Here is a 227,968-nt window from a genome sequence, read left to right on the forward strand (position 1 = left end):
GCCGGATTTTTCCTCCGCGGTCAGTGCCCGCTTGAGCATGGCGGGGCGGCCCCGCCAGCGTACCGGCAGCAATTGGCTGCCGGGCGTGGCGAAGGCGTCGCCATCAACGGTGAGTTGCCATTGATCGAGCAGGGGCTGCCAGTCGGAGGAGGGAGGCTTCATGCGACCGGATCATAGCCAACCTCGTCGACATTATCGGATCCTGGGCCGGCATCCCTGTGGGAGCGACGTCAGTCGCGAACCTGTCAATCCGGATCGACGCTCGTCAGGACGCGTTTGGCATCGCGAATCGCGACTGACGTCGCTCCCACAAGAGGAGGTTCAAAAGAAAAAGGCCGCATCGCGGCCTTTTCTTTTGACTCACGCGGCGGGTTGCCGCAGCGCTTCCGAATCCCAGCCGGGACGCGGGGCGAAGCGATCGCCGTGGCGCGCTTGCAGGGCCTTGAGCCTGGCCAGCAGCGTGTCGGCGCCGGTGCTGCGGATGTACTGGATGGGGCCGCCACGGAACGGCGCGAAACCGGTGCCGAAGATCACGCCGGCATCCAGCAGATCGCCGTCGGACACCACGCCATCGTGCAGGCAGGCCACCGCTTCATTGAGCAGCGGCAGGATCAGGCGGTCCTCCAGATCCTCCGGCGCCTTGTAGTCCTGCGGCACCTCCGGCTTGACCGGCTTGCCGTTCTCCCACTTGTACAGACCCTGGCCGTCCTTCTTGCCGCGCTTGCCGGATTCCACGTTGCCCAGGGCGGCGGGAACCGTGAGGCCGAGGAACGGAGCCAGTTCCATGCCTACGCCGGCGGCCACGTCCAGGCCGACGGTGTCGATCAGTTCGATCGGTCCCATCGGCATGCCGAACTTCACCGCCGCCTTGTCGATGACCGGGCCGGGAATGCCTTCGGCATACGCGTTGGCCGCTTCCAGCATGTACGGGAACAGCACGCGGTTGACCAGGAAGCCGGGCGTGCCGGCGACCGGCACCGGCAGCTTGTCGATGGCCTTGCAGAACGCCGCCAGGCGCTTTTCGGTCTCCGGCGCCATCGCGTCGTGGCGGATGATTTCCACCAGCGGCATCAACGCGACCGGATTGAAGTAGTGCAGGCCGGCGAACTGCGCCGGTCGCTGGATGTGCTCGCGCAGCTCGGTCAACGGAATGGACGAGGTGTTGGTGGTCAGCAGCGCGTCGGGTTTCAGGCGCGGCTCGACCGACTGGTACAGATCACGCTTGGCTTCCGGGTTCTCGATGATCGCCTCGATCACCAGATCCGCTTCCGGCACGCCGTCGCCGGCCAGGTCGCTCTTCAGCCGCGCGGCCACCGCCGGACGCTTGGCCTCGTCCTTCACCCGCTTGGCGAACAGTTCCTGCGCGCGGGTCATCGCGCCGTCGATGAAGCGCTGCTCGCGATCCTGCAGGGTGACTTCGAAACCCTTGTAGGCCGACCACGCGGCGATGTCGCCGCCCATCACGCCGGCGCCGACCACGTGCACGCGCTGGATGCCATGGTCCTTGCCACCCAGGCCCTTGAGCCGCTCGGTCAGGAAGAAAATCCGCACCAGGTTGCGCGCGGTCGGAGTGGATGCCAGCTTGACCACCGCCTTGCGCTCGGCGTCCAGACGGCCCTGGATGCCCTTGCCGCCGGATTGCAGCCAGGTGTTGATGAGCGCGTAGGGCGCGGGATAGTGCGCGCGCGGCGCCTTGCGGGCGACCTGCTTGGTCATCTGCGGCGCCAGGATCTTGCGCGCGATCCAGGTGTTGCTGATCCAGCCCAGGAAGCGCTGCTGGAACGGACGCTGCACGCCGTTCTGGATCAGGCCGATGGCGGTGTCCAGCAATACCGCCGGTTCCACCACCTTGTCCACCAGGCCCATCGCGCGGGCGGCGCTGGCCGACAACGTGCGGCCGGTGAGCATCATGTCCATCGCCTTGGGCGAGCCGATCAGCCGCGGCAGGCGCGCGCTGCCGCCCCAGCCCGGGAAGATGCCCAGCTTCACCTCCGGCAGGCCGATGCGGGTGGACGCGTCACTGGAGGCCACGCGATAGCGGCAGGCCAGCGAAATCTCGGTGCCGCCGCCCATGCAGAAGCCGTGGATGGCCGAGACGGTCGGGCAGGGCAGTTCGGCCAGCTTCTGGAACACGGTCTGGCCGCGACGGATGGCGTCGTTGACGGTGCCGCGGCGATCGAATTCCTGGAACTCCTTCAGGTCCGCGCCGGCGATGAAACCGGAGCTCTTGGCCGAGCGCAGCACCAACCCCTTGGGCGGGTCGATGGCGAGGCGTTCGAGCAGATCGGACAGCTCGATCAACGCGTCCTGGGAGAACGCGTTGACGCTGGCACCCTGGCGGTCGAAGCTGAGGACGACGATGCCGTCGCTGCGCAGTTCGGTCTGCCAGTGACTGAATCGAAGCCCATCGAAGTTTGCGGCCATGATCGGACCATCCGTTTACGTATGGACAAGACCGCTATCATCCCGAGGTTGTTTAACCCGCGTCAAATCCGCATATCCGGGAGAGGGGTTGATCGACGGCCGGGGAAATGATCCCGCGCCGGCGGTTAAATTCTTGATATCCCGCCGGTTTTTCCCGGCTGGCATGCCGGTTCCGGGCGTTGTTGCCCGGAGCCGCGCGATGGCCCGGCCCGGAGCGCCGGCGGGATGGGAAACGGGGCCGGTCAGGCCCGCGACCCACCCGTGAACTTTTTTCCGCGGATGCGGTCACATTGCCCGGCTGATGGCCGAGCTCACAGGAGTGCAGCCCGGCATGGCCGGAACCGATTCAACACAGGAGTTGGACCTCGAACTGGTCAAGCGGGTGCAGCGCGGCGACAGCGCGGCCTTCGATCTGCTGGTGCGCAAGTACCAGCATCGGGTGGTGGCCCTGATCGGGCGCTACATCCATGACTGGAGCGAATGCCAGGACGTGGCCCAGGAAACCTTCCTGCGCGCTTATCGCGCGCTGGGGAACTTCCGCGGCGATGCCCAGTTCTATACGTGGCTTCATCGGATTGCAGTGAATACCGCCAAGAACCACCTTGTAGCGCACAACCGCAGGCCGCCGACGGATGACGTCGACGCCGCCGACGCCGAGCAGTACGACGCCGGCAGTCGCCTTCGCGACACGGATACCCCCGAACGCGAATTGATGCGCCAGGAACTGGAGCGCACGGTCATGAAGGCCGTGGACGCGCTGCCCGAGGAATTGAGGACCGCCATCACCCTGCGCGAGGTGGAAGGTCTGAGCTATGAGGAAATCGCGCAGAAGATGGATTGCCCCATCGGCACCGTGCGTTCCCGCATTTTCCGTGCGCGTGAAGCCATCGATGCCGAGTTGCGACCCTTGCTCGATACAGAAAGTGCCACCCGGGAGCGTAGCCGCCCATGACCGTAGAACTCGACAAACTGGACATCCACAACCGCCAGCAGCTTTCGGCGTTGATGGACGGCGAGTTGTCGCCCGATGAAGCCCGTTTCCTGCTGCGCCGCCTGCAGCACGACGGCGAACTGAACGCTTGCTGGGAACGCTGGCAGCTGTGCGGCGACGTGCTGCGTGGCCAGGCCCAGGCGCCGGCACCGGAAGGTTTCGCCGCCCGGGTGGCGCTGGCCGTGGCCGCCGAGGCCCGCCAACCGGCCGCCAACCAGGAAGCGACCGGCGCGCCGCGCGGCCGGCTGGCACGCTGGGGCGGCGGTGCATTGGCCGCCTCGGTCGCACTGGTCGCCTTGTTCATGGTTCGCCAGCAGGCCCCGCAGGAGGACGCCGCTTCCGCCGCACCGTCGGTGGCCGCGGTGCCAGCCGCGCCGGCCGAAGACGCGGGTGTTCCCGCCACCGTCGCCGATACCGGCACCCTGGCCGATGGCGCCGGAGCGGCCGAACAGGCCCTGGCTTCGGCGGCGACCGCCGCGGTGGCCGTGGCCAGCGTGCCGCGTCGTGCCGATGCCGCTTCCCGCCGCAGCGCCACCCGCACCCAGCAGGCGGCCCGCAGCGCCGCGGGCCGGGTGATGCGCGAGCCGGTCCGGGCCGTGGCCCGCGCCACGCCGCCGGTCGCGGTGCCCGCCGTCGCCAACAACGCACCTGTCCTGCCGGCATCCGCGTCCCCGGCGAGCGCGATCGCCCGCAATGGCGATCCGTTCTCGCCGGGACCGGCCGCCCCGCAGGCCCGGCCGTGGCCGCGCTCGACGCTGTCGCAGTACCCGGCCAGCGGCGCCTTCAACGCTGGTTTCTCCAGCGACGCGGGCGCCCGTACGTTCTATCCGTTCGAGCCTTCCACCGAGGCCTCGCCGGTACCGCCGGTCGAACCGGCCCGCGCGCCGCAGCGCTGAATCGCGGCCGCACCGTCATTCCCCGGCGCGGGACCGCGCCGGGTTTCCCACCCCAAGAACCGTCATCCGCAATCGAGGCCCGCATTCGATGAGTCTGAGTGCCCGTTCCAACGTGTTGTCCCTGCTGATCCTCACCGTGCCGCTGGCCGCCTGCGCGCGCCCGGCCGATCCCGCGCCGGCGACGCCGGTCGCCGCGTCGGTGCCCGCGGTGGCGCAATCGTCCGCGCCGCAGCTGGTGAGCGGCCTGCCGGATTTCACCAACCTGGTCGAACAGGTCGGTCCCGGCGTGGTCAACATCGAAGCCCAGATCGGCAGCCGCCGGACCGCCGACGCCGGCGAGGCGATGGGCGAGGACGAGATTCCCGAATTCTTCCGCCGCATGCTGCCGCCGGGCTTCCAGATGCCGGGCCCGGGGGATCGCGGCCGTGGCCCGCGCGGCGTCTCCGCCGGTTCGGGCTTCATCATTTCCGCCGACGGCTACGTGCTGACCAACCACCACGTGATCGACGGCGCCGACGAGGTGAAGGTGAAGCTGCCGGATCGCCGCGAGTTCACCGCCAAGGTGATCGGCAGCGACCAGCAGTACGACGTGGCGCTGCTGAAAATCGAGGCCAAGGGCCTGCCGGTGGTGCGCCTGGGTGATTCCAGGACGCTCAAGCCGGGCCAGTGGGTGGTGGCGATCGGTTCGCCGTTCGGCCTGGACCATTCGGTCACCGCCGGCGTGGTCAGCGCGGTCGGTCGCAGCACCGGCGGCCAGGAACAGCGCTACGTACCCTTCATCCAGACCGACGTGGCCATCAACCAGGGCAACTCCGGTGGGCCGCTGCTCAACACCCGCGGTGAAGTGGTCGGCATCAACTCGCAGATCTTCTCCGCCTCCGGCGGCTACATGGGCATCAGCTTCGCGATTCCGATCGATCTGGCGATGGGCGCGGTGGACCAGCTGAAGGCGACCGGCAAGGTCAGCCGTGGGCAGTTGGGCGTGGTCGTCGAGCCGCTGACGACGGAAAAGGCACGTGGCATGGGGGCTGCCGATACCCGCGGTGCCCTGGTCAATCAGGTCCTGGAGGACAGCCCGGCGGCGAAGGCCGGCCTGGTGCCTGGCGACATCATCACCGGCTTCAACGGTGCGCGTATCAACGATTCCTCGGATCTGCCGCCACTGGTGGGCGCGCTGACCCCGGGCACCAAGGCCACCATCACGGTGATCCGTGATGGCAAGCCCAAGGACCTGAGTGTGACCCTGACCGAGCTCAGCGAGGAATCGGCTTCCGCCAGTGGCCTGCCGGCCGTCCCGGGCAAGCCGGCCCAGACCTCCGGCAACAATCCGCTGGGTATCGTCGGCCAGGATCTGGACGCGAATGCCCGCAAGCAGATGGGCCTGAAGGCAGGCGAGGGCGTGTTGATCTCGCGCATCAATGGCAGCGCCGCCCGTGAAGCCGGGTTGGCGCCGGGCATGGTGGTGCTGCAGGTCGGGCGCACGCCGGTCGGTTCGGCCGCCGCGCTCAACGGCCAGCTCAAGGACGTCAAGGCGGGTCAGACCGTGATGTTGCTGGTCCGGCAGGGCGGCGTGACGCGCTTCCTGGCGGTGACCGCCGACGACGCCAAGCCGTAAGCCTGCTTCCACGGCTGCTTTCGGACGCCCGCCGGAGGTCCCGGCGGGCGTTCATGTTTGTGGGGCACAGGTAGGGATTGCCTCCGGCCATGCGATAATGCCCCGTTATCCTGACGACGGCCGTGGCCGCCGCCCCCACATGTCCTCTGATTCCATGCGGAACATCCGCAATTTCTCCATCATCGCGCACGTCGACCACGGCAAGTCGACCCTGGCCGATCGCATCATCCAGCTTTGCGGCGGCCTCCAGGCCCGCGAAATGGAAGCGCAGGTGCTCGACTCCAATCCGATCGAGCGCGAGCGCGGCATCACCATCAAGGCACAGTCCGTATCCCTGCCGTACAAGGCCAAGGACGGGCAGACCTATTTCCTGAACTTCATCGACACCCCCGGCCACGTCGACTTCAGTTATGAAGTCTCGCGTTCGCTGGCGGCCTGCGAGGGCGCGCTGCTGGTGGTCGATGCCGCCCAGGGCGTGGAAGCGCAGTCGGTCGCCAATTGCTACACCGCGGTGGAGCAGGGGCTGGAAGTGGTGCCGGTGCTGAACAAGATCGACCTGCCCACGGCCGACATCGAGCGTGCCAAGAGCGAGATCGAGGCGGTCATCGGCATCGACGCCGAGGACGCGGTGCCGGTCAGCGCCAAGACCGGCCTGAACGTGGATCTGGTGCTGGAAGCCATCGTCCAGCGCATCCCGCCGCCGCAGCCGCGCGACACCGACAAGCTGCAGGCGCTGATCATCGATTCCTGGTTCGACAACTACCTGGGCGTGGTCTCGCTGGTGCGGGTCATGCAGGGCGACATCGTTCCGGGCAGCAAGATCCTGGTGATGTCGACCGGCCGTACCCACCAGGTCGACAGCGTCGGCGTGTTCACCCCCAAGCGCAAGGTGCTGTCGAAGCTGGGCGCGGGCGAGGTGGGCTGGATCACCGCGTCCATCAAGGACGTGCACGGCGCGCCGGTCGGCGACACCCTGACCCTGGCCAGCGACCCGGCGCCCAAGCCGCTGCCCGGCTTCCAGGAAATGCAGCCGCGCGTGTTCGCCGGCCTGTTCCCTGTGGATGCCGAGGACTACCCGGCGCTGCGCGAGGCGCTGGAGAAGTTGCGCCTGAACGATGCGGCGCTGCGCTTCGAGCCGGAAAGCTCCGAGGCGATGGGCTTCGGTTTCCGCTGCGGCTTCCTGGGCATGCTGCACATGGAAATCGTGCAGGAGCGCCTGGAGCGCGAGTACGACCTGAACCTGATCAGCACCGCGCCGACGGTGGTGTACGAAATCCTGAAGACCGATGACACGGTGATGCCGCTGGACAACCCGGCCAAGCTGCCGCCGGTGAACCAGATCGAGGAGATCCGCGAACCGATCATCCGCGCCAACATCCTGACCCCGCCGGACTACGTGGGCAGCGTGATCACGCTGTGCGAGGAGAAGCGTGGCAGCCAGATCGGCATCACCTACATGGGTAGCCAGGTGCAGATCAGCTACGAACTGCCGATGGCCGAAGTCGTGCTGGATTTCTTCGACAAGCTCAAATCGGTGAGTCGCGGTTACGCTTCGCTGGACTACCACTTCCTGCGCTTCCAGGCCGGCCCGTTCGTACGGGTGGACACCCTGATCAACGGCGACAAGGTCGATGCGCTGTCGCTGATCGTCCACCGCGGCCAGGCCGATCGCCGCGGCCGCGAGCTGACCGAGAAGATGCGCGAACTGATTCCGCGGCAGATGTTCGACGTGGCCATCCAGGCCGCGGTGGGCTCGCAGATCATCGCCCGCAGCACGGTCAAGGCCATGCGCAAGAACGTGTTGGCCAAATGCTATGGTGGCGACATCACCCGCAAGAAGAAGTTGCTGGAGAAGCAGAAGGAAGGCAAGAAGCGGATGAAGCAGGTCGGCCGGGTGGAAATCCCGCAGGAAGCCTTCCTGGCGGTGCTGCAGGTCGACAACAAGTAAGCTGGGCGTCGGGATTGCGGCGAGGAACCGGGCCGATGATGGCCCCGCTCCAGACGAATCCCCACTCCCGAATCCCCAATCCCGTTCCGAAGGAACACTAGATGGTCTGGTTCGAAACTATTCTGGTCGTGTTGACGCTGCTCACCGGCGTTATCTGGCTGCTCGACAAGCTGTTCTTCGCCAAGCGCCGTGCCGCGCGCGGCGGGTTGCTGGACGAGGAACCGGTGCTGGTGGACTACTCGCGGGCGTTCTTCCCGGTGCTGGCGATCGTGCTGGTGCTGCGCAGCTTCGTCGCCGAGCCGTACAAGATCCCGTCCAGCTCGATGATGCCGAACCTGCTGATCGGCGACTTCATCCTGGTCAACAAGTTCGCCTATGGCCTGCGCCTGCCGATCAACAACCGCAAGTTCGTCGCCATCGGCGAACCCAAGCGTGGCGACGTGGTGGTGTTCAAGCCGCCGCACGACCCGGAGAACAACTGGATCAAGCGCGTGATCGGCCTGCCGGGCGACCGCATCGGCTTCCAGGGCAATACGGTTTCCATCAACGGCCAGCCGCTGGCCTACCAGACCCTGGGCACCTACGCCGGCCGTGGCCTGCCGATGGGTGCCGAGAGCGCGACCCTGCTGGAGGAACAGCTCCCGGGCCGCCCGCACAAGGTGCTGGAAGTGCTGGAGCGGGCCACCGGCGAGGGCGAGTGGATCGTGCCGCCGGGCCACTATTTCGTGATGGGCGACAATCGTGATAATAGCGAGGACGGCCGGCTGTGGACCCAGACCCACTTCCTGCCGGAAGAGAACCTGCGCGGCAAGGCCTTCCTGATCTGGCTGAACTGCGAGGACTGGTTCTGCAAGGGGAGCTTCGAACCGTCCCGGATCGGCAACCGCATCCAGTGACGGCAACATCATCCAGGGCGTGTTCAACGGGGGACTGGCAATGAATCACAAGCATCAGAGTGGCATCACCTTGATTGGCTTCCTGGTCGTGCTCGCGGTGGTGGGGTTCGCCGCGTTCATCGCCATGAAGCTGTTCCCGATGTACCAGGAGTACTACTCGGTACGGACCGCGATGCGCGGCCTGGCCGCCGAACCCGGCATCGCCGACATGGATCCGCAGCGCATCCAGGACAAGTTCTTCCGTCACCTGGCGATCGACTACACCGAGAACGTCAAGCCGGCCAACGTCAACTTCGAACGCACCGATGGCGGCTGGCTGATGAAGGTCAATTACGAAGTGCGCCGCTCGATGGTCGGCAACCTCGACGTGGTCGGCAAGTTCGACACCACCGAGGAACTGACCCGCCGCGGCGGTTCGGAATAAGGTTTGAGCGTACTCCGGCTCACGCATGAGTTCGTCAATCAGGGTTTGCTGGGGCAGGCCCTGACCCATCGCAGCGCCGGGGCGCCGCACAACGAACGGCTGGAATTCCTCGGCGACGGCATCGTCAACCTGCTGGTCGCCGAGGCGCTGTTCCAGCGCTGGCCCAAGGCCGATGAAGGCGCGTTGACCCGCGCGCGCGCCGAACTGGTGCGCGAGGCGTCGCTGGCCACCATCGCCCGGCGCATGGAACTGGGCGCGCGGTTGACGATGGGGCCGGGAGAAATGAAGTCCGGCGGACATCGTCGCGACTCGATCCTCGCCGACGCGCTGGAAGCGCTGGTGGCCGCCATCTACCTGGACGCCGGTTTCGAGGCGTGCCGGGCGGTGGTGCTGCCGTGGTTCGAGGATTCGCTGGCCGCGCTGCCCGTCGGCAAACCCGAAAAGGATGCCAAGACCCGCCTGCAGGAATGGCTGCAGGCGCGCCAGCGGCCGTTGCCGCTGTACGAACTGGTGTCCGAGAGCGGCGACGACCACGCCAAGCAGTTCGTGGCCCGTTGCAGCATCCAGGAACCACCGCTGTCGGCCGAGGGCGAGGGCACCTCACGGCGCATCGCCGAGCAGGCCGCCGCCGCGGCGCTGCTGGATCAACTGGCAGAGACCAAACGGAACACCGTCGAATGAGCGACACCCCCCAAACGCATAGCGGCAGCGTTGCCGTGATTGGCCGCCCCAACGTGGGCAAGTCGACCCTGACCAATGCGCTGGTCGGCGCCAAGGTCAGCATCGTGTCCAGCCGGCCACAGACCACCCGCCATCGCCTGCTGGGCATCGCGACTTTCCCGGCCGGGCAGATCGTGTTGGTCGACACGCCCGGCTTGCACAAGCAGCAGGGCAAGTTCTCCGCCTCGGCGATGAGCCGGGTGATGAACCGTGCCGCGCGCGGCGCGCTGGAAGGCGTGGACGCGGGCCTGCTGGTGATCGAGGCCGGCCGTTGGGAAGACGAGGACACCCTGGCCTACAACGTGCTCAGCGACGCCGGCATCCCGGTGGTGCTGGTGATCAACAAGGTGGACCGACTGCGCGAGAAGAGCGCGCTGCTGCCGTTCCTGGCGCAGGTTTCCGAGGGGCGCAAGTTCGCCGCCGTGCATCCGATCTCCGCGCTCAAGCGCAATGGCCTGGAAGCACTGGTGAAGGACGTGCTGGCGCTGCTGCCGGAAGCGCCGCCGATGTTCGGCGAGGACGAAATCACCGATCGCAGCGAACGCTTCCTGGCCGGCGAACTGATCCGCGAGCAGCTGATGCGCCAGCTCGGTGCGGAACTCCCATACGCCACCACCGTGGAAATCGAACGCTTCACCGAGGAAACCTCGCCCAAGCAGGGCGAACTGCTGCGCATCGGCGCGGTGGTGTGGGTCGAGCGCGAAAGCCAGAAGGCGATCGTGATCGGCAAGGGGGGCGCGCGACTGAAGGAAATCGGCAGCAAGGCGCGCATGCAGATGGAACACCTGTTCGGTCGCAAGGTCTTCCTGGAAACCTGGGTACGCGTGCGCGAAGGCTGGTCCGACGACGAAACCGCCCTCAAGGCGTTCGGCTATGAGTAAGTCGGGGCGACGCGAGCAGGCAAGTCCCGATTCGTGTCCCTCCGCTTTCGCGAATCCCCAATCCCCAATCCCGAATCCCGGCCGCTGAAATGCACCTCACCGGCGAACACGCGTTCGTCCTGCATGCGCGGCCCTGGCGCGAGACCAGCCTGCTGGTGGAAGTGCTGAGCGAGGACCGTGGCCGGCTGGGACTGGTGGCGCGCGGCGTGACCGGACCGAAGAAGCAGGCGCTGCGTGCCGCACTGCAACCGCTGCAGTACATCCGGCTCGATGCCGAACTGCGCGGCGAACTGGCCCGGCTGGTGGCCGCCGAGGCGCTGGACACCGCGCCGAGGCTGGGCGGCGACGCGATGCTGGCGGGCTTCTATCTCAATGAACTGGTGCTGCGGCTGGCGCCCCGCCACGATCCGCTGCCGGACCTGTTCCATGCCTATGCCGCCGCGCGCGAACGGGTTCGCGGCGGCCAGCCGCTGGCGTGGACATTGCGGCGGTTCGAACGGGATTTGCTGGACGCACTGGGGTTCGGCTTCTCGCTGGAACATGACAGCGACGGCCGCGTGATCGATCCGGCCGCGCGTTACCAGCTGGATCCGGAACAGGGACCGCGCCGGTTGCTCAGCGATCGTGGACACAGCGACCGCAGCGCCGCCGCGACCGGCCGCGCGCTGCTGGCGCTGGCGGCCAACCAGGCGCCTCCGGCCGAGGATCTGGCCAGCCTGCGGCTGGCCCTGCGCGGCGTCCTGGCGCATCACCTGGGGCCGCGCGGCCTCAAGTCCTGGGAACTGATCAGCGAACTGGGCCGGCTGAAGCCGCGCGCCTGAGGCGCGGAAAGCACTGCATCAGTCGCGGAGCGCGTCGGCCGCGGCGCGGAAATCCATCAGCGCTTCCAGCGAACCGGGCGCGTGATGCAGTCGCTGCGCGGCCGTCGCCAGGCGGCTGGCGCCGACGAAGCCACAGCTGGCGCGCAGCTTGTGCAGGACGGCGCGCAGGGCTTCCTGGTTGCCATCGCGGAAGGACTGTTCGACCGCGCCGACGCTGGCGGGCAACTCGTCCAGGAACAGTCGACGCAAGGTCGCCACGTGTTCCCGGTTGCCATTGAGCGCCTTCAGCGCGGCCGACTCGTCCCAGTCGTGCGTGGTCGACGCACCCGCCGGCAGATGCCGACGCACGGCCGCTTGCAGGTCCGCCGCGGACAGCGGCTTGACCAGCACCGTCGCGAAGCCGGCCGCGAGCAGGGATTCGCGCCGCTCGGAGGAAGGATCGGCGGTATGGGCCAGCGCCACCGTGCGCGCATGCAGCCGGCGCAGGCCATCGAGCAGTTGCGCGCCGCTGCCGTCGGGCAGGTTCGCGTCGATGAGCCAGAGATCGTGTTGATCTTCCCGCCGCAGGGCGTCGGCGACCGAATCGGCGCTGTCGACCTGGGCGGGCAGCGCCTGCAGCGCGGCCAGCATGAAGGCGTGGCTGATCGGGTCGTCCTCGACCAGCAGCAGGCGTGGCTTCATTCCTTCGTCCCCGGACATCGTTATGCTGCCCCCATGTGCGTTCGCATGTTAACGCTGCTGGTGCTGATCGGGTTGACACCGCTGTTCCCGGCGCAGGCCCGCGTCGCCAGCGTGCATATCGCGCGGGTGAGCACGCCGGTGGCGGTGCTGGAGGACGTGCACGTGCGCCTGGCCTGGCCGGCGGCCGCCGACACCGGCGAGCTGTCCCTGCGGGCACGTGGCCTGCGGGCGGACGATCTGGGCTATCGCTGGCACGACGTTCATTGGAGCTGTCCGTTGCGGCGCGAGGCCGGGGAACGGTGGCGGTGCGACGGAAGGGTGACCCAGGCCGGCGGTTCGCCGCTGCGGCTGGACGTGGCCATCGACCTGACCCATACCCATGCCCGGCTGGCCGGCGGTCCCGCGTCGCTGGCGATGGAGCGCAACGCGGCCGCGCCGGATCTCACCCGGATCAATCTGGTGCAGGTGCCCGTGAGCTGGGCGCAGGCGCTGGTCGCGCAGGGCTGGGCGGATGCGCGCCTGAAAGGCGGGCGCCTGGATGGCAGGCTGGACCTGCGGGTGCCCGAACGCGGTCCATTGCAGGTCTCAGGGCCGCTCCGGCTCGGCGGACTCTCGCTGGACACGCCGGACGGCAGCATTGCCGCCGAAGGCCTGTCGGCCGCCTTGCGGATCGACTACCGGCAGTTTCCGCGGCAGAGGCTGGTCACCCTGGACGGCGAGCTGCGTGGCGGCGAACTGCTCGCGGGCAACGCCTACATCGCCTTGCCGGATACGCCGGTGGGGGTGAACGTGGCCGCGCGGCGCTGGCCGGACGGGCGCTGGGAATTGCCGACGCTGGCCTGGGACGACGGCGCGGCCCTGCAGGTGACCGGCGGTCTGAGCCTGGATCCCGCCTTGAACCTGAGCGATGCCGCGCTGCGGATGCGCAGCGACGACCTGGCACCGTTGCAGGCGCGCTACCTGTCCGGCTGGCTGGGCCTGGCCGGCCTGTCGGATCTGCGCATGGGCGGGGCGTTGGCGGCGCGGGTGGATCTGCAAGCCGGCGCGCTGCGCGAGGCGGAGATGGAGCTGCGCGATGTCGATCTGATCGATGGTCGCGATCGTTTCCGCCTGCTGGGCGTGCAGGGCAATCCGGTGCTGTCCGGCGGCAACCGGCGCGACAGTGTCCTGCGCTGGGGCGGCGGCGCCCTGCACGGACTGCCGTTTGGCGCGGCCGAGTTCCCATTGCGCAGCGGCGACGGGGCACTCGCGTTGCGCGAAGCGGTCACCGTGCCCGCGCTGGGCGGCGGCATGACCTTCGAAGCCCTGAACCTGCATCCGCCGCGGGCGTCGGGCGGGCTGTCGTTCGACTTCGGCCTGAGCGTGAAGGACCTGGACATCGGCCGGCTCGCCACGGCGATGCACTGGCCCGCGTTCCAGGGCAACCTCAGCGGACGCATTCCACGCGTGCGCTATGCCGAGGATCGCCTCGACTTCGACGGCGTCCTGACCGCGCACATGTTCGGCGGCAGCGTGGAAGTTTCCGGCCTGTCGATGGAACGTCCGTTCGGCACCGCGCCCACGCTGTCGGCGGACATCGCGCTGGATGATCTGGATCTGCAGGCGCTCACCGGCGTGTTCGGCTTCGGCGAGATCACCGGCGCGCTGGATGGCCACATTCGTGATCTGCGCCTGGTGGATTGGAGTCCGCAGGGATTCGACGCCGACCTGCATACCGATCCGCAGTGGCGCGGGCGCCAGCGGATCAGCCAGCGCGCCGTGCAGGATCTGTCCAGCGTGGGCGGCGGCCAGGGTCTGGGCAGCAGCCTGCAGGCGCAGGCGCTCAAACTGTTCGACGACTTCGGCTATCGCCGCATCGGCATCCGTTGCCGCCTGTCCGAGGAGGTCTGCCGGATGGACGGGCTGGGTTCAGCCGGAGCCGGTTTTATCATTGTCGAAGGCCAGGGACTGCCGCGCCTGACCGTGGTGGGCTACAACCACCAGGTCGACTGGCCGACCCTGGTCAAGCGCCTGGGCGACGTGACCCGCGGCGAAAGCAAACCGGTATTCCAGTAGCCATCCAGGAGAGACACACATGCATCGTTGGTTGGGAACCTCTGTCGCCGCCGCGTTGCTGCTGACCGCATGCGTCACCATCAACGTCTATTTCCCGGCCGCCGAAGCCAAGGAGGCCGCGCGCGAGTTCGTCGAGAAGGTGATCGGCGACGACGCCAAGTCGCCCACCACGCCGGAGGCCAAGCCCGATTCCAGCGCGCCGACCACCCCGGGCGGCAGCGCATCGCTGATGCCGGTCTCGCGCCGCGGTTTCGATTGGCTGTCGCTGGTCGGCATTGCCAGCGCGCACGCGCAGGAAAGCGCGGACATCAACATCAAGACCCCGGCCATCCAGGCCATCCAGGGCCGCATGGCCACCCGCTTCCGCAACCAGTTGCAGGCTGGTTTCGATGCCGGTGCGCTCGGACTGACCCGCGACGGCATGATCGAAGTGCGCGACGCCGGCAAGCTGGCGCTCAAGGACCGGGTGGCGATCACCCAGGCGGTGGCCGACGACAATCGCGACCGCAAGGCCGTATATCGCGAGATCGCGGTGGCCAACGGTCACCCGGAGTGGGAAGCGCAGATCCGCCAGACCTTCGCCCAGCAGTGGATCGCCAGCGCCCGGGGGGGCTGGTGGTACCAGGATGCGGGCGGGTGGAAGCAGAAGTAGGACGCCGGAGGCTGAAGAGCAAATCCCGCTCGGTCTCCCTTTTGCGCTTCAACAGCCGAATGGCTGGCCAAGGGGAGGCAAAAGCCAGGTTTTCTTGAGCATCTCGAACGCATCGGAGCTGGGAGATTGCTTTCTAGCCCCCTTTGAAAAAGGGGGCGGGCGGCCGCGCAGCGGGCGACGGGGGATTTGCTTTTGGCGGGGGGGGGGCGGGAGAGGCCCGCCCCCGCTCATGCGACAATGGCGCCCCGTAGTCCGCACGCAGCTTTCGCCACGTGGCCCGCAGCCGTTCCCCCCGCATCGACAAGACCCCTTTTGAAGCCCAGATCCTCGACCTGACCCACGACGGCCGGGGCGTCGCCCGCCGGCCCGCCGCGCCGGGCGAGAGCGGCAAGGCCGTGTTCGTGGCCGGCGCGCTGCCGGGCGAGCGGGTGATGGCCGAGCAGACCGCCAAGAACCGCCATTTCGACGAAGCGCGCACGCTGGACGTGCTGCAGGCCTCGCCGGATCGGGTCGCGCCGCGCTGCGCGCATTTCGGTACCTGCGGCGGCTGCGTGCTCCAGCACCTGGACGAGGACAAGCAGATCCACGCCAAGCAGCGGGTGCTGATGGAAAACCTGGAGCGCATCGGCCACGTCGCTCCCGGCAGCGTGCTGGCGCCGCTGGTGGATGCGAGCTGGGGCTATCGGCGCAAGGGCCGCTTCTCGGTGCGCCGGGTCGACAAGAAGGACAAGACCCTGGTTGGATTCCGCGAGCAGGATCCACGCTTCGTCGCCGATCTGTCCGAATGCCATACCGTCATCCCCGAGATCGGCGGACGCATCACCGCGCTGGCGGCGCTGGTCGATGGCCTGGACGCGCGCGCCGACATTCCGCAGATCGAATTCATCGCCGGCGATGCCACCGCGGCGGAGTTCGGCGGCATCGCCCTGGTGTTCCGGCATCTGAGGCCGCTGGGCGATGCCGACCGCGCCGCGCTGGTCGCGTTCGGGCAACAGCATTCGTTCGCCATCTTCCTGCAGCCGGGCGGCGTGGACAGCGTGCATCCGCTGTGGCCGGAAGCGCCGGCGCTGGCCTTCGTGCTGCCGCAGTGGAACGTCGAATTGGCGTTCCGTCCGCTGGACTTCATCCAGGTCAACGCCGGGCTGAACCAGAAGATGATCGCGCGGACCTTCGAGTTGCTGGATCCGCAACCGCGGGATCGGGTGCTGGATCTGTTCTGCGGCCTGGGCAACTTCACCCTGCCGATGGCCCGGCTGGTCGGCGAGGTGGTGGGCGTGGAAGGCGATGCCGGCCTGGTGGCGCGGGCGCGCGAGAACGCGCAGCGCAACGGACTGGCGAACGCGCAGTTCCATGCCGCCGACCTGACCCAGGATCAACGCGGCACCGGCTGGATGCGGCAGGGCTTCGACAAGCTGCTGCTGGACCCGCCGCGCTCGGGCGCCATCGAAGTGCTGCAACAGCTGCCGCTGAAACAATTCAACCGTATCGTCTACGTCAGCTGCCACCCCGGCTCGCTGGCACGCGACGCCGGCTTCCTGGTCAACGAACAAGGCTACGAACTGAAGGCGGCCGGGGTGATGGACATGTTCCCCCACACCGCCCACGTCGAATCGATTGCGTTGTTTGAGCGGAAGCGGTGATTCGGGATTGGGGATTGGGGATTCGCAAGAGCCCTTTCCCCAGTCTCCCGATGCCTGCATTTGCCAATCCCGAATCCCGAATCCCGAATCCCGAATCCCGAATCCCGAATCCCCAATCCCCAATCCCATGCCTGTAGAAATCGAACGCAAATTCCTGGTCACCGGTGACGGCTGGCGCGAGGCGGCGCACGAGGTGGTGCCGATGGCGCAGGGCTACATCAACGACATGGCGGCGATGGACGAGGGCCGGCAGAAGGCGTCGGTGCGCGTGCGCATCCAGGGCGACGAGGCTTATCTCAACCTCAAGTCGCGCGAGCTCGGCCATACCCGCCAGGAGTTCGACTATCCCATCCCGGTGGAAGAGGCGCGCGCGCTGCTGGACCTGTGCGTGGGCGGGCTGATCGACAAACGCCGCCACCATGTCCGCCATGCCGGGCACCTGTGGGAGGTGGACGAGTTCCTGGGCGAGAACGCCGGCCTGGTGGTGGCCGAGATTGAACTGGCCAGCGCCGATGAAGCCTTCGTGAAACCGGACTGGATCGGCAGGCAGGTCACCGACAGCCTGCGCTATTACAATCTGGCCCTGGCGTCGCGCCCGTACTCGCAGTGGTCCGCGGCCGAACGCGACGCCAGCGACCTTCCCTGAGGATTCCACCATGCTCGTCATCGGCATCGCCGGCACCGAACTCAGCGCCCAGGAGCGCGACTGGCTGCAGCACGACGCCGTCGCCGGCGTCATCCTGTTCACCCGCAACTTCGCCTCGCGCGCGCAGGTCACCGACCTGTCCGCCGCCATCCGCGACGCGGCGCCGCGCCCGCAGCTGATCTGCGTGGACCAGGAAGGGGGCCGCGTGCAGCGCTTCCGCGAGGGCTACAGCGCGCTGCCGCCACTGGAAGGCTTCGGCAAGCGCTACGCCGAGGACCCGCAGGGCGCCCTGCAACTGGCGCAGGAACACGCCTGGCTGATGGCCAGCGAGATCCGCGCCAGCGGCATCGACCTGAGCTTTGCTCCGGTGGTGGATCTGGCGCGCGGCAACCGTGCCATCGGTGATCGCGCGTTCGACGCGGATCCGACGGTGGTCGCCGCGTTCACCCGCGCCTACGTGCAGGGCATGCACAGCGTCGGCATGCCGGCCACCCTCAAGCATTTCCCCGGCCACGGCACGGTGCTGGAAGACACGCACTTCGACGACGCGGCCGATCCGCGTACGCTGGAGGAACTGCGCGGGCAGGATCTGCTGCCGTTCGTGGCCGGCATCGAGGCCGGCGCGGACGCGGTGATGATGGCGCACGTGAAATACCCGGCGGTGGCGCCGGAGCCGGCCGGCTACTCGCCGCGCTGGATCCAGGACATCCTGCGCGCGGAAATGGGTTTCCGCGGCGTGGTGTTCTCCGACGACATTGGCATGGCCGCGGCGTTCTCCGCCGGCGGCGTGAAGGCGCGCATCGACCTGCACCTGGACGCGGGCTGCGACGTGGTGCTGGTGTGTTCGCCGAAGCTGGTGGAGGAATCGCTCAAGGCGGTGGAAGGGCGCGCCCTGAGCACCGCGGCGCTGCTGGGCCTGATTGGCCGCGGCGCGCTGGGCTGGGACGGCCTGCTGGCCGATCAACGTTATGGGCAGGCGCAGGCGCGCGTGCTCGGCAATACAGGAGTGGTGTGATGAGCAAACTGGGAACGACGCGGCCGCCGTTGGCCGATGCACTGGCCAACGCGGATCTGCTGGTGGACCGCGCCACCCTCGACCAGGCGATCGCGCGCATGGCCGAACCGATCGCGCGCGACTACGCCGGCGAAGTGCCGGTGTACCTGACCATCATGCATGGCGCGCTGCCGTTCTCCGGCCAGTTGGCGCTGGAACTGGGCGCGCGCGGGCTGGACCTGGAATTCGACTACCTGCACGCCACCCGCTATCGCGGCGAGACCGCCGGCGGCGAACTGGTGTGGAAGCATCGTCCGGCCACCGCGCTGTACGGCCGCCGCGTGCTGCTGGTCGACGACATCCTCGACGAAGGGCATACCCTGTTGGCGGTGCGCCAGTGGTGCCTGGAGCAGGGCGCCACCGACGTGCGCATCGCCGCGCTCAGCGTCAAGCGCCACGACCGCTGCGTCGAAGGCGTGCAGGCCGACTACATGGGCGTGGAAGTCGCCGATCGCTACGTGTTCGGTTTCGGCATGGACTACTACGAGCAGGGTCGCAACCTGCCGGCCATCTACGCGCTGAAGGAAGAGGCATGAGCGGCATCGCGCTGGCCGTGATCGGCGGCACCGGCGTCTATCGCCTGGCCGCGCTGGCCGACGTCGAAACGCGCGAAGTGGATACCCGCTTCGGCAAACCGTCCGGGCCGATCCGCCTCGGTCACCTGCTGGGGCAGAAGGTGGCGTTCCTGGCCCGCCATGGCGAAGGCCATTCGGTGCCGCCGCACCAGGTGAACTACCGCGCCAACCTGGCCGCGCTGAAGGACATCGGCGCCACCCGTGTGCTGGCGCTCAATACGGTCGGCGGCATTACCGAACGGTTCGGGCCGCGCGTGCTGGCTTGCCCGGATCAGATCATCGATTACACCTGGGGGCGCATCTCCACGATCTGCGAGGAGCCCGGCAGCGAAGTGCTGCACGTGGATTTCGGCGAGCCCTACACGCCTTTGCTGCGGCACAAGATCGTCGCGGCCGCGCGCGTGACCGGCGTCAAACTTGTGGATGGCGGCTGTTATGGCGCCACCCAGGGCCCGCGCCTGGAAACCAAGGCGGAGATCGCGCGGATGCGTCGCGACGGCTGCGATCTGGTGGGCATGACCGGCATGCCGGAAGCCGGCTTGGCGCGCGAACTGGGGCTGGATTACGCCTGCCTGGCGATCGTCGCCAACTGGGCGGCCGGTTGCGGCACCGGCGAGGAGATCACGATGGCCGAGGTGCTGGCCAACGTCGAAGCGGCCTCGTCGGGACTGCCGGAACTGATTGGCGAACTCGCGCGCGGGTGATTGTCAACGCGGCAAAGCCTTTGCATACTCGGCGGGTGCGGTTGTCGCCGCACGTCAACCACCCGCACCTTACAAAGGAAACGCAAGCGCTATGCCGTACGGTACCGTGAAATGGTTCAACGATGCCAAGGGCTTCGGATTCATCGCGCCAGAAGATGGCAGCGCCGATGTCTTCGTGCATCACTCAGCGATCAACTCCAAGGGCTTCCGCAGCCTGAAAGAAGGCCAGCGGGTAACCTATGAAGTGACCCAGGGCCCGAAGGGCGCACAGGCCGGCAGCGTCACGCCGTCCGACTGATTGCAACGCTGCGAGATTTCTCGAACCCCGCTTCGGCGGGGTTTTTTATGAAGGAAGGGGAGACCCACACGGATGCGGAAACAACACATCGCCATCGTCGGATACGGCACCGCCGGCCAGGCCCTGGCCCTGCTGCTGTCGCGCGACGGACATGCGGTGGAGGTGTTCGAACGCGCACCGCAACTGGGGCCGGTGGGAGCAGGATTCCTGCTGCAGCCGACCGGCCTGCAGGTGCTGTGGGAGCTGGGATTGCTGGAGGCCGCGCTGGCGCACGGACGGCGCGTGCGCCGGTTGTACGGGGAGACGCCCTGCGGTCGCGCGGTGATGGACATGCGCTATGCGCGGCTGGACGTGGGGCTGTTCGGCCTGGGCATGCAACGCGGCGCGCTGTTCGCGCTGCTGGCCGACGCCTGGCCGGGACGGACCGAAGTGCGCCAGGGCGTGTCCATCGAGGAGGTCGAGGAAGACACACGCTGGCTGCGCGATCACACCGGCGCCCGTCATGGCCCCTACGATCTGATCATCGCCGCCGATGGTTCGGCCTCGCGGCTGCGCCGGCACACCGGCGCGGTCAGGCTGGATGCGCCGTATCCCTGGGGCGCGCTGTGGTGCCTGGTGCCGCAGGGGGAATGGCCATGGCCGGACGAACTGCGCCAGCGCTATGTCGCCGCGCGCAAGATGATCGGCATGCTGCCGGTGGGCACGCGGCCGGATGACGGCACGCCGAGGCTGAGTTTCTTCTGGAGCCTGCCGACCGCCACGTTCGAGCAGTGGCACGGTCAGGGTGTCGAAGGCTGGCGGCGCGAAGTGGCGGCGATCTGGCCCGGGATCGAAGCGCAACTGGCGGGATTGGTGGAGCCGGCGCAACTGGCGCGCGCGAGCTACCGCGAAGCCGCGCTGACCCGCTGGTCGCGTGGCCGGCTGGTGATGGCCGGTGACGCGGCCCATTCGATGAGCCCGCAGCTCGGGCAGGGCGTGAACATGGCGCTGATGGATGCGTTGGCGCTGCGTGACGCGCTGCGCGCGGAAACCGAAGTCGAGGCCGCGCTGGCGCGCTACCAGCGCGAGCGCGAGGCGCACGTGCGCATCTACCAGTTCTGGAGCCGCTGGCTGACGCCGATCTTCCAGTCCGAGCACGACTGGATCGCGCATGCGCGCGATGTCGCGTTCCTGCCCCTGGGACGCCTGCCATGGGGAAGCCGGCACATGCTGCGCGTGCTCAGCGGTACCCAGCACGGCGTGTTCGGCAAGCTTCCGCTGCAGCCGGCGTTCCTGCAGGCGCTCGCCGGCCTGGGCTGAACCGGCGGGCCCGACGCCCACATCCGGCGCGCTTTTGGGGGAGAATCCAGGCGCATGCCGTGATGGAGTCCACGCGATGAACGGATTGCCGCCCTTCGAAACCCATCGGGTCGAAAACCAGCCACCCGCGTTCGAGCCGCGCGATCTGTGGGCCGACGACATCGCCCTGCGCGAGGCGGTCGACCGCGAAGGCGGTGCGGCGTTCGCGGCGCGGCTGGCCGTGTATGGCGCGCTGGCGGGCGACGAGCTGTACCGCATCGGTTTCGACGCCAACCGCGATCGCCCGCGCCTGCGCACGCATGATCGCTTCGGTCATCGCATCGACGCGGTGGAATTCCATCCGGCCTATCACCGGCTGATGGAGGCGGCCAAGACGCATGGCGTGGCTGGCCTGTCCTGGCATGACCCGCAACCGGGCGCGCACGTGGCGAGGGCGGCGCTGAGCTATCTGCACTACCAGGCCGACGCCGGCACCAGTTGTCCGTTGACCATGACCCACGCGGCGGTGCCGGTACTGCGGCGCGAACCGGCGCTGGCGGCCTGGGCGGAAGCGGCCGCCGCGCCGCTGTACGACCCGCGCGATCTGCCGCTGGCCGACAAGGCGGGCATCACCCTGGGCATGGGCATGACCGAGAAGCAGGGCGGCTCGGACGTGCGCGCCAACACCACCACCGCGACGCCGGACGGCGAGGGCTACCGGCTGGTCGGGCACAAGTGGTTCTTCTCCGCGCCGATGTGCGATGGCTTTCTGGTGCTGGCGCAGGCGCCGGGCGGGCTGACCTGTCTGCTGATGCCGCGTCGTCTGCCCGATGGCGAACGCAACGGCTTCGCGCTGATGCGCCTGAAGGACAAACTGGGCGACTGGTCCAACGCCTCCAGCGAAGTGGAATTCCGCAACGCATTGGCTTGGCGGGTGGGCGAGGAAGGACGCGGCGTGGCGACCATCATCGAGATGGTGATGCTCACCCGGCTCGACTGCATGCTCGGCTCGGCGGCGGAAATGCGCATGGCGCTGGCGCAGGCGCTGCACCATGCGCGTCACCGTCGCACGTTCGGCAAGGCGCTTGTCGACCATCCGCTGATGGCGAACGTACTGGCGGATCTGGCGATCGAATCCGAGGCGGCCACGGCCTTCGCGCTGCGGGTGGCGCGCGCCGTCGACCGCGCGCCGCGCGATGCGGGCGAGGCGGCTTTCGCCCGCATCGCCACCGCCATCGGCAAATACTGGATCTGCAAGCGCACGCCCGCCTTCGTCAACGAGGCGCAGGAGTGCCTGGGGGGCGCGGGTTACGTGGAGGAATCCATCCTGCCGCGGCTGTACCGGCAGGCGCCGCTCAATTCCATCTGGGAAGGCAGCGGCAACATCCAGTGCCTGGACGTCCTGCGCGCGCTGGCGCGCGAGCCGGACACCCGCGCGGCGCTGGCGGCCGAACTGGAATCCGTGGCGGGCAGGGAGCCGGCTTTCGACAGCTTCGTCGCGACGCTGATGACGGATCTGGCGCACGCCAGCGAAGCCGGCGCGCGCAACCTGACCGAACGGCTCGCACTGGCCCTGCAGGCGACCGTGTTGCTGCGCGCCGGCAGCCCTGCCGCCGGTGCCTTCATCCGCGGTCGGCTCGCCGCCGGACAGGGATGGGCCTTCGGCAGCCGCCCGGGCATCGACGCCGCCGATAGCCTGCTCGCACGCGCGCTACCCGCGTAGACGCCAATTCATCACCATCCGGTAGGAGCGCCGTCCCCGGCGCGAGCTTTTTGCGCGGTGGTTCGGCAAAGCGGAAGAGCTCGCGACCGGAGGCCGCTCCTACTGCGTGGTGAGGGGCAAGGGGGTAGGAGCGCCGTCCCCGGCGCGAGCTTTTTGCGCGGTGGTTCGGCAAGGCGGAAGACCTCGCGACCGGAGGCCGCTCCTACCGCGTGGTGAGGGGCAAGGGGGTAGGAGCGCCGTCCCCGGCGCGAGCTTTTTGCGCGGTGATTCGGCAAGGCGGAAGAGCTCGCGACCGGAGGCCGCTCCTACCGCGTGGTGAGGGGCAAGGGGGTAGGAGCGCAGTCCCGGCGCGAGCTTTCTTGGCGGATGGTTCGGCAAAGCGGAAGAGCTCGCGGCCGGAGGCCGCTCCTACCGGAATCTTCCGAGACGGGAAGGCGGTGTCGTCCGATATCCAATCACCAATAATGTCGTTTGAATGAGGCGGACATTCCTGGATATGAATCATCCGCATGTCACCTGCTGCCTGTCGCTTGCGACATGGACGAGCTTCCGTTCCTTCGTCCTACTACCTGCTGACCATCTGCTGTCATCGGCGGCAACCGTGGCTTAGGAAATCAGAGGCGGCGAAGCTCGTCATTGATGCGGCACGATGGCTGGAGATACGCAACAGAATTGAACTCGAAGCAATCATGGTGATGCCGGATCACGTCCACATGGTCGTGCAGCTACGAACCGGAACATTGGCCGGATTGATGCACGGCTACAAAGGCTACACGGCTCATGCCCTGAATCGCGTGCTTTCCCGACAGGGGCGGCTCTGGCAGGCGGGCTATCACGACAGTGCTCTCCAGACCGAGGAAGCCCTGCATCAGGCCATATCGTATTGCCTGCAAAACCCGATGCGTGCACGGCTGGTGGAGGATTTCAGGGACTATCCCCATTGGTGGTGCCGCTGGCCGGTCTGAGAGCGGAGGCTTGGCGGATGCCGCGGCAAAGCGGAAGAGCTCGCGGCCGGAGGCCGCTCCTACCGCGTGGTGAGGGGCAAGGGGGTAGGAGCGCCGTCCCGGCGCGAGCTTTTGGCGGATGGTTCGGCAAAGCGGAAGAGCTCGCGGCCGGAGGCCGCTCCTGCCGCGAGGTGGGGGACAAGGGGTAGGAGCGCCGTCCCCGGCGCGGGCTTTAGCTAGTCGAAAGCGGACCAGTCGCAGGACTGGGTGAGCTGGCGTGCCGGGGAGGTCAGGGTGCCGTGGGCGCCGTGTGTGCGCAGTTCCAGCACATTGTCGCGCGGGGTGTCGCTGCTGCGGGCGCGCAGTCTGAGAACATGCGCGTGGTAGTTCAGGCGGGCGTGCTCCACGCGCCACGTTTCGGTGGGTCTGAGCGCGGGATGATCGATGCGCAGGCCATGAACGCCATCGCCCGCGGCCTCCTGCGTCAGGCTGATCGCGACCGTGATTTCGGCACCCGTGGCGGTGTCGCGGCAGACGATGGTCTCGGTCGCTTCCGCATGCAGGGGCAGCCAGGAAAGCGACACTAGCACGATGGGCACGATGGAAGCGGACATCTTCATCGCGCCATTGATGTCCGCGCTATCCATGAAATGCAATCGCGGCGGTTTCAACTGGCAGGGCACGCAAAGCGAGCGGGTGGGCCGGCCGTACGTGACGGCCGATGGGCTGCGCTACGATGGCGCGCATGATGGCATCGATTCGGAAGGGTCGCCCGCGCGCCGGCCTGGGTGGCTATGCGGGATGGTGGCTGTGGGCACTGCTAGTACTCGCCGGTGGCGCATGGGCCGGCGAGCCGCCGGACCTGCTGCCCGTCGCGCAGCGGGCCGATGCCATCCAGGTCTACAAGGCGCAAAGGCGCATGGAGCTGCTGCGGGCCGGCCGGGTCATCGCCACCTACCGGATCGCCCTGGGCGACGCGCCGGTCGGACACAAGCGCCAGCAGGGCGACGAGAAGACGCCGGAAGGCGATTACCGCATCACCTACCGCAACCCGCGCAGCCGTTTCCACCTGTCGCTGCGCGTTTCCTATCCCAACGAGGCGGATCGCCGGCAGGCACGCGCGCGTGGCGTGGATCCGGGCGGCGACATCATGATCCATGGCGCGACGCCGCCGGGTTACCGCGGCGACTGGACCGATGGCTGCATCGCGGTAACCAATGCGGAAATGGACGAGATATGGCGGCGAGTGCCGGTCGGCACGCCGATCCGAATAATCCCCTGAGCCGCGCCCTGAGCGGCGAGGTCAGCGGCCGGCGGCGAGGGCGCGTGAGCCGGTGATGATCATGCGCACCATTTGCGAGACCTGATCGATCAGTTCCGGATCTTTTTCCGGCGGCAGATCCATCGCGGTGGCGCCCATCGCGAACACCAGGCGGGTGATGGCCTTGGAGACGAGCGCCGGCTCGTGCAGCGGTGCGTTGTCGCGGATCGCCAGCCGGATCAGGTCGATGCGCAGTTCTTCCTCGAAGAATTCCAGTTCACGGTCCACCGCCTGCTTGAAGGCGTCGGAACCGACCGTGCCCTCGCGCAGCAGCACGTGCAGCAGCTTGTCGTCGGCGCGCAACTGTTCGATGAAGGCTTCCACCGAACTGCGCACCACGCTGCGATCACTGCTGGCCGCGCGCTGGCGGGCCTCGCCGATGATCTTGCGCAGCGAACTGCCGGCCACGTCGATCAGCGCCACCGCCAGTTCGTCCATGTCGCGGAACTGCCGGTAGAAGCTGTTCGGGGCGATGCCGGCCTCGCGCGCGACCTCGCGCAGGCTGAGGGTGGAGACGCTGCGGTGCGGTCCGAGCAGCTTCAGCGCCGCCGCCAGCAGGTCCTCCCGGGAGATCGTCGCCTTGCGGCCGGGGCCGTGGTCGTCGTGCGGGAGGAGGGAGGTGGACATGGATGGAAGCGTACGGGGCTGAATGGAAAGGGACTGGCCGGCATCATAGCGGCAAGAATTAATATACGGTTGTATACACGACTGTATTGACACCGGTATAGTGCCCCCATGAACGCCCGTGTCCTTCCCGCCGCCCGCCGCCCATCGGGTGCGCTGCGGCGGCTGATCAGCCCGCTGGTCGCGCCCGATGTCTTCGATTTCTGGGCCGGCAGGCTCAACCGCAACTGGACCTGGGACCGCCCGCGCGCGCGTCTGGTGGCCCGCGAGGACGCAGCGAAGGGCGCGGTGACACTCTGGCTCAGGCCCAACCGGCACTGGGCCGGATTCCGGCCGGGACAGCACGTCAACCTGGGCGTGGACATCGGCGGCGTCCGCCATACCCGCAGCTACAGCCTGACCGAACCGCCGCGCGCGGACGGCCTGCTGGCGATCACCGTCAAGGCGATCGAGGCGGGGCGGGTCAGCCAGTATCTGTACGGCCAGGCCCGGGCGGGCGAAGTGTTCGAACTGAGTCCGGCGTTCGGCGAACTGTGCCTGCCGGCGCACCCCGAGGGCGGCTGGCTGTTTCTCGCGGCCGGCAGCGGCATCACCCCGCTGATGGCGCTGACCCGGCAACTGGCGGCCCAAGGCATGCCGGTGGATCTGGATCTCGCTTACTGGGCGCGCACCCGCGAGGAGCTGTGCTTCCTGGATGAGCTGCGTGCATTGGCGATCCGCCATCCGCGTTTCCGCGTGCATCTCGGCCTGACCGGCGAGGCCGCGCGGGAGGCCGACGAGCAGGCCGGCCGCATTGATGGCGATTGGCTGGACGCGCGGATTCCCGCGCTGGCCGGACGGCGGGCGATGGCCTGCGGTCCCGGCGGTTTCGTCGAGACCGCGCGGCGGTTGCTGGAAGGCCGCGTCGCCGGCTTCCAGGCCGAGGCGTTCAGCCCGCCGCCGAATGCCATCGAAGACAGCGGCGAAGTCGAAGTCCATCTGACCCGCAGTGGCCGCCGCCTGCAGGTGGCGCGCGGCCAATCGCTGCTGGTGGCATTGGAGGAGGCCGGGCTGAAACCCGAATCCGGCTGCCGCATGGGCATCTGCAATACCTGCGCCTGCGGCAAGGCCACCGGCGCCACCCGTCATCTGCCCAGCGGCGCGCTGGCGCAGGACCCCACCCAGGCGCTGAAGCTGTGCATCAACAGCGCCGTGACCGATCTGGAACTGGATCTCTGATGAGCGCTGCACGCAACCGGGCCCTGACCTCCACCGAACTGGATCGCTTCGGCGAAGAACTGGACGCGCTGCGCGCACGCACGGTGGCCACGGTGGGCGAGCGCGACGCACGCTACATCCGCCGCATCATCGCCGCGGTCCGCTATACCGAAGTGGCCGCGCGCACGCTGCTGTTCGCTTCCGCCCTGCTGGGCGGCCTGCTGGCGGCGGGACAGGCCTGGGCGTGGTTGTTCTGGCCCACCTGGATCCTCGGCGCGCTGCTGCTGGGCGGGGCCAAGATCCTGGAGAACATGGAACTGGGCCACAACGTCATCCACGGCCAGTACGACTGGATGGGCGACCCGCAGATCAACGGCCGGACCTACGAGTGGGACATCGTCGCCACCAGCGAGAACTGGCGGCATACACACAACTTCCGCCATCACACCTACACCAACATCCGCGGCCTGGACGACGACATCGGTTACGGCCTGCTGCGGATCTTTCCCGAGCAGAAGTGGAAGCCGTTCTACCTGGTGCAGCCGCTCGTCGCGATCGTCTTCGCGCTGTATTTCCAGTGGGGCGTGGCCATCCAGGATCTCAAGCTGGGCCGCTGGTGGCACGGCAAGATGACCGCCGCGCAGCTGCGACGCAAGGCGCGTCCGGTGCTGCGCAAGATGTCGCGCCAGTTGATCAAGGACTACCTGGTGTTCCCGGCCCTGGCGGGCCCGTTCTTCCTGCCGGTGCTGCTGGGCAACCTGGTTGCCAACGGCATGCGCAACGTATGGACCTACGTGATCATCTTCTGCGGACATTTCACCGCCGATGCCGAGACCTTCCCGAAGGAATGCATCAAGAACGAATCGCGTGGCCACTGGTACCTGCGCCAGCTGCGCGGATCCTCCAACATTGGCGGCGGCCGGTGGATGAACGTGATGTCGGGCAACCTGAGCCACCAGATCGAACACCATTTCTACCCCGATATCCCGGCCAACCGCTACGCGGAAATGGCGGTGGAAGTGCGCGAAATCTGCGCGCGTTATGGCCAGCACTACAATACCGGCTCGCTGCCACGCCAGTTCGGCCAGGTGGCCTGGCGGATCCTGCGGCATGCGTTCCCGAGCCGCGCCCGCATCAAGGTGCCGCTGGTGTTGCCGGAGCCGGAGCCCGCGCCGGAAGCGGCGTGATCCGTCACCGGTTCAGTCGAACAAAAGCGTTGCAACGGGGCCGCCGAGCCCTTTCCGGACGCCGTCAGTCGCGACGCCAGGGCTGGCCGCGGTACCACGCCTCGTGCGCCAGGGCGAGCATCGCGTGATCCTCGTGGGTGTCGCCGTAGGCGTGGATGCGCTCGTAGCGTGACAGGTCGTAGCGTTCGCGGATGCGGCGCGCCTTTTCCTCGCCCACGCACTGCGTGCCGCGATAGCGCCCGGTCATCCGGCCGTCGCGGCTTTCCAACTGCGAACAGAGCAGTTCCAGTCCCTGTGCCTGGCACCAGTGCGACAGGTAGACCTCCAGGCCGCCGGACACCACCACCACGGTGTCGCCGCGATCGCGGTGCCAGTGCAGGCGTTCCATTGCGTCCACGCGCAGCACGCCGGGCAATACCTGATCGGCAAACGCCTTGCCGGCGTCGCGCAGGCGGCTTTCGGCGACCCGGCGGAAACCGAAATCCACAATGGTCGCGCGCACCCGGTGGCCCGACACCCAGCCGGCGCGATAACCGAGCACCATCGGTGCCAGCACCACCTGGCCCACGGCCAGGCGCACCGGCGGAACCGCGGCGCGCATGAAGTCCGGCATCATTTCGCGGACCGTGAGGGTGCCGTCGAAATCGAACAGGGCCAGGTTCATCGCCGCCTGTGCCCGGGAGTGGACATGTCCGACGCCGTTCGACTGCCGTGCGTGATCAACGGCACGCGTAGACGGGCTTTTCCGGGGTGGAGTTGGAGCGGCAGGCCGGACACCAGGACTGCACGATTTCCTGGCCATCGGCCATCGTGCGCATGCCGAAGTGGCCGACCGGATGGAAGACATGCCGACCCGCCTGGCTGGAACAGCGCGGGCAACTCTTGAGGTGCTGTCCGCCCCGTTCCATGTACTGGGAATCGTTGAGGGGATGTTCGCAGCTGCAGTCGGTCATGGCAGGTCCTTCGCAATGGAATCCGGTGGAACCGGGATGTTAACCGGGGCGCACGACCGATGGCATCCTCAGTCGAGGAACTGCAGGCGCGCCAGTTCCGCGTACAGGCCATCCTGTGCCAGCAGTTCCTCGTGCGTGCCCTGCGCGACGATGCGGCCGCGATCCATCACCACGATGCGATCGGCCTTGAGCACGGTAGCCAGGCGATGGGCGATGACCAGGGTGGTGCGGCCCTGCATGAGTCGTTCCAGCGCATGCTGCACGGCGCGTTCGCTCTGCGCGTCGAGCGCGCTGGTGGCCTCGTCCAGCAACAGGATAGGCGCGTCCTTCAGCAATGCGCGCGCAATCGCGATGCGCTGCTGCTGGCCGCCGGACAGACGCGCGCCGCGTTCGCCCAATTGGCTGTCGAAGCCGTCGGGAAGCTCGCGCAGGAAATCGTCGGCCTCGGCCGCCTCGGCGGCGGCGCGTACCTGCTCGTCGCTGGCGTCGAGTCGACCGTAGCGGATGTTGTCGGCCGCGCTGGCGGCGAAGATGGTTGGCTGCTGGGGAACCAGCGCGATCTGTTCGCGCAGGCCGGTGGGATCCAGCTCGCGCACATCGACGCCGTCCACGCGGATCGCGCCGGACTGCACGTCATGGAAGCGCAGCAGCATGGAGAACACGGTGCTCTTGCCGGCGCCCGACGGACCGACCAGCGCGACCGTCTCGCCGGGCCTCACCGCCAGGTCGAAGCCATCGAGCGCGGGCAGGTCCGGGCGGGACGGGTAGTGGAACACCACCTGCTCGAAACGGATCTCGCCATGCAGCGGCTCGGGCAGCGCACGCGGCTGCGCGGGCACGGCGATGCGCGGCGTTTCCTCGAACAGTTCGGCGATGCGGCCCATGCCGCCGGCCGCGCGCTGCAGCTCGTTCCAGACTTCCGCCAGCGCGCCGACCGAACCACCGCCGATCAGGGCGTAGAGGACGAACTGGGCCAGCGTGCCGGCAGTCATCGCGCCCTCGGCCACGTCGTGCGCGCCCATCCACAGGACCAGCACGATGGTGCCGAAGATCAGGGTGATGGCCGTCGCGGTCACCCAGGCCTGGGCGCGGATGCGCCGGCGCGAAGTGTCCACTGCCACCGACAGCGCGGCGTCGAAGCGGCCGCGTTCGTAGCTTTCACGCGCGTGCGACTGCACGGTGCGCACCGCGCCCAGGGTTTCGCTGGCCAGCGTGTTGGCATCGGCCACCCGGTCCTGGCTGGCGCGCGAGGCTTTGCCCAGCCGGCGCGAGCCCAGCACGATCGGCAGCACCGCCAGGGGGATGCCCAGCAGCGCGAATCCGGCCAGGCGCGGGCTGGTGACGAACAGCATCACCAGGCTGCCGATCACGGTCACGCTGCTGCGCAGGGCCACCGACATGCTGCTGGCGACCACGCTGCGCAGCAGTTCACTGTCGGCCGACAGCCGCGAGATCAGCTCGCCGCTGCGGGTGCGGTCGTGGAATTCCGCATCCAGGCCGATCAGGTGCGCGTACAGGCGCTGGCGCAGATCCGCCACCACCTTCTCGCCCAGCAGCGAGACGAAATAGAAGCGCGCCGCGCTGGCCAGTGCCAGCACCACCACCACCACGAACATCGCGCCGAAGGCCTGGTTGATGCCGGCACCGCCGGCGCCGAAGCCCTGGTCGATCATCTGCTTGAAGGCGGTCGGCAGGCTCAGGGTGGCCGCCGAGGCGACCGCGAGGGCGACCAGCCAGGCGGTGAACAGGCCGGCGTGCTGGCGGATGAAGGGCCACAACGCGCGCAGGCTGCCCAGCTTGGCCTTGGGGCGGGCCGCGCGGGCATCGTCGGTGCCGGCGTCGGCCGGCGCTTGGGCAGCACTCATGAAGGTTCCATAGGAAACGCTGTGGAAGCGGTCCGGCGCCGGGCCGCTTCCACAATTCTTCCGGATTGGATTCGCCCGTGACCGGTGTCTTCCGGATCAGGCATCCCGATCAGGCATCCGGCTCCGGCCCGGACCAGCGCACCCGGTTACGGGTGGCGTCGCGCAGGTGGATTTTCAAGGCGTCCCCCTGTTCGGCCGGCAGGCGCAGGCGCAGGCGGGCACCGTGTTCGTCGAAGGACTCGTCCAGTTTCTCCGCGCCGAATCCGGCCAGGGCGGCATGCACGGCCCCCAGGTCCTCGAACGGCGCGGCCAGTTCCAGCGTCCGCATCACGATCAGCGGCCTGCGTTCGGCCAGCCGCAGGCATTCGGCGGCCGCGCCACCGTACGCGCGGACCAGGCCACCGGCACCCAGCTTGATGCCGCCGTACCAACGGGTCACCACCACCATCACCTGGTCGTAGCCCTGGCCGTCGATCGCGGCCAGGATGGGGCGTCCCGCGGTGCCGGCGGGTTCGCCGTCGTCGCTGGAGCGGTACTCGGCGCCGATCCGGTAGGCCCAGCAGTTGTGGGTGGCGGCGGGGTCGGCGACGTCGGCCAGAAACGCCAACGCATCCTCCGGGCTGGTCACCGGCGCGGCGGCGACCAGGAACCGGCTGTGCTTGACCTCCAGCAGGTGCGAGGCCTGGGCGGCCAGGGTGTGGCTCATTCGCCCAGCAGTTCCTTCAGATCGTCGGGAACCTTCTGGAAGGGATGGTTCTGCTTGAAGCGCATCAGGCTGTCGGTCGCGCTGGCGCGATCGCCCAGGTCCCGGCGCAGGCGGATGCGTTCCAGCCAGTCTTCCGGCGGCAGCTTGGTGTCTTCGATGACCGGCAACTGCAGGTCGGTGCGCTTGAGCGCGTTGCGGGTGGCGCTGGCGGGGGCCGGCGCGACCGGGGCCGAGGTGGTGATCGCGGGTGGGGGCGGCGCGGGCTGGGTGGCGGGCTTGGGCGCGACGAGTCCGCGCCGCACGCGCGCCTCCGCGCCGCCACGGGCGGCCTCGGCCGCGTCGGCGGCATCGCGGGCCTGTTCGGCGCGCGCCTTTTCGCGACTGGCGGCAATCGCCGCGGTGGTTTCCGGATCGGCGACGAAGCCCGGGCGGTCGGCGCTGCTGGCATTTCCATAGGCCTGCACGGACGCAGGTGGCATGGCGACGCTGTCCAGGGTGGTGGCATCGGCGCGGGCTGTCGCGGCGACAGGCGGGGGTGGCGCGGGCGGCGCGGCCAGCGGGCGGCCGTATTCGACGGCGGGTACGGATGCCGGCTCGGCCGCGGCTTGCGGAGCGGGAGCCTGCCGTCTGGCGGGCGGGATGGCTTCGCGCGTGGCCACGCGTTCGGCCGGGGCGCGACGGGGCATGGCCATCGGCTTGGCAACCGCGGGTGGCTGCACGACCGAGGCCGGTGCCGGCGGGGCGACTTGCCGGGCGGATGCGGGCGGGGCGTCGGCCGGCGCGGCGGCCGCGGCGTCCGCGGCGTCCGCCGCCTGGGGGTCGTCGGCGATCACGAGGCGAGCCTCGGGCAGCGCGGTCTGCTCCGCCGAGGGGATTTCGTCGACCGGCCGAAGCTGCCAGGCGATGCCCACCGCGAGCAGGGCGCTGGCGGCCAGGCCCATCGCCACGGGCCAGCGCGGTTTGCGCCGCGCGGCCGGACGGGCCACCACCGCGTCGTGCGCGGCCGCCAGGATGCGGGCATCGAGGGTGGGCGAGGGTTCGCCGTGCGGCCCCAGCCGCGCCAGCTGATCGGCCAGCTGGCGTTCTTCGGCATTCAACGGTTCGGGGGGACGGCGGTTCATTCGTTCAGTCTCGCGCGCAACTTGTCCATCGCGTAGCGCAGCCGCGATTTGACGGTTTCCCGACCCACGCCGGTGATGTCGCCGATTTCCTCCAGGCTCAGTTCCTGCTCCAGCCGCAACTGCACCACCTGGCGCTGGTCCTCGGGAAGTTCGGACAACGCCATCTGCAGGCGCCGCCGCTGCTCGAACTCGGAGAGCTGCCGCTCGGGCGTGTCCGGATCCGGCACCCGCGCGGTGCGCTCGTCCGCGTCCTCGGGGGCCGCCGGGCGATGGCGGGCGGCCCGCCAATGGTCGTTCAGGCGATTGTGGGCGATCCGGAACAGCCAGGTGGTGAAGGCCGCCTCCGGTTTCCAGCCCTGGCGCGCACTGATGACCCGCTGCCAGACATCCTGGAAAAACTCGTCCGCCAGCGCGCCGTCGCGCAGGTTGCGCAGCAGGAACCGGTACAGCGGTCCCCGGTGGCGGGCGTAGAGCCGCTCGAAAGCCGATGCATCGCCGGCGGCGTAGGCCAGCATCAATGCTTCATCGGCGGGTTCGGCGGCGTCGTTCACTGCGATCAGCGTAAGGGCTTCGCGCTTTTCCGGGAAGCGGCCGAGCGTCAGGTTGCTGAACGAAAATGCATCCGGCACGGGGCGGGGCGCATCGAAAAGCAGGGCGGGGACCGGAACGAAATGCATGTCCGTGAAAACGGATGGACGGCCATTGCGGGGTTCGCACCGGAGTTTGTGGCGCGGGTTGCCGTTCACGGACCGCATTGGCGTTATGCTCGGCACGGGGAACTTTCATTTTGAAGCCAATGCTGTCCGGAACCGGGGTGCCCAGCCAGAACGAGCGTGTCGGCACCTTGCCCGGCGAAGGAGAGGCGGTGGCACCCGAACGGATCCTGGGCGTGCTGCTGGAAGGCCTGCCGCCAGGCGCCGAACTGGCGATCAGCTGGCGCGACTGGGCGCTGGGCGCGGGCGGCGTCGCCACGGCCGAAGCCTCCGCCGGCCTGCGCCGGCGCGCCGAACACGCGCTGGGCGAGGGTTCGCCGGTCGACCCGGAGGATGGCTGGCTGCTGGCCTGGGAAAACGCGGACGGCAACGCGCGGATGGCGTTGGCGGTGGCATTGCCGCAACCGGTGCCCGAGGCGAGGCGTGACTCCTGGTGCCGGCTGGCCAAGGCGATGATCGGCGCGACCCTGGACACGGCGCGCGCGCATGCCCGGATCGTTTCGCTGGAAAAATCCAAGCGCCTGCAGCAGGCGCTGTACGAAATCGCCGATCTGGCCGGCACCGGGCTGGAGATGAGCGAGATGCTCCGCCGCATCCACGCGGTGGTGAATTCGCTGATGTACGCGGAGAACTGCTACATCGTTTCCTACGACGACCAGCGCCGGACCATCCGCTTCCTGTATTTCGCCGACCAGAAGGACGCCTACGTCGCCGAGCCGGAGCGCGAGTTCACCGAAGAGGAAATGGCCAACAGCATGACCTTCGCGCTGCTGCGCCACGGCCAGCCGTTGCGCGGACCTTCGGCGGTGATCCGGCAGAAACTGGGGGTCATCCGCGATCCCAGCCACGGCCCGGACAGCCTGGACTGGCTGGGCGTGCCGATGCGCCGCGACGATCGCGTGTGCGGCGCCATCGTGGTGCAGAGCTACGACACTCCGGCCAGCTACGCCGACGAGGATCGCGCGCTGCTGGGCTACGTGGCCCAGCACATCCTCACCGCGCTGGATCGCAAGCACGCGCACGCGGACCTGGAGCACCGGGTGGAAGCGCGCACCCACGAACTGCAGCGCGCCAACCGCGAGCTGCAAGCCGAAATCATCGAGCGCAAGCGCGCGGAGAAACTGCAGAGCGCGCTGTTCCGGATCGCCGATCTCGCCATCACTTCCGAGAGCCTGGAGCGCTTCTACGCGGACGTGCACGCGGTGGTGGACGAGTTGATCGACGCGCGCAATTTCTACATCGCGCTGCTCAGCGAGGACAGGCAGACCCTGACGTTCCCCTACTCGATCGACGAGCGCGACCCACTGCGGCGCTCGCGCCGGATCGGCAACGGCCTGACCGAGTACGTCATCGAGACCGGAAAGCCGCTATTGGCCGACCGCGCCGTCATCGCCCAACTCAGCGGCGAGGGCAAGGTCGTCCAGCACGGACCGCCGGCCCACAGCTGGCTGGGCGTGCCGCTGTTCCAGGGCGACGATGTGCAGGGCGTGGTGGTGGTGCAGAGTTATTCGCCGGAGGTGAAGTTCACCCAGCACGACCAGAGCCTGCTGAACTTCGTCGCCCACAACATCGGCAACGGCCTGGGCCGGCAGCGCGCGCAGGAGAACCTGCGCGCCGCGCACGCCGAGCTGGAACGGCGGGTGGAGGAACGGACCCGCGAACTGGCCGACGCCAACACCCAGTTGCGCGCCCAGATCAACGAACGCCTGCGCGCCGAACAACGCCTGACCTACCAGGCCACCCACGACGCGCTCACCGGACTGCCGAACCGGCCGCACCTGCTGGATCGGCTGTCCGCGGCCATCGAACGTGCCCGCCATGGCGACGGCCAGGCGTTCGCGGTGCTGTTCCTCGATCTGGATCGCTTCAAGCTGGTCAACGACAGCATCGGCCACGCGGCCGGCGACGAACTGCTGATCGAGGTGGCACGCCGCATCACCATGACCGTGCGCGGCAGCGACGTGGTCTCGCGTCTGGGCGGCGACGAGTTCGCCATCCTGATGGAGTACGCCGACGGCGAGGAGAACATCCGCGAGCTGGCGCAGCGGCTGCTGGCCGTGCTGAGCCGGCCGATGTGGGTGGCCGGGCGCGAGCTGTATCCCTCGGCAAGCCTGGGCATCGCGGTCTGGCACCCGCGCTACCGCAATGGCGAGGAACTGCTGCGCGACGCCGACGCGGCGATGTACCGGGCCAAGGAGCAGGGACGTGATCGCTGCGCGATGTTCGACGAGGCCATGCGCGAGGCGGCGATGCACAGCCTGGACCTGCAGGCGGACCTGCGGCGCGCGATCAACAACCGCGATTTCGTGCCGTACTACCAGCCGATCCTGCGGCTGGACGACGGCGAGGTGGTCGGCTACGAGGCGCTGCTGCGCTGGCAGCACGAGCGGCGCGGATTGCTGGCGCCGGCCGAGTTCATCAGCCTGGGCGAGGACAGCGGACTGATCGAACAGGTCGACTGGCTGATCTACGAACAGGTGGTGAACCAGATTGCGCGCGGCGGCGAGGGCTACGTGTCGGTCAATGTGTCGCCACGGCATTTCCGCTCGCCGGATTTCGCCGACCGCCTGCTGGCGCTGTTCGAGGCCCAGGGCGCGGATCCGGCGCGGTTGCGGGTGGAAATCACGGAGGTGGCGCTGCTCGACGACGCGCCGCGCACCCTGCGCATCCTCAGCACGTTGCGCGAGCACGGCATCCTGGCGCAGCTCGACGACTTCGGCACCGGTTTCTCGGCGCTGTCGTACCTGCACCGTTTTCCGATCTCGGTACTGAAGATCGATCGCAGCTTCGTGGCGGGCATCGGCGACGAAACCCGGCCCGAGAGTCCCGGCCTGGTCCGCGCCATCCTCGCGCTGGCCAGCACCCTGGGCATCGACACCATCGCCGAGGGCATCGAGACCGAGGAGCAACGCGGCGCCTTGCTGGAACTGGGCTGCAACTTCGGCCAGGGCTACCTGCTGGGACGGCCTGCCGCGCACATGGGCGCGCGCTGAACGGCGGACGGCGCCGTCCACCGCCAGGATTGAATCAAGCCATTCGCTTCGCCGTCCCGGGAGAGCTCGCGCCGGGACGGCGCTCCTGACCAGCGGGATGTTTTTCCCTATTCGCCGGCGGCGATGGCGGGGGTGTCCGTCGCCTGCGCCGTGGCGAGTTGCCGGGCCTGTTCCACCATGCCGGTGAATTCGCGGCGAAGGCCGAACCGATCCGAACCTTCGGCACCGCGCGCGGCGGCCAGCACCTGGGCCCAGCTCCAGTTGTCGATGTGCTGCCCGCCGCGCAGCAGATCGGCGTACGCCGCCACCGCGGTGGCGAAGCGGAAGCCTTCGCTGGGTTTCTGGCTGAGGGCATCGGCCCGGATTGGCGTCGCGATCAGGCGGCTGGTCTCCTGGCCCGGCGGTTTGTAGCGCAGTTGCAGGTGGGCGATCTCGCCACCGGCCACGCCACGCGATGCGGCTGCGGAACCGGCCTGGCCATAGCGCAGCGGCGGCAGGCGATCGGCGCCGGAACCGGCGGGTGTGATCTCGTACAGCGCGGTGACTTCGTGGCCCGCGCCGATATCGCCGGCGTCGACCTTGTCGTTGGCGAAGTCCTCGCGCTTGAGCAGGCGGTTTTCGTAACCGATCAGGCGGTACTCGGAGACGTAGGCCGGATTGAACTCGATCTGGATCTTCACGTCGCGGGCGATGGTCAGCAGGGTGGACTGCATTTCCTCCACCAGCACCTTGCGCGCCTCTTGCAGGGTATCGATGTAGGCGTGGTTGCCGTCGCCCACGTCGGCCAGGCGCTCGGCCATCGCGTCGTTGTAATTGCCCTGGCCGAAGCCCAGCGTGGTCAGCGCGATGCCCGACTTGCGCTGGTCGCCGACCAGCGTCTCCAGTGCGCCTTGGTCCACGGTACCGACGTTGAAATCGCCATCGGTGGCCAGGATCACCCGGTTGACGCCGTCCTTCACGAACGCCTGCTTGGCCATCGCGTAGGCCAGCCGGATGCCGTCGCCGCCGTTGGTCGAACCGCCGGCCTGCAGGCGATCCAGCGCGCCGAGGATCTCGTCGTGGCGGTCGCCCGGGGTAGGCGGCAGCACCAGTCCCGCGGAGCCGGCATAGACCACCACCGACACGCGATCCTGCGCGCGCAGCTGCGGCACCAGTTGCGCGAACGCCTGCTTCAGCAGCGGCAGCTTGTCCGGCGAATCCATCGAGCCGGAGGTGTCGATCAGGAACACCAGGTTGGCGGGCGGCAGGGTCGCCTTGGGCACGTCGTAGCCCTTGATGCCGACCATCAGGATCTGGCGCTTGCCGTTCCATGGCGCGGCGGCGAGTTCGGTGGTCACCCGGAACGGGATGTCGCGGTTGGCCGGCGCCGGATGGTGATAGTCGAAGTAGTTGATGAACTCCTCCGCGCGCACCGCGTCGGCGGGAGGGCGGACGCCGTCGCGCAGCATCCGCCGCACGTTGCTGTAGCTGCCGGTGTCCACGTCGATGGAGAAGGTCGACACTGGCTGCTCGCTGGCGCGGTGGACCGGGTTGTCGTCGCGCGCGGCGTAGCGTTCGGTGTTGGCCGGCTCTGACGAGGAGACAAGCCCGGGGCTTCGCAACGCCACGTACCCGGTACTCATTTTCATCGCGGCGGGCGGGGGAGGCGCGGCGGCCGCGCTGGGGATGGGGCGACCGTACTCGGTTCGCGGCCGGGCACCGGCCTGTTGACGGACCCGGACCGTGTCCAGGGTGGCGCTGGTGGCCGCCGCGTCGGCGGCGGCAGACGCCTCGGCCTCGGCCAGGTTCGCGGTGATGTCGGCGTTACCGGGGGAGGAGGCGGACGACGGGGACTCCGCCACCGGCTGCGACTGGCAGGCGGCGAGCAGGGCGACGGCGAGCAGGGTGAGGCTGGGACGAGCGTGGCGCATGGCGATTCTCCCGATGGGTCGGGAAGGTCAAACGCACGCGGAAGAAAAACGGGGTTGAGGCCGATTGGCGGAACGGGAAGACAGTGGGGTGGGCAGACCCAAGGCCGGCCCGGCCAACGCCGCGGACCAGGCGCGCTACTCGACGCGCAGTTTCAGATCACCATCGGCCAGGCGGGCCTGCACGGTATCGCCCGGCTGTACCTGCGCGACCGAGCGCACCAGCGCACCGTCGTCCCGGGTGACGATGGCGTAACCGCGTGCCACCGTCGCCAGCGGACTTACCGCTTCCAGCGAACGGGCCAGTCCGCGCAACCGCAGGGCGTCGCGCTGCAACTGGCGGGCCACCGCGGCTTGCGGGCGAACGCGCAGCGCTTCCAGCCGCGCGCGCAGTTGCGCCAGTTGGCGCTGCGGTTGCGCGGCGCGCAGGACGGCCGCGGCATGGCGCAATCGTGCGCGCTTCTGTTCGGAACGTTCGCGCCACAGTGCCTGCAGGCGCCGCATCGCCTCGTCCTGGCGGCGGCGGATCAGCGCCAGGCGTGCCTGCGGGCGCAGCGCGTTCAGGCGCAGCGCGGCGCGGTCGGCGCGCTGCATGGCCTGGCGCAGGTGGTGGCGTTGCAAATCGTGCAGGCGTCGCTGCAAGGTGCGCAGGCGGGTCGCGAGATCGCGGACGTCCGGCACCAACAGTTCGGCCGCGACCGACGGCGTAGGTGCGCGCAGATCGGCTGCGAAGTCGGCCAGGGTGAAGTCGGTCTCGTGGCCGACCGCGGACACCACCGGTACGGGGGATGCGGCGATCGCGCGCGCCAACTGTTCGTCGTTGAAGGCCCACAGGTCCTCCAGCGAACCCCCGCCGCGGGTCACGAGGACCGTGTCGTAGCGGCCACTGTCGGCCGCGCGCTGGAGCATCGATACGATCTGCGCGGGCGCGGCCTCGCCCTGGACCTGCACCGGCAGGATGTCCACTTCCAGCAACGGAAAGCGCCGGCCCAGCACGCTCAGCACGTCGCGCACCGCCGCGCCGCTGGGCGAGGTGATGACCGCCAGCCGGCGCGGGTGCGCGGGCAGGGCGCGTTTTCGGCCTTCATCGAACAGCCCCTCGGCCGCGAGCCTGGCCTTCAGTGCTTCGAACGCCCGCCGCAGTGCGCCTTCGCCGGCTTCTTCCAGATGGTCGATGACCAATTGGTAATCGCCGCGTGCTTCGTACAGGGTCAACCGACCGCGCGCGAGCACCCGCAGCCCTTCGCGAGGAACGAACCGCAGCCACTGGCTCTTGGGCTTGAACATCGCGCAGCGGACCTGTGCGCGGGCATCCTTGAGGGTGAAGTACAGGTGTCCGGAGGCGGGACGGGTGACATTGCCGAGTTCGCCTTCCACCCAGATCAGCGGGAACGCGCCTTCGAGGAGGTCGCGGGCCAGGGTGTTGAGCTGGCTGGGGGTGAGGACGTCGCGGGCGGGGTCTTGCATGGGGCATACCGTAGCGCAGCAGCGCGGTTTCATAAACCCGGCGTGGAGCGGAGCCTGCTCCGCTGCGGTGGCTCGGTTTTTTGTCTTTCACCTTGTGCGCCACCAGTTTGCGCGCTGGCGCCCGATAGCCATTCCGGATGAAAGCGAAAGGCAAAAGCAAACACCAAGGCAGCGGAGCAAGCTCCGCTCTACTCGTCGACCTGTCGGCGTTCGGGGCCGGGGCGTTTCAGCAGCTTGCGCTGCAATGATCGCCGGTGCATGCCCAACAGACGCGCGGCGGCGGAAATATTGCCATCCGTCTCCGCCAGCGCCTGCTGGATATGCTCCCACTCCAGCCGGTGCAGCGGGGTCATGGTTTCCTCGGGCTCCAGCGGCTCGCTCTTCTGCTCGATGCCGAGCGCGCGCAGGATCGACGACAGCGAGGCCGGCTTGGGCAGATAGTCGTCGGCGCCACGCTTGATCGACTCCACCGCCGTGGCCACGCTCGCGTAGCCGGTCACCAGCAGGATCCGCATGTCCGGACGCAATGCGCGCAGCGGTTCGATCAGGGTCAGGCCGGATGATTCGCCCAGCTTCAGATCGACCAGGGCGAAGTCGGGCGCCTGCTCACGCGCCAGGCGCAGCGCCTCGCGGGGATCCAGGGCGATGCGGGTCTCGATGCCGCGCCGCGCGAGGCTGCGCTGGAGGGTGCGGGCGTACAGTTCGTCGTCGTCGATCAACAGGCCGTTCATGGGAAATCCTTGGTGCCGCGCAACGGCAGGCGGAACCTGACCCGCACGCCGCGTGGCGAGGCGGTCTGCAGGGTCAGCGAACCGCCCAGGCGTTCGACCGTCGCGTGCGAGAGCGCCAGTCCCACGCCCATGCCATCGGGCTTGGTGCTGCGGAACAGGGTATCGGATTGGAAGCGCAGGGTGTCCTGGAAGCCGTCGCCCTCGTCGCGCACTTCGCCGACCAGTTCGCCGCCATCGCAGCGCAAGCGCAGTTCCACCCGGGTGGAACCGGCCTGCTGGCTGGCGTCGGCGGCGTTGTTGAGCAGTGCCTGCAACAGGTGGCCGATCGAGGGATCCACCCGCAGCCGCGGCGGCAGTTCGCCCTCGCGTTGCAGTTCGATGGTCGGGCGTACCAGTTGCCAGCGGTGGATGACGCGCTCCAGGTCCGCGCCGGTGTTGCGGCCCATCTCGGCGGAGGCGGCCAGCTCGCGCACGCGGTCGCGGCAGATGTCCACCAGTTCGCGCAGGGTGGTGGCGTCTTCGCGGATGGCCTCGTCGTCGCACTGCTCGGCGATCTCCTCGCTCAGCAGGGTCATCGTCGCCAGCGGGGTGTTGAGTTCGTGCGCGACCGCCGCGGCGTGGGTGGCCAGGGCGACGATGCCTTCGTTGCGGGCGAAGCGTTCGCGCAGCACCGCCAGCTCGCGTTCGCGCTGGCGCAGCGCGGCCACCAGGCGGGTGGAGAAGTACAGCACCACGCCGACCGACAGCAGGAAGTTCACCGCCATGCCCCACAGGTGCAGGTTGAACGCATTGCCGTGGAAAGCCGGCAGGGGCCGGCCGAACACCGCCATCAGCGCATAGCCCACCAGCGAGGCGGCGGCGGTGGCCAGCACCCAGCGCAGCGGCAGGGCCAGCGCGGCCACCGCGATCAGCAACAGGAACATCGGGCTGAACGGGTTGGTGATGCCGCCGCTCCAGCCCACCAGCCAGGCCAGCACCGCCACGTCGACCAGCATGTGCAGGAACGCCACCCCGGCCGAATCCGGCGCCAGCCGGTGGCTGCGCCAGGTGGCGTAGACGTTGAACGCGGCCAGCAGGCCGATGCCGCCCCACAGCGGCGCGACCGGCAGCGGTATGTGCATCAGCTCGGTGGCGACCAGGACGGCCACGGCCTGGCCGATGATGGCGACCCAGCGCAGGTTGCACAGGGTCCGCAGGAAGCTGGGAGAGGAGATCGGCATGCCGACATGCTAGACGATGCCGCAAGCGCGGCCATCCGGTGGACGGCGGTCCGGAGCGCGTCGGGTGAACGGCAGCGTGCCGACGGGCGCTGCCCGACCCGGTTCCCGGTCTAAAATGGGCGTCATGCACGACGCCGTCAGCCGCCCCACGCCCCCCGCCAACGCCGCCGCCTGGCCCCGCCGCATCACCCATGCCGTCGATATCGGCGGAGTGAAGGTTGGTGGCGGGCAACCGGTGGTGGTGCAGTCGATGACCAACACCGACACCGCCGATATCGCCGGCAGCGTCCGCCAGGTGGCCGAGCTCTGGCGCGCCGGTTCGGAAATGGTCCGGCTGACCGTCAACAATCCCGAATCCGCCGCCGCCATCCCGCGCATCCGCGAGAAGCTGGAGATGATGGGGATTACGGTGCCGCTGATCGGCGATTTCCACTACAACGGCCACCAGTTGCTGGCCGGCGAACCTGCCTGCGCCGAGGCATTGGCCAAGTACCGCATCAATCCGGGCAACGTCGGCTTCGGCAAGAAGAAGGACACCCAGTTCGCCCAGTTGATCGAATTCGCCATCCGCTACGGCAAGCCGGTGCGGATCGGCGCCAACTGGGGATCCCTGGACCAGGCGCTGGCCGCGCAGCTGATGGACGAGAACCACCAGCGCGAGCAGCCTTGGGATGCCGGCCGGGTGCTGCGCGAAGCGCTGATCCGCTCGGCGGTGGATTCGGCCGAGCGCGCGGTGGAGCTGGGCCTGCCGCGTGATCGCATCGTGCTGTCGGCCAAGGTCAGTGGCGTGCAGGAACTGATTGCGGTGTATCGCGACATGTCGCAGCGCTCGGAGTTCGCCCTGCACCTGGGCCTGACCGAAGCCGGCATCGGCAGCAAGGGCATCGTCGCCTCGGCGGCGGCGCTGTCGGTGCTGCTGCAGGAGGGCATCGGCGACACCATCCGCATTTCGCTCACGCCCGAGCCGGGCCAGTCGCGCACGCAGGAAGTGATCGTCGCGCAGGAACTGCTGCAGACCACCGGCCAGCGCGCCTTCACCCCGATGGTCACCGCCTGCCCGGGCTGTGGCCGCACCACGTCGGAGTTCTTCCAGGAACTGGCCAAGGTGGTGCAGAACCATGTGCGCGGCAAGATGCCGGAATGGAAGATCAGCCACCCCGGCGCGGAGAACATGACCCTGGCGGTGATGGGCTGCGTGGTGAACGGTCCCGGCGAATCGCGCCACGCCAACATCGGCATTTCCCTGCCGGGCACCGGCGAGGCCCCGGCCGCGCCGGTGTTCATCGACGGCGAGAAGGCGGTGACCCTGCGCGGCGAGAACATCGCCCAGGAGTTCATCGCCCTGATCGACGGCTACGTCGAACGCAAGTACGCGCGTGGCGCCGTCTGAGGTCCTGGCCCAGGGGCTGAACGCCCTGCTCGAATTGTTGCGCGAGCGCGGCCTGCGGATGCTGCTGCTGTTCGCCGGTGTGCTGGCGCCGCTGTGGCTGTTCGTGGAACTGGCCGACGAAGTCCACGAACTGGAGAACTTCTTCTTCGACGATCCGCTGCTGTGGCGGATGCACGCGCTGGCGTCGCCGGCGCTGGATCGCTTCTTCGTCGGCGTGTCGGCGGCCGGCTACCAGTACGGGGTGATCCCGGTCGACATCGCTATCGTGCTGGGCCTGCTGGCCTGGCGGCGCTGGCGCGAGGCGTTGTTCGCGGCGTCCTCGTTCATCGGTTCGGCGCTGCTGAACCTGGCGACCAAGCAGTTCTTCCAGCGCGACCGGCCGTCGCTGTGGGACTCGATCGCGCCCGAGCACACCTTCAGTTTCCCGAGTGGGCATGCGATGGGGTCGATGACCCTGGCGATGGTGGTGTTCCTGCTGGCCTGGCGCACCCGCTGGCGCTGGCCGGCGGCGCTGGCCGCGCTCGCCTTCGTCCTGCTGGTCGGCCTGTCCCGGGTCTACCTGGGCGTGCATTACCCCTCGGACATCCTGGGTGGCTGGGCCGCGGGCATGGCCTGGGTGGCCGGCCTGTATATCGTGCTGTACCGCAACGGCGGGCCGTGGAAGCGCGTCGCTCAGGCGAACTCGTAGAACTGGAAGCACACCCCCGGCGGCACGATCAGGTGGAACTCGCGCCGGCCCCACGACTTCATTTCCAGTGGCCCGATCTGCGCGGGCAGATCGCGGTACTCCGCGTACAGCGCGTCCAGTCCGGCCACCCCGATGCTGAAGCTGGCGTTGCGCGCCCACAGCGGTTCGTTGTTGCGGACCAGGTGGAAGCCGATGCCGTCGCGTTCGATGCCGGCCATGTCGCCTTCCTGCCAGAGCGCGTGGAAGCCCATTCGGCCGACATAGAAATCCAGCGCTTCGGCCAGGGACGGCCCGGCCGGCACCAAGGGGGTGACGCTCGCGAATCGGCTGGTCATCGGCGCTCCCTCCCTGCTGACCGCCTCCAGACTAGGAGAACCGCTGGTGGCGTCGCAAGCCGGCGGGCGCAGAACGTAACGGATTGTTGCGATCCGCCCGGCTTGTGGTTGTCCGCGCGCGGCGGGAGGATGGCGGCCTGTGCAAATACCGCGTGGCGCGGATGGATACCGATATGCAGGAGCTGGTCGAGCGGTTCGGCGTCGGACTGGTGTTCGTCAACGTGCTGGCGCTGTCGCTGGGCTTGCCGGTGCCGGCGATGCCGACCCTGATCGTGGTGGGGGCGGGCATCGCCCTGCACGCGGATCCGGCGTGGCCGGCGCTGCTTGGCGTGCTCGCGGTCTCCGTCTCGGCCAGCCTGCTGGGCGACGCCGCGTGGTTCTTTGCCGGCCGCCGCTACGGCAACCGCACCCTGCAATCGCTGTGCCGGCTGTCGCTGTCGCGCGACAGTTGCATGAAGCAGACCGAACGCGTCTACGGCCGCTTTGGCATCCGCGTGCTGGCGGTGGCCAAGTTCGTGCCCGGCCTGTCGATGGTCGCGGTGCCGCTGGCCGGTGCGATGCAAGCGGGCCTGCCGCGGTTCCTGCGCTATGACGGGCTGGGCGCGGCGCTGTGGGCGACGGTGGGGCTGGCGCTGGGCGTGATCTTCTCCCGCCAGGTGGAAGGCGTGCTGCTGGCGCTATCGCAACTGGGCGTCGGCGCGCTGGCGCTGGTGGCGGCGGGGCTGGTCCTGTACGTCGGCTATCGCTGGTGGCGCCGGCGCGCGCTGTTCCGGATGCTGGAAGCCGCGCGCATCGAACCGGCCGCGCTGGACGCGCTGGTGCGCGCGGGGCAGGCACCGGCAATCCTGGACATCCGCGCGCCGGGTTTCCGCGATGTGGACCCCTTCATCATTCCCGGCGCGGTCTTCGCCGACGAGCGCAGGCTGGATGACATCGTGGCGACCGTGCCGCGTGATCGCAGGGTTGTCATCTACTGCGCCTGCCCGGACGAGGTGTCCGCGGCCTGGCTGGCCGGCCAGCTGCGCCGGCGCGGCTATCTCGACGCGGTTCCGCTGCGCGGTGGCATCGACGCCTGGCGCGCGGCGGGATTGCCGGTCGCGCCGATCGGCGGCGAGGGGACGTTTGGGATTGGGGATTCGAGATTGGGGATGACGGGATGACGGGACGACGGGATTGGAGATTCGGGATGACGGGACAGGGTAGGAGCGCCGTCCCCGGCGCGAGCTCTTGACCTCGGCGTCCCACGAAAAACCGGTACCCCCGAAAACTCAATACTGGATGCAGACCCGGTTGCGGCCTTCGCTCTTGGCCCGGTACAGCGCGGCGTCGGCCGCGGCCATCATCCGGCTGCAGGTATCGCGGCTGGGCGTGAGCGCGGCGATGCCGATGCTCACGGTGATCGACTGCTCGTCGCCGCCGGGCTTGAACACCGCCTCGGCCACCGCCTGGCGCAGGCGCTCGGCGAAACCGAACGCGGCGTCGCCGTCGCATTCGGGCAGCAGCACCGCGAACTCTTCGCCGCCGATGCGCGCGGCGGCATCGTCGTTGCGCACGTGCCTGCGCAGGATGCCGGCGATCTGGCGCAGCACGTTGTCACCGGAGATGTGCCCGTAGCGGTCGTTGATGGGCTTGAACAGATCGACGTCGATGATGCACATCGCCAGCGGACGCTGGTGGCGCATCGCGCGGGCGATTTCGCGCTCGACCGCCTCGATGAAGTGGCGGCGGTTGTAGAGATCGGTCAGCGCGTCGTGGGTGGCAAGCTGGTAGATCTCCTCGTGGTAGTGCGCCTCGACGCTGGCGTGGCTGATGAACTTCAGGATGCACTCGCCCAGGGTCAGGTGATCGCCATCGGTCAGCGTCGCCTCCTGGATCGGCTGGTCATTGAGGCGGGTGGGATTGGTCGCATCCAGATCGCACACGCGGTACTCGTCGCCTTCGCGCCAGATCCGGCAATGCAGGCGCGACACGCTGCGGTGCGGGATGTGCAGGTCGGCCTCGCGCGAACGCCCGACCACCACCGGCTGCGCGTCGATGTCGGCGCGCCGGCCCAGGCCCTCGCCCTGGATCACCACCACGCAGGCCGAGCGCGAGCCGGACGGACGCGGTCCGTCGCTCAGGATCGTGCGCTGGGTGGTCTCGTGATCGGGCGCCATGCTGCGGCCGCGGGGAGGGAAGGCGTTGAGTGTAGCGGGTCCGCGTGGCGGCTGCCGGCGCTTCCGCTACCATGGCGGCACTCCAGGGGGATGCGCCATGAATCCAGCACCGCCATCGGCGGACCCGGAAGCCACCGAGCTTCTGGCGACGCGCCTGTCCGGGCACATGCCCGCGGACGGCCAGACCTTCGCGCCGGGCGCGCGGCTGGGACGCTATCGGCTTGAGGGCCTGCTCGGACGTGGCGGCATGGGCGAGGTGTACCGGGCCGAACAACTGGAACCGGTGCGCCGGACCGTGGCGCTGAAGCTGTTGCGCGGTCATCGCGTGGAAGCGCGCCATCTGGCCTATTTCGAGATCGAACGGCAACTGCTGGCGCAGATGCGGCATCCGGCCATCGCCCAGATCTACGACGCCGGCGCCACCGACGACGGCGTGCCGTTCTTCGCCATGGAGTTCAGCGAGGGGCGGCCGGTCACCGTGTTCTGCGCGGAGGAGGGACTGGATCTGCGCGAACGGCTGGCATTGTTCATCCGCATCTGCGAAGGCGTCCAGCACGCCCATCACAAGGGCGTGATCCACCGGGATCTGAAACCCGGCAATATCCTGGTCGACCGCATCGACGGTCGCGCCGCGCCCAAGATCATCGACTTCGGCATCGCCACCGCCACCTCGCGCGCGCTGGCCGGCATGCAGGAGCGCGCCGGCACCCCGGACTACATGAGCCCGGAACAGGCCGAGGGCGACCTCGCCACGCTCGATACGCGCAGCGACGTCTACTCGCTGGGCGTGCTGCTGCACGAACTGCTGACCGGCAGCCGACCCGGCGTGCGCGACGGCGGCACCGCCGATGGCGGCGTCCTGCGCCTGCCGTCCGAGCAACTCGCCGCGCAGTCGACCGCGGCCACGCCGGCGGGCGATATCCACCGCCTGCGGCGCGCATTGCGCGAGGAACTGGACTGGGTGGTCGCCAAGGCGATGGCCCATGATCGCAATGCACGCTATGCATCGGTCGCCGAACTGGCCGCGGAACTGCAGCGGTTCCTGGAGGGCGCGCCGCTGGCGGCGGTGCCGCCGACCCGCCGCTACCGCTGGTCGCGCTTCTTCGCCCGCCACCGCACCGCGCTGGTGGCCGCGGCGGTGGTCGGGCTGGCGCTGCTGGGTGGTCTTGCGGTGTCGGTGTATGGCCTGATGCAGGCGCGTGCGCAACGGACGATTGCCGAACAGCGCAGCGCGGAACTGGAGAAGGTGGCCGCGTTCCAGCAATCGATGCTGGAAGGCATCGACATCGAAGCGATGGGGGGCGGCCTGGCCGGCGGCATGCGCGACCAGATCGCCGCAGCCGATCCGTCCGTCCGCGCCTCGCTGGAACAACTGCTGGCCGGGATCAACACCGCCGATCTGGCACGCGGCATGATCGATCGTGATCTGCTGGCCAGCGCCGAGGCCGCCATTGATCGCGACTTCGCCCGGCAACCGGCGCTGGCCGCCAACCTGCGTGAATCGGTCGCACGCGTCTATGCCGCCCTGGGCATGAGTCCGCAGGCCGCGCGGGAATTCGGCAAGGTCGCCGATTACCGCGCCGGCCAGTCCGGCGAAGCCGACCGGACGACGCTGGCCGCTCGCCTGGAGCAGGCCGAAGCGCTGCTCGGCGCGGCCGAGGTGGACGCCGCCGCGGCCATCATCGAACGCGCGCAACCGCTGGCGCGGCCGCTGCCGTTGAACGACCCCACCCGCGCCGGACTGGAGATCGCCCAGGCCAGCCTGCTGTCCGCGCGCGGCGAGCGCGAACGGGCCAAGACCCTGCTGCAGTCGCTGCACGAGCGGTTGGCGAAGCAGGCGGGCGATCGCGATCCCGCGGCGATGGACGCCCTCAACGCGCTGGCCGACATGCAACGCGCGGTCGGCGAGATGGCCGAGGCGCGGGCGAACATGGAAAAGCTGCTGCCGTTGCGGGTGGCGGTGCAGGGCGCCGAACACAAGGACACCCTGGCGGCCACCGGCAATCTGGCGGTGATGCGGATGATCACCGGCGAGAAGGAAGGCGCGGTCAAGTTGCAGCGCGAACTGCTGGCGATACAGACCCGCCGGCTCGGCAACGATCATCCGCTGACGCTGCATGCGCGCGGCACGCTGGCCAGCATGCTGGCGGACTCCAACGCCGCCGACGAAGCGTTGCCGATGATGAAGGCGGTGCTGGCCGGGCGCGAGCGCGTGCTCGGGCCGCTGCACCCGCAGACCATCCGCGCGCGGCTGAACCTGGCCACGACCTACGCGCGGCTGGACGACTACGCCGCCGCGCTGCCGCTGGAGCGGCAGGTGCTGGAGCAGCGGACCCGCTTGTTGGGCGCCAATCATCCGGACACCCTGTCGATCCTGATCAACCATGCCGGCACCCTGCTGCGCGACGGCCATCCGCAGCAGAGCCTGGCGCTGCTGCGCGACGGACTGCCACTGGCGCGCGATGTGCTGGGAATGAAGCACCCACAGGCCCAGCGCGCCTTGCTGATCCGTGGCGATGCGGCGCGCACGCTGGGCGATGCGCCGCTGGCGCTGGCGTCCTATCGCGAAGTGGTCGAGGTCCGCAGTCGCCTGCTCGGGGAACAACACCCGGAAACGCTGCATGCGATCTGGACGCTGGCCACCGCCGAAGCGGGCTTCGGCCACCGCGAACAGGCGCAGGCGCTGCGCCGGCAATACCTGGAGCCGCTGCTGGCGGCCAGCCCCGATACCCTGAGCGAGCCGCTGGCCGCGCTGGCCGATGCGATCCGCGAAGGGCGCCCGCCGACAGGATTCAAGTAAGGCGGGAGAGCATGCGCGTCGCGTCGTCGCGGACGCGCCTCACTCGCCCGGCTTGGCCGCCGAACTGGCCGCCTCGGAGGCGGCCTTGCGCGACAGCACCGCCTCGCGATGGGCGATGTAGGCGTTGGCGCCGAAAATGATCGCCGCGCCCAGCAGGGTCCAGCGATCCAGGCTTTCGTCGAACAGCCACCAGCCGAATACCGCCACGACCGGCAACTGCATGAAGCTGATCGGCGTGAGCGCGGAAACCTCGCCCAGCTTCAGCGCACGGGTCCACAGCATGTGCCCGCCGGTGCCCATCACGCCGGCGGCGATCACCCACAGCCAGGTGATGCCCTGCGGCCATTCCCACACGCTCAGCGCGGGTACCAGCGACATCGGAACCCACAGCAGGGTGGTGTAGAGGACGATGCGATCGGCCGGCTCGGTCTGCGACAACTGCTTGATCTGGATCGCCACTAGCGCGCTCATCACTGCTGCCAGCACCGCAATCATGGCGTCCATGCTGAACTCGGCGGTGCCGGGACGCACGATGATCAGCACGCCCAGGAAACCCAGCACCACCGCGGTCCAGCGGCGGGCGCGGACCTTTTCGTTGAGCATGGCCGCCGCGGCCAGGGTGACGAACAGCGGGGTGGAGTAGGACAGCGACACCGCCTGCGCCAACGGCAGGTGGCCGATGGCCCAGAAGCCGGCCAGCATCGAGCAGATACCGATCACGCAGCGGAACAGGTAGCGCGGGAAATGCTGGGTCTTCAGCAGCCCCGGCCCGTGCTTGACCAGCAGCGGCAGCGCCGCCAGCAGGCCGAAGAAATTGCGGAAGAACGCAATCTCGAAGGTGTGCAGGCTGGCCGAGGCCAGCCGGATCGCGACCACCATCATCGCGAAGAACATCGTGCTGGCCAGCATCAGCGCTGCGGCGCGGAAGTGGACGGGAATGGCGGGCATCAGGCTTCCACGAAGGCGGGGCACGCCGGGCCGAATGCCGGCATGCGCGGGAGAAAACGACGAAGGAAACACAGCCATCGCGCGGCGACGCGGTTTGGACGCCACGCGCGGATCCCGCCCCGCCCTCCGCTCCGCGCGCTCCGGGGGAGCGGGCGGGAACGACGCGGGGCGGGAGCGGTGACGCGCATGGCTACCAGCGCGCTCCGATGATGCGGGGCTCGGGTTCGATGGCGACGCCGAACCGCGTGGCGACCGAGTCGGCGATGCGGCGGGCGAGGGCGAGCAACTGGGCGCCGGTGGCGCCGCCATGGTTGACCAGGACCAGCGCGTGCGAGGCGGCCACGCCGGCATTGCCGTCGCGGTGCCCCTTCCAGCCGCAGGCGTCGATCATCCAGGCGGCGGAAATCTTGCGGGTGTCCGGCGCGTCGCCGCGGAACACCGGCAGGCCAGGATGCGCGGCCTGCAGGGTTTCGGCCAATGCCGCCGGCACGATCGGATTCTTGAAGAAGCTGCCGGCGTTGCCGATCACCACCGGGTCCGGCAGCTTGCGGCTGCGGATCGCGATCACCGCTTCGGCGACGTCGCGCGCATCCGGCCGGGCGATGCCCATCGTCGCCAGTTCCTCGCCGAGGCCGGCGTAGTCCAGCCGCAGCGCAGGCGCGCGCAGCAGGTCCAGCTCCACCGCGGTGACGATGTAGCGGTCCGGCTGGTGCTTGAACACGCTGTCGCGATAACCGAACGCGCAGGCGCTGCGGTCCAGCCGGCGCAGGACGCCTTCGTGGCGATCCCAGGCTTCCACCGCGTGGATGAATTCGCCGACTTCCACGCCATAGGCGCCGATGTTCTGGATCGGCGCGGCGCCGGCGGTGCCGGGAATCAGCGCGAGGTTTTCCAGCCCGCACAGCCCCTGTTGCAGCGACCACATCACCAGCGCGTGCCAGGGCACGCCCGCTTCGGTGCGCACGCGCGCGTGGGTGGCGTCCTGGGACAGCACGCGGGTCGCGGCGGCGGTCAGCGCCAGCACCGGTCCCTCGGCGTCGCCGGCGAACAACAGATTGCTGCCGCCGCCCAGCACCAGCAGGGATGTCTCGGCGATTTCCGGCCGCGCCAGCAGTTCCGGCAGCGCGGCGGTGTCGTCCAGTTCGATCAGCCAGGGCGCGCGCGCTTCCACCCCGAAGGTGTTGCGATTGCGCAGCGAGGCGTCGCGGATCAGGCGCCAGGGAAGACTCATTCCGGCGCCACCGCGCCACGGCTGGGTGCCTCGCGGCGGCGGCGGATGGCATCGACGCACTCGCCGATGAGTTCCGGCCCGCGATAGACCATGCCGGAATAGACCTGCACCAGCGAAGCGCCTGCGGCCATCTTGGCCACCGCATCGGCGCCCGAGAGGATGCCGCCCACGCCAATCAGCGGAATCCGGTCTGGCAGGCGGGTGCGCAGCCGGCGCAGCACCAGCGTCGACTGTCCCATCAGCGGCGCGCCGGACAGGCCGCCGGTCTCGTGGGCCAGCGGATCGTCCTGCACGCTGATGCGCGAGACGGTGGTGTTGGTGGCGATGACGCCGTCCACGCCCAGATCGCCGAGCACGCGTGCCACCGCGTCGATGTCGTCGTCGGACAGGTCCGGCGCGACCTTCACCAGCATCGGCACCCGTCGGCCGTGTTGTGCGGCCAGATCCTCCTGCGCCTCGCGCAGGCTGCCGATCAACTGGCGCAGTGCCTGTTCCTCCTGCAGCTCGCGCAGGCCGGCGGTGTTGGGCGATGAGATGTTGACGGTGATGTAGTCGGCCAGCGGATAGACCCGTTCCAGGCAATACAGGTAGTCCGAGGCGGCGCGTTCGTTGGAGGTGTCCTTGTTCTTGCCGATATTGATGCCGAGCACGCCGCTGCGGCGGCGGATCCGCTCGATATTGCGCACCAGCGCGTCGACGCCTTCGTTGTTGAAACCCAGCCGGTTGATCACCGCCTGGTGCGCGGGCAGCCGGAACATGCGCGGTTTCGGGTTGCCCGGCTGCGGGCGCGGCGTGACCGTGCCCACCTCTACGAAGCCAAAGCCCAGCCCGAACAGCGCCTCGACGTGGGCGCCGTTCTTGTCCAGGCCGGCGGCCAGGCCGACCGGGTTGGGGAAGGTCAGCCCCAGCAGCTTGGTCGGCAACGGCTGCGGCGGCCGTGCCAGCAGCGGGATCGTGCCGGTCCGGTAAGCCGTCTCGATGGCCTTCAGTCCGAGGCCGTGGGCGCGTTCGGCGTCAAAGCCGAACAGGAAGGGGCGAGCGAGTTTGTACATGGATCAGTGCAGGGTGCCCACGAACACACGGGTCAGGTAGTCGAAGTGGATCATGCCCTGTTCGGCGTGCGTATCGAATACCCGGTGCAATTCCGCCCGCATCGGCTCGTGCCGGGGATCCCCGGGCGGGGGTGTGGAGGAGGAGGAGCGCAGGCGGCCGTACAGGGCGTCGAAATCCAGCGGCTGGGCGTGCGGGAAGCGCGCCATCGCGCGGAAACCCGGCCCGAACCAGGCCTGCATGGCGTCGTCGTCGGGGTGGCGTTCGGCAACCCGCGCATAGTCCTCGCCGTGGGCGTGCAGCAGGGCCTCGTAGTCGCGCAGGAACGGCGAGGCGTCGGGGAGGCGGCTGTTCCAGAACACGCAGGCCAGGCCGTCCGGGCGCAGGATGCGCGCCCATTCGCGGCGGGTCGCATCCGGTTCGAACCAATGGAAGGCCTGGGCGCTGGATACCAGATCGATGCTGGCCGGCTCCAGTCCGGTAGCCTCGGCGCTGCCGTCGGTCGTGCCCAGGCCGGGCTCGCCGGCCAGATCCGCCACCAGCGCCTCGCGCATGGCGGCATTGGGTTCCACCGCGATCACCGGGTGGCCGCGCCGTAGCCAGGCGCGGGTGGCGATACCGGTGCCGGCGCCGATGTCTGCAACCCGCGCGCCGGGTGGCACGCCCTGTTCGCGGTGCAGCCAGTCGAACAGGGCGTCCGGGTAGCCGGGCCGGTAGCGGACATAGTCCGCGACCCGGTTGCTGAAGCGTAGTGCGCTGTCGCCGGCGCCGGTCACCGGGCCCGGCTCACTGGCTCAGCGTGCCCAGCCACACCAGGCCGCCGAAGAACAGCACGAACACCAGGATGCCGATGATCCACAGGACGACCGACAGCCAGCCCAGGATCAGCCCGGCCACCGCGAACCCGTCGCCGTCCAGGCGCTGCGGCTCGCGACGGATTTCGGCCCGCGCCATGTGGCCGGTGATGATCGCGCCGATGCTGCCCAGGAAGGGCAGCAGGCTCCAGCCGAGGATGCCGGCGATCAAGCTGATGATGGCCAGGGTGCTGGTCTGGCGGGCGGGTGCGTTCATCGGCGTCCTTTTCCTTTCTCGGGGCTCAGAGGTCGAACTTTATACCCTGCGCCAGCGGCAGCGAGTCGGAATAGTTGATGGTGTTGGTCTGGCGGCGCATGTAGACCTTCCACGCATCCGAACCGGATTCGCGGCCGCCGCCGGTTTCCTTCTCGCCGCCGAACGCGCCGCCGATCTCGGCGCCGCTGGTGCCGATGTTGACGTTGGCGATGCCGCAGTCCGAGCCGGCCGCCGACAGGAACTGCTCGGCCGCCTTCAGGTTCTGGGTGAAGATCGACGAGGACAGGCCCTGCGGCACGCCGTTCTGCATGTCGATGGCCTCGTCCAGGGTCTTGTACTTCATCACGTACAGGATCGGCGCGAAGGTCTCGTGCTGGACCACCTCGTCGGAGTTCTTCAGGCCGGTGACGATGGTCGGCAGGACGAAGTTGCCGGGGCGATCGATCGCGGTGCCGCCGGTCTCGACCTTGCCGCCGCTGGCCTTGGCCTTCTCGACCGAAGCGAGGAACTGCTGCACCGCGCCCTGGCTGTTGAGCGGTCCCATCAGGTTGGCCGGATCGGTCGGATCGCCGATCTTGCCCTCGACCTGCTTGTAGGCCTTGATGAGGGTGGACAGCACGGTGTCGTAGATGGATTCATGCACGATCAGGCGGCGGGTGGTGGTGCAGCGCTGGCCGGCGGTGCCGACCGCGCCGAACACGATGCCCGGGATCGCCAGCTTCAGGTCGGCGGTTTCGTCCAGGATGATCGCGTTGTTGCCGCCCAGTTCCAGCAGGCTGCGGCCCATGCGGCGGGCCACGCGCTCGCCGACGGTGCGGCCGACCTGGGTCGAACCGGTGAAGCTGATCAGCGGGATGCGCTTGTCGTCGACGAACTGCTGGGCCAGCTCGATGCCGGCGTCGTTGATCAGGAAGAAGATGTCCGGGAAGCCGCCGGCCTTCAGCGCGTCATTGCAGATCTTCATCGACGCGATCGCGGTCAGCGGGGTCTTGTTGGACGGCTTCCAGATGCATACGTCGCCGCAGATCGCGGCCAGGAACGAGTTCCACGACCACACCGCGACCGGGAAGTTGAACGCGCTGATGATGCCGACCAGGCCCAGCGGCTGGTACTGCTCGTACATCCGGTGGCCCGGGCGCTCGGAGTGCATGGTGTAGCCGTACAGCATGCGGCTCTGGCCGACCGCGAAGTCGGCGATGTCGATCATTTCCTGCACTTCGCCATCGCCTTCGGGCTTGCTCTTGCCCATTTCCAGCGCGACCAGCGAGCCCAGCGCGTCCTTGTGCTTGCGCAGCGCCTCGCCGCACAGGCGCACGGCTTCGCCGCGGCGCGGGGCCGGGGTGGTGCGCCAGACCTTGAAGGCTTCCTGCGCGCGCGCGACCACGGTCTCGTAGTCGGCCTGGCTGCTGGCATGGACCTCGGCAATCACCTCGTTGGTGGTCGGATTGATCGACTGCAACAGGCCGGCGTCGGTGGTCGTCGACCACTCGCCGCGGCCCAGGTAGGTGCCGGAGTTGGTCTTGCCAAGGCCGAGTGCCTTGAGGATGTCTGCGGGCATGGAGCGCTCCAGAAAAGATTCGAAAAAGGCGCGGCGCGACCTGCGCCGGCGGGCCGCCGATTTTAGCAGAGCGATCCCGTCGGCCCGCCTGGATCCGGGCCTTCCGTGGATGTGCTGAGCGGCTTGTTCGATTCGCCGAGTCCGCGGGCTTCCGGCAACCCGGATTTCGGCGATTCGCCGAGCGTGACGGCGCATCGATGGTGTCGCGATGCGGACCGGTGGCGCATGGCGGAGCGGCTACCTCGCCCCGGACCCGGCATGACCCGCCAGGATCGATGTCCTCGCGGCGGTGGCATCGAGTGGGGTGGCGGAAGGGGTTTCCTGCCCGTGGGCGCCGTGACCGCGCGAACTGCCGGCATCGCTGCGGCTCGCCCCGGCAGGGCCGGAAGGGCGCCGCTAAGTGCTTGAAAGATGGCGGCCCCGGCGCGATTCGAACGCACGACCTTCCCCTTAGGAGGGGGACGCTCTATCCAGCTGAGCTACGGGGCCATGGCCGGCATTCTCGCATGAAGGGGCGGATGGGGCGACCGGCCCCGGCATGGCGTGGCCGCGCCGCGCCGGCGGGCATTTCAGAAATGACGCCCAGCTTCGTCTCAATGCCGAGCGACTCCCCGACGGGAGGAGATGGGACGCACGCCGGGCACGGCCATCCGTGTCGTGGATGTCCGGATGTCATTTCTTCCTCATCCGGTGTCGCGACGTTTCCTCGCGCGAATGCGAAGTGCGGGAGCGGCTTTTCCGCCTCGCAGCGAACGAAAATTCGCTGCGAGGCGAAGTCGTGCCTGGACAAAAATTGACCACATCGAATTGTGCCGAATTCCGTGCGCAATCCCGTCATCGCCGACTAGATGTCGAATGCATGACAAAAAGAATATTGAAGACGGGGCAGCGCTGACAGCGCAGGAAACGCACCCGCCATGCGACGGAGCCCGGGATTCGTGAGCGGCTCCGGACGCGTTCCGTTTCTACATTCGATATTCCAGGAGAGAGTCGCCGTGGTATCCCTTTGCCATCCGCCATCAGGAACGCTTCGCCATGGACCGGCGCTTACCCGCATCGCCGTCGCACTGGCGGTCGCCATCGCGCCGCCATCGGCGCTGGCCCAGGCGGCCGACAACCCGCCCACGCCTGTTGACGCGCAAGCGGGTGTTGCCCGGGCCGCCGACGAGCAGGCCGTGGATCTCGGCTCCGTGACGGTCACCGCGCGCAAGCGCGACGAACGCAACCTGGACGTGCCGATCGCGGTGACCGCGATCACCGGCGAACAGATCGATGCGATGGGCATCGACAACGTCGGCGACGCGATTTCGTTCTCACCCGGCGCGGCGGCGTACGATGCCGGCGGCGCGTTCACCTACATCCAGATCCGCGGCGCGTCCGCGCGCCAGGGCAGCAACGAGAACGGCTACTACCTCGACGAAGTGCCGTTCAACGGCGTGACCGTGCCCTGGTATCCGGAAACCCGCTCGTTCGACATCGAGCGCATCGAGATCCTCAAGGGGCCGCAGGGCACCCTGTTCGGCGAGGGATCCATGGGCGGCACGGTGCGGGTCATCACCCGCAAGCCCGAGTTCAACAGCTTCCGCGCGGGCGTGGAAACCTCGTACAGCAACACCGAGGGCGGCACCGACGGCTGGGGTGTCAAGGCAATGGTGAACGTGCCGCTGGTGGACGACACCCTGGCGATGCGCTTCGGCGTCACCGACGAGTCCCTTTCGGGCTGGCTGAGAAACCGCCAGACCGGCGAGGAGAACATCAACGAACAGCGCATCAGGACCGGCCGCGCCAAGCTGCGCTTCGCGCCGAACGAGCGCTTCAACCTCGATCTTTCGTACTGGAAGTTCAAGGCGCATTCGCCGGGCGGATTCGAGGCGGCCTACGACGACATGAGCGTGGATTCCTACTACGACGTGCGCAACGAATGGGATTCCGGCAGCCTGACCGCCAGCTATGCCTTCGACGATTCGCAACTGCTGTACGTGTTCTCGGACGGCAGCCTGTGGCGCGGGCTGAGTGGAATGATCAACCCGACAACGGCCTATGCGGGCACGGTCGACATCGGCGTGCGCACCCATGAATTACGCTGGTCATCGACCGGCGAACGTGCGGTGGACTGGACGATGGGCTACTACCTGCGCAAGGCGATACGCCGGGATTCGTCCGCGATGACCGGCCTGTCGCCGACCCGGTCCTCGCAGACCAATGACTCGTTCTCGCTGTTCGGCGAAGCGACCTGGCACATCAACGAAAAATGGGCCGCGACCGCCGGCGTCCGCTACTTCGAGGACAAGGTCGACTCGATGGATGTCAGCGCGACCACGCGCAATACGCTGCAGAAGACCTTCACCAACACCAGTCCGCGGCTCAGCCTGTCCTATGCCATCGACGGGAATTCCACGCTCTACGCCAGCGCGGCCAGTGGCTATCGCTCCGGCCAGCTGCAGCCGATTACCTCAATCGAACTGGCCGAGCAGGCCGGGATCGACCTGCCGGTCGGCACCAAGCCCGACGCGATCTGGAGCTACGAATTGGGCTACAAGGCGGTGTTCGACGAGGGACGCCTGTTGCTGGAGACCGCGGTGTTCTACAGCGACTGGAAGGATGTGCCGGTCTACATGTCACTGGCCGACGGCCTGTACAGCGGCATCCTCAATTCCGCCGGCTCCACCCAGAAAGGCGTGGAACTGGGGATCACCTGGATGCCGAACCGGTCGTGGGCGTTCAATTTCGGCGGCAGCGTGATCGACGCGGTCTACAAGGAAGATCTGGAAGGCACCCAGTTCCACAAGGGCACGCCGGTGTTCAACGTGCCCAGGACCACGCTCAACGGCGGGGTGGCCTACAACTGGCCGGTCGGCGATTCGCTCAAGGGCATCGCCCGCAGCGACCTGATGTACCACTCGCGGCGCGAAACCTCGGCCACCGCCGGCACCGAAGGGGGCGATGCGATCACCCGGCTGGCCGCGCGGGTTGGCCTGGAATCGCCCAGTGGCTGGTCCGCCTACCTGTTCGGCGAGAACCTCACCGACGAGGATGGCGCCACCGATGCCCGCAGCATGACCGGCGCGGCGACCCGCCTGCGGCCGCGGACCTTCGGTGTCGAGTTCCGCTACAACTATTGAGGAAAGCCGCCCCTCCCGGCGTGGCCGGGAGGGGACAGGGCGGTCAGGAGCCATTGATGCAACGCAGCACTTGACAGCCTGCCCGCTCTTCGTGTCCCCTACGGGAATGCGCCCGAACGCCCCGTCCACCGTCGATTCCATACGCCCGGCCCCGTCGCCGGCGGTGGCTTCCGCCTGGGCCGGTGTCGCGTCGGCCGCCACCACTACCACCACCATTACCACCCCGATTAGCAGGGTGCGGCTGGTTGTGTTCGCGTAATTCGCAAACCACGGCCCCGCACCCGAATCAGGATGCGGGGGAGCCCAAAGCCTGATCCGTGTACCGGGCCTCCTATCGAGGTTCCGTCCATGTCGTCCAGCGTCGCCACTCCACCCCAGCTTCCGTCCAAAACGCCGCAGTCCGCCACGGTCGTGCACAAGTTCGGCGGCACTTCCGTGGCCGACGCGGAACGCTATCGCCATGTCGCCCAGTTGCTGCTGGCGCGCGAGGAGGTCCAGCAGATCACCGTGGTCTCGGCGATGAAGGGCGTCACCGACGCGCTCATCGCCCTGGCCGAACTGGCGTCCGGCAACCTGGCCGAATGGCGCGATCGCTGGCACGAACTGCGCGCGCGCCACCGCGGCGCGGCGGTCGCGCTGCTGGCCGAGGACGCTGGTCCCACCCTGGAATGGATGGACGCGCGCTTCGACGAACTGGCCGAAATCCTCGGCGCGCTGGCGGTGATCGGCGAGTTGCCGCGCGAGGTGCTGGATCGGGTGCAGGGCCTGGGCGAAGTGTTTTCCGCGCATCTGCTGGGCGAGTACCTGCGGGGGCGCGGCGAGGATTGCGCGGTGCTGGATGCGCGCGACGTACTGGTGGTGGACCGCGGCGATCTGGGCGTGGACGTGGATTGGCTGCAGAGCGCGCAGCGGTTGTCGGACTGGCGCGCCGGGCACCCGCAGCGGCGACTGGTGGTCACCGGTTTCGTCGCCCGCGATCGCTCCGGCCGCATCACCACCCTGGGCCGCAACGGCAGCGACTACAGCGGTGCGATTTTCGCGGCCCTGTTCAACGCCGACGAACTGCACATCTGGACCGACGTGGACGGCGTGCTGTCGGCGGATCCGCGAGTGGTGCCGGAAGCGGTGCAGCTCAGCGCGCTCAGCTACGACGAAGCCTGCGAACTGGCCTACTTCGGCGCCAAGGTCGTGCACCCGCAGACCATGTCGCCGGCCATCGAGCGCGGCCTGCCCATCGTCATCCGCAATACCTTCCATCCCGAGCATCCGGGTACGAGAATCACCGCCGCCAGCGATGCGCACGGCCCGGTGAAGGGCCTGACCCTGAGCCCGGATCTGGCGGTGCTGAACCTGGAAGGCACCGGCCTGATCGGCGTGCCTGGCACCGCCGAGCGCGTGTTCGCCGCACTGCGCGACGCGCGGGTGTCGGTGGTGATGATTTCGCAGGGGTCCTCGGAGCATTCGATCTGCTGCGTGGTCAAGAGCGCCGAGGCGCAACGGGCGCAGAACGCGCTGCTCAATGCGTTCGCCCATGAACTGACCATCGGCCAGGTCCAGCGCGTGCAGCGCACCGACGGGGTCAGCGTGCTGGCTGCGGTCGGCGACGGCATGGCCGGCCAGCCCGGCGTGGCCGCGCGCCTGTTCGAGGCGCTGGGACGAGCGCGGGTCAACATCCTGGCGATCGCCCAGGGTTCGTCGGAGCGCAACATCTCCGTGGCCATCGACAGCGCCGACGCGACCAAGGCCTTGCGCGCCGCGCACGCGGGATTCTGGCTGTCGCCGCAGACCTTCTCGGTCGGCGTGATCGGTCCGGGCAACGTCGGCGCCACCCTGATCGAACAATTGCGCGCGGCGCAGCCGCAATTGCTGGGCAAGGCCAACCTGGATCTGCGCCTGCGCGCGATTGCCTCCAGCCGCAAGATGCTGCTGGACGAGCGCGGCATCGGTGCCGACTGGCGCGAACGCTTCGAGGCCGGGACGCAGGAGGCCGATCTGGATCGCTTCACCGCCCATCTGCTGTCGGCGCACCTGCCGCACGCGGTGATCGTGGATTGCAGCGCCAGCCCGGAAGTGGCCGAACGCTACGCCGACTGGCTGGCCGCCGGCATCCACGTGGTCACCCCGAACAAGCAGGCCGGCGCCGGTCCGCTGGCCCGCTACGAGGCCATCCGCGAAGCCACCGCCGCCAGCGGCGCGCGCTTCCGCTACGAGGCCACGGTCGGCGCCGGCCTGCCGGTGATCTCGACCCTGCGCGATCTGCTCGATACCGGCGATGCGGTGGTGTCGGTCGAAGGCATCTTCTCCGGCACCCTGGCGTGGCTGTTCAACAAGTACGACGGCAGCGTGCCGTTCTCGCAACTGGTCACCGAGGCGCGCGGGCTGGGCTATACCGAGCCGGATCCACGCGACGACCTGTCCGGCACCGACGTCGGCCGCAAGCTGGTGATCCTGGCGCGCGAGGCCGGGCGCTCGCTGGCGCTGGAGGACGTGGCGATCGAGAGCCTGGTGCCGGAAGCGCTGCGCAACGCCAGCGTGGAGGATTTCATGGCGCGGCTGCCGGAGGTGGACGCCGTGTTCGCCGAGCGCCTGGCGCAGGCGAAGGCCGCCGGCCAGGTGCTGCGCTATGTCGCCCGGCTGGACGGCGAGGGCCGGGCGCGGGTCGGGCTGGTCGCGCTACCGGCGGCGCACGCGTTCGCCAACCTGCGCCTGACCGACAACATCGTGCAGTTCACCACCCGGCGTTACTGCGACAATCCGCTCATCGTGCAGGGGCCGGGCGCCGGTCCGGAAGTGACCGCGGCCGGCGTGTTCGCCGATCTGCTGCGGGTGGCCGCCGGACAGGGAGCCAGGCTGTGAAGGAGGAACAGGTGGGAGCAACGGCAATGACCGACACGGCGAGCGCGTTCTCGCCGGCTTCGGTGGGCAACGTGGGGGTGGGATTCGACATCCTGGGCCACGTGATCGAAGGCGCGGGCGATACCGTGCACGTACGGCGCATCGCCGCGCCGGAAGTGCGCATCGCCGACATCCGCGGCGCCACCGTGGATCTGCCGCGCGACGCGCCCGGCAATACCGCCGGCGCGGCGCTGATTTCGCTGCTGGAGGCGGAACATCCCGGCTTCGGTTTCGAAATCGAGATCGAAAAGGGCATCCCGCTGGGATCCGGCATGGGCGGTTCGGCCGCATCGTGCGTGGCCGCGCTGGTGGCCGCCAACGCGCTGCTGCCACGGCCGCTGTCGCGCGAGGCGCTGTATCCGCATGCGCTGGTCGGCGAAGCGGTGGCCAGCGGCGGACGCCATGGCGACAACCTCGGGCCGATGCTGCTGGGTGGCCTGGTGCTGTCGACCGCGGATCGGCTGGTGCCGATTCCGGTGCCCGAGGCGTGGCATTGCGTGCTGGTGCATCCGGACGCGGTGCTGGAAACCCGGCGCGCGCGTGCGGCGCTGGCCGGCGCCTACGAACTGAAGGAGTTCGTCGCCCAGAGCGCGCATCTGGCGCTGCTGCTGGCCGGCTGCCAGCGCGGCGATGCGACGCTGGTGCGCGAAGGGCTCAACGACGTGCTGATCGAACCGCGCCGCGCGCCGCTGATCGGCGGTTTCGACGCGGCCAAGGCGGCGGCGCTGGCGGCCGGTGCGATGGGCGCCAGCATTTCCGGCGCCGGACCCAGCGTATTCGCCTGGTTCGAGTCCCGCGCGCGGGCCGAAGCGGCGGCGCCAGGCATCCAGGCGGCGTTCGCGGCCGCGGGTTTCGACAGCCAGGCCTGGGTGTCGCCGATCGCGGCGCCGGCGGCGCGGTTGCTGTAGCGCGCGGATCTTTCGCGGGCGGCGCGGCCGGTGTTCAGCCGCCGACGCCCGCGATCACCGCCAACACGCGGTCGGCCACTTGGGCCACCGGCAATCCCTCCCCCTACGGAAAAACGATGAATTTCATCTCCACCCGCGATGCTTCCGAACCTGCCAGCCTGAGCGCGGCGATTGCCGCGGGCCTGGCGCCCGATGGCGGCCTGTATGTGCCCATGCGACTGCCTGCGTCGCGCACGCTGCGCGCCGGTGCGAACCTGGCCGATACCGCGACCGGGTTGCTGGCGCCATTTTTCGAAGGCGATGCGCTGGAACCGGAGCTGCCGGCGATCTGCCGCGAAGCTTTCGATTTCCCTGCGCCGTTGAAGCCGCTGGCCACCCCGGGCGATCACGTGCTGGAGCTGTTTCATGGCCCGACCGCCGCGTTCAAGGATTTCGGCGCGCGCTTCCTGGCCGCCTGCCTGGTCCGGCTGCGGCAAGAAGACGCGCAGCCGCTGACCATCCTGGTGGCGACCTCGGGCGACACCGGCGCCGCGGTCGCCGCAGCGTTCCATCGCCAGCCCGGCCTGCGCGTGGTGGTGCTGTATCCGGACGGACGGGTCTCGCCACGGCAGGCGCATCAGCTGGGATGTTTCGGCGACAACGTCAGCGCGCTGCGGGTGGCCGGCGCGTTCGACGATTGCCAGGCGTTGGTGAAGCGCGCCCTCAACGACGGTGCGTTGCAGGCACGGGTGCCGCTGAGTTCGGCCAACAGCATCAGCCTGGGCCGGCTGCTGCCGCAGATGAGCTACTACGCCGACGCGGCGCTGCGCCACCAGGCGTCAACCGGCGAATTGCTCAACCTGGTGATTCCGACCGGCAACCTCGGCAACGCGCTGGCCGCGATCCTGGCGCGCGCGCTGGGCGTGCCGCTGGGCCGGATCGTGCTGGCGACCAACGCCAACCGGGTACTGCCGGCTTACTTCGGCGGCGGCGACTACGCGCCGCAGGCGAGCGTGGTGACGATCGCCAACGCGATGGACGTTGGCGCGCCGAGCAATTTCGAGCGGTTGCGCTGGCTTTATCGTGGCGATGACGCCGCATTGCGCGCCGCATTCACCGCGCGCAGCGTGGGCGATGCCGCGATTCGCGAAACCATTGCGCGCCGGCATGCCGATTTCGGCGAAGTGTTCTGCCCGCATACCGCCACCGCGGTGAACGTGCTGGAGCAATTGCGCGCGGCGGGCGAGGGCGGACATTGGGCGGTCGCCGCGACCGCGCATCCGGCCAAGTTCGAAAGCATCGTCGAGCCGTTGAGCGGCCGACCGGTCGAAGTCCCGTCGGCGTTGGCGAATCTGCTAGCGCGGCCGGCCCACGCCGATCCGATGCCGGCGGATTACGACGCCTTGCGTGATCGGTTGGCGGCCCTATCCTGAGCGGCATGAAGAAAAACCTCGTCATCTCCCTGGCCCTGGGCATCGCCCTCGGCCTGGCCACCACCGCCAGCGCCCAGACCGCGCAGGATGCCAGCCGGCTGAAGCCGGGCGAATACATCTGGGCGCCGCAGGTCGCGCCGGAAGGTCCGGTGGTGCTGGTGGTCAGCCTGGACGAGCAGCGCGCCTACGTGTATCGCAACGGCATCGCGATTGGCGTGTCCACGATCAGCTCCGGCAAGCCAGGCAAGGACACGCCGACCGGCGTGTTCACCATCCTGCAGAAGAACAAGGATCACCGCTCCAACCTCTACAACAACGCGCCGATGCCCTACATGCAGCGGCTGACCTGGGACGGCATCGCCCTGCATGGGGGGCATCTGCCCGGTTATCCGGCCTCGCATGGCTGCGTGCGCCTGCCGCAGGCGTTCGCCGAACAACTGTTCGGCATCACCCAGCGCGGCGACACCGTGGTGGTAGCCAACGCCAAGGCCGCTCCGGCCAGCGTGGTGCACCCGGCGGTGCTGGCGCCGGTCACCCGCAGCGGCCAGGCGGTGGCGGCGCCGTTGGGCGAGTTCGAGGTCTATTGGAACGAGGCGGCGGCGCCGCAGGGGCCGGTCAGCATCCTGGTCAGCCTGTACGACCGGCGGGTATCGGTGCTGCGCGACGGCGTCCTGATCGGGTCGGCGCCGCTGCAGCGGGTTGGCGATCTGGAACTGAACGGCACCGTGCTGTTCGTGATGACCACGGAGATGGAAGACATTCCCAGCCTGCTGGATCCGCAGCGGCACCAGCACCGCTGGGTCGCCCACCGGGTGCTGGGCGAGGATGGCGCGGCGATGCCCACGTTGCAGGCGCTGGGCCAATCCTTCTGGGTACCGGAGGCGTTCTCGCGCCGCCTGTATGGCATCCTGCAGCCCGGTACCACCGTGCTGGTCTCGGATCTGCCCGGGGTGCGCGCAACGCCGGCCGAACAGCCGGCCGAGCCCGTCTTGGAATCGGATCCCGGCGGCCCCATCCAGCCCTGACGCGATGGCCAGCGGAACGGCGCTCGCTACTTTCCTCCGTTGCCTCGTGGTTCCGTATGCCGCCCCGTTTCCGCCTGCTTTCCCTCGCCAGTCTGCTCGCCAGCGTCGCCTTGCCGGGGCACGCGCAGAACGCACCCGCCACGGGCCTGGTCGACCAGCTCGCGCGCACCGCGCCGAAACTGGATCGCAAGGTGCTTTCGCTCGCCACCCAGGCGATGTCCTGCGCACTGCGCGGCACCGCGCTGCCGCCAACCCTGAGCGTGATCGACTATTCGCGCCCGTCCACCCAGCCGCGCCTGTGGGTGTTCGATCTGGCGCGGCAGCGCTTGCTGTTCGAGGAGTGGGTGGCGCATGGCCGCAACACCGGCGAAAACCTGGCCAGTCGATTCTCCAATGAAAACGGCAGCTACATGTCCAGCCTGGGCGCCTTCCGCACCCAGGAAGCCTACGTGGGCGGCAATGGCTATTCGCTGCGCCTGGAAGGGCTGGAACCGGGCATCAACGACCGCGCGCGCGAACGCGCCATCGTCATCCACGGCGCGCCCTATGTCAGCGAAACCCTGATCCGCCAGCAGGGGAGGCTTGGCCGCAGCCTGGGCTGCCCGGCGGTGCGCACGGCGGTGGCGCGGCCGCTGATCGACACCATCCGCAACGGTTCGTTCGTATTTGCCTACTATCCCGACCAGGACTGGCTGCGTCATTCTCAGTTGCTCGGCGCGGCCTGCGAAGGCGGCACGGCCGGCACCACCGCCGCGCGCGCCCAACCCTGATGTCCTTCCGGAGCCCTTTCGATGAGCGAGAACCCGCGCCTGACCGTCACCCTGCACCAGGAGCAGGATTTCCAGTTCCGGGTCCGTTTCGACGGCACCGCCATTCCCGAATTGCTGACCGATGAATCCGAGCCGCTCGGGCAGGGCGCCGGTCCCAGCCCGACGCTGATGCTGACCACCGCGATTGCCAACTGCCTGTCGGCCAGCCTGTTGTTCGCGATGCGCAAGTTCAAGAACCAGCCGGGACCGCTGGTGACCACCGCGACCACCGAACTGGCGCGCAATGAACAGGGCCGGTTGCGGGTCGGCCACGTGCAGGTGGACATCCAGTTGGCCGAGGCGGCCGAGGCGTATCAGTCGCTGGAACGGTTGCTGGCCCAGTTCGAGAACTTCTGCACGGTGACCGAGAGCGTCCGCCAGGGCGTGGAGGTTTCGGTCAGCGTCCGCGATGCCGATGGCGTGCAGTTGCACGGCATCGAGGTGCCGGCCGGCGCCTGAACACCGCCGGCGCATCGGCCGGAACCCGCCGCGAACGCTTATCCGCCGGCCTGCGCTGCCGCCGGCGCGGCCACGTGGCATGATGCGGGGGTATGCCGAACATGCCCCGTCCCTCGTGATCGCTCCCATCAAAGGCAAGGCCACGTCGCTGGACATCGCCCATTTGGCGGGCGTGTCGCAGCCGACCGTGTCGCGCGCGCTGCGCGGCAGCCCGATGGTCAACGAGGAAACCCGCAAACGCATCCAGGCGATCGCTGCGGAACTGAACTACAAGGTCGACAAGAACGCCTCCAACCTGCGCCGCCAGCACTCCGGCACCATCGCGCTGTTGTTCTTCGAGGACCCGACCCCCGACGATTCCCAAATCAATCCGTTCTTCCTGTCGATGCTGGGCTCGATCACCCGCGCCTGCGCGCTGCAGTCCTACGACCTGCTGATCTCGTTCCAGCAGCTGTCGACCAACTGGCAGGCCGACTACGAGGACAGCAACAAGGCCGATGGCCTGATCCTGCTGGGCTATGGCGATTACCTGGAAGCGCAGTCGCGGCTGGAGCAACTGGTCCAGCAGGGCACCCATTTCGTGCGCTGGGGCGCGGTGCTGCCCGGACAGCCCGGCGTCTCGATTGGCTGCGACAACTTCCGGGGCGGCCACGACATCACCGTGCACTTGATCGGGCAGGAGCGGCGCGATATCGCCTTCCTCGGCCATGCCTCCAACCATTACCCGGAGTTCTTCGAGCGCTATCGCGGTTACGCGCAGGCGCTGCAGGCCGCCGGCAGTCCCGCGCAGCCGTCATTGCAGGTGGACGCGGTGACCAGCGAGCAGTCCGGCTACGAGGCGGTGCAGGAACTGCTCAGGCGCAAGGTCCGTTTCGATGCCATCTTCGCCGCCAGCGACCTGATCGCGATCGGCGCGATGAAGGCGCTTCACGAACACGGTCGACGGATTCCGCAGGACGTGGCGGTGGCCGGTTTCGACGACATCCCGCTGGCCGCCTTCGTCACCCCGGGCCTGTCGACCGTGCAGCAGGACACCAAGCGCGCGGGCCAGATCCTGGTCGACAGCCTGCTCCGGCTGATCAATGGCGATGCGGTGGAAAGCCAGTCGATTCCCGCGCGGGTGATCCTGCGCGGATCCACCGGCGCCTGATCACCAGCGGCTTCGCGCGCGCCACGCGGCCGTCAATCCGCTTTCGGTGTCTTGCGCTGCATCAGTTCGCGCAGGCGCTGGCGGGTGTCGGCGCGGGTGATGGCGCCATCGTGGAAGAACACGCGGACGCCGTGGGCGGGCACCTCGGCGCGCAGTGCTTCCCCTACCTGCTGGCGATCGCCGGTAAACGCGTCGCGCCATTCGCCGGGTTGCAGGTAGTCGCCCACCTTCATCGTCGCCGGCCGGTCCGCCTTGTTCAGCAGCACCAGCGCGGTCTGGCGCTGGCCGCCGTGATCGTAGACACGGTAGAACACGGCCTCATCGCCCTTGAGCGTCACGTTCAACTGCAGGCCGCGTTGCAAGGCGATGGAATCGCGGCGCAGTGTGGCGATGCGTTTCAGTGCGGCATGGATGGGATGTGCCGGTGCGGCGTCGATGCGTTCCTGGCCGAAGTAGTTGCGGTTGCCCGCGTGTTCAGCGCGCCCGCGCATGAAGCCGGTTTCCGAGCCGTAGTAGATCACCGGGATGCCGCGCGCGGTGAACAGCCAGTTGTGCGCATCGATGAAACCGCTGTCGGTGGCGTTCATGCGCGCCATGTCGTGGTTGTCGTAGAAGGTCATCAGATCGTACGGGTTGGCGTACGGACCGTCTTCCAGGTACAGCGCCTTGCCCAGTTCGGCGAAATCGCTGCCAGGCTTTTCGAACACTTCCGTCAGCTTCGCCTTCAGCGGGAAGTCGAGCACGCTGTAGCCGCCGTTGCGACGCCAGGTATGCCCGGCGATGCTGGCGGCGTCGTAGTTGAAGTTCTCGCCGAACATGAAGAACCCGGGCCGTTTGGCGCGGATGCGGTCGGCGAACCGCTTCCAGAACTCGTGTGGCATCCAGGCGATGGTGTCGACCCGGAACGCGGCCGCGCCCTGATCGATCCACTGTTCATAGGCGCCCACCAGATAGTCGAGCACTGCGGGATTGTCCTGGTCGAAGTCGGACAACTGGGCCAGGCCGCCACCGGTGTTGTAGAAGGCATGCAGCGGATTGCCGGCCGGATCCAGATCTTCCGGTCGCAGGTTCTGGTGATCGGCGACCAGCCGGCCGTCGCGGTCCCACAGCCTGCCGTACTGCGCCTGCGGCGTGGGCATGGTGTAGGACGGCGAGCCGTGGTTGGCGACGATGTCCAGCACCACGTCCAGTTGCTGATCTTTCATCGCGCGGGTAAAGCCGGCGAAATCCAGGCCCGGGCTCGGAAGATGTTCATCCAGCCGATAGAAGTTGATGCCCCAGTAGCCGTGATAGCCGGTCTTGCCGCGATCGGTGAAGGCGCCGTTCCAGATCACCGCATCGCCGCCGGTGAACGCCTCGTCGGGATTGTCGACGATCGGCGTGACCCACACCGAAGTGAAGCCGAGATCGCGGATGTAGCCGGCGTTGTCCAGCACGCCCTTGAAATCGCCACCCAGGTAGCCGACGTTGTCGGACTCGCCGGCCGGCGCGCCCGGTGTCGGCAGGTCGAAGCTGCGATGGGCGCCGCCCTGGTCGCGGTGATCGTTGCCGGGATCGCCGTTGACGAACCGGTCGGTCAGTACGAAGTACACCGCCTCGCGGGCGAAGGGTTCGGTGGTGCCGTGGAAATCGTCCGCGCGGACCGTGCCGGAAAACGACAGGGCGGGCAGCAGCGTCGCCAGCAGCGCGCATGCGGGATGTCGCATCAATGCACCTGGGGAGAAAAGGAGGCGGAGTCCGCGGGAGCAGTGTGTTCCTGCACGCGCAGCAGCGACAGCGCCGCCAGCAGCAGGCTGGCGCCGCTGATCACCAGCGCGAAGATCGGCTGGTTGCCGAAGAACGCACGCAGCACCGGGCCCAGCAGGGTGGCCGCGACGATCTGCGGGATCACGATGAACATGTTGAAGATGCCCATGTAGATGCCCATCCGGTCCGCCGGCACGTGGCTGGACAGCAGCGCGTAGGGCATCGACAGGATGCTGGCCCAGGCCACGCCGACCAGCGCGAAGGACAGGATCAGCCAGCCCGGCTGCGGCACGAACCACATCGACAGGAAGCCCAGGCCGCCCAGGACCAGCGAGCCGGCATGGACCGCCCTGCGGTTCAGCGGCAGGCGCGCGGCATACAGCGACAGCAGCAGCGCCACCAGCATCGACGACAGGCCGTAATAACCCATGTAGGAACCGACCAGGTCGGCCGCGTCCTGGAACGCGGCGTTGGCGCTCTGGAAGGCGGCGGCCTGCGCGGGGACGGCCATGTCGAACGCGGCCGGATCCGGTGCCGGTGCCTTGAACACATGCTCGGTCAGGCCGGGCGTGGCCATGCTCCACATCGCGAAGAAGGCCAGCCAGCTGAAGAACTGGACCGCGCCGAGGCGGCGCATCTGCGCCGGCATGTGGATCACGTGGTGCACGACTTCGGCGACCAGTCCTCCCTGGGCGTTTCGATTGGCCCGGAACCCTGCTTCGTCCTCAGGCGGATATTCCCGTGTGCTCAGTACCGTGACCAGGATGCTGGCGAGGAACACGAACGCGCCGATCGCGAAGGCGATCTTCACCGATGGCGGCACCACGCCCGGACCGGCCTCGTTGGGAACGCCCAGGTGGGCCACCAGCCACGGCAGGTTGCTGGCCAGCCAGGTGCCGATGCCGATGATCAGGGTCTGCAGGACGAAGCCGTAGGAGCGCTGGCTGTCCGGCAGCTTGTCGGCCACCAGCGCGCGGAACGGCTCCATGCTGACGTTGATCGAGGCATCCAGCACCCACAGCAGGCCCGCCGCCACCCACAGGGCAGGCGAGTGCGGCATGAACACCAGCGCGATCGAACTGAGGATCGCGCCGGCGAGGAAGTAGGGCCGGCGCCGGCCCAGCCGCGGATGCCAGGTGCGGTCGCTGAAGTAGCCGATCACCGGCTGCACCAGCAGGCCGGTCAGCGGCGCGGCGATCCAGAGCAGCGGCAGCGAATCCTTCTCCGCGCCCAGGGTCTGGAAGATGCGCGACATGAAACCGCCCTGCAGGGCAAATCCGAACTGGATGCCGAGGAAGCCGAACGACATGTTCCAGATCTGCCAGAAGGACAGGCGCGGCTTCGGGGTCATGCGGGATTCCTGTGCGGGAACGGTGGTCGCATCGCCGGCGGCGTGCGTTTCTGGTGCGGCGATTCTTGCAGCATCGCCCGCCGGTTCCATGCTGCACTGCAAACAGGAAATGGCGCTGGCGGAGACTTCCGGATGGCGCGACGCGTGCGCTAGGGAGTTGCAGGAAACAGCTTGTTTTCAGCGGCCTGGTGCGTATGAAAGAGCAGTCTTTCCGCGAGCGGGCTCGCCCGGTAGAGGTCCGCCGCGGTGCATCCATGCATACGTATTCATGCCGGTCCCGGCGCGTGCCGGCGCAACGCCGATGCGCGGACGTGGAATAGTGGCGCCCGTTGCGTGACCGGCCGGCACGCCGAAACCACGAGTTCCGGGGAAGCGATGGACAACAAGCATTGGTGGCGTGGCGCGGTGATCTACCAGATCTATCCACGCAGCTTCCTGGACACCGATGGCGACGGCGTGGGCGATCTGCCCGGCATCGTCGATCGGTTGGACTACATCGCCCGGCTGGGCGTGGACGCGATCTGGATTTCGCCGTTCTTCAAGTCGCCGATGGCCGATTTCGGCTACGACATCGCAGATTATCGCGACGTGGATCCGCTGTTCGGCACGCTGGCCGACTTCGATCGCCTGCTGGACAAGGCGCACTCGCTCGGCATCAAGGTGATGATCGACCAGGTGCTGAGCCACTGCTCGGCCGAGCACGCCTGGTTCAGGGAAAGCCGCGAGAGTCGCGACAATCCCAAGGCCGACTGGTATGTCTGGGCCGACCCGAAAGAAGACGGTACCGCCCCCAACAACTGGATGTCGCTGTTCGGCGGCGTGGCCTGGCGCTGGGAACCGCGCCGCGAGCAGTACTACCTGCACAACTTCCTGGCCGCGCAGCCGGATTTGAATTTCCACAATCCTGACGTGCGCGCCGCGACCCTGGACAACGTGAAGTTCTGGCTGGACAAGGGCGTGGACGGCCTGCGCCTGGATGCGATCAATTTCTGCTTCCACGACCGCCAACTGCGCGACAACCCACCCAAGCCCAAGGAGAAGCGGGTGGGGCGTGGTTTCAGCGCCGACAATCCCTACGCTTACCAGTATCACTACTACAACAATACCCAGCCGGAGAACGTCGCGTTCCTGGAGGAACTGCGCGCGCTGATGGATCGCTATCCGGACGTGGCCGCGCTGGGCGAGATTTCGTCGGAGGATTCGCTGGCGACGACCGCCGAGTACGTCAGCGAGCACAGGCTCCACATGGGCTACAGCTTCGAACTGTTGACCGACGACCACAGTGCCGGCTACATCCGCGGAACGGTCGAGCGGCTGGAAGCGGCGATGACCGAGGGCTGGCCCTGCTGGGCGGTGTCCAACCACGACGTGCAGCGGGCGGTGACGCGCTGGGGGCAGGGCGATGCCTCGCCCGGACTGGCGGCCCAACTGGTGGCGCTGGTGTGTTCGCTGCGCGGTTCGGTGTGCCTGTACCAGGGCGAGGAACTTGGACTGCCGGAAGCCGATGTGCCCTATGCGGATCTCCAGGACCCCTACGGCAAGACCTTCTGGCCGAATTTCAAGGGACGCGATGGCTGCCGCACGCCGATGCCCTGGACCACGCAGGAAAGCGCCGGTTTCAGCGATGGCCGGCCGTGGTTGCCGATTCCCGCCGGGCATCGCGCGATCAGTGTCGCCGCGCAGGAAGCCGATCCGTCATCCGTGCTCAACCGGGTGCGCGCCTTCCTGGCGTGGCGCCGCGGGCAACCGGCGTTGACGGCCGGTTCCATCACCTTCCTGGATGCACCGGAACCGGTGCTCGCTTTCCGTCGCGACGGCGAAGGACAGTCGCTGCTGGCGGTGTTCAATCTGTCCGCGCAGCCCGTGCACTGGTCCTTGCCGGATGGTCTTGCGGTGCGGCCCATCGATGGACCGGGCGTGATCCCGGGCCAGCTGGCGCAGGGCCGGATCACGCTGCCCGCGCGCGGCGTGTTCTACGCGCGCATCGACTGACAAGGACAAATCCGATTTCCCCGCGAGATCCACGGCGTCGCTCATTCAGGTGAGCGGCGTTCGCGCACGCATGCGTCGTTCCCGCGCCATTCCATGGAACCCCGGTTACACGCGTCGGAAAACGCGATGAATACGTATGCAGGCCGATTTGTGCGGGCTTTCCGGCCACTACCATTGCCGCACGTTCCGGTGCGTTCACCGCGTCGGCGCGCCAGACCCGGACGATCGCCCGCGACGCATCCGGTTCATCGCATACAACGTCCTTGGAGAGGGGAACATGTTGCAACACAAGCGCAATCTGCTGAGCGCGGCGCTGGCTTCCGCCATCGCACTGGCCGCGACCGGCGTACAGGCCCAGACCACCACCACCGGCCAGGATCCGCAAGCCGAGGCCACCGAGCTCGATACGGTCACCGTCACCGGCATCCGCCGCGGCATCGAGGAAGCGATCTCGGTCAAGCGCGATTCCACCTCGATCGTCGAGGCGATCTCCGCCGAGGACATCGGCAAGCTGCCCGACATCAGCATCGCCGAGTCGCTGGCGCGCCTGCCCGGTCTGGCCGCGCAGCGTGTCGCCGGCCGTGCCCAGGTGATCAGCGTGCGCGGCCTGTCGCCCGACTTCTCCACCACGCTGCTCAACGGTCGCGAGATGGTCAGCACCGGCGACAACCGCAGCGTCGAGTTCGACCAGTATCCGTCCGAGTTGATGAGCGGCGTCACCGTCTACAAGACACCCGACGCGGGGCTGGTCGGGCAGGGCCTGTCCGGCACGCTGGACATGCAGACCGTGCGCCCGCTGAGTTTCGACGAGCCGGTCGGTGCGATCGGTTTCCGTGGCCAGCGCAACTCGCTGGGCAAGGCGGCGGACGCGTCGGCCTACGGCGAACGCATCAACGCCAGCTACATCACCCAGTCCAAGGACCGTCGCTTCGGTTTCGCGATTGGCTATTCGCACTCCAAGACCCCGATCCAGGAAAACCAGGTCGGCCTGTACGAGCCGTGGCAGGCGATTGGAGACAACTGGCGTCCGGGCGTGCCGGCCGGCACATTCTATTCGGACGGCATCAAGGCGCTGCGCCGTACCGGCGAGACCAAGCGCGATGGCGTGATGGCGACCCTGCAGTTCCGCCCGTCCAATGCCTGGACCAGCACGCTGGACCTGTTCCACTCCGAGGCCGAACAGGTCAACACGGCGAACCAGTTCGAAGTGCATATCGGCGATTACAACGGCGGCTACGGGCGGTTGAACGTCACCAACCCGGTCATCAACGGCAACAATACCTTCACCGGTGGCACCGCCAACAACGTGTACCCGCTGGTCCGCGGCATGTACAACTACCGCGAGGACGAGATCAACGCGTTCGGCTGGAACAACGAATTCAACGTGGGGCAGGTTCGCCTGGTCGCGGATATCAGCTATTCCAAGACCAAGCGCGACGAGATCAATCTCGAGAACAACACCCAGTTGCTGCCGGCGCCGCAACTGGATTCGATCGCGCTGGCCTATCGCCAGAACAACTTCTCCCAGCTCAACCCGGGCCTGGATTATTCCAATCCCGAAACGCTGTTCCTGACCAACACCATCTATGGCTCCGGCTACGGCAAGACCCCGAAGGTCGAGGATGAACTGAAGGCCATCAAGCTGGCGGCATCGCTGCCGCTGCCCGAATCCTGGGGCTGGTTCTCCGATCTCGACGTGGGCGTGAACTACGCCGATCGCCACAAGTTCAAGCGCCAGCCCGAAGGCAACATCAACCTCGGTGCGCAGGGCGTCACCGCGATCGGTTCGGATCTACAGTACGGCCTGGTGGATCTGAACTTCGCCGGCGTCGGTTACATCCCGTCCTGGAACGTGCCGGCCGCGGTCGCGCGCTACATGGTGTTCAACCCGGTCGACAACCTGTCCTACCTGATTCCAAAGGCGTGGGACGTGGACGAGGAAATCTCCACCGCGTTCGTCCGCGCCAACATCGATACCGAATGGGGCGGGGTGCCGGTGCGCGGCAATATCGGCGTGCAGGTCCAGCACGTCGACCAGGCCTCGCAGGCGCGCTACTGGGACAGCACCCAGCCGGCCGGCAGCAACATCCAGCCGCTGGATGGCGGCAAGAGCTATGCCGACGTGCTGCCCAGCCTGAACCTGGCGTTTTCCTTCCCGAACGAGCAGACCCTGCGCGTGGGCCTGGCCAAGCAGGTGGCGCGTCCGCGCGTGGACGAGCTGCGTTCCTCGCTGGAGTTCGGCGTCAACACCGCCACCGGCGAACCGGGCGCGAGCGGCGGCAATCCGAACCTGGATCCGTGGCGCGCCTACGCGTTCGATCTGTCCTACGAGAAGTACTTCGGCACCAAGGCGTATGTCTCGGCTGCGTTCTTCTACAAGGATCTGCGCACTTACATCTTCACCGAGAAGCGCTACGGCTACGACTTCACCGATTTCCTGGTGGACTACGTGCCCGGCCCGAACGAGCCGCCGACCCAGACCACCGGTCCGTTCACCGCGCCGTACAACGGCACGGGCGGCACCCTGAAGGGCCTGGAACTGACCGCCTCGCTGCCGCTGGATCTGTTCAGCGATGCGCTGCAGGGCTTCGGCATCATCGCCAGCGCCGGCTTCAACGACAGCGACATCACCATCCCGCCGCCGCCGAACGCGCAGAGCAGCGTGGGCAGCCAGAACATCATGCTGCCGGGCCTGTCCAAGCGGGTGTACAACCTGACCGCGTACTACGAGCGCAATGGTTTCGAGGCGCGGGTCAGCCAGCGTCGCCGTTCCGACTTCATCGGCGAAATCGGCAACTTCGATGGTGACCGCTCGCTGCGCTATGTGGTGGGCGAGGACATCACCGACGCGCAGATCGCCTACAACTTCGGTGACGGCAGCGCGCTGTCCGGCCTGAGCATCCTGTTCCAGGTCAGCAACCTGACCAACTCGCCGTACCAGACCTACGCCGGCAGCAAGGACCGGCCGCTGGAATACATCGAGTGGGGCCGCACCTACCTGTTCGGTGTGAACTACCGGTTCTGATGCCGGCACGCATCGAGGGAAACGGAGACTGCCGGCGCAAGCCGGCAGTTTCTTTTTGTGCGGTGCCGAAACGACCCGGTTTCATTGGGACAGGTGTGGTCAAATTTTCGCCAACCACCTTGACAGCCTTGCGGGGACTGGGCGCGCGCGGGTTATCCACATCTTTGTGCAGATTTCATCCACACCGGTTGTGGACAAGCGGAACGGCCGCGTCGTGAGCGGCAGGTCGGCAAGCGGCAGGCACGAACACCGACGCGCGAACGAAGAGCGCAAAAAGAAAGGGCCAGGCTCGCGCCTGGCCCTTCCGATATTTTGGTGGAGAGGATGGGGATCGAACCCACGACCTCGTCATTGCGAACGACGCGCTCTCCCAGCTGAGCTACCCCCCCACGAGGGTGAGACAAGTCTAGCGCCTCGCGCTCCGGTTGCCAACCGGGAGGGGATTCAGCCCAAGTCGCGGGCGATTGCTGCCTGCAGCCGCATCAGGATGTGGAACCGCGCCGCGTCGGATGCGTCATCCGGCCGTGATGGCGGCTTCGTCGCGCTCAAGCAGCGGTTCCAGCTCGGCCCGGCGCCAGCCGGACAGGGCGCCGGGCCATTGTCCGGATTCCAGCAGGACTTCCAGGTAGCGACGCGAGGCCAGCACGCCGTCGGGCAGGCCCAGTTCCGCGCTGCGGCGGGCCACCGCGTCCTGCAGCTTGCGCAGCGCGGCCTTGTCGCGATCGGTGGCGGCGCGGGCCAGCGGTGCTTCGGCCTCGTCCGCCAGCGGAGTGGACAAGCCCTCCCAGAGTGCGTCGGCCAGCTTGCGTGGCGCCTTGGGCTGGGCGTCCAGCCAGCGACCCAGCGCGGCGCGATCGGCCGGCGGCGTGCGTGCCAGCGCCACCGCCATTTCATTGTCCAGAATCCAACTGCGTGGCTTGTCGCTGCGACGGGCGGCGGCATCGCGCCAGCGCAGCAACCGCAGCAGGCGATGCTGGGCGGACGCATCCAGGAACTGCGCGCTGCGCATGGCCAGGTGCGGCCAGCGATCGCCTTCTTCCTGGGTCGCGTTTTCCAGCAGGCGCCGGCTGTCCTCGACCAGCCATTCGCTGCGTCCGCTTTCATGCAGCCGGGCGGCGAGGTCGTCGTGCAGCGCGAACAGGTAATGCACGTCGTCGGCGGCGTACTTGAGTTGCGATTCGCTGAGTGGACGGCGCAGCCAGTCCGACCGAGTTTCACCCTTGGCCAGGGCGACGCCGGTGATCTGTTCGACCAGCTTCTGGTAGCCGATGCCGGCGGCGACGCCGGCCAGGGCGGCGGCGATCTGGGTGTCGAACAGCGGTTGCGGCACGGCGCCGCAGGTGTAGCCCAAGGCGACCAGGTCCTCGCTGGCGCTGTGCATGACCTTGAGAATGCGGGTATCGCCGAGGATCGTCGCCAGCGCCTGCGGCATGCCGGGTTGCAGCGGATCGATCAGGAGGATTTCCTCGCCCACGGCCATCTGGACCAGCGCCAGCTGGGGCCAGAAGGTGCGCTCGCGGACGAACTCCGTGTCCAGGCCGATGCGGGCCGGGGGCGTGGCGAAGAACGCGGCGAGGGCGTCCGGGGTTTGAATCCAATGGGGCACGAAATCTCCGCTGAATGCATTGGTTGCCGAGTCGGGAGACAATAGCCTACCGTCGCGGGACGGATTTCGGTGAGTGTGGAGGGCGGTTTGCGCGCGTTTGGCCTGCTGGTGCTGACCGGTCTGGTGCTGTGCGGTTGCTCGCGCGAGCCCGCGGCGTCGCGCAATGCACGCGGCGATGCGGCCGATGTGCGCATGCCCCGGATTACCGTCACCGGTGACGACAGCGTCAACGCCGCCCTCAACTGGCAGCCTCCGGTGGTCCTGCTGGCGCAGGAGGGCGTCGCCGATGCGCGCAGGCGCGCGGCGCGGGCGCTGGAAGAAGGACGCCTGTATGCCGGTCCCGACGATGCGATTCCGCTCTACCTGGCCATCCGCCGGCTCGACCCGGAGGACGCCGTGGCCCGCAAGGGTCTGGACCAGGCCCTGGATCGCCTGCTCGAACGCGGCGAACGGGTGCTGAAAACCGCCGAGGACCGCGACGAGGACGCGCGCGAGGCGGCCCAGATCGCCGCCGTGGCGCGTGCCATCGATCCGGACGACGAGGCCGTGCTGGCCTATCTGTCGCGGGTGGATGAAGTCGAACAGTTGACCCGTCTCAACCTGGCCAGCGAGCGCGCGCTCAACGGCGGGCGGTTGGGCGAGCAGGGTGGCGGCGCGCTGGCGGGCTTTCGCGAAGTGCTGAAGTGGAAACCGGGCCAGGCACGTGCGCTGCAGGGCGTGGCGGCGGTGGAGAGCGCGCTGATCCGGCGCGCCGAGGATGCGGCGCTGGCCGGCGATTTCGACGGCGCGCGCAACTGGCTGGCGCATGCGGGCAAGGTTCGCGGCGGCGACGAGTCCGTGACGGTCGCCGACGCGCGCCAGCGGGTCGAAGCGATCCGCACGGTGCGCATCGCCGGGTTGCGCGAATCGGGCGTGCAGGATCTGCAGTCGCCGCTGGGCCTGAAGGCCGCGCGCGAAAAGCTCGCGGAAGTGCTGCGCATCGCACCGCCCGGCGATCCGGTCGCGGCCGATTTCCGCCAGCGGATCGAACTGGCCACCCACTACGGGCTCTTCCGTCCCGGCCAGGCCTTCACCGACGCGCTCGGCAACGGCGGCCGCGGGCCGGAAATGGTGATCGTGCCGCACGGTGCGTTCCGCATGGGCGCGGACGACAACGAACTGGGCTCCGCCGATGCGGAAAAACCGGCCCACTATGTCCGCTTCGACCGCGGTTTCGCGATGGCGCGCAATGCGGTGACCGTCGGCGAATTCCGTCGCTTCGTGCAGGCGACCAGCTATCGCCCGCGCGCGACCCGGCGCGGGCATTCCATCGTCTACGACGAGCGGAGCGGCAACTTCGTCCGCCGCAGCGGCGTGGACTGGCAATCCGACCATAGCGGGGCGCCGGCGCGCGAGGACATGCCGGTGCTGCACGTCAGCGTCTACGACGCCGAGGCCTACGCCGACTGGTTGACTCGCCAGACCGGGCATGGCTATCGCCTGCCCAGCGAGGCGGAGTTCGAGTACGCCCTGCGCGCGGGCGTGCAGGGCCGCTACCCTTGGGGCAACGGGGTGCCACCGGCCAAGGTGGAGAACCTGACCGGCGGCAACGACGCCTCGCCCAGCGGCCGCCATTGGAACAACGCCTTCGTCGGCTACGGCGACGGTTACTGGGGACCGGCGCCGGTGGGCAGCTTCCGGCCCAATGCCTGGGGGCTGCACGACATGGGCGGCAACACCAGCGAGTGGGTGGCCGATTGCTGGCACGCCAGCTACCGGCGGGCGCCGGCCGACGGCGCCGCCTGGTTCAATCCCGGTTGCCGTTCGCGGGTGGTGCGGGGCGGTTCCTGGGCCAGTGCGCCGGTGCAGGCGCGTGCGGCATGGCGTTCCTCCTCGGATTCGGATATGACTAATGCGCGGGTGGGCTTCCGCGTGGTGCGTGGCATCTAGCCGGCAACTGGGAGAAGGCGATGAGGAACGATCCGTTCGGGCAGGGACAGTACGAACAGGGTGGCGCGCCCCGGCGGCGCGGCCTGTTCGGCAACGTGCGCTGGCTGATCCTGCTGGGGTTCGCGGGCTATGCCGCGTTCTACTGGTTCTCCAACCGCGTCGTGGACCCCTACACCGGCGAGAAGGTGCTGATCGACAGCTCGATCAGCGTGGAGGAGGAAAAGGCGCTGGGCCTGCAGGCCTACCAGGAAATCCTCTCGCAGGAACGCCCGGTCGATCCCGATTCGCAGATTGCCCAGCAGGTGCGCGCCATCGCGCAGCGCCTGATCGAAAAGATCCCCGAAGTCGAAGCGGCCATCGCCCAGGAGCGGGGCACCCAGGCCAGTGGCAACTGGCGCACCTTCGACTGGGACGTCAACGTCATCCAGTCCGACCAGGCCAATGCGTTCTGCCTGCCCGGCGGCAAGATGGCCGTCTACACCGGGCTGATCCCGGTCGCCAAGAATGCCGATGCGGTGGCGGTGGTGATGGGCCACGAGATCGCGCATGCCCTGTTGCGTCATGGCGCCCAGCGCATGTCCCAGCAGAAACTGACCCAGATCGGCCAGATGGCCGGCGCGATGAGCGGCATGGATCCGCAACAGCAGCAGATGGTGATGGCGGCGATGGGCTACGGCTACCTGTTGCCTTACGCGCGCACGCATGAAACCCAGGCCGACGAAGTCGGGCTGATGCTCGCCGCCGCGGCCTGCTTCAATCCGCAGGAAGCGGTGCCGCTGTGGGAGCGCATGAGCGAGGCCAGCGGTGGGCAGGCGCCGCCCGAGTTCTCCTCCACCCATCCCAACCCCGGCACCCGCATCCAGAACCTGACCGCGCTGATGCCCAAGGCGATGGAATACCGCAACCGGTACTGCAAAGAGGCGGCGGCGCAATGATCGCGCGCCGGTGGGCGGCGATGCTGCTGGCCGGCGGACTGGCGGTGTCGGCGCAGGCGGCGGTCAAGGACCAGGCCGCCAACGGCTTCACCGTCGAGAACAGCCAATGGGTGCCGGTGACGCCGGAAGCGGCATGGAAGGGATTGGCCGAGATCGGGCAGTGGTGGCCGAAGGATCACACCTGGTGGGGTGACGCCTCACGCCTGAGCCTGGAGCCGCGCGCCGGCGGCTGCTTCTGCGAAATCGACGGCCTGCGCCAGGCCCGGCACATGACGGTGGTGTTCGCCGAGCCAGACAAGCTCCTGCGCCTGACCGGCGGTCTTGGACCGCTGCAGGGAATGGGATTGTCGGGGGCGATGGAATGGCGCCTGGCCGAGGAGAACGGCGGCACCCGTATCACGCTGTGGTATCGCGCCGGCGGTTACACGCCGGACGACCTGCGCACCCTGGCCCCGGTGGTGGACCGGGTGCAGGCGCAGCAACTGGCTGGATTGGCGGAGTATCTGCGCAAGGGCGGGTAAACGCTCGCCGCCGGCGACTGGAATCGGAACCGCGTAGAGCGGAGCTTGCTCCGCTGCTTTTTGGGGTGTTGCAACGTTATCTGCCTTCGTTTCCAGCCTTCGACAGCTTGTGCTTCAGCGTCCGATACCGATGACGCATGAGAAACCAAAACCAAGGCAGCGGAGCGAGCTCCGCTCTACCTCAGAGCTTGCTGAAAACCGTCGCCGCCACCAGCAACCCGAATCCCGCCACCACCAGCCAGAACGCATGCGGCGCCAGCACCGGGATGTAGCCGAAACGCGCGGCGATGCCGCCGCTGCCGAGCAGCAGTGCGATGAGCCAGACGCCGAAAGTGGGAGGAGTGAGTTTCATCCGGTTTCCTTGGTTGTGCGATCATGCAATGGAATGCGCAGCATAGCCGCGGCTCAGAAGCTCATGAAGAGGCCGCCGTTGACCGGCAGGTTGGCGCCGGTGATGTAGCCGGACGCATCGTCGGCCAGGAACGCCACCGCGCGGGCGATGTCCTCCGGCGCACCGATCCGGCCGACCGGGACCGAGGCGATGGTGCGCGACCGCACGTCCTCCGGCATCGCGCGGGTCATCGGCGTTTCGATGTAGCCGGGCGACACGCTGTTGACGGTGATGCCCTTGGCAGCGACTTCGCGCGCGAGCGACATGGTGAAGCCGTGCAGACCGGCCTTGGCCGCCGCGTAGTTGGTCTGGCCGAAGTTGCCGGTCTGGCCACTGACCGAGCTGATGTTGATGACCCGGCCGAAGCCGCGCGCCTGCATGCCATCGATGGCGTGGCGCGAGAGGTTGAACACGCTGCCCAGGTTGACGTCTATGACCGCTTCCCACTGCGACTCGTCCATCTTGCGCAGGGTGGAGTCGCGGGTGATGCCGGCGTTGTTGACCAGGATGTCCAGCCCGCCGTGCGCGTCCTGCACATCGCGCACGAACGCGCCGCAGGCGGAAAAGTCGCTGACATCCAACGGCATGAAATGGACGTCCAGCCCGGTGGTGGCGTCGGCGAAGGATGCCCGGCGCGCATCGTCGGCGGGCAGGTCGGCGGCGATGACAGTATGGCCGGCGCCGGCCAATTGCTTGCAGATGGCGGTGCCCAGACCGCCGATGCCGCCGGTGACGACCGCGACGCGTTTGCTCATGGAGGGGATCCTCGGAAATCGGATGGCATGAAAAAGCCCGCGCCACGGGGCGCGGGCTCGTTCACGGAAACGGGATTCAGCGGGCGCGGGTCTTCGGCGTCTCGCGCGGGGCTTCCTTCGGCTTGGCGGTGGCCGGACGGCCCAAGCCGCCGCCGCTGAGGTTGCGCTGGAATTCCTGCCACAGCTCCAGGTTGCGCTCGGTCAGCTGGTTCATCATGGTCCAGGGCGTCTGTCCCAGCAGGTTGCCCATCTGGCTGCGGAACTGCTGCTGCTGCTCCATGAAGATCTGCATGCTGCGCTCCAGGTAGTTGCCCATGAAGCCCTGCAGCGAATCGCCGTAGAAGCGGATGATCTGGCTCAGCAGCTGGGTGGACAGCACCGGTTCGCCATCCTGTTCCTGCTCGCTGATGATCTGCAGCAGGACGGTGCGGGTCAGGTCCTCGCCGCTCTTGGCGTCGCGGACCTCGAAGTCCTCGCCATCGACGATCAGCTGGCGGACGTCCTCGATGGTGATGTAACTGGAAATCTCGGTGTCGTAGAGACGGCGGTTCGGGTACTTCTTGATGATGCGGATCGCAGCCATGAAGCAATCACTCTAAAACGCAGTGCCGGGCAGCATGACGCAGCGCAGCAGCCCTTGCAACAGGCCGCAGGTCAGGGGTGCCCTGTTCAGGAACAACGCCGGGCAAAAAAATGCTGCGGGCCGGACCCGCAGCATTTTTGGATCGTGGCGGGCGCCGGAACCGGTCACCAACCCATGTGGTGGCCGCCGTTGATGTCCAGGTTGGAACCGGTGATCCAGCCGGCCTCGTCGGCGACCAGGAACGCCACCGCATAGGCGATCTCGTCCGGGTTGCCCAGGCGGCCGGTCGGGATGTCCGCGGCGATCTTGGCGCGCACTTCCTCCGGCACCGCCATCACCATGTCGGTGGCGACGTAGCCCGGCGACACCGTGTTGACGGTGATGCCGAGCTTGGCGTTCTCGCGGGCCAGCGAAATGGTGAAGCCGTGCATGCCGGCCTTGGCGGCGGCGTAGTTGGCCTGTCCGTACTGGCCCTTGAGGCCGTTGATGGAACTGATCTGGATGATCCGGCCCCACTTGCGATCGCGCATGCCCTCGATCACCGGGCGGGTCATGTTGAACACCGAATTGAGGTTGGTGTTGATGACCTCGTTCCACTGCAGTGAACTCATGCGGTGGAAGGTGGTGTCGCGGGTGATGCCGGCGTTGTTGATCAGGATTTCCACCGGGCCGAGTTCGGCCTCGACCTTGCGCACGAGGGATTCGGCTTCCTCGGCGGAAGTGACGTCGCCGGGGAACAGCGCGACATCGTAGCCGTCGGCCTTCATCTGCTGCTGCCAGGCCTTGGCCTTTTCCTCGTTGCGGTAATTGGTGGCTACGCGATGGCCCATGCCGGCCAACTTCTTGCAGATGGCGGTTCCGATGCCGCCGGTGCCGCCGGTGACCAGCGCGACGCGAGAACTCATGTGGGGCTTCTCCTGTGGGGACCGCCCGCAAAAGGCGGTTGCTCCGGATTCTAGACAGCGTGCGCGTCAGGCGCGTTGTGCGGCGCAGCGAATGGGATGCGCGCCTGGCGGGGAAGGCGTTCCGGAACGAACTCATCGGCCGCCGTCCGCAGCAGTCCGGTCACCCCGCCACTGGCCGGCAGGCGATCCGCTGGCTGTCCGAGCGCGGCCCAGGCGACGCGCAGCGCGGGCAGGGGATCGGTGGCGTCGATCGGCAGCGCGGCCATCGATTTGGACAGCTTCTGGCCTTCCCCGCCCACGACCAGCGGCAAGTGCAGGTAGCGTGGCGTTGGCAAGCCAAGGGCACGCTGCAGATGGATCTGCCGGGGCGTGGAATCCAGCAGATCGGCGCCGCGCACGATGTCGGTGAAGCCCTGGGCGGCATCGTCCACCACCACCGCCAGTTGATAGGCCCAGTAACCGTCGGCCCGGCGCAGCACCACGTCGCCGGCTTCAGCATGGACATCCTGTTCGAAGTGTCCTTGCAGACCGTCCTCGAACCCGATCACGGTGCCGGTTCCGACCCGCAGCCGGACGGCCGGATGCGCGCGCGCTTCGGCCGCCACGCAGCGATGGTGGATGCCGCCGGCCGCGGCCAGCTCGCTGCGGCTGCAATGGCAGAAGAATGCCTGGCCCCGCTCCAGCAGTTCGTCCAGCGCGGCCTGGTACAGGACGCCGCGTTCGCTCTGCCGCACCACCGGGCCGTCGGAGACCAGGCCGAATGCGGCCAGCGTTGCCAATTGGAGATCGGCGGCACCGGCGACTTCGCGAGGCGGATCCAGATCCTCAACCCGCACCCACCATTCGCCGCCGGCATGGCGTGCCAGCAGCCAACTGCCCAGCGCGGCCAGCAGGGAGCCAAAGTGCAGCGGGCCGGTGGGCGAGGGCGCGAAGCGGCCCCGGTAGGGGCGCGCGGATTCAGGGTGTGCGGACATGCGTGCGGTGCGTTTCCAAAGCTGAATCGTCGGTCAGGAACGTGCTTGAATTCAACCGCGCACGGCCGCAGATTCGCTCAACATTTCACACCGAAAGCCTGCGGAGTCTCCCGTGTTCAGCCGTATCGCCCTGTTCCTCGCCACCAACCTGGCCGTGCTCGCCCTGGCGAGCGTCGTCATGTCGATACTCGGGGTCAATCCGAACCAGATGTCCGGGCTGCTGGTGATGGCCGCCATCTTCGGCTTCGGCGGATCGCTGATCTCGCTGCTGCTGTCCAAGACCATGGCCCTGCGCGCGACCGGTGCGCAGGTGATCGAGCAGCCGCGCAACGAGGCCGAGCAGTGGCTGCTGGCCACCGTGCAGCGCCAGGCCCAGGGCGCCGGCATCGGCATGCCGCAGGTGGCGATCTACGACGCGCCGGAAATCAATGCCTTCGCCACCGGCGCCAACCGCAACAACGCGCTGGTGGCGGTGTCCACCGGCCTGCTGCGGGCGATGAACCGCGACGAAGCCGAAGCCGTGCTCGGCCACGAGGTCAGCCACGTCGCCAACGGCGACATGGTGACGATGGCGTTGCTGCAAGGCGTGCTGAACACCTTCGTAATCGTGCTGGCGCGCGTGGTCGGCGGCATCGTCGACAGTTTCCTGTCGGGCAATCGCGAGGGCGAGGGCCGCGGTTTCGGTTACTACATCATCGTGATGGTGCTGGAAGTGGTGTTCGGCCTGTTCGCCACGATGATCGCGATGTGGTTCTCGCGCCGGCGCGAGTTCCGCGCCGACGCCGGCGGCGCCAACCTGGCCGGCCGCCACAAGATGATCGCCGCGCTGGAGCGCCTGAACGCGCAGCATGCGCAGAGCACGCTGCCGGCGCAGGTGGAGGCGTTCGGCATCGCCGGCGGCATCGGCCAGGGCTTGAAGCGCCTGTTCCTGAGCCATCCGCCGCTGGAGGAGCGCATTGCCGCACTGCGGGCGGCACAGGGCACGTTTGCCTGAGACGACGTCGCAGGAGCATGCGAAACCCGCCGCAAGGCGGGTTTCTTTTTTCCGTTCCGTAGAGCGGAGCTTGCTCCGCTGCCCTCGCTCTGGCCTTTGCTTTTGCATCTCGCTTTCACGGGAAGCGGAAAACCAAGGCAAGGGCAGCGGAGCAAGCTCCGCTCCACGACGGAAAGTCGGGCGCGACGGGGAGGCCGGAAGACCCGCCCCATGCCTGAATCACGAGAAGTCGTAGCTCATCTGCGGTCCCGGCGGCGCCAGGAACTCGCCTTCCACATAGTCCACCATCGAAGTGAACAGGAAGCTCATCGTGGCCGCGTCGGCGACGTGATCGGCAATGGTCAGGATGCCCTGTGACTGCGCGCGCTCGGCGATCTCGCGGATCTTCAACTGGTGTTCCGGGGTCTTCGCCAGGTCGGCGCTGAACACGCGATCGATCTTCAGGAACGCCGGCTGGAAATGGGCCAGCAACTGGAACGAGTCCAGGCCGGCGCCGAAATGCTCCAGGCCGACCTTGCAGCCCAGCTTCGACGCGCCGGACTGGAACGTCTGGGCCTGGCGCAGGTGGGTGAACACCTTGGCCTCGGAGGCTTCCAGCCACAGGCAGTCGCCGGGCACGTCGTGCGCCGCCAGCTGTTTGGCGATGAGTTGCAGCAGGCGTTCGTCACCGAACGAGGTGGGGCTGACCTTGACCAGCAGGCGGGTCAGGTAGCCCTTGCGGCGGCGTTCGCCCAGCACCTCGATGGCGCGGTTGACCACCCAGCGGTCGATCGCATCGAGCAGGCCGTGTTCCTCGGCGATCCCCATGAACACGGGCGGCATCACCGTTTCACCGTTGGAATCCAGGCGCAGCAGCGCTTCGTAGAGTTCGCCGGCCTCGCCCTGCAGGCTGACCACCGGCTGGTAGTACAGCAGGAAATGATCGTTGGCCAGCGCGTCCTGCAGGCGCGCGATCCAGTTCTGCACCCGCTCTTCCTCGGCACGGTCGACCGCGCCGGGATCGAAGATCTCGATGCGGTTGCCCCCCAGGCTGGTCGCGGTCTGCAGGCTGTCGGTGGCGCGGGTGAGCACCAGGCCGACGCTGGCGATCTTCTCGCCGATCTGGACGCCGCCGATGCTGGCGGTGACCGCGGTGGAGCGATCGCCAGCGTTGAACACGTGCGAGGCGAAGGCCGCGCGCAGGGTCTCGGCCAAGGCCGACGTCTGCGCATGATTGCCCTTGAGCAGCACCGCGAAGGTGCGCTCGCCGAAGCGGGCAGCGGTGGTGCGGCTGTCCAGCTTCTCGGCCAGGCGTTGCGCCATCGCCGCGATCAGGGCGTCGGCCGAGTCGATGCCGATGTCCTGCAGCAGGCGCTGGTAGTGGTCCGGCTCCAGCAGCAGCAGCGAATAATGCTCGCCGCGCGCGACCTGGCTGACCGCTTCCTCCAGCGCCTGCAGGAAGGTCGGGCGGTTGAACAGGCCGGTGACCACGTCGCGCTGGCGCAGATCCTCGACCTCGCGCGCCAGCTCCGGATCGAATTCCTCGCGGCGGCGGAACACCACCTGCACGCAGGGTTCGCCCTCGTAGGTGGCAGTGGCGAACTCGAGCGTGGCGGGGAACTGGTCGCCGTCCAGGCTGCGCGCCTCCAGCTCGAAGCGCGGCGGCGGCGGCTCGCCCTTGCTCAGGTTCTTGAGCAGTTGCTTGAAATCGTTGACGTACTGCGGCGCCACCAGATCCAGCAGCGACAGGCCCTCGACCTCGTCGAAGGACTCGAAGCCGAGCATTTCCAGGTACGCCTCGTTGGCGCGGATGTGCATGCCTTCGTGGATGTAGGCGATCGGGTCGCGCGAGGAGGAGATGAGCGCGTCGCAGCGGCGCTCGATTTCGCGCAATTGCACGTCCAGCCGGCGGACCGCGCGGCGCGTCTCCAGATCCGACCATTCGCTGCGCAGGACGTGCAGCAGGTGTTCGGGACGGCCGCGCAGCACCATGCCGCGTGCTCCGCCGGACTGATCGCTCAGCCAGTCGGCTTCGCTGATGCCGTCGGCCAGCACGATGACGGGGATGTCCTTGCCGCTGGCATCGACCGTGGACAGGACCCCGGCCAGCGGAATTCCCCGGGCCGAACGGGCGGCCAGCACCAGATCCATGGGTTGCGCGGCCACCATCTGCGCCAGTTCGTCGGCGTCCAGCGGGCGCAGCGGCCGCACGGCGATGCCTCCATTCCGCAACGTACTGACAATCGCCTCGGCGTCCTCGCCGCTGTCATCGACGATCATCAAACGGAGGGTGGAGTCTTTGCCGATCTGCATGCAGCGGTTCCGCCTTGGGAGCGCGTTTAATACACGAAGGGGCCGGAAGCGTCCAATGCGGGCGTCGCAAAAAGGCGGGACGGGCGCTCCATCGCGGCCGGCTCAGAGCGGCCGCTTGCCGGTGTCGCCCGGGATCTCGCGGACCAGCCGCGGCACCAGGTAGCCGGACAGGCGGGCGCGCAGGCCGGCGTGCAGGGCCAGGGCCTGTTCGTCGGGAACCTCGAAATGGGCCACGCCCGCGACCCGGTCCAACTGGTGCAGGTAATAGGGCAGGACGCCGGCGGCGAAACTGCGCTCGCCCAGGGCGGCCAGCGCGTCCACGCTGTCGTTGACCCCGCGCAACAGCACGGCCTGGTTGAGCAGTTGCGCGCCGGCCCCGTGCAGGCGGCCCAGGGCGGCGTCGACGCCGGCATCGAACTCGTTGGCGTGGTTGGCGTGGATGACGAACGCGACCGGCCAGGGCAGCCCCGCCAGCCAGCGGACCAGGCCGTCGTCGACCCGTTCCGGCAGCACCACCGGCAGGCGGCTGTGGATGCGCAGGCGGCGAAGATGCGGGATACCGGCGAGCGCGTCGGTCAGTTCGACCAGCTTGGGCGTGGCCAGCGACAGCGGGTCGCCACCGGAGAGCAGGACCTCCTCGATGCCCTCATCGGCGCGGATGGCGTCCACGGCCTCGCGCCAGCCGTCGCGGGCGGCGGTTTCCTCGGCATAGGGGAAATGCCGGCGGAAGCAGTAGCGGCAGTGCACCGCGCAGCTGCCGGTGGCGACCAGCAGGGCACGGCCCCGGTACTTCTGCAGGACCCCGGTGGCGGTCCGGGCGGCCGCATCGCCGACCGCGTCCAGGCCGAAGCCCGGCACCGGCCGCATTTCCTCGTCCAGTGGCAGCACCTGGCGCAGCAGCGGGTCGTTCGCGTCGCCCGGCACCATGCGGGCGACGAAGCCGCGCGGCACCCGCAGTGGGAACTGGGCGGCGGCGCCTTCCGACAGGCGGCCGGCCAGGCCTTCCAGTCCCAGCATCGCCAGCAGCTCATGCGGGTCGCGCACGGCGTCGCGCCAGGCTTCCTGCCAGCGGGCGCGGGGCAGGGGGGCGGGCTGCATGGGGAGGGGGGCTGCGGTTATCATGTGCGGGTCTGAAAACAAAACGCCCGCCGGTCCCGGCGGGTTCCCCATTCTATCCGGCCAGCCGCCTCCCGCGGCGGGTTTGTCTTACCCCAAGGAGTACCCCATGGCCAGTTACGGCATGAACGACGTCAAGAACGGGATGAAGATCCTGGTCAACAACGAACCGTCCATCATCACCGACACCGAATACGTCAAGCCGGGCAAGGGCCAGGCCTTCACCCGCGTGAAGTACCGCCAGATCCGCACCGGCCGCGTGCAGGAAATCACCATGAAGAGCACGGACTCGGTCGAGGCCGCCGACGTGGTGGATACCGACATGCAGTACCTGTATTCGGATGGCGAGTACTGGCACTTCATGCAGCAGGAAACCTTCGAGCAGGTCCAGGCCGACAAGGCCGGCATGGCCGGCGCCGAGAAGTGGCTGAAGGGCGAGGAAGAGTGCGTGGTGACCCTGTTCAACGGCACCCCGATCCAGGTCACCCCGCCGAACTTCGTCGAGCTGAAGATCGTCGAGACCGATCCGGGCGTCCGTGGCGACACCTCCGGCGGCGGCGGCAAGCCGGCGACCCTGGAGACCGGCGCGGTCGTGCGCGTGCCGCTGTTCGTCGGCCAGGAAGAAATCATCAAGGTCGACACCCGCACCGGCGACTACGTCAGCCGCGTGAAGTGACGCGACGGCGCGCCCGCACGCGGGCGCGCCTGCCGTTGCGCCATTCCGGCGAAGGCCTGGCTCCATTTTGCTTGCGGTTGCTTTTGCGTTTGAAAGCCAGAAGCACAGGCAACATCAAGATGGAACCCGGTTTCCGCCGGGACGACGAGAGATTCCCGGTGGCGGCGAGGTGAGCGCACCGATGCGAGCTGAGCCTCCTCCGACCGGAAGCACCGACGCCGTGAATCGCTGGCCTGATTCCGGCTCCCCGCGGAACCACGGATACGAGGACGCATGACCCACGACACCCGCCCCGAAGCTTGTGATCTCCTCATTGAGGCCGGTTTCGTCATCCCGGTGATGCCACATGGGGTGGTGCTGGAAGACCATGCGGTGGCGGTGAAGGGCGGCGACATCCTCGCCATCCTGCCAATTGCCGACGCGCGCCAACGCTTCGTGCCGGAGCGGGTGGTGTCGCGACCGGATGCGGCGCTGCTGCCCGGTCTGGTCAACGCGCATACCCACAATCCGATGACGCTGCTGCGCGGCATCGCCGATGATCTGCCTCTCATGGAGTGGCTGCAGAAGCACATCTGGCCGGTGGAAGCGGCGGTGATCGGCCCGGAATTCGTCGCCGACGGTACCACCCTGGCGATCGCCGAGATGCTGCGCGGCGGCACCACCTGTGCCAACGAAAACTACTTCTTCCCCGATGTGCAGGCCGCGGTCTACAAGCGCCACGGCTTCCGCGCGCGGGTCGGCCTGCCGGTGATCGATTTCCCGACCGCCTGGGCCAAGACCAGCGACGAATATTTCGACCGCGCGGGCGAGGTCCATGATCAATGGCGCGGCGATTCGCTGGTCGACACCGCGTTCGCGCCGCACGCACCGTATACGGTCAGCGACGCCAACTTCGAGCGCGTGCGCATGCTCTCGGACCAGCTCGACGTGCCGGTGCACCTGCACACCCACGAGACCGCGCAGGAAATCGCCGATTCGCTGAAGCAGTATGGCCAGCGTCCACTGGCGCGCCTGGATCGCCTGGGCCTGGTCAACGACCGCCTGATCGCGGTGCACATGACCCAGCTGACCGAGGCCGAGATCCACCTGTGCGCCGAGCGCGGCGTGTCGGTGGTGCATTGCCCGGAATCCAACCTCAAGCTGGCCTCCGGTTTCTGCCCGGCCTGCGCGTTGCAACGCGCGGGCGTCAACCTGGCCATCGGCACCGACGGCTGCGCCAGCAACAACGACCTGGACATGTTCAGCGAGACCCGCACCGCGGCGCAGCTGGCCAAGGCGGTGGCGAACGACGCCACCGCGCTGGACGCCGCGACCGCGCTGCATGCGGCCACTCTCGGCGGCGCGCGCGCGCTGGGCTACGGCGATCGCATCGGTTCGATCGAACCGGGCAAGCAGGCCGACCTGATCTGCGTGGATCTGGGCGCGCTGGAAACCCAGCCGCTGCACCACGTCGTTTCCCAGCTCATCTACGCCACCGGCCGCCACCAGGTCAGCGACGTCTGGATCGCCGGCCAGCCGCGGCTGGTGCAGCGCGAACTGGTCGACATGGACACGGCCGGCCTGATCGCCAACGCGCGCCAATGGCGCGAGCGCATCCGCACGCTGCATGGCGGATGATGTCCGTTCCCCACCGATTCCCCTGCCGTGTGTCCGCACGCCGCGGCCACCGGCTCCTGCCGAGGTGACCCCATGACCTCCACCGCTTCATCCGCGCCCTCCGGCGACAACTTCGATCAGGCCGAACTGGACAAGTTCGGTGCGCTCGCCAATCGCTGGTGGGACGAGCAGGGTCCGCAGAAGGCGCTGCACGCGCTCAATCCGGTGCGCCTGGACTACGTGCGCCAGCGCGCGTCGCTGGCCGGCGCGCAGGCGCTGGACGTGGGCTGCGGCGGCGGCCTGCTCAGCGAAGCGCTGGCGAAGGCCGGAGCGCACGTCACCGCGATTGACCTGGCGCCGGAACTGATCAAGGTGGCGCGCCTGCACAAGCTCGAGTCCGGCGTGCAGGTCGACTACCAGCTGCGTCCGGTCGAATCGCTGGCCGAGGAGCGTCCCGGCAGCTTCGACGTGGTCACCTGCATGGAAATGCTGGAGCACGTGCCGGATCCGGCGGCGATCATCGAGGCGTGCGCGCGCCTGCTGAAACCCGGCGGCCGGCTGTTCCTGTCCACCCTCAACCGCACCCCGGCCGCGTTCGCCCTGGCCATCGTGGGCGCCGAATACGTCGCCCGCCTGCTGCCCACCGGCACCCATCACTACCAGGACTTCATCAAGCCGTCCGAACTGGCCGCCTGGCTGCGCCGGTCCGGCCTGCAGCTGGAGGACGTCAGCGGCCTGGCCTACGAGCCGTGGCGGCAGCGCGCGCGGTTGGCGCGCCGTACCGACGTCAATTACCTGGCCTGCGCGGTGAAGGCGGCATGAGCCGGCTGGATGGCGACGCCCCCAAGATCGGCGCCGGATTCCCGGCGGTGGCCCTGTTCGATCTCGACGGCACGCTGCTGGACAGCGCGCCGGATTTCGTCGCCACCGCCAACCGCATGCTCGCCGCGCGCGGCCGCGCGCCGGTGACCCTGGCCGACCTGCGTCCGCACGTGTCCAAGGGATCGCGGGCGATGGTGGGTGCGGCGTTCCCGGATCTGGACGTCGCCGCGCGCGACGCGCTGGTGCCGGAATTCCTGGTGATCTACCAGGAGGAACTGGGCCGCCACAGCCATCCTTTCGAAGGCGTGGAAGCGATGCTGGCCGCGCTGGAAGCCGCCGGCACGCGCTGGGGCATCGTCACCAACAAGCCCGAGTACCTCGCCCGCGACGTGCTGCCGGCCGAAGGCTGGCAGGAACGCTGCGCGGTGCTGATCGGCGGCGACACCCTGGCCGAGCGCAAGCCGCATCCGCTGCCGTTGCAGGTGGCCGCCGAGCGGCTGGGCGTGGCTTGCGGCGACTGTGTCTACGTTGGCGACGACGAACGCGACATCGTCGCGGCGCGCGCGGCAGGCATGCCGTCGATCGCGGCGCTGTGGGGCTACCGTCTCGATGGCGAGGATCCCGAAAGCTGGCAGGCCGAACGGATGTGCGACCAGCCTGCCGAACTGCTCGACCCGGACGCCTGGCCGACCGCGGTCGGCGCCTGAGCCATCTTCACGACCGACTTCCAGCACGTTCCCGTGTCCGATTCCTCCGCCCTCGAAAGCTTCCTCGACAAATGGCGCCAGCGCTGGCCGGAATGGCAGGTCGCCGAGATCTTCGTCGCGCCGGAACGACGCGCGCTGGCCGAAGCGTGGTTCTCGCTGCTGCAGGAATTCGACGACATCCTCAATATCGCAGGCGATCCGTTGCCGGCCGATGCCAAGTTGGCCTGGTGGGGCGAGGAATTGCGCAGTTGGGCGGATCGCCGCTCGCGTCATCCGTTGGGGCGGCGGCTGGAGCCCGTGCCTGCGCCGTGGGCGGAACTGGCCGATGCGCTGCCCGCGCTGATCGCGGCGCGCGATGCCGCCGCCGACGGCGACGACGCCTTCGCCCAACTGCGGGTTTACGGCGCGGCGGTGGCCGCGGTGGAAGCCGCGGTCCTGGGCGGAACGCCGGATGTCGCGGCGGTGATTGCCCGGACCCTGGCGACCCGCCTGGCCGACACCGCGACCGCGGCGCTGCCGCGGTCGGCCGCGGGCAATGACGATCGCACGCGGCTGCGTGACTGGGCGCGCACGCTGGACCGACGCTGGCCGGCGGCATCCGGCGCAAGCCGGGAGCGGCGCATCGCCGACGCCTTCGCCCACGCCCGCCTGCGCCGGTTCGCCAGGGCAGGGGAGGCCACCGCGCTGCCGTCCCGCCTGCGCCTGCTGCTGGGCGCCTGGAACGCCGCGCGCGGCTGAGCGGGAAGCCCGCGATGGACGCGAGCCATCGCTGCGATAGGCATGCGGATTCGCCGTAACGGACTGTTTCATCTGGCGATTCGGGGCTGGGGGTACAATGCGGGCCTGTTTTTCTCCCCCGTACCGACATGGCCTCCGTCCCTCCCGTGGCGCCACGCGCCGATCTTCCCGACGTCGCCCACCAGAGCGTGCCGTTGGCACGCGCGCTGGACTGGGTGGGCATGGAAGGCATCGCCCTGCCGGTGCGCATCGGCGATGGCGAGGGTGGGCAATTGCAGGTGCCGGCGAACATCGACGTGTTCGTCAACCTGACCAATCCGGACGCCCGCGGCATCCACATGTCGCGCCTGTACCTGCACCTGCAGGACGGGCTGTCGCGCGAGGCCATCACCCCGGCCGGGTTGCGCCACCTGTTACAGGAAGGCGTGGCTTCGCAGCAGGGGCTGGCGAACCAGGCCCGCATCCGCCTGCGCTATGACGCGCTGTTGCGCCGGCGCGCGCTGGAAAGCGAGTACTCGGGCTGGAAGCGCTATCCGGTCGAGATCGACGCCACCCTGGTCGACGGTCACCTGCATCTGGCGCTGTCGTTCTCGGTCGAATACTCCAGCACCTGCCCGGCCTCGGCGGCGCTGTCGCGCCAGGCCAACGCCGAGCGGTTCGCCGAGGACTTCGCCGCCGCGCACCCGCTGTCGGTCGGCGTGGTCCGCGACTGGCTGTCTTCCGAGCGCGGACTGGCGGCGACGCCGCACGCCCAGCGCAGCCGCGCCAGCCTGCGCGTCGAATTGCGTCCGCAGTTCGAGGAACTGCCGCTGGTGGCGTTGATCGACGCGATCGAGGCCGCCCTGGGCACGCCGGTGCAGACCGCGGTCAAGCGGGTCGACGAACAGGCTTTCGCGCGCCTGAACGCGGAGAACCTGATGTTCTGCGAGGATGCCGCGCGCCGCGTGGCCGCCGCGCTCTCGCAGGATCCGCACGTGGCGCGCTACGACGCCACCGTCGCCCATTTCGAAAGCCTGCACCCGCACGACGCGGTCGCCCGCGTCAGCGGCAGCAACGGCTGAGCCGTCTCCCGCGCAAACCGGGAAAAGCTCCCGACTCACGTCGCTCCCACAAAAAGCTTCCCCTGTAGGAGCGACGTCAGTCGCGACCGTAACCTGCGCGTTGCCCGTACCTGTCATCGGCGACGCCTGCCCGCCTCGCTTGCCATTACTCCATCGCAATCGGGCCGAAAAGCTCGCGACTTACGTCGCTCCTACAATGGGAATTCTTGTGGGAGCGACGTGAGTCGCGAAAGCCGGTGAACCCACAATCACTTCGCCGCAGCCGCCTGCGCGCGCTCCAGCACCAGCAGCGGATCGATGCGCACGTCGAACCAGTTCATGCCCCAGTGCAGGTGCGGGCCGGTGGCGCGTCCGGTGGCGCCGACCGCGCCGATGACCTGGCCCTGCTCGACGCGATCGCCCACCTTCACGTCGATGCGTGACAGGTGCAGGAAATTGGAGCTGACCCCGTAGCCGTGATCCAGCAACAGGGTGCCGCCGGTCAGGTACAGATCCGGGCCGGCGAAGGTCACCACGCCCGCCGCAGGCGCCTTGACCGGCGTGCCATTGGGTGCGGCGATGTCCATGCCCGAATGGCCGGAACCGGGTTGTCCGTTGTAGACGCGCGCGTTGCCGAAGCGGCCGCTGATGCGGCCCTGCACCGGCCAGATGAAGGACTGGGCGAAATCGGTGCGATCGTCGTCGCGCGCGCGCGCGGCGGTGACCTGCGCCTGCTCGCGCCGGATCCGCTCGGCGATCGCCGGTGGCGGATTGACTGTCTTCGGCGGCACGCCGTTGACCCGCTCCACTGGCCAGTCGCGCGGCGTCACCGTGATGCGCGCGGTTTCCCGGCGCCCGGAGGGCGTCGTCACCTCGACACTCAGCGGGCCCGCTTCATCGCGGCCGACCCCGAACACCACCGTGCCATAGCCGCTGGTGCGCAACGCGCGGTTGGCATAACGCACCTGGCTGCCGGGCGGCACCTTGCCGAACACCAGCGCGCCCTGCGAGACCTGCGGGGGAAACACCACGCGCTCGTCCTGCGCACCGGCGGACGCGGGGCCGTAGGTACCCTCGGACAGCACCTCCTGCGCCAGCGCAGGACGGGCGGGGGAGAACAGCAAGACCAGGCCCAGCGCGCAGGCCGCGCCGGCCAGGCGCGTCACCGATCGAACTCCAGCCGCTGGCCGTTGGGCGTGCCGACCAGATGCTCGCCGTTCCAGACCAGCCGGCCGTTGACCCAGGTCGCGCCGATGCGCGAACGGAAGGTGGTGCCCTCGAACGGCGACCAGCCGCACTTGGACAGCACGTCCTCGCGGCGCACGGTGAACTCGGCGTCGTCCACCAGTACCAGATCCGCCCAATAGCCTTCGCGCAGGAAGCCGCGCTCGTGCACGTCGAACAGCTGCGCCGGGGCGTGTGACACCTTCTGCACGATCTCGGTCATCGTGGCGCGGCCCTCGTGGACCAGTTCCAGCGCCGCCACCAGCGCGTACTGGACCAGCGGCAGGCCGGACGGCGCCTGCGCGTAGGGCTTGGACTTCTCCTCCAGCGTGTGCGGGGCGTGGTCGGTCGCCAGCACGTCGATGACATCGTCGGCCAGCGCCTTGATCAGCGCCTCGCGATCGCTGGCGTCCTTGATCGCCGGGTTGCACTTGATGAAGTTGCCCAGCCGCGCGTAGTCGGCGCGGTCGAAGCGCAGGAAATGGATGCAGGTCTCGGCGGTGATGCGCTTGCGCTTGCCGGACGCGTCGATCAGGGGGCCGGGCGTGAACAGGGCCAGTTCGTCGGCGGTGGAGATGTGCAGCACGTGCAGGCGGGTGTCGTGGCGGCGGGCCAGTTCCAGCGCCAGCCGGGTCGACTTGATGCAGGCTTCGCGGCTGCGGATGTCCGGGTGGTGCTCGGCGGTCAGCGCATCGCCGTAGCGGGCCTGGAACGCGGCCATGTTGGCATCGATGGTCGGCGTGTCCTCGCAGTGCGTGATGATCGGGGTCGGCGCCTCGCGGAAGATGGCGTCCAGGGTCTCCGGGTTGTCCACCAGCATGTTGCCGGTCGAGGCGCCCATGAACACCTTGATGCCCGGCGCGGTCTTCGGGTCGAGCGCGCGGATGGCCTCCAGGTTGTCGTTGCTGGCGCCCAGGTAGAAGCCGTAGTTGCCCCAGGCCCGGCCCGCCGCCCGCTGGTACTTGGCTTCCAGCGCGGCCGAATCGAGCGTCGGCGGCACCGTGTTGGGCATGTCCATGAAACTGGTCAGGCCACCGGCCACCGCGGCGGCCGATTCGGTGGCGATATCGCCCTTGTGCGGCATGCCAGGCTCGCGGAAGTGGACCTGGTCGTCGATCATGCCCGGCAGCAGCCAGCGGCCGGCGGCGTCGACGACCTTTTCATCCGCCCCGGCGGACAGGCCGCTGCCGATGCGGGCGATGCGACCGTTCTCGATGCGCAGGTCGCCTTCGAATTCGCGACCTTCGCTGGCCATCCGGGCATTGACGATGAGGGTGGAGGGCATTCAGTGCTTTCCTGTGCAGGGGGCGGAGGTTTCACCGGCGGGCGGCACCGGGTCGTGGCCGCCGGGATGCAGGGGATGGCAGCGGCCGATGCGGCGGGCGGCGAGCCAGCTGCCTTTCATCGGACCGAACCGGGCGATCGCTTCCATCGCGTATTCCGAACACGATGGCACGAAACGGCAGCGCGGCCCCAGCAGCGGGCTGATGAAGCGCTTGTACACCCGCAGGACAGCAATGAGTACCCGGCCGATCATGTCCGGATGATAACCGTGTTGGGTTGCCGCTGCCCGCCGGGTAGGCTATAAAGTCGCGCTTTCCCGATGCTCGGGAAGAACAAGGAAGCGCTGTTCGTGGCTGCTAAGAAACCTGCAAAGAAGGCCGCCAAGGCCGCCAAGAAAACCGCCAAGCCCGTCGCCAAGAAGCCTGTCGTGAAGAAGGCTGTCGCCAAGAAACCGGCCGCCAAGCCGGTGGCCAAGAAGGCGGCGCCCAAGCCCGTCGCCAAGAAAGCCGTGGCCAAGAAGCCGGCCGCAAAGCCGGCGGCCAGGAAGGCGGCGCCCAAGCCCGCGCCCGCCAAGGCAAAACCGGCCGCCAAGCCGGTGGCGAAGAAGGCCGTGGCCAAGAAGACCGCTCCCGTCGCAGCACCGAAGACCAAACCCGCACCGAAGCCCGCCCCCAAGCCGGCTCCGGCCAAGACTGCTCCCCCGAAGGCCCCCGCACCGCGCTCGACCGCTCCCGCCGCACCCCGGCAGGAGGCCAAGCCCGCGCCGGCTCCGGCGGCCAAGGCTCCATCCCCCGCAAAGCCAGTGCCCGCACCGAAACCGACCAGCAAGACAACCAATTCCGCCCCCGTGACCAGCAAGCCTGCCATCGCTCCCCGTTCCACCGGCAAGGTGGCCGTGGCCGTGGCCGCCAAGCCGCAGGCTCCCGTCGTCCGGGAAAAATTCAAAGTGGTGCCCTACAAGACCGATGACGCCACCGGTCGCCCGATCGTTCCCCAGGGCTACAAGCCGGCCGTGGACGAGGAGTACATGAGTCCGCTCCAGCTCGAATATTTCCGCCAGCGCCTGCTGCAGTGGCGTGCGGATCTGGTCGAGGAATCCAAGCAGACCATCGAGAACCTGAAGGACGAGGTCCGCGACATCGGCGACGAAGCCGAGCGCGCCACCCGCGAAACCGAGAACTCGCTGGAACTGCGTACCCGCGATCGCTACCGCAAGCTGATCGGCAAGATCGACAGCACGCTCAAGCGAGTGGATGCCGGCGACTACGGCTACTGCGTCGACACCGGCGAGGAAATCGGCCTGGAGCGCCTGGAGGCGCGCCTGACCGCCGAGCGCACCATCGATGCGCAGGAGCGCTGGGAACACATGCAGAAGCAGCAGGGCGACTGATTCCGCGCTCCTCGTTGCCATCCCCGCGAACCCCGCCCAGGCGGGGTTCGCTTTTTCCGCGACCCGCGACAGGAGGCGGCATGGATCACGAGCAGTTCATGCGCGAGGCAATCGCGCTCGCCAGGGCCAACATCGCCGACGGAGGCCGTCCATTCGGCGCGGTGCTGGTGCGGGACGGCGAAGTCGTCGCCCGCGCCGCCAACGGCATCCATCGCGACCACGATCCCACCGCGCACGCCGAACTGCTGGCCATCCGCCAGGCCGGCGCACGCCTGGGCACGCCGCGCCTGGACGGCTGCGTGATCTACGCCAGCGGCCACCCGTGCCCGATGTGCCTGGCCGCCATGCACCTGTGTGGCATCGGCGAGGCGTGGTTCGCCTATTCGAACGAAGACGGCGCGCCGTACGGCCTGTCCACCGCCGCCGTGTACGCCGAGATGGCGCTGCCGCCGGATGCGCACGCCACCTTGCGGCTGGCACGGCTGCGGCCGGCCGGCGAGGACGGCCTGTACCGGGAATGGCAAAAGTAGAGCCGAGCTTGCTCGGCTCTGCCGCCAACTTCGAACCGGGCCGCTACTGGATGGGAAAACGCGGTGCCGCCTACGGCCCGCCGGCCCGTTGGATATTGCGTTGCAACGTGCGCGGCCCCCGGCGTGTGCCTAGGCTGGCGCACGTACCCGACCGTATGCGCCGTGCCGGCCCGCCCACGGGCACCCGCCGGACGGAGGTCGGATTTCCTTTACTCAGGACGATCGCCAGACAGGGGATGCCGGTGTCCGAACCATCGCCTTTCGCCCAGGGTTCCCCTCGCATCGACGAGGGCAGCGACGGGCGCGACGACCTGCTGAACACCATTTCGCTGCGCTATCGCGCGCCGTTGCGCGGTTTCTTTGCCAAGCGGGTCCGGGATGCCAGCGAAGTCGACGACCTGACCCAGGAAGTGTTCCTGCACCTGCTGCGGCGCGCGCGCGGTGGCGCCATCGAGCATGTGGAGCAGTACGTGTTCCAGGTGGCGGCCAACGTCCTGCGCGACTGGGCACGCCGGCGCAAGGTCCGGGCGATGGATGTCCAGGAGTCGTTCGACGAGGATCTTCACCAGCCCGCTACGGATATTTCGCCGGAGCGCGTCTTACTGGGAGAGGAGGCGGTCCGGGTGATGACCGCCGTCCTGCGGAGCCTGCCCGAACGGACCCGCGACGTTTTCGTGCTGAGGACCATGGAAAAGCGCAAATACACTGAAATCTCGGTCATGCTGGGCATCTCCGTCCGGGCCGCCGAGAAACACATGGCCAAGGCGCTGGCCCGGTTGGGCGGCGCGCTGGGCGGGATGCCGGAGGGCGCATGACCCCGCCGGACAGGCACACGACAGAGGCTGGCGAAACGCACCCATGAACTCGCGGACTCCTCCAACGACCTGGGCGATGGACTTCGCGGCGGACAGCGCCGACGAGGCGGCCGCGCGCTGGAGCGAGATCCTGCGCGACGCGCCCGACCAGCCGCGCCTGCGCGAGGGCTTCGATGCCTGGCATGCGCGGTCGCCGGAGAACGCGGCGGCCTGGCGGCGCATCCAGGCCGCGAATCACTGGGTACGCACGCTGTCGGATTCACCGGAAATGCAGTCGCTGCGCCGCGAGACGCTGGCGCGCGTGGCCGAAGGCAGGCTGCGCTCCTCGCGGCGATGGCGGCGGCTGTCGATTGCCGCCTCGCTGCTGTTGCTCACCGGCGTGGGTCTCATCGCGCTGAGGCCGGAGGCCACCCGCGGGTTGTTCTCCGGCGCGGGCGACACCCTGGCCGGCAATGTCTACCAGACCGGCGTGGGCCAGCGCAGCGTGGTGACGATGGACGACGGTTCGGTGGTGACCCTCAACACCGACAGCCGGTTGTCGGTGCATTACCGCGCTGACGTCCGCGCGGTGACACTTGAACGTGGGCAGGCCCTGTTCAAGGTCGCCAAGGATCGTTCGCGACCGTTCGTGGTCACCGCGGATGGAAAGCGGGTTACCGCGCTGGGCACCGAGTTCGACGTGCGGGTCGGGGAACGCCTGTTCGAAGTCACCTTGCTGGAAGGCCGCGTGGGTGTCGCGCCGGCGCAGGGCGTCGCACCATCGCCGGCCAATGCGGCGACGCTGGCGGAATTGCATCCGGGCCAGCAGTTCGTCGCCGCCGACGGATCCCGGCCGGTGGTGCGGGTGGCCGACGTGGGGCGCGTGGTCAGCTGGCGCACCGGCCAGATCGTATTCGACAACGAGCGATTGGACGCCGCGATTGCCGAAGTGAACCGCTATTCGCGGAGAAAGGTGGTGCTGGGCGACCCACAGCTCGCTTCGCTGAAGATCAGCGGCGCGTTCAATGCCGGCGATACGCATACGTTCGTCGAGGCGTTGACGAATTACTTCCCCATCCAGCGCGATCCGCGCGAAGACGAACGCGTGGTGCTCGAGTCGCGCTCCCGGTGAGTGCACGCATATCCCCGCGCCATGGCGTGCGCGGAATGATCCCGGACTGACGCAGGCCTCCACCCGGCGATTCTTGTTGCGTCGCAAAACAGATCCCGCGGGTCCAGTATTCCAGTCGTGATCTTTTTTTCCGATCACGGTTCGGGTTTTGCGCGGGAGCGCGTCTGTATGGAAGTACGTCGCCATCACGACGTGGCCGCGTGACAAAAAAACTCGGGGAGGAAGCATGGGAGTTCGTTCGTCTCGATTCGCAAAGCACGTGCTCAGGCCTTGTGCCCTGGTACTGGCGCTGTCGCCGATACTCGCGGCGCAGGCGCGAGACGGCACCGACCCGCCCGCGCGTTTCGAGATACCCCAGCAGACCCTCAGTGCGGCCCTGTCCGACTATGCGCGCCAGAGCGGCAAGCAACTGTTGTATTCGCCCGAACTTGCGGTCGGGAGAAGCGGGCGCGCGGTGGTGGGCAGCAAGGCGCCGACACAGGCACTGGAAGAACTGCTCGAAGGCACCGGACTGACCTATACCGTCAGCCCTTCGGGGGCGATCCTGATCAGGGATCCCGCGCAGGCCGCCCGCGAAGCGGCGGCGAAGAAGGACAAGCCGGGCGGGCCGCAGGGAAACGGACAGGAGGTCGCCGCCCTGCAGTCGGCGACGACCTCCGGGACCGTGGCCCAGCAGACTGCAAGCGAAACCGCGACAAGAACTGCTGAAGCGCGCAACGAGACCACGCTGGATACCCTGGTGGTCACCGCGCAGAAGAAGGTGGAGAACATCCAGAAGGTTCCCATCGCCATCAGCGCCTTCAGTGGCGACGATCTCAATGATCGCAAGATCGAGACCGGTGGCGATCTGGTCACGGCGACGCCGAACGTCACCTTCTCCAAGACCAATTTCGCCAGCTACAACTTCCAGATCCGCGGCATCGGCACGCAGGCGCTGTCGGTGACCACCGACCCGGCGGTCGCGGTCAGCTTCAACAGCACGCCGATGATCCGCAACCGCCTGTTCGAGCAGGAATACCTGGACGTGGAGCGGGTGGAAGTGCTGCGCGGTCCGCAGGGGACGCTGTACGGGCGCAACGCCACCGCCGGCGTGGTCAACATGATCCCGAACCTGGCCGATCCGGAAGCCTTCGACGCCAGCGTCAAGACCGAGCTCGGCAACTACGAATCGCGCCGGGTCAACGCGATGATCAACGTCCCGTTGAGCGAGACCTTCGCTTTCCGCGTGGCCGCGCAGTACACCAAGCGCGATGGATACGATCACAACACGGTCACCGACAGGGATGTCAATGACCGTGACCTGATGACGACGCGGTTGTCGGCGACGTTCCGGCCCAGCGAACGCTTCAGTGCCAGTGTGGCCTGGGAGCATTTCCAGGAAGACGACATGCGCGCCCGCACCGGCAAGCAGATCTGCCACAACGATCCGGGGCCCGCCACGATCGGTGGCTACGAGCCGGTCTTCGGCAATGCCCGCAACTATCTCAGCCAGTCCTGCAAGGACGGCTCGCTTTACGGCAACGACGCGTTCGGCGTGCCCAATGCCGCGAGCCTGCCCTACATCCTGGGCGCGTCGCCGGTGAGCCTGGGGCTGCTGGTGGACGAGAACGGATTCCCGATCGGCGGATTGCCGCTGCTTCCGCTCGGCGTGGACCCTTACGCCGGACTGCGGCAATCGACCGACCTGCGCGAAATCGCCACCACCTACGACCCCCGTTTCGAGGCGAAGAACGACGTCGTGCAGATCAACCTCGATTTCGGCCTGACCGATCAGCTGAATCTGGTGTCGCAGACGCTGTACACGCGTGACCGTTACTACTCCACCCAGGACTACGGAAGGTTCCAGTCCAATCCGATCTTCAACGACAGCAATGATGCCCTGCAGTTCCTGCCGGACTTCACCCTGGGGCCGGCCTATCCGGCCACGCCGGGTGGCATCTTCTGCGACCCGCAGCTGGGTTGCTCGAACCGGCTGCTGAACGTCGATCTGGTCGATTCCTACAGCACGCAGTGGTCGCAGGAGTTCCGCCTGCAATCGGCGTTCGACGGCAAGTTCAATTTCAGCGTGGGCGCCAACTATCTGGAATACGAGGTTGACGAAAGCTACTACGTATTCAGCAACATGTTCAGTGCGCTGGCGCAGCTGTTCTTCAACGGCAACGGCAGCGGCACGGCGCCAGGGAATTGTCCCGCGGGAACCGCGACACGGTTCGATCCGAATCAGGGCATCGACGTGCCCTGCGTGTATATCGACCCCAATCCGCTACGCTCCATCAATGGGCAGGGACACAATTACTTCCGTAGCCGCAACGTCGCCAAGACGCGGTCGGCGGCGATCTTCGGTGAAGGCTACTGGCAGCTGTCCGATACGCTGCGGCTGACCGCCGGTGTGCGGCTCACCCGGGATCGCAAGATCACAACGCCGTACGCGAGCCAGACGCTGCTGGGCGATTCCACCGTGGGCGGCAACTCGTCGCTGTTCGGCGGGTACACCGGATATGGCTATCCCGCCGGCCCGGACATCCGGCAAACCTGGACCGAGCCGACCGGACGCCTGGTGCTGGATTGGTCGCCGGACCTGTCCTTCACCGACAGCACGCTGGTCTACGCATCGATATCGCGCGGCTACAAGGCAGGCGGTACCAATTCGCCAGGCGTGGGAGCCAATCCGGAGGCGCTCAGCTTCGAACAGCGCAACCCCGAGTTCCGGCCCGAGTACGTCAACGCGTTCGAGATCGGCACCAAGAACGTGATGGCCGGCGGCCAGCTGATGTTCAACGCCACTGCGTTCTACAACGACTACAAGGACTACCAGGTCTCGCAGATCCAGGACCGCGCCACCCTCAACGAGAATTTCGATGCGCGCACCTGGGGCGCGGAATTCGAACTGGTATGGAAGCCGACCGACGCCTTCCAGATCAGCGGCAACGTGGGCCTGCTGCGCAGCCGTATCGGCGCCAACCAGTACTCGATCGACGTGATGGACCGGACCGCGGGAAATCCCGAATGGACCACCGTGCGTCCATGGATGCAACTGGCGTCGAACTGCATCGCGCCGACCGCGCTGGTATCGATGGCGCTGGAGAACTACTTCGCCGATCCGTTCAACCAGATGTACAGCAATGCTGGCTTCCTCAACAGCTTCTGCACCGTCAACTACTACACGGCGATGGGTGGGTTCACGGCGGATCGCGGTTTCAATGGCGGCCCCGGGCCGTACGCCTATCTGTTGAATGGCGCCTACTACAACCCGGAAACCGACGCGCCCAACGGTGGTGCAGGCTTCGCCAAGAACGTCGGTGGAAATGAACTGCCGAACGCACCGCACATTACGGTCAGCCTGAGCCCGCAGTACACCTTCCTGCTGGCGGACAGCGAGCTGACCCTGCGCGCGGATCTCTACTACCAGGGCAAGAGCTGGGCGCGCATCTACCAGGACCGGATCGATCGGCTCAAGGAATGGGGCAACGTCAACCTGTCGCTGACCTGGTACAAGCCGGCCACCGATCTGACCGTGCAGCTGTACGTGAAAAACGCGCTGGATGAGGAGGCCATCACCGGCACCTTCCTCAACAGCGACGACACCGGCCTGACTTCCAATGTCTTCATCCAGGATCCCCGGATCATCGGGTTGTCCATCCGCAAGGGATTCTTCTGACCGACCGAACGGTCCGCGGATGGCGGATCGAGACAAACCAGACAACAGCAAGCGATGTTTCCGAGGACGCCATGGATGGCGTCCACCTCGGATGACCTCTCCGCTTCGAACACGAAAAAGCCATTTGGGTGCGTCCGCATTCAAATACACCAGCAACCCTCCATCGGAGAAAGGCACCATGTCAAAGTTCAAGGTAAGCTTGCTTGCAGCCGTGTCCGCCGTTGCGATGTTCGGCGCCGCATCGGCATCCGCCGCCACGTTCCAGGTCTGGAACGGCAGCAGTTGGGGCGATGGCACCACCCACTTCGTCGGGACCACGACGGCCTCGTATTTCGGCAACTCGCTCCCGTGCTCGTCCGCTGACTTCACCGTGGTGGTAACCAGCGGTGTGGCGCGCATCACCGCGGTCAGTTTCGGTGGCAGTGCCGCATGCGCGGCGATCGTCCCGCGCGGCCTGCCGTGGAAGGTCAGCATCACCGCCACCAGCGGTACCGGCGGTACGCTCACCATCGGCGACACCGCCAGCACGACGACCAATGTGGGTGGCGTGAACGTGTTCATCCCCGCGCCGCTGAACGCGAACTGCCCGAGCGCCGCCGGACGAGCGCCGTTGCCCAACGTGGCGATGACCAACGGTTCGTCCTCCACGGTCGCGAGCATCCAGTTCAGTGGAACGCTGGGCGGCTGCGCCGTCGCTTCGACCGCGCCCACCCATCTGCGTACCACCGGCTACCCGGCGGCGCGGGTGATTCCGTGATCTGAGCCTGTTCCATGCCAGGGGGCTGCCCAGGGGCGATGCCGTCCGTGGCGAGCCCCTCCCGCCACGGTCACACGCATCGAGGCAGCCCCCTGGGCACTTCATCCATCCCGTTGCCGACCCGGACACGCGTCCGGAACGCACATGCAGGAGTCCGTCATGTTGAAGACGTCGTTGTCCGTTGTCCTCGCGGGATTGGCGGCGATGGCCGCCATGCCCGCGGCCATCGCGGGTACGCCATCCGGTCCGTATGCGATGTTCAAGTATTGTCCGTACACGAATCCCAGCGTGGGTTCCTGCGTGATCAACACCACCGACTCGGGCGTGTTCGTCATCGGCAACACCACCTTGCCAATCGACAAGCCCATCGTGCTGCAGGGCGGGGTGGAGAATCTGGGACCGTCGCCGCTGTACCAGGCGGTGGGCGCACCGACGCTTTCGGCGCCGCCGGCCAAGGTGCCGGGTGGCCTGCTGGGCATCATGAACCCCGCCCCCAACTGGCCCGGCCCTCTGTGGACCGCATTCTGGGCGATCGTGGCCACGGTCAACGACGTCACCGCCACCATGGAGCCGGTCGCGTTGGCGCAGACGAACTTCGGCAACGCGCTGTTCCCGCCGACCGACGGCAGCGATCCCACCGCGGCGCAGCTGGCGGTGCGCGTGCACCTGCAGAATCCGTTCCTGGGCAACAACTGCTACATCGGTTCGCCGCAGAACCCGATCATCATCAAGCTGCAGACCGGTACCACCCAGCCGCCGCCGCCGAACCAGCCGATCGCGGGCAATCCCGGCACGGTCGAGACGATCATCACCGACGAAGAGAACTTCATCGGCTATCTGCAGGTGACCGACGCGACCTTCGTCGACAACTCGTTTGCGGTCCCGGCGGCGACCGGGTGCGGCAACATCGCGCTGGGCCTGCCGATCCTCACGCCAATCCTGGAATCGCTGGTTTCGGGCGCAGTCAACCTGAAAGTCGGACTGCCGTCGGCGGCTGGCAAGAACACCGCGGTGCTCAACAGCGATGCCGCGATCGCCGCTTCGGCGTTCGTGCTGGGGAGCGAGCAATAAACGGATGCACGCCGAGGTGAAACGGCGGGGCAGGATGCCAGGGCCAGGGACGGGCGGCGCGGGGTGGCCAGGGAAGGCCGCCTTGCGCGTATCCTGCTAATCCATGCGCAGCAACCGCCTCGTCATTCCCTTGATCGTGGTCGTCCTGGCCGCGCTCGCGGGCGCGTACTGGCTGGGGCGGTCGCAGCCACACGCATCGCAGGGCGATGCGGAATCTTCCGCGTTGGCCGTACCGGCTGATCGGCGAGCCAGATCCACGCAGCCGGGCCTGCGGAACGGATCTCGCGCACGGGGCTATTTCGCCGAATTGAAGATCGCCGCCGACGGCGGCGACCTGGCGGCGTCGACGCGCCTGTATCGCAACCTGGACCTGTGCCGTCGCCTGCGCTCGGCGGCCTGGAGCAATGCCGTGCTGGCCGGCGAGTTGCTCGACACGCAGACCCGCGGCATGAGCGCCGCGCAGTTGGAGAATTACCGGGCGCAACTGGATGGAATCGAATCGCGCCGGCAGAACGCGCGACGGATGAGCGAGCTTTGCGACGGCGCCGATGCGGCGACCCTGGACTCGCTGGTACCGAGCCTGCACCAGGCCGCACAACTGGGAGAACCGTACGCGCGTGCCTGCTATCTGGCGATGGGACCCGGGTTGGACATGCGCGCGCTCGCCAGGCATCCCGAATGGATCGATACCTATCGCACCAGCGTTCCGGGAATGGTCGAGGCCGGCCTGGCCGCCGGTGACTGGGCGATGGTGAATGTCCTGCGAACCGCCTTGCAGCCTGGTGCGGAGGGCTTGCTGGGCGGCGCGCTGGATGCCGATCCCGCGCAACACTTCCGTTATCTCAAGCTCTACCGGCTGGGCGCGGGAGCCGGCGACATCGCGGTGCTGGACCAGCAACTGGCGGTGGCCGCCGCGCGGCTGTCGCCGCAGCAGCGCGCCGAGGCCGAAACCTGGGCCGACACCACGTTCCGGCGCGACTTCGGCGGCCGTCCTTCGGCCGGTGCACCGGGACTGGACCGGGATCCCTGCGTGTTCCCGCATGAGTGAGGGGAACGGATGTACATCGACGAGGATTTGACCGTGGGACGATCCGGACAATGAAGTGGAAACACGCAATCATGGCCTGCACCGCGCTGGTGGCGGTCGCGGGCGTCTACGCGCTCGGCCGCTGGAGCGCCTTGCCGACGCCGGAAACCGCTTCGCGCGCCGCGCAAACGCACTCGGCCGGAGACGGGGCAGGCGGCGCGGACGCCGCACCGGCAACACCTGCGAAGGGCGGCGTCCTGCCGCCGGTCTCCGCATCGCTCGGCGCGACCTTCAGCGATTTGCAGGCCCGCGCGAACGCTGGCGACCTCGACGCCGCACGCCGGCTGGTTCGCGACCTCGACCGCTGCAGTCGCCTGCGCGCCAACGAGTGGCGCAACGCGGGCACCACCCAGGCGCTGCTGGATCGCAAGACCGATGGCATGAGCGCGGCGCAACTGCGGACCTACCAGGTGTTGCTGGACGCGATGGACGTGCGCCAGCAGACCGCGGGCAGGAACCGGGAAATGTGCGCCGGCGCGGACGACAAGATGCTCGCGACGCTGGTGGCCAACATCGCCCAGGCGGCGCGGCTGGGCGATGCCGACGCACGCGCGTGCTATCTCGGCCGGGGGCCGCTCTACGACGTGCGTGGCCTGATCGAGCACCCCGGCGTGCTGCAGGGCTATCGCCGCGATGCCACCGCGATGATCGACGCCGGTCTGGCGGCGGGCGACTGGCGGGTGGTGGATCTCCTGCAACGCGCCTATGAACCGGGCGCCGAGGGGCTGCTGGCCGGCATGCTGGGCCCCGATCCGGCGCAACACTATCGCTATCTCAAGCTGTACCGGCTGGGTGCGGAGCCCCATCGCGTGGCGCAACTCGATCGGCAGATCGCCGCGATTGCCGCCAGCCTGTCACCGGAACAGCGCTACGACGCCGACCGCTGGGCGCAGGGCACGTTCGAAGACAAGTTCAGCGGCAGCTCGACGACTTCGACGCCGCCAGGCTGGGAGGCGTGCAGCTTCTGATCGCGGATGAGAAACCCTGCGCTCAGTGCAGATCGTTCAAATCGAGCCGGCGCAGCCGCGGTGCCCGCCACGCGGTGGCGGCGACCACCACCAGGATCGCGCCGCCGCCCAGCAGTACCGCCGGAATCAATCCCAGCAGCCGCGCCATCGTGCCGGCGTAGAACGCTCCCAGCTCGTTGGACGAACTGATGAAGATGCCGTTGATCGAGGACACTCGCCCGCGCATCTCGTCCGGCGTCGACAGCTGCAGGATGGTCGAACGCACCACCACCGACACGCCGTCGCACATGCCATAGGCCAGCAGGATCAGCGCCGACAGCCAGAAACTGCGGGACAGCCCGAACGCGATCACGCACAGGCCGAAGCCCGCCACCGCGAACAGCAGTACCCGGCCGGCGTGCTGCTGCAACGGATGCCGCGCCAGCCACACGCCCACGCACACCGAACCCAGCGCTGGCGCCGCGCGCAGGATGCCCAGGCCTTCGGGACCGTAGCGGAGAATGTCGTGGATGAATGCCGGCAGCATCGCCACCACGCCACCCAGCAGTACCGAAAACATGTCCAGCGCCATCGCGCCCAGCATGATCTGGTTGCCCCAGACGAAGCGCGCGCCCTGGGCGATGCTGGCGAAGATCGGCAGGCTGGTTGCCGGCGGGCCGGGTTCCTCCACCCGCAGACGCGCGAGCACGCCGCCGGCCAGCACCGCCAGCACCGCCGCCACGGCATAGGACAGCGCGTTGCCGCCGAATCCCACCAGCAGACCACCGATGGCCGGACCGGTCACCATCGCCGCCTGGAAGATCACCGTGCCCAGGCCGGCGCCGCGGACGAAGTCCTCGCGTGCCAGCACCTTCGCGAACAGCGCGTTGTAGATGGGACTTAGGAACGAGCGCGCCATCCCGGTCAGCGCGATGGCGGCGTAGATCGGCCACAGCCGCGTGGTCGGCAACCATCCCGCCGCCGCAAGCACGAGGATCACCGCGGTCAGCGTCAACGCCGCGCAGGCCGCCACGCCCAGCTTGCGTCGCGGCAGGTGGTCGACCAGATAGCCGGCGAACGGCGCCACGCAGAAGAACGGCAGTACTTCGGCCAGGCCGATCAGGCCGAGCGAGAACGGATTGCGGGTGAGTTCATAGATGTGCCAGCCGACCGTCACCGCGACGATCTGGTAGGACAGCAGCGCCAGGATGCGGTAAGCCAGGACCGTGGTGAATCCGCGGTTGCGCAGCAGCGCCCTGACCGGAGAGGAGCTATTGGCCGCGCTCACCGGGCCGCCGCGGCGGTCTCGCGGATGAAGGCCAGCAGCGAGGCCAGTCCGTTGCTGCGGGTCGGCGAGAGATGCTTGGCCAGGCCGATATCGGCGATGTAGTCCGCTTCGGTGGCGAGGATTTCGCTGGCCGGACGGCCGGAGTAGACCCGCAACGCCAGGAAGATCAGCCCGGACACGATCGCCGAATCGCTGACAGCGCGGAAATCCAGCCGGCTGGCGTCACCCTGCGGCACGATCCAGACCAGCGACTGGCATCCGAGCAGGCGATGTTGCTCGGTCTTCCACTCCTCCGGGAACGGCGGCAGCTTGCGGCCCAGGTCGATCAGGTACTGATAGCGCTCGGCCCAATCACCGAAGAACGCGAATTCGTCCTTGATGGCGTGCTGGGCCTCGGCGGCAGTGGGTTCGAGCGGGAAGACGGTGTCGGTCATGGCGATTCGGAATGCGCCCTTCCGGGGAAGGGAGGCGGCGGCGCTCATCGGCCGCCTGTCCCGGCGCGGTCAGGCGCCGGGGCGGAGGGGAGGACTCAGGCCCGCTTCCAGCGGACGCCCTGCGGGGTATCTTCCAGCAGGATGCCTTCGCTGGCGAGCTGATCGCGGATGGCGTCGGAGCGGGCGAAGTCGCGGGCCCGCTTGGCGGCGGCGCGTTCCTCGATCAGGCCCTGGATGCGAACGTCGTCGTCGTTGGAGGCACCGCGCGCGAACCATTCGGCCGGCGCCTGCTGCAGCAGCCCCAGCGCGAAACCGGCGCCCAGCAGTTCCGCCTTCAGTCGCGCGCGGTCGTCGTCGGCGGCGGCCTTGCGGGCCTCGGCGGCGATGCGGGCCAGTTCGGCCAGCGCCAGTGGCGTGTTGAGGTCGTCGTCCAGCGCTTCCTCGATGGCGGCGGGAATCGAGTTGGCGGCGGAAGCCGGCGCATTGGCGTCGTGCAGATCCCGCAGCGTGCCGTACAGGCGATCCAGGGTTCGCACCGACTGCTCGATCAGCGCGTCCGACCAGTCCAGCGGCTGCCGGTAGTGTGCCGACAACAGGGCGTAGCGCAGCGCCTCGGGCGGGTGCTGTTCCAAAAGGTCGTGCACGCGTTCGATGTTGCCCAGCGACTTGCTCATCTTGGCGCCGCCGAAGTTGAGCATGCCGTTGTGCAGCCAGAACCGGGCGAAGGTCTTGCCGCCGTGGGCGCATTCGCTCTGCGCGATTTCGTTCTCGTGGTGCGGAAATTGCAGGTCCACGCCGCCGGCATGGATGTCGATGGTCTGGCCCAGGTGGGCCGCCGCCATCGCCGAGCATTCGATGTGCCAGCCGGGCCGGCCGCGGCCCCAGGGGGATTCCCAGCCCGGCAGTTCGTCGCTGGAGGGCTTCCACAGCACGAAATCGCCGGGATCACGCTTGTAGGGCGCCACGTCCACGCGCGCGCCGGCCAGCATTTCCTCCGGATCCCGGCGCGAGAGTTTGCCGTAGTCCGGGAACGAGGCCACCGCGAACAGTACGTGGCCCTCGGCCGCGTAAGCGTGCCCGCCGGCGATCAGGTCCTGGATCATCGCGACGATCTGCGGAATGTGGGCGGTCGCCTCGGGCTCGAGGTCCGGCGGGGCGACGCCCAGTCGCGCCATGTCCTGACGGTAGGCGGCGGCGAAACGGTCGGTGATGGCACTGATCGGCACGCTCTGTTCCAGGGCCGCCGCGTTGATCTTGTCGTCCACGTCGGTGATGTTGCGGGCGTACCGCAGCGCGCCATGGCGCCGGCGCAGCAGCGCCGCCAGCACCCCGAATACCACCGGGCCGCGGGCGTTGCCGATGTGGACGTAGTTGTAGACCGTGGGCCCGCACACATACAGGGTGGGGCAGGCGGGATCGAGGGGGACGAAGTCCTCGACCCGGCGGGTGAGGTTGTTGTGGAGGCGAAGGCTCATCAGGCTGCGGCGTGGGGAAGCACGGTGATTCTACAGCCTGGCGGGGTCCGGCCGGCCGCCGGCCGGGCGCAGGAGGGGATGGTTCAGCCCCTCTCCAGCCTGGTCGCCTACACTAGTGCGCAGGGATTTCCACCAACGGGTCGCATGGGTCGTTTCCGTCATTGCTTGCTGCCACTGCTGATGTTGCCGATCGCCATGGGCGCGATGGCGCAGGAGCGCGTGGTCCAGGCGGAGAACGTGCGGCTGGACTACGCCCAGGTGCTCAACGTCGAGCCGGTCTACCAGACCCTGCGGGCCAGCCGGACCGAGGAAGTCTGCGACGAACTGCCCACGCTGCCGACCACCACGGTCCATCCGACCCGGGAACAGAGCCGCTGGGCGCGGTTCCTGGACTCCATCAAGGGTGTGTTCTCCGGCGACGACGAGGCCAAGGCGGAAGACGCCGACGCGCAGGCCGGCCAATCCACCGAACCGGCCAAGCTCAATTGCCGCAGCGTGCCGGTCGAGCGCGAGTTCCGCCGCCCCATCGCCTACGACGTGGACTACGTCTACAAGGGCACCAAGTACCGTTCCCGCCTGGCCGAGGATCCGGGCAACCGGCTCCGGATCCGGATTTCGGTGATGCCCTACGTGCCGACCGTGCCCCCGGTCGAGGCGCCCGCGCCCTGAGCCTTGCGCTGCGCCGCAGCACGTGCGAGGATTCGCCCCCTATGAAGATGAACGCCCACGCCCATGCTGACAGCGCGGCCCGCCAGGCCTCGGGCATGACCTCGCGTGCGCGTCGACCGGAATCCTGCTCCTAGCTGGGTCGCCCGGACGTTTTCGCCTGTCTTGACGGAACCCAGCCAGAGGCTGGGTTTTTTCGTTTTCCGCCCCCGAATTTCCGCAACATTCCCGAACCAGGATGCCTTGATGAAGCACTTCTTGAACACGCAGGACTGGAGCCGCGCCGAGCTGGATGCCTTGCTGGCGAGCGCCAGGCACATGAAGCTGGATCAGAAAAGCCGGCTGGGCGAACTGCTCAAGGGGCGGCCGCTGGAAGGCAAATCGATCGCGCTGGTGTTCTTCAATCCCTCCATGCGCACCCGCACCAGTTTCGAGCTGGGCGCCTTCCAGTTGGGCGGGCATGCGGTGGTCCTGCAGCCGGGCAAGGACGCGTGGCCGATCGAGTTCAACCTGGGCACGGTGATGGACGGCGATACCGAGGAGCACATCGCCGAGGTGGCGAGGGTGCTGGGCCGCTATGTCGACCTGATCGGCGTGCGCGCGTTCCCGAAGTTCATCGACTGGGCCCATGACCGCGAGGACATCGTGCTGAAGTCGTTCGCCAGGTATTCGCCGGTGCCGGTGATCAACATGGAGACGATCACCCATCCCTGCCAGGAACTGGCGCACGCGTTGGCGCTGCAGGAACACTTCGGCACCACCGATCTGCGCGGCAAGAAGTACGTGCTGACCTGGACCTATCATCCCAAGCCGCTGAACACCGCGGTGGCCAACTCGGCGCTGACCATCGCCACCCGGCTGGGCATGGACGTGACCCTGCTGTGCCCGACCCCGGACTACATCCTGGACGAGCGCTACATGGGTTGGGCCGAGCAGAACGTGGCCGAGAGCGGCGGCTCGCTGGCCGTCAGCCATGACATCGAAAGCGCCTACCGCGGCGCCGACGTGGTCTACGCCAAGAGCTGGGGCGCGCTGCCGTTCTTCGGCAACTGGGAGCCGGAAAAACCCATCCGCGACCAGTACAAGCACTTCATCGTCGACGAGGCCAAGATGGCGCTGACCAACAACGGCGTTTTCTCGCATTGCCTGCCGTTGCGCCGCAACGTCAAGGCCACCGACGCGGTGATGGATTCGCCGCAGTGCATCGCCATCGACGAGGCGGAGAACCGCCTGCATGTGCAGAAGGCGATCATGGCCGCGCTGATGAGCAGCCGGGATTCGTGATTCGGGATTGGGGATTCGCATGAGCGAATCCGGCGTCCCTGACCAACTTCAACTAAGAGATACCCCCATGTCGCAATCGAACGCTTCCACGAATCCCCAATCCCCAACCCCCAATCCCGGCTCCAAGGACATCGTCCTCGCCTTCTCCGGCGGCCTCGACACCAGCTTCTGCATTCCCTATCTGCAGGAGCGCGGCTGGGCCGTGCATACCGTGTTCGCCGACACCGGCGGCGTGGATGCCGAGGAACGCGCCTATATCGAACAGCGTGCCGCCGAACTGGGCGCGGCCAGCCACGTCACCGTGGATGGCGGCCCGGCGATCTGGAACGGCTTCGTCAAGCCGTTCGTGTGGGCGGGCGAGGGCTACCAGGGCCAGTATCCGCTGCTGGTCTCCGACCGTTACCTGATCGTCGATGCCGCGCTCAAGCGCGCCGCCGAACTTGGCACCAACGCGATTGCCCACGGCTGCACCGGCATGGGCAACGATCAGGTCCGCTTCGACCTGGCGGTCAAGGCCTCGGGTGACTACCGCATTGTCGCGCCGATCCGCGAAATCCAGAAAGAGCACACCCAGACCCGCGCCTACGAGCAGCAGTACCTGGAAGAGCGCGGTTTCGGCGTGCGCGCCAAGCAGAAGAGCTACACCATCAACGAGAACCTGCTGGGCGTGACCCTGTCCGGCGGCGAGATCGACAAGTGGGAAGCCCCGGGCGAAGGTGCACGCGGCTGGTGCGCGCCGCGCAGCGAGTGGCCGGAGCAGGCCCTGCGCGTGACCGTCGGCTTCAAGCAGGGCGAAGCGGTGAGCCTGGACGGCCAGGCGCTGGACGGCGCCCAACTGCTGGCGAAGTTGAACGCGCTGTTTGCCCCGTATGGCGTGGGTCGTGGCATGTACACCGGCGACACCACCATCGGCCTGAAGGGCCGCATCGTGTACGAAGCACCGGGCCTGATCGCCCTGCTGGCGGCGCACCGCGCGCTGGAGGAGGCGGTGCTGACCAAGCAGCAGAACCGCTTCAAGCCGGAAGTGGCGCGCAAGTGGGTGGAGGTGGTGTACGAAGGCTTCTTCCACGATCCGATCAAGACCGACCTGGAAGCCTTCCTGGCGTCCTCGCAGGCGACCGTCAATGGCGAGGTCGTGCTGGAAACCCGTGGCGCCCGCGTCGACGCGGTGGCGGTGAAGTCGCCGCACCTGCTCAATGCAAAGGGCGCGACCTACGCCCAGTCGGCCGACTGGGGCGTGGAGGAGGCGGAAGGCTTCATCAAGCTGTTCGGCATGAGCAGCACGCTGTGGGCCGAGATCAACCGCTGATCCGCTGACCATCCGGAATCCCCCGATCCTGTCCACTCCAAGAAAACCCGTCCCGTCATCCAGTGCAAGCTGGAATCCATTGGCTTCTCGTCACGAGGCGAAGAGGCAACCGCAAGATGGATCCCGGCCTTCGCCGGGATGACGACCGGGGCCGGTGCCGTAGTGGAAGAGGCATCTCTTCCGAATCCAGAACCATGACCCGTTGCAGAGCGACTCCCCATGCTTGACCAGGTTCTTCAGCATCTCGAACAGCTGGTGTCCCACGACACCCGCAATCCGCCGCGCGCCATCACCACCGGCGGCATCTTCGACTACATCCGCGCGCAGTTGCCGGACTTCAATGTCGAGGTGATCGACCATGGTGCCGGCGCGGTGTCGCTGTTCGCCGTGCGCGGGCAGCCGAAGCGGGTGTTCAACGTGCACCTGGACACGGTGCCTTCGTCGCCGGCGTGGACCGCCGATCCCCTGAAGCTGCGGGTCGAGGGCGACCGCGCCATTGGCCTGGGCGCCTGCGACATCAAGGGCGCCGCCGCCGGCCTGATCGCCGCCGCGCAGGTCACCTCGGGCGACGCCGCGTTCCTGTTCTCCAGCGACGAGGAAGCCAACGACCCGCGCTGCATTGCGGCGTTCCTCGCCCGCGATCATGGTTTCAGCGAAGCCATCATCGCCGAGCCCACCCAGGGCCAGGCGGTGCTGGCGCATCGCGGCATCAGCGCGGTGCGGATGGCGTTCAAGGGGCAGGCCGGGCACGCTTCGGCCGAGAACGCGTTGTCGCTGAGCGCGCTGCACAACGCGATGCGCTGGGGCACCACCGCGCTGGATCACGTGCAGGCCCAGCACCACCTGCGTTTCGGTGGTCTGACCGGACTGCGCTTCAACATCGGCCGGGTCGAGGGCGGCATCAAGGCCAACATGATCGCGCCCAGCGCCGAAGTGCGGTTCGGCTTCCGGCCGCTGCCGTCGCAGGACATGGACGCGTTGCACGCGCAGTTCCGCGCGTTCGCCAACCCCGATGCGCTGGCCGAGTACGAGGAGACCTTCCGCGGCCCATCGCTGCCTTCAGGCGACGTCGCCCGCGCCGAGGAGCGGCGCCTGGCCGCGCGCGATCTGGCCGACGAACTCGGCTTGCCGGTCGGCAACGCGGTGGACTTCTGGACCGAGGCCTCGCTGTTCTCGCAGGCCGGCCTGACCGCGCTGGTGTACGGCCCGGGCGACATCGCCCAGGCGCATACCGCCGACGAATGGGTCGCGCTCGACCAGCTTCAACACTACGCCGCCACCGTGCAGCGGATTTTCACCGCATAACCGAGACCCGCAGAAACGATGGAATCGAACAAGCAAACCCGGCAGACCATCATCCGGCTGCTCTCCAGCATGGCCAGCGCGAAGGAGATTTCGCAGTACGTCAAGCGCTTCTCGCAGCTGGACGCCAAGCGCTTCGCCGTGGTCAAGGTCGGCGGCGCGGTGCTGCGCGACGACCTGGAGGCGCTGACCTCCTCGCTGACCTTCCTGCAGGAGGTCGGCCTGACCCCGATCGTCGTGCACGGCGCCGGCCCGCAGCTGGACGAGGAGATGAACGCCGCCGGCATCGTCAAGCAGACCGTCAACGGCCTGCGCGTGACCACGCCGGAAGTGCTGGCGATCGTGCGCAAGGTGTTCCTGCAGCAGAACCTGGCGCTGGTGGAGGCCCTGCAGCAGGGCGGCGCGCGGGCGACCTCGATCGTGTCCGGCGTGTTCGAGGCCGAATACAAGGACCAGCCGACCTACGGCCTGGTCGGCGACGTCACCCGCATCAACCTGGCGCCGATCGAGGCCAGCCTGCACGCCGGCTCGATTCCGGTCATCGCCAGCATGGGCGAGACCGTCGGCGGGCAGATCCTCAACATCAACGCCGATTTCGCCGCCAACGAACTGGTGCAGGTGCTGCAACCCTACAAGATCATCTTCCTGACCGGCACCGGTGGCTTGCTGGGCGCTGACGGCAAGGTCATCGACTCGATCAACCTGTCCACCGAGTACGACGAGCTGATGGCGCAGCCGTGGATCAACGGCGGCATGCGGGTCAAGATCGAGCAGATCAAGGACCTGCTGGACAAGTTGCCGCTGACCTCGTCGGTGTCGATCACCAAGCCGGCGGAACTGGCCAAGGAACTGTTCACCCATCGCGGCTCCGGCACGCTGGTGCGGCGCGGCGAACGGGTGCTGCGCTTCGATTCCTGGGAAGGCGTGGATCGGCAGCGCCTGCGCGAGCTGATCGAATCGAGTTTCGGGCGGCGCCTGCTGCCGGACTATTTCGAGCACACCGCGCCGCATCGCGTCTACATCAGCGAGAACTATCGCACTGCGCTGATCCTGACCCACGAGGACGGCTTCGCCTACCTGGACAAGTTCGCGGTGCTCGACGACGCGCAGGGCGAAGGCCTCGGGCGTGCGGTCTGGCACGTGATGCGCGAGGAAAACCCGCAGCTGTTCTGGCGTTCGCGCCACAACAACCCGGTCAACATCTTCTACTACGCCGAGTCCGACGGCTGCTACAAGCAGGAGAAGTGGAAGGTGTTCTGGTATGGCATCGACAGCTTCGACGACATCGAGCGTTGCGTGGCCCATTGCCGCACGCGCCAGCCGACCCTGGTGGATTGAGATGACGACGGACACGACTGGCCTCTGGCAGCAGGTCCCCCGGCTGGAAGGACGCCACGCACGCCTGGAGTCGCTGCAGCGCGCACACGCGGACGGCCTGCGCGCGGCACTGGAAGGCGATGCCCTGGCCGCGCTCTGGTACACCAATGTGCCGCGCGTGGCCGAGGTCGACACCTACCTGGACGGCGTGTTCGCCACCCAGGCGCAGGGCAGGATCCTGCCGTTCGTGGTGCGGGATGCCGCCGGCGACATCGTCGGCAGTACGCGCTTCTATGATCTGGAACCCACGGTGCCGCGGCTCAGCATCGGCTACACCTGGTACGCGCCGCGGGTGCAGCGTACCGGCCTCAATACCGAAGCCAAACTCCTGCTCTTGACCCATGCGTTCGAAACGCTGGGCTGCATCAGCGTGGTGTTCGAGACCAGCTGGTTCAACCAGCGCTCGCGCGCGGCCATCGCCCGCCTGGGCGCGAAACAGGACGGCGTGCTGCGCAACCATCGGCGTCATGCCGATGGCAGCCCGCGCGATACCGTCATTTTCTCCATCCTCGACAACGAATGGCCGGCGGTGAAGCGCAACCTGCTTTCGCGCCTGGCCCAGCATGAGTCCTCCCCATGAAAACCGTCGGCATCGTCGGCGCGCGCGGACATACCGGCGCCGAACTGATCAAACTGATTGCCCGCCATCCGCAACTGGAACTGGCGTTCGTGTCCTCGCGCGAGCTGGACGGACAGAAAGTCAGCGACCACATCGCCGATTTCGCCGGCGGACTGCGCTACGAAAACCTCAGCCATGAACAGGTCGGCGGCAGGGGCGCCGACGCCGTGATCCTGGCGCTGCCCAACGGCAAGGCGGCCGAACTGGTCGCCGCCATCGATACGCAGGCGCCGGAGACGGTGGTGGTGGACCTGTCCGCCGATTATCGCTTCAACTCCGACTGGTACTACGGCCTGCCGGAACTGACGCGCGACGCCTATGCCGGGCAGAAACGCATCAGCAATCCAGGCTGCTATGCCACCGCGATGCAACTGGCGATCGCGCCGGTGCTGGACCAACTGGCAGGCCCCCCCCAGTGCTTTGGTGTTTCCGGCTACTCCGGCGCCGGCACCACGCCGTCGGACAAGAACAATGTCGAGCTGCTGCGCGACAACCTGATGCCGTACGCGCTGACCGATCACATGCACGAACGCGAGGTCAGCCGGCACCTGGGCGTGCCGGTGGAGTTCATGCCGCACGTGGCGCCGCATTTTCGCGGCATCACCATGACGGTCAACCTGTATCTGCAACAGGCGGTCAAGCGGGACGACATGCGCGATCTGTACGGGCAGCGTTACGCCGGCGAACCGCTCGTCCGCGTTACCGATGACGCGCCATGGGTGAGTCGCATCGCCGGCCGGCATGGTGTGGAAATCGGTGGATTCACCGTGGCGCCGGGTGGCAAGCGCATGGTGGTGGTGGCGACCCTGGACAACCTGCTGAAGGGCGCGGCGACCCAGGCAATGCAGAACCTCAACCGCGCCTTCGGCTTCGACGAACTGGAGAGCATTCCGGTGGACGCATTCCATCACGAGGAGGGCAGGGCATGAGCGACCTGTTGTGGCAGAAGCCCGGCGTCACGGTCGACGCGGAAATCCAGCGGTTCCTGGCCGGCGACGACGTGTTGCTGGATCGCGAATTCTTCCTGCACGACATCCAGGCCAGTACCGCGCATGCGGAGGGGCTGCAGCATATCGGCATCCTGTCGGCGGATGAACTGGCCGGGCTGAAGCGCGAGCTGGCTGCACTGGCCGAGGATTTCAGCATCGGCCGCTTCGTACTGGACGAGCGCTACGAGGACGGCCATTCCGCCATCGAGGCGCGGTTGACCGAGCGTCTGGGCGACGCCGGCCGCAAGATCCACACCGGCCGCAGCCGCAACGACCAGATCCTGGTCGCCACCCGCCTGTGGCTGAAGGAAAAGCTGGCGCGCACGGCGGCGCTGTGCCGCGAGGTCGCCAAGGTCGCCCTGGAGCGCGCGGTGGCCGAGCAATCGCTGCCGCTGCCCGGCTACACCCATATCCAGCGGGCGGTGGTGTCGTCGGCGGGCATGTGGTGGGCCGGCTGGACCGAGGCGTTCATCGACAACGCCATCCGTGCCGGCGATACCCTCAAACTGGTCGATGCCAATCCGCTGGGCACCGCGGCCGGCTATGGCGTCAATCTGAAGCTGGATCGCGAGCACACCACCGTGGCGCTCGGCTTCGAGCGCATGCAGATCAGCCCCATCTACGCGCAACTCTCGCGCGGAAAGTTCGAGATGGCCGCGCTGGAAGCACTCGGCGCCGCGACCCTGGACCTGCGCCGCATCGCCTGGGATCTGTCGCTGTTCACCAGCGCCGAATTCGGTTTCGTCGCGCTGCCTGCGCAGTACACCACCGGCAGTTCGATCATGCCGAACAAGCGCAACCCCGATGTGATCGAACTGATGCGCGCCACCCACGCCAGCGTGGCGGCGGCGCGCACCGAGATCGAACAGTTGCTGTCGCTGCCATCCGGCTACCACCGCGATCTGCAGGCCAGCAAGGGTGCCATCTTCCATGGCTTCAGTCGCGGCCTGCCGGCGCTGGAACTGTTGCCGGCGTTGCTGGCCAACCTGGAATGGCGCGAGGACCGGCTGCGCGCGGCGATCGATTCGGGCATGTACGCGACCGACGTGGCGGTGGAAGCTGCGGTGGCGGGCATACCCTTCCGCGAGGCCTACAAGGCCGCTGCCGCAGCGGCGGACACGGCCGGGCAGGGACGTACCCCGGAAGGCAGCCTGGATGCGCGGGTGTCGCCGGGCGCCGCCGCCGACCTGCGGCTGGATACCCTGCGCCGGCGCCTGGTCGCGTTGGAGGGTTGACTCATGTCGCCGGTCAGTCGCGCCAATGCCGAACACTACGCGTGGGGCCAGGGCTGCGATGGCTGGCATCTGCTCAAGGATGCGGGCCTGAGCGTGATCGAGGAGCGGATGCCGCCGGGTACGGCGGAAGTCAGACATTTCCACGCCCAGGCGCGCCAGTTCTTCTACGTGCTGGATGGGCAGGCCGAACTGGAAGTGGAAGGCGCCGTTTCCCTGCTCCAGGCCGGACAGGGGCTGCACGTCGCGCCGGGGCAGGCGCACAGGATGCGCAACCGTGGCGGCACGGATGCGTGCTTCCTGGTGATTTCGTCCCCGCGTGCGCACGGCGATCGCCATCCCGCGCCGGAGAATCATGCATGAAGACCCGTTACCTGGTGATGGCGATGCGCACGCCGGACTTCCGCGATGACGTCATCGCGCCGCACCATGCGTTCCTGGATGGCCTGCGCGAGGCGGGCCTGCTGGAAATGACCGGCGGTTTCAGCGATCGCAGCGGCGGTGCCTATCTGCTGGCGGGCGTCGGTTCGCTCGATGAGGCACGCGCCATCGCCGCGCGCGATCCGCTGGCGATCACCGGCAGTTCGCTGCTGACCGTGTACGAATGGAACACCCGTTGAAGAAGCCGCCACCGAGTCCGACATGAGCCACGCCGCCATTCCGTTCGCTGCGCAGACCCTGCCGACGTGGAAGCGCGCGGTGCTGAAGGTCGGCAGCAGCCTGCTGGCCAACGAAGGCGAGGGGCTGAGCCCGAGGCATGCGCTCAATCTAGCGCAGTTCGTGTCCTCCAGCTTGCTGGCCGGACGCGAAATGGTGATCGTGTCCTCCGGCGCGGTCGCCGCCGGACGCGGGCTGCTGCATCGCAAGCCGGCCGCGGGCGTCGCGATGGCGGAACGGCAGGCGCTGGCCGCGCTCGGGCAGGCGCAGCTGATTGGCCTGTGGCAGCGCTTCTTCGAGCGTCCGGTCGCGCAGGTGCTGCTCACCCATGACGATTTGCGCAACCGCCGGCGCTATCTCAACGCCCGCGCCACCTTGCAGGAACTGCTGGCGTTGGGCGCGTTGCCGGTGATCAACGAGAACGACACCGTGTCGGTGGACGAACTGAAGCTGGGCGACAACGACAACCTGGCCGCGGTGGTGGCCGCGCTCGTCGATGCGGATGCGCTGTTCATCGCCACCGACATCGACGGTTTCTATTCGGCCAACCCGCGCACGCATGCGGATGCGAGGCCCATACTCGACGTGGAAGCGTTGACGCCCGAATTCTTCGCCATGGCCGGTGGCGCCGGCAGCGGGGTCGGCACCGGCGGCATGCACACCAAGCTCGAAGCCGCGGCCAAGGCGGCGGCGGCCGGCATCGAAACCTTCCTGTTCAACGGTACCCGCGCCGAGACCCTGTCCGCGCTGGCGGCCGGGCGCCTGCACGGCACCCGCTTCCGACCGGCCCAGAACCGCCTTGCCGCGCGCAAGTACTGGCTGCGCAACGTACCGGTGGAAACCGGCGCGATCCTGGTCGATGCCGGTGCGGCCGGCGCGGTGCGCGAGCGCGGTGCTTCGCTGCTGCCGGGGGGCGTGGTCGGCGCCGAAGGCGATTTCCGTCGCGGCGACATGGTCGAGGTGCGCCTGCGCGAGGGCGGTGACCAGTGCATCGCGCGCGGCGTGAGCCAGTACTCGGCCATCGACATCCGCCGCATCGCCCGCCGGCACTCGCGCGAGATCGAGGCCATACTCGGCTACAGCTACGGCGAGAACGTCGTGCACCGCGATGATCTGGTCGTGCTCTGAGCCGGCCATACGAATACCAGCAACGGGACCGAACACGATGAGCACCATCCAGCAACAGGCCCTGCAATGCCGCGACGCCGCGCAGTCCATCGCGCAGCTATCCAGCGATGCCAAGAACACGCTGCTGCGGGCGATGGCCGACGCGCTGGAGGCCGACCGCGAAGCGATCCTGGCCGCCAACGCGCGCGACATGGACGCCGCCGCCGCCAAGGGCATCACCGGCGCGATGCTGGATCGGCTGAAGCTCGACGACAAGCGCCTGGCCGGGATCGCATCCGCCGTGCGCGAAGTGGCGGATTTGCCGGATCCGGTCGGGCAGGTGACCCGCGAAGAAATCCGCCCTAACGGGATCCGCATCCGGCGCGTGCGCGTGCCGCTCGGCGTGGTGGCGATGATCTACGAAGCGCGTCCCAACGTCACCGCGGACGCGGCCGCGTTGTGCCTGAAGGCCGGCAACGGGGTGATCCTGCGCGGTGGCTCGGAGGCGATCCATTCCAACACCGCCATCGCGGCGGCGCTGCGCGGCGCGCTGCGTGCGCAGGGACTGCCGGACGCGGCGCTGACCCTGGTCGAGGATCTGCGGCGGGAGACCATGGTTGAACTGCTGCAACTCAACGACGTCATCGATCTGGCGATCCCGCGCGGTGGCGAAGGACTGATCCGGTTCGTCGCCGAACACGCGCGGGTGCCGGTGATCAAGCATTACAAGGGCGTCTGCCATCTGTTCGTGGACGCCAGCGCGGATCCGCAACTGGCCCTGCGCCTGCTGCTCGACGGCAAGGCTTCCCGGCCGGGCGTGTGCAATGCGCTGGAGACCCTGCTGGTGCACCGTGACATCGCCCCGGTCTTCCTGCCGCTGGCGGCGGAAGCGCTGCGTGGTCGCGGCGTGCAACTGCGTGCAGACGAGACGGCGCGGAACTGGATGCCGGAAGCGGCGGCGGCGACCGAGGACGACTACGCGGCCGAGTTCCTCGATCTGATTCTCGCGGTGCGGGTGGTGGACGACCTGGAACAGGCCATCGCGCATATCCGCCGGTTCGGTTCCGATCACACCGAGGTGATCGCCACCAACGACGCGGGCAACGCGGACCGGTTCGTGCAGGCGCTGCGCTCGGCGGTGGTGATGGTCAACGCCTCGTCACGCTTCAGCGACGGCGGCGAACTGGGACTGGGCGCGGAAATCGGCATCTCGACGACCCGCCTGCACGCCTACGGCCCGATGGGCGCCGAGTCGCTGACGGTCGAACGCTTTGTCGTCCGCGGCGAAGGCCAGGTCCGCCACCCCGACCTGCTGTAGAGCGGAGCTCGCTCCGCTCCGTCGGTTTCGGATGGAAAGCGCAGCCGAGCAAGCTCGGCTCTCCGCGTTCGCCAATCCCGAATCCTGGCTTTTCACCAGGTAGAGCGGAGCTCGCTCCGCTCCGTCGGTTTCGGATGGAAACAGCAGCCGAGCAAGCTCGGCTCTACGCTTCTACCAATCCCGAATCCCGGCTTTTCACCAGGTAGAGCGGAGCTCGCTCCGCTCCGTCGGTTTCGGATGGAAAGTGCAGCCGAGCAAGCTCGGCTCTACGCGTTCGCCAATCCCGAATCCCGCCCTTTCACCAGGTAGAGCGGAGCTTGCTCCGCTCCGTCGGTTTCGGATGGAAGAGCAGCCGAGCAAGCTCGGCTCCATGCTTCTACCAATCCCGAATCCCGATTCCCCAATCCCGGCCTCTCACCACGTATCCTCCAGGAACCGCGGCTTGCAGGCCAGGTAGCCACCCACCAGCAGCACGCCAATGCACAGCACCAGGAAACCGAACGGCCACGACCAGCCGTGGGTATGCTCGTGCAGCAGGCCGAACATCAGCGGTCCCAGGCAGGACAGCGAATAGCCCACGCCCTGCATGAAGCCAGACAGCGACGCGGATCCGGCCGGTGTGCGCGTGCGCAGGTTGATCATCGTCAGCGCCAGCGGGAAGGTACTGGGTCCCATGCCCAGCAGCGCCACCCACAGGGCCGGCGCGGCCATCGGTGCACACAGCAGGCCGGAAAAGGCGACCGCGTAGAATGCCGCGCACGCGAGCACGACCGTATAGGGATTGCGCATCCGCACCGCCAGCGCCGGCATCGTCAACGACGCGACCAGGCCGAGCGCGGAAAACAGGCCGACCATCGTGCCGCCCAGCGCTTCGCTGCCGCCGGCCTCGATCAGCAACTTCGGCAACCAGGTGAACATCGAATACGTCACCAGCGAGGTCATGCCGAACATCAGCGCCATGCCCCAGGCGACCGGCGATCGCCAGACCCGGCCGCGTGCGGCGGGCGCGGACAGTTCCGGTGCCTCGTCGCCGCCGGTGACGGCCTGGTCATGCATTTGCGCCATCGGCGTGTCGTGGCGCCGTTCGATCCACAGCACGCCGATCCACGGCAGCGCCGCGGCCACCGCGAACAGTGACCACAGGCCCAGCGAAATCTGCCAGTTGCTGGCCGCCATCACCGGCACGGCCAGCAGGGCCGGCAGGATGGTGCCGGCTTGCAGGACGGTGATGTAGAGGGTGCTGACCGTGCCCACACGGTCGGCAAAGTAGCGCTTCACCAGCGGGGGCAGCACGATGTTGCCGATGCCCATGCCGGCCAGCGCCACCGCCGAGGCGGCAAGCAGCGCGCCGCTGCCACCGGCCAGGCTGCGCAGCAGCAGGCCGACGGCGGCCAGCGCCATCGCCAGCAGCGCGGTGCGTTCCAGGCCGATGCGGTGGGCGATGCCGGGCGTGAGCACGCCGAACAGCGCGAACGCGGCGGTCGGCAACATGCCGAACACGCCGGTCATGGTGGCGCCGAAACCGAACAGGTGGCCCAACTGGTCCAGCAGCGGCGTCAGCGAGGTCACCGCCGTGCGCAGGTTGAACGCGGACAGCACGATGCCGGCCAGGATCAGGCCACGTCCGGACCATAGCGGAACGGAGGAACCCGGTGGGGAGGGGGAAGTCGAGGGGGAGGCGTGTTGCGGGGATTTCATCGCCCGCATTATCGCCGATGCGCGCTGGCGACGGTGTGCCGCCAAGGCGACACACCGTCCCGGCAATCCCGTGCGAGGTCCGCGATCAGCCGCCGGTGTTGGCGCTCAGCGCCGGACGGCTCATCGATTCGGGAATCGCGTGATCGTTCATGTGCAGCAGGGTGACCTTGGACTGGCCAAGCTGATTCGCCAGCGCCAGGCTAGCGCCCAGGCGTTCTGCCACCTCGTCCACGCCCACGTCCTCCTGCGGGCTGCGCCGATCCTGGGAAGCGAAGCGCCAGCGGTTGTACTCGGCCCAACCGATCAGTGCGAGTGCGCAGACCGCGGCCATCACCGGGATGGCGACGATCAGGAACGGTTCCACCTGGTGCTGGCGCGTGTACAGCTCGAAGAACGCCGTGCGCACGCCCAGCAGCCACAGGATCAGGGTGACCAGTGGCAGCCACAGGTAGATGTACAACCCCCAGAAGGCGGCGGTGACGAAGCCCCACGCCGCGCGCTTCAGGCGCGGCTGGGCATACGGTTTGCGGATGAGGCGGGAATCGTATTTCATCGGATACCTCGATCAGGACTGACCCACGTGGCGCGCTTGCCGCGCCGTTTCAACAAGGTCTTGGGAAGCGCGACCACGGTGGTGAACAGGCTTAGCAGCCAGTACGCCATCGGGTACCAGATCATCCAGAAGTAATTGCGGCCGACCTGGGTTTCGTAACGGCGGTCGATGATGATGCTGCTGGCGAACTGCGCCATGCAGACCATCGCCAGGATCACGCCGTGCCAAGAGGGCAGGATGGTGTGCACGTACAGCGCCGGCGGCAGGGCGATGAACTTGCCCAGCGCCCACAGCACGATGATCAGCAGCATCGTGTAGGCCCACAGCACACTGAGCAGGTACTCGAGCAGGACGCCCCACATCCGCCGCTTGCGCCAGCTGAGGAAGTCGCGGCCGTGGCGCAGCAGCACTTCCACGCCACCCTGCGCCCAGCGCAGGCGCTGCCGCCACAGGCCCTTCAGGGTCTCCGGCATCAGGATGAAGCACAGCGCGTTCGGCTCGTAGCGGATGTCCCAGTGATCCAGTTGCAGGCGCCAACTGATGTCGATGTCCTCGGTCACCATGTCATCGGCCCAGTAGCCGATACGGTGCAGGGCGGTGCGGCGGAACGCGCTGATCACGCCGGAGACGGTGAAGATGCGTCCATACACGCGCTGGGCGCGCTTGATCATGCCGATGATCGAGGAGAACTCGCCGACCTGCAGCCGGCCCAGCAGGGTCGAGCGGTTGCGGATGCGCGGGTTGCCGGTGACCGCGCCCACGCGCGGGCCGGAGGTCAGGTGCCAGACCATCCAGTGCGCGGCGTATTCGTCCAGCAGCGCATCGCCGTCGATGCAGACCAGGTATTCGGACTGCGCGGCGAGCGCGCCCATGCGCAGCGCGTTGGCCTTGCCCAGGTTGCGATCCAGGTGGATCACCCGCAGCCGGTCGTGGCGCTCGGCCATGGCATTGAGTACGGCGGCGGTGTTGTCGCGGCTGCCGTCGTTGATCGCGATGACCTCGAAGTCGGGATACTTCTGCAGCAGCGCGCTGCCGATGGTTTCCTCCGCGTTGTCACCCTCGTTGTGGCAGGGGATGAGGATTGAAACCTTCGGGAAGGCGGCCAGCGGCGGCGGATCGGTGCGCTGGCGCGCGTGGCGCTCGCGACGGAAGTAGTAGTACAACCCGCCCGACATCCAGAAGAACGACATGATGATCGGATACAGGAAGGCGAATTCGAAAAGGACGGCGAGGATCTTGTCCATGATCAGCGCTCCTCGTACGGGAAGCCACGGGCGGAGATGCCGGCACGGGCATCGGGCATGCGCGGCAGGTCGGCGATGAAGTCATCCGGGTACCAGCCCAGATGGCGAACGCCCTGGGCCTGCAGGCGACGGATGAGGGCATTGATGCGCGGGCCGGGAATCGGCTTGCGGGTATTCCAGTCGACGGTCTGCAGTTCGAACAGGGTCTGCGACAGTTGCGGGTCCTGCTTGCGTACCGCCGCCACCAGTTCGTCCAGCCACTTCTCCGGACGCCGGCTGCCTTCCATCCACGGCATCGCCATCAGCGCGGTGTGATCGTAGGCGCGGTTGAACAGATCCAGCCGCTGCGCGAACCAGGCCTGGCTCTGCGGTTCCAGCACCGGGCGCGCGTACATGTTGCGCACGGTCTTGAGCTTGGGACGCCAGCGCTCGGCGGCGTTCCTCAGTTCCAGGGTGAAGTCGATCAGCGCCTGCGTGCGCGCCTCGGTGTTGCCGGGAGCGAGCGTGACCAGTTCGGTGTCGCGCAGGTAGGCATCGTCATGGAACAGGAGTCCTTCCATGTACGAGGCGACCGCCAGGTCCTCGTAGATGCCGGCGATGGTCCGGCGCACGTCCGGACGGGTGAAGTCCAGCCGCGGGATGCCGTCGGCCTCGCGGCTGGCGATGGCCATGCTGGGCACCTGCTGCGGGAGCTTGTAGGCCATCACCGGCAGCCAGGCGAACACCTTGACATGGGCGCGGGTGTACAGCTGCCAGGCGACCCGGTTGTACAGATCCGCGCGTACCGGCATGAAGCGGTTGGGGAAGTACAGCGCGTCGGCGGCACCATCGCCATCCGGGTCGGCGAAGGCCTGCAGGAACACATGCGAGGGGCCGATGCGGTTGACGCGCTCGATCAGCAGGTCCAGGTTGCGCGCCTGCTGTTGCGGGTCAGGGTCGTAGACCGCGTCCAGGTCGATCTGCAGGGCACGGATGCCTTCCGCTTCCGGATCGTGGCGGAGCTCATAGGCCAGTTCGGTGACGGTCGGATTGTCCATCACCAGCAGGCGGGCCAGGCCGTGCAGGTCCGCGGTCACCGGCGTGCTGGGGCCTTCCAGATCGAAGGACACCGGCATGCCCAGCGATTCGGCGATGTCGTTGCTCACGCTGCTGTAGGCGGCGTAGGGCCACACGATGGCGCGCGGCGCCTGGCCCAGGTGCCGGCGGATCAGATCGCTGCTGGTCGCCAGATCCGAGCGCACGCGCTCGCGGTACGCGGCTTCGGTTTCATAACGCCCGGCTGCCGGATCGTAGATGCGGGTGATCGCGGCCGGGGTCTGGTTGCCCTGTGGGTTGGACTGCACGCCCTTGTGCAGGGCGTTGGTGTGACTGGCGACTTCGACCAGCCCGCTGGCCTGCATCTCCCGCAGTTGATCCCAGGTGACGAAATCGTCGCGGGTGAACATGCGCGGGCCGTAGTCGATCTCCTGGCCTGCGGGCATGTCGACCCAGCCGGTGATCACCGCCGCCAGCGCCGGGTAGTTGTAGGCGCGCAGCAGCGGGAAGGCATGCGTGTACAGGCTGCGCAGGCCGTCATCGAAGGTCAGCAGGACCGGCTTGGCCGGCAGCGGCTTGCCGCCGCGGGAGGCTTCCACCACCTGCGACAGCGATACCGGGTGGTAGCCGTGCCCGGCCAGCCAGTCCAGGTGCGCGGCGAAGTTCTGGGTGCTGACCGCGTAGGCGTCGGCGTCGCCTTTCTTGGCGACATCGTCGCGGATGTCGTGATAGCTGAGCACCAGCAGCGGCTCGGCGGCGCGCGCGGCGAGCATCGGCGCGAACAGCGCCAGTGCGCACAGGGCCAGCAGCAACCAGGTTGGACGTACGGACTTCATCATCATTCTCCCCACCGCAGTTCGGCATCGAAGCCGAAGCGTTCTTCACGGACCCCGTCGTAGACCGGGCGCGACCAGCTGACCCCGTAGGTCAGCACCCGGCCGAGCGCGAATTTCCATTCGTGCTCGTAGCGCAGCGCCGGCACCCAGTGGGTGCCGAAGCCTTCCTGCCAGTAGCGGCCGGCGGTGGCGGTGAGGCGATGACGGAAATGGCGCTCGTATTCGCGCCACACCAGGTGATCCGCGCGCAGGCCCAGTTCCAGCGAACCGTCACGCGAGGGATTGAAGTACGGTGTGTCCCGGCGGCTGCCACGGCTGCCGTAGAGACCGGCCAGGCCGCCGAGCAGGAAGTAGGGACGGGTCCACAGGCGCTGTTCGGCATTGAGGTTGAGCGCGGTGCGGCGGTTGCCGTCCTCGTAACGCCAATGGGTGAGCCCGCCACGGAATTCGGTGCGCTCGTTGCGCTCGTACACCAGGTTGATCGCGGCGCTGTCGGCGGTGATGCCGGCGTCACGCGCCTGCAGCGAGGCGTCGGCGTCATTCCGGCGCAGCGAAAGCTGGCCGTCGAGGGTATCGCTGAAGCGCCAGCCCACGTCCAGCGACACGCCGGTGCCGCCGACGCGGTCACTGGCGTGGTAGACGCCCAGGTGGGTGTCCAGGCGGTCGTAGGCGTAGCGCACGCCGACGCCCTGCCGGCGATGATGGATGCGATCCCGATCGAAGTCCGCCCAGCGGTCGTCGGCCACGGCGGTCAGGCGCCAGCGGTCATCGAACAGCGGCGATTGCACTTCCACGCCATATTCGCCGTCGCGGTTGCCGAACGGCGTGTTGCCGCTGCCGCCGTTGCTGCGCGCGCCGGCCACGTAGGCGCGCCATTGCCAGCCGCGATGATTGCGCCAGAGTTCGTCCATGCGCTGCACGTTCGGCTGGTCGCCGTATTCCCTGACCAGCAGATCGTGCAGATCGCGGGCCTGGTCGTCGCGGCGCAGGGTGACCAGCGCCTCGACCTGGCCGACGCGCGCATTGACGTCGCGTTCGTCCAGCGTGGAGGCCATGCGGAAGCGCTCCAGCGCCCGCTCCGGCCAGCCGCGCATCATGTAGACCTGGCCGAGCGAGGTCTGCATGCCGGCGTTGTTGGGCGCGATGCCCAGCATGGCGGTGATGTCGCGTTCGGCGCTGGGCAGGTCCTCGGAGAAGGCGCGCAGCATCGCCAGCGTGCTGTCCGTGTCGGCGCGGCGCCAGTTCTGGCTACCCTGGCGCGCGCCCGGCGCGTACAGCCAGGCCGGCTGGGTCTCGCGATAGGCTTCCAGGCCGCGGATGGCGGTGGTGGGCCGCTCGCTTTCCAGATAGGCGTAGGCCAGTTGCATGCGCACGTCGCTGTTGTCCGGATCGGCCTTGAGCGCGGCTTCCAGCACCGGCGCGGCCTCGAACGGACGCTTGAGCGCCATGAACGAATCGCCCACCGCGGGTAGCGCGTAGGCGGGCACCGCGAGTCCGGCGGTGTCGTTCAAGGCCTGGTATTCGTCGACCACCTGCTGGTGGCGTCCCAGCTTCGACAGCAGGATCAGCCGGTCATAACGGATGCGGGTCGGCAAGGTTGGATCGTTCGCCGGACTCCGTCGCAGATATTCCTCGATGGCGCTGTCGGCCACACGCGCCTCGGCCAGGCGGTTGCGCTCGTTTTCCGGGTAGGCCTGCGACCACAGGATCAACCGGGCCAGGTAGTTGGCTTCGAACTGCTCGCGCTGCGCGGCATCGAACAGCTCGGGGCGGGCGCGGTACATCGCCCAGGCCTGGTAGCTGTTGCCGACATCGCCCAGGGTCAGGGTACGCAAGCGGTACAGTTCGGGATCGTCCGGGCGCTGGGCCTGCAGGCGTTCGAATATCGCCAGGGCGTCCAGCCAGCGCGACTCGTCGCGCAGGCGGGCGGCCTGCGCGAGCGAGGCCTCGTGCCCCGGATCGTTGCCGGCGCCGGCCGGCGGGAAGGTGGGAGTAGTGGCGGGTGCCGCTGCCAGAGCCGGCAGGCCGGTCGCACCCATGGCGCATGCAAGCGCCCAAGACAATGTGGTTCTTTTCAAAACGTTCCGCCCCTGTCGCTAACAGTTGGGTCCCCCGGGGGAGACCGTGCTGGTGGTCCTTGGATTTGTGATGAGTCGCACAAATCCTGCCAAGTCTAGGAAGCGGTACCCAAAGGGCGCCCAAACGGGACGATTCTGTTAATAATCCATAAATTTATGTGATGTAAATCACTAAAAATCACGATCAATCGGCCTTGCTTGCCCGGTTTCCCGCCGAAAACACGAGTCGGGGTGGGGGTTTGTGAGCGATACGTGACAGGTTCCGCGTGAGGCCCGAAACCTCCCGAAAAGCGGAACTCCCGGGGCGGGCGGGCCTGAGCCACGGGAAATGCGGCCTTCGGAGCTATCAGGTGGGCAGGACCAAAAGTGACCCTGTGCGTCACAAAACGGTGATTTGAATCACGAAACTGTAACGAAGGCTCGGAGAGGCGATGAGAGGTCACATTGCCCGGCCCGCCGGGTTGGCACGCGAATTGCTCAATGACAGGCACATCCGCTCCGTGTCCACGCCGCCATGTACGACGCCCATTCGCCTTCAGACGCCCCTCCGTGGGACGGTGCCCGTACCCGGCCGCCGGAGCCGCCCGTGCCCGCGCCGGTTCCTGTGCCGGAATTCCGTCGCTTCTATGTGCCGATCCGCCTCAAGTACGTGCTGGTGCTGGCCGTCGCGCTGGCGTGGGCCGGACTGAGCGTCAAGCTGTCCCAGCCCTGGCTGCATGAATTGTCCGCCCATGTGGGCTTCGCCCTGGCGCTGGTCGTGATCATGTTCATCGCCTACGTGCCGGGCTTCATGAACGCGTTCCTGATCGGCTCCATCCTGGCCGACCGCCGTCCGCGCCTGCGCAGGTTCGAACGCCTGCCCGATGTCTGCGTACTGGTCGCCTGCTACAACGAGGCGGAGAACATCGCCGACACCCTCACCAGCCTGTCGCGCCAGGATTACCCGGGCGAAATCGAAGTGGTGGTGATCGACGATGGTTCCATCGACGACAGCGCCGCGATCGCCCGCGCGACTGCGGCCGACCAGGCGCGCCCCGGCCTGCGCATCCGCGTGCTGAACCAGCCGAAGAACGGCGGCAAGTCCAAGGCCCTCAATCGCGGCCTGGCGGAAACCCGGCAGGCGCTGGTGGTCACCGTCGACGGCGATTCCTATCTGCGTCCGGACGCGCTGCGCAAGCTGGTGGAACGGTTCCTGTCGGATCCGGCCGGCACCGTGGCGGTGGCCGGCGCTGTGCTGGTGCGCAACTCGCGCGAGAACTGGCTGACCCGCAGCCAGGAATGGGATTACTTCCACGGCATCGCCGCGGTCAAGCGCATGCAGAGCATGTATCACGGTACGCTGGTCGCGCAGGGCGCGTTTTCGCTGTACACCCGCGAGGCGCTCGAACAGGCCAACGGCTGGCCGGAGTGCGTGGGCGAGGACATCGTGCTGTCGTGGGCGCTGCTGAAGACCGGCGCGCGCATCGGCTACTGCGAGGAAGCCTGCCTGTTCACCCGCGTGCCGGAGAAGCTCGGCCAGTTCTCCAAGCAGCGCCAGCGCTGGTCACGTGGCCTGATGGAAGCTTTCGCGCGCCACGGCAGCCTGCTGTTCAAGCCGCGCATGACCACCTTGTTCATCTGGTGGAACCTGCTGTTCCTGCCGCTGGATCTGGTCTACACGCTGGCCTTCATTCCCGGCTTGATCCTGGCGCTGTTCGGCTATTACTGGATCGCCGGTATCATGACGCTGCTGGTACTGCCGCTGGCGGCGTTGTGGAACCTGATCATCTTCCGCGTGCAGTCGAAGATGTTCAAAAGCCAGGATCTGCGCGTACGCCGCAACATCAGCGGATTCCTGTTCTACACCCTGGCCTACACCATGATCCTGCAGCCGGTCTGCGTCCTGGGGTATGCCGCCGAAATCCTGCGCCTGCGCAAGACCTGGGGGACCAAATGAGAAAGTGTGCCGTCGCCGCCGCCCTGGGATGGGCGCTGGCGATTCCCGTGTTGTCCGCCCATGCCGCCGAGGATGCGCCGGCCGCGCGCCCGGCGCTGCGGACGGACTTCTGGATGGGCTCCGATGCGGACGACAACGAAACCCGCAAGCTGGCACTGGGCTGGGACATCCAGCACCGCGATATCGAGCACTGGTGGGGCGTGAAGGTCGAACGCGCGCGCTTCTCCGGACGCGACTGGTCCGAATCCGAGAACCGCGCCTACCTGAGTGGCGCCGGCAGCCTGGGCAAGGACTGGCGCTGGGACGGCGACATCGGCAGCAACGGCGACGACCTGCTGGGCCGCGCCTCGATCCACAGCACCGATCCCTGGCGGAAGGAAATCTTCGTCGAGCGCGAAGTCCTGGAAACCCGACGCGGCGTGCGCGAGGACTGGGTGCAGACCTTCGCCGGCGCAGCCATCGACATGCCCTTCAGCGATCGCTGGTCCGCCAGCCTGGTCGCCGGCGTGCAGGACTTCGGCACCGGCAACAACCTGCGCACCCACCTGCGCGGCAACCTGGTCTATGCGTTCGCGCCGGAGTACGGCCTGAGCGCGCAACTGCGCACCCGCTACTACCGCAACAGCGAAGCCTTCGAGGCCGACTACTATTCGCCCCCTTGGTACGGCGAAGCGCTCGGCGTGCTGGCCTGGCGCCGCCACATCGGCGGCTACCAGTGGAGCGCGCGCGCCGGCTGGGGCCGCCAGCGCAGTTCCGAGGAGGGCTGGAAGCGCGCCCGCCTGGCCGAGTTCGGCGTGGAGACCCCGCGCTGGAAGGACGCCTGGCTGCGCCTGGACGCCGGCTACACCGATACCCCGGTATTGACCGATACCGGCACCGGCAGCTACGCCTACCGCTACGTGCGCCTGCAGGCGTTCGTGGTGTTCTGAGATCCGGGAAGGTCTTGCCGGCCGGCGAGGTGCCTGCCGGCCTTCGGCCCCGTGGAACGGGGGACTTCCGGTCTTCGGGCACAAAAAAACCCGAAAAACATTCGTTTTCCAGGCTTGATTGCGACCTATCCATTGGTCGGGGAGACAGGATTCGAACCTGCGACCTCTACGTCCCGAACGTAGCGCTCTACCAGACTGAGCTACACCCCGTGTGAGCCGGCTATTCTATTCAGGACGCCGACGGACGGCAACAGTTTTTTGCATGCCTGCCCCCGGCGCGCCGTTCAGTCTTAGAATGACGGCCCTCGATATCGCTCGTCCCCCCGGAGTTTTCGCTTGATCAAGCCACGCACGCCGCCAGGAGTGATGGAACTGCTGCCGCGCGAGCAGATCGCGTTCCAGCGCATGCTGGACACCATCCGCCGCAACTACGAGCGCTTCGGGTTCCTGCCGGTGGAAACCCCGGTGTTCGAGCTCTCGGAAACCCTGCTGACCAAGTCCGGCGGCGAGACCGAGCGCCAGGTCTATTTCGTGCAGTCCACCGGCGCGCTGGCCAAGACCGAGGCGGGTTCCGCCGAGGGCCTGCCGGAACTGGCGATGCGCTTCGACTTGACCGTGCCGCTGGCCCGCTACGTGGCCGAGCACGAGCACGAACTGACCTTCCCGTTCCGGCGCTACCAGATCCAGCGGGTGTACCGGGGCGAGCGCGCCCAGCGCGGCCGGTTCCGCGAGTTCTACCAGTGCGATATCGACGTCATCGGCAAGGACGCGCTCAGCATCCGCTTCGACGCCGAGATCCTGGCGGTCATCCACGCGGTCTTCAGTGATCTGGGCATCGGCAAGTTCACCATCCAGCTCAACAACCGCAAGCTGATGCGCGGCTTCTTCGAGGCCCAGGGCATCGCCGACGGCGAACGCCAGGCGCTGGTGCTGCGCGAGGTCGACAAGCTCGACAAGCGCGGCGCCGACTACGTGCGCGAGACCCTGCAAGGTCCGGATTTCAACGTGCCGGCCGAAGCGGTCGCGCGGATTCTCGAATTCGTCGCCGTGCGCTCGACCAGCCATGCCGACGCATTGGCCCGCCTGGAAGCGCTGGGGCAGGGCAACGAGACACTGGCCCAGGGCGTGGCCGAGCTGCGCGAAGTGCTGGAACTGGTGCATGCGCTGGGCGTTCCCGAGAGCGACTATTGCCTCAACTTCTCGATTGCACGCGGCCTGGATTACTACACCGGCACCGTCTACGAGACCCGCTTGGACGACTACGTCCAGATCGGCTCGATCTGCTCGGGCGGCCGCTACGAGGATCTGGCCAGCCACTACACCAAATCGAAGTTGCCCGGCGTGGGCATCTCCATCGGCCTGACCCGCCTGTTCTGGCAGTTGCGCGAGGCCGGACTGATCGCCGGCAGCGATGAGAGCAGCGTGCAGGCGATGGTGGCGCTGATGGACGATGACGCGCTGGCCGATTCGCTGGACATCGCCCGTCGCCTGCGCGTCGCCGGCATCAATACCGAAGTGCAGATGGAAGCGCGCAAGTTGGCCAAGCAATTCCAGTACGCCTCGCGCGCGGGCATCCGTTTCGTGGTGCTGGCCGGCGAGGACGAACGCGCCCGCGGCATGGTCACGGTGAAGGATCTGGTCCGCGAACAGCAGTTCGAGGTCAAGCGCGAGGAACTGGCCAGCAGCCTGAAGGTGGAGCTGGAGCAGGCCCGCGCGCTCGCGGGCCGCTGAAGGCACGCGAACGGTAGAGCGGAGCTCGCTCCGCTGCTTTTCGCACGTGGTTTGAGTCCGCGGAGCCGAGCGAGCCCGGCTCTACGTGGGTAGAGCGGAGCTCGCTCCGCTTCGCACGTGGTTTGAGTCCGCGGAGCCGAGCGAGCCCGGCTCTACATGGGTAGAGCGGAGCTTGCTCCGCTGCTTTTCGCACGTGGTTTGAGTCCGCGGAGCCGAGCGAGCTCGGCTCTATGTGGGTAGAGCGGAGCTTGCTCCGCTGCTTTTCGCGCGTGGTTTGGGTCCGCGGAGCCGAGCAAGCTCGGCTCTACGTGGGTAGAGCGGAGCTTGCTCCGCTGCTTGTCGCGCGTGGTTGAGTCCGCGGAGCCGGGCAAGCCCGGCTCTACAGCGTGCGCACGCAATCGCGGCCTTCGGCCTTGGCGGTATAGAGCGCCTGGTCGGCGACCTGCAGGGCGGAATCGATGCTGTTCTTGTCGATGTCCACGCAATGCACGCCGATGCTGGCGGAGATGGGAATGTCCAGATCCCCGCTGCGACAGGGCCGATCGCGCAGGCGCTGGCGCAGTTCCTCGGCCACATTGCTGGCCTCGTCCAGATCCATGTCGGGCAGGGCGGCGATGAATTCCTCGCCACCGAAGCGCGCAACCAGCGCGCCGTAAGGCCGCAGCGTTTCGGCCATCGTGTTGGAAGTCCAGCGCAGGCAGTCGTCGCCGACCAGATGGCCGTAGGTATCGTTGATGCGCTTGAAGTGGTCCAGATCGATCATCAGCAGCGAGATGGGCTGCTGGCTGTTGCGCGCCTGCGAGAGCAGGTGTTCGAAGGCTTCGCGGAAGTGGGTGCGATTGTAGAGTTCGGTCAGCCCGTCCAACTGGCTGAACTCGCGCAGGCGCAGGTGCGCGGCTTCCAGTTGCTCCAGCGCGCTGCGCAACTCGCCGGTGCGTTGTTCGACCTTGATTTCCAACTGGTCGCGCGATTCGCGCACGATCCGCTCGTTCTCGTTGCGCAGCGAGGCGTAGCGGTAGCCCAGCGCGACCGACAGCAGCAGCATTTCCAGGGCCGAACCGATCTGCACGCTGTACTCGGTGACGAAGTTCTTGGGCAGCGCGCCGAAGGCGACCATCGCGACCATCGCGATGCCCGCCAGGAACATCGACCAGGCCAGCAGGAACAGCTTGGCCGGCTTGTAGCCGCTGCGCATGGCAACCACCGCCTCGACCGCGATCCAGGCCACGCTCAGGATCACCGCGACCACCGCCAACTGGGTGGATAGCCGGATGGGAATCCAGGTGGTGGCGATGCCCAGCACCACGAACAGCGCGATCATGCCCAGGCCGATGCGGTCACCCAGCGGCCAGCGCCGGGCCAGGCCTAGGAAATTGCGTGCGAACTGTTGCATGCCGATCTGCGCCAGGCAGATCGAAAGCGGTACGGCCTTGTCCGCCAGCCACGGTGAATGCGGCCACAGGTACTCGAAGCCCAATCCGTACAAGGTGAACAGCACCAGCCCGAAAGCGCTGATATGGAACATGTACCAGAAGTAGCTGGCGTCGCGCAGGGTCAGCCACAACACCAGGTTGTAGGTGAACAGCGCCAGCAGGATGCCGTAGTACACGCCCATCGCGAACTGTGCGTCGCGCGAGAGTTCGGCGAAGGCGGTTGGCGTGTACAGGGCCAGCGGCACCTGCATCGAGCTCTGGCTTTCCACCCGGACGAACAGATCCGCCGGCTGTCCGGGCGGCAGGTCAAGCTGGAAGTTCGGATGCCGGTAGCGCACGCTGCGCTGCTCGAAATGCAGGTGATCGCCACCGGCCTGGTGGAACAACTGGCCGTCGGGGTAGCGCACGTACACGTCCAGCCGATCGCTCAGCGCGTACTGCTGGACCAGCAGCCAGCGCGGTTCCTGCAGGTTGCGATTGAGCAGGTTGACGTGGAACCAGTAGGCGCCGGGCTGGAAACCGAAGGATGCATCGTCGCCTGGCAATGGCCGGAAGCGTCCCGCCCGCAGGCTGGTCTCGATCGCCCGGATATCGGCCCGGCCATCGCTGTCGTGGAAATAGGTCGTATGGGGAGCCAGGGCATGGGTGGCCGCATCGCCCGACATCACCAGTGGTGCCTGCGCCTGCGCGAGCGCGCAGAACAGCATCAGCGCGGCCAGCAGCCAGCGAAGTCCGCGGATGGCTTCCCTCATTCCCGTCCCCGATCCAGAGCACCCGCCGGGCCGGCGGACCGGCCGCCAGTTTAACCGTGGGACCGGGGGAGGCCGGGAGGGGGCGGACTTGACGGGGCCTGGAGGCTCAACTAATGTATTAACGCATTAGTACATTGATTGGGCCGGTCGCCGGTCCCTGATTTCCCGGACCCCACTGACTCCCCATGAAGCGCCGCCCCGCCATTCCCGACGATGACCGCGCCGAAAGCGCCTCCCTGCAGGCGCTTTCCCAGGCGCTGGCCAGCCTGGGCGAAGCCGGGCAGGTGCGGGCATTCCTGGAAGACCTGTGCACGCCGGCCGAGTTGGAGGCCATGGCCGACCGCTGGCGGGTGGTGCCGCTGCTGCTCAAGGGCGTGCCTTACCGGGAAATCCACGAGCTGACCCAGGTCAGCGTGACCACCATCGGGCGGGTCGCCCGCACCCTCGAACGGGGCACCGGCGGCTACGCCACCGCGTTCCAGCAGCAGCAACCGCGCGCCAACGGCGCCTCCCACTGAGTTTCCTCCCATGAGTCCCAGGGTTGTACCCGCGACGCGCGATCGCCTGCGCATCGCCATTCAGAAAAGTGGCCGTCTGGCCGAACCCGCGCGCGCGCTGCTCGCCGCCTGCGGACTGAGTTGGCGCGAGAGCCGCGACAAGCTGTTCTGCTACGGCGAATCGCTGCCGATCGACCTGCTGCTGGTGCGCGACGACGACATTCCGGGCCTGATTGCCGACGGCGTGTGCGACTTCGGCGTGGTCGGTCGCAACGAACTGGACGAACAGGCCGGCGAACGCGCGCGCATCGGCCTGCCGGCGGCCTACCGGGAACTGCGTCCGCTCGGCTTCGGCCAGTGCCGGCTGATGCTGGCGGTGCCGGACAACTGGGAATGGCAGGGCGCGGCGCAACTGCAGGGCCTGCGCATCGCCACCAGCTATCCGGCAATCCTGTCGGACTGGCTGCGGCGCCAGGGCGTGGAAGCGGGTGTGGTGGAGTTGTCGGGTTCGGTGGAAATCGCCCCGCGCCTGGGCACCGCCGACCTGATCTGCGATCTGGTTTCCAGCGGCGCGACCCTGGCGGCCAACCAGCTCAAGCCGGTGGAAACCCTGCTGGACAGCGAGGCCGTGTTGGCCGGTCCGGTCCGCGGGTTCGAGGACGAGCGCGCGGGACTGGCGGCGATGCTGCTGCGCCGGGTCGACGGCGTGCTCAAGCTCAAGGACAGCAAGCTACTGATGTTCCGCGCCAACCGCGACACCGTCGCCGAACTTTCGCGACTGCTGCCGGATGCGGAACCGCTGGTCCAACTGCCCGGTTCCGGCGAAGGTCCGCTGTCGCTGCAGACCATGTGCCACGGCGCCATCACCTGGCAGCGGCTGGAAGAGCTGGAACGCGCCGGCGCGCAGGGATTGATGGTGCTTTCGGTCGAGAGGTCGCTGGCATGAATCGCTTGATCTGGTCCCGCCTCGATGGCGAACAACGCCGCGCCGCCCTGCGCCGTCCGGTGCAGGTGGTGGCCCAGCGCACCCGCGACGCGGTCGCCGCGGTGCTGGCGGAAGTGCGCCAACTCGGCGACCCGGCGCTGCGCGAATTCACCAGCCGTTTCGACGGTGTGGCGCTGGACGATTTCGAAGTGCCCGCGGCGGAGTTCGCCGCCGCCGAAGCGGCGGTGGCGCCGGCGCTGAAGCAGGCGATGGAGGAGGCGGTCGCCCGCATCGAAGCCTTCCACCGCGCGGGCATGGCCCAGCCGTACGCGGTCGAAACCGCACCCGGCGTGCTTTGCGAACGGATGATCCGGCCGATTGCGCGGGTGGGCCTGTACGTCCCGGCCGGCAGTGCGCCGTTGCCTTCCACCGCATTGATGCTGGGCGTGCCGGCGCGTCTGGCCGGTTGCCGCGAGGTGGTGCTGTGCACGCCGCCGCGCGCCGACGGCAGCGCCGATCCCGCCGTGCTGGTGGCCGCGCGGATGACCGGCGTGACCCGCGTGTTCAAGTTGGGCGGCGCGCAGGCGATCGCGGCGATGGCGTTCGGCACCGCCAGCGTGCCCCGCTGCGACAAGCTGTTCGGGCCGGGCAACAGTTACGTGACCGAGGCCAAGCAGCAGGTCGCGCAGGCCGGCGTGGCCGCCATCGACATGCCGGCCGGGCCGTCGGAAGTGCTGGTGATCGCAGATGCCGGCGCGCATCCCGCGTTCGTCGCGGCGGATCTGCTGTCGCAGGCCGAGCACGGCCCGGATTCGCAGGTGCTGCTGCTGTCGGACGCGCCTTCGCTCATCGACCGCGTCGCGGTGGAACTGGAACGCCAGCTCGCGGCGTTGCCGCGCGCGGCGATCGCGCGCCAGGCGCTGTCCGCCTCGCGCCTGATCGAAGTGGAGCGGCTGGACGATGCGTTCTCGGTCAGCAACGAATACGCGCCCGAGCACCTGATCCTGGCCCTGCGCGACCCGCGCGCCTGGCTGGAGCGGGTGGAAGCGGCAGGCTCGGTGTTCCTGGGCGATTACACGCCCGAAGCGCTGGGCGACTATTGCAGCGGCACCAACCACGTGCTGCCGACCAGCGGCGCCGCGCGCGCCTACAGCGGCGTGAGCGTGGCCAGCTTCCAGAATTTCGTCAGCGTGCAGGCGGCCAGCCGCGCGGGCATCGGCCGCATCGGCGCGTGCGCATTGACCCTGGCGCGCGCCGAGGGACTTGACGCGCATGCCAACGCGGTCGCGCTGCGGCTGGAGGCGGCATGAATACGCCCGACAACAAGGCGGCAAATGCCGGAGTGCTGAGTCTGGTCAGGCCCGACCTGCGCGGTTTCGGTGGCTACAAATCGGCCCGCACCGAAGCCTTGCGCGGGGATGTCTGGCTCAACGCCAACGAGTCGGCCTGGTCCAACCCGGCCGACGCGGGCGCGACCTGCCAGCGCTATCCGGAACCGCAACCAGCAGCCTTGCGCGCGGCGCTGGCCGACTTGTATGGCTGTGCCCCGGAGCAGTTGCTTATCGGCCGCGGCAGCGACGAGGCCATCGATCTGCTGGTGCGCGCGCTGTGCGTGCCGGAACGCGACGGGGTGGTGATCAGCTCGCCGGTCTTCGGCATGTACGCGGTGTCCGCGCGATTGCAGAACGCACCGCTCATCGATGTGCCGCTGCGCGATACCGAGCAGGGCTTCGAGCCGGATTTGGATGGACTGGCCGCCGCCGCGCTGGCGAACGGCGCCAAGCTGGTGTTCCTGTGCTCGCCGACCAATCCCACCGGACGCGCCTGTACGCGGGAGGAAATCGCGGACCTGGCCGGGCGCCTGGCCGGTCGTGCTCTGCTGGTGGTCGACGAGGCCTATGTGGAGTTTTCCGATGTTCCCTCGGCCAGCAACTTGATTACGCGGTTCCCCAATCTGGTGGTGTTGCGCACGCTGTCCAAGGCGCACGCGCTGGCGGCCGCACGAATCGGCGTGGCGATCGCCGCGGAGGAACTGATCGCCGTGCTGCGTGCCTGCCAGGCGCCGTATCCGGTGCCTGCGCCCTGCGCGGAACTCGCGCTCGCCGGCCTGGCGCCGGCGGCGCTGGCGCAGACCCGGCAGCGGGTGGAACGGGTGCGGCGCGAACGCGAGCGGATGCGGGGGGCGCTGGCGGCGCTTCCCGGCGTGCGTCGCGTCTATCCCTCGCAGGGCAACTACCTGCTGGTGCGGTTCGACGATGCCGACCGAGCGTTCACCGCGCTGCTGTCCACCGGCGTGGTGGTGCGCGACCAGCGCGCCGCGCCGCAACTGGGCGATGCGCTGCGGATCAGCATCGGCAGTCCGGAGCAGAACGAACGGGTGCTGGCGGCACTGGCCGTGCGGGAGGCGGCGGCATGACTCCGATCCTGTTCATCGATCGCGACGGCACCCTCATCGAGGAACCGGCCGATTTCCAGATCGACGCCTACGAGAAGATCCGGTTCGTGCGCGACTGCATTCCGGCGTTGCTGAAGCTGCGCGACGCCGGCTACCAGTTCGTCATCGTCAGCAACCAGGACGGACTGGGCAGCGAAGGCTATCCGCAGGCGTCGTTCGATGGTCCGAACGATCTGATGCTGCAGATCTTCGAAAGCCAGGGCATCCGTTTCCGCGAAGTGCTGGTCGACCCGAGCTGGCCGGAAGAGAACCGTCCGACCCGCAAGCCCGGCATCGGGCTGGTCCTGCACTATCTCCAGGATCGCGACATCGACTGGGCGCGCTCGGCGATGGTCGGCGACCGGCCCACCGATATCCAGTTCGCCGACAACCTGCGCATCCGCGGTTTCCAGCTGAAGACCTCGCAGTTCGGCGGCGACTGGGACTGGCCGTCGATCGCGCATGAACTGGCCGACGCGCCGCGCCGGGCAGATGTCCAGCGCAATACGAAGGAAACCCGTATCCGCGTGGAGTTGGATCTGGATCGGGTGGCCGAGCCGGTCATCCGCACGGGACTGCCGTTCTTCGACCACATGCTGGAACAGATCGGCAAGCACGGCGGTTTCGCCTTGCGCATCGACACCGAGGGCGATCTGCACATTGACGAGCACCACACGGTGGAGGACACCGGCCTGGCGCTGGGACAGGCGCTGAAGCAGGCGCTGGGCGACAAGCGCGGCATCGGCCGCTACGGCTTCACCCTGCCGATGGACGAAACCCTGGCCAGCGCGGCGCTGGATTTCAGCGGCCGGCCGTACTTCGTGTTCGACGGTGAATTCCGCCGCGAGCGGGTTGGCGATCTACCCACCGAACTGGTGCCGCATTTCTTCCGTTCGCTGTGCGACGCCTCCGGCCTCAACCTCAACCTGAGCGTGCGCGGCGACAACGACCACCACAAAATCGAAGCCTGCTTCAAGGCGCTGGCGCGCGCGTTGCGCCAGGCGATCCGGCGCGAAGGCGCGGAACTGCCCTCGACCAAGGGAGCGTTGTGATGCAGGTGGCACTGGTCGATGCCGGTGGCGCCAACATCGGTTCGGTCCGCTACGCGCTGGAGCGCCTCGGCGTGGCCGCCACGCTCACCGCGGATGCGGCGGTCATCCGCGCCGCGGACCGGGTCATCCTGCCTGGCGTGAGCACCGCGGCCACGGTGATGGCGCGGCTGCGCGAGCAGGGACTGATCGAGGTGCTGCGACAACTGGAACGCCCGTTGCTGGGGGTCTGCGTCGGAATGCAGCTGTTGTTCGAACATTCGGAAGAAGACGACACGCCCTGCCTGGGCCTGTTGCCGGGGCGGGTGGCGCGATTGTCGCCGGGTCCCGGCATCCGGGTTCCGCACATGGGCTGGAACACGCTGCGTACGCAGCGCGGGTCCGGTCTGACCACTGGCCTGGACGGCGGCCATGCCTATTTCGTGCACAGCTACGCCGCGCCGGTCGGTGCGGATTGTCTGATGAGCACCGAGCATGGCCAGCCGTTCGCGGCGGTGGTGCAGCGTGGCCGCGTGGCCGGTGCGCAGTTCCACCCGGAGCGCTCGGCCGAGGTCGGTGCGCGGCTGATCCGGAACTTCATCGAAACGGGATTGCAATGATGGCCGCGGTATCGGCGGGCGCGCGCGCGCAACAGGACTTCCAGGCCTATCCGGCCATCGACATCCGCGACGGCCGGGTCGTGCGGCTGGCGCAGGGCGACTATGCGCGCGAGACCCGCTATGGCGACGATCCGCTGGCGATCATCCGCGGCTATGCGGAACAGGGCGCGCGCTGGCTGCATCTGGTGGATCTGGATGCGGCCCGCGCCGGCGGCTACACCCTGGCGCCGCTGCTGCGCGATATCGCCACCACCACCGGGCTGCGGGTCCAGACCGGCGGCGGCGTGCGCTCGCGCGAGGATGTCGCGCGCCTGCTCGATGCCGGCGCGGCGCGGGTGGTGATCGGGTCGCTGGCGGTACGCGAACCGGAGGCGGTGCTGGCCTGGTTGGCCGAGTTCGGCGCCGAGCGCATCACCGTGGCGCTGGACACGCGCCAGGACGCCGCCGGCGTCTGGCGATTGCCGGTGCACGGCTGGACCGAGGACGCCGGCGTGACCCTGGATGAACTGGCGGTCCGCTTCGAGGCCGGCGGACTGGTCCACGCGCTGAGCACCGATATCGCCCGTGACGGGATGCTGTCCGGCCCCAACCTCGATCTGTACCGGCACCTGGGCGCGATTGCGCCGCGGCTGCGCGTGCAGGCGTCCGGCGGTGTCCGCGCGCTCGACGATATCGTCGCCGCGCGCGCGCAGGGCTGTGCCGGCATCGTGCTGGGGCGCGCGCTGCTGGAAGGCCGCTTCAGCGTGGCCGAGGCGCTGTCATGCTGAGCCGGCGCATCATCCCGTGCCTGGACGTGCGCGACGGCCGCGTGGTCAAGGGCGTGCGCTTCCGCGATCACGTCGACATGGGCGACATCACCGAGCTGGCATTGCGCTACCGCGATGCCGGTGCCGATGAACTGGTGTTCTACGACATCGGCGCCAGTCCGGAAGGGCGCTCGGTGGACTACGCATGGGTGGAGCGGGTCTCGCGCCTGCTCGACATTCCGTTCTGCGTGGCAGGCGGTATCCGCGACGTGGATACCGCGCGGCGTGTGCTGCACGCCGGCGCGGACAAGATTTCGGTCAACACGCCGGCGCTGGAACGTCCCGCGCTGATTGGCGAACTGGCAAAGGCCTTCGGCGTGCAATGCGTGGTGGTCGGTATCGATTCGGTGCGCGAGGCCGACGGCGAATGGCGGGTGCGCCAGTACACCGGCGATCCGGCACGTACCCGCGCGCTGCCGGTGCGTACGCTGGACTGGGTGGGCGAGGCGCAGCGGCTGGGCGCGGGCGAAATCGTGCTCAACTGCATGGACAGCGACGGCGTGCGGCGCGGCTACGACATCGAGCAACTGACCGCCGTGCGCGCGCTGTGCGCGGTGCCGCTGGTGGCTTCCGGCGGTGCCGGGGAACCCGAGCATTTCGCCGAGGTATTCCAGCGTGCCGATGTCGATGGCGCGCTCGCCGCCAGCGTGTTCCACAGTGGCCGGATCGCCATTCCGGATCTGAAGACCTACCTGCGCGGGCAGGGCACCGAGGTGCGTGATGTCGCTTGAACCGGAACAACTGGATTGGAACAAGGGCGACGGCCTGCTGCCGGTGATCGTGCAGGATGCCTCGACCCGCCGCGTGTTGATGCTCGGTTACATGAACCGCGAAGCCCTGGAGGCGACCCTGGCCAGCGGCCGGGTGACCTTCTACAGCCGCAGCAAGCAGCGCCTGTGGACCAAGGGGGAGAGTTCCGGCCACGTGCTGGAAGTGCGGGCCATCGAGGCTGATTGCGACAACGACACCCTGCTGGTCCAGGCGGTGCCGCACGGGCCGACCTGTCACCTCCAGCGCGCCAGTTGCTTCGCGGAGGCGCCGGGCTCGTTCCTGGCCGAACTGGACGCGCTGGTGGCGCGCCGCGAGCGCGAGCGCCCGGCGGGCAGCTATACCACCCGGCTGTTCGAGGAAGGCGTGCGCCGGATTGCGCAGAAGGTCGGCGAGGAAGGCGTGGAGACGGCGTTGGCCGCCGTGGCGCAGGACGAGGCGGCGCTGCTCGGCGAAAGCGCGGACCTGCTGTATCACCTGCTGGTACTGCTGCGCAGCCGCGGGCGGGGTTTGGCCGACGTCGAGGCGTTGCTCGCGGCCCGCCATTCCGCCTGAACCTGCATCGCGGTGGCGAGGTACGCCGCTGCCGCACGATAATCGGCGGGTTGCCCGAGGGGCGTCGCCGGAATCCGTGGATATGACCCAGCGCGTGGTATGGCTGCCGCTCGTCGTCCTGTCGTTGTTGGCCATTGCGGATGCGTCCGCGTCGTCGCGGGCAGCGGACGCCACCGCGGCCACGCAGGAGGCGGCCGCGGCCACCGGACAGGCGTTGGCCGAAGTGACCGGGGTGATCTACCTGGATGCCAACGGCAACGGCCGGCGCGATCCGCGCGAACAGGGCCTGGCCGGAGTGAAGGTCTCCAACGGCCGCGATGTCGCCGTCAGCGACGCGCGGGGAGGCTACCGGCTACCCGGACGCGAGCGCGCCACCGTCTTCGTGATAAAGCCGCCGGCGTACGCCGTGCCGACGGGCGCCGACGGCTTGCCCCGGTTCTGGCAGCATCTGTTCCCGCAGGGGTCGCCCGCGCTGAAGTACGGCGGCATTCCGGCCGCCGCCGTCCCGGCCCAGGTGGATTTCGGCCTGTTGCCCGCCATGCGGCGCGGGAGCGGCTCCAGCCTGGAGATGCTGGTGTTCGGCGACCCGCAACCCAAGACGCGGACCGACGTGGATTACTACGCGCGCGACATCGTGGCGCCGTTGGTCGGCCGGCACGGCGCCCGCCTGGGACTGAGCGTGGGCGATATCGTCAATGATGATCTGAGCCTGTATCCGGCCATGAACCAGGTGACGGCGAAACTGGGCGTGCCTTGGCTGCACGTGGCCGGAAACCACGATCTGGATTTCGACGCGCAGGCCGACGAGGACTCGTTGCTGAGTTTCCGCAACGTCTACGGCCCCGACACCTATGCGTGGGAGGAGCCGCAGGCCAGCTTCATCGTGCTGGACGACGTGGTCTATCGCCCCGGCCAGAAACCGGCCTACATCGGCGGCCTGCGCGAGGAGCAGTTCGATTTCCTGCGCCAGTATCTGGCGACCTTGCCGAAGGATCGCCGGGTGGTGATTGCCGCGCACATCCCGTTCTTCGATCCCCTCCCGGGTGTGGAGACTTTCCGCCGTGCCGACCGCGAACGCCTGTTCACCCTGCTGCGGGAACATACGCAGGTGCTGCTGATCAGCGCGCACACCCACAACCAGCGCCACTACCGTCATGGCGCGGACACCGGCTGGCAGGGCGCGCAGCCACTGCACGAGTACAACGTCGGCGCCACTTGCGGCGCGTTCTGGTCGGGGGTGAAGGATGCGCAGGGCATCCCCGACACGACCATGAGCGACGGCACTCCCAACGGCTACGCGTGGCTGACGATCCAGCCGGATGGCGGCTATGCGTTGCGCTACCACGTGGCGCGCGCCGCCGGTGATCCGGCGATCGGCCTGCATGCGCCGAAGGTGTTGCGACAGGGCGCCTATCCGGCCTACGGCGTATACGCCAACGTCTACATGGGTGAAGCCGATACGCGGGTCGAATATCGCATCGACGGCGGTGAATGGAAACCGATGCGGCGTGTACTGCAGGCCGATCCGGCGCTGCTGGCGGAGAACATCGCGGATGACACCGCGACCGCGTTGCGTGGCTACGATCGTTCGCCGGAAGCGGACACCTCCACCCACCTCTGGCGCGGCGCGCTGCCGACGGATCTGGCAGCGGGCGAGCACCGCATCGACGTGCGGGCATTCGATCGGTGGCGGGGCGAGCAGGCCGCGTCCACCACCTATCGGCTGCAGCAGGCGGCCGAATAGCGGCACGCGCCGGGACAGGCGAAAACCCGACAGGAACATGCCGATGGCCAACGATGCGCTCGACCTTCCGATCAAGCTGTTCCGCAACGCCGCGGCCTGGGAAAAATGGCTCGCCGCGAATACGGGTACTCCGGGCTTGTGGCTGAGGATCGCCAAGAAGGACGCGGGCGTGGTTTCCGTGAGCTATGCCGAGGCCCTGGACGTGGCGCTGTGCCATGGCTGGATCGACGGTCAGCGCCGCACGTTCGACGAACAGAGTTTCCTGCAACGATTCACCCCGCGACGCCCGCGCAGCCTGTGGTCGAAAATCAACGTCGGCAAGGCCGAGGCACTGATCGCCTCGGGGCGGATGCGCGAGGGCGGCCTGCGTGAAATCGAACTGGCACGCGCCGACGGACGCTGGGCTGCGGCCTACGCAAGCGCGGCGGTGATGGAGGTGCCGGCGGAACTGGCGGCGGCGCTGGCGAAGGCACCGAAGGCCGCGAGCTTCTTCGAAACCCTGGACCGCACCAACCGCTACGCGGTCTGCTGGCGCGTGCACACGGCAAAGAAGGCGGAAACCCGGGCGGCCCGCATCGAAAAACTGGTCGCGATGCTGGCGCGCGGCGAGAAGATCCACGCGAAATAGCGGCGCAAATGAAAAACGCCCCGGCGGGGGCGTTTTTCGGTTCCCGGCTGGCTGGCGAATGCTGGCTGGCGGGACGTGCTGGCGAGCGCGGGCTGGCTGGCAACGGCGCGCAGTCTAGCCGTTGTTGCTGCCGGATGATGAAATGCGAATCGCTCGCAACAAGCGTCAGTGCGGCAGTTCGATGGCGTCGAACGCGGTGACGCGCGGATGGCCGTTGGCGGCGCCGTCAAGCCGGGGCTGCGGATAGTCCTGCGGACGATCGATCAACTGGGTGCGCATGCCGGCTTCACGGGCCGCGTCCAGTTCCTCGACCACGTCGGACAGGAACAGGATTTCGCCGGCCGGCGCGCCAATCCGCTCGGCGATGCGGCGATAGCTGTCCGCCTCGCGCTTGCCGCCGATTTCGGTGTCGAACCAGCCCGAAATCATCGGGGTCAGGTCGCCCGCGTCGCTGTGGCCGAAAAACAGCTTCTGCGCCGGCACCGAGCCGGAGGAATACACGTACAGCGGATAGCCCTGCTCGTACCACCGGGCGAGCGCCGGCGCCGCATCCGGGTAGATGTGCGCGGTGAAGTCCGCGTCGCGGTAGCCCGCGTCCCAGATCATGCCCTGCAGCGCCTTCAGCGCGGTGTGCTTGCGATCCTGATCGATCCAGCCCTGCAGGGTCTCCACGATGACATCGTCACTGCAGATCGCGCCGTGTTCGGTGGCGACCGCATCCAGCCAGCGGCGCACCTCCGGTTCCTGGCCGTGTTCGCGGACGAAGCCGGGCAGGGCGCGGCGGGCGTAGGGAAACAGCACGTCCTTGACGAAGGAGATGCTGCTGGTGGTGCCTTCGATATCGGTGAGGATGGCGCGGAGCATGGGACGGGTGGATTTCGGGAATGGGGAATGAGTTGGGAACGGCCGCGCCCGGCGGCGGGCACGCCACCGCGTCGCGGGAGGCGGAACGGGCTTACTCCGGCCGGGTCGGGCCGTTGTAGCGCGGGAACTGCTGGGCGATGGTGGTGCCGGTGAAATGGCCGACCCAGCCGTCCGGTTCGGTGAAGAAACGGATCGCGACGAAATGCGGTTCCGGCCCCATGTCGAACCAGTGCAGGGTGCTGTCCGGCACGGCGATCAGATCGTCCTGGACGCACTCCACCTCGTAGACCTTGTCGTCCACGTGCAGGGTGAACAGGCCCGAGCCGGCGACGAAGAAGCGCACTTCGTCTTCCTTGTGGTAATGCTCGTCGAGGAACTTGGCGCGCATTTCCTCGCGCTTGGGGTTGTCCGGCGCGATGCTGACCACGTCCACCGTCTTGAACCCGCGTTCGCTGACCAGCCGGTCGATGTCGGCGCGGTAGGCGTCCATCACGTCCTCCGGCGCGGCGCCCGGCTGGATCGCCTTGTTGGCTTTCCAGCGCTCGAAGGTCACGCCGACCTTCTGCAGCTCGGTGGCGATGAAATCGGGATCGTAGCTGGCGAACTCGGGGGTGACCGGGTCGCTTTCATGGAAGATGCGGAGGCGGCTCATGGCGATATGGCTCGACGCGTGGGGAATACAAGGGTAGCAGGCACCTGGTTCCGGTCCAGTTACCGCGCAGGCGCGCGGCGTGGCACGGGGTTATCAGCGGCTCAGCGCCGGCAACCCAGCTTGCGCAGCTCCAGTTCGCAGTGGAACAGGAACTCGAAGGCTTCCATGTGGCGGCGAGCTTCGGCCATGTCGCGGCCCCAGGCGTACAGGCCGTGGCCGTCGATCAGGTAGCCCCACAGCGGCTGCCGGTCCAGCAACGCGTCGACCTGGGCGGCCAGGGTCGGCATGTCCTGGGTGTTGCTGAACACCGGCACCTGGATTTCGGTCTCGTGGGTGGTATTGCCGTGGAACGCCTTGAGCAGCTCGTAGCCTTCCAGCCGGATGTGGCCGGCGCCGGCGTACAGCCGCGAGGCGATGGTCTGCACCGGCGAATGGGTGTGCAGCACGCAGCCGATCTCGGGGAAGCGGCGATACAGCTGGGTGTGCAGCAGGGTCTCGGCGGAGGGACGGTGGTCGCTGCCGACCGCCTTGCCGTCGAAGTCCACCACCATGATGTCGGCTTCCTCCAGCCGCCCCTTGTCGCGCCCGGACACGGTGATGGCGGCGTGGCGATCGTCCAGCCGGTGCGAGAAGTTGCTGCTGGTGGCCGGCGTCCAGCCGGCCTGCGACAGCTCGCGGATGTTGCTGATCAACAGCTTCGCCAGTTCGCTCAGGCGTCCGGCGTCATAGGGCAGGGGGGCGTTCATGGCGCCATTTTAGCGCCTGCCGCCCCGGCTGGGCGGGACGGCGCGAGGACGGGCCGCAGGCGCGGCCCGGTGGCGTGGTTCAGCGCCGCAGCTTGCTGTGGCGGTGACCGTACAGGAAGTAGATCGCGAAACCGACCGCCGTCCAGACCGCCATCAGGAACCAGTTGTGCGCGGTCATCGCCGACAGCAGCGCCAGGCAGCACAGGATGCCCAGGGTGCAGATCAGCCAGGCGGCCGGAATCCGGAACGGACGCGGCAGGTCGGGCTGGGTCCGGCGCAGGATCAGCACGCCCAGGCAGACCGCGGCGAAGGCGATCAGCGTACCCATCGAGGTCAGCTCGCCCAGCACGTCCAGCGGGAACAGCGCCGCCAGCAGGGCGATGCCGATGCCGGTGATGACGGTGTTGATGTGCGGGGTGCGGTACTCGGGATGGATCCTGGTGAACACCGGCGGCAGCAGGCCGTCGCGGGCCATGATCATGAAGATGCGCGGCTGGCCGATGATCATCACCAGCACCACCGAGGACAGGCCGACCAGCGCGCCGATTTCCACCACCACGCGCAGCCAGCCCAGTTGCGGATGCGCGGCCACCGCGGTGACCACCGGTTCGTCGGTGCCCAGCAGGGTGTAGGGCACCAGTCCGGTCATGACCGCGGCCATCGCGATGTACAGCACCGTGCAGATGGCCAGCGACAGCAGCATGCCGACCGGCATGTCGCGTTGCGGACGATGCGACTCCTGCGCCGCCACCGAAACCGCCTCGAAGCCGATGTAGGCGAAGAACACCATCGAGGCGCCACGCAGCACGCCTTCCCAGCCGAACTTGCCGGGGCCTTCGTTGGCCGGGATGAAGGGCTGCCAGTTGGCCGGATCCACGTACTTCCAGCCGACCACGATGACCAGCACGATCAGGCCGCTCTTGAGCAGCACCATCGCCATGTTCATCGCCGAGGACTTGCGGATGCCGACGTAGCACAGCCAGGTCAGCAGCAGCACGATGGCGGCGGCGGGCAGGTTGGCGATGGCGCCGGTCGGTTGCAGCTTGGCGTCCAGCGGCGCGCTGACCAGCGCCGCGGGCAGGTGGATGTCGAAGTGTTCCAGCAGGCTGAGGAAATAGCCGGTCCAGCTGACCGCGACCGCCGAGGCCGAGACGCCGTATTCCAGTACCAGCATCCAGCCGATGAACCAGGCCGCGAGTTCGCCGAGGGTGGCGTAGGTGTAGGTGTAGGCGCTGCCGGACACCGGCACCATCGCCGCGAACTCGGCATAGGCCAGCGCGCAGAAGGTGCAGCAAATCGCCGCCAGCACGAAGCTCAGCATGATCGCCGGGCCGGCGTGGTTGGCCGCCGCCTGGCCGGTGATGACGAAGATGCCGCCGCCGATCACCGCGCCGATGCCCAGCGCGGTCAGGCCCCAGGGTCCGAGGGTGCGGCGCAGGCTCAGGCCTTCGGCGTCGCTATGGCTGGCATGGGGGTGCTTGGTGGCCCAGAGTTGTCCGAACATCAATCCACTTCCAATCGTCGTTCTTCATCATGACGTATGGACGGGCGATATCCCGGCCACCGTCATGATGCATGCAATGAAAAAGGCCGGCGCCGTGCGCCGGCCCGTTCGGGCCCTCAGGCCTTCTGCCGCAGTTTGCTGTGGTGGTAGCCGTAGCTGAAATAGATCAGCAGGCCGAACACGGTCCAGCCGACGAAGATCGGCCAGTGCTCCACGAAGGGCTGCCAGAACAGATACAGGCAGGCGAGCGCGCCCACGGGGCAGATGATGTTCGCCAGCGGCACGCGGAACGGGCGCGGCAGTTCGGGGCGGGTATAGCGTAGTACCAGCACGCCGATGCAGACGGTGGCGAAGGCCAGCAGGGTGCCCATCGACACCAACTCGCCCAGCACGTTGAGCGGCATCAGGCCGGCCAGGATGGCGGCGAGCACGCCGACGATGATCGTGCCGACGTAGGGCGTGCGGAACTTGGGATGGACCTTGCCGAACAGCTTCGGCATCAGGCCGTCCTTGGACATGCTGTAGAAGATGCGCGGCTGCGCCATCAGCATCACCAGGATCACCGAGGACAGGCCGGCGATGGCGCCGATTTCCACCGCGGTCTTCAGCCACGACAGATCCGGGAACGCTTCCAGCGCGGTCGCCACCGGCTTGGGCGTGCCCAGCAGGCTGTAGTGGGTCATGCCGGTCAGCACCGCGCACACCACGATGTAGATGACCGTGCAGATCGCCAGCGAGCCGAGAATGCCGATCGGCATGTCGCGCTGCGGGTTCTTGGCCTCGCCGGCGGCGGTGGAGACCGCGTCGAAACCGATGTAGGCGAAGAACACGATCGCCGCGGCGCGGGTCACGCCCTCGAAGCCGAACTTGCCCGGGCCTTCGTTCGGCGGAATGAACGGGGTCCAGTTGGCCGGATCGATGTGCTGCAGGCCGAACCCGACGAACAGGCAGATGACGGTGACCTTGATCGCCACCACGATCGCATTGACGAACGCGGACTGGGTGATGCCGACGTAGCAAAGGCCGCTGATGGCGGCGACGATCAGGATCGCCGGCAGGTTGAACAGGCTGCCGGTGGAAACGAAGTCGGTGCCGTTCCAGTCGATCGGCGCCTGGGTGAGCTGCATCGGGAAAGGCAGGTGCAGCGTGGTGGTGATGAAGCTGACCAGGTAGCCCGACCAGCCCACCGCGACGGTGGAGGAGGCGAACAGGTACTCCAGCACCAGGCACCAGCCGATGAACCAGGCGACGAATTCGCCCAGGGTGGCATAGGAGTAGGAATAGGCGCTGCCCGACACCGGCATCAGCGCGGCGAATTCGGCATAGCACAGGCCGGCCAGGGCGCAGGCGAAACCGGCCAGCACGAAGCTCAGCATGATGGCCGGACCGGCATGGTTGGCCGCCGCCTGGCCGGTGAGCACGAAGATGCCCGCGCCGATGACCGCACCGACGCCCAGCATGGTCAGGTGCTTCGCTGTCAGGGTCCGTTTGAGGGTGGCCTCGCCATCGAGGCTGCCTTCGAAGGGTTCACCGGCATCCACATGGCCGGCCGGTTCGACCGGCTTGACCCTAAACAAAGATTTGAGCATTCGCGACTTCCCCGGAGTTGGCGACCGGTCTTGGCCGGTGCCTGTCATTTGGCGGTCACGGGTGTGTGGGTCACCCGCACGGAAGCGCCGTACCTTGCCAAAGCGAGCCGGGGATCACAAGCGCGGATGCAGCACGGGGAGGGATAATGGCGGCGAGCATCATTCTCCGCATAACTGAACAGGGCAGGCGCGTGTTTGAATCACCGTTGATGGAACAATTGCAGGTCTATCGGGCGCGCTGGCCCGAGGAGGCCGCGGTCGTGGAGGACTTCCTCGAACTGCTGGCGGATTCGCGCAATCCGTTTCTGCGCGAACGCCTGGAGGGGCATTTCACCGGCGGCGCCTGGCTGGTCAGCGCCGACGGCCGGCGCACCCTGCTGACCCACCACCGCAAGCTGGCGCGCTGGCTGCAACTGGGCGGCCATGCCGACGGCGACACCGACATGGGCCAGGTCGCGCTGAAGGAAGCCGAGGAGGAATCCGGCTTGCCGGACCTGCGGCTGGACGACACCGCCATCTTCGATCTGGACCGGCACTGGATTCCGGAACGCAAGGACGTGCCGGGACACTGGCACTACGACGTCCGCTACGTGATTCGCGCCGGCGCGGACGAACGCTACGTGGTCAGCGAGGAATCGCTGGACCTGGCCTGGCGCGAAATCGCGCCGATCGCCGACGAGCCCGACGAATCGCTAAGCCGAATGGCCCGCAAGTGGCTCGCCGCCCAGGCGCAGGCCGGGGCCTGAGCGACCGTTGACGATTGAACCGCGCGTCGCGGCCTGGACGCGCAGCCGATGGTTTTGCCGGGAGACATCGGTGGTGGAAGGTCCCGCGCTCAGCTGCGCGCCACCACCTCGTCGATATGTCGCAGCAGATCGGCCGGATCCTCGTAGACACGGAACGCGCCCGAGCGCTCCAGTTCCTCCTGGCCGTAGCCACCGGACAGCAGGCCCACGCCAAGCGCGCGGGCGCGCTGGGCGGCCAGCATGTCCCAGATGCTGTCGCCGATCACCAGCGAGCGGGTGATGTCCACGCCCAGCCGATCGGCGGCGGCGATGAACAGATCCGGATCCGGTTTGGCATGGCGCACCAGATCGCGGGTGATCACCGGCACCTGCGCCGGATCCACCCCCAGTGCGTGCAGGTTGTGCGCGGCGGTCTCCATCCGGCCGCTGGTGGCGATGCCCCAGGGGATGCCCTGTTCGGTCAGGAATGCCAGCAGTTCGCGCGCCCCCGGCAGCGGCTGCACGGCACGCTGTTCCGACTGCCGCGAATACGCCTCGGCGTGCCAGCGGCGCAGGCGATCCAGCCGATCCTCGGTGATGTCCAGGCCGGTCTCGCGCAGCAGGATGTGGGTGAACAGGCCGCCGCTCATGCCGATCTTGCGATGAATCCGCCACACCGACAGATCCACGCCCTCGCGATCGAGGGCTTCCTTCCACGCCAGCACGTGCTGGTAGACGCTGTCCACCAGCGTGCCATCGAGATCGAACAGGAATGCGGTATCCGCGCGGGCCATGGTCCATCTCCTTCAGGAACGATACGGGCGGCCAATGGCCGCTTCAAAACGGTGCGGGCGGCCAAGGCCGCCCGCGGGGTGAACTCAGTACAGGATGCGTGTCCGCAAGGTGCCGGGAATCGCCGACAGCGCGTCCTTCAACTCGGCGCTCTGCTCCTCGGTCGCGGTGACGTCGATCACCACGTAGCCGACCTTGGGATCGGTGCGCAGGAACTGGCCGTCGATGTTGACGTTGTGCTTGCTGAAGATTTCGTTGATCTGCGACAGCACTCCCGGCACATTGCGGTGGATGTGCAGGATCCGGCGACTGCCGTCGTGGCCGGGCAACGTGACCTCGGGGAAGTTGACCGCCGACAGGGTCGATCCGTTGTCGCTGTAGCGCACCAGCTTGGCCGCCACTTCCACGCCGATATTGTCCTGCGCTTCCAGCGTGCTGCCGCCGACGTGCGGGGTCAGGATCACGTTGTCGATACCGCGCAGCGGCGATTCAAAGGCCTCCGCATTGCCCTTGGGTTCGACCGGGAAGACGTCCACCGCCGCGCCGCCGACCGCGCCGGACTTCAATGCCGCGGTCAGCGCATCGATGTCGACCACGGTGCCGCGCGAGGCGTTGATCAGGTGCGCGCCGTGTTTCATCTTCGCGATCTGCGTGGCGCCGAACATGCCCTGGGTCGCGGCGGTCTCCGGCACGTGCAGGGTCACCACGTCGCTGCGCGCAAGCAGATCGTCCAGGCTGGTGGCAGAGCGCGCGTTGCCCAGCGAGAGCTTGGTTTCGATGTCGTGGAAGATCACGTTCATACCGATCGCCTCGGCCAGCACGCCCACCTGGGTGCCGATATGGCCATAGCCGATGATGCCGAGCGTCTTGCCGCGCGCCTCGTGGCTGCCGGCGGCCGACTTGGACCAGCCGCCGCGGTGGCATTCGGCGTTCTTCTGCGGGATGCCGCGCATCAGCATGATCGCCTGCGCGATCACCAGCTCGGCTACGCTGCGGGTATTGGAATAGGGCGCGTTGAACACCGGGATGCCGGCCAGCTCGGCCGCTTCCAGATCCACCTGGTTGGTGCCGATGCAGAAGCAGCCCACCGCGATCAACCGGCGCGCATGCGACAGGACGTCCCCGGTCAGGTGGGTGCGCGAACGGATGCCGATGATGTGGGCTTCGGCGATGCGCCGCTTGAGCTCGTCCTCCGGCAGCGATTTGTCGTGGAAATCGATCTGCGTGTATCCCGCGGCGCGGAAGGTTTCCACGGCGGTCTGGCTCACTCCCTCCAGCAACAGCACGCGGATGTCCTGCTTCGGATAGGAGGTCTTCTTGGTCGACATTGCGGCGGGCGCGAGGTGGCGGGGAAGGGCTTTCCACTATGCCAGAAGCGACGCGCCTTTGCTGCATCGCCACATGCCCCGGAAAGCCGGTTCCCAAATGGTTTCGGCTGCAACCGGCGCGCCGTCTGGACGCGCCGCAGCATCGCTGGCACGCTGGCGTTCCCCCGATGCCGTCCGTCCGTACGAATCAATGACCGATCCGCGTTTGCAGGCGCTGCAGCAGGCCGTGCCCGAGTTGCGCCTGACCACCGAAGCCGCCGAGCTGGAACATTACGGCCGCGACTGGACCCGCCGCTGGACGCCGGCGCCGCTGGCGATCGCGCTGCCGGCCACGGTGGAGGAAGTGCAGGCCATCGTGCGCTGGGCCAACGAAAACGGCGTGGCGGTGGTGCCGTCCGGCGGCCGCACCGGCCTGTCCGGCGGCGCGGTGGCGGCCAACGGCGAACTGGTGCTCAGCCTGGAGCGGATGAACAAGGTGCTGGCCTTCGACGCGGTCGATCGGAGCCTGACGGTGCAGCCGGGCATGGCGCTGGAGGCCGTGCATAACGTTGCCCGCGAACACGGACTGGTCTACCCGGTCGATTTCGCCGCGCGCGGTTCCTGTTCGATCGGCGGCAACATCGCCACCAACGCCGGCGGCATCCGGGTCATCCGTTACGGCAACACCCGCGAATGGATCGCCGGCCTCAAGCTGGTGACCGGCACCGGCGAACTGCTGGATCTCAATCGCGGGCTGATCAAGAACTCCAGCGGCTACGACCTGCGCCAGCTCGTCATCGGCTCGGAGGGCACCCTGGGCGTCGTGGTCGAGGCCACCCTGCGGCTGACCGACCCGCCGCCGCCGACCAACGTGATGCTGCTGGCGCTGCCCTCGTTCGAGGTGCTGATGCGGGTGTTCGCCGAGTTCCGCGCGCGCCTGCAACTGGAAGCCTTCGAGTTCTTCACCGAGCGGGCGCTCGAGCACGTGCTGGCGCACGGCGCGCAGCCGCCGTTCGCGGAAGTCCATCCCTATTACGTGGTCACCGAATTCGCGATCGGCGACGAGGCGAAGGAAACGGCGGCGATGGCCGCGTTCGAGGCCTGCCTGGAGCAGGGCTGGGTCAGCGACGGCGTGATCAGCCAGAGCGACGCCCAGGCCGCCCAGCTGTGGCGCCTGCGCGAGGGCATCACCGAGGCGCTGGCGCGCTACAAGCCGTACAAGAACGACGTGTCGGTGCGGATTTCGGCGATGCCGGCGTTCCTGGCCGAGACCCAGGCGCTGCTGGGCGATGCCTACCCGGATTTCGAGGTGGTCTGGTTCGGCCACATCGGCGACGGCAACCTGCACATCAACGTGCTCAAGCCCGATGGCCTGGACGATGCCGAATTCGTCCGCCAGTGCGAACACGTGACCAAGCTGCTGGCGGCCTCGCTGCGGCGGCACGGCGGCAGCATTTCCGCCGAGCATGGCATCGGCCTGGTCAAGAAGCCCTACCTGGACAGCACGCGCGGCGCCGCGGAAATCGCGGTGATGCGCGGGATCAAGCGGGTGCTGGATCCGAACGGGCTGATGAACCCGGGCAAGCTGTTCGACCCGGACTGACGGAACCTGCTTTTGTAGGAGCGACGTCAGTCGCGACCGTGCAAGGTCGGGGCAAGCGCGGTCGGCATTCAAGCGGGAAGGTCCGGGTCAAGGTCCATGAGGACCGATCCCGGCTTGGGGTGCCGGCCCGGACGACACGGTCGCGACTGACGTCGCTCCTACAAGGAGGGATTCAGGTGATTCGGGAGATTTGCGGTAGTCTTTGCCAACCCCTGATTCGAGTGTCTTTCCGCGCATGAAACGCCTGCTTGTCGCCAGCGCGCTGCTGGTCCTTTCGATTCCCGCTTTCGCCGGCAGCTTCGCCGGTTCCTCCGCCGGCGCCTCCTCGGCCGGTTCCTCCGCCTCGTCGGGCAGTTCCTCCGGCGACGACAAGGTGGTGCTGCAGGCCCGTGACGACGCCGCCAGCTTCGTGGCCAGCGAAGGCCGCATCCGCGGCGCGCGCCTGGAAGCCGCGCTGCGGCACCTGCGCGAACGCGACACGAACGCGCGCGAGGCCAGCGACATGGCCCTGGCGCAGGCCATCCTGGCGCTGTGAACCCGGGCGGCCGGAACCCGCGCCGCGCCGGCGCGGGCTTCCGCGCCCTGGCCCTGCTGGCGGCGCTCGCCTGCGTCGCCGGGCACGCGCAGGCATCGCCGCGCCTGCGGCTGGATTCCGCCGGTCTCCAACCCGATGAAATCGCCGCCAGCGAACGACTGCTGGCCGAGGCGGTCGCGCGACTGACACCGGCGATGCGCGCGACGCTGGATCGCGACATCCGCGTGCAGTGGAGCCCGCGCCTGGACGCGCAGGTGCATGGCCGCGCCACCGGTGATCGCCTGCTGCTCAACCGGAACCTGCTGGCTGGGCTCATGGCCTCGCCCGCAGTGGGCGAGGGCGACGGACGTCCGGCCCTGGCCGCGCTGCTGCACGAACTGGGACATTTCCTCGATCGCTCCGCGAGCGGCGCGATGTCGCGGGATCCGCGCCTGCTGGATCTGGCCGGCTGGCAGATCCGCGCCACGCCGGGCCTGACCCGGCTGATGGGGCGCCGGCGCGGCAACGATTTCCGCGAACGCAGCCCGGATCCTTACGAACTGCACAATCCCCGCGAATACGTCGCGGTGAACCTGGAGCATTTCCTGCTGGATGCCGACTACGCCTGCCGGCGACCGGCGCAGTACCGCTACTTCACGCAGCGCTGGGGGGCACCCGCGGTCGCGAGTGCGGCATGCGCGGATGGATTCGCCTACGTCGATGCGGGCGATGTGGGCGCAGGCGCGGATGCGGCGTCGGCGACCGGCGGACGGCTGGGCACGCTGGATCCGGAGCGGATCTACCAGGTGGATTACCTGCTGGCCGAAGGCAACGACGCGATGATGAGCCGCTGGGGGCACAGCATGCTGCGGCTGGTGATCTGCGCGCCAGGGCGGTCGCTCGGCCCGGATTGCCGGCTGGACCTGGAACACCACCGGGTGCTGTCGTTCCGCGCCTTCGTGGGCGATCTGCAGATTTCCAGCTGGCGTGGGCTGACCGGCCGCTATCCCTCGCGCCTGTTCGTGCTGCCGCTGGATCAGGTGATCGACGAGTACACCAAGATCGAGCTGCGCGGCCTGCAATCCGTGCCGCTGCGGCTGGAGCGCTCGGAAATCGCGACGCTGGTCGAGCGTGCCGCGCAGCTTCACTGGAGCTATGACGGCCACTACTTCTTCCTCGGCAACAATTGCGCGGTGGAAACCTACAAGCTGCTGCGCGACGGCGCGCCCCGGCTCGGCGACGCGGATCTGGGCGGCATCACCCCGACCGGGCTGGCGCGGCGATTGCAACGCGGCGGCATCGCCGACGGGACGGTGCTGGCGGATCCGGCGCGGGCGCTGCGCGAGGGATACCGCTTCGATTCACTGCGCGAGCGTTTCCAGGGTCTGTTCGAGGTCGCCCGCGCGCGGACGGATCTGCCGCAACGCGAAGTCGAGGAGTGGCTGGCCACGTCCCCGCAACAGCGGCGTCCGTGGCTGGAACGTGCCGATCTGAAGGCGGCCGCCGCGTTGCTGGTGCTCGAACAGGCGGCGCGACGGCAGCAGGAATCGCGGTTCCGCGAGGCGTTCAAGCGCCGCTACCTGCAATCAGGTGGGGATGAGCTGGGCGCGGCGGCCGGGACCTTGCGGACATTGCTGCGGGAAACCGCCTGGATGAGCCGCCCCGCGGATCTGCTCGAAGGCGCCGGCTATGGCTTGCCGCAGGCGGAAGAACGGACAGCGCTCCAGGCCGGCAGCGCGGCCCGGCGCGAACGCCTGCGCGATCTGGAGCGGCAGCTGGACCAGCAGGCCCGATCGCTGCTCAGTCCGGCCCAGGCCCGAGATCGCGAGGCCGTCGATGCCAACATCGCATGGCTGGGCGCGCACCTGCGCGAACTGCATCGCCAGGCCGGCGGACTGCAGCTGAACTGAGCTCAGGCGTTCTCGTCCAGCCAGCGGGTCATCAGCCGGCGCGGATGCGCGTCGTAGCCGCTGCGCTGGTAGATGCCGTGGGCGTGCTCGTTGTCGTCGCTGACTTCCAGCCGTACCGCGCGCAGGCCTTCGCGCCGGCACAGCGCTTCCACCTCGGCCAGGGCCAGCTTGCCCAGGCCGCCACCGCGCTGGGTGGGCAGGACGTACAACTCGTCCAGCAAGCCGTAGCGCCCGCCGAACTCCAGGCTGAAGCAGAAGCCGACCACGATGTAGCCGGCCAGCGTGCCGCCGCGTTCGATCAGCAGCAGGCGACCGTTGGCGGGATCGCGCAGCAGGGCGTCGAGCGCATCGCGCAGCATCGCCTCGTCCCACGGAATGTCCTCGTCGGCGTAGAACTCGCGGACGATCGGAACCAGCGTGTCAATGTCATCGGCGGTGGCGAGACGGAAGCGGGGCTCGGACATGACGCGTTCCAGGTTGAAGAATGAAAAACAAAAAGGGCGGGCCCTCGCGGACCCGCCCCGGAACCGCGGGCAGCGTCAGTCAGCTCGGCCGCCGAATTCGCCGGTGGTGGTGTTGACCAGGATGCGTTCGCCGTTGGTAATGTACTCGGGCACCATGATTTCGATACCGGTGCTCAACTTGGCCGGCTTCGGACGCTTGGTGGCGGTGCCGCCCTTCAGTTCCGGCGGGGTTTCCACCACTTCCAGGGCCACGTGCTGCGGCAACTGCAGGGCCACCGGGAGTTCATCGATGACCTGCACGTAGCAACCGGCCAGGCCGTCGGTGATGTAGCCGGCGTCATCGCCCAGCACGTCCGCATCCAGCGTGTACGGCGTGTAGTCCTCGTCGTCGAGGAACACGAAGGCGTCGCCGTCCTTGTACGAGAACGTGGCCTGGCGGCGCAGCAGCTCCACTTCGGTCAGGTTGTCGTCGGCATCGAAGCTGGCGTCCAGCTTGTTGCCGCCCGGCACGCTGTACATGGTGAAGCGGAAGCGCACGTTGCCGCCACGCCCCTGCGGCGAGCTGCGGTCGATGTCGCGGATCTGGTACACGCCGCCGTTGTGCTCGACGACGTTTCCTTTCTTGATGTCGAATGCTTTCATGGGATTGGGAATTCGGGATTGGGGATTCGGGAAAAGCAGGATGGGTTTCGGTGGAGTGCTTCTGCGAATCTCCAATCCCGAATCCCCAATCCCGGCTTACTTGGGTGCCAGCCGGACGGCGCCGTCGAGGCGGATCGTCTCGCCGTTGAGGTAGGTGTTGCCAAGGATGTAGGCGACCAGGTCGGCGAATTCGTCGGGCTTGCCCAGGCGCGAGGGGAAGGGGATCGACGCGCTGAGCGATTGCTGCACGGCCTCGGGCATGCCGTCGACCATCGGGGTCCAGAAGATGCCCGGGGCGATGGTCATCACCCGGATGCCGAAGCGCGACAGCTCGCGCGCCATCGGCAGGGTCATGCCGACCACGCCGCCCTTGGAGGCCGAGTAGGCGGCCTGGCCGATCTGGCCTTCGTACGCGGCCACGCTGGCGGTGTTGATGATCACGCCGCGTTCGCCGTCGGTGCCGGCCTCGTTGTGCTGCATCAGGTTGGCGGCGGCCTTGGCCACGTTGAAGCTGCCCACCAGGTTGACCAGCACCGTGGTCTGGAAGGTCGACAGCGGCATCGGCGCTTCCTTGCCCAGCACGCGACCGGCGCCGAGGATGCCGGCACAGTTGACGGCGGCGTTCAGCCCGCCGAGGAATTCGCTGGCGGCGGCGATGTTCGCGGTCACGCCGGCCTCGTCGGTGACGTCGGTGCGGAAGTAGCGGGCATTGGCCTCGCCCAGCGCGGCGACCGCGGCCGCGCCCTTGTCGTCGTTGACGTCGAACAGCGCGACCTTGCCGCCCTGCGCGACCAGATGCTGGGCCACGGCGAAGCCGAGGCCGGAGACGCCGCCGGTGATGACGGCGCGGGTAGCGGACACTTGCATGCGGGGAACCTGGGACGGAAAGACCCGCATTTTACGCGAATGACCGGTCGCCCCGGCAGCGGTGCGCGCTCAGCCGTTGGAGGCGCGGTCCAACGGCAGGTCCAGGCGGCGGGCGAACTCGTCCGGCGACAGGCCCGGGGCGAACAGGAAGCCCTGGCCGACCGGCACGCCCAGTTGCAGCAGGAACTGGCGCTGTGCCTCCGATTCCACGCCCTCGGCGACCAGTCCCAGGCCCAGGCTGCGGGCGATCGCGGAAACCGCCTGGCAGACCGCCACGTCGGAACGGTTGTTCGGCACGCCCTCGGTGAACAGCTGGCTGAGCTTGAGCCCGTGGATGGGCAGCCGGCGCAGGTAATTGAGCGCGCTGTAGCCTTCGCCGAAATCGTCGATGGTCAACACCACGCCCAACGCCTTGAGCCCGGCGAAGGTGCGCAGGGTGGACGGCGCGTCCTCGATCAGCACGCGTTCGGTGAACTCCAGCTCCAGCGCCGAACCCGGCAACTGGAACTCTTCGAGCAGGCGGCGCACCTTGTCGGCCAGATCCTCGCCGACGAACTGGCGATAGGAGACGTTGACCGCCACCCGCACGATGCCCAGGCCCTGATCGCGCCACTCCGCGACCTGGCGGCAGGCCTCGCGCAGCACCCAACTGCCGATGTTGACGATGTCGCCGGTGGTTTCGGCGTGACTGATGAACAGGTCCGGGCGCAGTTCGCCGAGCTGGTGGTTCTGCCAGCGGATCAGCGCCTCGGCGGCGACGATCCGGCCCTGGCGCAGATCCACCTGCGGCTGGTAGACCAGCCGGAATTCCTGGTTGTCCACCGCGCGCCGCAGCTGGGTCTCGATCTGCAGGCGATCCTGCTGGCGCTGCGCCAGTTCGGGCGAGAACACCTGCCAGCCGTTGCGGGCGCGGTGCTTGCTGTCGTACATCGCGATGTCGGCGTTCTGGATCAATTGTTGCGGGCGCAGGCCATCGTCGGGCGCACGCGCGATGCCGATGCTGGCGGTGATCGAAAATTCGTCCTGGTCGAAGCGGAAGGCCTCGGCGAACGCTCGCAAGATGGCGTCGGCGAGGCGCTCGGGCAGGGCACGGTCGCCGCCGGCATCGCAGACCACCAGGAACTCGTCGCCGCCGAAGCGCGCGATCATGCCGTGCTCGCCCACCGCGTCGCGGATGCGGTTGGCCGCCTGCACCAGCAGCTCGTCGCCGGCGTTGTGGCCCAGCACGTCGTTGATCATCTTGAAGCGGTCGAGATCGATGTACAGCACCGAAGCCTGCGGATGGACGGGATCGGCCAGGCGCTCGGCGATTTCGGTCAGCACCGCGTCGCGGTTCATCAGGCCGGTGAGCGGATCGGTGCGGGCCTGGATGCGCAGGGTCTCTTCCGCCTGCTTGTCGGTGGAGATGTCCTGCAGGGTGCCGGTGATCCGCGAGTTGCCGGGGTCGCCGGGCTCGGCGTCGCCGATCACCCGGATCCAGAACGGCTGGCCGTCGTGGCGGCGTCCCTGCAGCTCGAGATCGAAACCGGCGCCACCGGTGGCGACCCGTTCCACCATGCAACGCAGGCGCCGCCGATCCGGCTCGCGCAGGCAGGCCAGCAGCGCATCGAGGGTATCGGGGGGCAGGGCCGCACCGAGGATGCGGATGGCTTCCTCGGTCAGGTACAGGCGGTCGCGGGCGATGTCCCATTCCCAGCCGCCGATGTGCGCCAGCGACTGCGCGCGATCGAACAGCGCGCTGTCGCGCTTGAGCTCGGTCACGTCGCTGAACAGCGAAGTCACCTGTGCCGGCCGGTTGCCGCCGGGCAGGAACTGCGGCACCGAGGTGACCGTCAACCAGATCATCTGCCGGCGCTGGCGGTGGTACATGCCCAGCAGCGCGCTCTCGACGACATGGCCGGTATCCAGCGCGCGCTGCGCCGGCAGTTCGTCGCGGCGCAACTCGCGACCATCCGCCCCGACGATGCGCCAGTGTTCGATGCCCAACTCGTCGGCCGTGCGCTGATCCTCGCGGATGCCGAAGATGCGCATGGCCGCGCCGTTGCAGTACTGCAGGCCCAGATCGTGGTCCTGCACCACGATGCCCTTGTCGATGGTTTCCATCAGTTCGCGGTAGCGCATCTCCGCTTCCCGCCGCGTACTGATGTCGCGTGCCACCGCGACGATGCTCTTGCGCCCGTCGAAATTGATATTGGCCGAATGCACTTCGACCGGGAAGCGGCTACCGTCGCCGCGCATGTTGGTGACCTCGATGACATAGGTGTCACCACGGTTGAGCGTCTCCCAGACCGGCATCAGGTGATCGCGCGGCAGATCCGGGTTGAGCACGTTGATGTTCTTGCCGACGATCTCCTCGCGCGGCCGGCGGTAGGCGCGCATGCCGGCGCGATTGAGATCCATCACCGTCCCGTCCTCGGCGATGATGCTGACCGGATCGGGCACGGCGTCGAAAAGATTGCGGTAGCGCTGGCGTTCGGCTTCCGCGCTGGCCAGCGCGGCAAGCAGGGTCTCGCGGGCGCGGGCGAGCAGGGCGCGGGTTCCCTCGTCGACCGCGGGATCGGCCATCGCGCGGGCGATGGCCTGCAAGGTGGCTTCGGTCTCCGGCGCGACGGGGACGGCCGCCGGGCTGGCGGCATCGTCCGGGGCCGACGCGCCGGCGACGTTCATGTGGCCGCCATCGCCTTGCCGGCCTTGCTGCCGGTCTCGCGGCCGAGCAGGGCGGCGAGCCAGCGGCCGGTTTCGCCCAGCCGGTCCAGGTCGACACCGGTGGCGATGCCCATGCCGTGCAGCATGTAGACCACGTCCTCGCTGGCGACGTTGCCGCTGGCACCCTTGGCGTAGGGACAGCCGCCGGTCCCCGAGACCGCGGCGTCGACCACCCGCACGCCTTCCTCCAGGCACGCCAGGATGTTGGCCAGCGCCTGGCCGTAGGTGTCGTGGAAATGCACCGCCAGCGACGATAGCGGCACCACGCTGGCGACCGCCTGCAGCATCGCGCGCGCCTTCAGCGGGGTGCCCACGCCGATGGTGTCGCCGAGCGAAATCTCGTAGCAGCCCAGTTCGTGCAGCCGGCTCGCGACCCTGACCACGTCGGCCACCGGCACATCGCCCTGATAGGGGCAACCGAGCACCGTGGACACGTAGCCGCGAACCCGCACTCCGTCGGCGGCGGCGCGCGCCAGCACCGGCCGGAAGCGCTCGATGGATTCATCGATGCCGGCATTGATGTTCTTGCGGTTGAACGCTTCGGAAGCGGCGGTGAACACCGCGATTTCCTCCACGCCGACCGCGCGCGCGCGGTCGTAGCCGGTCTCGTTCGGCACCAGCACCGGATAGGCAACACCCGGTTCGCGATGGATCCCCGTGAACACTTCCGCCGCGTCGGCCAGTTGCGGCACCCAGCGTGGACTGACGAAGCTGGTGGCCTCGATGGTGCGCAGGCCGGTTCGGGAGAGGCGATCAATGAGTTCGATCTTGTCGGCGGTGGCGATCACCGCCTTCTCGTTCTGCAGGCCGTCGCGCGGACCGACCTCGACGATGCGGACGAAGTCGGTCATGGCGCGGCCTCCGTGCCGGCGCGGCGCAGGCGCGGATTGCGCGAGGCGGGATCGAAGCTGTCGAACAGCCCCGGATCCGCCACCAGCGTCGCCCGCAGTGCGTCGGCCTCGCCTCCCAGCAGGTACACCATCGTGTCGACCTCGCGAATGCCCGGGTCGCCCTGCTGGATGCGTTCGAGCGCGCGGCTGGCCCGCGGCATCGCCACTTCCAGCACGTCGTCGGCGATGCGGTACTTGAGCAGCAGCACGCTGGTGGCGGGCAACTTGCTGTTTCCCGCCGGCGCTTTCGGGTCGTTGAACAGATCGCGCATGTCGTCCTGGTCCAGCGCCAGGTAGCGCGTGCCGTCGAGTTCGAAACCCAGCGCGCGGAACCGGGTGCGCGGCGTCTTGCCGCTTTCGACCAGCGAGACCTGGCACTGCGCGTCGATCTCGGCGTAGTCGCCGGAGCCCAGCGGCATCTTTTCCGGATCCGCGCCGGGCAACGGCAGCCAGCGGCCGGCCAGGGCCGGGTCGCAGCCCAGTTCGGCGGGAGCGCGTTCGAACATCAGGCAGCCGGGCAGGGCCGGCAACGCGAGGGCCAGCAGGAACAACAGCGGCATGCGGCGGCGGCCCGTCATTCCAGGGTCACCAGGACGGCATCGGCTTCGACGAAGTCGCCGGCGCTGGCGCGCAGCTCGCCCACCACGCCATCGCGCGGGGCCTTCAATGCCAGCTCCATCTTCATCGCTTCCATCACCAGCAGTTCCTGGCCCGTGGTCACCGTGTCGCCGGCCTTGGCGCGGACCACCACCACGCGGCCGGGCATCGGCGCGCGCACGCGGTGGTCTCCCCCGGCATCGGCGGTCGCGGTCCTGCGATAGGCGGGCACCTGTTCCAGCACGACCCGTTGCCGGCCGTCGTGGACGGTGATGCGCTCGCCTTCCCGCAGGACGCGGAAACGCCGTGCTTCATGATCCATACGCAAACCGAGCAGGTCGCCGGTCAACCGCGCGCCCTCGATGGCGTGGGTGCGGCCGTCGTGTTCGATGGCATAGCGGCCCTGGGTACCCTGTGCCTTCAGGGCGAAGGTCTGTCCCCGGTGGACGAAACTCAGCGGCCGCTGGCCGGCATGGCCCAGCCGCCAGCCGTCGGCGATGGCCCAGGGCGAACCCGGATCGGCGGACGCGCGCGCGGTATCGGCGGCAGCGGCCTCCTGCGCGAGCAGGGTGGCGGTGGCGGCGGCCAACAGGGCGGCCGGGTCGGGTTCGCCGGCGGCGAGGAACTCGTCCAGGTGCCGATCCAGGTAGCCGGTATCGATGCGCCCCTCCAGCACCGCCGGGTGGCGCGCCAGCCGCTCCAGGAACGCGATGTTCGACTTCGGCCCGATCACGTCGCACTGTTCGAGCGCGTCGCGCAGGCGCGCCAGCGCGGCGGGGCGGTCGCGGTCGTGGACGATCAGCTTGGCAATCATCGGATCGTAGAAAATGGTGACCGTGTCGCCTTCGGTCACGCCCGAATCGATGCGCACGTGCGGGTCCGTCGGCGGCAGCCGCAGGCGCTCCAGCTGGCCCGAACCGGGCAGGAACCCGGCTTCCGGATCCTCGGCGTACAGGCGCACCTCGATGGCGTGGCCCTGCTGCGGAATCGCGTCCTGCGCCAGCGGCAGCGGCTCGTCGGCCGCCACCCGCAACTGCCACTCCACCAGGTCCAGGCCGGTGGTCATCTCGGTGACCGGGTGCTCGACCTGCAGGCGGGTGTTGATCTCCATGAAGAAGAATTCGCCGTCGGGTGCGACGATGAATTCGACCGTGCCGGCATTGACGTAGTCGATCGCCTGCGCGGCGAGGATGGCGGCCTGGCCCATCGCCGCGCGTTGCGCCGGGGTCAGGAACGGCGAGGGCGCTTCCTCCAGCACCTTCTGGTAGCGCCGCTGCGCCGAACACTCTCGCTCGTTGAGATGCAGGGTATGGCCGTGGCGATCGGCGAACACCTGGATCTCGATGTGGCGCGGCGTGGACACGTAGCGTTCCAGCAGCACGCGGTCGCGGCCGAAGGCGTTGGCCGCCTCGCGCTGGCAGCTTTCCAACTGGGCGATGAAGTCGTCCAGCCGGTGCACGATCCGCATGCCCTTGCCGCCACCGCCGTGGGCGGCCTTGATCATCAGCGGGAAGCCGATCCGTGCGGCCTCGCGCGACAGCGTGTTGGGCGATTGATCCTCGCCGGTGTAGCCCGGCACCACCGGCACGCCGGCGGCGGCCATCAACTCCTTGGCGCCGGCCTTGCTGCCCATCTTGCGCATCGACGCCGCGCCCGGGCCGATGAAGACCAGACCCGCCGCTTCCACCGCCTCGGCGAAGTCGGCGTTCTCCGACAGGAAGCCATAGCCGGGATGGATGGCCTGCGCGCCGCTGCGGCGCGCGACTTCCAGAATGGCGTCGCCGCGCAGGTAGCTGTCGGCCGGCCGCGGCCCGCCGATCGGCCAGGCCTCGTCCGCCTGGCGCACGTGCTGTGCGTCGGCGTCGGCTTCCGAATACACCGCAACGGTGCGGATGCCGAGGCGACGGCAGGTGCGGATCACGCGGCAGGCGATTTCGCCGCGGTTGGCGATGAGGATCTTGTCGAACATGCGGGTCGGGATTTCCGTGTCGGTTCGGTAGGAAAGCGAGGCGAGGATCAGGCCGGCGCGTGGCAGACCGCTTCGACGTTGTTGCCGTCGGGATCGATCACGAACGCGGCGTAGTAATCGGGATGGTAGTGCGGGCGCAGGCCCGGGGCGCCGTTGTCGGTCGCGCCCGCAGCCAGGGCCGTGGCATGGAAGGCATCGACGGCGCCGCGGTCGGGGGCGACGAAGGCGACATGGGTGCCGGTGCCCGGACGCGCGCCGGTGCCGACCCAGAACGCCGGCTTGCGCGGCGGTCCGAATCCGCAGCCCTGGTAGCCACCCGGGCCGGTTTCGCGCTCGGTCACTTCCATGACCACCGCGTAGCCCAGCGGTGCGAGCACCCGTTCGTAGAAAGCGCGGCTGCGCGGATAGTCGGCGACGGCAAAACCAGCATGGTCAATCATGTCGGCACACCTTGGAGGGAAGAGGGCGGCGCGCTCCCCGCGCCAGTGGCGTCAGCGCGCGGGCACCCAGGCCGGCGCGCGTTTTTCCAGGAAGGCGGACAGGCCTTCCTGGCCTTCGGCCGACACCCGCAGGCGCGCGATCAGCGCGGCATTGTCGGCATCCAGGCAATCACGGTCCGCCTGCGCGGCGACCCGGGTGACCAGTTGCTTGGCGGTGGCGGCGGCCTGCGGTCCGGCCTTGAGCAGCAGATCGATCTGGCGTTGCACCGCCGCATCCAGCGCGTCGGCTTCGACCACCTGGTGCAGCAGGCCGATGTCCAGCGCGGTGGCGGCGTCGAAAATCTCGGCGGTCGCGAACCAGCGCCGGGCCTGGCGCGGCCCGATCGCGGCAATGACGTAGGGCGAAATCACCGCCGGCAACAGACCGAGTTTGCTCTCGGTCAGCCCGAACTTCGCCTCCGGCACGCCGATGGCGATATCGCAGCAGGCCACCAGACCGACGCCACCACCGAACGCCGCGCCATGCACGCGTGCGAGAGTCGGACGCGGCAGTTCGTCCAGCGTGCGCATCAGTCGGGCCAGCGCCAGCGCGTCCTCGCGGTTCTCGGCTTCGCCGGCGGCGGCCATGCCGCGCATCCAGTTCAGATCGGCCCCGGCCGAGAACGAGGCGCCGGCACCTTCCAGGACCACTACCCGGACATTGGGGTTGGCTCCAGCCCCTTCCAGTTCACGGGTCAGCTGCGCGATCAGGCCGGCGTCGAACGCGTTGTGCAGTTCCGGGCGGTTCAGCCGCAGCCGCAACACGCCATCATCCAGATGGCTGGCCAGCGCCGGTGCGTGCGGCTCCGTCATGTCTGCTCCTCCCGAAAGCGGCAAATGATAGCCCCTGCGCCGATTTTGGCCTTCGTGCGCTGCGGCGATGCTACAATGAGAATAGTTCGCATTTGAGAGTTGCCGCGTGATGCTGACCGAATTGCCTCCCCGGACCCTGGCCATCGTCGAATCGGTCGACGACAGCCACCCCAACGACAACATCGCCCGCCGCCTGCGCGAGCTGGGTTTTGTCGACGGCGAGGAGGTGCAGATCGTCGCCAAGGGACCGCTGGGCGCCGAACCGCTGCTGGTGCAGGTGGGCTTCACCCGTTTCGCCCTGCGTCGCAGCGAGGCGGCGCGGATCCGGGTCCGTCCGGCGGGAGCGGCGGCATGAGCGCGCAGCCATTGCGGCTGGCCCTGGTCGGCAACCCGAACTGCGGCAAGACCGCGCTGTTCAACCAGCTGACCGGCAGTCGCCAGAAGGTCGCCAACTACGCCGGTGTGACCGTCGAGCGCAAGGAAGGACGCCTGCACACCGCGTCGGGACGCAGCTATGCGCTGCTGGATCTGCCCGGCGCCTACAGTCTGCATGCCGCCAGCCTGGACGAGGCGGTCACCCGTGATTTCTGCCGTGGCTTCCTGCCCGGCGAGGCGCCGCCGGACGTGCTGGTCTGCGTGGTCGATGCCACCAACCTGCGCCTGCACCTGCGTTTCGCGCTCGAAGTGCGCGAGCTCGACAAGCCGATGATCCTGGCGGTCAACATGATGGACGCCGCGCGCCGCCGCGGCATCCGCGTGGATCTGGAAGCACTGTCGCGCGAACTCGGCGTGCCGGTGGTGGAGACGGTGGCGGTCAAGCACAACGGCGCGCGCGCGCTGGTCGAGCAGATCGAGCGCATGGCCGACGCGCCGCATCCGCCGAAGCACCGGCTGGGCGGCGACGCCGACCTGCACGCGGAAACGCGCCGTCTGCTGTCGCTGGCGGTGGACATGCCGCAACGCACCGCCCAGGTGGACGACGCGCTGGATCGCTGGCTGCTGCACCCGGTGATCGGCTTCGTCGCGCTGATCGTGGTGATGTTCCTGATCTTCCAGGCGGTGTACGCCTGGGCCACCCCGTTGATGGATCTGATCGAAGCGGGGACCGGCGCACTGGGCGAATGGGTGGCCGGCACGCTGCCGGAAGGCCCGCTCAACAGCCTGCTGGTGGACGGCATCATCGCCGGCGTCGGTGGCGTGATCGTGTTCCTGCCGCAGATCCTGATCCTGTTCGCCTTCATCCTGGCGCTGGAGGAATCCGGCTACCTGCCGCGCGCGGCGTTCCTGCTGGATCGGATGATGGCCTCGGCCGGCCTGTCGGGGCGTTCCTTCATCCCGTTGCTGTCGAGCTTCGCCTGCGCCATTCCCGGCATCATGGCGACCCGTTCGATCCAGGATCCGCGCGATCGCCTGGCGACAATCCTGGTCGCACCATTGATGACCTGCTCGGCGCGCCTGCCGGTGTATGCGCTGCTGATTGGCGCGTTCGTGCCGGAAAAGAAGATCGGCATGTTCAACCAGCAGGGGCTGGTCCTGTTCGGCCTGTACGTGGCGGGCATCCTCAGCGCGCTGCTGGTGGCCTGGGTCATGAAGAAGTGGCGCCGCGACAAGAGCGAGCACCCGCTGATGCTGGAGCTGCCTTCCTATCGCATTCCCCATCCGCGCGATCTCGCGATCGGCCTGTGGGAGCGCGCCTGGATTTTCCTGCGCCGGGTCGGCGGCATCATCCTGGCGATGACAGTGCTGCTGTGGGTGTTGCTGAACTTCCCCGCGCCACCGGTCGACGCGGTGGGGCCAGCCATCGACTACAGCTTTGCCGGCCGCATCGGTCATGCGATGGCGGTGTTCTTCGCGCCGCTGGGCTTCAACTGGCAGATCTGCATCGCGCTGATTCCGGGCCTGGCGGCACGTGAAGTGGCGGTGGCGTCGCTGGCCACGGTCTACGCGCTGTCCGCGGCCGACGACGACGCAGCCGCGCAGGCGTTGTCGCCATTGATCAGCGATGGCTGGTCGCTGGCGACCGCGCTGTCGCTGCTGGTCTGGTACATCTATGCGCCCATGTGTCTGTCCACGCTGGCGACCATCAAGCGGGAGACCAACTCGTGGAAGCAGATGTCGTACGCGGCGTTCTACCTGTTCGCGATGGCCTATGTCGCCTCGCTGCTGACCTACCAGATCGCCAAGGCGCTGGGAGCGGGCTGACGTGGACGGCTCGCTGATCCTGCAATACGCGATCATCGGCCTGCTGGCGCTGGCCAGCGTGTGGGTGGTGCTGAAGAAGCAGTTTCCGGGCACGCTGCGCAAGGCGCGGGTGGCGTTGGCGCTGCCGTTGCTGCGCGAGGGTCGTCCAGGCTGGTTGCATGCGCTGGGGCGCTGGATCGCGCCGGAGCCGCGCGGTTCCGGTGGTGGCGACGGCTGCGGCGGCTGCAACAGTTGCGGGCCGTCGTCGAAGGTCTGACCGCCTAGAACACCCGCGCCAGCACCCAGCCGACGAAGAAGCCGTACGAGGCCAGCGTGGTCCAGCCATTGCCCGCGGCGGCGGACAATGGAATCCGCTGGCTGCGCGCGTAGAGTCCGTCAAACAGCGCAAGGCCCAGTGGGACCATGGCGAAGCCGACCGCCCCGGCCGACCACAGATCGGGAAGCGTGCCGGGCAACAAAGGCTGCATGGCGATGCCACCCAGCAGGAATCGCAAGGCATCGAAGCTGCGTCGCCAATGAATCAGGGTGGCGGGAACGACCAGCGGGTACGCCAGCCAGTCCACTCCCGACAGCGCGGCCAGGACCAGGCCCGTCACTGCCAGCAACACCGGTATCAGCGTGCGTCGGCTCTCGTTGGCGGAACCGTTGTCGCCGAGGCTGATCGCGTGCAGCCATACCATCAGGCGCCAGCCGCCCTGGATTGCCAGGGCAACTCCACCGACCACCAGCGCGGTCGGCAGGGCAGGGCGCGATTGCGCGAACACGACCGGTGCGAGCAGATAGCCCAGCAGTGCCAACAGGACGGCGCGTGCCAGGATCGGCAACCAGCGCCAGACGCCGAGATAGTCCTTGCGGGCAAGTTGCCGGAAGAACTGATCCTGGCCCGGATCAATGCCATCCGGCAGATCGCCGTAGTCCTCGCTCAGGCGTTGCGACAACCGGGCGATGCGCGCGGACATTCCCGGCACGCAGGCGATGGCCAGCGCCTGCGGCCATCGGAAAGGGCGCTTGAGCTGGCGGATCGCCAGCGGACGTGGCTCGTCGTAGCGGGAAGTCTGCTCGCGTTCGATCGCCCAGCGCACCGCCATCCGTTGCTCCAGCCAATAGTCCTGCTGGCCGAAGAAGGTTTCCAGCGCGGACAGGTTCGCGGGTGGAATCGTGACGCCGTCGTAACCCAGGCGCTGGAACAGCGCATCGCCGACCGACTGTTTCAGTTCCAACTGGTAAAGGTCGTCGTGTGCCGCTAGCCAGGCCGACAGTACGGCGGGAGGCGTATCGCGGGCCCGTTGCACGGTTTCCGCGAAAAAACCATCGAAGTCGAAGCGTCGCGTGGTCGCATCCGCAACCGCGGAGGCCGCCGCTGCGGCGGCGCTGGCGACCGGCGATGGCAGGTGCGGCGTGCGCCCGGAGATCAGCGCGTCCAGTTGTTCCGCGTCGAGCAGGACGGTGTGCGCCGTCGCGGGATCCGCCAGCAGTTCCGTTTCCCCGTGTCCATGTTCCCGTCCGGCCCGCGGCTGGTCGTCATCGCCGACCGTGGCTACGTCCGCCGCTTCGATGTCGTCTTCCTCTTCCTCCCAGGCGGCCGCCATCGCCCGCTGCCGGCAATGCTGGAGGGCTTGTTGGTAGGCCTCGTGCAGGCGCTGGAAACCTTCCGGATCGTCATCCGGCCGGGTGACCTTCAGGCGTCGCGCGTAGGCGCGCTTGATCGCGCTTTCGTCCGCGTCGCGGGGGACGCCCAGCAGATCGAACGGAGCCATCTCAGGCCTGCGACTCGATGTGCTGGAGCATGGCGGCGAAATGGGTGCGGTGTTCGCGGATCACGTCGGGATCCTGGCTGTCGAGCGCGCCGCGGAAGCGCACCAGCGCGTCCTGCAGATCGCCGCGTGCCCACAGCAGTTCCTCGTACAGGCGCTCGGCGCGGGCGATCAGGCTGAGGTTCTCCTGCTGGTCGCGCGGGTGGATCTTCAGTGCCGCCAGCGTCGCCAGGCGTTCGCGGATCTCGGCCTGCGAGAGGATGCCCGGGTTCTGTTCCAGGATGACCTCGTGGGTCTCGCCGGTGGCGACCACGGTGGCCTCGACCTGGAGCAGGCCATTGACGTCGTAGGTGAAACGGATGTCCACCGGGTTCTCGTGCGCGGCCTTGGCCGGGACCGCCACGCTGATCTTGCCCAGCCGCACGTTGTGCTCCACCCGCGGGCTTTCGCCCTGGAAGATCTCGAATTCCACCTGCCGTTGCCAGTCCTGCAGCGGCTGGTAGCGCTCGACCCGGCTGACCGGCACCGTGCTGTTGCGGTGGATGATTGGCGAGAAGATGCCGCTGGTGACCTGGCCGTTGGCCCCCTGCTGGCTGGTGCCGACGCCGAGGGTGTGCGGACAGACATCGGTGAGGATCACTTCCTCCAGCTTCTCGTCGCGCGCCTTCATGCCGGCCGCGATCGCCGCGCCCACCGCGATGGCTTCGTCGGGATTGATGTGGCGCAGCGGCAGCCGGCCGAACATGCGCGACACCAGCCGTGCCGTCAGCGGCATCCGCGAAGCGCCGCCGACCAGCACGATGTCGTCCAGCTGCGCGGGCGTGAGCCGGGCGTCGCGCATGGCGCGTTCCAGCGGCGCGCGCAGGCGCTGCACCAACGGTTCGCAGATGCGGGCGAAACGGGCTTCGTCGAGCTGCCAGCTGCGTGCCTGCCCGGCCAGCGTCAGTTCGACGGCATGTTCGGTGGCCGACGCGTGCGAGAGCTCGCGCTTGAGCAGTTCCAGCCGGCGCAGCAGTTGCGCCGATTCGGCCGGTTGCAGCGTGCCCGGGGCGATGCCGAGATCCTGCAGGCAGGCATCGCGCAGCGCATGCAGGAAATCCTCGCCGCCGAGGAAGTTGTCGCCGGCGCTGGCGTGCACTTCCATCACGCCCTCGAACATTTCCAGGATCGACACGTCGAAGGTGCCGCCGCCCAGATCGAACACCAGGAAGCGTCCGCCGCCTTCGCGTTGCTGCAGGCCGTAGGCCAGCGCCGCCGCGGTGGGTTCGTTGATCAGCCGCTCGACCTTGATGCCGGCCAGCTCGCCGGCGATGCGGGTCGCCTTGCGCTGGGCGTCGCCGAAGTAGGCGGGCACGCTGATGACGGCTTCGCCGACCTTCTGGCCAAGGTGCGCCTCGGCGTCGGCGATCAGCGCGCGCAGCACCAGCGCCGATAGTTCCTCCGGCCGGAAGGAATGCTTGCCGAGCCGGGTGACCCGATCAGTGCCCATCCAGCGCTTGAAATGCGCCACGCTGGACTGCGGATGGGTAATCAGGCGCTCGCGCGCGGCTTGCCCGACCAGCACCGCGTCCTGGTCATCCACGCTGACCACCGACGGCGTCAGGTAGCTGTTCAGCGCATTCGGAATCAGCTGTGGTCCCTGTTCGCCATACACGCCCACCAGCGAATGGGTGGTCCCCAGATCAATGCCGACAATCATTCAGTCCCCTGGATCCTTCCCTGCATCGGCGATCAGTGTAAGGGCAGGGAAGCAGTGGCGGGTACCCGGAGGATGCGGCGCGCTCGCCCGCAGGCGGTCTTCAGCGACGCGGCCCGCGGCCACCCGGCCGCGGGAACATCTCCACGCTCAGGGTGAAGGTGCGCTGCTCGCCCGGCTGCATCGCGCCCACGCCGACCACCTGGCGGGTGACTTCCTCGCCACGATCGTTGCGGATGCTCATCACCACCGAGTACTCCCAGGGACCGCCATCGGCGGGATGGCGGACGCTGCCCTCCACCTTCAGCGGCACCACCGTCTGCGCCGTGCGCGCGGCCGCCAGCGACGCCTCGTCGAAGCGCAGGTGGTGGCGGCACGCCGGGCAGACCGCGGCGCTTTCCAGGATGGTGGTCTTGCAGTGCGGGCAGGTACGGGTCGCCCCGGCCATCCCCGGGCGCGGGCTGCTCATGCCTTAGCCGGCGTCTGGACCGTTGGCCGCCTTGGCGGCGCGCGGCGCGGCCTTGTCCTCTTCCCAGCCGAAGTCGGCCTGGCCGCGCATCCGCGAACCGGCCGCGACGGTCAGCGAGCCGGCCTTGACGTCGCCGACCAGCACGCCGGAGGCGAGCAGCTCCACCCGCGAGGCGGATTCGATGTTGCCCTCCAGCTCGCCGGCGATGATCACCTTCTTGGCACGCACGCCGCCGTTCAACTTGGCGCCGTTCTCGATGGTGAGGTCGCCCTGCACGTTGACGTCGCCCTTGAACTTGCCGGCGATGCGGATGTGGCCGGTGCCCTCGATCTTGCCCTCGATGGTCAGGTCGGCGGCGATCAGCGATTCCTTGAGCTCGCGCTCGGGGGCGGGGGCCGCGCGCATGCCCGGTGGATTGCTGACGGTCGGGGAAAAATCCGCGGCCGCCGTGGATTCGCGCGCAGGCGCGGGCGAAGGTTCCGGCGGCAGCGGAACGGCATCCTTCTTGGCGGGGCCTTGGTCTTTCCAGATGGACATAAAGCGGCAACTCCGGGCGATGTGAACGGCCGACTATCGCCCGTCGCCGGGGTCAAGGTTGTGACCGTCTTTGCCCATTGGTCGGTTCGTCACCCTGATTCATGCGAGGGTCGGCGATGTGCAGGCCGCGCTCACGCAGCTGAAGAGGGGGCGGTCAGCGGCCGCCGGCGACGTCGAGGAAGGTGCCGCTGGTGTAGCTGGCTTCCTCCGAAAGGAGCCAGAGAATCGCCCGGGCGACCTCTTCGGGCTGGCCACCGCGTTTCATCGGCACAAACGCCTTGACCCGTTCCACCCGGTCCGGTTCGCCGCCGCTGGCATGCATGTCGGTATGGATGAACCCGGGACGCACCGCGTTGACCCGGACACCGTCGGCGGCGACTTCCTGGGCCAGCCCGACCGTGAGCGTATCCAGCGCCCCCTTGGAGGCGGCATAGTCGACGTACTCGCCGGGGGAACCGGTGCGCGCCGCCACCGAGGACACGTTGACGATCGCGCCGCCGCGGCCGCCCCGGCGGGTCGACATGCGCCGGATCGCCTCGCGGCAGCAGAGCAGGGGGCCCACCACGTTCGTGGCCAGGATGCGCTGCACGCGGGCCGCGTCCATCGCCTCCACCCGCATCTGGGTTTCCAGCACGCCGGCATTGTTGACCAGCGCATCGAGCGGCCCGAAGGCGCCGTCCACTTCCGCGAACAGGCGTTCCACTTCGGCTTCCACCGCGATATCGGCGACGAACGCGGCGGCCTGCCCGCCGTCGGCGCGGATGCGCTCGACCAGCGCGTGCGCGGCGACGGCATCGCGCCGGTAGTTGATCGCCACCGTGTAGCCGCGCGCGGCGGCCAGGCGGGCGGTGGCTGCGCCGATGCCGCGGCCGCCGCCGGTCACCAGCAGGACAGGCGCCGCCATGGACTACATCCGGAACACGCCGAAGCGCGCCGGTTCGATCGGTGCGTTGAGCGAGGCCGACAGGCCGAGGCCGAGCACGCGGCGGGTGTCGGCCGGATCGATGATGCCGTCGTCCCACAGCCGCGCGGTGGCATACCAGGGACTGCCCTGGGTTTCGTATTGATCGCGGATGGGGGCCTTGAAGGCTTCTTCCTCTTCCGCCGCCCAATGGCCGCCGCCGGCCTCGATGCCATCGCGCCGGACCGTGGCCAGCACGCTCGCGGCCTGCTCGCCGCCCATCACGCTGATGCGCGCGTTGGGCCACATCCACAGGAAGCGCGCGCCGTACGCGCGTCCGCACATCGCGTAGTTGCCGGCGCCGAAGCTGCCGCCGATGACGACGGTGAACTTGGGTACCGACGAACAGGCCACGGCGGTGACCATCTTGGCGCCGTCCTTGGCGATGCCGGCGTTCTCGTACTTGCGGCCAACCATGAAGCCGGTGATGTTCTGCAGGAACACCAGCGGGATGCCGCGCTGATTGCACAGTTCGATGAAGTGCGCGCCCTTGAGCGCGCTCTCGGAAAACAGGATGCCGTTGTTGGCGACGATGCCGACCGGATAGCCGTGCAGGTGGGCGAAGCCGGTCACCAGGGTCTTGCCGTAGCGCGCCTTGAATTCGTCCAGTTCGCTGCCGTCGGTGATGCGGGCGATGACCTCGCGGATGTCGAACGGGCGGCGGGTGTCCTTCGGCACGATGCCGTACAACTCGTCGGCCGGATGCAGTGGCTCGCACGCTTCGCGCACCGCGACCGGCACGGCCTTGCGCCGGTTGAGGTTGCCGACCAGGCGGCGGGCGATCTGCAGGGCGTCGCGATCATCTTCGGCGAAGTGATCGGCCACGCCGGACACGCTGGTATGCACGTCGGCGCCACCCAGCGCCTCGGCATCGACGACTTCGCCGGTGGCGGCCTTCACCAGCGGCGGGCCGCCCAGGAAGATGGTGCCCTGTTCCTTGACGATGATCGATTCGTCGCTCATCGCCGGCACGTAGGCGCCGCCGGCGGTGCAACTGCCCATCACCACCGCGATCTGCGGAATGTTGTCGGCGCTCAGGCGCGCCTGGTTGTAGAAGATCCGGCCGAAGTGCTCGCGATCCGGGAACACTTCGTCCTGCAGCGGCAGGAACGCGCCGCCGGAGTCGACCAGGTAGATGCAGGGCAGGCGGTTCTCACGCGCCACTTCCTGCGCGCGCAGATGCTTCTTCACCGTCATCGGGAAGTACGTGCCGCCCTTGACCGTGGCATCGTTGGCGACCACTACCACTTCCTGGCCCATCACCCGGCCGATGCCGCAGACCATGCCGGCGGCGGGCGCGGCGCCGTCATACATGTCCTCGGCGGCCAGCGGGGCGATTTCCAGGAACGGCGAACCGGGATCGAGCAGTGCGGTGATGCGGTCACGCGCCAGCAGCTTGCCGCGCTCGGTATGGCGCTGGCGTGCCTTGTCGCCACCGCCGTCCGCGGCCCGGGCCAGGCGGCGATCGAGTTCGGCGACCAGCGCACGATGGTATTCGGCGTTGTCGAGGAATTCCTGCGAACGCGGATCGAGTTGCGAAGTGATGGCGGACATGCGGCGACCGGAACGGGAAAGGCGGCATGTAAACACAAAGCCGCAGGTCCGCCAAACTTTCCGCGCCGCAAAAAAACAAGGCCCGCTTGCGCGGGCCTTGTCGTGTTCGGCGTTGGCCGGACGATTACTTCTTGGCTTCTTCAGCCTTGGCGTCAGCCTTGTCGGCCACTTCGGCAGCCTTGTCGGCGGTCGCCTGGGCGGCGTCGGCCACGGCGCCAGCCGCGGTGGCGGCAGCGTCGGTGGTGGCAGCGGCAGCGGCGTCGCCAGCCTGGGCGGCGGCGTCGGCGGTGGCGGCGGCAGCGTCGGTGGCAGCGGCAGCAGCGGCGTCGCCAGCGGCGGCAGCGGCGTCACCAGCGGCGGTGGCGGCGTCGCCGGCGGCGGTGGCAGCCTGGTCGGCGGCGGCAGCGGCGTCGGTCGCGGCGGCGTCGGTGGTTTCGCTCTTGTTGCAGGCGCTCAGGGCCAGAACGGCGGCGGCCAGCAGGATGTAGAACTTGGTCTTCATTTGGATCCCCAGTGAGGTTTTGGTTGAGAGCAAAACGGGTGAGCGTCCTTGCCCGCTGGGACAGCGGCGCCAGTGCCCGGGCCCGGGTACAGAAAAAGCCGCCAATCAACCGGCGGCTTTTTCAATTTTAACGCTATGAAGCTAAGAAGTGATTACTTCTTTTCTTCGGCCGGAGCAGCAGCGTCCTTGGCAGCGTCGGCAGCCTGGCCGGCGGCGTCGGAAGCCTGGCCAGCGGCGTCGGCAGCAGCGTCGGCAGCGGCGGCGGTGCCAGCGGCAGTGGCGTCGGTGGCGGCGGTGGCAGCAGCGTCAGCGGCGGTGGCAGCGGCGTCGGCCGACTGCTGGGCGGCGTCGGCGGTCGCGGTGCCGGCCTGGGCGGCGGCGTCGGCAGCAGCCTGGGCTTCGGTCGCAGCGGCGTTGGCGTCGGCAGCGGCGTCAGCAGCCTGTTCCTGGTTCGAGCACGCAGCCAGGGCGAAACCCAGAGCCAGCGCGATCAGAGCCTTGTTCATGGTCATGTTGCATTTCCTCGTCGTTAGTTAGGCAACGCGCTATTGCGCGCCTGCAACATGATGACAAGCCAGTTACGCCTGTCAAGCGGTCCGCTGGTTATTTTTGTCAAACCTTCGTTAAAGCACCCATCGAACCGCCAAAAAGGCAAGCGGCCGGGTATCCGGGGGATACCGCGACCGCCCGGGCAGGGGGATGGCTCAGACGATTTCCACCGCGATCGCGGTGGCTTCGCCGCCGCCGATGCACAGCGACGCCACGCCGCGCTTGCCGCCGCGCTGGCGCAGCGCGTTGATCAGGGTGACCACCAGGCGGGCACCGGAAGCGCCGATCGGATGGCCCAGCGCACAGGCGCCGCCGTTGACGTTGAGCTTGGCGTGCGGAATGCCGAGATCCTTGATCGGTGCCATCGCGACCACCGCGAAGGCTTCGTTGACCTCGAACAGATCCACCTGGTCCACGGTCCAGCCGACCTGCTTGAGCAGCTTGTCGATCGCGCTGACCGGAGAGGTGGTGAACCACTCCGGCTGCTGCGAGAAGGTGGCGTGGCCGACGATTTTCGCCAGCGGCTGCAGGCCGCGCCTGGCGGCTTCCTCGGCGGTCAGCAGGACGGTGGCGGCGGCGCCGTCGGAAATGCTGGACGAGCTGGCCGCGGTGACGGTGCCGTCCTTCTTGAACGCCGGCTTGAGGGTCGGGATCTTGGCCAGGTCGGACTTGCCGGGTTGTTCGTCGGTACTCACTTCAACCTCGCCCTTGCGGGTGGCGACCTTGACCGGAACGATCTCGGCGTCGAAGGCACCGGACTGCTGGGCGGCCTGCGCGCGCTTGACCGATTCGGTCGAGTAGGCGTCCTGTTCCTCGCGGGTGAAGCCGTACTTGGCGGCGGTGGCTTCGGCGAACACGCCCATGGCCTGGCCGTCATACGGATTGGTCAGGCCGTCCCAGGCCATGTGGTCGACCGCCTGGAAGTTGCCGAAGCGGTTGCCGGTGCGCGAGTTCGGGATCATGTGCGGGGCGTTGGTCATCGACTCCATGCCGCCGGCGACCACGATGCTGGCCGAACCGGCCTTGATCAGATCGTGGCCCAGCATGATCGCCTTCATGCCCGAACCGCAGACCTTGTTGATGGTGGTGCAGCCGACGTCGGTCGGCAGGCCCGCGGCCAGCGAGGCCTGGCGCGCGGGTGCCTGGCCCAGGTTGGCCGGCAGCACGCAGCCCATGATGACCTCGGAGACGTCGGCGGCGGGGACGCCGGCCTGCTCCAGCGCCGCGCGGATGGTCGCCGCGCCCAGGGTCGGGGTCGGCACGCCGGTGAACTGGCCCATGAAGGAACCGATGGCGGTGCGCTTGGCGGCGGCGATGACGATATCGGACATGAAACGGAACCTCGTGTAGGGATGGCCGGATTATCCCGCTCGCGGTGCGGTGCAGCAATCGGCCGTTCGGACAGGGGGATGCCGCCTGGCGGACCAGGCGGCGGTGGAATGCCTGTTCAGGCGCGGCCGTCGAACAGTTCGCGGCCGATCAGCATGCGCCTGATTTCGTTGGTGCCGGCGCCGATGGCGTAGAGCTTGGCGTCGCGGAGCAGGCGGCCGGTGTCGAACTCGTTGATGTAACCGTTGCCGCCCAGCGCCTGGATGGCCTCCAGGGTGACCTGCACCGCAGCCTCGGAGGCATGCAGCAGGCAGCCGGCCGCGGCGGCGCGCGAGCCGGTGCCGGCATCGTAGTCGCGGGCGACCTGGTAGGCGAAGGCGCGGCTGGACTGCAGCGCGGTGTACATGTCGGCCAGCTTGCCCTGCATCAGACCGAAAGTGCCGATCGGCGAATCGAACTGGCGGCGTTCGCGCACGTAGGGCAGGGTGATGTCCATGGCCGCCTGCATCAGCCCAATCGGACCACCGGTCAGCACCAGCCGCTCGGTGTTGAGGCCGCTCATCAGCACGCGCACGCCCTGGTGGACTTCGCCCAGCACGTTCCCGGCGGGAATCTCGCAGTTCTCGAACACCAGTTCGCAGGTGTTGCTGCCGCGCATGCCCAGCTTGTCCAGCTTCTGCGCGGTTGAGAAACCCTTCATGCCGCGCTCGACGATGAAGGCGGTCATGCACTTGCTGCCCGCCTCCTTGCCGGCGGTGCGCATGTAGACCAGCAGCACGTCGGCTTCCGGTCCGTTGGTGATCCACATCTTGTTGCCGTTGGCGACCCACACGCCGTCGCGCAGTTCGGCGCGGCAGCCCATCGAGCCGACCACGTCGGAGCCGGCGCCGGGTTCGCTCATCGCCAGCGCGCCCTTCCATTCGCCGGTGCACAGCTTCGGCAGGTACTTGCGGCGCTGGGCGTCGCTGCCGTTGAGGAACAGGTTGGAAACGCACAGGTTCGAGTGCGCGCCATAGCTCAGGCCGACCGAACCGGACGCGCGCGAGATTTCCTCCATCGCCACCAGGTGCGCCAGGTAGCTCATGCCGCTGCCGCCGAAGGCCTCGTCCACGGTCATGCCCAACAGGCCCATTTCGCCCAGCTTGGGCCACAGGTCCTGCGGGAACACGTTGTCGTGGTCGATCTGCGCGGCGCGCGGAGCTATCTCGGCATCCGCGAACCGGCGCACGGCGTCGCGCAGCGCGTCGATTTCCTCGCCAAGCGGAAAAGCAGCGATTGAAACGGGTCGCATTCGGTCCTCCCTCCTATTGCGGCCTGTGGGTGTTGGCGATCAACGCTCTCCGCGCAGATGCCCCATGAAGCGTGGTGCGGTCCGGCCCAGCGGCAGCTTGAGCTTGCCGATGGCGGCGATGCGCGCCTCGGCGATGCGGTCGGCGGCGTACTGCGGCGCGAGGTTCTCGCGTTCGGCCAGATCGAAGATCTTGCCGACGGTGTGGTAGATGGTGCGCATCATCCGCATCGCGCGCTCGCGGTTGTAGCCGTCGATTTCCAGCGACACGTTGATGACGCCGCCGGCGTTCACCGCGTAGTCCGGCGCATACAGGATGCCGCGCTTGGCGGCTTCCACGCCGGTGACGTGCGACATCTGGTTGTTGGCGGTGCCGCAGATGACCTTGGCCTTCAGGCGCGGCAGGGTCTCGGCGTTGATTGCGTATTCCAGCGCGCACGGCGAGAACACGTCCACCGGCAGATCGTAGATTTCGTCCGGCTTGACCGCCTCGGCGCCGTATTCCTCCACCGCGTACTCCACCAGCTTGGGATTGAGATCGGTGACGAACAGCTTGGCGCCGCGTTCCTTCAGCAGTTTGACGAACTCCATGCCGATATGGCCCAGGCCCTGGACGGCGAAGCTGTACTTGCCGATTTCCTCGTTGCCGAACTTGCGGTTGAGGGTGGCCATCAGGCCCTGCAGCGCGCCGTAGGCGGTGAACGGGGCGGGATCGCCCGAGCCGCCGTGGACCTGGTGCACGCCGACCACGTATTCGGTCTCGCGGTAGACGTTCTCCATGTCGTTGACGTCGGTGCCCACGTCCTCGGCGGTGATGTAGCGGCCGCCCAGCGAATCCACGTAGCGACCGAACGAACGAAACAGCACCTCGGTCTTGTCGGCGGTGCTGTCGCCGATGATCACGGCCTTGCCGCCGCCGACGTTGAGGCCGGCGAGGGCGTTCTTGTAGGTCATGGTGCGGCTGAGCCGGAGCGCGTCGGTCAGCGCCGCCTGACTGTCGGCGTAGGGGCGCATGCGCACCCCGCCCAAGGCCGGACCCAGGACCGTGCTGTGAACCGCGATGATGGCCTTCAGGCCGGCGTCGGGGTTGTGGCAGAAGACGACCTGCTCATGGCCGGACGTGTCGAGGGTTTCGAAGATCATCTGGGACTCCGGTGCGGCGTGGGGCCGCGGGCTACGCCGGGTGGCTTTGGCTAACCGCTTGTTCGAAAAATAAAAAAGCGACGTTTCCGGCTCGCCGTGGTCGTCGCAGGCGGGCATTCTAATCCATACGGCCGGCCGGGGGCAGTTTGTGGACGGGATCCCGTTTTCGTGCCGCTCCCCGGCCAGCTGACAGATGCGAACGACCGTGCTATTTTTGCCGCCATGAATCTGTGCGCCGCCACCAGCAAGGGCACGGCCACCCGCGAGATGATCGTCGAGCGGGCGTATGCCATCGCCTGCCGGCAGGGCCTGGAAGGCCTGTCCATCGGCGAGCTGGCGCAGGCCGCGGGCATGTCCAAGAGCGGCGTGTTCGCGCACTTCGGCTCCCGCGAGGATCTGCAGCTCACCGTGCTGGACTGGACCGCGCGCCGCTTCGGCGAGGCGGTGATGGCGCCCGCGCTGCGGCAGCCGCGTGGACAGGCGCGGCTGCGCGCGATCATGGACGGCTGGTTCGCCTGGGTGCGGGCCAATCCCGATGGTTGCGTGATTCTCGGCGCCGCCAACGAATACGACGCACGCCCCGGAATGATGCGCGAGCGCGTGATCGCCTGGCTGACCGAGTGGCGCGCCGTCGTCGCCAAGGCCGCGCAGATGTGCATCGACAGCGGCGAGTTCGCCGCCGACACCGATCCCGTACTGGTCTCGTTCCAGTTGTTCGCCATCACCGAAGGGCTGCACAACGCCCGGCTGTACGACCCCGCCCAGGCCGAAGCCCTGGCCCGGCGGGCGCTCGATCACCTGTTCGCCTCCTACGCCGCCTGATCCGGAGAGTCCCCCATGGCCGCCGTCGTTTCGCCACAAAAAAGCACGATCGTTCGTAAAAATGTCCGCCTGCTGCCGTTGCGCTCCGCCTTCGCCCTGGGCAGTTGGCTGATGCCGGAAGCCACGCTCCAGCATGCCTTCCGCCTGTTCGGCACGCCGATGCCCGGCGGCCGCGAGCGCGCACGCCGCAGCGATACCTGGGGTGCCAGCGTCCACACCTTCGCGCACGGCCGCGAGCGGCTCACCTGGTATGCCTGGGGAGATCCCCAGCGCCAGCCCATCGCGCTGCTGGCGCATGGCTGGTCGGGCTATGCGCTGCAACTGCTGCCATGGGTGGAACCATTGCGCCAGGCCGGCTACGCGGTGGTGGCGCTGGACCAGATCGCGCATGGCCGCAGCAGCGGCTACCGGGCGACGCTGCCGATGTTCGCCGACGTCCTGCACCGTTTCGCCGAACGCTTCGGCGGCGTGCAGGCGCTGGTGGCGCATTCCCTCGGCGGCGCGGCCGCCATGATCGCGCTCGCGCGCGGATTGCGGGCGGAGCGCGCGATCCTGATCGCGCCGGCGGCCGATCCAATCGCCGCGGCGCAGCGCTTCGGTGGTTTCGTCGGTCTCGCCGCGCATCTTTCGGCGCGCCTGTTCGACGAATTCGAGTCGCTGACCGGCATGGCGGTGGAAGGATTCCAGGCGCACCTCAATGCGCCCCGCATCGCCAGTCCCGCGCTGATCGTCCATGACCTGGAAGACCGCGAAGTGCCCTGGTCCGAAGGCGAGCGCTATGCGCGCTACTGGCCGGAGGCGCGCCTGCTGAGCACCACCGGGCTCGGACACAACCGCATCCTCACCGATCCCGGCGTCATTGCCGCGGCGATGTCCTACCTGGACGGACGCGCGGTGGGGCAGCGCGTCGTGTCCACGCCGGACCTGCCTTACGGATTCGCCTGAACAGGCACCCGGCCCGGGCTGCGCCGCCGCGCCAGACGGCGGCGTAGGGTGCTTCGACCAAAGGCGTCATGGGGCCGAACTCCGCCGCGCGCTACAATTCCGCCTCTAATGCATGCAATACGCGAGTGAGGGCGCGAATGAGCACACCGGCTTCCCAGCTTCCAGCAGCACGCGCGGATGTTTCCCCGCTGCGTTTCGTCACTGCGGCCAGCCTGTTCGATGGCCACGACGCAGCGATCAACATCATGCGCCGCCTGATCCAGGGGCAGGGCGCCGAAGTGATCCACCTGGGCCACAACCGCAGCGTCGAGGACGTGGTCCGCGCCGCGTTGCAGGAGGATGCCGACGGCATCGCCCTGTCCAGCTACCAGGGCGGCCACGTCGAGTACTTCAAGTACATGGTCGACATGCTCAAGGAGCGCGGCGCCAGCCACATCCGCGTGTTCGGCGGCGGCGGCGGCACCATCACCCCCGAGGAAATCGCCGAGCTTCAGGCCTACGGCGTCGAACGCATCTACCACCCCAACGACGGCATGAAGATGGGGCTGGTGGAGATGATCGAGGATGTGGTGGGCCGCGCGGGCGCGGCCCGGGATTCGGGAATGGGGATTCGGGATTCGCAAGATTCCCACGCCGCCATCGGTGACGAAGCGGCCATCGGGCACATGCTTAGTCGTATCGAGGATGGTGATTTCAGCGAAACCGAACTCGCCGCCCTGCGCCGGCAGTGGGCCAACCCGCGCTCCACCGAATCCCGCATCACCAATCTCGAATCCCGTCCCGGCACGCCGGTCATCGGCATCACCGGCACCGGCGGCGCCGGCAAGTCGTCGGTGACCGACGAGCTGATGAACCGGTTCCTGTCCAGCTTCCCGCAGATGCGGATGGCGGTGATCTCGGTCGACCCGACCCGCCGTCGCACCGGTGGCGCGCTGCTGGGCGACCGCATCCGCATGAACTCGCTGCGCAGCGAACGCATCTACATGCGTTCGATGGCGACCCGCCGGCAGAACGTGGCGACCAACGCGGTGCTGAAGGACTGCATCGCCTACCTGAAGTCGCTGGGCTTCGATCTGATCATCGTCGAGACCGCCGGCATCGGCCAGAGCGACTCGGAAATCGTCGACCTGGTCGATTTCCCGATGTACGTGATGACCAGCGACTACGGCGCGGCCAGCCAGTTGGAGAAGATCGACATGCTCGACTTCGCCGAACTGGTGGTGCTGAACAAGTACGACAAGCGCGGCGCCGAGGACGCGCTGCGCGACGTGCGCAAGCAGTGGAAGCGCAACCGGGTGGCGTTCCAGACGCCGGACGCGGATGTGCCGGTGTATCCGACCATCGCCAGCCAGTTCAACGATCCGGGCATCAGCTGGATGTTCGCCAACCTGTGCCGCCTGCTGCGCGACAAGCTGCACCTGCCGGCGGAGAAGTGGACGCCGGAGATCGACACCGAATTGAAGGAACCGCGCGCGACCGTGCTGATTCCCGGTGCGCGCGTGCGCTACCTGGCCGAGATCGCAGAGCAGGGCCGCGGCATCAACCGCCGCATCGAGAGCGAAGCCGAAACCGCCAGCCGCGCGCAGTCGTACTGGCAGTCGTTGCGGGATCTTGACGACCCGGCACTACCCAAGGCGCTGGATCTGTATGCCGCCGAAGATCTCCTTCCCCCGCTTGCGGGGGAAGGTGCCCGAAGGGCGGATGGGGGCAAGACGGGTGACGCCGGCCCCCACCCCAACCCTCCCCCGCAGGCGGGGGAGGGGGCAGGTCAAGTCGACCGCTCCCTGCTGACCCTACGCCAGCGCTACCAGGACGCCGTGCAGTCGCTGTCCAGCGAAGCGCTGAAGCTGCTGCGCGAGTGGCCGGCGCGGCTAAAGGCGGCGACCGACGAGGTCAACGAGTACGAGGTACGCGGCAAGACGATCCGCATCGAGAACTACCGCGAGTCGCTCAGCCACCAGAAGATTCCCAAGATCGCCGCGCCGAAATACCGTGGCTGGGGCGAACTGCTGACTTTCCTGCAGAAAGAAAACCTGCCGGGCAGTTATCCCTATACGGGAGGCGTGTATCCGTATCGCCGCACCGGCGAGGATCCGATCCGCATGTTCGCCGGCGAGGGCACGCCGGAGCGGACCAACCGTCGCTTCCACTACCTGAGCCTGGGCCAGCCGGCCGCGCGCCTGTCCACCGCCTTCGACAGCGTGACGCTGTATGGCGAGGATCCGGCGCCGCGTCCGGACATCTACGGCAAGATCGGCAACTCCGGCGTCAACATTCCCACGCTGGATGACATGAAGAAGCTGTACTCCGGCTTCGACCTGTGCGCGCCGACCACCTCGGTATCGATGACCATCAACGGTCCGGCACCGATCATCCTGGCGATGTTCATGAACACCGCCGTCGACCAGCAGGTGGAGAAGTACCTGAAGGCCGATGCCGATCGCTGGGCGGCTGCGCAGAAGAAGCTGGACGAACTGTTCGCCGGCCGCGAGCGTCCGCGCTATTCCGGCGAACTGCCGGCCGGCAACGACGGACTCGGCCTGGGCCTGCTGGGCGTGACCGGCGATCAACTGGTGGACGCGGACACCTACGCGCGGATCAAGGCCGAGACCCTGAAGACCGTGCGCGGCACCGTGCAGGCCGACATCCTCAAGGAAGACCAGGCACAGAACACCTGCATCTTCAGCACCGAGTTCGCCCTGCGCATGATGGGCGACATCCAGCAGTACTTCGTCGACAACGGCGTGCGCAACTTCTACTCGGTGTCGATTTCCGGCTACCACATCGCCGAGGCGGGAGCGAACCCGATATCGCAGCTGGCCTTCACCCTGTCCAACGGTTTCACCATCGTCGAGTACTACCTGGCGCGTGGGATGAAGATCGACGACTTCGCTCCGAACCTGTCGTTCTTCTTCAGCAACGGCATGGATCCGGAATACACCGTGATCGGCCGCGTCGCGCGGCGCATCTGGGCGCGCGCGATGCGCGAGCGCTACGGCGCCAACGAGCGCAGCCAGATGATGAAGTACCACATCCAGACCTCGGGCCGTTCGCTGCATGCCCAGGAAATCCAGTTCAACGACATCCGCACCACGCTGCAGGCGCTGTACGCGCTGTTCGACAACTGCAACAGCCTGCACACCAATGCCTACGACGAGGCGATCACCACGCCGACCGAGGAAAGCGTGCGCCGCGCGGTCGCGATCCAGATGATCATCAACAAGGAGCTGGGCCTCAACTTCAACGAGAACCCGTGGCAGGGCAGCTTCGCGGTCGAGTACCTGACCGACATCGTCGAGGAAGCGGTCTACAAGGAGTTCGAGGCGATCAGCGAGCGCGGCGGCGTGCTCGGCGCGATGGACACCATGTACCAGCGCGGCAAGATCCAGGAAGAATCGTTGTACTACGAGCACAAGAAGCACGACGGCAGCCTGCCGCTGGTGGGCGTGAACACCTTCCTGCCGAAGGAACACGGCGGCGAGATCGCCACCGAGATCGAGCTGATCCGCTCGACCGAGGAAGAGAAGGGCCAACAGATCACCAACGTGCGCGCCTGGCAGTCCTCGCGCAACGGCCTGGCGCCGGAGGGCGAGACCGACCACGCGCATTCCACCGCGCTGGAGGAACATGCCGAGGCCGACGCGCACGACGGCCATGGCCTGGCCTATCTGCAGAAGGCGGCGCGGGACAGGCGCAATGTGTTCGTCGCGCTGGTCGAGGCGGTCAAGACCCATAGCCTGGGCCAGATCAGCCACGCCCTGTACGACGTGGGCGGCGAGTACCGACGCAACATGTGAGGGACGGAGGGCCGCCGCCGAGCGGCCTTCCGGACGCTCCTGCGACGGGCGGTGAAATCCGATGACGCCCGGCGGGCGTGTTTGCCGGTAGAGGAAATGCAGGCCAGTGGTGGCCTGCACCACCCCTATCGAGGAGACACCCCATGCGCAAGTTCATCATCCGCTCCACCTCCTTTGCCAGCCTGTTGCTGCTGGCCGGCGCCGCCCTGGCCGGCGGTCCGATCAATCCGCCGCCCGCTTCCTGCGCGGTGGACGAGGTCTACAAGTGCGAAACCATCGGTGGTCAGAAGTACTGCAAATGCGCCAAACGCGATCTGTCGGCGGCGCCACAGCGCAATGACGAGCCGCGGCGCCTGAAGGGCAAGCCCCAGCACCTGGTCAATCATGGCTCCGGTGCGACCGGGCAGACCCCGGCGGCACCGCAGCCGGAACCGCGCAAGTCCGATCAGCGTTGACTGTCGGGCGGGAGAGGGCGCAGGCGCGCCCTCAATCCCCGGATGCGGCCTCTTGCTTGCCCATCGGGCGATGCGGATCGCTACATCATCAGGCAGTCCAGTCCATCCAGCGCGATGTGGATGAGCAGGCCGACACCGAACCAACGGGTCCGGCGCGGGACCACCAGCGCACCGTAGAGCAGCATCGCTGGCCAGGTGTGCAGCGGATGGAATCCCAGGCTGCACCGCCCGGGCGCGTAGATCGGATCGGCCAGCAGGTGATCCAGATCGATGATCCAGCCGGCCAGCATCCAGGCGGCGGCGCGCTTCCATTCCTTCGGCCAGAACAGGCGCGCGGTGGCGACGGGCACCAGCACGTGCAGCAGCAGATGGATGATCGGACGCGGTTCGAGGTCGGGCAGGGGCATTTTCGCGAAGCTCAGCGCCGCGTTGCCAGCCAGCGATCCAGCTGGTTGGCGAAGGCCTGCCGATCACGGGCATTGAAGGCGGCCGGCCCGCCCGTCTGTACGCCGGCGCCGCGCAGTTCGTCCATGAAGTTCCGCATGGAGAGCCTTTCGGCGATGTTGTCGGCGGTATAGCGGTCGCCGCGCGGATTGATCGCCTGCGCGCCATTGGCCAGCACCCGCGCCGCCAGCGGAATGTCCTGGGTGACCACGAGATCGCCGGTACGCGCGCGTTCGGCGATGGCGTCGTCGGCCACGTCGAAGCCTCCCTGCACCTGCAGCGCGCGGATGTACCGGGAAGATGGGGTGCGCAGCCACTGGTTGGCGACCAGGGTCACCTGGACCTGTGCGCGTTCGGCCGCGCGGAACAGGATTTCCTTGACCGGCCCGGGGCAGGCGTCGGCGTCCACCCAAATCCGGGGACCGGGAGACGATGCGTCGTTCACCGATGGTCCCCCCTGCCGGAACGCACCGGAGCGGAGGGTGTCGCCGTCCGGCGTGGGACGCGGCGGGGAGGGGGGACGCGGGAAGCGGAAAATCGTTGCATGAGAGAAGGCAGGGAGAGCGGACGCGGGCCCCACACGATAGCCCGATCCTGCTGTCGGGACCGCCTGGATGGCAACAGCGGCTTTACGGGAGATGTGGAAGGGTGTCGATTTCAGGCGGCCCGGTTCGTCGGTTGATTACACCCTCAATCCCGCAGGAGCTTCCGCATGTCCCTCGTGAAACCCATCACCCCGCATCTGTGGTTCGACACCCAGGCACGCGAAGCCGCCGCGTTCTACTGCTCGCTGTTTCCCGATTCGCAGGTCGACTCCATCGTCCGGTTGCGCGATACGCCCTCCGGCGACTGCGACGTGGTCTCGTTCACCCTGGCCGGCCAGCCGTTCATGGCGATCAGCGCCGGTCCCGTGTTCACGTTCAATCCCTCGACTTCCTTCCTGGTCCATTTCGATCCCGCGCGTGACGGGCAGGCGCGTGAGCAACTGGATGCGATGTGGGCCAGGCTCATCGACGGCGGGCAGGCATTGATGCCGCTGGATGCGTATCCCTTCAGCGAGCACTACGGCTGGGTGCAGGATCGCTACGGCCTGTCCTGGCAACTGATGCTCAGTCCGCCTGGCGCACCCCCGCGCCCGCGCATCGTGCCGGTATTGATGTTCACCGGCGAGGTGTACGGGAAGGCCGAAGAGGCTGCGAAATTCTATCGTTCGGTGTTCGACGATTCCGAAGCCGGGCAGATGGCCCGCTACACGGAGGACAGCGCCAACGATCGCGCCGGCGCGGTCATGTTCTCCGACTTCCGCCTGGGCGATACCTGGATGGCGGCGATGGACAGCGGCCATCCGCACGGCTTTGCCTTCAACGAAGCCATCTCGTTTCTGGTCACCTGCCGCGATCAGGCCGAAATCGACCGCTACTGGGCGCAGCTGTCGTCGGTGCCTGAGTCCGAGCAGTGCGGTTGGTGCAAGGATCGCTTCGGGCTGTCCTGGCAGATTTCGCCGCAAGGGCTGGACGAGATGATGACCTCGGGCGATGAAGCGCTGGTTGGGCGGATCACGCAGGCCGTCCTGGACATGCACAAGCTGGACGTCGCCAGGATCGAAGCGGCGGCGCGGGAGCAGTAGCCCGCGACGCACGGGGCGGTCGCGAACCGCCCCGTGCCTGTCGCGGATCGGCGCCTAAGGACGTTTCTTGTAGGTAATCTCCATCATCTTGGCCTCCTTGCCATCCGGGCCGGGCGCGTACATCTCGAATACCTCCGTGCTCTTGTCGGACCAGCGGGTGGTCATGCGAGAGGTCACGGGTTTCTTGCTGACAGGGTCGTGATAGGTGCCGGTATAGGTGCAGGCCATGCTGGCGTCGCAGGTGCCCTCGCTGACCATCAGGCCGGTGCTCATGCTGTCGTTCCAGGTGGACCAGTGCTTGCCGGTGACATTGTCGAAGCCGTGCAGGCCCTGTCCGGTGAATGGTTGGCCCATCATCTGCGAGCTGACTTCCTCCACCAGCACGCGATCGCCGAGGATCATACTGCGGGTCGCAGTGCCTTTGTCGATGGTGGGCGGGGTATCCGGAGCGTGCCAGCTTTTCACGGTCAGGTCGTAAGTACCGGCCAGTGTGGCGAGTTGTCGATGTTCGGCGCCGGGCGTGCCGGCTTTCTGGAAGGCTTCCATCATCGCCTTCATTTCGGGCGTCATGGGGGGTGCCTTGTCGTCCTGCGCCGTGGCCGAGGCGGCGGGCAGCAGGCAGGCGAGGGCGAGGGAAAGAACGGAACTGCACTTCATGGCAGGACCTCCGGGGACATGGCCAGGTTGCGGTGGGCATGGGGGTGCGCCGTATTTGCACCAGTCCGCGCTCAATCCGCGTGAAGGTGGACCACCGTGGGTCCGGGAAGGGAAACACGCGGAACCCCGCGCACGGGCCGCGGCGCATGGGTGCGTGCCCGCACGGGCCTGCTAAAGTGCTGCTCCTTTTCCGCTTCCGCCCGTCGCCCCCGCATGAACACGACCGACCGCTTCTATCCCATCGGCACGCCCGGCCAGCCCTGGGGCGCCACCGAGAAAGCCGAATGGCGCGCCCGCCAGACCGTCCAGCGCAGCTACGCCGCCGACGTGCTGACGGTGATCGAGCGCCTGCGCGCGCGGTTCGACGTGGAGCAGTACGGTGAGCTGGACTACGGCGCGGACGGCCGCTATCCGCTGTTCGCCGTGCGCAGTCGCGACTGGAATCCCGCGCTGCCGATCATGCTGGTGACCGGTGGCGTGCATGGCTACGAGACCAGCGGCGTGCACGGCGCGCTGCAGTTCCTGGAACAGCGTGCGGCGGACTACGCCGGCAAGGTCAACCTGCTGGTGACGCCGTGCATCAGCCCATGGGGCTACGAGCGCATCCACCGCTGGAACGCCGACGCGTTGGATCCGAACCGCTCCTTCCGCGAAAACAGCCCGGCGCAGGAATCGGCCGCGCTGATCGGGCTGGTCGCGCCGATCCGCGACCTGGCGCGCATGCATATCGATCTGCATGAAACCACCGACACCGACGAGAGCGAGTTCCGCCCGGCCTTGGCCGCGCGCGACGGCAAGCCGTTCGAGCCGGGCGAGATTCCCGACGGGTTCTACCTGGTCGATGACAGCGAGAATCCGCAGCCCGACTTCCAGCGCGCGGTGATCGCGGCGGTGGAGCAGGTCACCCACATCGCGCCGGCCGACGCCAACGGCGAGATCATCGGCTCGCCGGTGGTGGCCCCCGGCGTCATCGAGTACGCGTTCAAGCCGCTGGGGCTGTGTGCCGGCGTGACCAACGCGCGCTACACCACCACCACCGAGGTTTACCCGGACAGCCCCAAGGCGACCCCCGCGCAATGCAACGACGCCCAGGTGGCGGCGGTGTGTGCGGCGATCGACTACGCACTTGCCCACGCTTGAAGCCCGCGGAGTCCGGCCCCATTTCGTTCCGTGAAAGGCATTCCGGGGCGGCGGGTGTAACCTCCGCCCGGTAACACCCGAGAGGACAGGACCATGGCAACCGGTTGGGCCGGCGACGGCGCCGTACAGGATCAGATCGACGCGACCGTGAAGGACGCGATTGCGCGCGCGCGCCGCAATCTGCCGACCGGTCCCAGCCTCTCCCACTGCGAAGAATGCGATGCGCCGATTCCGCCGGCACGGCAGAAGGCCGTGCCCGGCGTGCGCCTGTGCGTGGCCTGCCAGGAAGCGGCCGACCAGGCGCAGGAGCAGGGACAGATGTACAACCGGCGCGGGAGCAAGGACAGCCAGTTGCGCTGAAGCGCGCTGCCGGACGGCAGGACGGAAAGCGCATCAACGCGCAGGAGTGTCCGTGGCCTCGTCCCCTTCGTCCTCGTCTTCCGGACCGACCCACCAGTTCCAGCCTTCCTGATATTCAGGGACCGGGCATTCACATGTTTCGATGGCATCGACCGAACGGCCGGGCCCCCGGCTCACCCAGGCTTGCAGCAGTGCTTCGACCGAATGCCGGCTCTGAGCGGCGATACCGAGATTGCGCTCGGTTTGCCAATCGTCGCATGTGTCGTCCTGCTCGGAATGGAGATGGGGAGCTCCGTAGCTGCAACGCATGCAGTAGTGGTGGATGCTGCGGGTCCAGTCTTCCGTGTAACCGATACCGGGCGCGGTCGCTTCGAGCAGCGCCTGCAGATCATCCGGTCCCGGACTGGAAACGAACACCACGAAAGTTTGAAAGTCGGAGGCAACCAACCGTTCGAGTTCGTTGAATACCGGTACGTCGCGTTCTCCGTCAAAGCGACGACCGGTCGACGCGCCATCATGGAGCACGATATCGCCGAAGCGATGTCCGCTTTCGGGCAGGGGAACGTTGAGCAGCCGGGCGCGGACCGGGTCGATGCGTTGCATGAACACCGTTTCGCCGGCATGCCAGGGGTTCTGGCGGACCACGGCCACCCCGTGATTGCCTTCAATGGGGCCTTCGCCCTCCTGGACATGGACGCCGCAGGCGGCCCACAGGCGGCGGGCCTGCGCCCATTCGCCCAGCGCGGTGGCGGCGATGGCGGCGTTCCAATGCTCCGCCTCGTCCATTTCGTCGGATAACTCGATCGCGCGCAGGTTGTGGTGCAGCGACACCGGCCAGTCCATCAGGTACTTATGTGCCAGCCCACGCATGTAGTGGTAGTAAGGCCGATCCGGATGCTGCGAGAGCAAGCGCTCGAATGCGAGCGAGGCCTCGCGTAGCTCTCCACGGTGCATGGCGTCGTAGGCTTGGGCGTGCAGGGTGGCGAGTGTTTCCTGGGAAGTTTCGGTCATTGCCGCCACGATGTGGGATGTCCATAGCATTATGCCCACCGACAGCCCAGACGGATTGCATCCCTGGGGCGTCATGAGGATCATCTCCTGGCCGCATGACCATGGCGCATCCGGACGAAATTCAGGAAACGAGAGGATTGGAAGACCGTGGCAAATCATCAGGGTGATCTATTCGGCGGTCCGTCACCGCCACTGCATCGCCTGTTCTTCGCACTCCTGCCATCCGCGTCGGAGCGCATGCAAGTCGCGGGCATAGTCGACGGACTGCGCGCCAGCCACCCGCATACGCGCTGGGTAAATCCGGAGCGCTACCATCTGACCCTTCACTACCTGGGCGAGAGCAGCGGTCCCCGGGAAGACTGGATAGCGCGGGCACGGGAAGCCGCTGAAGGGTTCAGCGGCGAGGCCTTCCACCTGCAACTGGATCATCTGCTCCCGCTGGGAAATCCGCGGCGACCGGCGCTTACGCTGGCGGCCTTTTCTTCCTCGACGGAATTGCTCCGTTTCTGGCGTGGCCTGCAGGAACGCCTGATCTGGGCCGGTTTCAAGGATCATGTCGGCAGGATCTTTGTGCCGCACCTGACCCTGGGCTACAGCGAGCCAGGGCCCGCCACGCCGGCGGTGGCGTCGGTTGGCCTCGCGCCCGATGGATTCGTGTTGATACAGAGCATCGAGGGGCAATCGGATTACACCTTCCTCGGTCACTGGCGCCTCGGTACGGATTGAGCCCCTGGCATGTCAGCGCGGCTGTGGACCGAAGATGCTCGGTTCGCGCGGCCGCCGCAGGCGCTCCAACTTGGCCTGGTATTGGGCACGTGTCGCTCCCTCGCTCAATTCCTGGGCGCGGGCGAGGGCGCGGCCCGCGCGGCGTGCCTTGCCAAGATGCAGATACGCCCGCGCCAGCCCAAGATAAAACCGGTGTTCGCTGCCGAAGAGCCGGAGGGCGCGCTGGTAATAGTCGATCGCACCCTCGTAGTCGCCCGAGCGCTCGTGCTCGAGTGCAAGCAGGAACTGATCGAATGGGTCGTGCGCACGAACCCGCTCCAGCCGCCGTTGCAGTGGCTTGGCCTCGGCAACGCGCCCGCTGCGGTTGTAGAACGTCACCAGGTTGAACAGCGCGGAGGAATAGTTCTCATTCAGTGTCAGGGCATGCAGGTAAGCGCGTTCGGCGCCCGCCGCGTCGCCACGCCGGAGTGCAGCAACACCCGTGTTGTTCCAGAAAGCCGGATATCCGGGGCTCAGCGCGCGCGCGCGCGCGAGGTACGCCTGTGCGCTGGCGGCGTGGCCGGCGCCCAGCAGATCAACCGCACGATTGTTATAGAACATGGCGAACAGGTGCGTGTCGGGAATCGCCTCGGGCTGTTGCCGTGCGATGACCTGGTCCCAGGCCACGTCCACGCTGAAGCGCTGGCGTCCGATGCGGATGCCGGCATTGACGTGGTTGTTGCGATAGACGGTGTTGCCCTCCTGGTACCAGGTCAGCACGTCCTCGATTTCCTGTGCGTAGGCCTGCAGTCCGTCCGCGCGCGCCAGTGCCACCACCATCAGGGTGAAGCTGAGGCAATTCGCGCGACCGGTCTGATACGTCTGGCCGACGGTGTAGTTGGCGCCATTCTGGTACTGCAAGCCCAGGCCGCCTTCCTTTGAGAACAGGAAGTCGACCAGCCGGTTGAGTCGTGCCGAGGATTGGACGTCGCCCGCCTGCGCCATCCATTGCCGGAACCGGTCCTGCAGTTCCGGAGGCACGGCCATGATTTCTTCGACCGTGGGCAGGTCGGGAGGAACCTGCGCATCCGGCAGCGGCGGCTGCGGCGAAAGCGCCAGGGCGGCGGCGAGCAACCACGTGGCCATACGCGTACCTCCACGTCTTCGGCCAAACTCCGGTCGCCGCCAGTCTAGTCCTTTCCGTGGCCGGTGGAGTGAAAACGACGGATGGGAAAGACAAACGGAAGCGCGGATTACAACCGCGTCCCCGGCGCCGATCGTGGCAAGCTGTGCGGATGAAAATCGAAGCCGCCACCAACGCCGATCTGCCTCGCCTGCTCGAGGTCTGGGAGTCCGCCGTCCGCGCCACCCACCACTTCCTGGAGGAGGCCGACATCCAGATGTTCCGTCCGCTGGTGCGCGATGGCTATCTCCCTTCCGCCGAGCGACTGGCGGTGGCCCGGGCCGGCGACGGCCAGCCCTGCGGGTTCGTCGGCGTGGAGGCCGGCAAGGTGGAGATGCTGTTCGTCGACCCGGCCCACCACGGGACCGGCGCGGGCAAGGCGTTGCTCCGTCACGCGATTGAAAGCTGGGGCGCGCGCCGGGTGGACGTGAACGAACAGAACCCGGGGGCGGTGGGGTTCTACCTGCACATGGGCTTTGAGCTGGAATCGCGATCCGAACGGGATGGGCTGGGCAAACCGTTCCCGCTGCTGCACCTGCGGTTGTCCGAAGGCCGCACCGAGACGGTGGGGCGAAAGACGCGATGAACGCAACCCACTGGCTGGTTCCCTGTCCGGATTGCGGGGCGATGAACCGCCTGCCGCCGGAACGGCTCGGCCAGTCGCCCGGTTGCGGGCGCTGCCACCAGCCGCTGTTTCGCGGGCGGCCATTGGCGCTGACCACCGGCGACTTCGACCGCCACGCGCTGCGCAGCGAGCTCCCGTTGCTGGTGGACTTCTGGGCACCGTGGTGCGCCCCGTGCCTGGCGATGGCGCCGCAGTTCGAGGCCGCGGCGCAGGCGCTGGAACCGCGGATGCGCCTGGCCAAGGTGGACACCGAAGCGGAGACGGCGCTGGCCGCCCGCTACGGTATCCGCAGCATTCCGACCCTGGTCCTGATTCGCGGCGGGCGTGAACTGGCCCGCCAGTCCGGGGCGTTGTCACGCGAGCAGATCGTGGACTGGGCCCGGCGCGCGCTGGCCGGGGCTTGATCCCGCGCCGCCATGACTTCAGTCGGATACCCCTGGTCCGGACGGGCGTGCCACCATCGACGGTTGTCGTGGTGGTCGCCACGCCCCGAACGGAGCCGAGATGCCGATGAAGTCCTCCCGCCTGATGCTTGCCCTGTCCCTGAGCCTGTCCGCGGCCGCCCTGGCCCAACAGCCCGACATCACCGACCTGACCCGTGACTCCGGGGTGCCGCGCGCGCCTGAACAGGAGGCGGTCGTGTTCGAGCATGCGGACCTGAGCTTCAAGGTCGTGCCGGCGGAAAAGGCCATCCAGGGTGACGCCCGGTTGACCTTCCGGGCCAGGTCGCCGATCCAGCGGGTGGTCGTGGATCTGGACCGCAACCTGGCGGTCAGCCGGGTCGAGGCCGACGGCGCCGTCCTGCCGGCCAGCGCCTGGCGCAATCCGGAAGGGCGCATGACCATCGATCTGCCCGCGCCGGTGGCGGCGGGGCAGCAGGTGAAGGTCCGCATCGTCTATGGCGGGAAGCCGCACGTGGCCAAGCGCGCGCCCTGGGACGGCGGCTTCGTCTGGGCGACCGCGCCCACCGGCGAACCCTGGGTCGCCTCGGCGGTGCAGGGCGAGGGCTGCGACCTGTTCTGGCCCTGCATCGACCATCCGCAGGGCGAACCGTCGGTCGTGGACCAGCACATCACCGTGCCGGCGCCGCTGGTTGCGGCCGGCAACGGCATCGCCATGGGCATGCAGGAAAAGGACGGCTGGCGCACGTACCACTGGCGCGCACGCGATTCGAATACCTATGCCATTGCCCTGAACATTGGTCCCTACGAGGAGATGAAGGGCGAATACCGCAGCCGCTTCGGCAACACCATCCCGCTGCATTTCTGGCATTTGAAGGGGCGCGAGGCGAAGGCGCGCGGCCTGTTCGCCGAGTTCCCGCAGGTGCTGGACTTCTTCGAACGCAACATCGGCCCGTATCCATTCGGCGACGAGAAGATGGGCGTGGTCGAAACCCCGCACCTGGGCATGGAACACCAGACCATCAACGCCTACGGCAACGACTACAAGAAGGACAAGTACGGCTACGACTGGCTGCTGCAGCACGAGTTTGCCCACGAGTGGTTCGGCAACCAGTTGACCAACGTGGACTGGGACGACATGTGGCTGCACGAGGGCTTCGGCAGCTACATGCAGCCGCTCTACCTGCAGTACCTGCGCGGCGAGATGGAGTACCACGCCGCGTTGCTGGACCAGCGTGCCGGGCTGGTCAACAAGTATCCGATCGTGTCCGGCAAGAGCCAGACCGAGAAGACCGTCTATGACCGTGAGAATGGCCCGGGCCTGGACATCTACTACAAGGGCTCGCTGATGCTGCACATGCTGCGCGGGCTGATTGGCGATGAGGCCTTCTTCGCCAGCATCCGCCAGGCCGTGTACGGCACCGACACGCCGCAGCCGGGCAAGTTCAAGCCGCGCTATGTCTCCACCCGCGACTACATCGACATCGTCCGCAAGGTGACCGGCCGCGACTACGGCTGGTTCTTCGACGTCTACCTGTACCGCGCCGCGCTGCCGGAACTGGTCGCCGAGCGCGACGCCAGCGGCCTGAACCTGCGCTGGAAGACCCCGGACGACCTGCCGTTCCCGGTACCCGTGGAAGTCCGTGTCGGCGGGGTGGACGGCAAGGTCCAGACCGTGGCCATGGACAACGGCCGGGGCCGGTTGACGCTCCCCGTGGGCGAGCCCTATACCCTGGATCCGGCTTCGCGCCTGCTGCGGGCATTGCCGCATATCGTGGAATACCAGCAGGACGCCGAGGCGCGCCGCAAGGCGGCGGCGGAGGCGGCCAAGGGAAAGGCACGCTGAGGGGCGCGGAATGGGGGACCGCCCCGATCCTGTCACGGCATTTTTTTGCATTGCGGCGGCTGGACCGTTAGATTTCGCTCTTTGAAACCTTCGGCGGCGCGATGGACGTGCGGGGAAGCCTGGTCTGCGTGGGAACGGGGATGATGCTGGGGGCCCATATCGGCCCCCGCGCACGCGGTCACATTGAACAGGCAGATGTCGTCTTTCTCGCCGTTTCCGACCCCCTCGTAGAGTTGTGGGTGCAGGGAATGAACGCCGATGTCCGCAGCCTGCAACCGCTGTATGCGGAAGGCAAGTCACGCCGCGATACCTATGGGGAAATGGTGGAGTCGATGCTGGTGGAAGTCCGTGCCGGAAAGCATGTTTGCGGTGCGTTCTACGGCCACCCCGGCGTATTCGCGCTGGCGCCGCATCTGGCGATAGAGCAGGCCCGCGAGGAAGGATTCGACGCGAGCATGGAGCCCGGCATCTCGGCGGAAGACTGTCTCTACGCCGACCTGGGCATCGATCCAGGCACCTATGGCTGCCAGCATTACGAAGCCAGCCAATTCATGCTCTACCAGCGGCGCATCGATCCCTCCGCATACTTGATCCTCTGGCAGGTGGGCCTGGCCGGCGACCGAAGCCTGCGGCGATTCAGTACATCGTCCGCCGAACGGCAGTTGCTGGTCGACCTGCTGGCGCAGGATTATCCGTTGAATCACCATGTGATCGCCTATGAAGCGGCTACCTTGCCGATCACGAAACCGCGCCAGGAACGGTTCCCGCTGTCGGCCTTGCCGATGATGGAATTGAATCTGCAGACCACTCTGGTCGTGCCTCCGGCATGCCCGATGCAGCCCAACCGGGACTTGCGCCAAAAGCTCGAATTGCTGGGAACCGTGGCCAACCGCGCCCCGGCTTCCTTCCACCACCAACCGCAGAGGACGCACCATGTCAAACGCAATACGTTTTCTTGAATCACTGGGCCAGAACCCGGCGCTGTCGCGCCTGCCGGCCGAGCAACTGCAGGAAATGATCGATTCGCTCGAGTTGACCGGCAACGAAAGCGACGCCCTGCGCCGTCAGGACGCGGTGGCCCTGGCCGATGCGCTGGAAAAGCGCGCCCCGTTGTTCTGCATCCTCTGGGAGCCTGGCCAGGAGCCGAGTCCGCTGGATACCCCGGACGATACGGAACCGCTGCGCGACCCGACTCCGGATGGCGACGCGCCGGAAGAGGAATAAGGTCACGACGGTGGGCCGGCGTGCGACGATCCGAACCATCCTGCGTTGCGGGATGCTGTCGTTCGCCTTGTGTCTGCCCTTCCTGGCCATGGCGGCAGCGTCTCCCGGACTGGAGACGCTGCTGCAGCAGGCCGAGGAGGCGCGGAGTTCGGATCCGCACCGCTTCCAGCGATTGCTGGGTGAGCTGGAGCAGCACATCGATCGCGCCGACAAGGCCCAGAGGGAACAGATCGAGTACCTGCGAGCCTACGGCTTCAGCTTTCGCGGACACTATGACGAGGCGATAAGGCACGCCCGCGCGTTGATGGAGTCCTCGACCAATCCCGAGATCCAGTTCCGGGCGGGCGCGTTGATAGTCAACACCCATGCCCTGCGCCGCCAGTTTACGGACGGGTTGCGCCAGTTGGAGCAGACCCTCACCCTGGTGGACAAGATCCAATCGGCCAAGTTGCGTCATCACGGCCTGGGCGTGGCGTCCTATCTCTACAACCAGGTCGGACAGTACCGCCTGGGCCTGCGCTATGCGGATCGGATCCTGGAAGAGGAACCGGATGCGCGTACGTTGTGTTTCGCCAACCAGGCCCGATTCGATTCTCTCTACAACCTGGGCGAATTGCCTTTCGATGACGACGTCGTCGTCGAAGCGATCAACCAGTGCGACGCGTCCCACGAGACGGTCACCGCCAATGGAATCCGGTTGATCCTCTCCAAGAAATGGGCCGAATCCAACCGCCGCAAGCAGGCCATCGCCTTGATGGACGGGCACCTGAAGGAGATCGAGGAGACTGGCTATACGCACCTGATAGCGCAGGTCAAGGCATTCCTGGCCGAACTCTTGCTGGACGCGGGCGAATACGCCGCGGCGGAGACCTACGCGAACGAGAGTCTGGCCCAGAACACACCCGGGAGCACCTCCTCGCTGGCCAGTGCCTACAAGACCATGTACCAGATCGCCGAGGCGCGGAAGGATTCGGAGACGGCACTGGTCTATTACCGCCGTTATGCCGAAGCCGACCGGGCCTATCTGAACGAAGTCAAGGCGCGCGAGCTCGCGTATCAGATGGTCCGCCAGGAGATTCTCGAAAAATCCCAGCAGATCCAGCGACTGGACAGCCAGAACCAACTGCTCAAACTCCAACGCAAGGTGGAGAAACAGGCGGGACAGAACACCCGGCTGATTATCATCCTGCTGGTCGTGTTGCTGGCGACCATCGCCTACTGGGCGTACAAGACCAAGCGCGTCCAGGTTTCGCTGAAGCATCTTGCCGAGACGGATGCGTTGACCGGCATCTGCAACCGCCACCACTTCACCCAGTCGGCAGGGCGGACGTTGAGCCAATGCGAGCGCAACGGAGAGGAAGTGGCGGTGATCATGTTCGACCTCGACCACTTCAAATCAATCAATGATCGGTTCGGCCATCCGGCGGGCGATTGGGTCCTCAAGCAGGTGGCGCAGGTATGCCAGTCGCTGTGCCGGCGGATCGATGTGCTGGGGCGTCTGGGCGGGGAGGAGTTCGCGATGCTGATGTACGGCTGTGATCTTCGCTCGGCGATTCGCCTGGCCGAGGACTGCCGGACGCGTATCGCTTCCATCGATACATCGGAGATCGGCCAGCGGATTCAGGTGACCGCGAGTTTTGGAGTTACCTCGACCGCCATATCCGGCTATGTACTGCAGCGGCTGCTTTCCGATGCGGACCGGATGCTCTACCAGTCCAAAGCCCAGGGACGCAATCGGGTCACCGCGTTCCGGGCGGCTTCCCAGGATGACGGCGAGGCATCCCATCCCCCTGAAGCGTCCTGGACCGAGGTGGCCGAGACGCAGGGCGCGCGACCAGGTTGAGCGACACTGGCCACCTGAACGGGCTGCCCGATACCGAGTGGGAACCGATGCGATAAGATCGTGCGCAGGCAGGCCGGTCGGCGCGGGCCTCCAAAAAATGGGGGAAGTACAGATTCAATGCGGTTGGGTTCGTCTGCACTCACGCGGTATGGGCAGGTGATGGCTACCCTGGACACGGGGATGGGCCGCCGGGCCGTGGGCTACCTCCGGGCGTGCTACCTGTGCCTGGCCCTGCTGGCATCGACGAGTGTGGCCGCGGGTACGCCGAAGCCCGAAGTGACGGAACTGTTGGCGCAGGCCGAGTCGATCCGCAGTGGGGATCCCGTGCGATTCGCCGAACTCGTCAGCCAGCTGCAGGGCAGGCGGCAGGAGTTGCGAGGTCTCCAACAGGATCAATTGGCGTATCTCGAGGCGTACGGGATTGCCTTTTCCGGCAAGTACGAAGCGGCGATTCCACGGTTGCAGAAGCTGATGGCGTCTTCGACCGACAGTGATACCCGCTTCCGGGCCGGCGCACTGCTGGTGAATCTTTACACCAAGAGCCGGCGATTCGCGGAGAGCCTGCGGCAGCTTGGTCGCCTGCTACCGCAACTGGATCAAGTGCGTGACCCGCAGTTGCGCATCCATGCCCTGGTGGAAGCCTCCTATCTGCACAACGAGATTGGGCAGTACAGCCTGGGCATGCAGTATGCCGAGCGCATCCTTGCCAGCCAGCCGGATGCCCGTGCCCATTGCTTCGCCGAGTATCTCAAGTACGACGCGATGCTCAACCTGGCGACGCTGTCTCCGGACAGGATGGACTCGCTGCAAGAAGCGATCGAGCAGTGCACGCAAGGCGGAGAGCGGCTGCTCGCCAACCATATGCGCGTGATCCTGGCGAAAACGATGGCCGCGGAGCGCAAGCGCCCCGAGGCCATCGCGCTGTTGCGTTCGCACATGGCGGAGGTCGAGTCGTTCCGGTATCCATATCTGGCCGTGCTGGTCAAGGCGACGCTCGCCGACCTGCTGTTCGAGCGTGGCGATTTGCAGGCGTCGGAAACCTATGCTTCCGAGGCGATTGCGCTCAGCGGAGCGGTCGGCACGAGTACCCAATCGCTGGTCGGCGCCTACCGCACGATGTACCGGATCGCCGAGCGCAGGCGCGATACGGAAACCGCGCTGGTCTATTACCGTCGCTACGCGGAAGCCGACAAGGCCTATCTCAACGAGATCAAGGCGCGCGAGCTGGCCTACCAGATTGTCCGCCAGGAAACCTTCGAAAAGTCGGAGCAGATCCAGCGACTTGGCAGCCAGAACCAGTTGCTGCAACTGCAACGCAAGCTGGAGAGCAAGTCGGTCCAGAACACCCGCCTGGTGGTGGTGCTGTTGACCATGCTCCTGGCCAGCATCGGCTACTGGGCATATCGCACCAAGCGCACCCAGATGATGTTCAAGCGGCTGGCGCAGACCGACGCGCTGACCGGCATCGGCAACCGCAGCCATTTCAGCATCCAGTCCGAACGCCTTTTGGCCCAGTGCGCGAGGAACGAGCAGGAAGTCGCGCTGGTCATGTTCGATCTCGACCATTTCAAGACGATCAATGATCGCTACGGCCACGCCGCCGGCGATCAGGTGCTGGTGCGGGTGGCCGAGCTTTGCCGCGGTCTGGATTACCGCAATGCCGTGGTTGGCCGGCTGGGCGGGGAGGAATTCGCCCTGCTGTTGCCTGGCATGAGCCTGGCGCAAGCGGTCGAGGCGGCGGAGGATTGCCGCCAGCGCGTCACCCGCATCGATACTTCGGGCACGGGCCATCGTTTCCTCGTCACCGCCAGCTTCGGCGTCACCACCACCGCGTTGGCCGGCTATCAACTCGCGAGGTTGTTTTCGCTCGCCGACCGCATGCTGTATCGGTCAAAGCATGACGGTCGCAATCAGGTCAGCGCCTACGAAGGTGGCTATTCGTTGCCCGAACGGCGGACGGTACCGGCGAGCGGCGAGACAGCACGCCGGGAAACGCAGGAACAGGAAAGCTGAAAAGACATCGTCGCACCTTGCGACTCCAGGTGAACCGCGCCTGCGTTAAGCTTCATCGGCGGCACAGCCAGTGCCGATGAATGAAGGAGCTTTCCCCATGATCCAGCGATTCGATGTCGGCCCCCGCATGTCGGAAATGGCCATCCACAACGGCGTGGTCTACCTGGCCGGCCAGATCGCCGACGACGCCAGCCAGGACATCCGCGGCCAGACCCGGCAGGTACTGGCCGCCGTCGACGCGCTGCTCGCGCAGGCCGGGACCGACAAGAGCAAGTTGCTGCGGGTGGAAATCTTCCTGAAGGACATGCTCGATTTCGAGGGCATGAACCAGGCCTGGGACGAGTGGGTGGTGCCCGGCCACACCCCCCCGCGCGCAACGGTCCAGGCCCGCCTGGCCAATGCCGAGTGGCGCATCGAGGTGCTGGTGACCGCCGCGGTCTGAGCCGTCGGAATGGCCCGCGTGGCGGGCCTTTGCGGGTCGGCGGGCAAAAATGTTTGACCTATCCCGCAGGCCCGATTAACATACGCGGCCCGAGATTCGGGCGGTTAGCTCAGCGGTAGAGCACTGCTTTCACACGGCAGGGGTCACAAGTTCGAACCTTGTACCGCCCACCATATAAGCCCCTGATTTTTAGGGGTTTTTTGACACAAAGGCCACCTCAAAAGGGTGGCCTTTGTGTTTTCGTCCTGCAAGAGTCCTGCAAAAGGCCCAGTTCTTCGCCCGATATAAGCAGAACTGTGTACTGCTCAAACTAGATTGGAGCGGATACGCTTGGGGCTGGGCTCAAGGAAGGGAGGGGGCGATGCAATTCAAGTCATTTCATGTCAGGAAATTCCGGAACATTGTCGATTCCGGCCAAGTGAAAGTATCCGAGTCGGTCACGTGCCTTGTAGGCAAGAATGAGGCCGGAAAGTCAGGCGCGCTTGAAGCTCTGTATCTGCTGAATCCTGCGTACAAGGTCAAACCTGATCTTGAGAAACAATATCCGCGCTGGCTACTCGCCAAGGACAGGCGTTCTGGTGACCTGTCCGAAGTTGAGTTCATTAGCGCCGAGTTCGCGCTAGACGCTGATGAAATTGCGGAACTTGAAGAAGCGCTCGGCAGCAAAATTTTCAAATATGACTCTTTCAGGGTCACACGCTCATACAGCGGTAAACAGCTTTGGTATTTGAGTGCCGATGAGGGTGCCATAGCCGCGCATCTTAGAGGGCAGCTATCGAAGGACGTTCAGAAGATCGTCGGAAAAGTATCGACGCTTAAGGCGTTGGCTGAAGCGATCAACGGAATCGACGCTGCCGCTCATGAAGATGTTGATGGTGGCGAGATTAAAGCGGCTAAACAACTCGTCACCAAACACAATCTTCTGACGGCATCCGCTTTCGATCTTGTCTATGGTGTGATTGGCGAAAAGCTTCCAACATTCTTCAGGTTCACGGGATATAACACGCTCCCGGGCCGAATTGACTTGCGCGAAGTGACTGCGGCCGATGAAGAACCGGGCAACAGCGCAATGCAAACCGCACGCGCGCTAATCGCGTTGGCGGGGACGACAGCAAAGCAACTCAGCGCGGACGACTATGAGCAGCGTCGCGGTGAAATGGAAGCCGTGTCGATTGACCTGACAAATCAAGTATTCGACTACTGGAAGCAGAATCCTGATCTGGAAGTCAGCATTGACGTGGATAAGGAAGAGATACCACAGCACAACGGTACGCGCGTGGCAGCAAGGTTCCTAGACATTCGATTGAGGGACCGACGCACAGGGTACTCAAACAATTTTAGCCAGAGGTCGTCCGGCTTCCAGTGGTTTTTTTCCTTCTTGGCTGCCTTCAGCGAGTTTGAGAACAAGGAGTCAACGGTTGTACTTCTTGATGAGCCCGCCTTGGCGTTGCACGGCCGTGCGCAGGCGGACTTTCTTCGTTTTATCAATGAGCGACTTGCTCTCGCTTCCCCAGTCATCTATACGACGCATTCGCCCTTCATGGTCGAAATGGGGCACCTTGAGCGCGTGCGAATTGTCGAGGACCGGGGCCCGCCTGAGGGTTCCGTTATTTCAGAGGATGCGCTAGCTAACGATCCTGATAGCTTGTTCCCTTTGCAGGCCGCGCTGGGTTATGACATCGCACAGAGCTTGTTCATCGGCCCCAACAACCTCGTCGTTGAAGGGACGTCTGATTTCATCTACCTGACTATCATGAGTCAGGTTGCCAGTCAGAAGAAAAAGGTCGCGCTAGATTCACGCTGGCGCATTCTTCCCAGCGGCGGCGCAACTAACATCCCAACATTTGTGAGCTTGGTTGGCCCGCATCTTGATATCACCGTTCTGGCCGATTCTGATACCCAAGGCATGCAGCGTGTCACGGGCATGATCGAGAAGAAGCTGATTACTGGAACCAGGCTGATTCTTGCGAACGAAGTGACGGGGCAAAAGAACTCCGACATCGAAGACCTGTTCTCTGTAGAAGACTACTTGAGTCTTTACAATGATACCTTCAAGGCAAAGCTAAAGCCGGCCGACCTCGGGCCGGGCGATAGAGTTGTCAAGCGAATCGAAGCCAAGATCGGAAAGGCATATGACCACGGTGAAGTCGCTGAAACACTTTTGAGGACTCATCAGGGGAGGACATTCAGCGACGAAACGATTGAGAACTTCTCTAAACTGAATGGCCTAATCAATGCAACTATGAAGGCTTGAGCTATGAGTGTCGTTGAATGGACGGATGTGAATGAGCACCTCCCGATGCATGCGTCGTCGGTCCTTGTGAAAACTCGGCACGGCGACATTTTTGCCGGAAAATACATTGAGTTTCCCAGTGATCCAAAGCAGGGATTCATAGTCCCGGTGCCGCTCGCGTACGATGACATTACACATTGGCGGTACGAAGTGCTGGCATAAAAAAGGCCCCGGTAGCACCTTGGCGCGCTACCGGGGCCTTTGCCCAACTTGGTCACGACCACGTTGGGCTTGATGCAGTTTCGCGACTTCTCAGGTCGCCTCTGCTGGTGCGGTTTTTCAGGAGAGCGGCACTCACACCTAAACCGCCTGGTGACACCGTGCACTAGTCGCTACGCACCACCGTCAATGTCGGCGGCGATTTGGTAGCGAATTTGTTGCGGCCACGCGCGATTTCGCGGGCGTTGTCCTTTGCCATTTCTTTCTTGCCTTTCTCGCCCATCCTGGCGTGTTCGTAAGGCAGCAGCGCCTTGGCGGCATCCATGCGCAGGCCGATGGGCAATTGCGCATTGTTCATGGCGTCTTGCAGGAACGCTTTGCTGTCCGCGTAGTCGCCGCGCTTCATCACATAGGTATCCACGCCCTCTTTTGCGGGGCGGGCGGCATTGAGCGCCTTGCGCACAGCCGGATGCTTCGCCAGGCGGTCACCGGCCTGCGCCGCGCTGCCAGGCGCGTAACCTGCGGCCAGGGCGGCATCCTTGTTCGTGCATCCCGCTGCCTTGTGGGCCACGAATGCTTCTTGCTTTTTGGTCAGTTCGGTCATGTTTGTTCAGCCTTCAAGGGGTTTTTAATCTCTGCATGAGGGAAGGCGCGGTCTAGGTGTCACCTAGATTCCAGTGATTTCCCGTCAACTGGCGTTCGGGCGTGGCGGTAGGTTCTCCAATCGCCGCACCTCGTCCACGTCCATCCACGGTTCGTTATTGAGCGCCTTGGCGTAGAACTCGGCACGCTCCCCAGCGGTACCACGCAGCAGTGCGTCCACTGCGTGTTCGGCGTAGAACCGTTGGCGAGCAATGGGGCCGAGCATTTGATGGGAGATGGCCGACTCCCACAGGTTGAGCCAACGTGTCAGGCTGAACTTGACGAACTGCTCGCCCAGGCTTTCCACATTGTTGTAGCTAGCCTGTTCCAGAGTCTGAACAAGAATGGGCGGAACGCGGAACATGCGGCAGACTTCGGTCACGCTGAAGTTCATGGCCTCCAGCCACTGTGCGTCTTCATTGGAGAGGCCGATGTTCTCCAGTTTCAAGCCGCGCACGCCCATGACAAGCGTCTTGCCGGCATTGGCAGGCGAGGAGTAGCTATCCATCACGCCGCGAATGGCGGTCAACTGTTCGCTGTTGAGGTCTTGTTTGCCGTCGTTATAGAGAACGGACGCCGGCCGCGCACCGCGCCCAAAGCTGGCCGCGCCATGTGTGCGCAGGGACAGCGCCAGGCCCAACGATTCACGGGCGATGGTCACGCGACTCTTTCCGACAATCGAACCTGGCTCGGTGCGGTCGCGTAGATGCAGCACTTCATCGGCCAGCAGACGCACGGGCCGGCCTTGGTCGTCGGTGTAGTCATAGCGATAGCGGCCACTGTCCAGCTTCACGATGGACATGCGACCCGGATGCATCGGGTGCAAGGCGGTCACTTCCCCCGCACCGTTGAACTCCTTGCGAGCGTATCCGTTGCCGTTCAATAGCACGCTAGCTGTCATGCACTCGCGGAGCTCCATGCCCGACTGATAGTCGTTCGGGCGTTCCAGGACTCGGGACAGCCAATGACCGTCCGCGCGTTCCCGGCTCCCGTCCTCGTTGCGGCGGTAGGTGTGCAACGGCAGGCAGGCCGTGGACTCGCTCAGGGCCTGCACGCATGCAAACACGGCAGAAATGGACTCAGCCGATTTGGCGTCAACATATGAGCCGGCCGTGGTGTTGTTGCCACCGTTTACCAGTGCGTTCCAGGAAGGGTCTTCGGCGCGGCGCTCGGTGCGGCCACGCAGCATGTCCAGAATCTTCATTTGACAGTCTCCAGCCAGTAGCGCAGTAGCGACAACTGGTTTTGCGGTTGCAGGCTGCGCAGATGGACTTCGGTGGCCCCGTAGGCCGGCCGGCTCTGGACGATGGACACCTCATCCAGCACCACGTTGCGCAGTTCGCGCGTGTTGCCGTTCCAATGGTCACCGCCGGCCGGTACGTTGAAGGCGAAGGAACAGCCGCCCAGGTCACCACGCTGCGCCAGTGCGGCTAGGTCACGCCCGGCCTGCGTGTCGGGCAGTTCCAAGGAGAACGCCAGGCCCGTGTCATCCTCCGACAGCGTGAGCGTGCCGCTACGAGTGCGGCCCAATACGCGGCTGGTATCGTGGTCCGAGAGAGCCAGAATGTCCGCGCCGGACGCCAGGGAGGCCGCGAAGGCCCCGCGCCGGATTACTTCGGTGAAGTCGCCAATCGTGGTGGGGCTGTCGAACTTGGCGATATAGCCCGTCAGCTTGCGGCCGTGGGCGGTCACACCGGCCGTGGCGCGTTTCTCGATGGTCATGGGGTGTCTCCATAGACACAGCCCGCCGCTGGGACGGGCTGTGCAGGGCTGGCGGTTACAGCACGATGTCGGAAGCGACAACGAACGCTTGCGGATGGCGCACGCCCACGTCCACGGTGGACATGGCGCGGACCAGCACGCCGCCACGGCCATAAGCCGGCTGGGCGTAAGGATTGACGAGAATGTCAATCTCGGACCACAGGCCAAGAATCACTTGGCTCCAATCACCCAGGATGGCAATGCCGGTATCAGGATCGGGCGTGGCGTTGTTCGGCACCTGATTCGTGCTGTAGGACTGGATGCCCGCCATGCGGCCGTCGTCGCCCAGCAGGTAGATGCCCGTGCCGGTGGACTTCTCCGTGCCGGCGAACTTGGCCGCGACGCTGGGATTGAACAGCCAGGACGACGCGTCCACGTTCGCCAGTTCTGCCTTGGCCTTCATCGCCAGCACGTTCGCCCAATTGAGCGTCGCGAGGTTGGCGGTCTGGATGCCCACGGTGGAAAGCACGCCGGTCGGCTCATTGGTGCCACCGCCCTTGATGAGCGCCGAGTCGATGGCCTGCGCCAGCACCGCCGCGAAGTCATCGCGCACCAGCTGTTCCACGTCGGGGCTGGATTGCATAATGAGCTGGCGGGACAGTTCGGTGAGGCCACCGGCATGCTTCGGTGTCAGCGTGATGTTGGAGGGGTTCACGTCCGACTCGGGCACAGCGCCGTTCTCGGCAACCCAGCCAACAGACACGCCCGTGCCGTGCTTCGGGATGCTGACGTTGCCATGCAAGCCGGACAGTACGCGCACGCCCAGGCGACGCGCCAGCAGGCGGTTGCGCAGCGGCTGGATGTAGAGGTCCGCACGGTGATCGGTCGGCACCAGTTCCGGCGCGCTGCCGGTGGTGTTGACGCGACGTTCCAACGCGGACATCGGCACGAACGTGCCCTGCGCCTTGCGGCCGGTGCGGCGTTCGGTTTCCTGTGTGTATTCCAGTTCCGCACCGGTCAGCGCGCGCTGTTCCACGCCAGCCTGGAGGACGCGCATGAGGGACACGCGGGATTCCAGCGCGCCGATGGTGTCACCACCGTTGCCGGCGATGACGGTCACGCCAGTGGAGCGGCGCTCGGCATCGTCAACGAACTGCTGGCGGGCTTCGGCCGCTTCCAGTTCGGTGACTTCTGCCTTCAGTGCGTCGAACTTCGCGGCCTCATCGGTGTTGAGGTTGCGGTTCTCGGTTTGGGCCTTGGCGAGCAGCGCGCGCTGTTCGGCCACCTTGGCAGCCTTACGCTGCCGGATTTCTTGCAGGGTCATAACTTGCTCCGGGAGTTGTTTGGGATATCCCGGTTCGCTATTCAATGCGGTTGCGGGTGGATGTAAAGCAAGCGGTCATGCGACGGCTTGCGATTCGTGGCGACACGATTGGTTGACGCCGCGAAGCGGCAAAGTGCGCAAACTGAGGGCCGAGCAAATTAGGGGCAAACGTGTCACGTCGGATCACCACGTATGTTCGTCGGTGTCCACGGGCATGGGTACGGAGGTCGGAGGTCGGAGTCGGAGTTCGTTCTATTCGGCCTATAGCCAAAACGTGCATGTATAACGCGTACCTCAAACCTCAAACCTATATTCCCTCTCTACTACTACTTTGGTTTATCTCCGACCTCCGACCTTTGATGAGGCAAAGAAAATAGATTCAATGACTTAGGTCGGGTCGGAGTTCGGGTCGGAGTTCGACAACTCCGACCGTATGTCGTCGTTGCTGAGTTCAACGCCGTTACGCAGCCACACCGTGCAAGCCACGCCGTTCCACTTCACGTCTCTCTCCAGCTTGCTGAAGCCAAGCCGCGTGAACATCTGGTGCAGCGAGCGGCCCTTGGGCATTTCAAAGCTGTCAAAGCGCGCTCTGCCTTCCAGCAGTCGGCTAAGGTGGGAGCTAGAGAACACGCGCGCGGTCACGCCGTGGGCACCAGCCTCAATGATCGACTTGGCGACACTCTCAGCCTCATCCTCGCTGCTCGCCATCATCCGGCGCTTCTCAGGCGTCATCGGCGCTGAGCCGTTCACGTCGAAGTCCACGGGGATGTCGATGCCCAGGAACCACGCGCGTAGCTCGCCCGCGCAGTGATTCTTTGCGTAGTCGATAGCGTCAGTGCGTGCCTTCCAACTAGCAGCATCCAGGCCGCAGTAGTCGAGCATTCCCGCGAGGTCTGCCCACGGCGTGAAGATCACGAACCAGCGGCGGTCGGTTGGTTCCAAGGGCAGGGCGTTGTTGTGATTGGTGTTGGCCCAGTGATTCGTGCAGTTCCAAGCCTGATATGGCTTGGCACCTTTTGGGTTCACGTCAACGATGTTATTGCTTACGAATTCCTTCATTGCGTTGTAGAGCTGGTGTCGTGCCTTTCCAGTCAGCATGATTTCTTCAATGATGTTGACCGCACCGCGCACAGCCCAATCGGTGAACCCGCCGCTGTTGGCAATATTTGAGTTCGACGTAGTGGAGAGATTGCGATAGCCCATCGCGGCGCGCAGCACCGCAGCGGCTAGGGTTTTCCCGTCGCCGTGGATACCCTTTAGGATCGGCGACCACCGAATTTTCACGCCAGGGCGTTGCACGTTGTGCGCCATCCAGCACAGAAGATTGAGGTACACGTCATCGCGCCGGCCGCACATGTCGTACAAAAGAAATTTGAAGGCTTCGATGCCCGCGCAGCCTTTAGGCGTTGGTGGTGTAATTGGCGGCAGCGATGACGGGCTATAGGAGTTGGCGAACCTCACGCCGTCCCACGTATAAAACGCGGGGCAGTCCGGCCGATAGCCGACACGTTCCACAATAGGCATGTTCCAGAACTGCGTGGCTTTCTCGGCTGCGCTGAGTCGCCGGCCAGACTCGCCAATGGGCATGCGCCGGCCAAACGCGACATCGAAGCTGCGAAGGCTCATATACTCATTGTTCGACGTGTTGAAGAACGCGTCTTGCGAGGTGACCCAGCAGAACGGCGTGGCCCATTCCGGGAGTTCGCCATCGGTGCGCGGCAGCGCGGGCGGGAACAACAGCGCGCGCAGCTTACCGATAGGCACCTCCGCGTCGCAGAATTTCAGTTTCTTGTAGACAGCCTTGACGATGCGCTCTTGCAGCGCGCCAGGCATGCCGGAGCTCTGGATGCAAGGGATGACGCTGTTGTGCAGTTCCCGGTCGTCGGCCGCTGCGGATACCCAGTCCAGTATTTCGTTTAGCCTTTCGTAAATCTCATCCGAAAGGCGCGGCGCGTCCACCACTGTTACCAGTGATCCGCCATTGGTTGAATCTGTCATGTGATCCTGCCATTGGTCCGCGTGAGAGTTTCCCTTGCCAAGGTGTGCGCGGGTGATGCGGCAGTTAGGTGCGCTGTTTGCTGTAAGGCTGAACCAGCAGCCACATGCAGAACGAATACCAGGATGCCTCATCGCGGTTGCGCTCTAGCTGAGAGTGCACAAACAGCGCGCGTGCAGCCCTCAGTTCGCCAGGCTCATCCGCCAGCATTTCAGGCGGTACGTCGAACCAATGCAGTGATGCGTTATGCCAGCAAGCGATGATGTCATCGCGGCTTACATGACGATGTGTCTTGCACAAGTCGTCAATGACGCGGGGGTCAGGCGTCGGCATGTTCCACCCCCGCAGCCGGATAGAACGCCCGGATGGTCACGTCGATGGCCCTGCGCATCGCGCGGCGGTAGTGATCTTCGGTCGTCAAGCCATAGCAGGCAAAAAGCTGGCAGACCGCCTCGCGCTCTTGTGCAGGAAGCCGGTCAAGCTTAGCGGCGTAGTCACGGCCACCAGCAATCCAGCGGTCAATCTCAGAAGCCGGGGCGTGCGGAAACACTGTGCGGATTCGCTCGTGGATTTGCATGTCAGTTCAACTCCCGACGTGCAAGCCACTGCTCATAGAGCTTCATTGCCAGTTCGTCGCAACTGCGGTAATCGGCCTCATCGCCTGATTCCATCCCTTCCACTAGAAGGATGCAGGCCGCAGTAGCTTCGTCGGGCACCGGCTCATTGTGGGCAAGCTGAAACATCGCGCTGAGCTTCGTCAGCACTTGGCCCAGGATGAACATGCGGCGGTGGCTGTCGGACGGCCAATGCTCCGCTACGAACTCCGCGATGCGCGGAGGAAAGATTTTGGCGGTCATGATTAGGCCCTCCGGCGCTGGCGCGCGCGTTCGGCCTTGGCACGCTCAGGCGTGCGGCGGTCATCGAGGTTGCGCGCCATGTAGCGCACGGGCCGGCCGGCATTGCTTTCGGATGCCAGGAAGGTCAACCATTTCTGAGCGGCTGTCGGCGTCGCGAAGCGTTTGCGGCCGACAACAACCGTTTCCAGGTCGCCGCACGCTATGGCGCGGTCAACGTTGCTTAGCGACTGTCCGGTGATGGCCGGCAGTTCCAGCCGGCTAAACATTAGTTTGTTCGTCATTCTCTGTGTCCTCGTGACGGGTCGGCGCGACGCGTCGTGAGTTCACAGTAGTTTCTTTTTCCTTTGCGCTATTCCTGATAAATCCGGAGTTATCAGGAATCTGCCGGGTACCACTTGTAGTACGTGTCGGTGCCTATGCGGTGCAGTTCACAGAGCGTGGCGATAGGTGTGCCGCGCTTCCTGTTTGTTTCGAATATCTTCTCGCAAATCGCGCCTTCTCTAATCCAGTTCTGAACCCACTCAAATTTTTCTTTTCTTGTTTGAACTGGCAGTGCGTCCAGGTCAATCACGTTAGGTTGTGCCGAACGATCTGCGTTCTTTTTCGGTCGTCCGGGCTTCCGGGACTTCGGATCAATGATCGCGTCGGCTAGTGCATCCACCAGTCCGCGAAGAAAAGCAGGGTCCGATTCACGGCTGGCGAGAGACTTGGCACGCTCCGCAGTTGCTACCGCGTAGCCTTGTTCTAGCCGTCGCTTTACGTCGGCCAATAGCTGCTCGTTTGTGGGCCTACGTAGCATCATAGGAACTCAACCTTTGCCAGCTTCTCGCGGGCTGCGCCGTGCACCAGGTGCCCGTAGTGCTTCTCAATCATCGCTAGCGACGTGCCCGCCAGCTTGGCGACGGTCAGCAAGTCCATGCCCCCAACAATGGCGTCAGTGATCCAGCAGTGCCGCAGGGTGTACAACACCACGCCATCCGGCATGTTGGCAGCGGTCGCGGCCTTCCGCACCTGATCGGCCCAATCGTAGTGTTGCCACTCGGTGCCGCCATTGGTGAACAAGTGCGCTGCCGGCAGCTTTCCCTTGGACAGCCGATCAAAGAGGGCCTTAGCCGCAGGGGAGAGAGGCACGGTCCGGGTGTGGCCCTTGGTGCGAAACGTCACGGCTGCGTGCAGGGCGTCATAGTCACGCCGCAGCACCGCCGCAGGGTCGCCGGGGCGGCACCCGGTCAGGGCGATGCACTCCATGACGTTGCGGATATCGTCGCCAGCGTTGGCGAGTAGGGCGCGGCGTTGTTCCCGGTCTAGGTAGAGTTCACGCCGGGTGCCGACCTTTTCATAGGGCTTCACGTTGGCCCACTCAATCATGCGGTCAGGTGACACCTTCCGGCGCTCCACCGCCCGATTGAGGGCTGCAACCAGCACGGTCCGCATACGGTTGACGCTCGCCTTGCTGAGAGGTTTAGCGGTCGGCGGTCGGCCCTTGCGGGTGGGGAGGTCGGCCAGGTCGCCACGTTCCACCCGGTCGCGCCAGTCCTCTACGTCGTCTTGTGTCAGCTTGGCTAGTCGTACCTTACCTATACGGTCGGAATACACGGTGCGCTCAAACCGGCGCTCCGCATCGCCGGCCGTGGAGGTCCGGCCGTCCTTCAGCAGCGCGGCCACATAGTCACGGCAGGCGTCCGCTACGGTGTCCGTGGTGGTCTTTGGGGTAGGGGTGCCATGTTCGGCAGCGGTCGCCAGTTGGGACAGCGCCTGAGTGCGCGCCATGTCCAACGTCATCACCGGGAACGTGCCGATGATTCGCTCTTGTCCACGCCCCCAAGTGATGGCCCATGTTTTCGCGCCCGTTGCGTTTACACGCAGCAGCAGCCCCGGCACTTTGGCGTCACGCAGCCGATACAGCTTGCCGGTGGCCTTCGCGTCTTTGACGCTTTTCTCTGTGAGCGATTCCCGCGTGACCTTAGGCAAAGGTAGTCTCCGTCCTGCAACCGTCCTGCAAAATACAGGAAAGTGCGACACGTCGCAAAACGTCACATGCCTATAAAATCAGTCACTTAAATGTAAGTATCTGATTTTTATTTCGCCTTTACAACCTTCACACGGCAGGGGTCACAAGTTCGAACCTTGTACCGCCCACCAGTTGTACGCAAAGGCCCGGCGCAAGCCGGGCCTTTGCTTTTTCGCGTCCGGTCGGGACGTGCAGGAGGGAGCGCCCCAGGCGTCAATCTCAAATCCTGCGACGGCGGTGGTTTGTGATGGCGACCTTTCTGGAGGCCGCCCATGTCCGTACCCGCCCGGCAAATCGCCCGTTCCCATCGTGATCTGCTGCCGGCCGGTACCGCCGACGGCAGTCGCCTGTCCGAGCGGTTGGCGGCCAAGTATCCGGATCGAGTGACCGGCCAGTTGACCGTGCCCGGGCGCGAGGGGCGCTACGCCCCATTGCCGGAAACCCTGCCGCCGGCGCTGGCGCGCGCGCTGCGCCAGCGCGGGGTCGAGCGGCTCTATTCGCATCAGGCCGAAGCCTGGGCACACGCCGCGGTGGGCGAACATCTGGTCATCGCCACGCCCACCGCCTCGGGCAAATCGCTTTGCTACACGCTGCCGGTGGCGTCGGCGGTGATGGGCGGCAGCGCCAAGGCGCTGTACCTGTTTCCGACCAAGGCGCTGGCGCAGGATCAGGTCAGCGAACTGCTGGAACTCAACGCCGCCGGCGAGTTGGGCATCAAGGCCTTCACCTTCGACGGCGATACGCCGGGCGACGCGCGCCAGGCCATCCGCCTGCATGGCGACATCGTGGTCAGCAATCCTGACATGCTGCACCAGGCGATCCTGCCGCACCACACCAAGTGGGCGCAGTTCTTCGAGAACCTGCGCTACGTGGTGATCGACGAAGTCCATACCTACCGTGGCGTATTCGGTTCGCACGTGGCCAACGTGCTGCGCCGCCTGCGTCGGGTGTGCGCGTTCTACGGCGCCTCGCCGCAGTTCATCCTGTGCTCGGCCACCATCGGCAATCCCAAGGCGCACGCCGAGGCGCTGCTGGAAGCCGACGTCCACGCCATCACCGAGTCCGGCGCGCCCAGCGGCGACAAGCATGTGCTGCTGTGGAATCCGCCAGTGGTCAATCCGGATCTGGGCCTGCGCGCATCCGCGCGTTCGCAGAGCAACCGCATCGCCCGGCTGGCGATCAAGGCGGGGTTGAAGACGCTGGTGTTCGCCCAGTCGCGGACCATGGTCGAGGTGCTGACCAAGTACCTCAAGGACGTGTTCGACCACGACCCGCGCAAGCCCGCGCGGATCCGCGCCTATCGCGGTGGCTACCTGCCGACCGAGCGCCGCCAGGCCGAGCGCGACATGCGCGACGGCCGCATCGACGGCATCGTCTCCACCTCGGCGCTGGAACTGGGCGTGGACATCGGCAGCCTGGACGCGGTGGTGCTGAACGGCTATCCCGGCTCGATTTCCGCCACATGGCAGCGCTTTGGCCGCGCCGGCCGGCGCCAGCAGCCTTCGCTGGGCGTGCTGGTGGCCAGCTCGCAGCCGCTGGACCAGTACGTGGTGCGGCATCCGGACTTCTTCGCCGACAGCCCGCCCGAACACGCGCGTATCGCCGCCGACCAGCCAATGATCCTGCTCGATCACATCCGCTGCGCGGCGTTCGAACTGCCGTTTCTGGCGGGCGAGCATTTCGGTCCGGTGGACCCGGCGCCATTCCTGGAACTGCTGAGCGAGGACAGCGTGATCCATCGCGAGGGCGATCGCTACGAATGGATCGCCGACAGCTATCCGGCCAACGCGGTCAGCCTGCGCGCGGTGGCGGACGGCAACTTCGTGGTGGTGGACCGCACCGACGGCCGCCAGACCATCATCGCGGAAGTGGATTTCAGCGCCGCGCCGCTGACCCTCTACGAAGGCGCCATCCACATGATCCAGTCCACGCCCTACCAGGTCGAGCGGCTGGACTGGGAAGGCCGCAAGGCCTACGTCACCCGCACCCACGTCGACTACTACACCGACGCCATCGAATACACCAAGCTGAAGGTGCTGGAGCGTTTCGACGGCTGCCGCGCGGGGCAGGGCACCTGCCATCACGGCGAAGTGCACGTGGTCCGGCGCGTGGCCGGCTACAAGAAGATCCGCTACTACACCCACGAGAACATCGGCTACGGCCCGGTCAACCTGCCGGATCAGGAAATGCACACCACCAGCCTGTGGTGGCAGCTGCCGCCGGAGACCCTGCATGCGGGCTTCGCCTCGCGGCAGGAGGCGCTGGATGGTTTCCTCGGCGCGGCCAACGCGCTGCACATCGCCGCCACCGTGGCGGTAATGGCCGAAGGCCGGGATCTGCAGAAGGCGGTGGGCGATGGCGACGGCGCCTGGTTCGCGGTGCCGGATGCGCAGGGCAGGGGACAACTGCGCGGCGGCGAAGGGCAATTGCTGTCGCCGCTGGAAGGTGACCGCTTCGTGCCCACGCTGTACCTGTACGACAACTACCCTGGCGGCATCGGCCTGAGCGAACCGCTGTGGCGCCGGCAGGCCGAACTGGTACGGCGTGCGAGCGAACTGGTGGATGGCTGTGGCTGCCGTGCCGGTTGCCCGGCCTGCGTCGGTCCCATCCTGGCTGCCGACGAGACTGCGGAAGTCACCCCCAAGGTGCTGGCGCGACGCGTGCTGGAACTGCTGGCGGTCGCATGAGTACCGCGCTGGAGCACTTGCGCCGGCTGCGCCAGCAGGCCGGGCATCCCACACCCGTCGCATCGCCACCTGCGGTCCGCGCGCCGGCTACCGACATGGCCACTTCGTTGCGGCGGATGCTTGGTGTGCGCACGCGTTCGGCACCGCCCTCGCGCGCCGCCGCGCACCAGCGCATCCTGCCGGGCGAGGAGATCGCCGATGGCCTGCATCTGATCGAGCGGATATTGCCGTGGCCGGCGATACCCGAGTCGTTCGACGGCGCGTTCGCGCGCGAGGATCTTCTTTCCGCCTCGCAGCTTCTTTTCTTCGATACCGAGACCACCGGACTGGCGGGTGGCACCGGCACCCGCGCCTTCATGATCGGCGCCTCGGATTTCGTTCCCGAAGGGCTGCGGGTGCGACAGTTGCTGATCGCGCACCTGGCCGCCGAGCGCGCCATGCTGGATACCTTCGCGGGCTGGCTGCGGCCGGACATGCGGTTGGTCAGCTACAACGGGCGCTGCTACGACGCGCCCCTGCTGATCACCCGCTACCGGTTGGCGCGTCGTCGCAATCCGCTGGAAGGATTGGCCCACCTGGACCTGCTGTATCCCACACGCCGGCGCTATCGTGGCGTCTGGGAAAACTGCCGCCTCGCCACCATCGAGCGGCGCGCACTGGAGATCGTGCGCGAGGATGACCTGCCAGGTTCGGAAGCGCCCGCGGCCTGGTTGGGTTATCTGCGTGGCGGCTCGTCCGAACTGCTGCATCGGGTGGCCGCACACAACTTTCAGGACGTCGTCACGCTGGCCCGCCTGCTCGCGCACTTGTCTTCCGCCGGGCCGGTGGAAGGGCGTTCGCTGCCCGGAATCGCGCCAAAAATTTGACGAATTCCGGTTTCGACGCCGCCTTTCCACGGCGGTTGTGTGAAGGGCTGCGCAATATCGCGTGACAGCCCTTCAGGAATGTCATCGCGCGGCCGAAAAATCGGTAGATTTTCGCGCGGGCGTGTATCCAGGGTTCGGATGCGCCACTGGACAATGGTTTGAAGGGGAAGTGCCTTGCGGATCCTGTATGTGGGCGACACCGCCTGTTTGCCCGATGATCTGACCGACTACATCGGCGACATGGGCGACGAATGGAAGGTCGAGTTCGTTGCCGACGGCAACGCCGCCATGTTCGCGGTCGCCAATTCCCCGATTGACGTGTTGATCGTCGGCCCGGGCCTGCCCGACTTGCCACCGGCCACGCTGCTCGGCCAGATTCGCACCCTGCGTCCGGAAACCATCCGCATCGCGCTGCTGGAAAACACCGAAGCCGGCGTTTCTCCACCCATCAAACTGATTGGCGTCGCCCATCGCTTCCTGCCGCTGCCACTGTCTTCCGAGACCGTGCTGGAAGCCATCCACAGCCTGGAAGAACTGCGCGACCTGCTGGACAGCCCGCGCCTGCGCCGCGTCATCGGCCGGGTCGAGCACCTGCCGTCGCCGCCGCACCTGTACTTCGCGCTGACCCGCGCACTGGAAGAGGACGACGGCGACAGCAACGACATCGCTCGCATCGTCTCCGGCGATCCGGCCATCGCCGCCAAGGTGCTGCAGTTGTGCAACTCGGCCTATTTCTCCAACGGCCGCGCGATCACCGATCTGCGCGCGGCGGTCACAAGGCTGGGGCTGGCGACCCTGCGTGATCTGGTGCTGGCCAGCGAAGTGTTCTCGATCAAGACCGGCAGCAACGTCGATCGCCTGGCCCTGCAACAGCGCGCCCTGATCGCCTCGCGCCTGGCCGCGCGCATCCTGCCGAAAACCAGCGCCGAACTCGGCGCCACCGCCGCACTGCTCGCCGACGTCGGCCTGCTGTTGCCCGGCGTGCGTGACGAACGCGAACCCGTCGCCGCCGAAGGCGACGAACGTCCCGGCCACACCGAAGCCGGCGCCTACCTGCTCGGCCTGTGGGGCCTGCCCATGCCCATCGTTGAAGCCGTCGCCTTCCACCGCCAACCGCAGCGCTCCAGCCTGCGCAGCTTCTGGGTCCCCGGCGCCGTGCACGTCGCCGGCGCGCTCGCCAGCAACGAGCAAGTGGACGAGGACTACCTCAAGTCGCTGGGCGTGCTGCATCAACTCGCCGGCTGGCGGGAGATGGCGGATAGCCTGTTTGATCGGGTAGCTAGCGCGGCTTAAGCAGGGGCCTCGCTCCCTGGTGAAGCATCGCTCATCCATACTCTCACTGCGTCACTGTGGACGGGATGCTTGTCCGCAGTTATGACGGAGCAGATCAAAGGAACCCGTTGCTGGTCAGCATCGCGGGACAGCTTGACTGCTTCGATAATCCCCGTTATTTATCCAGTGGAACGCTTCTCGCGAGGCGTTCTTGTTCCGACTGAGGGAATGACGGCCGGAGGCGCCAATGGAATCGCCGCAATGTACTGAGCTGCGTCCATCGAAAGGGTGCAGGCCGCCGCTGGAGTAGTACCCAGGAGAAGACATGGAACCGAGGTCACGCTGGATCGCGTTGCTTGTGGTTTGTTCTGTGATGGGAGGCGTGAGGGCGCAGGAAGTCCCGGTGGGGGACGAGTACCTGCGCAGGTTTATGAAACCATCCAGCCGGTGGGCGATACTCCGTTCGGGGAGCGCCTGAATCTCTACACCGGAGATCTGACCTTCAGCCAGACGGATGTTTTGCTGGAAGGAACGGGGCCGACCATCACGCTTGTCAGGCAACTTGCCAGCATGGCCGAGAGCGAATCCCGACTGCAGCCCTACATGATGGGCGACTGGGTGCTTTCAATCCCGCGTATTGAAACCGTGGTCAGCGCCAATCTGATGACCGGGGATCCGGGCCAACCGGGTGACCGCTGGATGGTGATCTCATCGTCGGATCCCAACCGACACAAGCGTTGCACCTTTTTCGGGCGACCCGTGGCATCGCCGGGCTTCGGTTTCAACGGATCGGTCTGGGCAGGCGTCGAGATGGTGACGGAGGATGGTCAGCGACAGACTTTCCTCAAGCGTTCCACGCAGAATACGTCCGCTCCCGTGATGACCGATTCGCTGGGACAGCCCATCTCATTCCCGGTGGTCACCCAGGACAACTGGCAGGTGGATTGTCTCGCGGTGGTGGCGGATTTGCCGGAGGCGTAAGAGGAGGGCTCGTATTAAGGAATGCGGCGAATTTTAGTAGAGAGTTGCGAGTTGCAGATCTTGGCCTCAAGGGCTCTATACAAAGCTTCGTGGAACTTTTGCGTTAAAAGATGGTGTCGCAACTATCCGAGTCGACATGATTAAGGGGAAAATTTCGAACCCCCTGAAAATTGTTGGGAACATGATCAATACGGCTAAGGCGAATGGCGCGACAACGCTAAGAATTAAGGGGTCATCGCGGAGCCTAGACTCCATAATACTATTCAGTCGCGCTATGGTTTAACAACGAATGGCGCGACAGATGTAATAACTGTTCCGGTGAGGTGAGTGATGAAGGTTGCCGTTAGAGCTTATCGAATTCTGTTTCCAATGGAGAATTTTCGCAAAGATTGGTCGCAGGATGCTGAGCTTTTTAAAATTCATGGAGATGGGATGGGTATTCCATTGGGTGGGTATAAGAACCCTGGTGAAGATGGAGGGGTTGTCGGTTTTTTTGAAGCCGGAGTTGCGTGGCGGGATGGAGAGCGAGTAGTCAAAGTTAAGTACTCGGACCTGGCGGAGGTGGAACTTCCGAATGAAAAGGAGAGTAAATCACTTGTGCTGGTAAGCAAGGATGGGCGACGAGATCAACTTCCGGTGCAGGGTTATAAGGAAAATTTTTTGACTCCATGACATTTCTAAGGTTTTTTCTTCGTGTGATGGATGATTTGAAGGAAGGGTGAATTTTATCTTCCTGAAAATAGGTAAATAGCTAATAGCAGCTATGGCAGGTTCTATCGGCTGGATTTTCCGCATATAAAGCAGTATTCATCCATAGAACGCGGGCGCTAGCAGCCCGTGTTTTTGTTACGCGTCGTTGGCCGGTTCGACGTTGGGTTTGCCGGCGTGCCAGCGGAGCTGGTCGAGGATGTGGCTGGCGTCGTGGGCGAGGCCGGCGAAGCAGTCACTCAGGGGTTGCAGCGGGATGGGCAGGCTGTGGTGCTCGTCCTGGCGGAAGCGGGGACTGATGAGCAGGGACAGCAGTTTGAGGTGGTCACGCAGCTGGATGAGATTCAGCTGGGTTTGTTCTTCCAACAGATAGACCATTCGAACATTGGTCATGGGGACCTCCATTTCTTCGTTGAAGAATCCCGGCGCGCGTGAGTGCGGCCGGGTGCCGGGAGGTCAGATACCGCACGTAGTCGGCTGGGCTATTTCCCATACGGGTCTTGCATTCACCCACCTCCCGGCATTGAAACGAGGTCGCCGGTTGCTATCCGGTGATGAAGAAAAGAGCCGCCGGATAACAGGGGTAGTACCGCTACGTGGGGAGGTCTGAACTCCTGATGCAGGAGTCTGCCGATGTGGTTGGGCGGTGTCGACTAACTTTGAGCGTTTTTGCTTCAGTGTTTCTGGGCTCACTTTTTTATTCGCGTGACGACGGGCGTCTGTTGTGTTTGGCGAAGTGGCGAGTGGTGGTGGTCGGCGCCAGGAGCAAATCCCCCTCAGTCCCCCTTTTTCAAAGGGGGAGGCAGAGGTAGTCGTTTTTGCTGGGATGTTGGTTATCTTGAAGAACGCGTGGACTGCGTGCGTCACGGTAGCCTTCCCTGCGACGATCGTGTCGCTGGGCGAAGCTCTGGTCGACTTCCGACTTCCGACTTCCGACTTCCGACTTCCGACTTCCGACTTCCGACTTCCGACTTCCGACTTCCGACTCCCGACTCCCGACTCCCGACTCCCGACTCCCGACTCCCGACTCCCGAATCCCGAATCCCGAATCCCGAATCCCGAATCCCGCCCCTCACCCCATCATCTTGAACAGCGACAACTGCTGCATCTGCATGAACACGCTCTGCGCAGCCTGGAGGGCGGTGTTTTCCAGGTTGTAGCGGCCGATGGCCTCGGCCCAGTCGAGGTCGCGCAGGCTGGAGAGGGTGCCCTTGAGGGTGACGGCGTTGGCGTCGCGCAGTTCGGCGGCGCTGTCGATGGCCATCAGCTGGGCGCCGCCACTGGCGCGGGCGTCGATCATGTGGCCCTGGGCGCTGGCGACGTCGCGCATGGCGGCCTGCAACTGGTTCTGCATGGCGGCGCGCTGGGCGTCGGTGGTGGGATTGGTTTCCAGCGCGCCGATCAGGTTCTGGATGGTCGCGAATACGTCGCGGGTGGCGGAGGGACCGATGTTGAATGCATCGCCAGTGTCGGGCTGGCCGTCGATCTTCACCTGCACGCCGGCGAAGGCGATGCTCTGGCCCTTGGTGTAGGTGCCGGTGGAAATCGGGATGGGGCCTGCACCGTAGACCTCGTAGGTGGTCGGGCTGGTGAAGCGGATGCTGTACTGGCCGCCGTCGTAGGCGCTGGAATCGGTGACGCTGAGATCCATCAGCAGGCCGGTGCCGGTGTTGGCACCGGCGGCGGCGCCGTCGATGCGGCCGGTGCCGGTGCGCAGGCGCAGGAAGATTTCGCTGCCGGGCAGGGTGTCGGAGACGAAGGTGTCCGGCGCGACCTCGACCTGGCGCTGGGTCTGGTCGCCGCTGTAGATGACGCCGCCGGCTGCCAGCGCGAACGGGGCGCTGCCGTCGGCGGTGCCGCCGAACAGGTAGCGGCCGGTGCCGTCGGTGCTGTTGGCCAGATCCAGCAGGCCGTCATGGATGGATTTGAGTTCGGCGCTGATCGCTTTGCGGCTGTCGTCGCCGAGCGCGGCGTTGTTGGCCTGCACGGTCAGTTCGTGCACGCGCGCCATCGCGTCGCCAACCAGCTTGAGCGCGTTTTCCTGCAGGCCCAGGCGGTTCTGCAGGGTGCTGGCGTTGGCGGCGAAGCGTTCCAGTTCGGCCAGGGTGCGATCCAGGCCAACGGCATTGCCGGCGGCGACCGGATCGTCCTTGGCGCTGATCAGCTTCTGCCCGGAGGCGAGCTGCTGCTGGGTGTGGGCCAGCTTGGCCTGCTTGGCCAGCATCGTGGTGATCGACTGCTGGTACATCAGGCCGGTGGAGATGCGGTTGTTCATCGGCGGGTCGCGCTCAGCAGGGACTGGAACAGGGTGTCTGCGGTGGAGATGATCTGCGCCGCGGCCTGGTAGGCCTGCTGCAGGCGCATCAGATCCGCCGCTTCCTCATCCAGGTTGACGCCGGAAATGGCATCGCGCGCGGCCTGCGCCTGATCCTGCAGCACCTGCTGCGCCTCGGCCGAGTAGTCGGCCTGGCGCGCGGCCGAGCCAACCGTGGTGGTCAGGCCGGAGATGGCGCCGTTGAGGGTAAGGGTGCCGCCGTTGAGTTTGCGCGCGTCGTCCAGGTTGGACAGCAGCTTGGCGTTGCCGTTGTCGCTGGAGTTGGCGCCGGTGGGGCCGAGGTTGAAGGCGTCCCCGGCGGCGGGTGCACCGTCGAGGGTGACGCTCCAGCCGTTGTGGGTGATGGCCTGGCCGGGCGTGTAGGTGAACGGGCCGGCGCCGTCGATGGTGTACTGGTTGGCGTCGATGAATTCGATCACCGACGGTGCCAGCAGGTTCGGATCCGCCGGGTTGGTGATGGTGACCGCGCCCAGCTTGCCGGTGCCGGTGTTGGCCAGATCGGCCTTGGCCTTGACCGGGCTGGCGGCGGCGATCCGGCTGGGATCGCTGATGGCGAGCTTGATCGTGCCGGCCGCGCCCGCGGTGGGTTGCAGCAGGAAGCGATCGTTGGCGGCGGGCGTGCCGCTGGACAACACCAGTTCCACGCCGTTGACCACCAGCGGATCGACGGCGGTGCCGGTCCCGGTGACCGGGATGGCGGTGCCGGTGTCGGGATCGGTGGCGACCCAGTTGCCGCCGTCGAAGCGCAGCATCACGTTCTTGCCGTTGAGCGCGCCCAGATCGCCCAGCGACGGTTGCAGCACGGCGTTGCCGGTGTTGCCCGAGTGCGACGAGATCTGCGGCTGCGGCGCGGTGAAGAAATCCCCGCCCATCTGGCCGTATTGATCCATGCCGGCGCGATGGCCTTCGTTGAAGGTCTCGGCCAGCGACATGGCGATGCGGCCGAGTTCGGCGATGGCCGGATCCAGCACGGTGGTGCGGAATTCCATCAGGCCGCCGATCTGGCCGCCGAGCGCGCGCTTGTCCAGGGTGACCCGCTGGCCGTTGGTTTCCAGCGCCACCTGCAGGCGCTCGGGCCGGTAGGGATCGGCCACGGTCACCAGCGAACTGGCGGTGGCGCCAACCACCATCGGCTGGCCACCGGCGGTGAACACGTTGATCTGGCCGCCGTCCTGCTGCACGGCGGTGCCGCCGGTGTAGCCGATCAGCTGGCTGATCAGTTGATCGCGACGATCCAGCAGATCGCCCGAGGCATTGGCGCCGTTGCCGATGCGACCGTTGAGCTGGGCGATTTCCTTGGCCAGCCGGTTCACTTCACCCACGGCGGAGGTCAGGCCGCTGTTGACCTCGCCATCCACCTTGTCCAGTTGCTGATCGATCTGGTTGAAGCGGGTGACCAGCGCGTTGGCCTGGGACAGCACGCTCTGTCGATCGGCCGCGCCGGCGGCGCTGGAGGAGAGCGCGCTGATCGAATCGAAGAAGCCCGACCACGGCGCGGCGATGCCGGTGGCCTTTTCCGAGAACAGGCTGTCCAGGCGGTTGGACAGCACCGACATCTGCTGCAGGCGGTTCAGTTCGCCGGTGCTGTCGAGCAGGCGCGCGGTGGCCAGCGAATCGGCCATGCGATGGACGTCGACGATCTGCACGCCGCCGCCCTGGTAGCCGTAGCCGTGGAAGGTGCCGTTGCGCGCGGCGAACTCGGTGCGCTGGCGCGAGTAACCCGGCGTGTTGAGGTTGGCGACGTTGTGGCTGACCGTGGACAGCGCCCGCTGGAAGGCGAGCAGGGCGCTGGAACCGGTGGCGAGGAGGTTGGACATGGACTACTCCGTTCAGCGGCCCAGGAAGCGGCTGGCGAGCGCGTTGCCCACCGTGGCACCAATCGCACCGCCGACGGTGTTGCCGACCGCGGAGATGACCTTGCCGAGGGTGGGACCGGTGGCGATGCTGGCGATCTTCTTCGCATACGACGGATCGGTGGCGTAGCCGGCCTGTTGCAGGCCGCGGGCGAAGCCGTGGATGTCCTTGCCGGCGGCCAGCGCCTTCTGGTAGCGCGGGTTGTTCTTCAGCAGGCGCACGTAGTCGGCGAAGCTTTCGGCCGGGGAGCTGTAGGCGCGGAAGTCGGCGGTCTCGTTCTGGCGCACGCCGTTGCGGTATTCGTGGGTGCCGGTGCGGGCGCGTTCGCCCTTCCAGCCGGTGGCCTTGATGCCGAACAGGTTGTGCGCGCTGCCGCCGTCGTTGCGCTGGATGACGCGCTTGCCCCAGCCGGTTTCCAGCGCGGCCTGGGCGACCAGGGCGCGCGGATCCACGCCCAGTTCCTTGGCGGCGCGCTGGGCGTGGTCCCAGATCTCGGCGACGAAGCGTTCGGGGGTGTTGCGGGCGTACTGCTGCGGATTGGCACTGGCGACCTGTTCCACCTCGTCGCACGCGGCCTGGGCTTCCGGCGCGGTCAGCGCGGCCCAGTCGATGCGCGGCAGGCCCATCGCGGCGCCGGGATCGCCGGCTTCGGCGGACGACGCGCCGGACAGGCTGGGCGCGCGCCCGGCGATCACGTCCAGCATCTGCTCGGCGCCGGACGGCATCATCTTGCGGTACTGCGACAGCGCGGTGTTGACCGGCACCGGCGCGGTGTTCGTGTCGGTGGCGCCGAGCTGGCGCGCGATCATCGGCGCCAGGCCCATGCCCTTGCCCTGGGTCATGGCCTTGGCGAGCTGCTGGTCGTACATCTCGCGGAACATCTGGTTTTCGCCCGGGAACAGCGAATCCCCGAAGCTGGCCTCGCGCATGCACTTGATCAGCATCTGCGCGAACTGGCCCTCGAACTTCTGCGCCACCTCGTGGATGCGCGCGTTGTCCGCCGCCGGGTTGGCGGTCGGGTTCAGCGGCAGGGTGGGCTGCAGGATGTTCATCAGATGATTTCCAGCTCCGCACGCAGCGCGCCGGCCTGCTTGAGCGCTTCCAGGATGGCAATCAGATCGCCCGGCGCGGCGCCGACCTCGTTGACGGCGCGGACGATCTCGTCCAGCGAGGTGCCGCCCTCGAACTTGAACATGCGGTTGCCTTCGGCGGTGATCTGCACGTCGGATTGCGGGGTGACCACGGTCTGGCCGCCGCGATTGAAACTGTTGGGCTGGCTGACGTTGGCCGATTCGGTGATGGTGACGGTCAGCGAGCCGTGGGTGACCGCGGCCGGCATCACCTGCACCTGCGCGCCGATCACGACAGTGCCGGTGCGGGCGTTGACGATGACCTTGGCCGGCGCGCTGCCCGGGGTCAGTTCCAGGTTCTCGACCTGGGCCAGGAAGTTGACCCGGCTGCCGGCATCGGCCGGCGCGCGCACCGCCACGGTGACCGCATCGACCGCGTAGGCGGCGCCGGCGCCGAAGCGCTGGTCCAGCGCGGCGACCATGCGCGAGACGGTGGTGAAGTCGGCCTGGTGCAGGTTGAGGGTGACGCTGCCGCTGCCGTCGTTCATCGCGTTGGGCACCGCGCGTTCGACGATGGCGCCGTTGGGAATGCGGCCGACGCTGGGCACGTTGACCGAGACCTTGGAACCGTCGCGGCCCTGCGCGCCGAAACCGCCGACCACCAGGTTGCCCTGGGCGATGGCGTAGACCTCGCCGTCGGCGCCGCGCAGTGGGGCCATCAGCAGGCTGCCGCCGCGCAGCGAGGTAGCGTTGCCAATGGACGAGACGGTGATGTCGATCGGCTGGCCGGGCTTGGCGAAGGCGGGCAGGTCGGCATGGATGGCGACCGCGGCGACGTTCTTGAGCTGCGGATTGACGTTGGGAGGCACATTGACGCCCAGTTCGCCCAGCAGGTTCTTCAGGCTCTGCACGGTGAAGGGCGCCTGGCTGGTGCGATCGCCGCTGCCGTCCAGGCCCACCACCAGGCCGTAGCCGACCAGCGGGTTGCTGCGCACGCCGCCGACCTGGGCGAGATCCTTGATCCGCTCGGCGCGCGCCGACGGCGCCAGGCAGGCTAGCACCATCAGCCACCACAGCAGGGCGCCGATCGTGGTCCACGGATCGACGCGGCGACGGTTGGGATCGCGCGGGTTGCGATGGAAGGGCAGGCGGATGGCCATCATGCGGCGCTCCCGGGTGACTCGTCAGTTCAGAGGGTTAATTGGGATAAATCGGCGAATTGAAGAAGCGCCCCAGCCAGCCCATCGAGTTGGACTGGGCGATGGCGCCGCGGCCGCCGTAGGCGATGCGCGCCTCGCCGACCTTGCTGGACGGAATGCTGT

206 protein-coding genes and 4 tRNA genes (2 of these 210 only partly in view) are annotated in these 227,968 nt (G+C 67.3%); 113 read left to right on the plus strand and 97 right to left on the minus strand.

What is annotated here, in order from left to right:
* Together IB228_RS13360 and IB228_RS13365 are read right to left on the minus strand one after the other, a co-directional pair.
* On the minus strand, positions 1-162 hold the start of the coding sequence (locus IB228_RS13360; RefSeq protein ID WP_192198852.1) for an aminoglycoside phosphotransferase family protein. It extends 657 nt beyond the left edge of the window; 162 of the gene's 819 nt are visible here — the first part of the coding sequence; the start codon lies at positions 160-162; its stop codon lies beyond the left edge, outside the window.
* A gap of 198 nt (positions 163-360) precedes the next feature.
* A complete protein-coding gene (locus IB228_RS13365; protein ID WP_192198853.1) occupies positions 361-2,424 on the minus strand; it encodes a 3-hydroxyacyl-CoA dehydrogenase NAD-binding domain-containing protein in 2,064 nt (687 codons plus the stop codon).
* A 331-nt stretch (positions 2,425-2,755) separates the two neighbouring features.
* Between IB228_RS13365 and rpoE the strand changes: the two genes are divergently transcribed.
* The 9 genes from rpoE (at position 2,756) to recO (ending at position 11,616) form a co-directional block, all read left to right on the plus strand.
* Positions 2,756-3,376, plus strand: a complete 621-nt coding sequence (gene rpoE, locus IB228_RS13370; RefSeq protein WP_141456371.1) for an RNA polymerase sigma factor RpoE — start codon at positions 2,756-2,758, stop codon at positions 3,374-3,376.
* Entirely contained in the window at positions 3,373-4,311 is a 939-nt protein-coding gene (locus IB228_RS13375) for a sigma-E factor negative regulatory protein (RefSeq protein WP_192198854.1), read from the plus strand. Before rpoE ends, IB228_RS13375 begins: the two co-directional genes overlap by 4 nt.
* A gap of 88 nt (positions 4,312-4,399) precedes the next feature.
* Positions 4,400-5,926 (plus strand): DegQ family serine endoprotease, encoded by a 1,527-nt coding sequence (locus IB228_RS13380; protein ID WP_183637517.1) that lies wholly within the window; start codon positions 4,400-4,402, stop codon positions 5,924-5,926.
* A 139-nt stretch (positions 5,927-6,065) separates the two neighbouring features.
* Complete coding sequence (gene lepA / locus IB228_RS13385; protein WP_183637515.1) at positions 6,066-7,874, plus strand: translation elongation factor 4; 1,809 nt, start codon at positions 6,066-6,068, stop codon at positions 7,872-7,874.
* A gap of 101 nt (positions 7,875-7,975) precedes the next feature.
* Positions 7,976-8,770, plus strand: coding sequence for a signal peptidase I (lepB, locus tag IB228_RS13390; protein ID WP_183637513.1), 795 nt, complete (start codon positions 7,976-7,978; stop codon positions 8,768-8,770).
* Between the two features lie 40 nt (positions 8,771-8,810).
* On the plus strand, positions 8,811-9,194 hold the full coding sequence (locus IB228_RS13395) for a DUF4845 domain-containing protein (protein WP_141456376.1): 384 nt from the start codon (positions 8,811-8,813) through the stop codon (positions 9,192-9,194).
* A gap of 3 nt (positions 9,195-9,197) precedes the next feature.
* Complete coding sequence (gene rnc, locus IB228_RS13400; protein WP_141456377.1) at positions 9,198-9,875, plus strand: ribonuclease III; 678 nt, start codon at positions 9,198-9,200, stop codon at positions 9,873-9,875.
* Positions 9,872-10,795, plus strand: a complete 924-nt coding sequence (era, locus tag IB228_RS13405; RefSeq protein WP_141456378.1) for a GTPase Era — start codon at positions 9,872-9,874, stop codon at positions 10,793-10,795. The genes rnc and era overlap by 4 nt, the downstream gene beginning before the upstream one ends.
* Positions 10,796-10,884: 89 nt before the next feature.
* Positions 10,885-11,616, plus strand: coding sequence for a DNA repair protein RecO (gene recO, locus IB228_RS13410; protein ID WP_192198855.1), 732 nt, complete (start codon positions 10,885-10,887; stop codon positions 11,614-11,616).
* Between the two features lie 18 nt (positions 11,617-11,634).
* On the opposite strand, the gene IB228_RS13415 is transcribed toward recO, so the two are convergent.
* Complete coding sequence (locus tag IB228_RS13415; RefSeq protein WP_225562451.1) at positions 11,635-12,297, minus strand: response regulator; 663 nt, start codon at positions 12,295-12,297, stop codon at positions 11,635-11,637.
* A gap of 45 nt (positions 12,298-12,342) precedes the next feature.
* On the opposite strand from IB228_RS13415, the gene IB228_RS13420 reads away from it, so the two are divergent.
* From IB228_RS13420 to IB228_RS13470, 11 genes are all read left to right on the plus strand, one after another.
* Positions 12,343-14,352 carry a hypothetical protein gene (locus tag IB228_RS13420; protein WP_192198857.1) on the plus strand — a complete coding sequence of 670 codons (2,010 nt, stop codon included), beginning with the start codon at positions 12,343-12,345 and terminating at the stop codon, positions 14,350-14,352.
* Positions 14,353-14,371: 19 nt separating this feature from the next.
* Positions 14,372-15,004 carry a YdbL family protein gene (locus IB228_RS13425; RefSeq protein ID WP_192198858.1) on the plus strand — a complete coding sequence of 211 codons (633 nt, stop codon included), beginning with the start codon at positions 14,372-14,374 and terminating at the stop codon, positions 15,002-15,004.
* 272 nt (positions 15,005-15,276) lie between these two features.
* Positions 15,277-16,644 carry a 23S rRNA (uracil(1939)-C(5))-methyltransferase RlmD gene (rlmD, locus tag IB228_RS13430; protein WP_192198859.1) on the plus strand — a complete coding sequence of 456 codons (1,368 nt, stop codon included), beginning with the start codon at positions 15,277-15,279 and terminating at the stop codon, positions 16,642-16,644.
* A 127-nt stretch (positions 16,645-16,771) separates the two neighbouring features.
* Positions 16,772-17,290: a CYTH domain-containing protein gene (locus IB228_RS13435; protein ID WP_183637494.1), complete on the plus strand. Its 519-nt coding sequence runs from the start codon at positions 16,772-16,774 to the stop codon at positions 17,288-17,290.
* Between the two features lie 10 nt (positions 17,291-17,300).
* Entirely contained in the window at positions 17,301-18,305 is a 1,005-nt protein-coding gene (gene nagZ / locus IB228_RS13440; protein ID WP_192198860.1) for a beta-N-acetylhexosaminidase, read from the plus strand.
* Entirely contained in the window at positions 18,305-18,880 is a 576-nt protein-coding gene (locus tag IB228_RS13445; protein ID WP_183637487.1) for a hypoxanthine-guanine phosphoribosyltransferase, read from the plus strand. Before nagZ ends, IB228_RS13445 begins: the two co-directional genes overlap by 1 nt.
* Positions 18,877-19,623: an S-methyl-5'-thioinosine phosphorylase gene (locus tag IB228_RS13450; RefSeq protein WP_192198861.1), complete on the plus strand. Its 747-nt coding sequence runs from the start codon at positions 18,877-18,879 to the stop codon at positions 19,621-19,623. Before IB228_RS13445 ends, IB228_RS13450 begins: the two co-directional genes overlap by 4 nt.
* Positions 19,624-19,714: 91 nt before the next feature.
* Positions 19,715-19,921 carry a cold-shock protein gene (locus IB228_RS13455; RefSeq protein ID WP_141456387.1) on the plus strand — a complete coding sequence of 69 codons (207 nt, stop codon included), beginning with the start codon at positions 19,715-19,717 and terminating at the stop codon, positions 19,919-19,921.
* Between the two features lie 72 nt (positions 19,922-19,993).
* Positions 19,994-21,220 (plus strand): NAD(P)/FAD-dependent oxidoreductase, encoded by a 1,227-nt coding sequence (locus IB228_RS13460; RefSeq protein ID WP_192198862.1) that lies wholly within the window; start codon positions 19,994-19,996, stop codon positions 21,218-21,220.
* A gap of 76 nt (positions 21,221-21,296) precedes the next feature.
* Positions 21,297-22,922, plus strand: coding sequence for an acyl-CoA dehydrogenase family protein (locus IB228_RS13465; protein WP_192198863.1), 1,626 nt, complete (start codon positions 21,297-21,299; stop codon positions 22,920-22,922).
* A 509-nt stretch (positions 22,923-23,431) separates the two neighbouring features.
* Positions 23,432-23,887, plus strand: coding sequence for a transposase (locus IB228_RS13470; RefSeq protein WP_192198864.1), 456 nt, complete (start codon positions 23,432-23,434; stop codon positions 23,885-23,887).
* Between the two features lie 215 nt (positions 23,888-24,102).
* On the opposite strand, the gene IB228_RS13475 is transcribed toward IB228_RS13470, so the two are convergent.
* Positions 24,103-24,513: a hypothetical protein gene (locus tag IB228_RS13475; protein ID WP_192198865.1), complete on the minus strand. Its 411-nt coding sequence runs from the start codon at positions 24,511-24,513 to the stop codon at positions 24,103-24,105.
* Positions 24,514-24,611: 98 nt separating this feature from the next.
* On the opposite strand from IB228_RS13475, the gene IB228_RS13480 reads away from it, so the two are divergent.
* Entirely contained in the window at positions 24,612-25,148 is a 537-nt protein-coding gene (locus IB228_RS13480) for a L,D-transpeptidase family protein (RefSeq protein ID WP_225562452.1), read from the plus strand.
* A 21-nt stretch (positions 25,149-25,169) separates the two neighbouring features.
* Here IB228_RS13480 and fabR read toward each other — a convergent pair whose 3' ends face one another.
* Entirely contained in the window at positions 25,170-25,814 is a 645-nt protein-coding gene (gene fabR, locus IB228_RS13485; RefSeq protein ID WP_183637473.1) for an HTH-type transcriptional repressor FabR, read from the minus strand.
* A gap of 108 nt (positions 25,815-25,922) precedes the next feature.
* Between fabR and IB228_RS13490 the strand changes: the two genes are divergently transcribed.
* Together IB228_RS13490 and IB228_RS13495 are read left to right on the plus strand one after the other, a co-directional pair.
* Positions 25,923-27,029 carry a ferredoxin reductase gene (locus IB228_RS13490; RefSeq protein ID WP_192198866.1) on the plus strand — a complete coding sequence of 369 codons (1,107 nt, stop codon included), beginning with the start codon at positions 25,923-25,925 and terminating at the stop codon, positions 27,027-27,029.
* On the plus strand, positions 27,029-28,195 hold the full coding sequence (locus IB228_RS13495) for an acyl-CoA desaturase (protein WP_192198867.1): 1,167 nt from the start codon (positions 27,029-27,031) through the stop codon (positions 28,193-28,195). The genes IB228_RS13490 and IB228_RS13495 overlap by 1 nt, the downstream gene beginning before the upstream one ends.
* 64 nt (positions 28,196-28,259) lie before the next feature.
* Here the strand turns inward: IB228_RS13495 and IB228_RS13500 are convergent, their stop codons facing one another.
* The 6 genes from IB228_RS13500 to IB228_RS13525 all read right to left on the minus strand — a co-directional run bounded on the left by IB228_RS13500 (position 28,260) and on the right by IB228_RS13525 (position 33,391).
* Positions 28,260-28,859: an HAD family hydrolase gene (locus tag IB228_RS13500; protein WP_192198868.1), complete on the minus strand. Its 600-nt coding sequence runs from the start codon at positions 28,857-28,859 to the stop codon at positions 28,260-28,262.
* A gap of 55 nt (positions 28,860-28,914) precedes the next feature.
* Positions 28,915-29,148 (minus strand): hypothetical protein, encoded by a 234-nt coding sequence (locus tag IB228_RS13505; protein ID WP_183637461.1) that lies wholly within the window; start codon positions 29,146-29,148, stop codon positions 28,915-28,917.
* A 68-nt stretch (positions 29,149-29,216) separates the two neighbouring features.
* Positions 29,217-31,013: an ABC transporter transmembrane domain-containing protein gene (locus IB228_RS13510; RefSeq protein WP_192198869.1), complete on the minus strand. Its 1,797-nt coding sequence runs from the start codon at positions 31,011-31,013 to the stop codon at positions 29,217-29,219.
* 109 nt (positions 31,014-31,122) lie between these two features.
* Entirely contained in the window at positions 31,123-31,719 is a 597-nt protein-coding gene (locus tag IB228_RS13515) for a YigZ family protein (protein ID WP_192198870.1), read from the minus strand.
* A complete protein-coding gene (locus IB228_RS13520; protein ID WP_192198871.1) occupies positions 31,716-32,840 on the minus strand; it encodes a hypothetical protein in 1,125 nt (374 codons plus the stop codon). The genes IB228_RS13515 and IB228_RS13520 overlap by 4 nt, the downstream gene beginning before the upstream one ends.
* On the minus strand, positions 32,837-33,391 hold the full coding sequence (locus IB228_RS13525) for an RNA polymerase sigma factor (RefSeq protein ID WP_141456413.1): 555 nt from the start codon (positions 33,389-33,391) through the stop codon (positions 32,837-32,839). Before IB228_RS13525 ends, IB228_RS13520 begins: the two co-directional genes overlap by 4 nt.
* Before the next feature lie 263 nt (positions 33,392-33,654).
* Between IB228_RS13525 and IB228_RS13530 the strand changes: the two genes are divergently transcribed.
* Positions 33,655-36,546 (plus strand): EAL domain-containing protein, encoded by a 2,892-nt coding sequence (locus tag IB228_RS13530; RefSeq protein WP_343227082.1) that lies wholly within the window; start codon positions 33,655-33,657, stop codon positions 36,544-36,546.
* Between the two features lie 107 nt (positions 36,547-36,653).
* Here the strand turns inward: IB228_RS13530 and IB228_RS13535 are convergent, their stop codons facing one another.
* The 4 genes from IB228_RS13535 to IB228_RS13550 all read right to left on the minus strand — a co-directional run bounded on the left by IB228_RS13535 (position 36,654) and on the right by IB228_RS13550 (position 41,871).
* Positions 36,654-38,456: a VWA domain-containing protein gene (locus IB228_RS13535; protein WP_192198873.1), complete on the minus strand. Its 1,803-nt coding sequence runs from the start codon at positions 38,454-38,456 to the stop codon at positions 36,654-36,656.
* 135 nt (positions 38,457-38,591) lie between these two features.
* Complete coding sequence (gene xseA / locus IB228_RS13540) at positions 38,592-39,920, minus strand: exodeoxyribonuclease VII large subunit (RefSeq protein WP_192198874.1); 1,329 nt, start codon at positions 39,918-39,920, stop codon at positions 38,592-38,594.
* Positions 39,921-40,108: 188 nt separating this feature from the next.
* On the minus strand, positions 40,109-40,651 hold the full coding sequence (locus IB228_RS13545) for a response regulator transcription factor (RefSeq protein WP_141452386.1): 543 nt from the start codon (positions 40,649-40,651) through the stop codon (positions 40,109-40,111).
* Positions 40,648-41,871: an ATP-binding protein gene (locus IB228_RS13550; RefSeq protein ID WP_192198875.1), complete on the minus strand. Its 1,224-nt coding sequence runs from the start codon at positions 41,869-41,871 to the stop codon at positions 40,648-40,650. The genes IB228_RS13545 and IB228_RS13550 overlap by 4 nt, the downstream gene beginning before the upstream one ends.
* A 124-nt stretch (positions 41,872-41,995) precedes the next feature.
* Here IB228_RS13550 and ispG point away from each other — a divergent pair, with 124 nt between their 5' ends.
* Together ispG and IB228_RS13560 are read left to right on the plus strand one after the other, a co-directional pair.
* On the plus strand, positions 41,996-43,261 hold the full coding sequence (ispG, locus tag IB228_RS13555) for a flavodoxin-dependent (E)-4-hydroxy-3-methylbut-2-enyl-diphosphate synthase (protein WP_192198876.1): 1,266 nt from the start codon (positions 41,996-41,998) through the stop codon (positions 43,259-43,261).
* 4 nt (positions 43,262-43,265) lie between these two features.
* Positions 43,266-43,949, plus strand: coding sequence for a phosphatase PAP2 family protein (locus IB228_RS13560; protein ID WP_343205566.1), 684 nt, complete (start codon positions 43,266-43,268; stop codon positions 43,947-43,949).
* Here the strand turns inward: IB228_RS13560 and IB228_RS13565 are convergent.
* Positions 43,934-44,284: a hypothetical protein gene (locus IB228_RS13565; RefSeq protein WP_183637440.1), complete on the minus strand. Its 351-nt coding sequence runs from the start codon at positions 44,282-44,284 to the stop codon at positions 43,934-43,936. The genes IB228_RS13560 and IB228_RS13565 overlap by 16 nt on opposite strands.
* Positions 44,285-44,457: 173 nt before the next feature.
* On the opposite strand from IB228_RS13565, the gene IB228_RS13570 reads away from it, so the two are divergent.
* Positions 44,458-45,444 carry a DedA family protein/thiosulfate sulfurtransferase GlpE gene (locus IB228_RS13570; RefSeq protein ID WP_192199011.1) on the plus strand — a complete coding sequence of 329 codons (987 nt, stop codon included), beginning with the start codon at positions 44,458-44,460 and terminating at the stop codon, positions 45,442-45,444.
* Positions 45,445-45,552: 108 nt separating this feature from the next.
* Here IB228_RS13570 and IB228_RS13575 read toward each other — a convergent pair whose 3' ends face one another.
* Positions 45,553-46,440 carry a GGDEF domain-containing protein gene (locus IB228_RS13575; protein WP_183637438.1) on the minus strand — a complete coding sequence of 296 codons (888 nt, stop codon included), beginning with the start codon at positions 46,438-46,440 and terminating at the stop codon, positions 45,553-45,555.
* Between the two features lie 97 nt (positions 46,441-46,537).
* Here IB228_RS13575 and IB228_RS13580 point away from each other — a divergent pair, with 97 nt between their 5' ends.
* Positions 46,538-49,240 (plus strand): serine/threonine-protein kinase, encoded by a 2,703-nt coding sequence (locus IB228_RS13580; protein WP_192198877.1) that lies wholly within the window; start codon positions 46,538-46,540, stop codon positions 49,238-49,240.
* Positions 49,241-49,279: 39 nt separating this feature from the next.
* On the opposite strand, the gene IB228_RS13585 is transcribed toward IB228_RS13580, so the two are convergent.
* The 7 genes from IB228_RS13585 to IB228_RS13615 all read right to left on the minus strand — a co-directional run bounded on the left by IB228_RS13585 (position 49,280) and on the right by IB228_RS13615 (position 55,587).
* Positions 49,280-50,188, minus strand: coding sequence for a DMT family transporter (locus IB228_RS13585; protein ID WP_183637433.1), 909 nt, complete (start codon positions 50,186-50,188; stop codon positions 49,280-49,282).
* 190 nt (positions 50,189-50,378) lie between these two features.
* Positions 50,379-51,419, minus strand: a complete 1,041-nt coding sequence (gene murB / locus IB228_RS13590) for a UDP-N-acetylmuramate dehydrogenase (RefSeq protein WP_192198878.1) — start codon at positions 51,417-51,419, stop codon at positions 50,379-50,381.
* Positions 51,416-52,471, minus strand: a complete 1,056-nt coding sequence (locus IB228_RS13595) for a quinone-dependent dihydroorotate dehydrogenase (RefSeq protein WP_183637429.1) — start codon at positions 52,469-52,471, stop codon at positions 51,416-51,418. The genes murB and IB228_RS13595 overlap by 4 nt, the downstream gene beginning before the upstream one ends.
* Before the next feature lie 3 nt (positions 52,472-52,474).
* A complete protein-coding gene (locus IB228_RS13600) occupies positions 52,475-53,245 on the minus strand; it encodes a class I SAM-dependent methyltransferase (protein ID WP_192198879.1) in 771 nt (256 codons plus the stop codon).
* 10 nt (positions 53,246-53,255) lie between these two features.
* Entirely contained in the window at positions 53,256-53,540 is a 285-nt protein-coding gene (locus tag IB228_RS13605; protein WP_141452397.1) for a DUF4190 domain-containing protein, read from the minus strand.
* A 25-nt stretch (positions 53,541-53,565) separates the two neighbouring features.
* A complete protein-coding gene (locus IB228_RS13610) occupies positions 53,566-55,098 on the minus strand; it encodes an aldehyde dehydrogenase family protein (protein WP_192198880.1) in 1,533 nt (510 codons plus the stop codon).
* A 412-nt stretch (positions 55,099-55,510) separates the two neighbouring features.
* Positions 55,511-55,587: transfer RNA gene (locus IB228_RS13615), tRNA-Arg, on the minus strand.
* A 506-nt stretch (positions 55,588-56,093) separates the two neighbouring features.
* Here IB228_RS13615 and IB228_RS13620 point away from each other — a divergent pair.
* The 8 genes from IB228_RS13620 (at position 56,094) to IB228_RS13655 (ending at position 66,878) form a co-directional block, all read left to right on the plus strand.
* The gene (locus tag IB228_RS13620) at positions 56,094-58,220 is read left to right on the plus strand and encodes a TonB-dependent receptor (RefSeq protein WP_192198881.1); all 2,127 of its coding nucleotides are present in this window, start codon (positions 56,094-56,096) and stop codon (positions 58,218-58,220) included.
* Positions 58,221-58,568: 348 nt separating this feature from the next.
* The gene (thrA, locus tag IB228_RS13625) at positions 58,569-61,076 is read left to right on the plus strand and encodes a bifunctional aspartate kinase/homoserine dehydrogenase I (RefSeq protein ID WP_192198882.1); all 2,508 of its coding nucleotides are present in this window, start codon (positions 58,569-58,571) and stop codon (positions 61,074-61,076) included.
* Between the two features lie 26 nt (positions 61,077-61,102).
* Positions 61,103-62,023 (plus strand): homoserine kinase, encoded by a 921-nt coding sequence (locus tag IB228_RS13630; protein ID WP_183637416.1) that lies wholly within the window; start codon positions 61,103-61,105, stop codon positions 62,021-62,023.
* Between the two features lie 116 nt (positions 62,024-62,139).
* Complete coding sequence (gene thrC / locus IB228_RS13635; RefSeq protein ID WP_192198883.1) at positions 62,140-63,435, plus strand: threonine synthase; 1,296 nt, start codon at positions 62,140-62,142, stop codon at positions 63,433-63,435.
* Positions 63,436-63,440: 5 nt separating this feature from the next.
* The gene (locus IB228_RS13640) at positions 63,441-64,460 is read left to right on the plus strand and encodes a L,D-transpeptidase (protein WP_183637410.1); all 1,020 of its coding nucleotides are present in this window, start codon (positions 63,441-63,443) and stop codon (positions 64,458-64,460) included.
* Positions 64,461-64,516: 56 nt separating this feature from the next.
* Positions 64,517-65,230 carry a murein L,D-transpeptidase catalytic domain family protein gene (locus IB228_RS13645; RefSeq protein ID WP_183637407.1) on the plus strand — a complete coding sequence of 238 codons (714 nt, stop codon included), beginning with the start codon at positions 64,517-64,519 and terminating at the stop codon, positions 65,228-65,230.
* Positions 65,231-65,251: 21 nt separating this feature from the next.
* Positions 65,252-65,728: an OsmC family protein gene (locus IB228_RS13650; RefSeq protein WP_192198884.1), complete on the plus strand. Its 477-nt coding sequence runs from the start codon at positions 65,252-65,254 to the stop codon at positions 65,726-65,728.
* Between the two features lie 115 nt (positions 65,729-65,843).
* Positions 65,844-66,878: a LacI family DNA-binding transcriptional regulator gene (locus IB228_RS13655; protein WP_343227083.1), complete on the plus strand. Its 1,035-nt coding sequence runs from the start codon at positions 65,844-65,846 to the stop codon at positions 66,876-66,878.
* Positions 66,879-66,910: 32 nt separating this feature from the next.
* Here the strand turns inward: IB228_RS13655 and IB228_RS13660 are convergent, their stop codons facing one another.
* Positions 66,911-68,584 (minus strand): alpha-amylase family glycosyl hydrolase, encoded by a 1,674-nt coding sequence (locus tag IB228_RS13660; protein ID WP_192198885.1) that lies wholly within the window; start codon positions 68,582-68,584, stop codon positions 66,911-66,913.
* A complete protein-coding gene (locus IB228_RS13665; protein WP_183637397.1) occupies positions 68,584-69,975 on the minus strand; it encodes an MFS transporter in 1,392 nt (463 codons plus the stop codon). Before IB228_RS13665 ends, IB228_RS13660 begins: the two co-directional genes overlap by 1 nt.
* 375 nt (positions 69,976-70,350) lie before the next feature.
* Here IB228_RS13665 and IB228_RS13670 point away from each other — a divergent pair, with 375 nt between their 5' ends.
* Both IB228_RS13670 and IB228_RS13675 read left to right on the plus strand, forming a co-directional pair.
* Positions 70,351-71,967 (plus strand): alpha-glucosidase family protein, encoded by a 1,617-nt coding sequence (locus IB228_RS13670; RefSeq protein WP_192198886.1) that lies wholly within the window; start codon positions 70,351-70,353, stop codon positions 71,965-71,967.
* A gap of 277 nt (positions 71,968-72,244) precedes the next feature.
* Positions 72,245-74,992 (plus strand): TonB-dependent receptor, encoded by a 2,748-nt coding sequence (locus IB228_RS13675; RefSeq protein WP_192198887.1) that lies wholly within the window; start codon positions 72,245-72,247, stop codon positions 74,990-74,992.
* 313 nt (positions 74,993-75,305) lie between these two features.
* Here IB228_RS13675 and IB228_RS13680 read toward each other — a convergent pair.
* Both IB228_RS13680 and rnd read right to left on the minus strand, forming a co-directional pair.
* Positions 75,306-75,381, minus strand: a tRNA-Ala gene (locus IB228_RS13680).
* 125 nt (positions 75,382-75,506) lie between these two features.
* The gene (rnd, locus tag IB228_RS13685) at positions 75,507-76,598 is read right to left on the minus strand and encodes a ribonuclease D (protein WP_192198888.1); all 1,092 of its coding nucleotides are present in this window, start codon (positions 76,596-76,598) and stop codon (positions 75,507-75,509) included.
* A gap of 192 nt (positions 76,599-76,790) precedes the next feature.
* On the opposite strand from rnd, the gene IB228_RS13690 reads away from it, so the two are divergent.
* The 3 genes from IB228_RS13690 to IB228_RS13700 are packed head-to-tail and all read left to right on the plus strand — an operon-like array spanning position 76,791 to position 79,983.
* Positions 76,791-78,527, plus strand: coding sequence for a formylglycine-generating enzyme family protein (locus tag IB228_RS13690; protein ID WP_183641095.1), 1,737 nt, complete (start codon positions 76,791-76,793; stop codon positions 78,525-78,527).
* Positions 78,528-78,547: 20 nt separating this feature from the next.
* Complete coding sequence (locus IB228_RS13695; protein ID WP_183637384.1) at positions 78,548-79,462, plus strand: M48 family metallopeptidase; 915 nt, start codon at positions 78,548-78,550, stop codon at positions 79,460-79,462.
* Positions 79,459-79,983, plus strand: a complete 525-nt coding sequence (locus tag IB228_RS13700) for an SRPBCC family protein (protein WP_225562455.1) — start codon at positions 79,459-79,461, stop codon at positions 79,981-79,983. The genes IB228_RS13695 and IB228_RS13700 overlap by 4 nt, the downstream gene beginning before the upstream one ends.
* Before the next feature lie 181 nt (positions 79,984-80,164).
* Here IB228_RS13700 and IB228_RS13705 read toward each other — a convergent pair whose 3' ends face one another.
* The 5 genes from IB228_RS13705 to gluQRS all read right to left on the minus strand — a co-directional run bounded on the left by IB228_RS13705 (position 80,165) and on the right by gluQRS (position 83,591).
* Positions 80,165-80,335: a hypothetical protein gene (locus IB228_RS13705; RefSeq protein WP_183637378.1), complete on the minus strand. Its 171-nt coding sequence runs from the start codon at positions 80,333-80,335 to the stop codon at positions 80,165-80,167.
* A gap of 53 nt (positions 80,336-80,388) precedes the next feature.
* Positions 80,389-81,129, minus strand: coding sequence for an acetoacetyl-CoA reductase (gene phbB, locus IB228_RS13710; RefSeq protein WP_192198889.1), 741 nt, complete (start codon positions 81,127-81,129; stop codon positions 80,389-80,391).
* A gap of 76 nt (positions 81,130-81,205) precedes the next feature.
* On the minus strand, positions 81,206-81,712 hold the full coding sequence (gene phaR / locus IB228_RS13715) for a polyhydroxyalkanoate synthesis repressor PhaR (RefSeq protein WP_141452414.1): 507 nt from the start codon (positions 81,710-81,712) through the stop codon (positions 81,206-81,208).
* 164 nt (positions 81,713-81,876) lie between these two features.
* Complete coding sequence (locus IB228_RS13720; RefSeq protein ID WP_192198890.1) at positions 81,877-82,617, minus strand: beta-ketoacyl-ACP reductase; 741 nt, start codon at positions 82,615-82,617, stop codon at positions 81,877-81,879.
* Positions 82,618-82,667: 50 nt separating this feature from the next.
* Positions 82,668-83,591 (minus strand): tRNA glutamyl-Q(34) synthetase GluQRS, encoded by a 924-nt coding sequence (gluQRS, locus tag IB228_RS13725; protein ID WP_192198891.1) that lies wholly within the window; start codon positions 83,589-83,591, stop codon positions 82,668-82,670.
* A gap of 112 nt (positions 83,592-83,703) precedes the next feature.
* Here gluQRS and htpX point away from each other — a divergent pair, with 112 nt between their 5' ends.
* Positions 83,704-84,585, plus strand: a complete 882-nt coding sequence (gene htpX / locus IB228_RS13730) for a protease HtpX (RefSeq protein WP_192198892.1) — start codon at positions 83,704-83,706, stop codon at positions 84,583-84,585.
* 219 nt (positions 84,586-84,804) lie between these two features.
* Here htpX and IB228_RS13735 read toward each other — a convergent pair whose 3' ends face one another.
* Together IB228_RS13735 and epmB are read right to left on the minus strand one after the other, a co-directional pair.
* Positions 84,805-86,877 (minus strand): EAL domain-containing protein, encoded by a 2,073-nt coding sequence (locus tag IB228_RS13735; protein WP_183637368.1) that lies wholly within the window; start codon positions 86,875-86,877, stop codon positions 84,805-84,807.
* A gap of 102 nt (positions 86,878-86,979) precedes the next feature.
* Complete coding sequence (gene epmB, locus IB228_RS13740) at positions 86,980-87,999, minus strand: EF-P beta-lysylation protein EpmB (protein ID WP_192198893.1); 1,020 nt, start codon at positions 87,997-87,999, stop codon at positions 86,980-86,982.
* A 103-nt stretch (positions 88,000-88,102) separates the two neighbouring features.
* On the opposite strand from epmB, the gene efp reads away from it, so the two are divergent.
* The 6 genes from efp (at position 88,103) to folE2 (ending at position 93,593) form a co-directional block, all read left to right on the plus strand.
* A complete protein-coding gene (gene efp / locus IB228_RS13745) occupies positions 88,103-88,669 on the plus strand; it encodes an elongation factor P (RefSeq protein WP_183637364.1) in 567 nt (188 codons plus the stop codon).
* 273 nt (positions 88,670-88,942) lie between these two features.
* Positions 88,943-90,286 carry a TRZ/ATZ family hydrolase gene (locus IB228_RS13750; protein WP_192198894.1) on the plus strand — a complete coding sequence of 448 codons (1,344 nt, stop codon included), beginning with the start codon at positions 88,943-88,945 and terminating at the stop codon, positions 90,284-90,286.
* Positions 90,287-90,358: 72 nt separating this feature from the next.
* A complete protein-coding gene (gene ubiG, locus IB228_RS13755) occupies positions 90,359-91,087 on the plus strand; it encodes a bifunctional 2-polyprenyl-6-hydroxyphenol methylase/3-demethylubiquinol 3-O-methyltransferase UbiG (RefSeq protein ID WP_192198895.1) in 729 nt (242 codons plus the stop codon).
* Entirely contained in the window at positions 91,084-91,794 is a 711-nt protein-coding gene (locus tag IB228_RS13760; RefSeq protein ID WP_192198896.1) for a phosphoglycolate phosphatase, read from the plus strand. Before ubiG ends, IB228_RS13760 begins: the two co-directional genes overlap by 4 nt.
* Positions 91,795-91,827: 33 nt before the next feature.
* Positions 91,828-92,532, plus strand: coding sequence for a phytoene/squalene synthase family protein (locus IB228_RS13765; protein WP_192198897.1), 705 nt, complete (start codon positions 91,828-91,830; stop codon positions 92,530-92,532).
* Positions 92,533-92,660: 128 nt separating this feature from the next.
* A complete protein-coding gene (folE2, locus tag IB228_RS13770; RefSeq protein ID WP_192198898.1) occupies positions 92,661-93,593 on the plus strand; it encodes a GTP cyclohydrolase FolE2 in 933 nt (310 codons plus the stop codon).
* Between the two features lie 248 nt (positions 93,594-93,841).
* Here the strand turns inward: folE2 and IB228_RS13775 are convergent, their stop codons facing one another.
* The 3 genes from IB228_RS13775 to yidD form a co-directional block, all read right to left on the minus strand.
* Positions 93,842-94,654 (minus strand): M23 family metallopeptidase, encoded by an 813-nt coding sequence (locus IB228_RS13775; protein WP_225562471.1) that lies wholly within the window; start codon positions 94,652-94,654, stop codon positions 93,842-93,844.
* An 80-nt stretch (positions 94,655-94,734) separates the two neighbouring features.
* Positions 94,735-96,081, minus strand: coding sequence for a dihydroorotase (locus IB228_RS13780; protein WP_192198899.1), 1,347 nt, complete (start codon positions 96,079-96,081; stop codon positions 94,735-94,737).
* Complete coding sequence (gene yidD, locus IB228_RS13785; RefSeq protein WP_141452428.1) at positions 96,082-96,333, minus strand: membrane protein insertion efficiency factor YidD; 252 nt, start codon at positions 96,331-96,333, stop codon at positions 96,082-96,084.
* A 96-nt stretch (positions 96,334-96,429) separates the two neighbouring features.
* Between yidD and dksA the strand changes: the two genes are divergently transcribed.
* The 9 genes from dksA to IB228_RS13830 all read left to right on the plus strand — a co-directional run bounded on the left by dksA (position 96,430) and on the right by IB228_RS13830 (position 107,467).
* A complete protein-coding gene (gene dksA / locus IB228_RS13790) occupies positions 96,430-97,470 on the plus strand; it encodes an RNA polymerase-binding protein DksA (RefSeq protein ID WP_183641088.1) in 1,041 nt (346 codons plus the stop codon).
* A gap of 80 nt (positions 97,471-97,550) precedes the next feature.
* Positions 97,551-98,000, plus strand: coding sequence for a nucleoside deaminase (locus tag IB228_RS13795; RefSeq protein WP_192198900.1), 450 nt, complete (start codon positions 97,551-97,553; stop codon positions 97,998-98,000).
* Positions 98,001-98,155: 155 nt separating this feature from the next.
* The gene (locus IB228_RS13800) at positions 98,156-98,815 is read left to right on the plus strand and encodes a sigma-70 family RNA polymerase sigma factor (protein WP_192198901.1); all 660 of its coding nucleotides are present in this window, start codon (positions 98,156-98,158) and stop codon (positions 98,813-98,815) included.
* A gap of 43 nt (positions 98,816-98,858) precedes the next feature.
* Positions 98,859-99,926: a FecR domain-containing protein gene (locus tag IB228_RS13805; protein ID WP_192198902.1), complete on the plus strand. Its 1,068-nt coding sequence runs from the start codon at positions 98,859-98,861 to the stop codon at positions 99,924-99,926.
* 259 nt (positions 99,927-100,185) lie between these two features.
* Positions 100,186-103,584, plus strand: a complete 3,399-nt coding sequence (locus tag IB228_RS13810; protein ID WP_343227084.1) for a TonB-dependent receptor — start codon at positions 100,186-100,188, stop codon at positions 103,582-103,584.
* A 178-nt stretch (positions 103,585-103,762) separates the two neighbouring features.
* The gene (locus tag IB228_RS13815) at positions 103,763-104,341 is read left to right on the plus strand and encodes a hypothetical protein (RefSeq protein WP_192198903.1); all 579 of its coding nucleotides are present in this window, start codon (positions 103,763-103,765) and stop codon (positions 104,339-104,341) included.
* A 159-nt stretch (positions 104,342-104,500) separates the two neighbouring features.
* Positions 104,501-105,412, plus strand: a complete 912-nt coding sequence (locus IB228_RS19835; RefSeq protein ID WP_203322704.1) for a hypothetical protein — start codon at positions 104,501-104,503, stop codon at positions 105,410-105,412.
* A 103-nt stretch (positions 105,413-105,515) separates the two neighbouring features.
* The gene (locus tag IB228_RS13825) at positions 105,516-106,460 is read left to right on the plus strand and encodes a hypothetical protein (protein WP_192198904.1); all 945 of its coding nucleotides are present in this window, start codon (positions 105,516-105,518) and stop codon (positions 106,458-106,460) included.
* Between the two features lie 50 nt (positions 106,461-106,510).
* Complete coding sequence (locus IB228_RS13830; protein ID WP_192198905.1) at positions 106,511-107,467, plus strand: hypothetical protein; 957 nt, start codon at positions 106,511-106,513, stop codon at positions 107,465-107,467.
* A 22-nt stretch (positions 107,468-107,489) separates the two neighbouring features.
* Here the strand turns inward: IB228_RS13830 and IB228_RS13835 are convergent, their stop codons facing one another.
* The 3 genes from IB228_RS13835 to cysS all read right to left on the minus strand — a co-directional run bounded on the left by IB228_RS13835 (position 107,490) and on the right by cysS (position 110,643).
* Positions 107,490-108,698, minus strand: coding sequence for an MFS transporter (locus tag IB228_RS13835; protein ID WP_221188950.1), 1,209 nt, complete (start codon positions 108,696-108,698; stop codon positions 107,490-107,492).
* Between the two features lie 32 nt (positions 108,699-108,730).
* Positions 108,731-109,168 (minus strand): SufE family protein, encoded by a 438-nt coding sequence (locus IB228_RS13840; RefSeq protein ID WP_183637326.1) that lies wholly within the window; start codon positions 109,166-109,168, stop codon positions 108,731-108,733.
* Positions 109,169-109,263: 95 nt separating this feature from the next.
* Positions 109,264-110,643, minus strand: a complete 1,380-nt coding sequence (gene cysS / locus IB228_RS13845) for a cysteine--tRNA ligase (RefSeq protein WP_192198906.1) — start codon at positions 110,641-110,643, stop codon at positions 109,264-109,266.
* 180 nt (positions 110,644-110,823) lie between these two features.
* On the opposite strand from cysS, the gene IB228_RS13850 reads away from it, so the two are divergent.
* From IB228_RS13850 to IB228_RS13905, 12 genes are all read left to right on the plus strand, one after another.
* Positions 110,824-111,312, plus strand: a complete 489-nt coding sequence (locus IB228_RS13850) for a hypothetical protein (RefSeq protein WP_225562472.1) — start codon at positions 110,824-110,826, stop codon at positions 111,310-111,312.
* Between the two features lie 243 nt (positions 111,313-111,555).
* A complete protein-coding gene (locus tag IB228_RS13855; protein ID WP_192198907.1) occupies positions 111,556-112,593 on the plus strand; it encodes an N-acetylornithine carbamoyltransferase in 1,038 nt (345 codons plus the stop codon).
* Between the two features lie 67 nt (positions 112,594-112,660).
* Complete coding sequence (locus tag IB228_RS13860) at positions 112,661-113,902, plus strand: argininosuccinate synthase (protein WP_183637316.1); 1,242 nt, start codon at positions 112,661-112,663, stop codon at positions 113,900-113,902.
* Between the two features lie 219 nt (positions 113,903-114,121).
* Positions 114,122-115,207: an acetylornithine deacetylase gene (locus IB228_RS13865; RefSeq protein ID WP_192198908.1), complete on the plus strand. Its 1,086-nt coding sequence runs from the start codon at positions 114,122-114,124 to the stop codon at positions 115,205-115,207.
* An 18-nt stretch (positions 115,208-115,225) separates the two neighbouring features.
* A complete protein-coding gene (locus IB228_RS13870) occupies positions 115,226-116,542 on the plus strand; it encodes an acetylglutamate kinase (RefSeq protein ID WP_192198909.1) in 1,317 nt (438 codons plus the stop codon).
* A 1-nt stretch (position 116,543) separates the two neighbouring features.
* The gene (locus IB228_RS13875; RefSeq protein WP_192198910.1) at positions 116,544-117,161 is read left to right on the plus strand and encodes a GNAT family protein; all 618 of its coding nucleotides are present in this window, start codon (positions 116,544-116,546) and stop codon (positions 117,159-117,161) included.
* The gene (argC, locus tag IB228_RS13880; RefSeq protein WP_192198911.1) at positions 117,158-118,129 is read left to right on the plus strand and encodes an N-acetyl-gamma-glutamyl-phosphate reductase; all 972 of its coding nucleotides are present in this window, start codon (positions 117,158-117,160) and stop codon (positions 118,127-118,129) included. Before IB228_RS13875 ends, argC begins: the two co-directional genes overlap by 4 nt.
* Positions 118,126-119,424 carry an argininosuccinate lyase gene (argH, locus tag IB228_RS13885; protein WP_192198912.1) on the plus strand — a complete coding sequence of 433 codons (1,299 nt, stop codon included), beginning with the start codon at positions 118,126-118,128 and terminating at the stop codon, positions 119,422-119,424. The genes argC and argH overlap by 4 nt, the downstream gene beginning before the upstream one ends.
* Before the next feature lie 3 nt (positions 119,425-119,427).
* Positions 119,428-119,784, plus strand: a complete 357-nt coding sequence (locus IB228_RS13890) for a cupin domain-containing protein (protein ID WP_192198913.1) — start codon at positions 119,428-119,430, stop codon at positions 119,782-119,784.
* Entirely contained in the window at positions 119,781-120,041 is a 261-nt protein-coding gene (locus IB228_RS13895) for a YciI family protein (protein ID WP_192198914.1), read from the plus strand. Before IB228_RS13890 ends, IB228_RS13895 begins: the two co-directional genes overlap by 4 nt.
* Before the next feature lie 22 nt (positions 120,042-120,063).
* The gene (proB, locus tag IB228_RS13900; RefSeq protein WP_192198915.1) at positions 120,064-121,206 is read left to right on the plus strand and encodes a glutamate 5-kinase; all 1,143 of its coding nucleotides are present in this window, start codon (positions 120,064-120,066) and stop codon (positions 121,204-121,206) included.
* A 37-nt stretch (positions 121,207-121,243) separates the two neighbouring features.
* Positions 121,244-122,503 (plus strand): glutamate-5-semialdehyde dehydrogenase, encoded by a 1,260-nt coding sequence (locus IB228_RS13905; RefSeq protein WP_192198916.1) that lies wholly within the window; start codon positions 121,244-121,246, stop codon positions 122,501-122,503.
* Between the two features lie 414 nt (positions 122,504-122,917).
* Here IB228_RS13905 and IB228_RS13910 read toward each other — a convergent pair whose 3' ends face one another.
* The 5 genes from IB228_RS13910 to pgaA all read right to left on the minus strand — a co-directional run bounded on the left by IB228_RS13910 (position 122,918) and on the right by pgaA (position 129,908).
* Positions 122,918-124,117: an MFS transporter gene (locus IB228_RS13910; RefSeq protein ID WP_343227087.1), complete on the minus strand. Its 1,200-nt coding sequence runs from the start codon at positions 124,115-124,117 to the stop codon at positions 122,918-122,920.
* Positions 124,118-124,286: 169 nt separating this feature from the next.
* A complete protein-coding gene (pgaD, locus tag IB228_RS13915) occupies positions 124,287-124,754 on the minus strand; it encodes a poly-beta-1,6-N-acetyl-D-glucosamine biosynthesis protein PgaD (RefSeq protein WP_183637285.1) in 468 nt (155 codons plus the stop codon).
* Positions 124,751-125,998, minus strand: coding sequence for a poly-beta-1,6-N-acetyl-D-glucosamine synthase (pgaC, locus tag IB228_RS13920; RefSeq protein WP_183637282.1), 1,248 nt, complete (start codon positions 125,996-125,998; stop codon positions 124,751-124,753). The genes pgaD and pgaC overlap by 4 nt, the downstream gene beginning before the upstream one ends.
* 2 nt (positions 125,999-126,000) lie before the next feature.
* Positions 126,001-127,872: a poly-beta-1,6-N-acetyl-D-glucosamine N-deacetylase PgaB gene (pgaB, locus tag IB228_RS13925; protein ID WP_192198918.1), complete on the minus strand. Its 1,872-nt coding sequence runs from the start codon at positions 127,870-127,872 to the stop codon at positions 126,001-126,003.
* Positions 127,872-129,908, minus strand: coding sequence for a poly-beta-1,6 N-acetyl-D-glucosamine export porin PgaA (gene pgaA, locus IB228_RS13930; protein ID WP_192198919.1), 2,037 nt, complete (start codon positions 129,906-129,908; stop codon positions 127,872-127,874). Before pgaA ends, pgaB begins: the two co-directional genes overlap by 1 nt.
* Before the next feature lie 625 nt (positions 129,909-130,533).
* On the opposite strand from pgaA, the gene IB228_RS13935 reads away from it, so the two are divergent.
* Both IB228_RS13935 and IB228_RS13940 read left to right on the plus strand, forming a co-directional pair.
* The gene (locus IB228_RS13935) at positions 130,534-131,883 is read left to right on the plus strand and encodes a glycosyltransferase (RefSeq protein ID WP_343205525.1); all 1,350 of its coding nucleotides are present in this window, start codon (positions 130,534-130,536) and stop codon (positions 131,881-131,883) included.
* Complete coding sequence (locus IB228_RS13940; protein WP_192198920.1) at positions 131,880-132,812, plus strand: hypothetical protein; 933 nt, start codon at positions 131,880-131,882, stop codon at positions 132,810-132,812. Before IB228_RS13935 ends, IB228_RS13940 begins: the two co-directional genes overlap by 4 nt.
* 133 nt (positions 132,813-132,945) lie before the next feature.
* Here the strand turns inward: IB228_RS13940 and IB228_RS13945 are convergent.
* Positions 132,946-133,022, minus strand: a tRNA-Pro gene (locus IB228_RS13945).
* Between the two features lie 126 nt (positions 133,023-133,148).
* Here IB228_RS13945 and hisS point away from each other — a divergent pair.
* Entirely contained in the window at positions 133,149-134,543 is a 1,395-nt protein-coding gene (gene hisS, locus IB228_RS13950; RefSeq protein WP_192198921.1) for a histidine--tRNA ligase, read from the plus strand.
* A gap of 379 nt (positions 134,544-134,922) precedes the next feature.
* On the opposite strand, the gene IB228_RS13955 is transcribed toward hisS, so the two are convergent.
* On the minus strand, positions 134,923-136,728 hold the full coding sequence (locus IB228_RS13955; RefSeq protein ID WP_192198922.1) for a diguanylate cyclase: 1,806 nt from the start codon (positions 136,726-136,728) through the stop codon (positions 134,923-134,925).
* A gap of 185 nt (positions 136,729-136,913) precedes the next feature.
* Between IB228_RS13955 and IB228_RS13960 the strand changes: the two genes are divergently transcribed.
* The 11 genes from IB228_RS13960 (at position 136,914) to IB228_RS14010 (ending at position 146,733) form a co-directional block, all read left to right on the plus strand.
* Positions 136,914-137,246, plus strand: coding sequence for a YerC/YecD family TrpR-related protein (locus tag IB228_RS13960; protein ID WP_183637261.1), 333 nt, complete (start codon positions 136,914-136,916; stop codon positions 137,244-137,246).
* A 10-nt stretch (positions 137,247-137,256) separates the two neighbouring features.
* Positions 137,257-138,171 (plus strand): ATP phosphoribosyltransferase, encoded by a 915-nt coding sequence (gene hisG, locus IB228_RS13965; protein ID WP_192198923.1) that lies wholly within the window; start codon positions 137,257-137,259, stop codon positions 138,169-138,171.
* A complete protein-coding gene (gene hisD, locus IB228_RS13970; protein WP_192198924.1) occupies positions 138,168-139,460 on the plus strand; it encodes a histidinol dehydrogenase in 1,293 nt (430 codons plus the stop codon). Before hisG ends, hisD begins: the two co-directional genes overlap by 4 nt.
* Entirely contained in the window at positions 139,457-140,566 is a 1,110-nt protein-coding gene (gene hisC, locus IB228_RS13975; protein ID WP_192198925.1) for a histidinol-phosphate transaminase, read from the plus strand. Before hisD ends, hisC begins: the two co-directional genes overlap by 4 nt.
* A complete protein-coding gene (hisB, locus tag IB228_RS13980) occupies positions 140,563-141,636 on the plus strand; it encodes a bifunctional histidinol-phosphatase/imidazoleglycerol-phosphate dehydratase HisB (protein ID WP_192198926.1) in 1,074 nt (357 codons plus the stop codon). The genes hisC and hisB overlap by 4 nt, the downstream gene beginning before the upstream one ends.
* Complete coding sequence (hisH, locus tag IB228_RS13985; RefSeq protein ID WP_192198927.1) at positions 141,633-142,232, plus strand: imidazole glycerol phosphate synthase subunit HisH; 600 nt, start codon at positions 141,633-141,635, stop codon at positions 142,230-142,232. Before hisB ends, hisH begins: the two co-directional genes overlap by 4 nt.
* Positions 142,232-142,999 (plus strand): 1-(5-phosphoribosyl)-5-[(5-phosphoribosylamino)methylideneamino]imidazole-4-carboxamide isomerase, encoded by a 768-nt coding sequence (gene hisA, locus IB228_RS13990; RefSeq protein WP_192198928.1) that lies wholly within the window; start codon positions 142,232-142,234, stop codon positions 142,997-142,999. The genes hisH and hisA overlap by 1 nt, the downstream gene beginning before the upstream one ends.
* Positions 142,993-143,769, plus strand: coding sequence for an imidazole glycerol phosphate synthase subunit HisF (hisF, locus tag IB228_RS13995; RefSeq protein WP_192198929.1), 777 nt, complete (start codon positions 142,993-142,995; stop codon positions 143,767-143,769). Before hisA ends, hisF begins: the two co-directional genes overlap by 7 nt.
* On the plus strand, positions 143,759-144,361 hold the full coding sequence (hisIE, locus tag IB228_RS14000) for a bifunctional phosphoribosyl-AMP cyclohydrolase/phosphoribosyl-ATP diphosphatase HisIE (protein WP_183637219.1): 603 nt from the start codon (positions 143,759-143,761) through the stop codon (positions 144,359-144,361). The genes hisF and hisIE overlap by 11 nt, the downstream gene beginning before the upstream one ends.
* A gap of 82 nt (positions 144,362-144,443) precedes the next feature.
* Complete coding sequence (locus tag IB228_RS14005) at positions 144,444-146,105, plus strand: calcineurin-like phosphoesterase C-terminal domain-containing protein (RefSeq protein WP_192198930.1); 1,662 nt, start codon at positions 144,444-144,446, stop codon at positions 146,103-146,105.
* A 43-nt stretch (positions 146,106-146,148) separates the two neighbouring features.
* The gene (locus tag IB228_RS14010; RefSeq protein WP_225562458.1) at positions 146,149-146,733 is read left to right on the plus strand and encodes a YdeI/OmpD-associated family protein; all 585 of its coding nucleotides are present in this window, start codon (positions 146,149-146,151) and stop codon (positions 146,731-146,733) included.
* Positions 146,734-146,898: 165 nt separating this feature from the next.
* Here the strand turns inward: IB228_RS14010 and mtnC are convergent, their stop codons facing one another.
* From mtnC to IB228_RS14035, 5 genes are all read right to left on the minus strand, one after another.
* Positions 146,899-147,597, minus strand: coding sequence for an acireductone synthase (gene mtnC / locus IB228_RS14015; protein ID WP_183637209.1), 699 nt, complete (start codon positions 147,595-147,597; stop codon positions 146,899-146,901).
* A 91-nt stretch (positions 147,598-147,688) separates the two neighbouring features.
* Positions 147,689-148,249: an acireductone dioxygenase gene (locus IB228_RS14020; protein WP_183637206.1), complete on the minus strand. Its 561-nt coding sequence runs from the start codon at positions 148,247-148,249 to the stop codon at positions 147,689-147,691.
* Positions 148,250-148,350: 101 nt separating this feature from the next.
* On the minus strand, positions 148,351-148,995 hold the full coding sequence (locus IB228_RS14025; protein WP_192198932.1) for a methylthioribulose 1-phosphate dehydratase: 645 nt from the start codon (positions 148,993-148,995) through the stop codon (positions 148,351-148,353).
* Positions 148,996-149,074: 79 nt separating this feature from the next.
* Positions 149,075-150,499 carry an amino acid permease gene (locus tag IB228_RS14030; protein WP_192198933.1) on the minus strand — a complete coding sequence of 475 codons (1,425 nt, stop codon included), beginning with the start codon at positions 150,497-150,499 and terminating at the stop codon, positions 149,075-149,077.
* Positions 150,500-150,615: 116 nt separating this feature from the next.
* Positions 150,616-152,088, minus strand: coding sequence for an amino acid permease (locus IB228_RS14035; protein WP_183637199.1), 1,473 nt, complete (start codon positions 152,086-152,088; stop codon positions 150,616-150,618).
* A gap of 146 nt (positions 152,089-152,234) precedes the next feature.
* On the opposite strand from IB228_RS14035, the gene IB228_RS14040 reads away from it, so the two are divergent.
* Complete coding sequence (locus IB228_RS14040) at positions 152,235-152,834, plus strand: NUDIX hydrolase (RefSeq protein WP_192198934.1); 600 nt, start codon at positions 152,235-152,237, stop codon at positions 152,832-152,834.
* 89 nt (positions 152,835-152,923) lie between these two features.
* On the opposite strand, the gene IB228_RS14045 is transcribed toward IB228_RS14040, so the two are convergent.
* Together IB228_RS14045 and serA are read right to left on the minus strand one after the other, a co-directional pair.
* Positions 152,924-153,607 (minus strand): HAD family hydrolase, encoded by a 684-nt coding sequence (locus IB228_RS14045; RefSeq protein ID WP_192198935.1) that lies wholly within the window; start codon positions 153,605-153,607, stop codon positions 152,924-152,926.
* 84 nt (positions 153,608-153,691) lie between these two features.
* Entirely contained in the window at positions 153,692-154,933 is a 1,242-nt protein-coding gene (gene serA, locus IB228_RS14050; protein ID WP_183637189.1) for a phosphoglycerate dehydrogenase, read from the minus strand.
* A 190-nt stretch (positions 154,934-155,123) separates the two neighbouring features.
* On the opposite strand from serA, the gene IB228_RS14055 reads away from it, so the two are divergent.
* The 3 genes from IB228_RS14055 (at position 155,124) to IB228_RS14065 (ending at position 158,939) form a co-directional block, all read left to right on the plus strand.
* Positions 155,124-156,515 carry an FAD-binding oxidoreductase gene (locus IB228_RS14055; protein WP_192198936.1) on the plus strand — a complete coding sequence of 464 codons (1,392 nt, stop codon included), beginning with the start codon at positions 155,124-155,126 and terminating at the stop codon, positions 156,513-156,515.
* A 235-nt stretch (positions 156,516-156,750) separates the two neighbouring features.
* Positions 156,751-157,050: a DUF2388 domain-containing protein gene (locus IB228_RS14060; RefSeq protein WP_183637183.1), complete on the plus strand. Its 300-nt coding sequence runs from the start codon at positions 156,751-156,753 to the stop codon at positions 157,048-157,050.
* Positions 157,047-158,939: a DUF4105 domain-containing protein gene (locus tag IB228_RS14065; protein ID WP_318289279.1), complete on the plus strand. Its 1,893-nt coding sequence runs from the start codon at positions 157,047-157,049 to the stop codon at positions 158,937-158,939. The genes IB228_RS14060 and IB228_RS14065 overlap by 4 nt, the downstream gene beginning before the upstream one ends.
* Before the next feature lie 2 nt (positions 158,940-158,941).
* Here the strand turns inward: IB228_RS14065 and IB228_RS14070 are convergent, their stop codons facing one another.
* The 9 genes from IB228_RS14070 to IB228_RS14110 all read right to left on the minus strand — a co-directional run bounded on the left by IB228_RS14070 (position 158,942) and on the right by IB228_RS14110 (position 168,366).
* Positions 158,942-159,403: a GNAT family N-acetyltransferase gene (locus IB228_RS14070; protein WP_192198937.1), complete on the minus strand. Its 462-nt coding sequence runs from the start codon at positions 159,401-159,403 to the stop codon at positions 158,942-158,944.
* Between the two features lie 75 nt (positions 159,404-159,478).
* Positions 159,479-160,045, minus strand: coding sequence for an elongation factor P-like protein YeiP (gene yeiP / locus IB228_RS14075; RefSeq protein ID WP_183637177.1), 567 nt, complete (start codon positions 160,043-160,045; stop codon positions 159,479-159,481).
* Between the two features lie 96 nt (positions 160,046-160,141).
* A complete protein-coding gene (locus IB228_RS14080; protein WP_192198938.1) occupies positions 160,142-160,912 on the minus strand; it encodes an SDR family NAD(P)-dependent oxidoreductase in 771 nt (256 codons plus the stop codon).
* Positions 160,913-160,981: 69 nt separating this feature from the next.
* On the minus strand, positions 160,982-163,579 hold the full coding sequence (locus IB228_RS14085; protein WP_225562459.1) for an EAL domain-containing protein: 2,598 nt from the start codon (positions 163,577-163,579) through the stop codon (positions 160,982-160,984).
* The gene (locus IB228_RS14090; protein WP_192198939.1) at positions 163,576-164,469 is read right to left on the minus strand and encodes a hydroxymethylglutaryl-CoA lyase; all 894 of its coding nucleotides are present in this window, start codon (positions 164,467-164,469) and stop codon (positions 163,576-163,578) included. Before IB228_RS14090 ends, IB228_RS14085 begins: the two co-directional genes overlap by 4 nt.
* Positions 164,466-165,086 carry a hypothetical protein gene (locus tag IB228_RS14095; protein ID WP_192198940.1) on the minus strand — a complete coding sequence of 207 codons (621 nt, stop codon included), beginning with the start codon at positions 165,084-165,086 and terminating at the stop codon, positions 164,466-164,468. Before IB228_RS14095 ends, IB228_RS14090 begins: the two co-directional genes overlap by 4 nt.
* A complete protein-coding gene (locus tag IB228_RS14100; protein WP_225562460.1) occupies positions 165,083-167,074 on the minus strand; it encodes an acetyl/propionyl/methylcrotonyl-CoA carboxylase subunit alpha in 1,992 nt (663 codons plus the stop codon). Before IB228_RS14100 ends, IB228_RS14095 begins: the two co-directional genes overlap by 4 nt.
* 47 nt (positions 167,075-167,121) lie before the next feature.
* Entirely contained in the window at positions 167,122-167,514 is a 393-nt protein-coding gene (locus tag IB228_RS14105; protein ID WP_183637165.1) for a VOC family protein, read from the minus strand.
* 51 nt (positions 167,515-167,565) lie between these two features.
* Positions 167,566-168,366, minus strand: a complete 801-nt coding sequence (locus IB228_RS14110; protein ID WP_183637164.1) for an enoyl-CoA hydratase-related protein — start codon at positions 168,364-168,366, stop codon at positions 167,566-167,568.
* Positions 168,367-168,472: 106 nt separating this feature from the next.
* Here IB228_RS14110 and IB228_RS14115 point away from each other — a divergent pair, with 106 nt between their 5' ends.
* Genes IB228_RS14115 through IB228_RS14125 form a run of 3 tightly spaced genes read left to right on the plus strand, consistent with a single transcriptional unit; the run spans position 168,473 to position 170,824 of the window.
* Positions 168,473-168,721 carry a ferrous iron transport protein A gene (locus IB228_RS14115; protein ID WP_183637162.1) on the plus strand — a complete coding sequence of 83 codons (249 nt, stop codon included), beginning with the start codon at positions 168,473-168,475 and terminating at the stop codon, positions 168,719-168,721.
* The gene (gene feoB / locus IB228_RS14120; RefSeq protein WP_192198941.1) at positions 168,718-170,568 is read left to right on the plus strand and encodes a ferrous iron transport protein B; all 1,851 of its coding nucleotides are present in this window, start codon (positions 168,718-168,720) and stop codon (positions 170,566-170,568) included. The genes IB228_RS14115 and feoB overlap by 4 nt, the downstream gene beginning before the upstream one ends.
* Position 170,569: 1 nt before the next feature.
* On the plus strand, positions 170,570-170,824 hold the full coding sequence (locus tag IB228_RS14125) for a DUF6587 family protein (RefSeq protein ID WP_183637156.1): 255 nt from the start codon (positions 170,570-170,572) through the stop codon (positions 170,822-170,824).
* A gap of 4 nt (positions 170,825-170,828) precedes the next feature.
* On the opposite strand, the gene IB228_RS14130 is transcribed toward IB228_RS14125, so the two are convergent.
* The 11 genes from IB228_RS14130 to IB228_RS14180 form a co-directional block, all read right to left on the minus strand.
* On the minus strand, positions 170,829-172,325 hold the full coding sequence (locus IB228_RS14130; RefSeq protein WP_192198942.1) for a hypothetical protein: 1,497 nt from the start codon (positions 172,323-172,325) through the stop codon (positions 170,829-170,831).
* Between the two features lies 1 nt (position 172,326).
* Positions 172,327-174,021, minus strand: coding sequence for a molecular chaperone HscC (locus IB228_RS14135; RefSeq protein WP_192198943.1), 1,695 nt, complete (start codon positions 174,019-174,021; stop codon positions 172,327-172,329).
* Between the two features lie 100 nt (positions 174,022-174,121).
* Positions 174,122-174,487: a hypothetical protein gene (locus IB228_RS14140; RefSeq protein ID WP_183637146.1), complete on the minus strand. Its 366-nt coding sequence runs from the start codon at positions 174,485-174,487 to the stop codon at positions 174,122-174,124.
* Between the two features lie 3 nt (positions 174,488-174,490).
* On the minus strand, positions 174,491-175,024 hold the full coding sequence (locus IB228_RS14145) for a polymer-forming cytoskeletal protein (protein ID WP_192198944.1): 534 nt from the start codon (positions 175,022-175,024) through the stop codon (positions 174,491-174,493).
* A 154-nt stretch (positions 175,025-175,178) separates the two neighbouring features.
* Complete coding sequence (locus tag IB228_RS14150) at positions 175,179-175,928, minus strand: SDR family oxidoreductase (RefSeq protein WP_192198945.1); 750 nt, start codon at positions 175,926-175,928, stop codon at positions 175,179-175,181.
* A gap of 3 nt (positions 175,929-175,931) precedes the next feature.
* Positions 175,932-177,539: a carboxyl transferase domain-containing protein gene (locus IB228_RS14155; protein ID WP_192198946.1), complete on the minus strand. Its 1,608-nt coding sequence runs from the start codon at positions 177,537-177,539 to the stop codon at positions 175,932-175,934.
* A 124-nt stretch (positions 177,540-177,663) separates the two neighbouring features.
* Positions 177,664-178,041 carry a hypothetical protein gene (locus IB228_RS14160; RefSeq protein WP_183637134.1) on the minus strand — a complete coding sequence of 126 codons (378 nt, stop codon included), beginning with the start codon at positions 178,039-178,041 and terminating at the stop codon, positions 177,664-177,666.
* 152 nt (positions 178,042-178,193) lie between these two features.
* The gene (locus IB228_RS14165; RefSeq protein WP_183637131.1) at positions 178,194-178,553 is read right to left on the minus strand and encodes a hypothetical protein; all 360 of its coding nucleotides are present in this window, start codon (positions 178,551-178,553) and stop codon (positions 178,194-178,196) included.
* 192 nt (positions 178,554-178,745) lie between these two features.
* A complete protein-coding gene (locus IB228_RS14170; protein ID WP_192198947.1) occupies positions 178,746-179,921 on the minus strand; it encodes a thiolase family protein in 1,176 nt (391 codons plus the stop codon).
* A 116-nt stretch (positions 179,922-180,037) separates the two neighbouring features.
* On the minus strand, positions 180,038-181,210 hold the full coding sequence (locus IB228_RS14175; protein ID WP_183637127.1) for an acyl-CoA dehydrogenase family protein: 1,173 nt from the start codon (positions 181,208-181,210) through the stop codon (positions 180,038-180,040).
* Positions 181,211-181,249: 39 nt separating this feature from the next.
* A complete protein-coding gene (locus IB228_RS14180) occupies positions 181,250-182,350 on the minus strand; it encodes a Glu/Leu/Phe/Val dehydrogenase (RefSeq protein ID WP_183637125.1) in 1,101 nt (366 codons plus the stop codon).
* A gap of 222 nt (positions 182,351-182,572) precedes the next feature.
* Here IB228_RS14180 and IB228_RS14185 point away from each other — a divergent pair, with 222 nt between their 5' ends.
* From IB228_RS14185 to IB228_RS14200, 4 genes are all read left to right on the plus strand, one after another.
* Positions 182,573-183,172: a TetR/AcrR family transcriptional regulator gene (locus IB228_RS14185; protein WP_183637123.1), complete on the plus strand. Its 600-nt coding sequence runs from the start codon at positions 182,573-182,575 to the stop codon at positions 183,170-183,172.
* Between the two features lie 15 nt (positions 183,173-183,187).
* Positions 183,188-184,117, plus strand: a complete 930-nt coding sequence (locus tag IB228_RS14190; RefSeq protein ID WP_183637121.1) for an alpha/beta fold hydrolase — start codon at positions 183,188-183,190, stop codon at positions 184,115-184,117.
* Between the two features lie 137 nt (positions 184,118-184,254).
* Positions 184,255-187,914 carry a methylmalonyl-CoA mutase family protein gene (locus IB228_RS14195; protein ID WP_192198948.1) on the plus strand — a complete coding sequence of 1,220 codons (3,660 nt, stop codon included), beginning with the start codon at positions 184,255-184,257 and terminating at the stop codon, positions 187,912-187,914.
* Positions 187,915-188,057: 143 nt separating this feature from the next.
* Positions 188,058-188,369, plus strand: coding sequence for a hypothetical protein (locus IB228_RS14200; protein ID WP_183637117.1), 312 nt, complete (start codon positions 188,058-188,060; stop codon positions 188,367-188,369).
* Positions 188,370-188,449: 80 nt separating this feature from the next.
* Here IB228_RS14200 and IB228_RS14205 read toward each other — a convergent pair whose 3' ends face one another.
* Positions 188,450-188,776, minus strand: coding sequence for a DUF6122 family protein (locus tag IB228_RS14205; protein ID WP_192198949.1), 327 nt, complete (start codon positions 188,774-188,776; stop codon positions 188,450-188,452).
* Positions 188,777-188,787: 11 nt separating this feature from the next.
* A complete protein-coding gene (locus IB228_RS14210) occupies positions 188,788-189,258 on the minus strand; it encodes a YaiI/YqxD family protein (RefSeq protein ID WP_192198950.1) in 471 nt (156 codons plus the stop codon).
* 267 nt (positions 189,259-189,525) lie between these two features.
* Between IB228_RS14210 and IB228_RS14215 the strand changes: the two genes are divergently transcribed.
* Positions 189,526-190,440: a VOC family protein gene (locus IB228_RS14215; protein WP_183637109.1), complete on the plus strand. Its 915-nt coding sequence runs from the start codon at positions 189,526-189,528 to the stop codon at positions 190,438-190,440.
* 54 nt (positions 190,441-190,494) lie between these two features.
* On the opposite strand, the gene IB228_RS14220 is transcribed toward IB228_RS14215, so the two are convergent.
* Positions 190,495-191,097, minus strand: a complete 603-nt coding sequence (locus IB228_RS14220) for a DUF1579 domain-containing protein (RefSeq protein ID WP_192198951.1) — start codon at positions 191,095-191,097, stop codon at positions 190,495-190,497.
* 213 nt (positions 191,098-191,310) lie between these two features.
* Between IB228_RS14220 and IB228_RS14225 the strand changes: the two genes are divergently transcribed.
* Complete coding sequence (locus IB228_RS14225; RefSeq protein ID WP_192198952.1) at positions 191,311-192,237, plus strand: M14 family metallocarboxypeptidase; 927 nt, start codon at positions 191,311-191,313, stop codon at positions 192,235-192,237.
* A 93-nt stretch (positions 192,238-192,330) separates the two neighbouring features.
* A complete protein-coding gene (locus IB228_RS14230) occupies positions 192,331-192,597 on the plus strand; it encodes a DksA/TraR family C4-type zinc finger protein (protein WP_183637101.1) in 267 nt (88 codons plus the stop codon).
* A 33-nt stretch (positions 192,598-192,630) separates the two neighbouring features.
* Here the strand turns inward: IB228_RS14230 and IB228_RS14235 are convergent, their stop codons facing one another.
* On the minus strand, positions 192,631-193,608 hold the full coding sequence (locus IB228_RS14235) for a hypothetical protein (RefSeq protein ID WP_192198953.1): 978 nt from the start codon (positions 193,606-193,608) through the stop codon (positions 192,631-192,633).
* 147 nt (positions 193,609-193,755) lie between these two features.
* Between IB228_RS14235 and IB228_RS14240 the strand changes: the two genes are divergently transcribed.
* Positions 193,756-194,334, plus strand: a complete 579-nt coding sequence (locus IB228_RS14240) for a 2'-5' RNA ligase family protein (RefSeq protein ID WP_343227085.1) — start codon at positions 193,756-193,758, stop codon at positions 194,332-194,334.
* Positions 194,335-194,346: 12 nt separating this feature from the next.
* On the opposite strand, the gene IB228_RS14245 is transcribed toward IB228_RS14240, so the two are convergent.
* Positions 194,347-195,459, minus strand: a complete 1,113-nt coding sequence (locus IB228_RS14245; protein WP_192198955.1) for a tetratricopeptide repeat protein — start codon at positions 195,457-195,459, stop codon at positions 194,347-194,349.
* A gap of 68 nt (positions 195,460-195,527) precedes the next feature.
* On the opposite strand from IB228_RS14245, the gene IB228_RS14250 reads away from it, so the two are divergent.
* From IB228_RS14250 to IB228_RS14295, 10 genes are all read left to right on the plus strand, one after another.
* Positions 195,528-196,082, plus strand: coding sequence for a GNAT family N-acetyltransferase (locus IB228_RS14250; protein WP_343227086.1), 555 nt, complete (start codon positions 195,528-195,530; stop codon positions 196,080-196,082).
* Positions 196,079-196,525 carry a thioredoxin TrxC gene (gene trxC / locus IB228_RS14255; protein ID WP_192198957.1) on the plus strand — a complete coding sequence of 149 codons (447 nt, stop codon included), beginning with the start codon at positions 196,079-196,081 and terminating at the stop codon, positions 196,523-196,525. The genes IB228_RS14250 and trxC overlap by 4 nt, the downstream gene beginning before the upstream one ends.
* A gap of 106 nt (positions 196,526-196,631) precedes the next feature.
* Positions 196,632-198,368, plus strand: a complete 1,737-nt coding sequence (locus IB228_RS14260; protein ID WP_192198958.1) for a M1 family metallopeptidase — start codon at positions 196,632-196,634, stop codon at positions 198,366-198,368.
* Positions 198,369-198,469: 101 nt separating this feature from the next.
* A complete protein-coding gene (locus tag IB228_RS14265; protein ID WP_192198959.1) occupies positions 198,470-199,327 on the plus strand; it encodes an SAM-dependent methyltransferase in 858 nt (285 codons plus the stop codon).
* Positions 199,302-199,592 (plus strand): hypothetical protein, encoded by a 291-nt coding sequence (locus IB228_RS14270; protein ID WP_192198960.1) that lies wholly within the window; start codon positions 199,302-199,304, stop codon positions 199,590-199,592. Before IB228_RS14265 ends, IB228_RS14270 begins: the two co-directional genes overlap by 26 nt.
* 52 nt (positions 199,593-199,644) lie before the next feature.
* Positions 199,645-201,435 carry a GGDEF domain-containing protein gene (locus IB228_RS14275; RefSeq protein ID WP_192198961.1) on the plus strand — a complete coding sequence of 597 codons (1,791 nt, stop codon included), beginning with the start codon at positions 199,645-199,647 and terminating at the stop codon, positions 201,433-201,435.
* Positions 201,436-201,594: 159 nt separating this feature from the next.
* Positions 201,595-203,448, plus strand: a complete 1,854-nt coding sequence (locus IB228_RS14280) for a GGDEF domain-containing protein (RefSeq protein WP_192198962.1) — start codon at positions 201,595-201,597, stop codon at positions 203,446-203,448.
* Positions 203,449-203,545: 97 nt separating this feature from the next.
* A complete protein-coding gene (locus IB228_RS14285; RefSeq protein ID WP_141452518.1) occupies positions 203,546-203,890 on the plus strand; it encodes a RidA family protein in 345 nt (114 codons plus the stop codon).
* Between the two features lie 98 nt (positions 203,891-203,988).
* A tRNA-Val gene (locus IB228_RS14290) sits at positions 203,989-204,063 on the plus strand.
* Between the two features lie 188 nt (positions 204,064-204,251).
* Positions 204,252-206,144, plus strand: a complete 1,893-nt coding sequence (locus tag IB228_RS14295) for an AAA family ATPase (protein WP_192198963.1) — start codon at positions 204,252-204,254, stop codon at positions 206,142-206,144.
* A 364-nt stretch (positions 206,145-206,508) separates the two neighbouring features.
* On the opposite strand, the gene IB228_RS14300 is transcribed toward IB228_RS14295, so the two are convergent.
* The 11 genes from IB228_RS14300 to IB228_RS14350 form a co-directional block, all read right to left on the minus strand.
* On the minus strand, positions 206,509-206,946 hold the full coding sequence (locus IB228_RS14300) for a terminase small subunit (RefSeq protein ID WP_192198964.1): 438 nt from the start codon (positions 206,944-206,946) through the stop codon (positions 206,509-206,511).
* Positions 206,947-207,030: 84 nt separating this feature from the next.
* Positions 207,031-208,188 carry a phage portal protein gene (locus IB228_RS14305; RefSeq protein WP_192198965.1) on the minus strand — a complete coding sequence of 386 codons (1,158 nt, stop codon included), beginning with the start codon at positions 208,186-208,188 and terminating at the stop codon, positions 207,031-207,033.
* Positions 208,185-208,706, minus strand: a complete 522-nt coding sequence (locus IB228_RS14310; RefSeq protein WP_192198966.1) for an HK97 family phage prohead protease — start codon at positions 208,704-208,706, stop codon at positions 208,185-208,187. Before IB228_RS14310 ends, IB228_RS14305 begins: the two co-directional genes overlap by 4 nt.
* A gap of 55 nt (positions 208,707-208,761) precedes the next feature.
* On the minus strand, positions 208,762-210,009 hold the full coding sequence (locus IB228_RS14315) for a phage major capsid protein (RefSeq protein WP_192198967.1): 1,248 nt from the start codon (positions 210,007-210,009) through the stop codon (positions 208,762-208,764).
* A 387-nt stretch (positions 210,010-210,396) separates the two neighbouring features.
* The gene (locus tag IB228_RS14320) at positions 210,397-212,007 is read right to left on the minus strand and encodes a primase-helicase family protein (RefSeq protein WP_192198968.1); all 1,611 of its coding nucleotides are present in this window, start codon (positions 212,005-212,007) and stop codon (positions 210,397-210,399) included.
* Positions 212,008-212,071: 64 nt separating this feature from the next.
* On the minus strand, positions 212,072-212,338 hold the full coding sequence (locus IB228_RS14325) for a hypothetical protein (RefSeq protein WP_192198969.1): 267 nt from the start codon (positions 212,336-212,338) through the stop codon (positions 212,072-212,074).
* Entirely contained in the window at positions 212,325-212,582 is a 258-nt protein-coding gene (locus IB228_RS14330; protein WP_192198970.1) for a hypothetical protein, read from the minus strand. The genes IB228_RS14325 and IB228_RS14330 overlap by 14 nt, the downstream gene beginning before the upstream one ends.
* 1 nt (position 212,583) lies before the next feature.
* Positions 212,584-212,862, minus strand: a complete 279-nt coding sequence (locus IB228_RS14335; RefSeq protein WP_192198971.1) for a hypothetical protein — start codon at positions 212,860-212,862, stop codon at positions 212,584-212,586.
* Positions 212,863-212,864: 2 nt separating this feature from the next.
* The gene (locus IB228_RS14340; RefSeq protein ID WP_192198972.1) at positions 212,865-213,143 is read right to left on the minus strand and encodes a hypothetical protein; all 279 of its coding nucleotides are present in this window, start codon (positions 213,141-213,143) and stop codon (positions 212,865-212,867) included.
* 92 nt (positions 213,144-213,235) lie between these two features.
* On the minus strand, positions 213,236-213,631 hold the full coding sequence (locus IB228_RS14345; RefSeq protein ID WP_192198973.1) for a hypothetical protein: 396 nt from the start codon (positions 213,629-213,631) through the stop codon (positions 213,236-213,238).
* 29 nt (positions 213,632-213,660) lie between these two features.
* Positions 213,661-214,833 carry an integrase family protein gene (locus IB228_RS14350; RefSeq protein WP_192198974.1) on the minus strand — a complete coding sequence of 391 codons (1,173 nt, stop codon included), beginning with the start codon at positions 214,831-214,833 and terminating at the stop codon, positions 213,661-213,663.
* Between the two features lie 312 nt (positions 214,834-215,145).
* Here IB228_RS14350 and IB228_RS14355 point away from each other — a divergent pair, with 312 nt between their 5' ends.
* The 5 genes from IB228_RS14355 to IB228_RS14375 all read left to right on the plus strand — a co-directional run bounded on the left by IB228_RS14355 (position 215,146) and on the right by IB228_RS14375 (position 221,351).
* On the plus strand, positions 215,146-217,560 hold the full coding sequence (locus IB228_RS14355; RefSeq protein ID WP_192198975.1) for a DEAD/DEAH box helicase: 2,415 nt from the start codon (positions 215,146-215,148) through the stop codon (positions 217,558-217,560).
* Entirely contained in the window at positions 217,557-218,426 is an 870-nt protein-coding gene (locus IB228_RS14360; RefSeq protein WP_192198976.1) for a ribonuclease H-like domain-containing protein, read from the plus strand. The genes IB228_RS14355 and IB228_RS14360 overlap by 4 nt, the downstream gene beginning before the upstream one ends.
* Before the next feature lie 174 nt (positions 218,427-218,600).
* Positions 218,601-219,719 (plus strand): HDOD domain-containing protein, encoded by a 1,119-nt coding sequence (locus IB228_RS14365; RefSeq protein ID WP_225562461.1) that lies wholly within the window; start codon positions 218,601-218,603, stop codon positions 219,717-219,719.
* Positions 219,720-220,145: 426 nt separating this feature from the next.
* Positions 220,146-220,679: a hypothetical protein gene (locus IB228_RS14370; protein ID WP_183637068.1), complete on the plus strand. Its 534-nt coding sequence runs from the start codon at positions 220,146-220,148 to the stop codon at positions 220,677-220,679.
* 330 nt (positions 220,680-221,009) lie between these two features.
* Positions 221,010-221,351, plus strand: a complete 342-nt coding sequence (locus IB228_RS14375) for a hypothetical protein (RefSeq protein WP_192198977.1) — start codon at positions 221,010-221,012, stop codon at positions 221,349-221,351.
* Positions 221,352-221,525: 174 nt separating this feature from the next.
* On the opposite strand, the gene IB228_RS14380 is transcribed toward IB228_RS14375, so the two are convergent.
* From IB228_RS14380 to flgH, 6 genes are all read right to left on the minus strand, one after another.
* Entirely contained in the window at positions 221,526-221,780 is a 255-nt protein-coding gene (locus IB228_RS14380) for a hypothetical protein (protein WP_192198978.1), read from the minus strand.
* A 679-nt stretch (positions 221,781-222,459) separates the two neighbouring features.
* The gene (gene flgL, locus IB228_RS14385) at positions 222,460-223,662 is read right to left on the minus strand and encodes a flagellar hook-associated protein FlgL (RefSeq protein ID WP_192198979.1); all 1,203 of its coding nucleotides are present in this window, start codon (positions 223,660-223,662) and stop codon (positions 222,460-222,462) included.
* Positions 223,659-225,539 (minus strand): flagellar hook-associated protein FlgK, encoded by a 1,881-nt coding sequence (gene flgK / locus IB228_RS14390; RefSeq protein ID WP_192198980.1) that lies wholly within the window; start codon positions 225,537-225,539, stop codon positions 223,659-223,661. Before flgK ends, flgL begins: the two co-directional genes overlap by 4 nt.
* Positions 225,540-225,551: 12 nt before the next feature.
* Positions 225,552-226,628, minus strand: coding sequence for a flagellar assembly peptidoglycan hydrolase FlgJ (flgJ, locus tag IB228_RS14395; protein WP_192198981.1), 1,077 nt, complete (start codon positions 226,626-226,628; stop codon positions 225,552-225,554).
* Positions 226,628-227,710: a flagellar basal body P-ring protein FlgI gene (locus tag IB228_RS14400; protein ID WP_183641073.1), complete on the minus strand. Its 1,083-nt coding sequence runs from the start codon at positions 227,708-227,710 to the stop codon at positions 226,628-226,630. Before IB228_RS14400 ends, flgJ begins: the two co-directional genes overlap by 1 nt.
* 133 nt (positions 227,711-227,843) lie before the next feature.
* Positions 227,844-227,968 carry the end of a flagellar basal body L-ring protein FlgH gene (gene flgH / locus IB228_RS14405; RefSeq protein WP_192198982.1) on the minus strand. The gene runs 562 nt beyond the window's last position, so the window shows 125 of its 687 coding nt (coding positions 563-687); its start codon lies off the right edge, out of view; it ends in the stop codon at positions 227,844-227,846.

Source organism: Pseudoxanthomonas sp. PXM04 (assembly GCF_014851695.1).
In the GTDB taxonomy this organism is placed as follows: Bacteria; Pseudomonadota; Gammaproteobacteria; order Xanthomonadales; family Xanthomonadaceae; genus Pseudoxanthomonas_A; species Pseudoxanthomonas_A beigongshangi.

Excerpts from the sequence above, each read along its gene's own strand:
- IB228_RS14295 (WP_192198963.1), top strand. The coding sequence starts at position 204,252 with ATGCAATTCAAGTCATTTCATGTCAGGAAATTCCGGAACATTGTCGAT.
- IB228_RS13465 (WP_192198863.1), top strand. The coding sequence starts at position 21,297 with ATGAACGGATTGCCGCCCTTCGAAACCCATCGGGTCGAAAACCAGCCA.
- IB228_RS13890 (WP_192198913.1), top strand. The coding sequence starts at position 119,428 with ATGTCGCCGGTCAGTCGCGCCAATGCCGAACACTACGCGTGGGGCCAG.
- phaR (WP_141452414.1), bottom strand. The coding sequence starts at position 81,712 with ATGGCTGCGATCCGCATCATCAAGAAGTACCCGAACCGCCGTCTCTAC.
- IB228_RS13720 (WP_192198890.1), bottom strand. The coding sequence starts at position 82,617 with ATGAGTTCTCGCGTCGCGCTGGTCACCGGCGGCACCGGCGGCATCGGA.
- IB228_RS13510 (WP_192198869.1), bottom strand. The coding sequence starts at position 31,013 with ATGAGTGCTGCCCAAGCGCCGGCCGACGCCGGCACCGACGATGCCCGC.
- IB228_RS13565 (WP_183637440.1), bottom strand. The coding sequence starts at position 44,284 with ATGACCAGCCGATTCGCGAGCGTCACCCCCTTGGTGCCGGCCGGGCCG.
- IB228_RS13780 (WP_192198899.1), bottom strand. The coding sequence starts at position 96,081 with ATGCCCTCCACCCTCATCGTCAATGCCCGGATGGCCAGCGAAGGTCGC.
- nagZ (WP_192198860.1), top strand. The coding sequence starts at position 17,301 with ATGCTCGTCATCGGCATCGCCGGCACCGAACTCAGCGCCCAGGAGCGC.
- IB228_RS13855 (WP_192198907.1), top strand. The coding sequence starts at position 111,556 with ATGAAGCACTTCTTGAACACGCAGGACTGGAGCCGCGCCGAGCTGGAT.
- IB228_RS13470 (WP_192198864.1), top strand. The coding sequence starts at position 23,432 with ATGTCACCTGCTGCCTGTCGCTTGCGACATGGACGAGCTTCCGTTCCT.
- IB228_RS14140 (WP_183637146.1), bottom strand. The coding sequence starts at position 174,487 with ATGAGCAGCCCGCGCCCGGGGATGGCCGGGGCGACCCGTACCTGCCCG.
- IB228_RS13750 (WP_192198894.1), top strand. The coding sequence starts at position 88,943 with ATGACCCACGACACCCGCCCCGAAGCTTGTGATCTCCTCATTGAGGCC.
- thrC (WP_192198883.1), top strand. The coding sequence starts at position 62,140 with ATGAATTTCATCTCCACCCGCGATGCTTCCGAACCTGCCAGCCTGAGC.
- thrA (WP_192198882.1), top strand. The coding sequence starts at position 58,569 with ATGTCGTCCAGCGTCGCCACTCCACCCCAGCTTCCGTCCAAAACGCCG.
- IB228_RS14130 (WP_192198942.1), bottom strand. The coding sequence starts at position 172,325 with ATGGCTCCGTTCGATCTGCTGGGCGTCCCCCGCGACGCGGACGAAAGC.
- IB228_RS14320 (WP_192198968.1), bottom strand. The coding sequence starts at position 212,007 with ATGACAGATTCAACCAATGGCGGATCACTGGTAACAGTGGTGGACGCG.
- IB228_RS13865 (WP_192198908.1), top strand. The coding sequence starts at position 114,122 with ATGCTTGACCAGGTTCTTCAGCATCTCGAACAGCTGGTGTCCCACGAC.
- IB228_RS14040 (WP_192198934.1), top strand. The coding sequence starts at position 152,235 with ATGGCGGCGAGCATCATTCTCCGCATAACTGAACAGGGCAGGCGCGTG.
- IB228_RS14010 (WP_225562458.1), top strand. The coding sequence starts at position 146,149 with ATGGCCAACGATGCGCTCGACCTTCCGATCAAGCTGTTCCGCAACGCC.
- IB228_RS14300 (WP_192198964.1), bottom strand. The coding sequence starts at position 206,946 with ATGACCGAACTGACCAAAAAGCAAGAAGCATTCGTGGCCCACAAGGCA.
- IB228_RS13535 (WP_192198873.1), bottom strand. The coding sequence starts at position 38,456 with ATGCGCCACGCTCGTCCCAGCCTCACCCTGCTCGCCGTCGCCCTGCTC.
- IB228_RS13420 (WP_192198857.1), top strand. The coding sequence starts at position 12,343 with ATGTTAACGCTGCTGGTGCTGATCGGGTTGACACCGCTGTTCCCGGCG.
- pgaC (WP_183637282.1), bottom strand. The coding sequence starts at position 125,998 with ATGGACAAGATCCTCGCCGTCCTTTTCGAATTCGCCTTCCTGTATCCG.
- IB228_RS13495 (WP_192198867.1), top strand. The coding sequence starts at position 27,029 with ATGAGCGCTGCACGCAACCGGGCCCTGACCTCCACCGAACTGGATCGC.
- IB228_RS14135 (WP_192198943.1), bottom strand. The coding sequence starts at position 174,021 with ATGATTGTCGGCATTGATCTGGGGACCACCCATTCGCTGGTGGGCGTG.
- phbB (WP_192198889.1), bottom strand. The coding sequence starts at position 81,129 with ATGAGCAAACGCGTCGCGGTCGTCACCGGCGGCATCGGCGGTCTGGGC.
- IB228_RS13955 (WP_192198922.1), bottom strand. The coding sequence starts at position 136,728 with ATGAGGGAAGCCATCCGCGGACTTCGCTGGCTGCTGGCCGCGCTGATG.
- IB228_RS13435 (WP_183637494.1), top strand. The coding sequence starts at position 16,772 with ATGCCTGTAGAAATCGAACGCAAATTCCTGGTCACCGGTGACGGCTGG.
- IB228_RS13640 (WP_183637410.1), top strand. The coding sequence starts at position 63,441 with ATGAAGAAAAACCTCGTCATCTCCCTGGCCCTGGGCATCGCCCTCGGC.
- IB228_RS14185 (WP_183637123.1), top strand. The coding sequence starts at position 182,573 with ATGAATCTGTGCGCCGCCACCAGCAAGGGCACGGCCACCCGCGAGATG.
- IB228_RS13610 (WP_192198880.1), bottom strand. The coding sequence starts at position 55,098 with ATGCCCGCAGACATCCTCAAGGCACTCGGCCTTGGCAAGACCAACTCC.
- IB228_RS13875 (WP_192198910.1), top strand. The coding sequence starts at position 116,544 with ATGACGACGGACACGACTGGCCTCTGGCAGCAGGTCCCCCGGCTGGAA.
- IB228_RS14180 (WP_183637125.1), bottom strand. The coding sequence starts at position 182,350 with ATGATCTTCGAAACCCTCGACACGTCCGGCCATGAGCAGGTCGTCTTC.
- IB228_RS13700 (WP_225562455.1), top strand. The coding sequence starts at position 79,459 with ATGATCGCGCGCCGGTGGGCGGCGATGCTGCTGGCCGGCGGACTGGCG.
- IB228_RS13595 (WP_183637429.1), bottom strand. The coding sequence starts at position 52,471 with ATGTACAAACTCGCTCGCCCCTTCCTGTTCGGCTTTGACGCCGAACGC.
- IB228_RS13365 (WP_192198853.1), bottom strand. The coding sequence starts at position 2,424 with ATGGCCGCAAACTTCGATGGGCTTCGATTCAGTCACTGGCAGACCGAA.
- hisIE (WP_183637219.1), top strand. The coding sequence starts at position 143,759 with ATGTCGCTTGAACCGGAACAACTGGATTGGAACAAGGGCGACGGCCTG.
- IB228_RS14265 (WP_192198959.1), top strand. The coding sequence starts at position 198,470 with ATGGACGTGCGGGGAAGCCTGGTCTGCGTGGGAACGGGGATGATGCTG.
- IB228_RS14360 (WP_192198976.1), top strand. The coding sequence starts at position 217,557 with ATGAGTACCGCGCTGGAGCACTTGCGCCGGCTGCGCCAGCAGGCCGGG.
- ubiG (WP_192198895.1), top strand. The coding sequence starts at position 90,359 with ATGACCTCCACCGCTTCATCCGCGCCCTCCGGCGACAACTTCGATCAG.
- IB228_RS14150 (WP_192198945.1), bottom strand. The coding sequence starts at position 175,928 with ATGGCGGCGCCTGTCCTGCTGGTGACCGGCGGCGGCCGCGGCATCGGC.
- pgaA (WP_192198919.1), bottom strand. The coding sequence starts at position 129,908 with ATGGGTGCGACCGGCCTGCCGGCTCTGGCAGCGGCACCCGCCACTACT.
- IB228_RS13940 (WP_192198920.1), top strand. The coding sequence starts at position 131,880 with ATGAGAAAGTGTGCCGTCGCCGCCGCCCTGGGATGGGCGCTGGCGATT.
- IB228_RS14340 (WP_192198972.1), bottom strand. The coding sequence starts at position 213,143 with ATGACGAACAAACTAATGTTTAGCCGGCTGGAACTGCCGGCCATCACC.
- IB228_RS13840 (WP_183637326.1), bottom strand. The coding sequence starts at position 109,168 with ATGACCGACACCGTCTTCCCGCTCGAACCCACTGCCGCCGAGGCCCAG.
- IB228_RS13580 (WP_192198877.1), top strand. The coding sequence starts at position 46,538 with ATGAATCCAGCACCGCCATCGGCGGACCCGGAAGCCACCGAGCTTCTG.
- IB228_RS13705 (WP_183637378.1), bottom strand. The coding sequence starts at position 80,335 with ATGAAACTCACTCCTCCCACTTTCGGCGTCTGGCTCATCGCACTGCTG.
- IB228_RS13445 (WP_183637487.1), top strand. The coding sequence starts at position 18,305 with ATGAGCAAACTGGGAACGACGCGGCCGCCGTTGGCCGATGCACTGGCC.
- IB228_RS13455 (WP_141456387.1), top strand. The coding sequence starts at position 19,715 with ATGCCGTACGGTACCGTGAAATGGTTCAACGATGCCAAGGGCTTCGGA.
- IB228_RS14400 (WP_183641073.1), bottom strand. The coding sequence starts at position 227,710 with ATGGTGCTAGCCTGCCTGGCGCCGTCGGCGCGCGCCGAGCGGATCAAG.
- mtnC (WP_183637209.1), bottom strand. The coding sequence starts at position 147,597 with ATGCTCCGCGCCATCCTCACCGATATCGAAGGCACCACCAGCAGCATC.
- IB228_RS14175 (WP_183637127.1), bottom strand. The coding sequence starts at position 181,210 with ATGCGACCCGTTTCAATCGCTGCTTTTCCGCTTGGCGAGGAAATCGAC.
- IB228_RS14145 (WP_192198944.1), bottom strand. The coding sequence starts at position 175,024 with ATGTCCATCTGGAAAGACCAAGGCCCCGCCAAGAAGGATGCCGTTCCG.
- epmB (WP_192198893.1), bottom strand. The coding sequence starts at position 87,999 with ATGATAACCGCAGCCCCCCTCCCCATGCAGCCCGCCCCCCTGCCCCGC.
- IB228_RS13665 (WP_183637397.1), bottom strand. The coding sequence starts at position 69,975 with ATGACCCCGAAGCCGCGCCTGTCCTTCTGGCAGATCTGGAACATGTCG.
- IB228_RS14190 (WP_183637121.1), top strand. The coding sequence starts at position 183,188 with ATGGCCGCCGTCGTTTCGCCACAAAAAAGCACGATCGTTCGTAAAAAT.
- IB228_RS14105 (WP_183637165.1), bottom strand. The coding sequence starts at position 167,514 with ATGATTGACCATGCTGGTTTTGCCGTCGCCGACTATCCGCGCAGCCGC.
- IB228_RS14090 (WP_192198939.1), bottom strand. The coding sequence starts at position 164,469 with ATGACCGACTTCGTCCGCATCGTCGAGGTCGGTCCGCGCGACGGCCTG.
- IB228_RS13805 (WP_192198902.1), top strand. The coding sequence starts at position 98,859 with ATGAACTCGCGGACTCCTCCAACGACCTGGGCGATGGACTTCGCGGCG.
- murB (WP_192198878.1), bottom strand. The coding sequence starts at position 51,419 with ATGAGTCTTCCCTGGCGCCTGATCCGCGACGCCTCGCTGCGCAATCGC.
- IB228_RS13800 (WP_192198901.1), top strand. The coding sequence starts at position 98,156 with ATGCGCCGTGCCGGCCCGCCCACGGGCACCCGCCGGACGGAGGTCGGA.
- hisA (WP_192198928.1), top strand. The coding sequence starts at position 142,232 with ATGGCCGCGGTATCGGCGGGCGCGCGCGCGCAACAGGACTTCCAGGCC.
- IB228_RS13490 (WP_192198866.1), top strand. The coding sequence starts at position 25,923 with ATGAACGCCCGTGTCCTTCCCGCCGCCCGCCGCCCATCGGGTGCGCTG.
- trxC (WP_192198957.1), top strand. The coding sequence starts at position 196,079 with ATGAACGCAACCCACTGGCTGGTTCCCTGTCCGGATTGCGGGGCGATG.
- flgK (WP_192198980.1), bottom strand. The coding sequence starts at position 225,539 with ATGTCCAACCTCCTCGCCACCGGTTCCAGCGCCCTGCTCGCCTTCCAG.
- serA (WP_183637189.1), bottom strand. The coding sequence starts at position 154,933 with ATGTCGACCAAGAAGACCTCCTATCCGAAGCAGGACATCCGCGTGCTG.
- IB228_RS14060 (WP_183637183.1), top strand. The coding sequence starts at position 156,751 with ATGAAACGCCTGCTTGTCGCCAGCGCGCTGCTGGTCCTTTCGATTCCC.
- IB228_RS13660 (WP_192198885.1), bottom strand. The coding sequence starts at position 68,584 with ATGCGACATCCCGCATGCGCGCTGCTGGCGACGCTGCTGCCCGCCCTG.
- IB228_RS13375 (WP_192198854.1), top strand. The coding sequence starts at position 3,373 with ATGACCGTAGAACTCGACAAACTGGACATCCACAACCGCCAGCAGCTT.
- IB228_RS14230 (WP_183637101.1), top strand. The coding sequence starts at position 192,331 with ATGGCAACCGGTTGGGCCGGCGACGGCGCCGTACAGGATCAGATCGAC.
- IB228_RS14155 (WP_192198946.1), bottom strand. The coding sequence starts at position 177,539 with ATGTCCGCCATCACTTCGCAACTCGATCCGCGTTCGCAGGAATTCCTC.
- IB228_RS14270 (WP_192198960.1), top strand. The coding sequence starts at position 199,302 with ATGTCAAACGCAATACGTTTTCTTGAATCACTGGGCCAGAACCCGGCG.
- IB228_RS14035 (WP_183637199.1), bottom strand. The coding sequence starts at position 152,088 with ATGCTCAAATCTTTGTTTAGGGTCAAGCCGGTCGAACCGGCCGGCCAT.
- IB228_RS13520 (WP_192198871.1), bottom strand. The coding sequence starts at position 32,840 with ATGAACCGCCGTCCCCCCGAACCGTTGAATGCCGAAGAACGCCAGCTG.
- IB228_RS13830 (WP_192198905.1), top strand. The coding sequence starts at position 106,511 with ATGAAGTGGAAACACGCAATCATGGCCTGCACCGCGCTGGTGGCGGTC.
- IB228_RS14170 (WP_192198947.1), bottom strand. The coding sequence starts at position 179,921 with ATGTCCGATATCGTCATCGCCGCCGCCAAGCGCACCGCCATCGGTTCC.
- rpoE (WP_141456371.1), top strand. The coding sequence starts at position 2,756 with ATGGCCGGAACCGATTCAACACAGGAGTTGGACCTCGAACTGGTCAAG.
- IB228_RS14020 (WP_183637206.1), bottom strand. The coding sequence starts at position 148,249 with ATGAGCCGCCTCCGCATCTTCCATGAAAGCGACCCGGTCACCCCCGAG.
- IB228_RS14055 (WP_192198936.1), top strand. The coding sequence starts at position 155,124 with ATGACCGATCCGCGTTTGCAGGCGCTGCAGCAGGCCGTGCCCGAGTTG.
- IB228_RS13905 (WP_192198916.1), top strand. The coding sequence starts at position 121,244 with ATGAGCACCATCCAGCAACAGGCCCTGCAATGCCGCGACGCCGCGCAG.
- hisC (WP_192198925.1), top strand. The coding sequence starts at position 139,457 with ATGAATACGCCCGACAACAAGGCGGCAAATGCCGGAGTGCTGAGTCTG.
- IB228_RS14095 (WP_192198940.1), bottom strand. The coding sequence starts at position 165,086 with ATGACGGGCCGCCGCCGCATGCCGCTGTTGTTCCTGCTGGCCCTCGCG.
- hisF (WP_192198929.1), top strand. The coding sequence starts at position 142,993 with ATGCTGAGCCGGCGCATCATCCCGTGCCTGGACGTGCGCGACGGCCGC.
- IB228_RS13550 (WP_192198875.1), bottom strand. The coding sequence starts at position 41,871 with ATGCCGATCTCCTCTCCCAGCTTCCTGCGGACCCTGTGCAACCTGCGC.
- cysS (WP_192198906.1), bottom strand. The coding sequence starts at position 110,643 with ATGAGCCTTCGCCTCCACAACAACCTCACCCGCCGGGTCGAGGACTTC.
- xseA (WP_192198874.1), bottom strand. The coding sequence starts at position 39,920 with ATGCAAGACCCCGCCCGCGACGTCCTCACCCCCAGCCAGCTCAACACC.
- IB228_RS13575 (WP_183637438.1), bottom strand. The coding sequence starts at position 46,440 with ATGGCGCCCGATCACGAGACCACCCAGCGCACGATCCTGAGCGACGGA.
- IB228_RS13505 (WP_183637461.1), bottom strand. The coding sequence starts at position 29,148 with ATGACCGACTGCAGCTGCGAACATCCCCTCAACGATTCCCAGTACATG.
- IB228_RS14335 (WP_192198971.1), bottom strand. The coding sequence starts at position 212,862 with ATGACCGCCAAAATCTTTCCTCCGCGCATCGCGGAGTTCGTAGCGGAG.
- IB228_RS14285 (WP_141452518.1), top strand. The coding sequence starts at position 203,546 with ATGATCCAGCGATTCGATGTCGGCCCCCGCATGTCGGAAATGGCCATC.
- feoB (WP_192198941.1), top strand. The coding sequence starts at position 168,718 with ATGAGCGCGCAGCCATTGCGGCTGGCCCTGGTCGGCAACCCGAACTGC.
- IB228_RS13630 (WP_183637416.1), top strand. The coding sequence starts at position 61,103 with ATGACCGACACGGCGAGCGCGTTCTCGCCGGCTTCGGTGGGCAACGTG.
- era (WP_141456378.1), top strand. The coding sequence starts at position 9,872 with ATGAGCGACACCCCCCAAACGCATAGCGGCAGCGTTGCCGTGATTGGC.
- IB228_RS13645 (WP_183637407.1), top strand. The coding sequence starts at position 64,517 with ATGCCGCCCCGTTTCCGCCTGCTTTCCCTCGCCAGTCTGCTCGCCAGC.
- IB228_RS13500 (WP_192198868.1), bottom strand. The coding sequence starts at position 28,859 with ATGAACCTGGCCCTGTTCGATTTCGACGGCACCCTCACGGTCCGCGAA.
- IB228_RS13860 (WP_183637316.1), top strand. The coding sequence starts at position 112,661 with ATGTCGCAATCGAACGCTTCCACGAATCCCCAATCCCCAACCCCCAAT.
- efp (WP_183637364.1), top strand. The coding sequence starts at position 88,103 with ATGGCCAGTTACGGCATGAACGACGTCAAGAACGGGATGAAGATCCTG.
- IB228_RS14070 (WP_192198937.1), bottom strand. The coding sequence starts at position 159,403 with ATGTCCGAGCCCCGCTTCCGTCTCGCCACCGCCGATGACATTGACACG.
- IB228_RS13480 (WP_225562452.1), top strand. The coding sequence starts at position 24,612 with ATGATGGCATCGATTCGGAAGGGTCGCCCGCGCGCCGGCCTGGGTGGC.
- argH (WP_192198912.1), top strand. The coding sequence starts at position 118,126 with ATGAGCGACCTGTTGTGGCAGAAGCCCGGCGTCACGGTCGACGCGGAA.
- IB228_RS13515 (WP_192198870.1), bottom strand. The coding sequence starts at position 31,719 with ATGAGCCACACCCTGGCCGCCCAGGCCTCGCACCTGCTGGAGGTCAAG.
- IB228_RS19835 (WP_203322704.1), top strand. The coding sequence starts at position 104,501 with ATGTTGAAGACGTCGTTGTCCGTTGTCCTCGCGGGATTGGCGGCGATG.
- IB228_RS13395 (WP_141456376.1), top strand. The coding sequence starts at position 8,811 with ATGAATCACAAGCATCAGAGTGGCATCACCTTGATTGGCTTCCTGGTC.
- argC (WP_192198911.1), top strand. The coding sequence starts at position 117,158 with ATGAAAACCGTCGGCATCGTCGGCGCGCGCGGACATACCGGCGCCGAA.
- recO (WP_192198855.1), top strand. The coding sequence starts at position 10,885 with ATGCACCTCACCGGCGAACACGCGTTCGTCCTGCATGCGCGGCCCTGG.
- IB228_RS13895 (WP_192198914.1), top strand. The coding sequence starts at position 119,781 with ATGAAGACCCGTTACCTGGTGATGGCGATGCGCACGCCGGACTTCCGC.
- pgaB (WP_192198918.1), bottom strand. The coding sequence starts at position 127,872 with ATGATGAAGTCCGTACGTCCAACCTGGTTGCTGCTGGCCCTGTGCGCA.
- lepB (WP_183637513.1), top strand. The coding sequence starts at position 7,976 with ATGGTCTGGTTCGAAACTATTCTGGTCGTGTTGACGCTGCTCACCGGC.
- yidD (WP_141452428.1), bottom strand. The coding sequence starts at position 96,333 with ATGATCGGCCGGGTACTCATTGCTGTCCTGCGGGTGTACAAGCGCTTC.
- IB228_RS13675 (WP_192198887.1), top strand. The coding sequence starts at position 72,245 with ATGTTGCAACACAAGCGCAATCTGCTGAGCGCGGCGCTGGCTTCCGCC.
- IB228_RS14045 (WP_192198935.1), bottom strand. The coding sequence starts at position 153,607 with ATGGCCCGCGCGGATACCGCATTCCTGTTCGATCTCGATGGCACGCTG.
- IB228_RS14305 (WP_192198965.1), bottom strand. The coding sequence starts at position 208,188 with ATGAAGATTCTGGACATGCTGCGTGGCCGCACCGAGCGCCGCGCCGAA.
- flgJ (WP_192198981.1), bottom strand. The coding sequence starts at position 226,628 with ATGAACATCCTGCAGCCCACCCTGCCGCTGAACCCGACCGCCAACCCG.
- IB228_RS14200 (WP_183637117.1), top strand. The coding sequence starts at position 188,058 with ATGCGCAAGTTCATCATCCGCTCCACCTCCTTTGCCAGCCTGTTGCTG.
- fabR (WP_183637473.1), bottom strand. The coding sequence starts at position 25,814 with ATGTCCACCTCCCTCCTCCCGCACGACGACCACGGCCCCGGCCGCAAG.
- yeiP (WP_183637177.1), bottom strand. The coding sequence starts at position 160,045 with ATGAAAGCATTCGACATCAAGAAAGGAAACGTCGTCGAGCACAACGGC.
- IB228_RS13570 (WP_192199011.1), top strand. The coding sequence starts at position 44,458 with ATGCAGGAGCTGGTCGAGCGGTTCGGCGTCGGACTGGTGTTCGTCAAC.
- IB228_RS13425 (WP_192198858.1), top strand. The coding sequence starts at position 14,372 with ATGCATCGTTGGTTGGGAACCTCTGTCGCCGCCGCGTTGCTGCTGACC.
- IB228_RS13650 (WP_192198884.1), top strand. The coding sequence starts at position 65,252 with ATGAGCGAGAACCCGCGCCTGACCGTCACCCTGCACCAGGAGCAGGAT.
- IB228_RS13545 (WP_141452386.1), bottom strand. The coding sequence starts at position 40,651 with ATGAACGGCCTGTTGATCGACGACGACGAACTGTACGCCCGCACCCTC.
- folE2 (WP_192198898.1), top strand. The coding sequence starts at position 92,661 with ATGGCCTCCGTCCCTCCCGTGGCGCCACGCGCCGATCTTCCCGACGTC.
- IB228_RS14195 (WP_192198948.1), top strand. The coding sequence starts at position 184,255 with ATGAGCACACCGGCTTCCCAGCTTCCAGCAGCACGCGCGGATGTTTCC.
- ispG (WP_192198876.1), top strand. The coding sequence starts at position 41,996 with ATGCACGACGCCGTCAGCCGCCCCACGCCCCCCGCCAACGCCGCCGCC.
- IB228_RS14165 (WP_183637131.1), bottom strand. The coding sequence starts at position 178,553 with ATGACCATGAACAAGGCTCTGATCGCGCTGGCTCTGGGTTTCGCCCTG.
- hisB (WP_192198926.1), top strand. The coding sequence starts at position 140,563 with ATGACTCCGATCCTGTTCATCGATCGCGACGGCACCCTCATCGAGGAA.
- hisG (WP_192198923.1), top strand. The coding sequence starts at position 137,257 with ATGAGTCCCAGGGTTGTACCCGCGACGCGCGATCGCCTGCGCATCGCC.
- IB228_RS14310 (WP_192198966.1), bottom strand. The coding sequence starts at position 208,706 with ATGACCATCGAGAAACGCGCCACGGCCGGTGTGACCGCCCACGGCCGC.
- IB228_RS13690 (WP_183641095.1), top strand. The coding sequence starts at position 76,791 with ATGCCCCGGATTACCGTCACCGGTGACGACAGCGTCAACGCCGCCCTC.
- IB228_RS13850 (WP_225562472.1), top strand. The coding sequence starts at position 110,824 with ATGTTGCCGATCGCCATGGGCGCGATGGCGCAGGAGCGCGTGGTCCAG.
- IB228_RS13795 (WP_192198900.1), top strand. The coding sequence starts at position 97,551 with ATGGATCACGAGCAGTTCATGCGCGAGGCAATCGCGCTCGCCAGGGCC.
- IB228_RS13475 (WP_192198865.1), bottom strand. The coding sequence starts at position 24,513 with ATGGATAGCGCGGACATCAATGGCGCGATGAAGATGTCCGCTTCCATC.
- IB228_RS13585 (WP_183637433.1), bottom strand. The coding sequence starts at position 50,188 with ATGCCCGCCATTCCCGTCCACTTCCGCGCCGCAGCGCTGATGCTGGCC.
- IB228_RS13415 (WP_225562451.1), bottom strand. The coding sequence starts at position 12,297 with ATGAAGCCACGCCTGCTGCTGGTCGAGGACGACCCGATCAGCCACGCC.
- IB228_RS14245 (WP_192198955.1), bottom strand. The coding sequence starts at position 195,459 with ATGGCCACGTGGTTGCTCGCCGCCGCCCTGGCGCTTTCGCCGCAGCCG.
- IB228_RS13735 (WP_183637368.1), bottom strand. The coding sequence starts at position 86,877 with ATGCAGATCGGCAAAGACTCCACCCTCCGTTTGATGATCGTCGATGAC.
- IB228_RS14225 (WP_192198952.1), top strand. The coding sequence starts at position 191,311 with ATGAACACGACCGACCGCTTCTATCCCATCGGCACGCCCGGCCAGCCC.
- IB228_RS13760 (WP_192198896.1), top strand. The coding sequence starts at position 91,084 with ATGAGCCGGCTGGATGGCGACGCCCCCAAGATCGGCGCCGGATTCCCG.
- IB228_RS14080 (WP_192198938.1), bottom strand. The coding sequence starts at position 160,912 with ATGCAAGTGTCCGCTACCCGCGCCGTCATCACCGGCGGCGTCTCCGGC.
- IB228_RS14100 (WP_225562460.1), bottom strand. The coding sequence starts at position 167,074 with ATGTTCGACAAGATCCTCATCGCCAACCGCGGCGAAATCGCCTGCCGC.
- IB228_RS14005 (WP_192198930.1), top strand. The coding sequence starts at position 144,444 with ATGACCCAGCGCGTGGTATGGCTGCCGCTCGTCGTCCTGTCGTTGTTG.
- IB228_RS14260 (WP_192198958.1), top strand. The coding sequence starts at position 196,632 with ATGAAGTCCTCCCGCCTGATGCTTGCCCTGTCCCTGAGCCTGTCCGCG.
- IB228_RS13450 (WP_192198861.1), top strand. The coding sequence starts at position 18,877 with ATGAGCGGCATCGCGCTGGCCGTGATCGGCGGCACCGGCGTCTATCGC.
- IB228_RS14215 (WP_183637109.1), top strand. The coding sequence starts at position 189,526 with ATGTCCCTCGTGAAACCCATCACCCCGCATCTGTGGTTCGACACCCAG.
- IB228_RS14160 (WP_183637134.1), bottom strand. The coding sequence starts at position 178,041 with ATGAAGACCAAGTTCTACATCCTGCTGGCCGCCGCCGTTCTGGCCCTG.
- IB228_RS13960 (WP_183637261.1), top strand. The coding sequence starts at position 136,914 with ATGAAGCGCCGCCCCGCCATTCCCGACGATGACCGCGCCGAAAGCGCC.
- IB228_RS14025 (WP_192198932.1), bottom strand. The coding sequence starts at position 148,995 with ATGAACGCCCCCCTGCCCTATGACGCCGGACGCCTGAGCGAACTGGCG.
- pgaD (WP_183637285.1), bottom strand. The coding sequence starts at position 124,754 with ATGAAATACGATTCCCGCCTCATCCGCAAACCGTATGCCCAGCCGCGC.
- IB228_RS14315 (WP_192198967.1), bottom strand. The coding sequence starts at position 210,009 with ATGACCCTGCAAGAAATCCGGCAGCGTAAGGCTGCCAAGGTGGCCGAA.
- IB228_RS13815 (WP_192198903.1), top strand. The coding sequence starts at position 103,763 with ATGTCAAAGTTCAAGGTAAGCTTGCTTGCAGCCGTGTCCGCCGTTGCG.
- IB228_RS14235 (WP_192198953.1), bottom strand. The coding sequence starts at position 193,608 with ATGACCGAAACTTCCCAGGAAACACTCGCCACCCTGCACGCCCAAGCC.
- IB228_RS14375 (WP_192198977.1), top strand. The coding sequence starts at position 221,010 with ATGAAGGTTGCCGTTAGAGCTTATCGAATTCTGTTTCCAATGGAGAAT.
- lepA (WP_183637515.1), top strand. The coding sequence starts at position 6,066 with ATGTCCTCTGATTCCATGCGGAACATCCGCAATTTCTCCATCATCGCG.
- IB228_RS14110 (WP_183637164.1), bottom strand. The coding sequence starts at position 168,366 with ATGACGGAGCCGCACGCACCGGCGCTGGCCAGCCATCTGGATGATGGC.
- IB228_RS14280 (WP_192198962.1), top strand. The coding sequence starts at position 201,595 with ATGGCTACCCTGGACACGGGGATGGGCCGCCGGGCCGTGGGCTACCTC.
- IB228_RS13380 (WP_183637517.1), top strand. The coding sequence starts at position 4,400 with ATGAGTCTGAGTGCCCGTTCCAACGTGTTGTCCCTGCTGATCCTCACC.
- IB228_RS13825 (WP_192198904.1), top strand. The coding sequence starts at position 105,516 with ATGCGCAGCAACCGCCTCGTCATTCCCTTGATCGTGGTCGTCCTGGCC.
- IB228_RS14355 (WP_192198975.1), top strand. The coding sequence starts at position 215,146 with ATGTCCGTACCCGCCCGGCAAATCGCCCGTTCCCATCGTGATCTGCTG.
- IB228_RS14275 (WP_192198961.1), top strand. The coding sequence starts at position 199,645 with ATGCTGTCGTTCGCCTTGTGTCTGCCCTTCCTGGCCATGGCGGCAGCG.
- IB228_RS14205 (WP_192198949.1), bottom strand. The coding sequence starts at position 188,776 with ATGCCCCTGCCCGACCTCGAACCGCGTCCGATCATCCATCTGCTGCTG.
- IB228_RS14085 (WP_225562459.1), bottom strand. The coding sequence starts at position 163,579 with ATGAACGTCGCCGGCGCGTCGGCCCCGGACGATGCCGCCAGCCCGGCG.
- gluQRS (WP_192198891.1), bottom strand. The coding sequence starts at position 83,591 with ATGTCCGCACACCCTGAATCCGCGCGCCCCTACCGGGGCCGCTTCGCG.
- hisD (WP_192198924.1), top strand. The coding sequence starts at position 138,168 with ATGAATCGCTTGATCTGGTCCCGCCTCGATGGCGAACAACGCCGCGCC.
- IB228_RS14325 (WP_192198969.1), bottom strand. The coding sequence starts at position 212,338 with ATGCCGACGCCTGACCCCCGCGTCATTGACGACTTGTGCAAGACACAT.
- flgL (WP_192198979.1), bottom strand. The coding sequence starts at position 223,662 with ATGAACAACCGCATCTCCACCGGCCTGATGTACCAGCAGTCGATCACC.
- IB228_RS14330 (WP_192198970.1), bottom strand. The coding sequence starts at position 212,582 with ATGCAAATCCACGAGCGAATCCGCACAGTGTTTCCGCACGCCCCGGCT.
- IB228_RS13460 (WP_192198862.1), top strand. The coding sequence starts at position 19,994 with ATGCGGAAACAACACATCGCCATCGTCGGATACGGCACCGCCGGCCAG.
- IB228_RS13605 (WP_141452397.1), bottom strand. The coding sequence starts at position 53,540 with ATGAACGCACCCGCCCGCCAGACCAGCACCCTGGCCATCATCAGCTTG.
- IB228_RS14380 (WP_192198978.1), bottom strand. The coding sequence starts at position 221,780 with ATGACCAATGTTCGAATGGTCTATCTGTTGGAAGAACAAACCCAGCTG.
- IB228_RS13670 (WP_192198886.1), top strand. The coding sequence starts at position 70,351 with ATGGACAACAAGCATTGGTGGCGTGGCGCGGTGATCTACCAGATCTAT.
- IB228_RS14220 (WP_192198951.1), bottom strand. The coding sequence starts at position 191,097 with ATGAAGTGCAGTTCCGTTCTTTCCCTCGCCCTCGCCTGCCTGCTGCCC.
- proB (WP_192198915.1), top strand. The coding sequence starts at position 120,064 with ATGAGCCACGCCGCCATTCCGTTCGCTGCGCAGACCCTGCCGACGTGG.
- IB228_RS13695 (WP_183637384.1), top strand. The coding sequence starts at position 78,548 with ATGAGGAACGATCCGTTCGGGCAGGGACAGTACGAACAGGGTGGCGCG.
- IB228_RS13870 (WP_192198909.1), top strand. The coding sequence starts at position 115,226 with ATGGAATCGAACAAGCAAACCCGGCAGACCATCATCCGGCTGCTCTCC.
- IB228_RS14030 (WP_192198933.1), bottom strand. The coding sequence starts at position 150,499 with ATGTTCGGACAACTCTGGGCCACCAAGCACCCCCATGCCAGCCATAGC.